Source organism: Aliihoeflea sp. 2WW, from assembly GCF_000497755.1.
Classification (GTDB): Bacteria; Pseudomonadota; Alphaproteobacteria; order Rhizobiales; family Rhizobiaceae; genus Aliihoeflea.
The window spans coordinates 1-178,629 of the sequence record NZ_AYOD01000002.1; the positions used below are offsets into that span (position 1 = coordinate 1).

General features: G+C 64.6%; 167 protein-coding genes, 1 tRNA gene and 2 pseudogenes. 66 read left to right on the top strand and 104 right to left on the bottom strand.

Annotated features, from left to right (window positions below; genetic code table 11):
• Positions 1 to 111: 111 nt before the first annotated feature.
• From urtA to ALII_RS0102270, 4 genes are all read right to left on the bottom strand, one after another.
• Complete coding sequence (urtA, locus tag ALII_RS0102255; RefSeq protein WP_029660118.1) at positions 112 to 1,404, bottom strand: urea ABC transporter substrate-binding protein; 1,293 nt, start codon at positions 1,402 to 1,404, stop codon at positions 112 to 114.
• Positions 1,405 to 1,700: 296 nt separating this feature from the next.
• Positions 1,701 to 3,272: a GMC family oxidoreductase gene (locus ALII_RS0102260; RefSeq protein WP_024585714.1), complete on the bottom strand. Its 1,572-nt coding sequence runs from the start codon at positions 3,270 to 3,272 to the stop codon at positions 1,701 to 1,703.
• 50 nt (positions 3,273 to 3,322) lie between these two features.
• On the bottom strand, positions 3,323 to 3,853 hold the full coding sequence (locus tag ALII_RS0102265) for a twin-arginine translocation signal domain-containing protein (RefSeq protein ID WP_024585715.1): 531 nt from the start codon (positions 3,851 to 3,853) through the stop codon (positions 3,323 to 3,325).
• A gap of 80 nt (positions 3,854 to 3,933) precedes the next feature.
• The gene (locus tag ALII_RS0102270) at positions 3,934 to 4,329 is read right to left on the bottom strand and encodes a VOC family protein (RefSeq protein WP_024585716.1); all 396 of its coding nucleotides are present in this window, start codon (positions 4,327 to 4,329) and stop codon (positions 3,934 to 3,936) included.
• 218 nt (positions 4,330 to 4,547) lie between these two features.
• Between ALII_RS0102270 and ALII_RS0102275 the strand changes: the two genes are divergently transcribed.
• From ALII_RS0102275 to ALII_RS0102285, 3 genes are all read left to right on the top strand, one after another.
• The gene (locus ALII_RS0102275; protein WP_024585717.1) at positions 4,548 to 4,853 is read left to right on the top strand and encodes a ribbon-helix-helix domain-containing protein; all 306 of its coding nucleotides are present in this window, start codon (positions 4,548 to 4,550) and stop codon (positions 4,851 to 4,853) included.
• 82 nt (positions 4,854 to 4,935) lie between these two features.
• Complete coding sequence (locus ALII_RS0102280; RefSeq protein ID WP_024585718.1) at positions 4,936 to 6,189, top strand: PQQ-dependent sugar dehydrogenase; 1,254 nt, start codon at positions 4,936 to 4,938, stop codon at positions 6,187 to 6,189.
• Between the two features lie 63 nt (positions 6,190 to 6,252).
• Positions 6,253 to 6,573: a cytochrome c gene (locus ALII_RS0102285; RefSeq protein ID WP_024585719.1), complete on the top strand. Its 321-nt coding sequence runs from the start codon at positions 6,253 to 6,255 to the stop codon at positions 6,571 to 6,573.
• A gap of 3 nt (positions 6,574 to 6,576) precedes the next feature.
• On the opposite strand, the gene ALII_RS0102290 is transcribed toward ALII_RS0102285, so the two are convergent.
• A complete protein-coding gene (locus ALII_RS0102290) occupies positions 6,577 to 9,156 on the bottom strand; it encodes an ATP-binding protein (RefSeq protein ID WP_024585720.1) in 2,580 nt (859 codons plus the stop codon).
• Positions 9,157 to 9,335: 179 nt separating this feature from the next.
• On the opposite strand from ALII_RS0102290, the gene ALII_RS21480 reads away from it, so the two are divergent.
• On the top strand, positions 9,336 to 10,052 hold the full coding sequence (locus ALII_RS21480; RefSeq protein WP_024585721.1) for a flagellar biosynthetic protein FliO: 717 nt from the start codon (positions 9,336 to 9,338) through the stop codon (positions 10,050 to 10,052).
• Between the two features lie 3 nt (positions 10,053 to 10,055).
• Here the strand turns inward: ALII_RS21480 and dksA are convergent, their stop codons facing one another.
• The gene (gene dksA, locus ALII_RS0102300; protein WP_024585722.1) at positions 10,056 to 10,472 is read right to left on the bottom strand and encodes an RNA polymerase-binding protein DksA; all 417 of its coding nucleotides are present in this window, start codon (positions 10,470 to 10,472) and stop codon (positions 10,056 to 10,058) included.
• Positions 10,473 to 10,655: 183 nt separating this feature from the next.
• Between dksA and ALII_RS0102305 the strand changes: the two genes are divergently transcribed.
• The 5 genes from ALII_RS0102305 (at position 10,656) to ALII_RS0102325 (ending at position 16,334) form a co-directional block, all read left to right on the top strand.
• Positions 10,656 to 11,150 carry a histidine phosphatase family protein gene (locus ALII_RS0102305; RefSeq protein WP_024585723.1) on the top strand — a complete coding sequence of 165 codons (495 nt, stop codon included), beginning with the start codon at positions 10,656 to 10,658 and terminating at the stop codon, positions 11,148 to 11,150.
• A gap of 70 nt (positions 11,151 to 11,220) precedes the next feature.
• Positions 11,221 to 12,675: a YcjX family protein gene (locus ALII_RS0102310; protein ID WP_024585724.1), complete on the top strand. Its 1,455-nt coding sequence runs from the start codon at positions 11,221 to 11,223 to the stop codon at positions 12,673 to 12,675.
• Positions 12,672 to 13,736, top strand: a complete 1,065-nt coding sequence (locus ALII_RS0102315) for a TIGR01620 family protein (protein ID WP_024585725.1) — start codon at positions 12,672 to 12,674, stop codon at positions 13,734 to 13,736. Before ALII_RS0102310 ends, ALII_RS0102315 begins: the two co-directional genes overlap by 4 nt.
• 119 nt (positions 13,737 to 13,855) lie before the next feature.
• On the top strand, positions 13,856 to 14,404 hold the full coding sequence (locus ALII_RS0102320; protein WP_024585726.1) for a hypothetical protein: 549 nt from the start codon (positions 13,856 to 13,858) through the stop codon (positions 14,402 to 14,404).
• Between the two features lie 88 nt (positions 14,405 to 14,492).
• Entirely contained in the window at positions 14,493 to 16,334 is a 1,842-nt protein-coding gene (locus tag ALII_RS0102325) for a monovalent cation:proton antiporter-2 (CPA2) family protein (RefSeq protein WP_024585727.1), read from the top strand.
• Here ALII_RS0102325 and folK read toward each other — a convergent pair.
• Genes folK through folP form a run of 3 tightly spaced genes read right to left on the bottom strand, consistent with a single transcriptional unit; the run spans position 16,331 to position 18,062 of the window.
• Positions 16,331 to 16,852: a 2-amino-4-hydroxy-6-hydroxymethyldihydropteridine diphosphokinase gene (folK, locus tag ALII_RS0102330; RefSeq protein WP_024585728.1), complete on the bottom strand. Its 522-nt coding sequence runs from the start codon at positions 16,850 to 16,852 to the stop codon at positions 16,331 to 16,333. The genes ALII_RS0102325 and folK overlap by 4 nt on opposite strands.
• Positions 16,836 to 17,195, bottom strand: a complete 360-nt coding sequence (folB, locus tag ALII_RS0102335; RefSeq protein ID WP_024585729.1) for a dihydroneopterin aldolase — start codon at positions 17,193 to 17,195, stop codon at positions 16,836 to 16,838. Before folB ends, folK begins: the two co-directional genes overlap by 17 nt.
• A gap of 18 nt (positions 17,196 to 17,213) precedes the next feature.
• Positions 17,214 to 18,062 (bottom strand): dihydropteroate synthase, encoded by an 849-nt coding sequence (folP, locus tag ALII_RS0102340; protein WP_024585730.1) that lies wholly within the window; start codon positions 18,060 to 18,062, stop codon positions 17,214 to 17,216.
• A 155-nt stretch (positions 18,063 to 18,217) separates the two neighbouring features.
• On the opposite strand from folP, the gene ALII_RS0102345 reads away from it, so the two are divergent.
• Positions 18,218 to 18,823: a DUF922 domain-containing protein gene (locus ALII_RS0102345; protein ID WP_029660120.1), complete on the top strand. Its 606-nt coding sequence runs from the start codon at positions 18,218 to 18,220 to the stop codon at positions 18,821 to 18,823.
• A gap of 18 nt (positions 18,824 to 18,841) precedes the next feature.
• Here the strand turns inward: ALII_RS0102345 and ALII_RS0102350 are convergent, their stop codons facing one another.
• Together ALII_RS0102350 and ALII_RS0102355 are read right to left on the bottom strand one after the other, a co-directional pair.
• Entirely contained in the window at positions 18,842 to 19,162 is a 321-nt protein-coding gene (locus tag ALII_RS0102350) for a 2Fe-2S iron-sulfur cluster-binding protein (RefSeq protein WP_029660121.1), read from the bottom strand.
• Between the two features lie 78 nt (positions 19,163 to 19,240).
• Positions 19,241 to 19,579 carry an Hpt domain-containing protein gene (locus tag ALII_RS0102355; RefSeq protein WP_024585731.1) on the bottom strand — a complete coding sequence of 113 codons (339 nt, stop codon included), beginning with the start codon at positions 19,577 to 19,579 and terminating at the stop codon, positions 19,241 to 19,243.
• Between the two features lie 254 nt (positions 19,580 to 19,833).
• Between ALII_RS0102355 and ALII_RS0102360 the strand changes: the two genes are divergently transcribed.
• On the top strand, positions 19,834 to 25,518 hold the full coding sequence (locus ALII_RS0102360) for a hypothetical protein (RefSeq protein ID WP_024585732.1): 5,685 nt from the start codon (positions 19,834 to 19,836) through the stop codon (positions 25,516 to 25,518).
• 104 nt (positions 25,519 to 25,622) lie between these two features.
• Positions 25,623 to 26,438, top strand: a complete 816-nt coding sequence (mazG, locus tag ALII_RS0102365; protein ID WP_024585733.1) for a nucleoside triphosphate pyrophosphohydrolase — start codon at positions 25,623 to 25,625, stop codon at positions 26,436 to 26,438.
• Between the two features lies 1 nt (position 26,439).
• Here the strand turns inward: mazG and hflX are convergent, their stop codons facing one another.
• From hflX to dusB, 9 genes are all read right to left on the bottom strand, one after another.
• A complete protein-coding gene (gene hflX, locus ALII_RS0102370) occupies positions 26,440 to 27,759 on the bottom strand; it encodes a GTPase HflX (protein WP_081718877.1) in 1,320 nt (439 codons plus the stop codon).
• A 66-nt stretch (positions 27,760 to 27,825) separates the two neighbouring features.
• Entirely contained in the window at positions 27,826 to 28,074 is a 249-nt protein-coding gene (hfq, locus tag ALII_RS0102375; protein WP_024585735.1) for an RNA chaperone Hfq, read from the bottom strand.
• Between the two features lie 182 nt (positions 28,075 to 28,256).
• On the bottom strand, positions 28,257 to 29,120 hold the full coding sequence (locus ALII_RS0102380; RefSeq protein WP_024585736.1) for a D-amino-acid transaminase: 864 nt from the start codon (positions 29,118 to 29,120) through the stop codon (positions 28,257 to 28,259).
• A 9-nt stretch (positions 29,121 to 29,129) separates the two neighbouring features.
• Positions 29,130 to 30,506, bottom strand: a complete 1,377-nt coding sequence (trkA, locus tag ALII_RS0102385) for a Trk system potassium transporter TrkA (protein WP_024585737.1) — start codon at positions 30,504 to 30,506, stop codon at positions 29,130 to 29,132.
• A gap of 57 nt (positions 30,507 to 30,563) precedes the next feature.
• Positions 30,564 to 31,925 (bottom strand): sigma-54 dependent transcriptional regulator, encoded by a 1,362-nt coding sequence (locus ALII_RS0102390; RefSeq protein ID WP_024585738.1) that lies wholly within the window; start codon positions 31,923 to 31,925, stop codon positions 30,564 to 30,566.
• The gene (locus tag ALII_RS0102395) at positions 31,915 to 34,182 is read right to left on the bottom strand and encodes a PAS domain-containing sensor histidine kinase (RefSeq protein WP_024585739.1); all 2,268 of its coding nucleotides are present in this window, start codon (positions 34,180 to 34,182) and stop codon (positions 31,915 to 31,917) included. Before ALII_RS0102395 ends, ALII_RS0102390 begins: the two co-directional genes overlap by 11 nt.
• A gap of 81 nt (positions 34,183 to 34,263) precedes the next feature.
• Positions 34,264 to 35,730 carry a nitrogen regulation protein NR(I) gene (gene ntrC, locus ALII_RS0102400; RefSeq protein WP_024585740.1) on the bottom strand — a complete coding sequence of 489 codons (1,467 nt, stop codon included), beginning with the start codon at positions 35,728 to 35,730 and terminating at the stop codon, positions 34,264 to 34,266.
• Positions 35,727 to 36,851, bottom strand: a complete 1,125-nt coding sequence (locus ALII_RS0102405) for a nitrogen regulation protein NR(II) (RefSeq protein ID WP_024585741.1) — start codon at positions 36,849 to 36,851, stop codon at positions 35,727 to 35,729. Before ALII_RS0102405 ends, ntrC begins: the two co-directional genes overlap by 4 nt.
• Positions 36,848 to 37,861 (bottom strand): tRNA dihydrouridine synthase DusB, encoded by a 1,014-nt coding sequence (dusB, locus tag ALII_RS0102410; RefSeq protein WP_024585742.1) that lies wholly within the window; start codon positions 37,859 to 37,861, stop codon positions 36,848 to 36,850. Before dusB ends, ALII_RS0102405 begins: the two co-directional genes overlap by 4 nt.
• 134 nt (positions 37,862 to 37,995) lie before the next feature.
• Between dusB and ALII_RS0102415 the strand changes: the two genes are divergently transcribed.
• Positions 37,996 to 39,198, top strand: a complete 1,203-nt coding sequence (locus tag ALII_RS0102415; protein WP_029660123.1) for a bifunctional 2-C-methyl-D-erythritol 4-phosphate cytidylyltransferase/2-C-methyl-D-erythritol 2,4-cyclodiphosphate synthase — start codon at positions 37,996 to 37,998, stop codon at positions 39,196 to 39,198.
• The gene (locus ALII_RS0102420) at positions 39,195 to 39,683 is read left to right on the top strand and encodes a CinA family protein (RefSeq protein ID WP_152529507.1); all 489 of its coding nucleotides are present in this window, start codon (positions 39,195 to 39,197) and stop codon (positions 39,681 to 39,683) included. The genes ALII_RS0102415 and ALII_RS0102420 overlap by 4 nt, the downstream gene beginning before the upstream one ends.
• On the opposite strand, the gene ALII_RS0102425 is transcribed toward ALII_RS0102420, so the two are convergent.
• The 10 genes from ALII_RS0102425 to eno form a co-directional block, all read right to left on the bottom strand.
• Positions 39,675 to 40,133, bottom strand: coding sequence for a type II toxin-antitoxin system RatA family toxin (locus ALII_RS0102425; RefSeq protein WP_024585745.1), 459 nt, complete (start codon positions 40,131 to 40,133; stop codon positions 39,675 to 39,677). The two genes, ALII_RS0102420 and ALII_RS0102425, sit on opposite strands and share 9 nt — an antisense overlap.
• 2 nt (positions 40,134 to 40,135) lie before the next feature.
• Positions 40,136 to 41,098, bottom strand: a complete 963-nt coding sequence (lipA, locus tag ALII_RS0102430) for a lipoyl synthase (RefSeq protein WP_024585746.1) — start codon at positions 41,096 to 41,098, stop codon at positions 40,136 to 40,138.
• Positions 41,099 to 41,216: 118 nt separating this feature from the next.
• Entirely contained in the window at positions 41,217 to 41,471 is a 255-nt protein-coding gene (locus ALII_RS0102435; RefSeq protein ID WP_024585747.1) for a GlsB/YeaQ/YmgE family stress response membrane protein, read from the bottom strand.
• 88 nt (positions 41,472 to 41,559) lie between these two features.
• Positions 41,560 to 43,008, bottom strand: coding sequence for a dihydrolipoyl dehydrogenase (lpdA, locus tag ALII_RS0102440; RefSeq protein WP_024585748.1), 1,449 nt, complete (start codon positions 43,006 to 43,008; stop codon positions 41,560 to 41,562).
• Positions 43,009 to 43,017: 9 nt separating this feature from the next.
• Complete coding sequence (locus ALII_RS0102445) at positions 43,018 to 43,659, bottom strand: SGNH/GDSL hydrolase family protein (RefSeq protein ID WP_029660124.1); 642 nt, start codon at positions 43,657 to 43,659, stop codon at positions 43,018 to 43,020.
• A gap of 15 nt (positions 43,660 to 43,674) precedes the next feature.
• Positions 43,675 to 45,006, bottom strand: coding sequence for a pyruvate dehydrogenase complex dihydrolipoamide acetyltransferase (locus tag ALII_RS0102450; RefSeq protein WP_024585750.1), 1,332 nt, complete (start codon positions 45,004 to 45,006; stop codon positions 43,675 to 43,677).
• Positions 45,007 to 45,019: 13 nt separating this feature from the next.
• Positions 45,020 to 46,441, bottom strand: a complete 1,422-nt coding sequence (locus tag ALII_RS0102455; RefSeq protein WP_024585751.1) for a pyruvate dehydrogenase complex E1 component subunit beta — start codon at positions 46,439 to 46,441, stop codon at positions 45,020 to 45,022.
• 12 nt (positions 46,442 to 46,453) lie between these two features.
• Positions 46,454 to 47,494, bottom strand: coding sequence for a pyruvate dehydrogenase (acetyl-transferring) E1 component subunit alpha (gene pdhA / locus ALII_RS0102460; RefSeq protein WP_024585752.1), 1,041 nt, complete (start codon positions 47,492 to 47,494; stop codon positions 46,454 to 46,456).
• 178 nt (positions 47,495 to 47,672) lie between these two features.
• On the bottom strand, positions 47,673 to 47,987 hold the full coding sequence (locus ALII_RS0102465) for a septum formation initiator family protein (protein ID WP_024585753.1): 315 nt from the start codon (positions 47,985 to 47,987) through the stop codon (positions 47,673 to 47,675).
• 51 nt (positions 47,988 to 48,038) lie between these two features.
• Positions 48,039 to 49,325: a phosphopyruvate hydratase gene (gene eno, locus ALII_RS0102470; RefSeq protein WP_024585754.1), complete on the bottom strand. Its 1,287-nt coding sequence runs from the start codon at positions 49,323 to 49,325 to the stop codon at positions 48,039 to 48,041.
• Positions 49,326 to 49,443: 118 nt separating this feature from the next.
• On the opposite strand from eno, the gene ALII_RS0102475 reads away from it, so the two are divergent.
• Complete coding sequence (locus ALII_RS0102475; protein ID WP_024585755.1) at positions 49,444 to 50,238, top strand: glycosyltransferase family 25 protein; 795 nt, start codon at positions 49,444 to 49,446, stop codon at positions 50,236 to 50,238.
• Between the two features lie 43 nt (positions 50,239 to 50,281).
• On the opposite strand, the gene ALII_RS0102480 is transcribed toward ALII_RS0102475, so the two are convergent.
• The 10 genes and pseudogenes from ALII_RS0102480 to ALII_RS0102525 form a co-directional block, all read right to left on the bottom strand.
• A complete protein-coding gene (locus tag ALII_RS0102480) occupies positions 50,282 to 50,647 on the bottom strand; it encodes a PRC-barrel domain-containing protein (protein ID WP_024585756.1) in 366 nt (121 codons plus the stop codon).
• Positions 50,648 to 50,689: 42 nt separating this feature from the next.
• Positions 50,690 to 51,538: a 3-deoxy-8-phosphooctulonate synthase gene (kdsA, locus tag ALII_RS0102485; RefSeq protein ID WP_024585757.1), complete on the bottom strand. Its 849-nt coding sequence runs from the start codon at positions 51,536 to 51,538 to the stop codon at positions 50,690 to 50,692.
• Positions 51,535 to 52,380: a VOC family protein gene (locus tag ALII_RS0102490; protein WP_024585758.1), complete on the bottom strand. Its 846-nt coding sequence runs from the start codon at positions 52,378 to 52,380 to the stop codon at positions 51,535 to 51,537. Before ALII_RS0102490 ends, kdsA begins: the two co-directional genes overlap by 4 nt.
• A 37-nt stretch (positions 52,381 to 52,417) precedes the next feature.
• Positions 52,418 to 53,299, bottom strand: a complete 882-nt coding sequence (locus tag ALII_RS0102495; RefSeq protein WP_024585759.1) for an alpha/beta fold hydrolase — start codon at positions 53,297 to 53,299, stop codon at positions 52,418 to 52,420.
• 114 nt (positions 53,300 to 53,413) lie between these two features.
• Positions 53,414 to 55,042, bottom strand: a complete 1,629-nt coding sequence (locus ALII_RS0102500) for a CTP synthase (protein WP_024585760.1) — start codon at positions 55,040 to 55,042, stop codon at positions 53,414 to 53,416.
• 81 nt (positions 55,043 to 55,123) lie between these two features.
• Positions 55,124 to 55,930, bottom strand: a complete 807-nt coding sequence (locus ALII_RS23035) for a L,D-transpeptidase (RefSeq protein WP_348265973.1) — start codon at positions 55,928 to 55,930, stop codon at positions 55,124 to 55,126.
• 184 nt (positions 55,931 to 56,114) lie between these two features.
• Positions 56,115 to 56,623: pseudogene (secG, locus tag ALII_RS0102510) on the bottom strand (preprotein translocase subunit SecG).
• Positions 56,624 to 56,753: 130 nt separating this feature from the next.
• Complete coding sequence (gene murI, locus ALII_RS0102515; RefSeq protein ID WP_024585762.1) at positions 56,754 to 57,554, bottom strand: glutamate racemase; 801 nt, start codon at positions 57,552 to 57,554, stop codon at positions 56,754 to 56,756.
• Positions 57,547 to 58,386 (bottom strand): RNA methyltransferase, encoded by an 840-nt coding sequence (locus ALII_RS0102520; protein ID WP_024585763.1) that lies wholly within the window; start codon positions 58,384 to 58,386, stop codon positions 57,547 to 57,549. Before ALII_RS0102520 ends, murI begins: the two co-directional genes overlap by 8 nt.
• 63 nt (positions 58,387 to 58,449) lie before the next feature.
• The gene (locus tag ALII_RS0102525) at positions 58,450 to 59,346 is read right to left on the bottom strand and encodes an alpha/beta fold hydrolase (protein WP_024585764.1); all 897 of its coding nucleotides are present in this window, start codon (positions 59,344 to 59,346) and stop codon (positions 58,450 to 58,452) included.
• A 141-nt stretch (positions 59,347 to 59,487) separates the two neighbouring features.
• Here ALII_RS0102525 and ALII_RS0102530 point away from each other — a divergent pair, with 141 nt between their 5' ends.
• Both ALII_RS0102530 and ALII_RS0102535 read left to right on the top strand, forming a co-directional pair.
• The gene (locus tag ALII_RS0102530) at positions 59,488 to 60,702 is read left to right on the top strand and encodes an NADP-dependent isocitrate dehydrogenase (protein ID WP_024585765.1); all 1,215 of its coding nucleotides are present in this window, start codon (positions 59,488 to 59,490) and stop codon (positions 60,700 to 60,702) included.
• Positions 60,703 to 60,831: 129 nt separating this feature from the next.
• Positions 60,832 to 61,194 (top strand): PRC-barrel domain-containing protein, encoded by a 363-nt coding sequence (locus ALII_RS0102535; RefSeq protein ID WP_024585766.1) that lies wholly within the window; start codon positions 60,832 to 60,834, stop codon positions 61,192 to 61,194.
• A gap of 70 nt (positions 61,195 to 61,264) precedes the next feature.
• Here the strand turns inward: ALII_RS0102535 and alaS are convergent, their stop codons facing one another.
• Together alaS and recA are read right to left on the bottom strand one after the other, a co-directional pair.
• On the bottom strand, positions 61,265 to 63,925 hold the full coding sequence (gene alaS / locus ALII_RS0102540) for an alanine--tRNA ligase (RefSeq protein WP_024585767.1): 2,661 nt from the start codon (positions 63,923 to 63,925) through the stop codon (positions 61,265 to 61,267).
• A gap of 195 nt (positions 63,926 to 64,120) precedes the next feature.
• Positions 64,121 to 65,221, bottom strand: coding sequence for a recombinase RecA (recA, locus tag ALII_RS0102545; protein ID WP_024585768.1), 1,101 nt, complete (start codon positions 65,219 to 65,221; stop codon positions 64,121 to 64,123).
• Positions 65,222 to 65,455: 234 nt separating this feature from the next.
• Between recA and ALII_RS0102550 the strand changes: the two genes are divergently transcribed.
• A complete protein-coding gene (locus ALII_RS0102550; RefSeq protein ID WP_244437270.1) occupies positions 65,456 to 66,370 on the top strand; it encodes a carbohydrate kinase family protein in 915 nt (304 codons plus the stop codon).
• Between the two features lies 1 nt (position 66,371).
• Positions 66,372 to 67,283 (top strand): pseudouridine-5'-phosphate glycosidase, encoded by a 912-nt coding sequence (locus ALII_RS0102555; RefSeq protein WP_024585770.1) that lies wholly within the window; start codon positions 66,372 to 66,374, stop codon positions 67,281 to 67,283.
• Between the two features lie 41 nt (positions 67,284 to 67,324).
• Here the strand turns inward: ALII_RS0102555 and ALII_RS0102560 are convergent, their stop codons facing one another.
• The gene (locus tag ALII_RS0102560) at positions 67,325 to 67,975 is read right to left on the bottom strand and encodes an OmpA family protein (RefSeq protein WP_029660130.1); all 651 of its coding nucleotides are present in this window, start codon (positions 67,973 to 67,975) and stop codon (positions 67,325 to 67,327) included.
• 121 nt (positions 67,976 to 68,096) lie between these two features.
• Between ALII_RS0102560 and ALII_RS0102565 the strand changes: the two genes are divergently transcribed.
• Complete coding sequence (locus tag ALII_RS0102565) at positions 68,097 to 68,498, top strand: hypothetical protein (RefSeq protein WP_051375751.1); 402 nt, start codon at positions 68,097 to 68,099, stop codon at positions 68,496 to 68,498.
• Here ALII_RS0102565 and ALII_RS0102570 read toward each other — a convergent pair.
• The 4 genes from ALII_RS0102570 to ALII_RS0102585 form a co-directional block, all read right to left on the bottom strand.
• Positions 68,491 to 69,063 (bottom strand): ABC-type transport auxiliary lipoprotein family protein, encoded by a 573-nt coding sequence (locus ALII_RS0102570; protein WP_029660131.1) that lies wholly within the window; start codon positions 69,061 to 69,063, stop codon positions 68,491 to 68,493. The genes ALII_RS0102565 and ALII_RS0102570 overlap by 8 nt on opposite strands.
• 121 nt (positions 69,064 to 69,184) lie before the next feature.
• Entirely contained in the window at positions 69,185 to 70,783 is a 1,599-nt protein-coding gene (locus ALII_RS0102575) for an MlaD family protein (RefSeq protein WP_024585774.1), read from the bottom strand.
• Positions 70,784 to 70,797: 14 nt separating this feature from the next.
• Positions 70,798 to 71,619: an ABC transporter ATP-binding protein gene (locus ALII_RS0102580; protein WP_024585775.1), complete on the bottom strand. Its 822-nt coding sequence runs from the start codon at positions 71,617 to 71,619 to the stop codon at positions 70,798 to 70,800.
• A 7-nt stretch (positions 71,620 to 71,626) separates the two neighbouring features.
• Positions 71,627 to 72,814, bottom strand: coding sequence for an ABC transporter permease (locus tag ALII_RS0102585; protein ID WP_024585776.1), 1,188 nt, complete (start codon positions 72,812 to 72,814; stop codon positions 71,627 to 71,629).
• A 77-nt stretch (positions 72,815 to 72,891) separates the two neighbouring features.
• On the opposite strand from ALII_RS0102585, the gene dgcA reads away from it, so the two are divergent.
• Positions 72,892 to 73,875, top strand: a complete 984-nt coding sequence (gene dgcA, locus ALII_RS0102590) for an N-acetyl-D-Glu racemase DgcA (protein ID WP_024585777.1) — start codon at positions 72,892 to 72,894, stop codon at positions 73,873 to 73,875.
• A 1-nt stretch (position 73,876) separates the two neighbouring features.
• Here the strand turns inward: dgcA and ALII_RS0102595 are convergent, their stop codons facing one another.
• On the bottom strand, positions 73,877 to 74,686 hold the full coding sequence (locus tag ALII_RS0102595) for a UDP-2,3-diacylglucosamine diphosphatase (protein ID WP_024585778.1): 810 nt from the start codon (positions 74,684 to 74,686) through the stop codon (positions 73,877 to 73,879).
• A 186-nt stretch (positions 74,687 to 74,872) separates the two neighbouring features.
• On the opposite strand from ALII_RS0102595, the gene ALII_RS0102600 reads away from it, so the two are divergent.
• Complete coding sequence (locus ALII_RS0102600; RefSeq protein ID WP_173401388.1) at positions 74,873 to 77,191, top strand: NADP-dependent malic enzyme; 2,319 nt, start codon at positions 74,873 to 74,875, stop codon at positions 77,189 to 77,191.
• Between the two features lie 294 nt (positions 77,192 to 77,485).
• Here the strand turns inward: ALII_RS0102600 and gltX are convergent, their stop codons facing one another.
• The 3 genes from gltX to ALII_RS0102620 are packed head-to-tail and all read right to left on the bottom strand — an operon-like array spanning position 77,486 to position 81,172.
• Entirely contained in the window at positions 77,486 to 78,859 is a 1,374-nt protein-coding gene (gene gltX / locus ALII_RS0102610) for a glutamate--tRNA ligase (protein WP_024585780.1), read from the bottom strand.
• Positions 78,860 to 78,866: 7 nt separating this feature from the next.
• Complete coding sequence (locus ALII_RS0102615; RefSeq protein WP_024585781.1) at positions 78,867 to 80,546, bottom strand: NAD+ synthase; 1,680 nt, start codon at positions 80,544 to 80,546, stop codon at positions 78,867 to 78,869.
• Between the two features lie 35 nt (positions 80,547 to 80,581).
• On the bottom strand, positions 80,582 to 81,172 hold the full coding sequence (locus ALII_RS0102620) for a hemerythrin domain-containing protein (RefSeq protein WP_024585782.1): 591 nt from the start codon (positions 81,170 to 81,172) through the stop codon (positions 80,582 to 80,584).
• A gap of 149 nt (positions 81,173 to 81,321) precedes the next feature.
• Between ALII_RS0102620 and ALII_RS0102625 the strand changes: the two genes are divergently transcribed.
• The gene (locus ALII_RS0102625; RefSeq protein ID WP_024585783.1) at positions 81,322 to 82,245 is read left to right on the top strand and encodes a lipid kinase; all 924 of its coding nucleotides are present in this window, start codon (positions 81,322 to 81,324) and stop codon (positions 82,243 to 82,245) included.
• A gap of 21 nt (positions 82,246 to 82,266) precedes the next feature.
• Here ALII_RS0102625 and ALII_RS0102630 read toward each other — a convergent pair whose 3' ends face one another.
• The 4 genes from ALII_RS0102630 to rpiA all read right to left on the bottom strand — a co-directional run bounded on the left by ALII_RS0102630 (position 82,267) and on the right by rpiA (position 86,551).
• Positions 82,267 to 83,643, bottom strand: a complete 1,377-nt coding sequence (locus ALII_RS0102630; protein ID WP_024585784.1) for a 3-deoxy-7-phosphoheptulonate synthase class II — start codon at positions 83,641 to 83,643, stop codon at positions 82,267 to 82,269.
• Positions 83,644 to 83,757: 114 nt separating this feature from the next.
• The gene (gene gor, locus ALII_RS0102635; protein ID WP_024585785.1) at positions 83,758 to 85,149 is read right to left on the bottom strand and encodes a glutathione-disulfide reductase; all 1,392 of its coding nucleotides are present in this window, start codon (positions 85,147 to 85,149) and stop codon (positions 83,758 to 83,760) included.
• A 97-nt stretch (positions 85,150 to 85,246) separates the two neighbouring features.
• Positions 85,247 to 85,801, bottom strand: a complete 555-nt coding sequence (locus ALII_RS0102640; RefSeq protein ID WP_024585786.1) for a DUF2059 domain-containing protein — start codon at positions 85,799 to 85,801, stop codon at positions 85,247 to 85,249.
• 54 nt (positions 85,802 to 85,855) lie between these two features.
• Positions 85,856 to 86,551 carry a ribose-5-phosphate isomerase RpiA gene (rpiA, locus tag ALII_RS0102645; protein WP_024585787.1) on the bottom strand — a complete coding sequence of 232 codons (696 nt, stop codon included), beginning with the start codon at positions 86,549 to 86,551 and terminating at the stop codon, positions 85,856 to 85,858.
• Between the two features lie 125 nt (positions 86,552 to 86,676).
• Here rpiA and ALII_RS0102650 point away from each other — a divergent pair, with 125 nt between their 5' ends.
• Together ALII_RS0102650 and ALII_RS0102655 are read left to right on the top strand one after the other, a co-directional pair.
• Positions 86,677 to 87,378: an HAD family hydrolase gene (locus ALII_RS0102650; RefSeq protein WP_024585788.1), complete on the top strand. Its 702-nt coding sequence runs from the start codon at positions 86,677 to 86,679 to the stop codon at positions 87,376 to 87,378.
• Positions 87,379 to 87,451: 73 nt separating this feature from the next.
• A tRNA-Val gene (locus tag ALII_RS0102655) sits at positions 87,452 to 87,526 on the top strand.
• Between the two features lie 121 nt (positions 87,527 to 87,647).
• Here the strand turns inward: ALII_RS0102655 and ALII_RS20930 are convergent.
• Positions 87,648 to 89,732, bottom strand: a complete 2,085-nt coding sequence (locus tag ALII_RS20930) for a L,D-transpeptidase family protein (RefSeq protein ID WP_051375752.1) — start codon at positions 89,730 to 89,732, stop codon at positions 87,648 to 87,650.
• A 291-nt stretch (positions 89,733 to 90,023) separates the two neighbouring features.
• Between ALII_RS20930 and ALII_RS0102665 the strand changes: the two genes are divergently transcribed.
• The 3 genes from ALII_RS0102665 to ALII_RS0102675 all read left to right on the top strand — a co-directional run bounded on the left by ALII_RS0102665 (position 90,024) and on the right by ALII_RS0102675 (position 92,569).
• A complete protein-coding gene (locus tag ALII_RS0102665; protein ID WP_024585790.1) occupies positions 90,024 to 91,643 on the top strand; it encodes a fumarate hydratase in 1,620 nt (539 codons plus the stop codon).
• A gap of 69 nt (positions 91,644 to 91,712) precedes the next feature.
• Entirely contained in the window at positions 91,713 to 92,111 is a 399-nt protein-coding gene (locus ALII_RS0102670) for a rhodanese-like domain-containing protein (protein ID WP_024585791.1), read from the top strand.
• A complete protein-coding gene (locus ALII_RS0102675) occupies positions 92,108 to 92,569 on the top strand; it encodes a MarR family transcriptional regulator (RefSeq protein WP_024585792.1) in 462 nt (153 codons plus the stop codon). The genes ALII_RS0102670 and ALII_RS0102675 overlap by 4 nt, the downstream gene beginning before the upstream one ends.
• Here ALII_RS0102675 and ALII_RS0102680 read toward each other — a convergent pair.
• Entirely contained in the window at positions 92,566 to 92,916 is a 351-nt protein-coding gene (locus ALII_RS0102680) for a DUF971 domain-containing protein (protein ID WP_024585793.1), read from the bottom strand. The two genes, ALII_RS0102675 and ALII_RS0102680, sit on opposite strands and share 4 nt — an antisense overlap.
• A gap of 109 nt (positions 92,917 to 93,025) precedes the next feature.
• Here ALII_RS0102680 and moaA point away from each other — a divergent pair, with 109 nt between their 5' ends.
• The 6 genes from moaA to ALII_RS0102710 all read left to right on the top strand — a co-directional run bounded on the left by moaA (position 93,026) and on the right by ALII_RS0102710 (position 98,320).
• Entirely contained in the window at positions 93,026 to 94,057 is a 1,032-nt protein-coding gene (gene moaA / locus ALII_RS0102685; RefSeq protein WP_244437272.1) for a GTP 3',8-cyclase MoaA, read from the top strand.
• Between the two features lie 89 nt (positions 94,058 to 94,146).
• On the top strand, positions 94,147 to 95,067 hold the full coding sequence (locus ALII_RS0102690) for a DMT family transporter (RefSeq protein WP_024585795.1): 921 nt from the start codon (positions 94,147 to 94,149) through the stop codon (positions 95,065 to 95,067).
• A gap of 66 nt (positions 95,068 to 95,133) precedes the next feature.
• Positions 95,134 to 96,348, top strand: coding sequence for a multidrug effflux MFS transporter (locus ALII_RS0102695; RefSeq protein WP_024585796.1), 1,215 nt, complete (start codon positions 95,134 to 95,136; stop codon positions 96,346 to 96,348).
• Positions 96,345 to 96,929, top strand: a complete 585-nt coding sequence (gene mobA, locus ALII_RS0102700) for a molybdenum cofactor guanylyltransferase MobA (RefSeq protein WP_024585797.1) — start codon at positions 96,345 to 96,347, stop codon at positions 96,927 to 96,929. The genes ALII_RS0102695 and mobA overlap by 4 nt, the downstream gene beginning before the upstream one ends.
• Entirely contained in the window at positions 96,926 to 97,429 is a 504-nt protein-coding gene (gene mobB, locus ALII_RS0102705; RefSeq protein WP_024585798.1) for a molybdopterin-guanine dinucleotide biosynthesis protein B, read from the top strand. The genes mobA and mobB overlap by 4 nt, the downstream gene beginning before the upstream one ends.
• Positions 97,430 to 97,453: 24 nt before the next feature.
• A complete protein-coding gene (locus tag ALII_RS0102710) occupies positions 97,454 to 98,320 on the top strand; it encodes an NAD(P)-dependent oxidoreductase (protein WP_024585799.1) in 867 nt (288 codons plus the stop codon).
• On the opposite strand, the gene ALII_RS0102715 is transcribed toward ALII_RS0102710, so the two are convergent.
• From ALII_RS0102715 to ALII_RS0102730, 4 genes are all read right to left on the bottom strand, one after another.
• Positions 98,321 to 98,818, bottom strand: a complete 498-nt coding sequence (locus tag ALII_RS0102715) for an Lrp/AsnC family transcriptional regulator (protein WP_024585800.1) — start codon at positions 98,816 to 98,818, stop codon at positions 98,321 to 98,323. It lies immediately after the preceding gene.
• A 99-nt stretch (positions 98,819 to 98,917) separates the two neighbouring features.
• A complete protein-coding gene (locus ALII_RS0102720; RefSeq protein WP_152529508.1) occupies positions 98,918 to 99,544 on the bottom strand; it encodes a uracil-DNA glycosylase family protein in 627 nt (208 codons plus the stop codon).
• Positions 99,544 to 100,155: a glutathione S-transferase gene (locus ALII_RS0102725; RefSeq protein ID WP_024585802.1), complete on the bottom strand. Its 612-nt coding sequence runs from the start codon at positions 100,153 to 100,155 to the stop codon at positions 99,544 to 99,546. Before ALII_RS0102725 ends, ALII_RS0102720 begins: the two co-directional genes overlap by 1 nt.
• Positions 100,156 to 100,220: 65 nt before the next feature.
• Positions 100,221 to 100,778 (bottom strand): thermonuclease family protein, encoded by a 558-nt coding sequence (locus ALII_RS0102730; protein WP_024585803.1) that lies wholly within the window; start codon positions 100,776 to 100,778, stop codon positions 100,221 to 100,223.
• Positions 100,779 to 100,906: 128 nt separating this feature from the next.
• Between ALII_RS0102730 and ALII_RS0102735 the strand changes: the two genes are divergently transcribed.
• Positions 100,907 to 102,430 carry a HAMP domain-containing sensor histidine kinase gene (locus ALII_RS0102735; RefSeq protein WP_024585804.1) on the top strand — a complete coding sequence of 508 codons (1,524 nt, stop codon included), beginning with the start codon at positions 100,907 to 100,909 and terminating at the stop codon, positions 102,428 to 102,430.
• A 1-nt stretch (position 102,431) separates the two neighbouring features.
• Here the strand turns inward: ALII_RS0102735 and ALII_RS0102740 are convergent, their stop codons facing one another.
• Entirely contained in the window at positions 102,432 to 103,421 is a 990-nt protein-coding gene (locus ALII_RS0102740; RefSeq protein ID WP_024585805.1) for a nicotinate-nucleotide--dimethylbenzimidazole phosphoribosyltransferase, read from the bottom strand.
• 127 nt (positions 103,422 to 103,548) lie between these two features.
• On the opposite strand from ALII_RS0102740, the gene ALII_RS0102745 reads away from it, so the two are divergent.
• Together ALII_RS0102745 and ALII_RS0102750 are read left to right on the top strand one after the other, a co-directional pair.
• Positions 103,549 to 103,785: a DUF1289 domain-containing protein gene (locus ALII_RS0102745; RefSeq protein WP_024585806.1), complete on the top strand. Its 237-nt coding sequence runs from the start codon at positions 103,549 to 103,551 to the stop codon at positions 103,783 to 103,785.
• Between the two features lie 3 nt (positions 103,786 to 103,788).
• Positions 103,789 to 104,493, top strand: a complete 705-nt coding sequence (locus tag ALII_RS0102750) for a TIGR02281 family clan AA aspartic protease (RefSeq protein WP_024585807.1) — start codon at positions 103,789 to 103,791, stop codon at positions 104,491 to 104,493.
• Positions 104,494 to 104,496: 3 nt separating this feature from the next.
• On the opposite strand, the gene ALII_RS0102755 is transcribed toward ALII_RS0102750, so the two are convergent.
• Together ALII_RS0102755 and dusA are read right to left on the bottom strand one after the other, a co-directional pair.
• Complete coding sequence (locus ALII_RS0102755) at positions 104,497 to 105,330, bottom strand: sulfite exporter TauE/SafE family protein (protein WP_029660140.1); 834 nt, start codon at positions 105,328 to 105,330, stop codon at positions 104,497 to 104,499.
• A 63-nt stretch (positions 105,331 to 105,393) separates the two neighbouring features.
• Positions 105,394 to 106,395 (bottom strand): tRNA dihydrouridine(20/20a) synthase DusA, encoded by a 1,002-nt coding sequence (dusA, locus tag ALII_RS0102760; protein WP_029660141.1) that lies wholly within the window; start codon positions 106,393 to 106,395, stop codon positions 105,394 to 105,396.
• Positions 106,396 to 106,593: 198 nt separating this feature from the next.
• Here dusA and ALII_RS0102765 point away from each other — a divergent pair, with 198 nt between their 5' ends.
• Complete coding sequence (locus ALII_RS0102765) at positions 106,594 to 107,763, top strand: glycosyltransferase (RefSeq protein ID WP_024585810.1); 1,170 nt, start codon at positions 106,594 to 106,596, stop codon at positions 107,761 to 107,763.
• 21 nt (positions 107,764 to 107,784) lie between these two features.
• Here ALII_RS0102765 and ALII_RS0102770 read toward each other — a convergent pair whose 3' ends face one another.
• Complete coding sequence (locus ALII_RS0102770) at positions 107,785 to 109,125, bottom strand: hypothetical protein (RefSeq protein WP_024585811.1); 1,341 nt, start codon at positions 109,123 to 109,125, stop codon at positions 107,785 to 107,787.
• A gap of 365 nt (positions 109,126 to 109,490) precedes the next feature.
• On the opposite strand from ALII_RS0102770, the gene ALII_RS0102775 reads away from it, so the two are divergent.
• Positions 109,491 to 109,970 (top strand): MarR family transcriptional regulator, encoded by a 480-nt coding sequence (locus tag ALII_RS0102775; protein ID WP_024585812.1) that lies wholly within the window; start codon positions 109,491 to 109,493, stop codon positions 109,968 to 109,970.
• Positions 109,971 to 110,054: 84 nt separating this feature from the next.
• Complete coding sequence (locus ALII_RS0102780; RefSeq protein ID WP_024585813.1) at positions 110,055 to 111,776, top strand: thiamine pyrophosphate-requiring protein; 1,722 nt, start codon at positions 110,055 to 110,057, stop codon at positions 111,774 to 111,776.
• Here ALII_RS0102780 and ALII_RS0102785 read toward each other — a convergent pair.
• The 4 genes from ALII_RS0102785 to ALII_RS0102800 all read right to left on the bottom strand — a co-directional run bounded on the left by ALII_RS0102785 (position 111,773) and on the right by ALII_RS0102800 (position 115,810).
• A complete protein-coding gene (locus tag ALII_RS0102785) occupies positions 111,773 to 112,897 on the bottom strand; it encodes an alpha-hydroxy-acid oxidizing protein (protein ID WP_024585814.1) in 1,125 nt (374 codons plus the stop codon). The genes ALII_RS0102780 and ALII_RS0102785 overlap by 4 nt on opposite strands.
• Positions 112,898 to 112,901: 4 nt before the next feature.
• Positions 112,902 to 114,203 (bottom strand): TRAP transporter large permease, encoded by a 1,302-nt coding sequence (locus tag ALII_RS0102790; protein ID WP_024585815.1) that lies wholly within the window; start codon positions 114,201 to 114,203, stop codon positions 112,902 to 112,904.
• The gene (locus ALII_RS20935) at positions 114,203 to 114,706 is read right to left on the bottom strand and encodes a TRAP transporter small permease (protein WP_024585816.1); all 504 of its coding nucleotides are present in this window, start codon (positions 114,704 to 114,706) and stop codon (positions 114,203 to 114,205) included. Before ALII_RS20935 ends, ALII_RS0102790 begins: the two co-directional genes overlap by 1 nt.
• 72 nt (positions 114,707 to 114,778) lie before the next feature.
• Positions 114,779 to 115,810 (bottom strand): TRAP transporter substrate-binding protein, encoded by a 1,032-nt coding sequence (locus ALII_RS0102800; protein ID WP_024585817.1) that lies wholly within the window; start codon positions 115,808 to 115,810, stop codon positions 114,779 to 114,781.
• A 229-nt stretch (positions 115,811 to 116,039) separates the two neighbouring features.
• Between ALII_RS0102800 and deoC the strand changes: the two genes are divergently transcribed.
• Genes deoC through maiA form a run of 4 tightly spaced genes read left to right on the top strand, consistent with a single transcriptional unit; the run spans position 116,040 to position 120,576 of the window.
• The gene (gene deoC, locus ALII_RS0102805) at positions 116,040 to 117,056 is read left to right on the top strand and encodes a deoxyribose-phosphate aldolase (protein WP_024585818.1); all 1,017 of its coding nucleotides are present in this window, start codon (positions 116,040 to 116,042) and stop codon (positions 117,054 to 117,056) included.
• Between the two features lie 25 nt (positions 117,057 to 117,081).
• Positions 117,082 to 119,445, top strand: a complete 2,364-nt coding sequence (locus ALII_RS0102810) for an aldehyde dehydrogenase family protein (protein WP_024585819.1) — start codon at positions 117,082 to 117,084, stop codon at positions 119,443 to 119,445.
• A gap of 16 nt (positions 119,446 to 119,461) precedes the next feature.
• Positions 119,462 to 119,929, top strand: coding sequence for a homoprotocatechuate degradation operon regulator HpaR (hpaR, locus tag ALII_RS0102815; protein ID WP_029660145.1), 468 nt, complete (start codon positions 119,462 to 119,464; stop codon positions 119,927 to 119,929).
• Complete coding sequence (gene maiA / locus ALII_RS0102820; protein ID WP_024585821.1) at positions 119,926 to 120,576, top strand: maleylacetoacetate isomerase; 651 nt, start codon at positions 119,926 to 119,928, stop codon at positions 120,574 to 120,576. Before hpaR ends, maiA begins: the two co-directional genes overlap by 4 nt.
• Position 120,577: 1 nt before the next feature.
• Here maiA and ALII_RS22610 read toward each other — a convergent pair whose 3' ends face one another.
• From ALII_RS22610 to ALII_RS0102950, 26 genes are all read right to left on the bottom strand, one after another.
• Positions 120,578 to 120,718: a hypothetical protein gene (locus tag ALII_RS22610; RefSeq protein WP_161632228.1), complete on the bottom strand. Its 141-nt coding sequence runs from the start codon at positions 120,716 to 120,718 to the stop codon at positions 120,578 to 120,580.
• A gap of 100 nt (positions 120,719 to 120,818) precedes the next feature.
• Positions 120,819 to 121,508 carry an ABC transporter ATP-binding protein gene (locus tag ALII_RS0102830; RefSeq protein WP_024585822.1) on the bottom strand — a complete coding sequence of 230 codons (690 nt, stop codon included), beginning with the start codon at positions 121,506 to 121,508 and terminating at the stop codon, positions 120,819 to 120,821.
• Positions 121,508 to 122,788, bottom strand: a complete 1,281-nt coding sequence (locus ALII_RS0102835) for a lipoprotein-releasing ABC transporter permease subunit (RefSeq protein ID WP_024585823.1) — start codon at positions 122,786 to 122,788, stop codon at positions 121,508 to 121,510. Before ALII_RS0102835 ends, ALII_RS0102830 begins: the two co-directional genes overlap by 1 nt.
• The gene (proS, locus tag ALII_RS0102840) at positions 122,785 to 124,113 is read right to left on the bottom strand and encodes a proline--tRNA ligase (protein ID WP_024585824.1); all 1,329 of its coding nucleotides are present in this window, start codon (positions 124,111 to 124,113) and stop codon (positions 122,785 to 122,787) included. The genes ALII_RS0102835 and proS overlap by 4 nt, the downstream gene beginning before the upstream one ends.
• A 411-nt stretch (positions 124,114 to 124,524) precedes the next feature.
• Positions 124,525 to 124,791, bottom strand: a complete 267-nt coding sequence (locus ALII_RS0102845) for a DUF1467 family protein (RefSeq protein ID WP_024585825.1) — start codon at positions 124,789 to 124,791, stop codon at positions 124,525 to 124,527.
• A 103-nt stretch (positions 124,792 to 124,894) separates the two neighbouring features.
• Positions 124,895 to 125,299, bottom strand: coding sequence for a methylmalonyl-CoA epimerase (mce, locus tag ALII_RS0102850; protein ID WP_024585826.1), 405 nt, complete (start codon positions 125,297 to 125,299; stop codon positions 124,895 to 124,897).
• A gap of 150 nt (positions 125,300 to 125,449) precedes the next feature.
• Positions 125,450 to 127,117 carry a ribonuclease J gene (locus tag ALII_RS0102855; protein ID WP_024585827.1) on the bottom strand — a complete coding sequence of 556 codons (1,668 nt, stop codon included), beginning with the start codon at positions 127,115 to 127,117 and terminating at the stop codon, positions 125,450 to 125,452.
• On the bottom strand, positions 127,117 to 127,959 hold the full coding sequence (locus ALII_RS0102860; protein ID WP_024585828.1) for a biotin--[acetyl-CoA-carboxylase] ligase: 843 nt from the start codon (positions 127,957 to 127,959) through the stop codon (positions 127,117 to 127,119). Before ALII_RS0102860 ends, ALII_RS0102855 begins: the two co-directional genes overlap by 1 nt.
• 4 nt (positions 127,960 to 127,963) lie before the next feature.
• Positions 127,964 to 129,400 (bottom strand): NADH-quinone oxidoreductase subunit NuoN, encoded by a 1,437-nt coding sequence (gene nuoN / locus ALII_RS0102865; RefSeq protein WP_024585829.1) that lies wholly within the window; start codon positions 129,398 to 129,400, stop codon positions 127,964 to 127,966.
• 15 nt (positions 129,401 to 129,415) lie between these two features.
• The gene (locus ALII_RS0102870; protein WP_024585830.1) at positions 129,416 to 130,945 is read right to left on the bottom strand and encodes an NADH-quinone oxidoreductase subunit M; all 1,530 of its coding nucleotides are present in this window, start codon (positions 130,943 to 130,945) and stop codon (positions 129,416 to 129,418) included.
• Positions 130,945 to 132,930 (bottom strand): NADH-quinone oxidoreductase subunit L, encoded by a 1,986-nt coding sequence (gene nuoL / locus ALII_RS0102875; RefSeq protein ID WP_024585831.1) that lies wholly within the window; start codon positions 132,928 to 132,930, stop codon positions 130,945 to 130,947. Before nuoL ends, ALII_RS0102870 begins: the two co-directional genes overlap by 1 nt.
• A gap of 7 nt (positions 132,931 to 132,937) precedes the next feature.
• Entirely contained in the window at positions 132,938 to 133,246 is a 309-nt protein-coding gene (gene nuoK / locus ALII_RS0102880) for an NADH-quinone oxidoreductase subunit NuoK (RefSeq protein WP_024585832.1), read from the bottom strand.
• On the bottom strand, positions 133,246 to 133,866 hold the full coding sequence (locus ALII_RS0102885; protein WP_024585833.1) for an NADH-quinone oxidoreductase subunit J: 621 nt from the start codon (positions 133,864 to 133,866) through the stop codon (positions 133,246 to 133,248). The genes nuoK and ALII_RS0102885 overlap by 1 nt, the downstream gene beginning before the upstream one ends.
• A 114-nt stretch (positions 133,867 to 133,980) precedes the next feature.
• Positions 133,981 to 134,472, bottom strand: a complete 492-nt coding sequence (gene nuoI / locus ALII_RS0102890) for an NADH-quinone oxidoreductase subunit NuoI (RefSeq protein WP_024585834.1) — start codon at positions 134,470 to 134,472, stop codon at positions 133,981 to 133,983.
• 2 nt (positions 134,473 to 134,474) lie between these two features.
• Positions 134,475 to 134,666, bottom strand: a complete 192-nt coding sequence (locus tag ALII_RS0102895) for a hypothetical protein (RefSeq protein WP_024585835.1) — start codon at positions 134,664 to 134,666, stop codon at positions 134,475 to 134,477.
• Complete coding sequence (gene nuoH / locus ALII_RS0102900; protein ID WP_024585836.1) at positions 134,663 to 135,712, bottom strand: NADH-quinone oxidoreductase subunit NuoH; 1,050 nt, start codon at positions 135,710 to 135,712, stop codon at positions 134,663 to 134,665. The genes ALII_RS0102895 and nuoH overlap by 4 nt, the downstream gene beginning before the upstream one ends.
• A 10-nt stretch (positions 135,713 to 135,722) precedes the next feature.
• Complete coding sequence (gene nuoG, locus ALII_RS0102905) at positions 135,723 to 137,804, bottom strand: NADH-quinone oxidoreductase subunit NuoG (RefSeq protein ID WP_024585837.1); 2,082 nt, start codon at positions 137,802 to 137,804, stop codon at positions 135,723 to 135,725.
• A gap of 62 nt (positions 137,805 to 137,866) precedes the next feature.
• The gene (locus tag ALII_RS0102910) at positions 137,867 to 138,544 is read right to left on the bottom strand and encodes a hypothetical protein (protein WP_024585838.1); all 678 of its coding nucleotides are present in this window, start codon (positions 138,542 to 138,544) and stop codon (positions 137,867 to 137,869) included.
• A gap of 12 nt (positions 138,545 to 138,556) precedes the next feature.
• On the bottom strand, positions 138,557 to 139,864 hold the full coding sequence (nuoF, locus tag ALII_RS0102915) for an NADH-quinone oxidoreductase subunit NuoF (protein WP_024585839.1): 1,308 nt from the start codon (positions 139,862 to 139,864) through the stop codon (positions 138,557 to 138,559).
• Positions 139,864 to 140,928 carry an NADH-quinone oxidoreductase subunit NuoE gene (gene nuoE, locus ALII_RS0102920; RefSeq protein ID WP_024585840.1) on the bottom strand — a complete coding sequence of 355 codons (1,065 nt, stop codon included), beginning with the start codon at positions 140,926 to 140,928 and terminating at the stop codon, positions 139,864 to 139,866. The genes nuoF and nuoE overlap by 1 nt, the downstream gene beginning before the upstream one ends.
• On the bottom strand, positions 140,929 to 142,119 hold the full coding sequence (locus ALII_RS0102925) for an NADH-quinone oxidoreductase subunit D (RefSeq protein ID WP_024585841.1): 1,191 nt from the start codon (positions 142,117 to 142,119) through the stop codon (positions 140,929 to 140,931).
• A gap of 45 nt (positions 142,120 to 142,164) precedes the next feature.
• Positions 142,165 to 142,548 carry a four helix bundle protein gene (locus ALII_RS0102930; RefSeq protein ID WP_024585842.1) on the bottom strand — a complete coding sequence of 128 codons (384 nt, stop codon included), beginning with the start codon at positions 142,546 to 142,548 and terminating at the stop codon, positions 142,165 to 142,167.
• 21 nt (positions 142,549 to 142,569) lie between these two features.
• A complete protein-coding gene (locus ALII_RS0102935; RefSeq protein ID WP_024585843.1) occupies positions 142,570 to 143,172 on the bottom strand; it encodes an NADH-quinone oxidoreductase subunit C in 603 nt (200 codons plus the stop codon).
• 10 nt (positions 143,173 to 143,182) lie between these two features.
• Positions 143,183 to 143,764 carry an NADH-quinone oxidoreductase subunit B gene (locus ALII_RS0102940; RefSeq protein ID WP_024585844.1) on the bottom strand — a complete coding sequence of 194 codons (582 nt, stop codon included), beginning with the start codon at positions 143,762 to 143,764 and terminating at the stop codon, positions 143,183 to 143,185.
• Positions 143,755 to 144,120, bottom strand: coding sequence for an NADH-quinone oxidoreductase subunit A (locus tag ALII_RS0102945; RefSeq protein ID WP_024585845.1), 366 nt, complete (start codon positions 144,118 to 144,120; stop codon positions 143,755 to 143,757). The genes ALII_RS0102940 and ALII_RS0102945 overlap by 10 nt, the downstream gene beginning before the upstream one ends.
• Before the next feature lie 189 nt (positions 144,121 to 144,309).
• Positions 144,310 to 147,738 carry an indolepyruvate ferredoxin oxidoreductase family protein gene (locus ALII_RS0102950; protein ID WP_024585846.1) on the bottom strand — a complete coding sequence of 1,143 codons (3,429 nt, stop codon included), beginning with the start codon at positions 147,736 to 147,738 and terminating at the stop codon, positions 144,310 to 144,312.
• 139 nt (positions 147,739 to 147,877) lie between these two features.
• Here ALII_RS0102950 and ALII_RS0102955 point away from each other — a divergent pair, with 139 nt between their 5' ends.
• Positions 147,878 to 148,336: an Lrp/AsnC family transcriptional regulator gene (locus ALII_RS0102955; protein ID WP_024585847.1), complete on the top strand. Its 459-nt coding sequence runs from the start codon at positions 147,878 to 147,880 to the stop codon at positions 148,334 to 148,336.
• A 181-nt stretch (positions 148,337 to 148,517) separates the two neighbouring features.
• On the opposite strand, the gene ALII_RS0102960 is transcribed toward ALII_RS0102955, so the two are convergent.
• Together ALII_RS0102960 and ALII_RS20940 are read right to left on the bottom strand one after the other, a co-directional pair.
• Complete coding sequence (locus tag ALII_RS0102960; RefSeq protein WP_024585848.1) at positions 148,518 to 149,159, bottom strand: hypothetical protein; 642 nt, start codon at positions 149,157 to 149,159, stop codon at positions 148,518 to 148,520.
• 290 nt (positions 149,160 to 149,449) lie between these two features.
• A pseudogene (locus tag ALII_RS20940) lies at positions 149,450 to 151,033 on the bottom strand (trimethylamine methyltransferase family protein).
• Positions 151,034 to 151,247: 214 nt separating this feature from the next.
• Here ALII_RS20940 and ALII_RS0102970 point away from each other — a divergent pair.
• A complete protein-coding gene (locus ALII_RS0102970) occupies positions 151,248 to 151,946 on the top strand; it encodes a B12-binding domain-containing protein (protein WP_024585849.1) in 699 nt (232 codons plus the stop codon).
• A gap of 55 nt (positions 151,947 to 152,001) precedes the next feature.
• Here the strand turns inward: ALII_RS0102970 and ALII_RS0102975 are convergent, their stop codons facing one another.
• Positions 152,002 to 152,157: a hypothetical protein gene (locus tag ALII_RS0102975; RefSeq protein ID WP_024585850.1), complete on the bottom strand. Its 156-nt coding sequence runs from the start codon at positions 152,155 to 152,157 to the stop codon at positions 152,002 to 152,004.
• A 26-nt stretch (positions 152,158 to 152,183) separates the two neighbouring features.
• Between ALII_RS0102975 and ALII_RS0102980 the strand changes: the two genes are divergently transcribed.
• From ALII_RS0102980 to ALII_RS0103010, 7 genes are all read left to right on the top strand, one after another.
• Complete coding sequence (locus tag ALII_RS0102980) at positions 152,184 to 152,828, top strand: DUF1638 domain-containing protein (protein ID WP_024585851.1); 645 nt, start codon at positions 152,184 to 152,186, stop codon at positions 152,826 to 152,828.
• An 18-nt stretch (positions 152,829 to 152,846) separates the two neighbouring features.
• Positions 152,847 to 153,425 (top strand): DUF4893 domain-containing protein, encoded by a 579-nt coding sequence (locus tag ALII_RS0102985; protein ID WP_024585852.1) that lies wholly within the window; start codon positions 152,847 to 152,849, stop codon positions 153,423 to 153,425.
• A 97-nt stretch (positions 153,426 to 153,522) separates the two neighbouring features.
• Positions 153,523 to 154,176, top strand: coding sequence for an exopolysaccharide biosynthesis protein (locus tag ALII_RS0102990; protein WP_024585853.1), 654 nt, complete (start codon positions 153,523 to 153,525; stop codon positions 154,174 to 154,176).
• Positions 154,177 to 154,434: 258 nt separating this feature from the next.
• Complete coding sequence (locus tag ALII_RS0102995) at positions 154,435 to 154,752, top strand: virulence factor (protein ID WP_024585854.1); 318 nt, start codon at positions 154,435 to 154,437, stop codon at positions 154,750 to 154,752.
• A complete protein-coding gene (locus tag ALII_RS0103000) occupies positions 154,753 to 155,619 on the top strand; it encodes a methylenetetrahydrofolate reductase (RefSeq protein WP_024585855.1) in 867 nt (288 codons plus the stop codon).
• Between the two features lie 23 nt (positions 155,620 to 155,642).
• Complete coding sequence (locus ALII_RS0103005; RefSeq protein ID WP_024585856.1) at positions 155,643 to 156,611, top strand: methyltetrahydrofolate cobalamin methyltransferase; 969 nt, start codon at positions 155,643 to 155,645, stop codon at positions 156,609 to 156,611.
• 100 nt (positions 156,612 to 156,711) lie between these two features.
• Positions 156,712 to 158,730: an ASKHA domain-containing protein gene (locus ALII_RS0103010; protein ID WP_051375754.1), complete on the top strand. Its 2,019-nt coding sequence runs from the start codon at positions 156,712 to 156,714 to the stop codon at positions 158,728 to 158,730.
• Between the two features lie 212 nt (positions 158,731 to 158,942).
• Here the strand turns inward: ALII_RS0103010 and ALII_RS0103015 are convergent, their stop codons facing one another.
• On the bottom strand, positions 158,943 to 159,839 hold the full coding sequence (locus tag ALII_RS0103015) for a LysR family transcriptional regulator (protein WP_024585858.1): 897 nt from the start codon (positions 159,837 to 159,839) through the stop codon (positions 158,943 to 158,945).
• Between the two features lie 105 nt (positions 159,840 to 159,944).
• Here ALII_RS0103015 and ALII_RS0103020 point away from each other — a divergent pair, with 105 nt between their 5' ends.
• The 4 genes from ALII_RS0103020 to ALII_RS0103035 all read left to right on the top strand — a co-directional run bounded on the left by ALII_RS0103020 (position 159,945) and on the right by ALII_RS0103035 (position 161,841).
• Entirely contained in the window at positions 159,945 to 160,127 is a 183-nt protein-coding gene (locus ALII_RS0103020) for a hypothetical protein (protein ID WP_024585859.1), read from the top strand.
• Positions 160,124 to 160,324 carry a hypothetical protein gene (locus ALII_RS0103025; protein WP_024585860.1) on the top strand — a complete coding sequence of 67 codons (201 nt, stop codon included), beginning with the start codon at positions 160,124 to 160,126 and terminating at the stop codon, positions 160,322 to 160,324. Before ALII_RS0103020 ends, ALII_RS0103025 begins: the two co-directional genes overlap by 4 nt.
• A gap of 173 nt (positions 160,325 to 160,497) precedes the next feature.
• Positions 160,498 to 160,635, top strand: coding sequence for a hypothetical protein (locus ALII_RS22815; protein WP_173401389.1), 138 nt, complete (start codon positions 160,498 to 160,500; stop codon positions 160,633 to 160,635).
• A 207-nt stretch (positions 160,636 to 160,842) separates the two neighbouring features.
• Complete coding sequence (locus tag ALII_RS0103035; protein ID WP_024585861.1) at positions 160,843 to 161,841, top strand: GlxA family transcriptional regulator; 999 nt, start codon at positions 160,843 to 160,845, stop codon at positions 161,839 to 161,841.
• Between the two features lie 133 nt (positions 161,842 to 161,974).
• Here the strand turns inward: ALII_RS0103035 and ALII_RS0103040 are convergent, their stop codons facing one another.
• The 3 genes from ALII_RS0103040 to ALII_RS0103050 all read right to left on the bottom strand — a co-directional run bounded on the left by ALII_RS0103040 (position 161,975) and on the right by ALII_RS0103050 (position 163,620).
• Complete coding sequence (locus tag ALII_RS0103040; RefSeq protein WP_024585862.1) at positions 161,975 to 162,334, bottom strand: IS1 family transposase; 360 nt, start codon at positions 162,332 to 162,334, stop codon at positions 161,975 to 161,977.
• Positions 162,331 to 162,651: a hypothetical protein gene (locus tag ALII_RS0103045; protein WP_152529510.1), complete on the bottom strand. Its 321-nt coding sequence runs from the start codon at positions 162,649 to 162,651 to the stop codon at positions 162,331 to 162,333. Before ALII_RS0103045 ends, ALII_RS0103040 begins: the two co-directional genes overlap by 4 nt.
• A gap of 114 nt (positions 162,652 to 162,765) precedes the next feature.
• Complete coding sequence (locus tag ALII_RS0103050) at positions 162,766 to 163,620, bottom strand: DUF1194 domain-containing protein (protein WP_024585864.1); 855 nt, start codon at positions 163,618 to 163,620, stop codon at positions 162,766 to 162,768.
• 348 nt (positions 163,621 to 163,968) lie between these two features.
• Between ALII_RS0103050 and ALII_RS20945 the strand changes: the two genes are divergently transcribed.
• Complete coding sequence (locus tag ALII_RS20945) at positions 163,969 to 164,775, top strand: IS110 family transposase (RefSeq protein WP_244437273.1); 807 nt, start codon at positions 163,969 to 163,971, stop codon at positions 164,773 to 164,775.
• Positions 164,736 to 164,900: a hypothetical protein gene (locus ALII_RS23040; protein WP_244437275.1), complete on the top strand. Its 165-nt coding sequence runs from the start codon at positions 164,736 to 164,738 to the stop codon at positions 164,898 to 164,900. The genes ALII_RS20945 and ALII_RS23040 overlap by 40 nt, the downstream gene beginning before the upstream one ends.
• Before the next feature lie 69 nt (positions 164,901 to 164,969).
• Here ALII_RS23040 and ALII_RS0103060 read toward each other — a convergent pair whose 3' ends face one another.
• A complete protein-coding gene (locus ALII_RS0103060; protein WP_024585865.1) occupies positions 164,970 to 167,489 on the bottom strand; it encodes an FAD-dependent oxidoreductase in 2,520 nt (839 codons plus the stop codon).
• A 260-nt stretch (positions 167,490 to 167,749) separates the two neighbouring features.
• On the opposite strand from ALII_RS0103060, the gene ALII_RS0103065 reads away from it, so the two are divergent.
• The 5 genes from ALII_RS0103065 to ALII_RS0103085 all read left to right on the top strand — a co-directional run bounded on the left by ALII_RS0103065 (position 167,750) and on the right by ALII_RS0103085 (position 173,740).
• Positions 167,750 to 169,009, top strand: a complete 1,260-nt coding sequence (locus tag ALII_RS0103065) for a sarcosine oxidase subunit beta family protein (RefSeq protein WP_024585866.1) — start codon at positions 167,750 to 167,752, stop codon at positions 169,007 to 169,009.
• A 10-nt stretch (positions 169,010 to 169,019) separates the two neighbouring features.
• Positions 169,020 to 169,283 carry a sarcosine oxidase subunit delta family protein gene (locus tag ALII_RS0103070; protein WP_024585867.1) on the top strand — a complete coding sequence of 88 codons (264 nt, stop codon included), beginning with the start codon at positions 169,020 to 169,022 and terminating at the stop codon, positions 169,281 to 169,283.
• Entirely contained in the window at positions 169,280 to 172,228 is a 2,949-nt protein-coding gene (locus tag ALII_RS0103075; protein ID WP_024585868.1) for a sarcosine oxidase subunit alpha family protein, read from the top strand. Before ALII_RS0103070 ends, ALII_RS0103075 begins: the two co-directional genes overlap by 4 nt.
• Positions 172,221 to 172,808, top strand: coding sequence for a sarcosine oxidase subunit gamma family protein (gene soxG, locus ALII_RS0103080; RefSeq protein ID WP_024585869.1), 588 nt, complete (start codon positions 172,221 to 172,223; stop codon positions 172,806 to 172,808). Before ALII_RS0103075 ends, soxG begins: the two co-directional genes overlap by 8 nt.
• Before the next feature lie 110 nt (positions 172,809 to 172,918).
• Positions 172,919 to 173,740 (top strand): alpha/beta hydrolase, encoded by an 822-nt coding sequence (locus tag ALII_RS0103085; RefSeq protein WP_024585870.1) that lies wholly within the window; start codon positions 172,919 to 172,921, stop codon positions 173,738 to 173,740.
• Positions 173,741 to 173,989: 249 nt separating this feature from the next.
• Here the strand turns inward: ALII_RS0103085 and ALII_RS0103090 are convergent, their stop codons facing one another.
• The gene (locus tag ALII_RS0103090) at positions 173,990 to 174,700 is read right to left on the bottom strand and encodes a nitroreductase (protein WP_024585871.1); all 711 of its coding nucleotides are present in this window, start codon (positions 174,698 to 174,700) and stop codon (positions 173,990 to 173,992) included.
• Between the two features lie 175 nt (positions 174,701 to 174,875).
• Here ALII_RS0103090 and ALII_RS0103095 point away from each other — a divergent pair, with 175 nt between their 5' ends.
• Together ALII_RS0103095 and ALII_RS0103100 are read left to right on the top strand one after the other, a co-directional pair.
• Positions 174,876 to 177,329, top strand: a complete 2,454-nt coding sequence (locus ALII_RS0103095; protein ID WP_024585872.1) for an FAD-dependent oxidoreductase — start codon at positions 174,876 to 174,878, stop codon at positions 177,327 to 177,329.
• Between the two features lie 10 nt (positions 177,330 to 177,339).
• Positions 177,340 to 178,524, top strand: a complete 1,185-nt coding sequence (locus tag ALII_RS0103100) for a pyridoxal phosphate-dependent aminotransferase (RefSeq protein ID WP_024585873.1) — start codon at positions 177,340 to 177,342, stop codon at positions 178,522 to 178,524.
• The last annotated feature ends 105 nt before the right edge of the window (positions 178,525 to 178,629 follow it).

The following is a 178,629-nucleotide window of genomic DNA, read 5'->3' on the forward strand; positions in this document are numbered from 1 at the left end:
TGGGAGATGGCCGGCAGGCCAGAGGGGGGCAACGTAGGGCATCAGCGAAACCGGTGATCTGCTTGGGAGTTGAGAGGCCGCACTCGTCGGCCTCTCGATGACGCGAAAAGATCAGTTTGCCGCAGCCTGCGCACCGCCGCAGGTTTCGGTCTCGGTGTTGAAGTTTCCGCAGTTGACCGGGTCGGTCCAGTCGGCTTCGAGCACCGCAGACTCCGGCAAGAAGTCGGACCAGGCGTCGCCGGGGACGAGGTCTTCGGTTTCCCAGACGACGTCGAACTGGCCGTCGTCCTGGATCTCGCCGATCAGCACCGGCTTGGTGACGTGGTGGTTGGGCAGCATGACCGCCGTGCCGCCGGTCAGGTTCGGGACCTCGACGCCGACGATGGCATCAATGACGGCGTCGGCTTCGGTGGAGCCGGCCTTCTCGACCGCTGCGACCCACATGTTGAAGCCGATATAGTGGGCTTCCATCGGGTCGTTGGTGACGCGCTCCTCGTCGCCGATGAAGGCGTGCCAGGTCTCGATGAACTCGGCGTTCTCCGGCGTGTCGACGGACATGAAGTAGTTCCAGGCGGCGAGGTGGCCGACGAGCGGGGCGGTGTCGAGGCCGGCGAGTTCCTCTTCGCCGACCGAGAAGGCGACGACCGGGATGTCCTCGGCGGCGACGCCCTGATTGCCGAGCTCGCGGTAGAACGGAACGTTGGCGTCGCCGTTGATGGTCGAGACGACAGCGGTCTTCTTGCCCGACGAGCCGAATGCCTTGATGTCGGACACGATCGTCTGCCAGTCGGAATGGCCGAACGGCGTGTAGTTGATCATGATGTCCTCGGCGGCCACGCCCTTGTCCTTGAGATAGGCCTCGAGAATCTTGTTGGTGGTCTGCGGGTAGACGTAGTCGGTCCCGGCGAGCACCCAGCGCTCGACGCCTTCGTCGTTCATCAGGTAGTCGACGGCCGGGATCGCCTGCTGGTTCGGCGAGGCGCCGGTGTAGAAGACGTTGCGCTGGCTCTCCTCGCCCTCATACTGGACGGGGTAGAACAGCAGGCCGTTCAGTTCTTCGAAGACCGGGAGCACCGACTTGCGGCAGACCGAGGTCCAGCAGCCGAAGACGGCGTCGACGCCGTTCACCTCGTACATCTCGCGCGCCTTTTCCGCGGCGAGCGGCCAGTCGGACGCGATGTCGATGACGACCGGCTCGAGCTGGCGGCCAAGCAGACCGCCCTTCTTGTTCTGCTCCTCGATGAGCATCAGCATGACGTCCTTCAAGGTCGTCTCCGAAATCGCCATCGTGCCCGACAGCGAATGGAGGACGCCGACCTTGATCGGTCCGTCCTGCGCGGCGGCAGCCGACATCAGAAGACCGCTGGCGACGGCCGCGGCTAGCGTTTGACGAATTCCCCTCATGATTGCCTCCAATGGCATTCTTGTTTGCACCGCAATATCGGTTGCAACCGGCATGCCAAGCTCGGCCATGATGAGGATGGCTGAAGGCTTCTCAACGTTTTCATGCGCTTACGGCATTTGGCTGTGCCGGTATTGGCGGAGCCGATATTGGCGTGCAGCGCGTGTTGAGGATTATCTGCGCAGTGATCTCGCTATCGTGATTAATTGTTGTGCGTCTGCGAGGTAGAGAATTTTCTGCACAAAAAAAGGGCGATATCGACATGCGATATCGCCCGAGTCCGCGGGGGATGATGGGATCAGATCGTGCCCGACGACATTTCCTTGGCGATGTGGTCGGCCTGGCGGATGGCGAGCGCGACGATGGTCAGAGTCGGATTTTCAGCCGCGCCGGTGGTGAACTGGCTGCCGTCGGAGACGAACAGGTTCGCGATGTCGTGCGTCTGGCCCCACTGGTTGACGACGCCGTCCTCCGGCTTCTCGCTCATCCGGTTCGTGCCCAGATTATGGGTCGAGGGATAGGGCGGGGTCGGGAAGGTGCGGGTCGCCCCGACCGCATCGTAGAGCGCCATGCCCTGTTGGTAGGCGTGGTTGCGCATCGCGGTGTCGTTGGGGTGATCGGTGAAGGCGACGTCCGGGACCGGCATGCCGTATTTGTCCTTCAACTCGGCATGGAGCGAAATCCGGTTGGTCTCCTGCGGCATGTCCTCGCCGACGATCCACATGCCGGCCATGTGGTCGTATTGATCGAGCGCCGACGTGAAGGACCGGCCCCATCCGCCCGGATTGAGGAAGGCGGCCATGAAGGGAAGGCCGAGCGCCAGCGTTTCGAGCTCGTAGCCGCCGACGAAGCCGCGGGACGGATCGTGCCTCGCCTCGTCGCGGATGATGCCGGCCATCGTCGTGCCGCGGTAGAAATGGACCGGCTGGTCGAAGACGGCGTAGACCGAGCCGGTCGTGTGCCGCATGTAGTTCCTGCCGACCTGGCCGGACGAGTTGGCGAGGCCGTCCGGATATTTCGACGAGGCGGAGTTGAGGAGCAGGCGCGGGCTTTCGATGGAGTTGCCGGCGACGGCGACGATGCGGGCTTTCTGTTCCTGCAGATTGCCGTCCTTGTCGGCATAGACGACGCCGGTCACCTTGCCCGAATCGTCGTGCTCGATCTTGATGACGTGGCTGTCGGGACGGACTTCAAGCTTGCCGGTCGCCTCGCCCTTGGGGATTTCGGTGTAGAGCGTCGACCATTTGGCGCCCCACTTGCAGCCCTGGAAGCAGAAGCCGGTCTGCTGGCAGCCCATGCGGTCGTCGCGGAAGTCGGAATTGATGGCCATGTTGCCGGTGTGGCAATCCTTGTAACCAAGCTTGTCGGCGCCGGCCTTCAGGATCTTGAAGTTGTTGTTGCCCGGCAGGCCCTCGATGCCGTGGGTCCGGGTGACGCCCATCTTGTCCTCGGCCTTCTCGTAGTAGGGCTCGAGATCGGCAAGCGTGATCGGCCAGTCGAGAAGGTTGGCGCCTTCGACCGCACCGTAATTCGTCAGCGTCTTGAACTCGTGTTCCTGGAAGCGCAGCGAGGCGCCGGCCCAGTGGGTGGTCGTGCCGCCGACGGCCTTGACGATCCAGGCCGGAAGATTGGGGAAGTCCTTCGACACGCGCCAATCGCCGGACGTGGTGCGGTTGTCGAGCCAGGCGAGCTGGCCGAAGCTGTCCCACTCGTCGTTGATGAAGTCCTCGTATTCGATGCGCGGCCCGGCTTCGAGCACGACCACGTCGACGCCCTTCTGAGCAAGTTCGTTGGCCAGCGTTCCGCCGCCGGCGCCCGAGCCGATGATGACGACGACCGTGTCGTCGGTAAGTGCATAAGGAGCAGGCATGATATCCTCCCGGAAACCTGTCTATGGCTGAATGGTCGGGTCGAGCGGGATCAGAGCCACTCGATGTCGTCGAAGCCGCGGGTCATGTAGCCGCCCTGGGAGAAGGACTCGCCCTCGTAGCCGAATAGCGGCCAGAGTTCCTTCTGGTTGTAGAGCCCGACGACCATTCCGCCGCGCACCGCCTGGAAGAACGGGGTGGTTTCGATCGCCTGCAGCAGCTTGACGCGGTCTTCCTCCCAACCGACACCACGATAGCCGCCCTCGCCCGCGCGCTGGTCGAGATTGGCGATGCCGGATTCGATCAGCTCCTTGTGGGCCGCGTCGCTACCGGACTTAGTGTCGTGGTCCTTCATCGCGATGGCGTAGAAACGCTCGGCGACCTGATCGTGCGGATAGACGTCGCGCGCCATCTGGATGAGCGTTGCCATCGTGTCCGGCTTCAAGGCCGTGGGCTCCATGCCCCAAGCCTGCTGCGGGCTGATGACGGCGCTGCCCGTCACGACGAGGACGAGAGCGGCGCCGCCGCCCTTCAGCAATGCCCGCCGCGAAAGAGCGGGCTCTCTTTGATAGACTGTAACCATGGTTTCCTCCCTGGCTTGCTGGTCGCGCCGATGGCGCGATTGACTGGCTTGGGCCCCGCCTCCCCGCGCGGCCCCTCAGATCATTTGTAGCGTCCGTGTCTTTGCAGCACCTCGATCTTGTATCCGTCGGGATCGGCGACGAAGAAGAACCGGGCGATGAGCCGCCCCTCGTTCTTGAACTCGACGATGTCGCGCGGGGCGAGATCATTGGCCTTGAAGCGGGCATGCTCGGCATCGAGATCGTCGACGCAAAAGGCGATGTGGCCGTAGCCGTCGCCGAGATCGTAAGGATCGGTCCGGCCCTTGTTGACAGTCAGTTCGACCTCGAAATCGGCATCCGCATTGCGCAGATAGACCAGCGTGAACGTCTCGAAATCGAGCCGGTCGGCAATGTCGAGCCCGAAGGCCGTCCTGTAGAAATCGATCGACCGCTGTTCCTCAAGAACCCGGATCATCGAATGAATTGCTTTCGCCAAATCGGCCTCCGCATCGTTGCTTCGATTAGGATTATGGTCCGTCCCGCCGGCCTGTGGTGGCAGCGGGCTACTACGGATGAAGCGGACGAAGATGCGCCGTGCTAAAGTACGACTTGCTCTCGCGCCGCCCTTCCAGGAGATTTGAAGAATTGCAGGGCGGCGTGATCGTCACGGCGTCGCTGGACGTACAAGAAAAACAATGTCGCGGAGGAAATGTCATGTGCAGGGTGTTCGCCGGACAAGATCCGGAAGGCTACCGGCCGGTCAACCGGTCGGTGCGTATAGGCGGTCATTCGACAAGCATCCAATTGGAGGCGACGTTCTGGCTGCTGCTCGACGAGATTGCGCAGTCGCAAGGGCTGTCGACGCCGAAATTCCTGTCGAAGCTCTATGACGAGGCGATCGAGATCAACGGCGAGATTCCGAACTTCGCCTCGATGCTGCGCACGACCTGCGCGCTCTATCTGCGCGGTCACCGGCCGCAGGATGGCGAACTGGAAGCGTTGCGGCACGAGGCGGCATAATTTTCGTGTAGTAGCCGGCTACCACCACTGTTGATCGGCCGGGTCTGATCTTCCTTCCGCAAGGTAATTCTGGGAGGAAGCCATGAACAAGACTAGTCTGCTCGCAGCAGCAGCACTGATGATGGCGAGCGCATCGACGCTCGCCTTTGCACAGACGCAGGATTCGAATCTCGAGCGTCTGAGCAATTTCCAGACGACGGGAACGAGCCAGTTCGAGGTCATCGAGCAGGGCGGCGAGAAGGCCGAGGCGATCCGCCGAATTCTCGAAAAGGTGCGGGTGCCGAGCGGTTTCAAGATCGACCTCTACGCGATCGTGCCGGATGCGCGGCACATGGCGGTCGGCCCGCAGGGCATCGTCACTTTCGTGGGCACGCGCAAGACCAAGGTCTGGGCCGTGACCGACCGCGACAAGGACCGGGTGGCCGACGAGGTCAAGGACTTCGCACCCTCGCTCGCCATGGCGATCCCGAACGGACCGTGCTTCTCGCCGGAGGGCGTGCTCTACATCGCCGAGCAGAACCGGGTTCTGTCCTATCCCGCCGCCGAGTTCTTCTACGAAAGCCCCGACGTCGCCGCCTTCAAAGTGATGGAGACGCTGGTGCCGGAGGCGGAGGTTTCCTACAACCACACCGCGCGCGTCTGCCGCGTCGGGCCGGACGGCAAGCTCTACATCTCGCTTGGCCAGCCCTTCAACGTGCCGCCGCCCGAGAAGAAGGAGCTCTACGAGCGCGAAGGCATCGGCGGGATCATCCGTGTCGGCCAGGACGGCAAGGGCCGCGAGGTCTACACGCACGGTGTGCGCAATTCGGTCGGTCATGACTTCAACCCGGCCAATGGCGAACTGTGGTTCACCGACAACCAGGTCGACGGCATGGGCGACGACATTCCGCCTGGGGAACTCAACCGGCAGACCGCGGCCGGCGAGCATTTCGGCTTCCCCTGGTTCGGCGGCGGGTCGATCCGCACCAACGAATACAAGAGCGAGGAGCCGCCGGCCGGGGTGATCGCGCCCGCAGTCGAGATGGACGCGCATGCGGCCGATCTCGGCATGACGTTCTATTCGGGGAACCAGTTTCCGCAGAAATATCGCGGCGGCATCTTCTCGGCGCAGCACGGCTCCTGGAACCGCACCACGCCCGTTGGCGCGCGGGTGATGTTCACCGCCGTCAACGAAGACGGCAGCGCAGGCGAGACGGAAGTGTTCGCGGAAGGCTGGCTCGACGAGAACGGCGAATATCTCGGACGTCCCGTCGACGTGGCGCAGTTGCGCGACGGCTCGATCCTCGTCTCCGACGATCTCGTCGGCGCGATCTACCGCATCTCCCACGGCAACTGACCATCGTCCGAAAGGCCTCCCGGAACAGATCCGGGAGGCCGGTCGACGCATTTTGGAGCAAACATGAAAACAGCTTTGTTGCTGGCCGGCATGATCGGCCTTTGGACATCAGGTGCACTGGCGGCCGATCCTGCCGAAGGCCGCAAGGTCGCGGCGCGCTGCCAGGCATGTCACGGCATCGACGGTATCGCCAAGCTGCCGATCGCCCCCAATCTGGCCGGCGAGAGCGCAGGCTATCTCGAAACGCAGTTGAAGGCGTTCAAGGACGGCAAGCGTGAGAACGCGATGATGACGGTCGTCGTGAAGGATCTGACCGCCGAACAGATCGCCGATGTCGCGGCCTGGTACGAATCGATCGAAGTGACGGTCAAGTTGCCGGAATAGGCCTCAAGGCTGGTCAAGCATGTCCTTGACCACCGTGGCGAGCTGCTTGAGCGAGAAGGGCTTGGGCAGGAAGCCGAACTTCGCTTCCGGCGGCAGGTTCCGGGCAAACGCATCCTCCGCGTAGCCCGACACGAAGACGAACTTGATGTCGGGCTGAATCTTCAGGAGTTCGCCGAGAAGCGTCGGCCCGTCCATTTCGGGCATCACCACGTCCGAGACGACGATGTCGACCTTGCCGGCCAGCCCGTGGAAGATTTCGAGCGCCTCGACGCCGGAAGAAGCCTCGTGGACGGTGTAGCCGCGTGACGACAGGGCGCGCACGCCGCCCATGCGCACCGCGTCCTCGTCCTCGACCAGAAGCACGGTCGCGGTGCCGGAGAGGTCCTTGGCCGCGCCGTTCGTCTTTGCAGCGGGAATTTCGGCAGGAGCTTCGCTCGCCGCCGCATCCAGCGCTGCCGCGACATGGCGAGGCAGGAAGATGCGGAAGACGGTCCCAGTGCCCTCCTCGGAGTCGCAGAAGATGTAGCCGCCGGTCTGTTTGATGATGCCGTAGACCATGGAAAGGCCGAGGCCAGTACCCTTGCCGACTTCCTTCGTGGTGAAGAACGGCTCGAAGATTTTCGAGATCACTTCGGGCGGAATGCCGGTTCCCGAATCCTCGACCTCGAGCATGACGTAGTCGGCCGGGGCCAGTTCGCGGTAGCCGAAGGCGGCGCAATCGGCGGCGAGAACGTTGCGGGTGCGGACCGCCAGCATGCCGCCCTCGGGCATCGCGTCGCGCGCGTTGACCGCCAGATTGACGACGACCTGCTCGAACTGGCCGATATCGGCCTTGACGGGCCAAAGGTCGCGTCCGTGTTCGACGGAGAGCTGGATGTCCTTGCCGACGAGGCGAACGAGGAGCATCCGCAGGTCGGCGAGGACATCGGTCAGGTTCAGCACTTCGGGACGCAGCGTCTGCTTGCGCGAGAAGGCTAGAAGCTGGCGCACGAGCGAGGCCGCGCGGTTGGCATTCTGCTTGATGTTCATGATGTCGGCGAAGGACGGGTCCGACGGCCGGTGGCTGGTCAGTAGGAGGTCCGACGCCATGATGATGGCGGTCAGGACGTTGTTGAAGTCGTGCGCGATGCCGCCGGCGAGCTGGCCCACGGCCTGCATCTTCTGGCTTTGCGCCATCTGGCCTTCGAGCGCCTTCTGCTCGGTGGTCTCGACGGCGTAGACGATCGCCGCTTCCTCGGCGCCGTCCTCGCCACCGGCGTCGGCGACGGCGTTGACGTAGAAGCGCAGATAGCGCTCCTCGTTGCCGGGCAGGACGGTGTCGATCGGCGCGATGTCGGCCTGGCCGTGCTTTGCCGCTTCCAGCGCCGACCGGAAGGCGTCGTGGTTACGCGGATGGATGACGCGCTCCAGGGGAGCGCGGCCATCGATCGCATCGCGGTCGACGACGCTGGAAAAGAGCGACAGGAACGGCGCATTGGTGCGCAGGATGCGCCCCTCGCCATCGATGCCGGCAATCGCCATCGGCGTCGAATTGAAGAAGCGGGTGAAGCGGATTTCGGAGGCGCGCAGCTCGGCAGACGAATCGGTGCCCTCGGCCCGGTTGAGAACGATCGTGCGGCTGGTCGCGGCTATGCCTTCGCGCGAACTCGCCACACGGTGCATGATGCGCACCGGTATCGCGGCGCCCGAAATGGCCATCAGGTCGAGATCGACGACCGCGTCGCGGGTCGATCCGGGCTCTGCCTTCACCGACGACAAGAGCGCCATTCCGTCACCGGCGACGATCTGGGACAGGCGGACCGAGCCGGGCACGAAGTTGGCCAGATCGATCCCGAGCCAGTCTGCGAGCGTGGCGTTGAGATAGGTCAGGCGGCCCGAGGTGTCGGACGCGAAGAAGCCGGCGGGGGCGTGGTCGAGGTGGTCGATGGCTTTTTGAAGATCGAGGAAGAAGCGTTCCTGTTCGGCGCGTTCGTCGGAGATATCGACGAGAGTCCAGAGGGCGGCGGGCTGGCGCATCTCGAGAATGCGGAAGGTGCGAGCCGAGGCGCGATACCACCGCGCACCACCCTCGCCGCCGGCACGCAGCGGGCGTGGCAGCCGAAATTCGCCATCGGCGTTGCGACCGTCGCGGATCGCGGTTGCGAGCTTGTAGATTACCTGCGCGGCTTCGGGACTATCGGCCAGAAGCGCCTCGATGGTCCGGGTCTCCTCCGGCGAGGTGGCGCCGGTCAGGTCTGCGTAGGCGCGGTTGGCGTAGAGAATGCGGCCTTTTGCATCAGTGACGACCATGCCCTGCGCCGAGCTGTCGACGAGCGCGCGCGACAGACCGTCCGAAGGCGAACGTCCGGCGACGTGGACAAAGCCGATCGCGGCCGCGAACAGGAAGCCGACGCCGATCATCGCCAGAACGCCGAGCAGGCCAAGCAACGTGTTCGCGCTCAGAAGATCGTTGAAGACGATCAGAACGACGGCGCAGATGACGAGCGCGATGATGAAACCGATCAGCCGCGACAGCGTCGACATACGGGCATTCTGGTCGACGATCGGCGCCGGATTGAGCTCGCCGCCACTCTTTTGCGCCATGAAGGCGGTCCCCCAACCGATCGGATCATTCGAGATGACACCGGCATACATCATCGCAACGCGAAGCTGCAAGGACGGCACCGGCGGCGGGGAAAGCTTCGTTCCAGTCTCGACGCAACCGGTTGACGCCTGACGCGTTGCGGAGTTTAGCGTCTACTTAATTACGAGCGGAGACAGACATGCCGACATGGTTTGAGGATATTGCGGGCCCCGGATATGCGGGGGCCGTCATGTGGACGCTGGTCGCACTCGTGGCGCTGGGCGTGATCATGCTGATCGTGAAGATCGTCCGGAGGGTTTCGGGCGGGACGTTCTCATCCTCCGGCAGCTACCGGTCGCGGCTTGCCGTGATGGATGCCGCCGAAGTCGACACGCAGCGCCGGCTCGTGCTGGTGCGCCGCGACGAAGTCGAGCATTTGATCATGATCGGCGGGCCGACCGATATCGTCATCGAGCAGAACATCACCGGCCCGGGGCGCAGTGTTCCGCAGACCGCGACAGTGTCGCCCGCTCCAGAGCGCCAGCCGGAGCCGGTGCGCGCCGAACGGCAGGTGGCCGCGCAGCCGGCCGTCGATCATCGTGAGCCCCCTGCCGCGCCGGCTCGCCGTCCGGTCGAGGTGCCGGTCGTCGAGAGGCGCCAGCCGATTGCGCCTGCGCCCTCACCCGCGCCATCCCCGTATGCACCGGTGGCGCCCGCAGCCGCGCCGCGCGTCGAACCGCGCCAGGAACCGGCAATCGCCGAACGCGTCGCTGCGAGCGAGCCGACCGTCGACGAGGCGATGGTTTCGGAATTCGAACGGGATTTCAAGTCGAGCGAGACGCCGCAACGTCGGGAGCCCTCGATCGAGGACGAGATGGATCGCCTGCTCAATGAAGCGCCGCGGGAGCGGCGCTGACCGCTACTCGTCGCGGTAGACCTTCTCGCGGCGCTCGTGACGTTCCTGCGCCTCGATGGAGAGGGTCGCGATGGGACGGGCGTCCAGGCGCTTGAGGGAGATCGGCTCGCCGGTCTCCTCGCAATAGCCGTAGGTGCCTTCGTCGATGCGCTGCAGCGCGGCGTCGATCTTGGAGATCAGCTTGCGTTGCCGGTCGCGGGCGCGAAGCTCGATGGCCCGATCGGTTTCGGACGACGCGCGATCGGCCAGGTCGGGGTGGTTGGCGTTTTCGCGCTGGAGGATGTCCAGCGTCTCGCGCGCCTCGCGCAGAATGTCGTTCTTCCAAGAAACAAGCTTGGTCCGGAAGTATGATTTCTGCCGCTCATTCATGAACGGCTCATCTTCGGATGGCATATAGTCAGACTCGATAGCCTTGCTCATCAGACTCACCCCACAGAAGCAATCCGGCGCCTATATATTCGGGCGACTTGGCCCATACAAGCACTAAGAATTGCCATCTCACGCATTTGTCAGCCTTCCGCGATTAAGCAACGGGCGGGACTAACGCTTGTGCCGGACGCGCCGGGAAGCTAGGCCTAAGCGGAATGGCGACTGGGGGACCCGATGCCGCGACTTTATCTCCTGCGTCATGCCAAGGCGCGATGGGCCGAGCCCGGACAGCGCGATTTCGACCGCTCGCTCGATCCATCCGGCGTCGCCGACGCGAGGCGGCTCGGCACTTATCTGCAGGAGAGCGAAAGCAGGCCGGAGCGGATCGCCGCCTCATCGTCGACCCGTACGCGCGAGACGGTGGCCGCTCTCGGCGACCTTTTCGCGAAGGGCGACGTCGCCTATCTGGACAGCCTCTACGAGGCGACTGCCGTGCAGGCGCTCGACATCGTCCGCAAGCAGGCCGGCGACGGCGACCTGATGATCGTCGGACACAACCCGGTGATGGAGGATCTGGCGACCGCGCTGGTCGGCGCCGATGCGGCCGCGCTGAAAGCCGGGTTTCCGACCTGCGGCCTTGCAGTCATCGCGTTCGACGTCGCGCTTTCCGCCGCCGAGCCGGGAACGGGCACGCTCGAACTCTTCTGGACGCCCGCCGGCGTGAAATAGGCCCTGCCCCTGTTGCGGCGGGCCCTGCGCACCTATCTCGTCTCCAGACAGGCAGCCCGGGAATTCGCATTTGGCATCGCAGACAAATCTGGGCGACGAAGCCCGTCTCGCACTCGAAACCTTTGCCGGCCGGACCGCCGGCCTTCTTTCGCCGTCGCTGCGGCTGGGCGTGACGGGGCTTTCGCGTGCCGGCAAGACGGTCTTCATCACCTCGCTCGTCCACAACATGCTGCATGGCGGGCGGCTGCCGATGTTCGACGCGATGAAATCCGGCCGGATCGCCAAGAGCTACCTCGAACACCAACCAGACGACGCCGTGCCGCGCTTCCAGTACGAGGATCATGTCGCAGCGCTGGTTGGCGAGCGCATATGGCCCGATTCGACCCGCGCGATCTCGGAACTGCGGCTGACGATCGACTATGAATCCGCTTCCGGCTGGGGGCGGATGTTCTCGCCCGGCCGGCTGTCGCTGGACATCGTCGACTATCCCGGCGAATGGCTGCTCGACCTGCCGCTCCTGTCGAAAAGCTACGAGGAATTTTCGCGCGATGCGGTGTCGCTCGCCGAATTGCCGGTTCGCGCGGGCCTTTCGCGCGAATGGCGTGAGCTGGCCGCGACGATCGACCCCGCCGCCGAGGCAGACGAGATGACAGCGCGGCGGCTGGCAGAGGCGTTCACGCGCTACCTCAAGGCCGGCAAGGACGATCGCAGTGCGCTTTCGACTTTGCCGCCGGGCCGTTTCCTGATGCCGGGCGACCTTGAAGGCTCGCCGGCGCTGACCTTCTCGCCCCTGCCCGCGCTTGGCGACGCAAGGCCTGCTCCCGGTTCACTTCATGCGATGATGGCGCGGCGCTACGAGGCGTATAAATCGCATGTCGTACGGCCGTTCTTCCGCGACCATGTCGCCAAACTCGACCGGCAGATCGTGCTCATCGACGCGCTGCAGGCGCTAAATGCCGGTCCTGCGGCCGTCGCCGACCTCGAACGTGCGCTGACGGAAATCCTCTCCTGCTTTCGTCCTGGCGCCCGCAACATCCTGACCGATCTGTTTTTACGCCGGATCGACCGCATCCTGATTGCCGCGACCAAGGCCGACCATCTCCATCACGAGAGTCATGACCGGCTCGAGGCGATCGTGCGGCGGCTGGCCGACCGGGCGATCTCGCGGGCGAGCGCGAGCGGGGCCGAAATCGAGGTTTTGGCGATGGCGGCCGTGCGGGCGACGCGCGAGGGCACGGTGCGCGAGAATGGCGATACGCTGCCCGTCATCATCGGAACGCCGCTTCAAGGTGAAACGATCGGCCGCGACACGTTCGACGGCGCAACCGAAACAGCCATATTTCCCGGAGACTTGCCACGCGATCCGAAGGTTGCGCTGGAGGAAAGCGGCAATCGCGCGCCGATCCGTTTCGTGCGGTTTCGGCCGCCCAAACTGGAGCGTACGAGCGAAGGGGTGACGCTGTCGCTGCCGCATATCCGGCTCGACCGGGCCTTCCAGTTCCTGCTTGGAGACCGTCTGGCATGAGCCGCGAGCGCGAACCCCAATCCTTTGCCGTGCCGGGTGCAAAGCCTGCCATGACCGTTGCGCCGCAGCGCGAGCCGCGCGCGCTTTCCGGACGCGATCTCGAGCGCATCGAGGAAGCGGAAATCGACGTCTTCGACGGGGTCGACACCGAGGCCCCGCCGCCGGCCCTGCCGCGACGGCGGCGCGGTTTGCGGCTCGGGCGCATCTTCGCGGGTGCGTTCGGCCTTCTCGTCAGCTTCGCCGTCGGGTTGTGGGCCGAGCGGGTCATCACCGACCTCTTCGCGCGATCCGAGGCCCTCGGATTCGTCGGCATCGGGCTTGCCGCAATTGCGGCTCTGGCGCTGGTCGCGATCCTCATTCGAGAGGGTTTGGCGCTGGCGCGGCTGCAATCGGTGACGCGGCTGCGCACCGAATGCGAGCGCGTGCTGCGCGACGGGCGGCTCGTCGAGGCGCGCAGTTTCGTCGACAGGCTGAAGGCGCACCTTGCCGCACGACCGGAGACCGCGGCCGGGCGCGCGCATCTCGATGCGCTGCGCGACGACGTGATGGACGGGCCGGATCTGGTGCGCCTCGCCGAAACCGAACTCGTCGCGCCGCTCGACGCCGAGGCGAAGCGCCTGATCCTCGACGCGGCCAAGCGCGTCAGCGTGGTGACGGCGGTCAGTCCGCGCGCGCTCGTTGATGTCGCCTATATCCTGTTCGAATCAGGCCGCCTGATCCGTTGGCTCGCCGAACTCTACGGCGCACGGCCCGGTACGCTCGGCTATTTCCGGTTGGTGCGAAACGTTCTGGCCCATCTGGCGGTCACCGGCGTCATGGCCGTCGGCGACGAGTTCGTCCACCAGGTCGTCGGTCAGGGGCTTGCCGCGCGGCTTTCGGCCAAGCTTGGCGAAGGCGTCGTCAATGGCGTCATGACCGTGCGCGTCGGCCTTGCGGCCATGGAAGTGGTGCGGCCCCTGCCCTTCCACGCGGTCAAGCGGCCGGGCGTCGCCGACTTCATCGCCAGCCTTGCGTCTTTTGCGACACGGCGCGGACGCGAAACATCGCCGCCGCAACAATAGGCTTGCGCACGCCGCGAAGCTGACTCATTGTCGGGCGCATTGCTGCTTCGCCGTCCAAATCATTAACCATTAGCGGCCAAGCTTCGCCGAGCCACGCCACGTTCACAGGTGCCCGTTCGATGACCGCCCTACGCCTCGCCTCTTCAGTCCTGGCGGCCACGGCCGCAACCGTGATCGGTCTTGCCGCGCCCGCAACGGCGTCGGAGAAGGACCGGAAGTTCTTTTCCTCCGTGGAAGGCTCGTGGTCGGGTCCGGGCGAAATCGTCGCCGGCAAGTACAAGGGCACGAAGTTCGTCTGCAATTTCACCGGCGCGACGCCGGGCGAAAAGGTCGGCATGTCGCTGGACGGCGGCTGCCGCGTCGGCCTTTTCACGCAGAAGATGCAGGCAAGCGTCGAGCATCAGGGCCGCTCCGGCTATCGCGGCTCGTTCATGGACGGGTCGGACGGCACGGGCCTCGACGTGGTGGGCGGCAAGGTAGATGGCCGCAAGGTCACGCTGACGCTCAACCGCAACCAGCTCAACGGCGCGATGCTGGCCCGCCTGCCCGACGACAACACCATGACCGTGACCGTCTCCGTGCTCGTCGACGAGCAGATGGTGCCGGTCATCGGCATGAACCTGAAGCGCGTCGACAGGGGCGCAGTCGGCTCGGTCGCCAATCGCTGACATGCCGGATCGGCGCTGCTGACAGCTTGACAAGATCACAAAGGACCGGGCCTCATCGCCCGGTCCTTTCGCTTTTCAGGAGGCCGTCATGGCCGTCGAGGCTGCCCACGGTGTCGATCTCGTTCCGATCGTCGCGCTTCTCGGCGCCGGCGTCCTGGCGGTGCCGCTCTTCAAACGCTTCGGCCTTGATTCCGTGCTCGGATATCTGGCCGCCGGTATCGTCATCGGGCCGTTCGGCATCGGCCTCTTCTCCGATCCGCAGTCGATCATCCACGTCGCCGAACTCGGCGTCGTCATGTTCCTGTTCGTGATCGGGCTCGAAATGCAGCCGTCACGCCTCTGGGGGCTTCGGCGCCAGATTCTCGGGCTCGGCGTGCTCCAGGTGGCTATTTGCGGGGCGCTTCTGACGGGCGCCGGCATCGCCTTCGGATTTTCTCCGCTCGTCGCATTCGTCGCCGGCATGGGGTTCGTGCTGACCTCGACGGCGATCGTCTTCCAGATTCTGAACGAACAGGGCGAATTGTCGACACCCAAGGGGCAGCGCATCGTCTCGATCCTGCTGCTGGAAGACATCGCCATCGTGCCACTGCTGGCGCTGGTCGCGTTTCTGGCGCCGGGCGGGGAGGATGGCGATGCCGGCTCGCGCGGCGTCGCGATCGCCATCGCGCTGGCGGCGATCGCCGCGCTGGTGCTCGTCGGGCGCTATCTCCTCAATCCGCTTTTCCGCATTCTGGCGCAGGCGGAGGCGCGGGAGGTGATGACGGCGGCGGCGCTGCTCGTCGTGCTCGGCTCCGCTCTCTTGATGCAGATGAGCGGGTTGTCGATGGCTATGGGTGCATTCCTCGCCGGCGTCCTCCTCTCCGAAAGCACGTTCCGGCATCAACTCGAAGCCGACATCGAGCCCTTTCGCGGCATCCTGCTCGGCTTGTTCTTCCTCGGCGTCGGGATGGCGCTCGACCTGACGGTGATCGGGCAGAATGCGGCGCTCGTGGCAGGACTCGTCGTGGTCTACATGGTCCTCAAGGGGTTCGGCATCTATGCCATCGCACGGCTGCTGCGCACGCCGCATGGCGAAGCGCTGGAGCGCGCCGGGCTGATGGCGCAGGGCGGCGAGTTCGCCTTCGTGCTTTTCGCGACTGCCGCTTCGGTCGGCGTCATCGACCAGTCGCTCAACGCCATCTTCACGGCAAACGTCATCCTGTCGATGATCCTGACGCCGTTCGTCATCATGGCGCTGCGACGGTTTATGCCGACACCGGCGCTGTCCACCGATGGCGTCGACGTCGCGGACGGCCTTGAAGGCAGCGTTCTCGTGATCGGATTCGGCCGCTTCGGCCAGATCGCGAGCCAGCCACTTCTCCTGCGCGGCATCGACGTCTCGATCATCGACAATGACGTCGAGATGATCCAGGCGGCCAGCGATTTCGGGTTCAAGGTCTATTTCGGCGACGGGACGCGGCTCGACATCCTGCATGCGGCAGGCATCGGCCGGGTCGAGGCGGTGATGATCTGCGTCGACAAGCCCGAGGCGGCGCTTCGCATCGCCGAACTCATCAAGGGAGAGTATCCGCTGTTGCCGGTCCTGGCGCGGGCCTTCGACCGCGGCTCGGCGATCTCGCTGATCAATACGGGCGTCGAGTATCAGATCCGCGAAACCCTGGAATCGGCTCTGCAGTTCGGCGCGCAGTCATTGCGCACCGTCGGGCTGGATGAGGATGAAGTTGCCGAGGTGATGCAGGAAGTGCGTGTCCGCGACGCCGCCCGTCTCGATCTGCAGGTTGCCGGCGGCATCTATGCAGGCAACGATCTGCTACGCGGCAATGTCCCCACACCGACGCCGCTGGCGACGCCGCGCCGGGCGGGTCAGGCGTTGAGCGAGGAAACCGCCGCAATTATCGTCACCGAAAAGGAAAAGGTCGGCTCGCCTTAAGGTGCCACTCGCCACCAATCCGCTGGCAGATCAAGCCGGACGATTCCGCCGGTGTCGAGCGACGTGAGCGCGTGCGAAAGCGGCTTTCCATCGACCGCGAGTGCCGGCGCGATTTCCAGCAGCGGCACGAGGACGAAGGCGCGCTCGGCGATTCGCGGGTGCGGGATCGTCAAGCCATCCTCGTGGATTGCGAGATCGCCGTAGATCAGGACGTCGAGATCGATGGCGCGCGGCCCCCAGCGTTCAGTCCGCACACGCTTCAGGGCAAGCTCGGCATCGAGGCAGGCAGCGAGCAGGTGACGCGGCGACAGGGTCGTCTCGACCTCGGCAACCGCATTCAGGAAATCCGGCTGGTCGACGAGGCCCCATGGGGGCGTGCGATAGAGCGAAGAGGCGCGGATGACCGCGATTTCGTCGGAGGCATCGAGCATGGCGAGCGCGGTCGCCATCGCCGCCTGCGGATCGCCCAGATTGCCGCCCAGGCCGAGATAAGCCCGCACCTTATTGCGGCCAGACAATATTGACCTCGACGTAATCGAGAACGCCGGGAACGGGCGCACTTGGCTTGCGGACCGTGATCGAGGCCTTCGTCACCTGCGGGAAACGCGCGCAGAGCGCCTTGGCGACATCGACGGCGAGCTTCTCGATCAGGAACCGGCGGGCGCCGGTGACGACGCGCTCGATCTCGACGAAGGCCGCACCGTAATCGACCGTCCCCTCGATGGAATCGCTGTCGAGCGAGCCTTCGGGCACGATCGTCAGTTCAGCATCGATATAGAAGCGCTGGCCGAGGGTTTCCTCTTCGACGAAGACGCCGTGGCGGGCGAAGAACGCGCAGTTCTTCAGTCGGATCGTGTACATGGTCGAAGGTAACTCCCGTCAGGCGTGCCGTGCCAGTATGGCGTCGGCGACCTTTAGCGCGTCGGCGTTGATCGCGACATCATGAACACGAAAAACAGCGGCACCGGCAAGCCGCAATGCGACGCTCGTTGCCGCTGTACCGACGCCGCGATCTGCGGGTTCGCGACCGGTGACCTCGCCGAGGAAACGCTTGCGCGACGTGCCGACCAGCCAAGGGCTGCCAAGCTCATTCAATTCGGAAAAACGCGCGATCAAGCTGATGTTTTCGCTTGCGTCCTTGGCGAAGCCAAAGCCGGGATCAAGGACGATGGCATCGTGCCCGACGCCGGCTTCGTCGGCGATTTCCAGCGAGCGGCGGAGAAAATGGAACTGGTCGTCGACAGGGTCGGGAAGCTTCTGGCGGTCGCGCCCTGTGTGCATGATGACGAGGCCGGCGCCGGTTTGTGCGGCGATATCCGCCACTGCGCGCTCGCGCTGGAGGCCCCAGACGTCGTTGACGATGTGCGCGCCCGCATCGATCGCGAGATGTGCCGTCGCCGCGCGATAGGTGTCGATTGACAGGACGATATCGCCCCGCCCCGACAGCGCTTCGATGACCGGTAGAACGCGGTCCTGTTCTTCGGACGCCGAAACGGGCTCGGCGCCGGGACGGGTCGATTCACCGCCAATGTCGATGATGGCTGCGCCGGCCGCGGCCATTTCGTCGGCCTGCCGCAATGCGCGCTCGAGCGTGTCGAACCGGCCGCCGTCGGAAAACGAATCCGGCGTCACGTTCAGTATGCCCATGATCAGCGCGCGCGGGCCGAGCGTCAGCGTGCGGCCATGGGCGAGCGGCCAGTTGCGTTCGGCGAAGGGATCGGTCGACATGGCTTCGCTATGGAACGACCCGGCGTCCGAGATCAACGGATTTCGCGTCTTGCGCAGCAATTGTTCAGCTTTGGGTGTGATCGTGGGTGCCGATCCCGCGCAGCGAGGTTGCGCCTTTGGCGCGTGCGCCGCATGAATAGGCCAAGGAGACGACTATGAAGCACATGCTGGCGGGCGCCATCGCCATTCTCGCGACGACCCTTGCCGCCGATGCAGCTTCGGTGTCGCGTTCCTACAGCTATTTTTCGATCGGCGGCCAGACACTGAGCGAGATCGAGACCGAGTTGCAGCGGCGCGGCCCCATCCTCGGCTCGACCGGCAATCGGCACCCCGGCGCCACGCGCATGGAGTTCAAGACGCGCATCGGTTACCAGGAAAGCGGCCGCCGGTGCAGCGTGAGCGAGGCGGACGTTCAGATTTCGGCCGAAGTGCATCTGCCCCGTTGGCGCAATCGCAGCGGTGCGCAACTCGACACGGCATTGATGTGGGACACGCTTTCCGCCGACATCAAGCGTCACGAGGAGGGGCATATCGTGATCGCCCGCACCTTCGCGCAGCGCATGGAGCAGTCGCTGCTGGGCGTGCGCAATGCCGCTTCCTGCGAAGAGGCTGCCGCCACCGCCGAGGGCATCAGCAAACGCTTGCTGGCCGAGCACGACGCCGAACAGGCGCGCTACGACAATGTGGAAAGCATCAATTTCGAAAGCCGCATGCTGCGCCTTCTGGAATATCGTCTCCAGAGGATCGAGGACGCGCGTTGATCGATCCGACGACCGGCGTCAGCCCTGACGCTCGGGGATGTGGACGGTAAGGCCGTCCAGCGCGTCCGCCACGCGGATCTGGCAGGACAGGCGCGAGGTCGGACGCACGTCATAGGCGAAATCGAGCATGTCCTCCTCCATCGCCTGGGGCTCGCCGACGGCCGGCGACCATTCCTCGTCGACATAGACATGGCATGTCGCGCACGCGCAGGCACCGCCGCATTCGGCCTCGATGCCCGGCACGCCTGCCTTGATGGCGTTTTCCATGACGGTGGAGCCGTTTTCGGCCTCGACGTCGAAGCGCGTGCCGTCAAAGGCGACAAAGGTAAGCTTGGTCATTGAAAAACCTGTCGGAAGGTGGCGCGTCCGTTGACCGGCGCGGGTCGCGGCGATGACATAATGGCTGGGAACCGGGTGTCAACCCGGGGATCGAACGCGCCCCCTCACCTGTGCGCCCAGGGTGGTGGCGACGTGCCCCAGTCGATCGAGGGCCGCTGCATCGAGCAGAGGGGCCTCCAGCGCCGCCGCGCAGTCGGCCACGGCTGCGATTCCGAGCGATCGTGCGGTGCCCTTGAGTGAATGGGCTATTGCGATCCGCCTTTGCGGCCCGGCGGTAGCCAATTCACGCATTGCAGCGTCGAGTTGCAGGACGAACATCTCGAGGAGTTCACCTGCGAGGCGCGCATCGCCCATGGTCTGGCGGTCGAGATGGCTCTCGTCGATCAGGTTCGTCCGCGAATCTTTCAACTGTGTCATTCCGGGATCGTGCGCGTGGCGAATGGACGGTCCGTTAACGCGGCCGGTCGCATTCGCCCGAGTCCGCCAAGGAATCTTTCATCTGCGTTGAGGGGCGTTAACCTTATGTTTAAAGTTTTACACATGGCGGGAATTGCGAGTTCCCATCCCGGCCTTGTCCCGATACGATACGAAATGGGCGAATTGGGCCTCAACTGGCGGGTGGTTTCAAGCCGAATACGGTGACCCGCTGCGATCGTATAGGGTAGAGCGGCATGGCGATGAAACCGGCGACAAACAAGGAACTCGACACCGATATCGAGAAGGAGCTCGAAGACGCTCTCGACATCGAACTCGTCATGGATGACGAGGACGCGGAATCCGCGCAGGACGAGAGCCTCGATATCGCTGCGTCGATGGAAGATTTCGAGGCGCAGATTTCGCAGGCCGCCGAAGAACTGGCGCTGGAAAACCGCGAAACCGAGACGGCGGATACCGTACCCGCTGAGGCGGTCGCCGCCGCTGTCGCCGCCCCCGTCGTTGCGAAAGCCGCCAATGACGGCCCGACGCGGATCGCCGATCTCCAGCCCGTGGAAGCGCAGGCCTCCGCCCGCCCCTCCGCTTTCGCCGCCGCCAATGACGACCGCCAGAAGGACTACAAGTCCTTCGTCCAGAGCATTTCGAAGCCGGTGCCGAGCACCGTCTATTGGGTCGTCGCGCTTCTCTCGGTCGTCTGGGCGGCCTCGGGCCTGCTCGTCGGTCACCTCCTTTTCTCGCCGCAGATCTGGCAGATCGGCTCACTCGCCGAACTGATCGCGGCACCCTATGCGCTCGGTCTGGCGCTCGGCATCATCGTCCCGATCATTCTCTTCTGGGGCTTCGCGGTGATGATCCGCCGCGCGCAGGAAATGCGCTATGCCGCGCAATCGATGACGGAAGTCGCCTTCCGCCTCGCCGAGCCCGAGCACATCGCGACCGACCGCGTCATGATGGTCGGCCAGGCTGTTCGTCGCGAAGTGCAGGCGATGGGCGAAGGCATCGAGCGCACGCTGGCACGCGCGGTCGAACTGGAGACGCTCGTCCATACCGAGGTGAACGAACTCGAACGCGCCTATTCCGAGAATGAAACCCGCATCCGCGCGCTGGTCGACGGCCTCGGCAACGAGCGCGAAGCGGTCGTCAGCCACGCAGAGCGGGTCCGCGCATCCATTGCCGGGGCGCATGAGACGCTGAAGGACGAACTTTCGGCGGCAAGCGACGTCATCCGCAAGAACATCGTCGATGTCTCCGGACAGCTTTCCGGCACGATCGCAGATAGCGGTGCGTCGCTGATCGAGCGGATGAACCAGAGCGGTTCCTCGCTGAGCGAGGCGCTCGATCTTCGCGTCGACACCATCTCCGACCGCATCTCGACCTCCGGCGACGCGATGGCGAACCTGCTCGATACGCGCATCGCCTCGCTGACGGACGCGACCGACCAGGCCACCCGCTCGCTTTCGCAGATGCTCGACGATCGTACGACGGGCATGATCTCGCTGCTCGGCAGCTCTGCGCGCTCGCTCTCCGATGAATTCGACACGCGTCTTCGCGACATCGAGCGGACGCTCGAGGAGCGCGGCCAGTCTCTGCTTTCGCAGTTCGAAACACGCGCCCACGCGCTCGATACGGGTACCGAAAAGCTCAACGCCGCGCTCGAGGCGCGTGCCAAGCAGATCAACGACACGCTGATCGACCGCACCAAGGAAATCGCGCAGACGTTCACTGACGGCAAGCAGCAGGTCAACGTACTGCTCGACGAGACCAAGGCGCGGATCGGCGCGGACTTTACCGATCTCGTCGCCTCTACCTCCGCCATGCTTGAGACGCGCACGGCCGATTTCTCGGTCAAGCTCGGTGAAAGCCGCAACCTCATCAGCGCTGCGCTCGACGAAGATCTCGAACGCCTTGCCGAGACGCGGCAGGCGATGGACGATGCGATCACCAGCCATGTCGAACGGATGGCCGAGGGCCGCTCGCTCCTGACCAGTGCGCTCAACGACGACATCGTGCGCCTTGCCGATACGCAGCGCGAGATGGACGGAGCCATCGAGCGGCAGATTTCGGGCCTCATGGAAGGCCGCGAGCGCCTTGCGATCGCGCTCAAGGACGACATGGACCTGCTCGACGCGACGCGTCGGGGGCTCGACGATGCGGTTTCGCAGCATGTCCGCACGATCGCCGAGCGCGAATCCGACCTGACGACGGCGCTTTCCTCCGGCACGGCGCGCGTCGAGGACGCGTTCGCGAACCAGATCGACCGGATGGCCGAGCGGCAGGCGGAACTCTCCGCTGCCATTGCAGCAGACGCGGAGCGCATGGACGATCTGATCCTGCGCGGTATCGAGACGCTCGGCACACGGCAGGGCGAGTTGCAGGCTGCGATCGGCAGCGAAGTGTCCAACATCGACACCGCGTTCGACCGCCAGATCGAGCGCCTTGCCGAGCGGCAGTCCGGCCTGTCGGCCGCGATCGACGCCGACATGGAGCGCTTTTCGTCCGCGTTCGACCGCCAGTTCGACGCGCTCACCGCGCGTCAGGGCGAATTCGGCTCGCGTGTCGAGAGCGACGTGGCGCGCATCGATGAAGCGTTTGCGCGTCAGGTCGAGGCGATTTCGCAGCGCCAGTCCGAGATGGAGAATGCGGTTCATCGCGGCGCCGAGCGCTTCGGCGAACTGTTCGGTCAGCTTGCGCGCCAGCTCGGCGACCGTCAGTCCGAACTGTCGAGCGCGATCGCGGGAGATGCGCAGCAGGTCGAGGAAGTGTTCGCGCGACATATCGCGACGCTCGCGGCCCGCCAGGACGAACTGAGCGGCGCCATCGCCGCCGACCTCGGCCGGATCGACGAGACCTTCCTGCGCCAGATCGACCTCTTCGCCGAGAAGCAGAACGAGCTCGCATCGACGATCAATATCGACATGGACAAGGTCGAAGAGGCCTTCACGCGCCACATCGAGGCGCTTGGCGAGCGCCGCGCTCTCATCACCGACGCGGTGGCCACCGATGTCGCGCGGATCGAGGATGCGTTCGGACGGCAGACGAGCGTGATCGAGGAACGCACGCAGACGATGGAACGTGCGCTGAAGATCGGCGTCGATAATGTCCGCGGCGCTCTCGAAAGCAGCGCGGTCGTCGTTGCCGGCTCCTTGCGCGACAAGGTTCTGGAAGCGACCGCGGCAATGGGCGAGCAGGCCGGACAGGCCTTCGTCGACGTCGACCAGAAGATCGCCGACCGCGTCGAGCGGACTGCGGCGACGCTGGGCGCCAAGGCCGACGAGATCGCAACGCGCCTCGACGAAAGCGATCGCGCGATTGCTGGCCGGATCGAGGAGCGAGCGACCTTCATGACGGCGCGGGCCGACGAGATCGCCTCACGCTTCGAGAACACGGACCGGGCGTTGGCCGACCGCTTCGACGAGCGCACGCAGTCGCTGTTCTCGCGTGCCTCCGAAATGGTCGAGCGCTTCGCGCAGGCCGATGAAACGCTGGCATTCCGTGCCGAGCAGCGCGCCGAGGCGCTGGGCGTCAAGGCGGGTGAAGTCGTCTCCGCATTCGAGACGGCCGAGCGCAGCCTGACCTCGCGCGTCGACGATGCGGCGCAGTCGCTTGCCGCACGTGCCGGCGACTTCGCGCAGATCGTCGAGGAGGCCGACCGCAATCTCGCCGGCAAGGCCGACGAGATCCGCGTCAGCCTGCTCTCGCGCGCGGACGAGGTCGTGAACCGCTTCGACGAGGCCGGACAGTCTCTCGCCACCCGCACGGAAGATGCCGCCCGCATTCTCGAGGGCCGCGCGGACGACGTCGTCGGCCGGTTCGACGAGGCGGGCAACGCCCTTCTCTCGCGCACCGACGCGGCGGCGAACACGCTTGCTGCACGAGCCGGCGATCTGTCGAACGTCTTCGCCGATGCCGATCGCCAGATCGTCGTTCGTCTCGACGAAACGCAGGCAGCATTGTCGGCGCGGGCCGGCGAGATTGCCGGCGTGCTCGACGGCTCGGACGAGCGTCTTCAGGAACGCGCCAACGAACTCGCGCGGACCTTCGACATGGCCGAGCAGCGGATCATGGCGCGCACGCACCAGACGTCGGCCGAACTCGACGCCCGCGCGGGCGCCATCGCCGAAGCGCTGGCAGCGGCCGACCAGGCACTTGCCGATCGCACCAGCCTCCTGACCTCGCGGATCGAAAGCCAGGTGGCCTCGGCCGAAGAACGCCTGACGCATGGCGCCGCCAATGTCGGCGACCGCCTGGCCGAACAGGTCGCTCGTGTGGAATCCGAACTCGTCGAGCGCGCCAATGCGATCGCCGAGACGTTCGCGGCAATGAACCGCCACATCGACGAAAGCACCGAAGGCGCTTCCGACAAGCTCGACGAGAAGACGCGCCAGCTCAACGCGATGCTGGCCGCCCGCTCCTCCGAGATCGGCCGTATCCTTGACGAGACGGCGCGTCCGCTGGTCGAACGCTTTTCCGAGAGCAGCATCGACCTGCAGCGCAATCTCGAAGAGATCACGCAGGCCGCAGCAGAACGGCTGCAGACAGGCAACAGCGCGCTCGTGTCGGCACTCGATGCCAAGACGAGCGAGACGGTTTCCGCGGTCGAACGCGTCCAGGGTGATCTCGCGCGCGGCGTCGACGGCCTGATCGGCCGCCTGTCGGCTTCGAACGCCCGCCTTGGCGAACTCGTCGAGACGGCTTCGGCCAATCTCGGCGGCGTCGACGAGAAGCTTGCAGGCACCACGGAGCAGTTTGCCGAGACGACCGAAAAGGCCGCCCGCTCCTTCGCCTCGTCGGCCCGAATCATCGAGACGCAGGCCGGCAAGCTGTCGGAACTGTCCTCGACGACCTTGCGCGACGTGGCCGGCATCGCCTCGCGCTTCGAGGATCACGGCAAGATGCTGACCAACGCGCGGGACCTCCTGAACTCGGCGCAGTCGACCCTCGCGGCCACGCTCGACGACCGGCAGACGGCGCTCGAGACGCTTGCCTCCGGGCTCGTCAAGAAGTCCGAAGAGATCGAACGCGTGATGCGGTCTTTCGAAGGTGTCGTCGGCAAGGCGCTCGAAGGCGCCGAAGGCCGCACCAAGACGTCGACGGAGCAGATGCGCACTGCGATTTCGGAAGTCGTCGAAAGCGCGACCAAGCGTTTTGCCGATGCGACGGACGAAATCCGCAAGACGGCTGGCACGATCCGTACGGAACTCGACCAGACCCGCGCGGAACTGAAGAAGGGCGTGATGCAACTGCCGGAGGAGACCAAGGAATCCACCAGCGCCATGCGCAAGGCGGTTTCCGAGCAGATCAAGGCGCTGAAGGAGCTTTCGGAGATCGTCTCCAAGTCCGGCCGCACCTTCGACGTCTCCCCGGCGCGCATCGAACGTCAGGCCGCTCCTGCTCCCCGTCCGGCAGCGCCGGTGGCCGCTCCGCAGGCCGCGACGCAGTTGCGCGGGTCGCTCGCCGATCCGGCACCGCAGGGTCAGGGGCAGGCCGGCGGAAGCTGGGTCGGTGCCCTCCTGCGCGGCGCTTCCAAGGATGAGGCGGGCGCGCCGAAGCCGGTTCAGCCGCAGCGCTCTCCGCTGCAGATGGTCGAATCGCTCAACTCGCTTTCCGTCGACATCGCCCGCGCGATCGATCACGAGGCGTCGGTCGAACTCTGGGACCGCTACCGCAAGGGCGAGCGCAACGTCTTTACGCGCCGTCTCTATACGCTGAAGGGCCAGCAGACATTCGACGACATCCGCCGCAAGTACCAGAATGACGGTGAGTTCCGCGGCGCGGTCGACCGGTACTGCCAGGACTTCGAGAAGCTGCTTGCGGATGTTGCCAAGAACGACCGCGACAACATGATGTCGCAGACCTACCTGACGTCCGACACCGGTAAGGTCTACACCATGCTTGCCCATGCGAGCGGCCGCTTGAAGTAGGCCACCGCTGAGCCGAAGCGAGGCCGCAGCCGCCACGCGCGACTGCGGCCTTTTTCATGGGCGGCAGGTGCGCTATCAAGCTGTCTCCAGGAGACCGACACGCCATGCAGCCGTCCCGCGACATTTCCCGCCTGATCGAAATCATGACCGCGCTGCGCGACCCGCAGACGGGCTGTCCCTGGGATGTCGAGCAGGATTTCGCGTCCATTGCGCCCTATACGATCGAGGAAGCCTATGAGGTAGCCGATGCGATCGAGCGCGGCGACCTTTCGGACCTGCGCGACGAATTGGGCGATCTCCTGCTGCAGGTCGTGTTCCATTCGCGCATGGCCGAGGAACAGGGCGAATTCGCCTTCGGTGACGTGGTCGAGGCGATCACGAAGAAGATGATCCGCCGCCATCCGCATGTTTTCGGGCCGGATGCCGTTCGCGGCGCGAAGCTGGCGAAGGGCATGTGGGAGACGATCAAGGCGGAGGAGCGCGCGGAGAAGAAGACGGAACGCGAGGCGCGCGGCATCACCGTCGCCGAGCATGGCTATCTCGACGACGTACCCGTCGGCCATGCCGCGCTGACGCGGGCGCTGAAATTGCAGGAACGCGCGGCGAAGGTCGGGTTCGACTGGAAGGAGCCGGGGCCGATTCTCGACAAGATCTCGGAAGAAGTGGACGAGCTGCGCGTCGCGCTCGATGCGGGCGAGACGGCGGCGATCAAGGACGAGTTCGGCGATGTGCTCTTCGCGCTCGTCAATCTCGGCCGCCATCTCGGCATCGACGCGGAGGATGCGCTGCGCGGGACCAACGACAAGTTCCGCAAGCGCTTCCACCATGTCGAGCGGGCGCTAAACGCCAATGGAAGCAGCCTCGATGAGGCGAGCCTCGACGAGATGGAAGGTCACTGGCAGGCGGCGAAGCGCGCCTGATCTAGTCTTTTGCTGATTTCCGCCGCTTGGCGATTTCGCCGATGATGGCGGACGGAGCGCGGACAGTGAGCGCAACCGTGCCGTCCTCGCGGTCTTCCCGGGCAATGACCGCGCCGTTGCGGTAGACCCAGTCGATGGCGGGTCCATCCTGCGGGCCGAACACGAAGTCGGCTTGGTCGAGTGCACCTGCGATGCGTGATTCGACGACGTCGAGCAGGTGATCGACCCCCTCGCCCGTGATCGCCGAAATCAGGATCGGACCTTCGTCGGCCTGTTCGCGCGGAAGGTTCTGGCGTGCCTGCTCGTCGAGCAGGTCGATCTTGTTCCAGACTTCGAGAACGTGGCGGCTATCGCCCGCCTCGACGCCGAGATCGGCCAGGATACGCACAACGTCGGCGGCCTGCGCGGCGGTGTCGGGATCGGAGATGTCGCGCACATGGAGGACGAGATCGGCCTCGACCACCTCTTCCAGAGTGGCGCGGAAGGCGGCGACGAGATGGGTCGGCAGATCGGAGATGAAACCGACCGTGTCGGACAGGATCACGACACTGCCATGCGGCAGGCGCACGCGGCGCAGCGTCGGGTCGAGCGTGGCGAAGAGCATGTCCTCGGCCAGGACTTCGGAGCCGGTGAGCCGGTTGAAGAGCGTCGACTTGCCCGCATTGGTATAGCCGACGATGGCGACGATCGGATACGGCACCTTGCGGCGCTTGGCGCGGTGGAGATCGCGCGTGCGGCGCACGGTTTCGAGCTCGCGCTTCAGCCGCGTGATCTTTTCCTGCAGCATCCGCCGATCGGCCTCGATCTGCGTTTCGCCGGGGCCGCCGAGGAAGCCCGCACCGCCGCGCTGGCGCTCGAGGTGGGTCCAGGAGCGCACAAGCCGGCCGCGCTGGTAGTTCAGGTGCGCGAGGTCCACCTGCAGCACGCCTTCCTTGGTGCGCGCGCGGCGGCCGAAGATTTCGAGGATGATGCCGGTGCGGTCGAGCACCTTGGCGTTCCACGCTTTTTCGAGATTGCGCTGCTGCACCGGCGTCAGCGGATGGTCGACGACGACGAGGTCGGCTTCGAGCGCCTTCACCGCCTCGCCGATCTCCTCGACCTTGCCGCTGCCGATGAGCGTCGCGGGCTTGGGGTCCGCGATGGTCACGATCAGGCGTTCGGCGATCTCGAGCTCGATAGCGAGCGCGAGGCCGACCGCTTCTTCGAGACGCGCCTCGGGGCTGCGCTGCATCAGGGCCGCGGCAATGCGCTCGTCTTCCTGCCCGCGCGGAGCCTTGGTGAGGACGGGTACGATGACGACGGCGCGCGTCGGCGGCGCCATCGTTCCATCGTCGACGGGACCGTGTGCGCGGCGCGGCTTGCGCCCTTCGTTTTCAGGTGCGGTCAATCAGCCGTCCCGGCCGTTCTCTTCGCCTTCGAACATCTGCACGGGCTGGCTCGGCATGATGGTCGAAATGGCGTGCTTGTAGACGAGCTGCGAATGCCCGTCGCGGCGCAGGAGCACGCAGAAATTGTCGAACGAGGTCACGACACCCGTCAGCTTGACGCCGTTGATCAGGAAGATCGTGAGGGGATTCTTGCTCTTGCGTACGGAGTTGAGGAACAGGTCCTGAAGGTTTTGCGTACGTTCCGCCATTGTTTTTTTCTTTCGCCGATGCGCTGAAGCATATCTTTATAGCTGGCCGCACGGCTGTTCATTCAGGCTCTGCCCACCCGAATTCAGACATGCTGAAGTGCCAAGATAATCGGCTCTTTGCGAACGTACAACCGGCCTGAAAAGCCCGTCGACTTGAATATCCCGGCCCCGCCAAGTGGTTATCAGGCCGCAATTTTCTCCGCAACGTCAAAAAAGGCTCGTCGCAGCGAAAGTGCAACGGAGCCCGGATGCCCGTTGGCGACCGGCTGACCGTCGATTTCGACCACCGGCATGACGAGCGTCGTCGCGGCCGTGATGAAGGCCTCGCGGGCGGATTTGGCTTCATCGACGGTGAAGCCCCGCTCCTCGACTTCGAGGCCGAGCTTCTCGGCGACGCGCATCACGGTCGCGCGGGTGATGCCTTTCAGGATGCCCGACTCGGCAGGCCGGGTCTTCAGCCTGCCATCCTTCGTCACGATCCAGACATTGGTGGCGGCGCCTTCCTTGACCGTCCCGTCGGGATCGACGAACCAGGCTTCCTGGGCACCGGCTTCCTTTGCCTTCTGGCGCGCGAGCACGTTCGGCAACAGGCCGACGGACTTGATGTCGACGCGCTCCCAGCGATTTTCCGGAACAGTGATGACCTTGATACCTGTTTCGGCCCGCTTAGTCGCCGCCTGCGGGCTCGACTTCTTGGCCGTTATGACAAGCGAGGGGCGCGTGTGCGCGGCGGGGAAGACATGGTCGCGCGGCGCGACGCCGCGCGTGACTTGCAGATAGACGAGACCATTGACGACGCCGTTGCGCGAGATGACCTCGCGCATCACCGTCTGCAATGACGAGCGCGACATCGGCCAACCGATCTTCAGTTCGCTCAGCGAGCGGTCGAGCCGGTCGAGATGCGGCGTCATGTCGATGATGTAGCCGCGCGCCACCTCGCAGACCTCGTAGACGCCGTCGGCGAACTGGTAGCCCCGATCCTCGACATGAACCGCCGCATCGCGATGGGGCAAGTAGCGTCCGTTGACATAGGCGATTTTCGGCATCGGAGGTTCCTAGAAGAATTCGAGACTGACGCGGAAGAGCTGTTCGACCTGCTTCACGGCCTTGGCCATGGCGAACATCACGATACGGTCCTTCGGCTTGATGCGCATTGTGCCAGAAGGCTTGAGGACTTCGCCATTGCGATAGATCGCGCCGAGGCGGATGCCGTCGGGCAGTTCCAGTTCGCGCAATTCCGGGCCGACCAGCGGCGAGGTTTCGAGCGCCTCGGCCTCGATGATTTCGGCCGCGCCGCGCTGGATGGAATGGACGGCGCGGATGCGACCGCGACGGACATGCTGAAGCACGCGCGAGATCGTGACCGTGCGCGGGTTCACATGCGCGTCGATGCCGAGCATGTCGGTGAAGTCGTGATAGGTCGGGTTGTTGATGAGGACGAGGTTCGACTTGCAGCCGAGCTGCTTCGCCAGCACCGAGGAGAGGATGTTGACCTGGTCGTCATTGGTCACCGCGACCATCAGATCGGCGTCGGCAATGTCGGCTTCCTGGAGCAGCTTCTGGTCGAGCGCGCTGCCGTTCAGAACCACGGTACGGCGCAGTTCGTCGGCGATGGCGACGGCGCGGCGGCGCGAGGCCTCGATGATCTTGACCTTGGTGCGGCTCTGGCGAAGCTCGATCGTGCGGGCGACGTAGAGGCCGATATTGCCGCCGCCGGCGATGACGATGCGCGTCGCCTCCTGCTCCTCATGGCCGAACAGGCTGAGCGTGCGGCGGACCTGGTCCTTGGTCGTGACGACATAGGCAAGATCGCCGGCGACGAGCTGATCGGCGGAGTGCGGAATGAACAGCCGCCCTTCGCGCGAGACGCCGACGACGGTCGACGGAAGGTCCGGGAAGAGATCGGTCAACTGCGATAGCGGCGTGTTGATGACCGGGCAGTCTTCCATGCACTCAATCGCGACCATGGCGATCTTGTTGTCGGCAAAGCGCACGACGTCGGTCGCGCCCGGCAGCGCGATGCGGCGCAGCACCATCTCGCCGACCTCGAGCTCAGGCGAGATGATGACGTCGATCGGCAGGTGGTCGCGCGAGAACAGGTCCATGTAGTGCGGCTGCAAATAGGACTGCGCGCGGATGCGGGCGATCTTGGTCGGCACGTTGAAGAGCGAATGTGCGACCTGGCACGCGGTCATGTTGACCTCGTCATACAAGGTCACCGCGATGATCATGTCGGCTTCCTCGGCACCGGCGGCGGCCAGCATGTCGGGGTGCGAGCCGTGGCCGACGAAGCCGCGCGCATCGAGATTGTCGCGCACCGACTGGATCAGTTCGGGTGAGGTGTCGATGACGGAAACGTCGTTGTGCTCGGCCGAAAGGCGCTCGGCGATGCCGTAGCCCACCTGCCCTGCTCCGCAGATGATCACGCGCATGGATAGTCCGGTCCGGTCATTTCGCGTTGCCCCCTCGTGCCATCCGTTCGGTCGGCATCAAACGCCGAGAGATTTCAATTTTCGATGAAGCGCGGAGCGCTCCATGCCGATGAATTCGGCCGTGCGCGAGATGTTGCCGCCGAAGCGGTTGATCTGCGCCAGCAGATATTCCTTCTCGAACAGTTCGCGCGCCTCGCGCAACGGTAGCGCCATGATGTGCTGGTCCGACTGGGTCGGCGTGCGCGGCATCACGTCGCCGATCTCGGACGGCAGGAGGTCGGCCGTGATCGGCTTGTCCTCCTCGCCATCACGCGACAGGATCATCAGCCGTTCGATGTTGTTCTTCAACTGGCGCAGATTTCCGGGCCAATTGTGCGCCTGGAGAACTGCCATCGCATCGTTGCCGATGCGGCGCATGCGAATGCCGGCCTGCTGGGCCGTCTGACGCATGAAATGGTCGACGAGGAACGGAATGTCGTCGCGGCGCTCGGCCAGCGGCGGGACCATGACCGGCACGACCGCGAGGCGGTGATAGAGGTCCTGGCGGAAGCGGCCCTGCGCGATCAGATCTTCCAGATTGTACGCAGTCGAGGAGATGATGCGGACATCGACCTTGACGCGCTTGGTGCCGCCGACGCGCTCGAACTGCTGGTCGACGAGGACGCGCAGGATCTTGGCCTGCGTCTCGCGCGGCATGTCGGCGACTTCGTCGAGATAGAGGATGCCGCCATGCGCCTGTTCCAGCGCGCCGACCTTACGCTCGGCGCCGTTGGCTTCGGTGCCGAAGAGTTCGATCTCCATGCGCTCGGGCGTGATGGCGGCCGAGTTGACGGCGACGAAGGGCCCATCCTTGCGCGTCGAGGCGCCATGGATGGCGCGCGCCACGAGTTCCTTGCCGGAACCCGACGGGCCGATGATCATGATGCGGCTGTTGGTCGGCGAAACGCGTTCGATGGTCTGGCGAAGCTGCGCCATCGCGGTCGAGGTGCCGATCAGGTCGAAGCTGTCGCCCGACCGCTTCTTCAAGTCCGAGACTTCGCGACGAAGCTTGGAAGTCTCAAGCGCCCGTTCGGCGATCAGCACGAGCCGGTCCGCCTTGAACGGCTTTTCGATGAAATCGTAGGCGCCCTTGCGGATCGCGGAGACGGCGGTTTCGATCGTGCCGTGGCCCGAAATCATCACCACCGGCAGGTCCGGGTGCATGGTCTTGATGGAGTCGAGCAATTCGAGCCCATCCATCTTCGAGCCCTGGAGCCAGATATCGAGAAAGACCAGGCGCGGGGCACGGTCGGCGATGGACGCCAATGCGCTGTCGCTGTCGAAGGCGGTCCGTGTTTCGTGACCTTCGTCGGAAAGAATGCCGGACACGAGTTCGCGAATATCCTCCTCGTCATCGACAATCAGAATATCAGACGCCATCTGTCACCTCTTCAGTCTCGGGGGCGGTCGATGCCGCCGCCTCTTGTTTCTCCCCGAGGGGAAATACCATCCGCACCAGGGCGCCGACGCCGCCATGGAAACTGGCGGGAGCGTCGAGAAGTTGCAGCGTGCCGCCATGGTCCTCGACGATCTTCTTGACGATCGCAAGGCCAAGACCGGTGCCCTTCTCCCGCGTCGTCATGTAGGGCTCCAGGAGTCTTTGGCGATTCTCCTTCGGCAATCCCTTGCCGTTGTCGATCACCTCGACGACGGCGTTCGACCCCACACGGCGCGCGCGCACCAGGATAGCGCCCGGCCGATCCTCGATCTGCTCGATCGCCTCGGACGCGTTCTTGACGATGTTGCCGAAGGCCTGTGCGAGCAGCCGGCTGTCGAACCGGCCCATCAGGGCCTCGGGACCGAAGTCGCGTTTGAACTCGATATCCGCGCGGCTGACTTCGATCAGGAAGGAGGCTTCGCGCAGAGGTTCGCGCAGGTCGACAATCTGCATGTCCGGCTTCGGCATGCGCGCAAAGGAGGAGAACTCGTCGACCATGCGGCCGATGTCGCCGACCTGGCGGATGATCGTTTCGGTGCACTGGTCGAAGACCTCTCGGTCCTCGGTGATGACCTTGCCGTAGCGCCGGCGGATGCGCTCGGCGGAAAGCTGGATCGGCGTCAGCGGGTTCTTGATCTCGTGTGCGATCCGGCGGGCGACATCGGCCCAGGCCGAAGAGCGCTGCGCCTGGACGAGATCGGTGATGTCGTCGACCGTCACCACGTAGGAGCGCCCGCCGCCGCGCGCCGAGCTGCGCTCGGTGGTGATCTGAACGTTGAAGGTGCGCTCCGCGCCGTTGCGGAAGAAGGCGACCTGTTCGCGATAGACGGGCCGGTCGAGTTCGCGGCCCTTTTCCAGGACGCCGCCGATCTGTGGGAGGACCTCGACCAGGCGCTGGCCGACGAGCGACCTGGCGGACACCGACAGCATCTTTTCGACGGAGCGGTTGACGATGGCGATTTCGCCCCTGGGGCCGACGCCGATGACACCGGCCGAAACGCCCGAGAGAACCGCTTCGGAGAAGCGCCGGCGCTCGTCCATCACGTCCTTGGCGCGCACGAGCTGATTGCGCTGCGTTTTCAACTGGCTGATCATCTCGTTGAAGGTAAGCCCCAGCGCCCCGACATCGCCGTCCGTCTGCTTGACGGGGACCGAGACGTCGAGATTGCCGCTCGCGACTTCGTCCGCCGCGCCGATCAATTGCCGGATCGGCCGGACGATGCGGTCAGCGACGGCGATGCCGGTCCAGATCGCGGCCAGGACGACGATCAGCGTCACGCCGAGATAGAGGATGGCGAAGGCGAGTTGGGTCGTCATGCGGTTCTGTTCGAGGCCGCGATATTCGTCGGTGTTGGCGCGCACGATCTGGCGCGCACGGATGACCTCTGGATCAAGCTCGCGCACGGTAAAGAGATAGGCGTCGTCGATCTGTTGCAGACGGATGATCGCGCCGACGACATTGCGGAATCGCGGCTCGATCAGTACCGGCTGGCCGTCCGCGGCAGCGCGCAGCGCCTCGGGCGGGGCGTCGGGCATCGGAATGCCGGCCGGCGTCTCGGCCTCTATGATCAGCGAGCCGTCGGAACGGATCAGCGCCGCGTGGGCCAGTGCGCGACCGCGCACATGATTGCTCATCAATTGGCGAAAGCCGGTGCGGTCGAGGCTGTAGAGCGAACGGGCCTGGTCGAGATCGAACGCCATCGAGAGGGTCGTGCCCTGCAGGCTGCGCGAATTCTCCTGCACATAGGCTTCGGCGATCGACAGCGAGGACGAAACGATGGCGCGGGTGCGCAACTCGAACCAGCGATCGAGGCCGAGGTCGAGCGTCACCGAGGCGACGATGGCGACAAGGATCGCCGGGATGGCCGCCACCAGCGAGAACATCGCGACGATGCGGACATGCAGTCGCGATGCAGCCTTGCCGCGCCGCCGGGCCTGGTAGATGCGGATGATCTCGAAGGCGATCAGCCCGAGAAGCAGCAGGATGAAGCCGGTATTGACGCCGATAAGGATCAGCGTGTTCGACGCGTTGGGCGCAACGGGCGTCAAACCGAGCAGGATTGCGAATGAAACAGCGGCCGCGATCAGCGCGCAGACGATGGCGACGATGCCCGGCAAAAGACCCAGCCTGCGTCCCTCGACGGCGCGGCCTTCAGTCCCCAGCAATGCGCCATCGGGTGCGGTGGTCTGTATCGTCATCGTGCTCAATGTGCCCGGTAAGCGACGACTCTATGCATCGCATTGTGGCCATTGTGCAACATTTTTGGCGAGGACAGAAGGTCAGCCGCCGTTTTGTCCCTTGGCGCCGCGATAGACGTTGACGCCCAGTTCGCGGATTTTCTTGCGGAGCGTGTTTCGGTTGAGGCCGAGGAGTTCGGCCGCCTTGATCTGGTTGCCCCGCGTCGCCGTCATCGAAGCCAAGACTAGCGGGTATTCGACCTCGGTCAGGATGCGGTGATAGAGGCCCGGCGGCGGAAGTTCGGTGCCGAAACCCGAGAAATAGCGCTGCAGATGGAGCTCGACGGCCTGCGAGATGGTCAGTTGCTCGCCGTTCGGGCCGACCGTGGTCCCGTCACTTGCCTGCGCGGTCTGGAGTTCGCTTTCGATGATCTCGGCGGCGATGTCGTCCTGCGGGTAAAGCGCAGAAAGGCGGCGGACGAGGTTTTCGAGTTCGCGCACATTGCCTGGCCAGGGATAGCGCTTCATCAGGTCGATGCCGGCCGGCGCGATGCGCTTGGTCGGCAGGCCCTCGCTTTCGGCCTGCTTGAAGAAGTGGCGGACGAGGTCCGGCACGTCCTCAGAGCGCTCGCGCAACGGCGGCAGGCGCAGCGGCACGACGTTCAGCCGGTAGAACAGGTCTTCGCGGAAGAGCCCCTGGTTGATGAGGGTGCGCAGATCCTTGTTGGTGGCTGCGACGATGCGCACGTCGGTGCGGATCGGCGTGCGGCCGCCGACCGTCGTGTATTCCCCCTGCTGGAGCACGCGCAGGAGGCGCGTCTGCGCTTCCATCGGCATGTCGCCGATCTCGTCGAGGAAGAGCGTGCCGCCTTCGGCCTGTTCGAAACGACCGGACGAGCGGTTCTGCGCGCCGGTGAAGGCGCCTTTCTCGTGGCCGAAGAGTTCCGATTCGATCAGGTCGCGCGGGATCGCGGCCATGTTGATCGCAACGAAGGGGCCGTTGCGGCGACGGCCATATTCATGGAGCGCGCGGGCGACGAGTTCCTTGCCGGTGCCTGATTCGCCCGAGATCATGACGGTCAGATCCGTCTGCATCATGCGGGCGAGCATGCGGTAGATGTCCTGCATGGCGGCCGAGCGGCCGACGAGCGGCATCGATTCGGGCTGGTCCTCGCTGCGCACGTCGCTCTTGATGCGTTTCGGCTCGGCCAGCGCGCGATTGACGATCTGCAAGAGTTCGGTGAGGTCGAACGGCTTCGGCAAATATTCGTAGGCCCCGGTCTCCGAGGCGCGGATCGCGGTCATGAACGTGTTCTGCGCGCTCATGACGACGACCGGCAGGTCCGGCCGCGCCTTCTTGATACGCGGCAGCATATCGAACGCGTTCTCGTCCGGCATCACGACATCGGTGATGACGAGATCGCCCTCGCCTGCCGCGATCCAGCGCCAGAGCGTCGACGCGTTGGAGGTGACGCGGACCTCGTGCCCGACGCGCGAGAGGGCCTGGTTGAGAACGGTGCGGATCGCCGCATCGTCGTCGGCGACGAGGATGTTGCCGCGAACGGTCATGTCGTGAACTCCTGGTAGTCGCGTTCGGCGCCGCCCCTCGGCTCTCTCCAGGTCGGCATCAGGATGCGGAACGTCGTGCCGCGGCCGGTCGAATCGCATTCGATGACGCCGCCATGCTCGCCGACGATCTTGGCGACCAGCGCGAGGCCGAGGCCGGACCCGTTCTGCTTGGTGGAGATGAAGGGGTCGAACAGGATCGGGCGGATGTCTTCCTTGACGCCGGGGCCATTGTCGTGGACGCAGAACTCGAGCGGCAGGGAGATGCGGTCCTGCGTTCCCGGCACGGCGATGCGCATGCCCGGCCGAAACGCCGTCGAAAGCGTGATCTCCCCCGACGGTTCGTTTCCAAGGGCTTCGGCGGCGTTCTTCACCAGATTGAGGAAGACCTGGATCAACTGGTCGCGATTGGCGAAGACCGGGGGAAGCGACGGATCGTAGTCCTCGACGATCTTGATGCGGCTTGCAAACCCGTTGCGCGCGATCGCCTTCACATGGTCGAGGACGACATGGATGTTGACCGGATGGCGGTCGATCGGGCGTTCGTCGGAGAAGATTTCCATGCGGTCGACCAGCGAGACGATGCGGTCGGTCTCGTCCTGGATCAGGCGCGTCAGCGCGCGATCCTCGTCGCCGACGGCGGTCTCCAGCAATTGCGCTGCGCCGCGGATGCCCGAAAGCGGGTTCTTGATCTCATGCGCCAGCATGGCCGCAAGCCCGGTCACCGAACGCGCCGCGCCGCGATGCGTCATCTGACGGTCGATCTTGTCGGCCATCGACCGTTCCTGGAACATGACGACGACCGCGCCTGGAATCTCGGCGATCGGGGAGGCGTGGAGGTCGACCAGTCTGTCGGTTCCGAGACGCGGAGAGGAGATGTCGACGCGGTATTCGTTGAACGGCGCGCGGCGCTCGCGGACCTGGTTGATGAGGGTGATGAGCGGGCTCCCGAAGGGAACGAACCGCTCGATCGGATCGCGTGACAGTAGCGACGCGCTGGAGCGGAAGAAGTCCTCGGCATCGGCATTTGCAAAAACGATGCGCCCGTCCGTATCCACCATGATGACTGGATGGCGGATCGCGTTGAGGATGAGCGCGGCGGAGTTGATCGCGGACTGGCTCATGCGGCGACCGCCAGCGTGGGGGCGGCGAATGCTTCGCGCAGGCTTGCGATGACAGCGCGCGGGTCAAGCCCGGTCATGATGGCTGTTCTCATGGTTGGGTCGGTGTGCGGCGCGTGACGGTCGAGATACCAGCCGAGATGCTTGCGCGCGTGGCGCAGCCCCTGCCCGGTTCCGTAGAGCGCCAGCATGTCCTCGTAATGGGCGACGACGTAGTCGGCGAGCTTGGCCTCCCCGGGGATATCGCGCGCGGACGGGCCGCCGGCGGCCTCAATGATCTGCGCGCCTGCCCATGGCGCGCCGTAGTGCCCGCGGCCGATCATGACGGCATCGGCGCCGGAGAGCGCCAGCGCGCGCCGCGCCGTCGCTGTGTCGACGATATCGCCATTGACGACGAGCGGGACCGAGATCGCACCCTTCACCGCGCGGATCGCCTTCCAGTCCGCCTCGCCCTTGTAGAACTGCTCGCGCGTGCGGCCGTGGACGGTGATCATACGGACGCCAGCGGCGACCGCGCGCGCGGCGATGGCGGGCGCGTTGAGACTTTCGGCGTCCCAGCCGAGGCGCATCTTGACCGTGACCGGCACGTCGACGGCTCCGACGACCGCCTCGATCAACGACATCGCGTGATCGGGTTCGCGCATCAGCGCCGACCCGCAATAGCCACCGGTGACCTTCTTGGCCGGACAGCCCATGTTGATGTCGATAATGTCGGCGCCCTCGCCTGCCGCGATGCGCGCGCCTTCGGCCATCCAGTGCGCGTCGCGCCCGGCGAGCTGGACGACATGGGTCGCTACATCGGGCCGGCGGATGCGGCGCTCGGATTCGGCCCGGCCGCGCGCAAGCTCGCCGCTGGCGACCATTTCGGAGACGACCATGCCGGCGCCATGCAGAAGCGCGCGGCAGCGCATCGGCTCGTCCGTAACGCCGGAGAGCGGCGCCAGGAACACCCGATTGGGAACGCTGACAGTGCCGATATCGAGCGGCGTCGCCAGAACGCAGATTTCAGTCATGCACAAAAACCCGGCACACTCATCTTCTTGCCCAACTGATAGCCATGTTCTTTTCCCGCCGCAACTGCCGCATGCACACAGTCTGGCATTTCTGCCATGCGCTGATATGTGTGCTCGCCAAGCCGGAGACCAGAATGCAAAAGCCGAAAGTCGCAGCCATCATCGTCGCCGCCGGCCGCGGCGAGCGCGCCGGCGATCCGCAGGAAGGGCCGAAGCAGTATCGCCGGATCGGCGGCAAGGCCATCCTTGCCCATACGCTCGAGACGTTTCTGGCGCATTCCGAGATCGGGACCGTCGTCGTCGCGATCCACAAGCACGACGAAAGCCTGTTTCGTGAAGCAGTCGGCGCGCTTGCTGAGCGGGTAACGGTGGTGACGGGTGGCGCGACGCGACAGGCATCGACCTCGAACGCGATGCAGGCACTGGCCGCTGATCCGCCAGATGCTGTTCTCGTCCATGACGGCGTGCGGCCCTTCGTGGACGCCGGGCTCATCTCGCGGGTGATCGCGGGGATAGATGGTGAGACGGGCAGCCTGCCGTCGCTGCCCGTCTCGGACACGCTGAAGGAAGCTGCGCCGGACGGTCTTGTCGCCCGCACGGTTTCTCGTACCGGGCTTTTCGGGGCGCAGACGCCGCAGGGCTTTCCCTTTGCAGCCTTTCATGCCGCCCATGCCCGCGCGGCTGCTCAAGGGCGCGACGATTTCACCGACGATGCGGCCATCGCCGAATGGGCGGGCATTCCCGTGCGGCTCGTCGAAGGTTCGCCCGACAATGTCAAGCTGACCTGGGCGCGGGACATCGCCAATGCCGACACGAAGCTGAGGATCGACGCCACGATGTTTCCCGATATCCGGACCGGCAATGGTTATGACGTCCATTCCTTCGAACCGGGGGACGCGGTGGTGCTGTGCGGCGTCGCAATTCCGCACGACCGGAAATTGTCGGGCCATTCCGATGCGGATGTCGGGCTCCACGCGCTGACCGACGCGCTTCTGGCGACCTGCGGTGCGGGCGATATCGGCACGCATTTTCCGCCATCCGATCCGCAATGGAAAGGCGCGGCGTCGCACATCTTCGTCGAGGAGGCGGTGCGGATCGTCCGGGCGCGCAAGGGCCGGATCGCCAATGCCGACATCACGCTCATTTGCGAAGCGCCACGGATTGGTCCATTTAGGCAGGCAATGACGGATGCGCTCGTCGCCATGCTCGGCATTTCGCCCGACCGGGTTTCGATCAAGGCGACGACGAACGAGAAACTCGGTTTCGTCGGCCGGGGCGAAGGCATCGCCGCCATCGCCACCGCGACCGTCGCCTTTCCAGGAGTGTTGCCGGAATGATGAGTGTGCTGCCCGAACTCGCCCAGGACTTTCTCGACGCCTGCAAACGCCAGGGCGTTCTGGCCGCCACCGCCGAATCCTGTACCGGCGGGCAGATCATCGCCCTTTTGACCGACATTCCCGGTGCCTCGTCGATGATCGATTGCGGGTTCGTGACCTATTCCAACGAGGCCAAGCAGAAGATGCTGGGCGTCAAGGCCGAGACGCTGGAATCGCATGGCGCGGTGTCGGCGGAAACGGCGCGCGAGATGGCCGAGGGTGCGCTCAAGAAGTCTCACGCGGGGATCACGCTCGCGGTCACCGGTATCGCCGGACCGGATGGCGGCAGTGCGGAAAAGCCGGTCGGTCTCGTCTGGTTCGCCATCGCGCGCAAGGGCCATCCGACGCGGGTCGAAAAGCGCCAGTTCGAAGATGGCGGACGCGACCATATCCGGTCCGAGACTGTGCGGACCGCGCTGGTGATGGGGATTTCGGCGCTAAGCTGACGGGACCGCGTAGATATCGTCGGCACGCTTTTCGAAGGCTTCGGCGAACATGCGGAAGGCGCGGTCGAACATCGCGCCCATCATCGCGCCCAGAATGCGGCTCTTGAACTCGTAGTCGATGAAGAAGTGAACGGCCGTTCCGCCATCCTCGGTCGCCTCGAAGTGCCAGCGATTGTCGAGATAGCGGAACGGGCCGTCGACATAGGAGACGTCGATGATGTTCTCGGCGGGCTTCAGCACGACATTGCTGGTAAAGGTCTCGCGCAGCGCCTTGTAGCCGACCGTCATGTCGGCGATCAGCATCGTCAGGCCGTGGCGCTCCTTCTTCGAGCGCACCGACAAGGCCTCGCACATCGGCAGGAACTGCGGATATTTCTCGACATCGGCGACGAGCGCGAACATCTGCTCGGGGCTGTGGCGAACCCGCCGCGTGGTCTCGTATTTCGGCATCGTCAGGCAGCAGCGAGCTTTGCGGCACGCGCCGCCTTCAGACGGGCGAAATCGTCCCCGGCATGGTGCGAGGAGCGGGTCAGCGGGCTCGATGCGACCATCAGGAAGCCCTTGGAATAGGCGACCGTCTCGAAGGACTTGAACTCCTCCGGCGTCACGAACTTCTTGACCGCGTGATGCTTCTTGGACGGCGCGAGGTACTGGCCGATGGTGATGAAGTCGACATCGGCTGAGCGCAAATCGTCCATCAACTGGAGCACTTCGTTCCGCTCCTCGCCGAGCCCGACCATGATGCCGGATTTGGTGAAGATGGTCGGGTCGAGCTCCTTGACCTGCTGAAGCAGGCGGATCGAGTGGAAATAGCGGGCGCCGGGACGGACCGTCAGATAGTTCGACGGCACGGTCTCCAGATTGTGGTTGAAGACATCGGGACGCGCCGCGACCACGATCTCCAGTGCGCCCTTCTTGCGCAGGAAGTCGGGCGTCAGGATTTCGATCGTCGTGCCGGGCGCGGCGGCGCGGATCGCATGGATCACGTCGGCAAAATGCTGCGCGCCGCCATCGGCCAGGTCGTCGCGATCGACGGAGGTGATGACGACGTGGTTGAGCCCCATCTGCGCGACGGCGCGGCCGACGCTTGCGGGCTCCTGCGCATCGAGCGGCATCGGGATTCCGGTCGCGACGTTGCAGAAGGCGCAGGCCCGGGTGCAGATTTCACCCATGATCATGAAGGTGGCGTGCTTCTTGTCCCAGCACTCACCGATATTCGGACAACCGGCTTCCTCGCAGACCGTCACCAGCTTGTTCGACTTCACGATCTCGCGCGTTTCGAGATAGCCCTTCGATACCGGCGCCTTGACCCTGATCCATTCGGGCTTGCGCAAGACTTCCTGGTCGGGCCTGTGGGCCTTTTCCGGGTGGCGCGGGCGCGGGCGGTTGAGCGTGGTGTCGAGTACGGTGACCATGAATGCTCCGGAGCGGGTTCGCCGGTTGTCGTCACCTTGTTCTATAGGGATTTCGCCACAAAAATGTAAGGCCGCCATGAAGCATGGCGGCCTTGCAGAAAATGGATGGTCGGCTCCGTTATCGGCGTATCGCCCTCGCGATCGCGATGAGCAGGCAGGCACCGATGAAGCCGACGATCAGGTAGATCAGAATGCCGGTGCCGGTGTAGATGCCGAGAACGCTCAGCAGGAAGTTGAGGAACGCGGCACCGATGATGCCGAGAATGACGTTCATGAAGATGCCCATGTTGGACTTCATGAACTGTTCGGCGAGCCAGCCAGCAATGCCGCCCACGATGATTGCGCCCAGCAGGCCCATTCCGTTCAGATCCATTCCACTCTCCTAGTTTTGCGGGATCAGTCTGCCGGGGAAACGCAGAGATGTCGCACCGGTTCCGGGCGAATCGTTTGAAACTGCTAAATTAGGCGTTCAATGCACGGCCATAGGCGTCGAGCACGCTTTCCTTCATCATCTCGGACAGGGTGGGGTGCGGGAAGACGGTGTGCATCAGCTCTTCCTCGGTGGTTTCGAGGTTCATCGCGACGACGAAACCCTGGATGAGTTCGGTCACCTCCGCGCCGACCATGTGGGCGCCGAGTAGTTCGCCGGTCTTCTTGTCGAAGATCGTCTTGATCAGGCCCTGGTCCTCGCCGAGTGCGATCGCCTTGCCGTTGGCGGCGAAGGAGAAGCGGCCGACACGGATGTCGCGACCGGCTTCCTTGGCCTTGGCTTCGGTCAGCCCGACGGACGCGACCTGCGGGTGGCAATAGGTGCAGCCGGGAATCTTGCCCTTGTCGAGCGCGTGGACGCCCTTCACACCGGCAATCTTCTCGATGCAGATGACGCCTTCGTGCTCGGCCTTGTGGGCCAGCATCGGCGCACCTGCAACGTCGCCGATGGCGTAGATGCCGTCGACATTCGTCTTGCCGTAGCCGTCGACCACGACCGTGCCGCGCTCGATCTTCACGCCGACATCTTCCAGTCCAAGGCCCTCGACATTGCCCTGGACGCCGACGGCAGAGATCAGGCGGTCGGCGGTGATCGTCTGCGTCTTGCCGTCCTTGGTCTCGACATGAGCGGTGACGGAGTTGCCGGATTTCTCGACCTTCGTCACCTTCGCTTCGAGCAGGAATTTCATGCCCTGCTTTTCGAGCTGCTTTTGCGCCAGCTTGGAAATCTCGGCATCCTCGACCGGCATGATCTGCGGCAGAAGCTCGACGACTGTCACCTCGCCGCCCATCGTGCGATAGAACGAGGCGAACTCGATGCCGATCGCGCCCGACCCCATGACGATCAGCGATTTCGGCATTTCCTGCGGAACCATGGCCTCGAAATAGGTCCAGATCAGCTTGCCGTCCGGCTCGATGCCCGGGAGCACGCGCGGGCGCGCGCCGGTAGCGACGATGATGTGCTTGGCCGAATAGGTGCCCTCGCCCTTGGTGCCTTTTGGCGCAGGATGCTGCGGCTCCATCGGCTTCTTCGACGATTTGGAGACGACGATTTTGCCGCCCTTGGCGAGCTTTGCCTCGCCCCAGATCACGTCGACCTTGTTCTTCTTCATCAGGAAGCCGACACCGCCATTCAGCCGCGCCGAGACGCCGCGAGAGCGTTCGACGACGGCTTTCACGTCGGCCTTCACTTCGCCCGAAATCGACAGGCCGTAATCCTTGGCGTGCTCGGCATAGTGCTTGATCTCTGCCGAGCGCAGAAGCGCCTTGGTCGGGATGCAGCCCCAGTTCAGGCAGATGCCGCCCAGATGCTCGCGCTCGACGATGGCCGTCTTTAACCCGAGCTGGGCGGACCGCACGGCCGTGACGTAGCCGCCCGGGCCCGAGCCGATGATGATGACGTCGTAGTCGGTATCCGCCATGGCAGGCTCCTAGATTCCAAGCATCATGCGGACGATGGGCTCCAGCCCCCGCCCGATGGCGCGCGTGTTTTCCGCATCGAGGTGAACACCGTCGACCGGCGTCGTTTCAGCGACCGATCCGGCATCGAAGAAGCCGCAACCCCATTCGTCGGCGAGGTCGGCATAGAAACTCGCCAGCATTTGCGACTGCTCGACGCCGCCGGCGAACATGGCGCTGTATTCGGTGTTGGCGGTTTCGCACAGCGGCGGCGGGGCGACGATGAGCACCGCCGGCGGCTCGGACTGGCCGTCGCGCATGGCGTTGAACTTGATCAGTTCCACCAGCCGGCGCATGCCCTGCATTGCGGCGAGCGCCGTGCCTGCAATGGCGGGCTTCATGTCGTTCGAGCCGAGCAGGATGATGACGAGGTCGATCGGCGCGTGGGTGTAGAGAACGGTCGGCAGGATGCGCGCGCCGTTGCGGTCGCAATCGGCCAGATGCTCGTCGAAAGCCGTCGTGCGCCCGCGCAGGCCCTCGGCGATGATTTGGATATCCGAGCCAAGTGCCGCCTGCAGCACGTTCGGCCAGCGATCGGCGAACGCATGGCGTCCGCCGGTTTCGGCGTCGGAGCCCCAGGTGATGGAATCGCCGTAGCAGAGGATGGTTTTCATCAAGGTAATCCCTGCCTAGACCAGCATCCCCATCGGGTTCTCGATTAGCCGCTTGAACGCCGCGAGCAGCTCGGCTCCGAGCGCCCCATCCACCGCGCGGTGATCCGTCGAAAGCGTCACAGACATGACGTTGGCGACCTTGATCTCGCCGTTCTTCACGACCGCCCGCTCCTCGCCCGCGCCGACCGCAAGAATGGTCGCGTGGGGCGGGTTGATGACTGCGGCGAAGTCTTTGATGCCGAACATGCCGAGATTGGAGACGGCGGTCGTGCCGCCCTGATATTCTTCGGGCTTCAGCTTCTTGTTGCGCGCGCGGGCGGCCATGTCCTTCATCTCGTTGGAGATGGCGGAGAGCGACTTCTGGTCGGCCTTGCGGATGATCGGGGTGATCAGCCCGCCGGGGATCGATACGGCGACGCCGACATCGGCATGGCGGTGCTTCAGCATCCCGCCTTCGGACCACGACACGTTGGCATCCGGCACGGCGACGAGCGCCATCGCCATCGCCTTGATGACGAGGTCGTTGACGGACAGCTTGTAGGCCGGGACCTCGCCCTTTTCGGTCTTCTTGACCGGCGCCGCGTCGTTGATCTGCTTGCGCAGTGCGAGCAGCGCGTCGATCTCGCAATCGAGCGTCAGATAGAAATGCGGAACGGTCGACTTCGCCTCGACGAGGCGGCGCGCGATGGTCTTGCGCATGTTGTCGTGCGGGACGATCTCGTAGGAGCCTTCCTCGAAAAGCTTGAGGATCGCGTCGTCAGACATGCCCTTGACCGGCGCGGCGGCGGCAGGCGCAGCCTTGTCGGCTGGAGCGGCCTTGGCGACGCCGCCTTTCGAGGCGGCCTCGACGTCCGCCTTCACCACACGGCCATGCGGGCCGGAGCCGGTGACGGCGGAAAGGTCCAGCCCGGCATCCTTGGCGAGACGGCGGGCGAGCGGCGAGGCGAAGGTGCGCTCGCCGCCCGCGGATTTCTGCGGAGCGGCGGGCGCTTCGGCTTTTGCTTCCGGCTGTTTCGGCTTTTCTGCGGTCGCAGGCTCGGCAGCCTTTTGCGGCTTCGCTTCCGCCTTCGGGGCCTCCGCCTTGGCGGCCGCACCCGCATCCTCGCCCTCTTCGGCGAGGACCGCGATCAGCGCGTTGACCTTGACGCCCTCGGTGCCGGCGGGAACGACGATCTTTGCGACCGTCCCCTCGTCGACAGCCTCGACTTCCATCGTCGCCTTGTCGGTCTCGATCTCGGCAATGACGTCGCCGGGAGCGACCTTGTCGCCCTCCTTGACCAGCCATTTGGCCAGGTTGCCCTCCTCCATGGTTGGGGAGAGCGCGGGCATGGTGATGTTGATCGGCATGGTCCGCTCTCCCTCAGGCCTTGTAGGTGACGGCCTTCACGGCCTCGACGACCTCGGCGACGCTCGGCAAAGCGAGCTTTTCGAGATTGGCCGCGTAGGGCATCGGCACGTCCTTGCCGGCGACGGTGATGATCGGCGCGTCGAGATGGTCGAAGGCGCGCTGCATCACCTGGCTGGCGACATGCTCGCCGACGGAGGATTGCGGGAAGCCTTCCTCGACGGTGACGAGGCGGTTAGTCTTCTTGACGCTCTCGACCACCGTGTCGATGTCGATCGGACGGATGGTGCGCAAATCGATGATCTCGACGTCGACCCCCTCGCCCGCCAGTTGTTCGGCCGCCTTGACCGCATAGGTCATGCCGATGCCGAAGGAGACGATGGTGGCATCCTTACCAGTCTTGTGAACGCGCGCCTTGCCGATCGGCAGGACGAAATCATTCATCTTCGGCACGTCGAAGGTCTGGCCGTAGAGGATTTCGTTTTCGAGGAAGACGACCGGGTTCGGATCGCGGATCGCGGCCTTGAGGAGCCCCTTCGCATCGGCGGCCGTATAGGGCATCACGACTTTCAGGCCAGGAATGTGGCCGTACCAGGCGGCGTAGCACTGCGAATGCTGGGCGCCGACGCGGGCCGCCGCGCCGTTCGGGCCGCGGAAGACGATCGGCGCGCCCATCTGGCCGCCGGCCATATAGAGCGTCTTGGCGGCCGAGTTCACCAGATGATCGATCGCCTGCATGGCGAAGTTGAAGGTCATGAACTCGACGATCGGCTTCAGCCCAGCCATCGCCGCACCGACGCCGACGCCGGCAAAACCATGCTCGGTGATCGGCGTGTCGACGACGCGCCTGTCGCCGAACTCCTGCAGCAGCCCCTGCGTGATCTTGTAGGCGCCCTGATACTCGGCGACTTCCTCGCCCATGATGAAGACGTTGTCGTCGCGGCGCATTTCCTCGGCCATCGCGTCGCGCAAAGCTTCGCGGACGGTGGTCGGGACCATCTCGGTGCCTGCCGGAATGTCGGGATCGGCGGCGACATCCGTATTCGGAGCGGCGGGGACGGAAGCGCCGTCCTTCTTGGCTGACGGCTCCTCCGTTGCCTGCTTGTCCTTGCCGCCGGCAGCATCAGCGGCCTGCTCGGGTTCGTCGGAAGACTTGGCGGGCTTTGATGCCTTGCCGACATCGTCGGCGCTTTCGCCTTCCTCGAGCAGAACGGCGATCGGCGTGTTGACCTTCACGCCCTCCGTGCCGGCCGCGATCAGGATCTTGCCGATCGTGCCTTCATCAACGGCTTCGACTTCCATCGTCGCCTTGTCGGTCTCGATCTCGGCGATGACGTCGCCGGCGACGACCTTGTCGCCTTCGTTTTTCAGCCACTTGGCCAAGTTGCCCTCTTCCATGGTCGGCGAGAGCGCGGGCATCAAAATTTCAATCGGCATGGAGCGCGCTCCTCAAAGAAGAATGTCGGTGTAGAGCTCGGACGCATCCGGCTCCGGATCGTTCTGCGCGAACTCCGCCGAATCGGCGACGATCTCGCGAACCTCCTTGTCGATGGCCTTGAGTTCGTCCTCGGTGGCCCATTTCTTCTCGACCAGGCGCGCCTTCACCTGCTCGATCGGATCGTGCTCGGAGCGCATCTTCTGCACTTCGTCCTTGGAGCGATATTTCGCCGGGTCCGACATGGAGTGGCCGCGATAGCGGTAGGTCTGCATCTCGAGGATCATCGGGCCGTTGCCCGCACGCGCCCATTCGACCGCCATGTCGCCGGCAGCCTTGACCGCGCGCACGTCCATTCCGTCGACCTGGATGCCAGGAATGTTGAACGAAGCGCCGCGGTGCGAAAAGTCGGTCTGCGCCGAGGCGCGGGCAACCGAGGTGCCCATGGCGTAGCGGTTGTTCTCGATAATGTAGATCGACGGCAGCTTCCACAAAGCCGCCATGTTGAAGCTCTCGTAGACCTGGCCCTGGTTGGCCGCGCCATCACCGAAATAGACCAGCGAGACATTGTCGTTGCCGCGATAGCGATTGGCGAAGGCGAGGCCGGTGCCGAGCGAGACCTGGCCGCCCACAATGCCGTGACCGCCGTAAAAGTTCTTCTCCTTAGAGAACATGTGCATCGAGCCGCCCTTGCCGCGCGAATAGCCGCTGCGGCGTCCGGTCAGCTCGGCCATCACCCCGCGCGCGGTCATGCCGGTTGCGAGCATGTGGCCGTGGTCACGATAGCCGGTGATGACCTGGTCGCCGTCCTTCAGCGCCATCTGCATGCCGGTGACGACGGCTTCCTGGCCGATGTAAAGGTGACAAAAGCCGCCGATGAAGCCCATGCCGTAGAGCTGGCCCGCCTTCTCCTCGAAGCGGCGGATCAGGAGCATGTCGCGATAGGCCTTGTGTTCTTCGTCCTTCGAGAACTCGAGCGGCGGCGGTGTCTTGATCGCAGAAGTGGATTTCGCGTCGGCTTTTACGCGCGACGCTTTCTTGGCGGCTGTTGCCATGCCTTGGGTCTCCCGGAGCCTGTCTCTTTGCGGACAACCGGGCATGTGAGCAAACCCGGATATTGACCCAAGGCTAGCATGGCGACTTCGTTCCCGCTATGCCGATTTCGCATAGCGGATATTCGTCGAAGGCGCTGAAAAAACAGTGGAATTAGGTGATTAACTGAAAACGAGTTAATCAACGATCGAGATAGATCACGACTTCGTCGTCGCGCACGAGATCGAGCGCGCGGCGTGCCTGCTCATCGAGCATGTCGCGCTCGATCGTTCCATCATTGATGAGAACGAGCCGCGTTTCAAGCGCTTCGCGCTCGACGACCAGTTCGTCGAGCTCCGCCTGCAGGATGGCGACACGCTCTTCCAGACGCTGCTTCGAATTGATGCCGTAGGCCCCATGAAAGGCATGGTAGCCGAAATAAGCCAGAAAGGCCGATGCGACGACCGGCACGATCAGGCGACCGGTGTTGCGCTGCTTGTGATGACGGGTCCACATGGGGCGATTCCTTGAATAGAACCATGTGAACCCGCCATGCTTAATGGACGGTTACGAAGCGCGTCCCGAACGCAGGATCGAGCGGCCGGCATAGCGCGCCGAGCGGCCGAGTTCCTGCTCGATGCGCAGGAGCTGGTTGTACTTGGCAAGCCGGTCCGAGCGGGCAAGCGAGCCGGTCTTGATCTGCCCGCAATTGGTCGCGACGGCGAGATCGGCGATGGTCGAATCCTCGGTCTCGCCCGAGCGGTGCGACATGACCGCAGTGTAGGCCGCCTTATGCGCCGTCTCGACCGCGTCGAGCGTTTCCGACAGCGAGCCGATCTGGTTGACCTTGACGAGGATTGAATTCGCGACGCCCATGCGGATGCCGTCTTTCAATCGCGCCGAATTGGTGACGAAGAGATCGTCGCCGACGAGCTGGACCTTGTCGCCGACGAGGTCGGTCAGCGCCTTCCAGCCGTCCCAGTCGTCTTCGCCCATGCCGTCCTCGATGGAGATGATCGGGTAGGCGTCGCACAGCTTGGCGAGATATTCGGCCTGGGCCTGACCCTCACGCTTCGCGCCCTCGCCCTCATAGTCGTAGACGCCGTTCTTGAAGAACTCGGTCGCCGCGCAATCGAGCGCCAGCGCGACTTCCTCGCCCGGGTTAAAGCCGGCCTTCTCGATCGATTTGGTGACAAAATCGAGCGCGTCCTCGGCGCTCTTCAGGTTCGGCGCAAATCCGCCCTCGTCGCCGACATTGGTGTTGTGCCCGGCCTGCTTCAAATCCTTCTTCAGCGTGTGGAAGATTTCCGCACCCCAGCGCAGGGCCTCGCGGAAGCTCTCCGCGCCGACCGGCATGATCATGAATTCCTGGAAGTCGATCGGATTGTCGGCATGGGCGCCGCCATTGATGATGTTCATCATCGGAACGGGAAGGACATGGGCGCCGGCGCCGCCGACATAGCGGTAGAGCGGCAGGCCCGACGACTGCGCGGCGGCCTTGGCGACGGCGAGCGAAACGCCGAGGATCGCGTTGGCGCCGAGCCGCGCCTTGTTGGGCGTGCCGTCGAGATCGATCATCGTACGGTCGATGTGAAGCTGGTTCTCGGCTTCCATGCCGCCGATCGCCTCGAATATCTCGCCATTGGCGGCTTCGACGGCACCCTCGACGCCCTTGCCGAGATAGCGCGAGCCGCCGTCGCGCAGCTCGACCGCCTCATGCGCGCCGGTCGACGCGCCCGACGGGACGGCCGCGCGGCCGAATGCACCGTCTTCCAGCGTGACGTCGACCTCGACGGTCGGGTTGCCACGGCTGTCGAGGATTTCGCGGGCCGTGATGTCGATGATTGCGGTCATGGCGGAGGCACCTTTGGCTGGGAATGGTGCGGGTTTCTTAGCGAAAGGCTGCGAAAAGGCAATGACAAGGCGCTGAAGCCGGGCATATATCCGGTCCGGCTTGCAAGGACCAAGGCGCATGCAATCGTTCGTCATCAATCTCGATCGCGCAACGGAACGGCTGGCGCATATCGAGGCTACATTTGCACGTCTGGGTCTATCGTTCGAACGCGTTCCGGCGATCGATGGCCGACGTCTTGAAGCCGACGAGATCGACCGCTGGCAAAGACCGGGAAGTGCCGTCGGGCCTTCCGAGATCGCCTGTTTCCTCAGTCATCGGCGCTGCTGGCAAGAAATCGTTGCACGCGATCTCGCACACGCCGCCATTTTTGAGGACGACGTGCTGCTCAGTAGCGATGCCGCCGAATTCCTGAGTAGCGCAGAGTGGATCGTCAGCGACGCCCACATTGTCAAACTCGAAACAAACGGCCGCCCGACATTCGTGGCGCGAAATCCTGCAAGCACCCATTCGGGCCGTGAACTTCGGCGCCTGACCGGACCGCATTTCAACGCCGCCGCTTATATCGTGTCCCGTTCTGCAGCAGAACGACTGATCGAGGCCAGCAACGTTATCGAGATGCCGGTGGACCTGTTTCTGTTCGACGCTCGCGGGCTTCAGCACTGGCCGACCTACCAGTTGATGCCGGCCCTTTGTGCGCAGCCATTCGTCGCGCACCGCCTGAGCCTTGCACCCGGTCCGAGAGATCTGGAGCCCAGTACGATCGAAGAAGACCGCCGCCGACGCCGACCTCGCGGGTGGCGACGGTTGCGACACAAGCTGCGCCGGATAATCGAGGAATTTCGCCAGACGTCGCGGGGCTTTGTCGTCCGGCTGACGGGGCCGCACCAATGGGGCCCTGTACCCTTCAAATGAAAAGGCCCCGCGATGCGGGGCCTTTGAAGAGAATGACGGTCGATCAGTACCAGTAGGGCTGGACCTTGTAGTAATCATAGGAGGCGTCGCGCGCGGCCTTGCCGTCCGAGCCGGTCAGATCGTCGATGTCGTGCGTCGGCGCGGCCTCGAGCTGTTCGCGCGTGAAGGGTACGACGTAGCCTTCCTGGTTCTTCTCGTAGTCGAGGGCCGACCATGGAATGGCGTGGTACTTCTCGCCGATCCCGAGGAAGCCGCCGAAACCGATGACCGCGAACATGATGTTGTTGGACGTCTTGTCCAGCATCACGTCCTCGATCGAGCCGATATGCTGGCCTTCGGTGTTGTAGACATTGGTGCCGATGACGCGCGAGGCGCGGATGGCCTGGGTGTGGCCTGTTGCGGTGGTCATTGAACTGCTCCTTGGGTTGTTTCCCGTTGAGCATCCAACCGATCAACTTGGTGAATGTTCCGACGATTTTGCGATCCGGTCGAAGGCGACCAGGCGCGAAAGAAGCGCTTCCATCTGGTCGATCGGGACCATGTTCGGCCCATCGGAAGGCGCATTGTCCGGGTCCTGGTGCGTCTCGATGAAGACGCCTGCGACGCCGACCGCGACCGCTGCGCGCGCCAGCGTTTCGACGAAGCGGCGCTCGCCGCCCGACGATCCGCCCTGCCCGCCCGGCTGCTGCACCGAGTGGGTCGCGTCGAAGATCACCGGCGCGCCCGTCTCGGCCATGATCGGCAGCGAGCGCATGTCGGAGACAAGCGTATTGTAGCCGAAGGAGGCGCCGCGCTCGGTCAGGAGGACGTTGGGATTGCCCGATTCGGTCACCTTGGCGATGACGTTCTTCATGTCCCAGGGCGCGAGGAACTGGCCCTTCTTGACGTTGACGACCTTGCCGGTGTTTGCGGCTGCGATCAGAAGATCGGTCTGGCGCGACAGGAAGGCCGGGATCTGCAGGATGTCGACCACGTCCGCGACGATGCCGCACTGTTCCTCCGTGTGGACGTCGGTCAAGACGGGAAAGCCGAACTCGCGCGTCAGATCGGCGAAGACCGGCAGCGCGGCGTCGAGGCCAGCACCGCGCGTTCCCTTCAGCGAGGTACGGTTGGCCTTGTCGAAGGACGATTTGTAGACAAGGCCGAGGCCAAGCCGGTCGGTGATCTCCTTCAGCCGGCCGGCCATGTCGAAGGCATGATCGCGGCTTTCGAGCTGGCAGGGGCCCGCGATCAGGACGAATGGCGCATCGTTGGCGAAGGCTACATTGCCGACGGAGACGGTCGCGTTGGGGCGGATCATGATCTGTCCTCGAAAGTGAAAGTTGCGCCCTGCCCCGGTGCGGGCCGGACCGTCAGCGTGCGGCCTTCCCGTTCGAAGGCGATCTTTCCGGCCGCGAGCGCTGCAGCAGTCGTATCGATATCGGCGACGGCGAAGTGGATCGCGGCAAGGCGCAGCGGTCCGTCCGCAGGCTCCATCGCCAGGCGTGAATTGCCCAGACGTGCGACGATGGCGCCATTTTCAGTCGCGACCGGCGCGTGGGCGAGTACCGACAGGAAGGCTTTGTGGGTTTGCGGATCGGCGGCAGCCAGTGTCACGCCGGCAATGCCGGTCGCGCCGTTGCGATGCGTTTGGAGCGCGGCCCGTCCTGCCGTGGCCGGCGCTTCGATCCGCTGGCAGGTGAAGAAATAGGCCGCGTCGCTGTCAGGCACCGCTGCGAAGGCGAGCCGGAACGAGACCTTGCCGGACTTGCCAGCGGGGTCGACAAAGGCGCGGGAGAAATCGAGAATGGGGCCGGCAGAAACATCCGCTTTTTCAAACCCGGCATGATCGGCCCTCGCATCGTCCGTCTTGAAGACGAGCGCCGAGAAGCCATTGTCGCCGACGGCCTGCCGATAGAGTGCGTCGCGAGCGACGAAGACATTGCGGCTCGCGACCGCTTCGCGGACCTTGGCCGCATCGCCGATCGCCAGCGGCTCGAGGAAGGTGTCGTCCGCGAAATAGACGCATGAGTTGATCGTGCCGAACGGGTGCGTGCCCTGCGACGCCACCGTGAACCCGAGAGCCTCATAGCGTGAGCGCGCCGTTGCCAGGTCGGGCACAGGCAGGACGCAATGGTCGAGAAGTCGCGGCGTCAATGTCATCGCGGCGGTTTGCCCCAAAGCGGGCTCGGGTGCAAGGCTAGGGCGTCACCGGTTCCAGCGGAGCGGCCTGCGCCGTTCCGCCGCCAAGATCGGGCAGGAGCTCGGGCAACCGGAACTGCTCGAGAAAACCGGTGACGGCTTCAAGCGCGCCGTGAGCGAACATATCGCCATGACCGGCTTCCTTGAAGATGTGCAGCGATGCGAATGTCTCGTTCAAGGAAGCGAGCTTTTCGGCAAAGGTCGCGGGCGTCACCTGGTCCTGCCCGCCGGCCATCAACAGGATCGGCACGTCGATCTCGCCGATCCGCGAGCGCGTGTCGAACTGGGTGCGCACGAGCCAGACGGGCGCCCTGCCCGCCTGCTGGCGAACGGCATCGCGAAAGCTGGTGAACGGCGCTTCGAGGATCACCGCACGCGGCTTGACCTGGCTGGCGGCATAGCTCGCAATGCCTGTGCCCATCGAATATCCGTAGAGAATCGTCCCGTCGGGCGCCATGTTTTCGACCGCGAGCTTTGCAAGCAGGCCCGCGGCGTCGCCATAAAGATGCGTTTCGCTCGGTCGACCGGGATTGCCGCCATAGCCGCGATAGCCGGCGAGCAGCAGGCCGTAGCCATCTTCTGCCAGCTTGAACAGATGGCTCGGCTTCTTAACCAGATCGCCGACGCGGCCCGGAAAATAGACGATGACCGGCTTGCCGGCCTCGGGCTGCTTGTACCAGCTTCGCAGGGTCAGACCGTCATGGGTCTTCATGTCGAAGGGTTCGAGCTTGGCGTCGCTTTCCAGATGAAGGACGCTGAGCACCAGCCGTTCGCGAAAGAGGATCAGCTCCGGCACGGTCTGCATCGCGAGCGTCGCGATGCCGCAAAGCGCGACGACGAAAGCGGCGGCCATCATGCGTGGGGACTTCACGGACTTCATGCAGGTCGACGTGCCTCTTGCGAAAAATTGGCTGCCCTCGTCGAGAGCAGCCAATCATGTCCGCAATTTGTTGCACATCCGTCACATTGCGTGAAGAGGGTGCGGCCGATCGGCTCAGACGAGCCGGCTCTGCTCCACAGCGGCCTCGATGAACGAGGCGAAGAGCGGATGCGGCTCGAACGGGCGCGACTTCAGTTCCGGGTGGTACTGGACGCCGATGAACCAGGGATGGTCGGCATATTCGATCGTCTCAGGCAGGACGCCGTCGGGCGACATGCCGGAGAAGACGAGGCCGCTCTCTTCCAGCCGTTCCTTGTAATCGACGTTGACCTCGTAGCGGTGGCGGTGGCGCTCGGAAATGTCCGTCGAGCCATAGATGTCGGCGATCTTCGTGCCTTCCTTCAGCGCCGCCTTGTAGGCGCCGAGGCGCATCGTGCCGCCGAGATCGCCGGCCGCCTGGCGCTTTTCGAGCATGTTGCCCTTCAGCCATTCGGTCATCAGGCCGACGACCGGCTCCTTGGCCGGGCCGAATTCGGTCGAGGACGCGTTCTCGATGCCGGCAAGCGAGCGTGCGGCCTCGATGCACGCCATCTGCATGCCGAAGCAGATGCCGAAATACGGCACCTTGCGTTCGCGGGCGAATTTGGCCGCGAGGATCTTGCCTTCCGCGCCGCGCTCGCCGAAGCCGCCGGGCACGAGGATGCCGTGGACCTTTTCGAGGAACGGCGCGGGGTCTTCCTTCTCGAAGACCTCCGATTCGATCCAGTCGAGCTTGACCTTCACGCGGTTGGCCAGTCCGCCATGCGACAGCGCCTCGATGAGCGACTTATAGGCGTCCTTGAGGCCGGTATATTTGCCGACGACGGCAATGGTGACTTCGCCCTCTGGATTGTGCAGGCGGCTCGATACCTCCTGCCAGCGTTCCATACGCGGCTTCGGCGCCGGGTCGATGCCGAAGGCGGCCAGAACTTCCGAGTCGAGCCCTTCGGCGTGGTAGGCCATCGGCACGTCGTAGATGTGCGCGACGTCCAGCGCCTGGATGACCGCCGTCTCCCGCACATTGCAGAAGAGCGACAGCTTGCGGCGCTCCTCGGTCGGGATCGACCGGTCGGCACGCACGAGCAGGATGTCCGGCGCGATGCCGATCGAGCGCAGTTCCTTGACGGAGTGCTGGGTCGGCTTGGTCTTGAGTTCGCCGGCCGCCGGAATCCAGGGCATCAGCGTCAGATGGATATAGACCGCCTGTCCGCGCGGCAAATCGTTGCCGAGCTGGCGGATCGCTTCGAGGAACGGCATCGCCTCGATATCGCCAACCGTGCCGCCGATCTCGCAGAGGACGAAGTCGTAGTCTTCGTTGCCTTCGAGAACGAAATTCTTGATCTCGTCGGTGACGTGCGGAATGACCTGCACGGTCGCGCCGAGATAATCGCCGCGCCGCTCGCGCTCGATGATGTTCTTATAGATCCGGCCGGTGGTGATATTGTCCTGCTGGTTGGCAGAACGGCCGGTGAAGCGCTCATAGTGACCGAGATCGAGATCGGTCTCTGCGCCGTCATCGGTGACGAACACCTCGCCATGCTGATAGGGCGACATCGTGCCCGGATCGACATTGAGATAGGGATCTAGCTTGCGCAGTCTCACGCGATAGCCACGGGCCTGCAGAAGTGCGGCGAGTGCCGCTGCTGCAATGCCTTTGCCAAGGGAGGAGACCACGCCGCCGGTGATGAATACATATCGCGCCATGGGAGTCGGTGCTTACCGTCACAAATGAAAATGCGCCAGCCAAAAATCTTCGGCCGGCGCATTTAGGGGTGGAAGAAGGGATCAGAGAACGACGACTTCGGCGCCGACGCGGACCCGCGAATAGAGATCCATGACGTGCTCGTTGATCATGCGGAAGCAGCCGTTCGACGAGGCGCTGCCGATGGTCTCGGGCTGGTTGGTGCCATGAATGCGCACATGGGTGTCGACCTTGTCCTGATGCAAATAGATCGCGCGCGCGCCCAACGGATTGTCCGGCCCGCCATTCATGCCGTCCTTGTACTGGCCGTATTTCTTCGGCTCGCGCTCCTGCATCGCCTTGGTCGGGAACCAGCGCGGCCATTCCTGCTTGTCGCCGACCCTGGCGGTTCCCTTGAACTCCAGCCCGTCCTTGCCGACCGCGATCGCATAGCGGCGCGCCGAGCGGCGATCCTCGACGAGGTAGAGGACGCGGGCCTGCGGATCGATGACGATGGTGCCGGGCTCATAGCCCGAAAAGGCGACGACGACCGGCATCTGCTCGGGCTTCGGCGTGAACTTGCGGACCTTCTCCCGCTCGCCGAGCACTTCGTCGAGCGCGCGGGTCTCAGGCAGAAGCTCCGTCTCCATCGGCCGCATGAAGCCGGTCGAGACCATCGTCGTCGACCGCAATTCGCCGATATTGCCTTCGGTCTTGACGGTGGCGACGTCCTGAGCGGGCAAAGCGGGCGCCGGTGCTGCCATACGCGCCGGCTGTGGCTTGACGACCTGGCGCGGCGCAACGGGCACCGCCTTCTCCTGCGGGAACACGAATACCGGCGGCGGCTCCTGCGAGAAGGACTGGGTTGCGAAGCCGGCAAGAAGGATTGCCAGAGCGAGACGCTTGATCATGTGGAAAGCCCCTTGGCGCCGCACGCGCATATGCGTCCACGACAGGGCGCGGACATGAAGCATCATATCAAATCACCGGCCAGGCTCTCAAGGGTTGCAAGGCCATGGATGCTGCGCCGCAAACGAAATCGGGCGGCTGTGATCGTAAGTACACAGCCGCCCGACGAGAGTTCTCAAAGTGGAATCAGTTGCCGGTGGGGACCTGGTCTTCGCCGGCCGGCGCCGCGTCCGTTGCGGGTGCGGCAGGCGCTTCGTCCGTTGCAGGCGCAGCAGGCTCGTCCCCGGCCGGCGCCGCGCGGCCGGCGCTGCGCCATCGTCCGAAGACGGCGCGGCCGGAGCGGCCGGAGCTGCCGGAGCGCTCGGGACGTCGTCGCCGCCAAGCTGATCGAGAACGCCGCCTGCGCCCGAGGGTGCCTGCTGGCCTTCCTGCTGCGTCGGGATGCGGTCGAGGAAGTCGGTCGGCTGCTCGCCGTAGCGTGCCAGGAGGGAAAGTCCGAGCGAGGTCGCGAAGAAGATCGCCGCAAGGATGCCGGTCGCCCGCGTCAGCGGATTGCCCGAGCCGCGCGCCGCAGCGAAATTGCCGCCGCCCCCACCGCCGATGCCGAGGCCGCCGCCTTCGGAGCGCTGCAGCAGCACGACGGCCACCAGCGCCAGAACGACGAGCAAATGGATGACGATGAGGATGGTTTGCATAAGGAAATCCGGGTGATCTGTTCTCTCCCGCGAAAGGTTACGCGGGGCGACGCGGCTCAATACACGGCTTCAGCCGCCATTCCAAGTCCTATATGGGCACGCCCTATATGGCTGGCGCATACCTGTTCTTTCAAGTCCGAAGCGTCGATTGCAGACCGAAACCCTGCATCAGCCGGTCGATCGCAAAATCCGCCCTGCCCGAGGTGAAGATCGCACGGTCGGGAACATCGCGCCCGCCGGCACCTGCCGGACTGTTTTCGAGCAGCGCCAGAACGCGCCGCGCGATCGCCTCGGCCGGGTCGAGCCAGTCGACCGGCCATGGTGCCAGCCGCCGGAAAACGTTCGCCAGGAAGGGATAGTGCGTGCAGGCGAGGACGACGATGTCGGTGCGCCGCCCGTCCTGCTCGATGAAGCAAGGCTCGATCTCGGCGCGGATCGCCTCTAAGTTGATAGTTTCACCGCGAATGTGCTGTTCGGCAAAGCGGGCGAGCGACTGGCTGCCGACGAGCCGGACGTGGCACTTGGTCGCGAAGGACTGGATCAGGTTGCGCGTATAGGCGCGCTTGACCGTGCCGGGCGTCGCCAGAACCGAAATGAGGCCAGTATGGGTTCGCTCCGCCGCCGGCTTGATAGCGGGGACGGTGCCGACGAACGGCGTCGAGGGATAGGACGCGCGCAGATCGTCCAGCACCAGCGTCGAGGCGGTGTTGCAGGGGATGGCGAAGACCAGCGGGTCGTGCTCGGCGATGAGCTTGCCGGCGAGTTCGACGATGCGCGCCTTCAGCGCCTCTTCCTCCCAGTCGCCATAAGGAAACGCCGCGTCATCGGCGACATAGACGAAACGCCGGTCTGGCATCAAAACGCGCGCTTCGCGCAGGACGGTGAGGCCGCCGATGCCCGAATCGAACAGGATGATCGGCCGGTCAGCCATCCGCGTCTCCCGGCTCGCGACCCTGCGCATCGGCCTCGGCCTTGCGCTTGGAGTAACCTGCGCCGCGCGGCTCTTTCGGAGAGTAATAGTCGAGCGAATTCAGGACGCCGCGCAGCGCCTTGATCTCGGCGACGCTGAAGCCCGGCCGGGTCAGCACCGCACGCAACGCGTCGACCATGCGCGGTTTCTTGGCCGCCGGTCGGAAATAGCCGCGCGCATCGAGCGCCGACTCCAGATGGTCGAAGAAGCCGGCGAAGATCGCCTTCGGTGCCTGCTCGATGACGGGGCCGGAAAACGGCACCTGCTCGGTCTCCGCGCCGCTCTTCATCCATTCATAGGACATCAGCAGAACCGCCTGCGCGATGTTGAGCGAGGCGAAGGCGGGATTGACCGGGAAGGTGACGATCTCGTCGGCGAGCGCCACCTCCTCATTGTCGAGGCCGAAGCGTTCGCGCCCGAAGAGGATGCCGATCCCCTCGCCCGCGCCGAACCTGCGGCGCAGTTCGCCTGCCGCCGACACCGGGCCGCGCACCGGCTTGAAGCCGTCGCGCTGCCGCGCCGTCGTGGCGAGCACGTAGTTCAGATCGGCAATCGCCTCGGCCAACGTGTCGAAGACGCGGACCTTGTCGATGACGTGGTCGGCCTTCGAGGCGGCGGCGCGCGCCTTCTCGCTCGGCCAGCCGTCGCGCGGGTTGACGAGGCGCAGCTCGGCCAGGCCGAAATTCGCCATGGCGCGGGCGACCATGCCGATATTCTCGCCAAGCTGAGGCTCGACGAGGATGATCGCCGGGCCTTCCTGGATGAGCGTGCGGTCGCGGTCGGTGCCTGCCATGTCGTTTCCGTCGATGAATGTGGAATCACAACTGGCACAGGCGCGGAAAAAACGGAACAGGGGTCAGCGGACGAAGTCGCGGATGGCGCCGGCCACGGCGTCCGGCTGCTCGTGCAATATCCAGTGGCCGCTCTCGGCAAAGCGTCTGACGGTCAGTTGCGGTGCATAGTCGCCAAGGTCGTCGATCGTCGCCGGCCGCAACGCCTCGTCCGCCTCGCCCCAGAGCAGCAGATGCGGCATGCGGACGAGAAAGGATTCGCGCGGCATGTCGTCGATCGGCGACGGGATTGCCGGCTCGCCGACGCCCGGAACCGCGATCGGCGAGGCGCGGTACCAGTTGAGCATTCCCGTCATCGCGCCCGGCCGGCTCCACGCCTCCAGATACCTCGCGCGCTCCTCGCCGGTCATCCAGCCCGTCTTCGAAAATCCCGACAGCATGTTGAATGTGCGACGATATTCGTCCTCGGCCATGCGGGCTTCGGCGCCATCCGCCCGCAAGCGGTTCATATACTGGCTGGCGCGCCTTTGCTCCGGATCGTCGGAGATCGCGCGCTGGAACAGCGCCGGGTGCACGCCATTTGCAATGACGAGATGCGACAGGCGGTCGGGATGCGCGAACGCGTACGCATAGGCGATCGACGCGCCCCAGTCGTGGCCGGCGAGCACGAAGGGCCGGCCGGGCGACAAATGATCGGCGAGCGCCGCAAGATCGGTGACGACGTGCTTCGAGCGATAGGCGTCCACGCCCTGCGGCTTGTCGGAAAGGTTGAAACCGCGCTGGTCGGGCGCGACGACGTGGAACTCGCCGGCAAGCGCACGCATCACGCCTTCCCATGCCGCCCAATATTCGGGGAAGCCATGCAGGCAGACGATCAGCGGTTTTCCACGCTCCCCTATCTCGGCGACGTTCAGGGAAACCTGCCCGGTATCGAACCTGAAAAATCGAGTGTCGACGCTCATCTGGACCTCCTCGCGCTACGTCCAAAGCCCTGTATCCCGGCGGCTTTGCCTTCCGGGCGCACAATGCTATAGGGGCCGCAAATTCCCGGGCGTGCCCGTTTCAGGTCGCGCCTTCTCCCAACAGACAGCGAGGCATTTCTCATGGCGAAGATCAAGGTGGCAAATCCGGTCGTCGAACTCGACGGCGACGAGATGACACGGATCATCTGGCAGTTCATCAAGGACAAGCTGATCCACCCCTACCTTGATATCGACCTGAAATATTACGACCTCGGCATGGAAAGCCGCGACGCGACCGACGATCAGATCACGATCGATGCGGCCGAAGCGATCAAGAAGTATGGCGTCGGCGTCAAATGCGCCACGATCACGCCGGACGAGGCCCGCGTCGAGGAATTCGGCCTCAAGAAGATGTGGCGTTCGCCGAACGGCACGATCCGCAACATTCTCGGCGGCACCATCTTCCGCGAGCCGATCATCATGAAGAACGTCCCGCGCCTCGTTCCGGGCTGGACGCAGCCGATCATCGTCGGCCGTCACGCCTTCGGCGACCAGTACCGCGCGACCGATTTCAAGTTCCCCGGCGCCGGCAAGCTTACGATCAGGTTCGTCGGCGAGGACGGCCAGGTTATCGAGCACGAAGTCTTCGACGCACCGGGCTCTGGCGTCGCGATGGCAATGTACAATCTCGACGATTCGATCCGCGAATTCGCGCGCGCCTCGCTGAACTACGGCCTGCTGCGCGGCTATCCGGTTTACCTTTCGACCAAGAACACGATCCTCAAGGCCTATGACGGCCGCTTCAAGGACATCTTCCAGGAGGTCTACGAGACCGAGTTCCTGGAGAAGTTCAAGGAAAAGAAGATCACCTACGAGCACCGCCTGATCGACGACATGGTCGCGGCTTCGCTCAAGTGGTCGGGCGGCTATGTCTGGGCCTGCAAGAACTATGACGGCGACGTCCAGTCGGACACGGTCGCGCAGGGCTTCGGCTCGCTCGGCCTGATGACCTCGGTCCTGATGACGCCGGACGGCCAGACCGTCGAGGCCGAAGCTGCGCATGGCACGGTCACGCGTCACTTCCGTCAGCACGAGAAGGGTCAGGAGACCTCGACCAACTCGATCGCGTCGATCTTCGCCTGGACGCGCGGCCTCGCACACCGCGCCAAGCTCGACGACAATGCCGAACTGAAGAACTTCGCCGAGACTCTGGAGCGCGTGTGCATCGAGACCGTCGAATCCGGCCACATGACCAAGGATCTCGCGCTTCTGATCGGCGCCGACCAGCCTTGGCTCTCGACGTCCGGCTTCCTCGACAAGGTCGATGAGAACCTGCAGAAGGCGATGGCGGCCTAGAGGCCAGTTTCCAAGGCTAAGCGAACGGGGCGGCTTCAGAGCCGCCCTTTTCTTTTGTCGCGCGCCCGCAGTCGAACCAATCTGCGCCTCGCGCATTGAGGGCAAGTATCAATGCCAAGGAGCAAATCCATGTTCGCCAAGACCGTTACCCTCGCCTTCGTCTCCTCCGCCCTTCTCGCCGGCTCCGCCTTCGCCCAGACGGCATGGGTCGAGATCGAAGACAACGTCCAGGTTTCCGCGTTCAACGCCACCGTCGACCAGATCGATGACTGGGACGTCTATGCCGGCGGCGAGAAGGTCGGCGAAGTCGAAGAGGTGGTCGGCACGGAAGCCGGGACCGCGACCGCGCTGGTCGTCGACTTCGAAGGCAATGGCGGATTTGCCGACCAGGACATGGTGATCCCGCTCGACCAGTTCGCCTGGGAGAACAACCAGCTCGTGCTCAATGCCGATGCTGCCGCGGTCGGTTCGATGGAAGTCTGGAACGACTAAGCAAGGCCACGCTCAAAATGACGAAAGCCGCGGCATTGCCGCGGCTTTTTTCATTGTGCGCTGACGAAAATCAGCCGGCGAGCGCTTCGCGAACCGCGGCGATGGCCGCATCCGCATTGGCTGCGTCGGGGCCGCCGGCCTGTGCCATGTCCGGCCGGCCACCCCCACCCTTCCCGCCGATTGCGGCGGAGGCGGCACGAACGAGATCGACCGCACTGTAGCGGCCGGTCAGATCGCTGGTGACGCCGACGACGACGCTCGCCTTGCCGTCATCCGTGCCGACGAAGACGACGATGCCGGACCCGACCGACGACTTGCCCTCGTCTGCCAGCGGCTTCAAATCCTTGGCCGACACACCCGAGACGACGCGGCCGAGGAAGCCGACGCCCGCCACGGTCTCAGCTTCCTGCCCGCCGGCCGGACCCGCGCCGCCGCCGAGCGCCAGCTTCTTGCGGGCGTCGGCAAGTTCGCGCTCGAGCTTCTTGCGCTCGTCGAGAACGGCTTCGAGGCGAGTGACGACATCCGCCGGCGCGACCTTCAGCGCGGCGGCTGCCGCCTTCAGGCGCTTGTCCTGTTCGTCGAGATGCTGCCGCGCGGCTTCGCCCGTCAGCGCCTCGATGCGCCGGACGCCCGATGCCACGGCGCCTTCGGCCAGAAGACGCACGATGCCGATATCGCCGGTGGCGGCGACATGCGTTCCGCCGCAAAGCTCGGTCGAATAGCTCTTGCCGGCTTTGTCGCCATGAAGCGCCGTGCCCATCGACACGACGCGGACCTCGTCGCCATACTTTTCGCCGAAGAGCGCCATGGCGCCTTCTGCGATCGCGTCGTCGACGGCCATCAGCCTCGTCGTCACCGGGGCGTTCTGCAGCACGATCTCGTTGGCGAGTTCCTCGACTCGCGCCAGTTCCTCGGGCGCGATGGGCTTGGGATGCGAAAAATCGAAGCGCAGGCGGTCGGGCGCGACGAGCGAACCCTTCTGCGCAACGTGCGTGCCGAGCACTTCGCGCAGCGCCTCGTGGACGAGGTGCGTGGCGGAGTGATTGCGGCGGATGCGGGCGCGGCGCGCGGCGTCGACCTTGAGTTCGACCGAAGCGCCGATCTTCACCGTACCCGACGCGACGCGTCCGAAATGGACGAACAGGCCGTCGGCCTTCTTCTGCGTGTCGGTGACGTCGATTGCGAAGCCTTCGCCCAGGATGCGGCCGGTGTCGCCCACCTGGCCGCCGGATTCGCCGTAGAATGGCGTCTGGTTGACGACGATCGCGACGTCTTCGCCCTCTGAAGCACCTTCTGCCTGCGTGCCGCCCTTGACGATCGCGGCGATGACGCCTTCGGCCGCTTCGGTGTCATAGCCGAGGAATTCGCTTGCGCCGACCTTGTCGCGGATGCCGAACCAGACGGTTTCGGTTGCCGCTTCGCCGGAGCCTGCCCAATTGGCGCGCGCCTCGGCCTTCTGTCGCTCCATCGCCGCGGAAAACGCGTCGGTGTCGACGGAAATGCCGCGCTGGCGCAGCGCGTCCTGCGTCAGGTCGAGCGGGAAGCCGTAGGTGTCGTAGAGCTTGAACGCCGTCTCGCCATCGAGGCGGTCGCCCTCACCGAGCTTTTCGGTCGCATCCGACAGGAGGCCAAGGCCGCGCGCGAGCGTCTTGCGGAAGCGCGATTCCTCGAGCTTCAGGGTCTCGGTGATGAGCGCCTGGCCGCGCACGAGTTCGGGATAGGCTTGGCCCATCTCGCGCACGAGCGCAGGCACGAGGCGCCACATCAGCGGATCTGCTGCGCCCAGAAGCTGCGCGTGCCGCATCGCGCGACGCATGATGCGGCGCAGGACATAGCCGCGGCCCTCGTTCGACGGCAGGACGCCATCGGCGATGAGGAAGCTCGCCGCGCGCAGATGGTCGGCGATGACCCGGTGGCTTGCGCGGTTCTTGCCTTCGGCCTTGACGCCCGTCGCTTCTTCGGAAGCGCGGATCAGGGCCTTGAAGAGGTCGATGTCGTAATTGTCGTGAACGCCCTGAAGGACGGCCGCGATGCGCTCCAGCCCCATGCCGGTGTCGATTGAGGGACGCGGCAGGTCGATGCGCTGTTCCTTCGAAATCTGCTCGTACTGCATGAAGACGAGGTTCCAGATCTCGATGAAGCGGTCGCCATCCTCATCCGGGCTGCCGGGAGGGCCGCCAGGAATGCCTTCGCCGTGGTCGTAGAAGATTTCGGAACACGGGCCGCAGGGGCCGGTATCGCCCATGGCCCAGAAATTGTCGCTCGTCGCGATGCGGATGATGCGGTCGTCGCCAAGCCCGGCGATCTTCTTCCAGAGCGCGGCCGCTTCGTCGTCCGTGTGGTAGACGGTCACGACCAGACGGGTCGGATCGATGCCGTATTCCCTGGTGATCAGGTTCCAGGCGAACGTGATCGCCTCTTTCTTGAAGTAGTCTCCGAACGAGAAATTGCCCAGCATCTCGAAGAAGGTGTGATGGCGCGCGGTGTAACCGACATTGTCGAGATCGTTGTGCTTGCCGCCGGCACGCACGCACTTCTGCGCCGTCGCCGCGCGCGAATAGGGTCGCGTCTCAAGCCCGGTGAAGACGTTCTTGAACTGGACCATGCCCGCATTGGTGAACATCAGCGTCGGATCGTTGCGCGGGACGAGCGGGCTCGACGCAACCGCCTCGTGACCGTTCTTCCGGAAATAGTCGAGGAAGGTCGATCGGATTTCGTTGACGCCACTCATCTGCGAACCTTTACGTGCTGACTGCCCGCGGAAACCGGGAGAGAACGCCTTTTAGCGTCAGGCAATTGGGCTGTCCAGAAATCAGCACCGAACGCCTGGCCGATTGCGCGAAGCGGCGGCGGCTCCTCCAAAATGCGAATGAAAAAGGCCGCCGGAACATCCGACGGCCTTCTTCGTCAACGCGACCGCCCGGACTTACATGCCGGCGGCGTCATCAAAATCGGCATCGTCTTCGCCGTCGCCATCACGCTTTGCCTCGAGAAACTTTTCCGCGATCAGGCCGGCATTCTGGCGAAGCGCCAGTTCGATCTCGCGGGCAGCCTCCGGATTGTCGCGCAGGAACTGTTTGGCGTTCTCGCGACCCTGGCCAAGACGTTGCGAATTGTAGGAGAACCAGGCGCCCGACTTCTCCACCACGCCAGCCTTGACGCCAAGATCGACCAGTTCGCCGACCTTCGACACGCCCTCGCCATACAAGATGTCGAATTCGACCTGCTTGAAGGGCGGTGCAAGCTTGTTCTTGACGACCTTGACGCGGGTCTGGTTGCCGACGACCTCGTCGCGATCCTTGACTGAGCCGATGCGGCGGATGTCGAGGCGGACCGAGGCGTAGAACTTAAGCGCGTTGCCACCCGTCGTGGTTTCCGGCGACCCGAACATGACGCCGATCTTCATGCGGATCTGGTTGATGAAGATGACCATGGTGTTGGACCGAGAAATCGACGCGGTCAGCTTGCGCAGCGCCTGGCTCATCAGGCGTGCCTGCAGGCCCGGCAGCGAATCGCCCATCTCGCCTTCGATTTCGGCGCGCGGCGTCAGGGCGGCGACCGAATCGACCACCAGCACGTCGATCGCTCCGGAGCGGACCAGCGTGTCGCAGATTTCCAGCGCCTGCTCGCCCGTATCGGGCTGCGAGATCAGCAGGTTTTCAAGGTCGACACCCAGCTTACGGGCATAGACGGGATCGAGCGCATGCTCGGCATCGACGAAGGCGCAGATGCCACCCTTCTTCTGCGCTTCGGCAACCGTATGCAGCGCAAGCGTCGTCTTGCCCGAGCTTTCCGGCCCATAAATCTCGACAATTCGCCCTTTCGGCAAGCCGCCGACGCCCAGTGCGATATCGAGACCGAGCGAACCGGTGGGAATGGTCGCGATTTCCACCACCTGCTCGTTCGCGCCGAGCCGCATGATCGAGCCCTTGCCGAACGCACGCTCGATCTGCGAAAGCGCAGCGTCGAGTGCCTTTGTCTTGTCCACAGATCTGTCCTCTACAAGCCGCAATGAATTCTGAGCCATGATACATACCCCGTGCTGGTCAGCGAAGATGGACAGTTCCGTGTCCCGTAGATTTTTGTACCTTTTTTGTTCCCTTTTTGCAAGCGGGGTCAAGTCACTGGAATATATGGATTTAGTCGGACAGGTTCGAAATATGTTCTCCTTCTTCCGCAACGTCGTCGGCCGTCCCGCCCGCGCGATTCCGACGGCCGGCGCGCGGGTGGCGCCATGATCGGGCGATGTTCGATTCTTGCCGTGGGCGGCGCTCATATCGACCGGCGTGGTGTCGTCTCAGGCCCCTATCGTCCGGGTGCCTCCAATCCCGGTGCGATGCGCGAGGAGGTCGGCGGCGGCGCGTTCAACGCGTTGCGCAATGCCTGTCGCCTCGGCGCGCAAGGCGCAATGCTGTCGGTTCGCGGCGGCGATGCCGCCGGGCAGATGGTCGAGCGTGCGATCATCGCCGCCGGCATCGGCGACATTTCCGCGACATTCCTGGACCGCTCGACGCCGAGCTACACCGCAATCCTCGAAGAAACGGGCGAGCTCGTCTGCGGCTTTGCCGACATGGCGCTTTACGAGCAGGCCTTCGACAAGCAATTGCGCAGGCATCCCTTCCGCGATGCCATCGGCGGTACGGATGGCATTTTGACCGATGCCAACCTGCCGCAGCCCGCGCTCGAGCGGCTTGCCGGATCGATCGGGGCGCTGCCCCTTTTTGCGATCGGTGTCTCGCCGGCCAAAATTCAGCGGTTGAAGCCGATCCTCGGGTCGCTGTCGATGCTGTTCATGAACCGGAACGAGGCATGCGCGCTCAGCGGGCTTGGCGCAGGCGCACCCGACGAAGCTCTGGGCCGTGCGCTTTCCGAGAAGGGTCTTGCGCGTTCCGTGATCACCGCCGGCAGCGGCGGGCTGCTCCTGCTCGACGCAGGTCGCCTTGCGAAGCTGACGCCGCCCGATGTGAGGAACGTGCGCGACGTCACCGGTGCCGGCGATGCGCTGGCCGGCGTGACGATGGCGCGCATGCTGCAAGGGCTGGACTTCCACGAAGCGGTGCGCCATGGCATCGCCGCCGCGTCGCTGACGATCGAGAGCGAAACCGTCGTCGCGGATTTCGACGAGGCCAAATTGCTGAAACGCCTGGCCGACGTGCCGGAAGTCATCGGAGCCTGACATGACGCCAAGCCAAGCCTATCTCGACTATTCCACGGAAGTCTCCGCTGCCAAGCATGCCGGAAAACCAATCGTCGCGCTCGAAAGCACGATCATCACGCATGGCATGCCCTATCCGCAGAATGGCGAAATGGCTGCGCGTGTCGAGGCGATCATCCGCGAGGAAGGCGCCGTGCCGGCAACGATCGCCATCGTCGACGGGCGAATCAAGATCGGACTGACCGACGCCGAGCGCGACGCCCTCGCGCAGGCCAGGAATGTGATGAAGCTCTCGCGTGCCGACCTTGCCTTTGCCGTGGCGCAGAAGAAGACAGGGGGCACCACGGTCGCCGCGACGATGATCGCCGCTGAACTCGCCGGCATCCAGGTCTTTGCGACGGGCGGCATCGGCGGCGTCCACAAGGGCGCCGAGACGAGCTTCGACATTTCGGCCGATCTCGACGAACTGGCACGCACGCCGGTCATCGTGGTCTCCGCCGGCGCGAAGGCGATTCTCGACGTCGAAAAGACGCTCGAAGTGCTGGAGACGCGCGGCGTCCCGGTCGTCGGTTACCGCACGGACGTCATGCCGGCCTTCTGGTCGTCGCGCTCTGCCCTCCCCGCTCCGTTGCGCCTCGACGAGGCGAGCGACATCGCGGGGTTCCACCTGACGCGTCAGGAACTCGGTCTTCGCGGCGGCATGCTGATCGCCAATCCGGTGCCGCAGGACCAGGAAATTCCGGCCGAAATCATGGCCGGGCATATCGCGCAGGCGCAAGCCGAGCTTGGCCCCAAGGGCATCACGGGCAAGGCGGTGACACCGTATCTGCTCGGCCGGCTGCTCGAACTCACCGATGGCGCGAGCCTCAAGACGAACATCGCGCTGGTCGAGAACAACGCCCGGCTGGCGGCGAAGATCGCCAAGGCGCTCTAAGCAAAGAAAAAGCCCCGGAAATCCGGGGCTTTTTGCTTCGGTCAGGTGATCGGCGCGAGGTAGATTTCGACGCGGCGGTTCTGCTGGCGGCCTTCCGGCGTCGCGTTGGAGGTCACCGGCTGGCGGTCGCCGAAGCCGTTGACCGCGAAGCGACGGCCGTCGATGCCCTGCGCGTTGAGATAGTTCGCGACCGAAAGCGCACGGCGCTCCGACAGGCCCTGATTGTAGGACGGGTTGCCGGTCGAATCGGTGTGGCCGTTGACGTCCACGATGGTCTGCTCGTAGCGGCGCAGGACGAGGGCGACTGAATTGAGCGTGTTGTAGAATTCGCCGCGCACCTGATCCTGATCGGTATCGAACGTGACGTTGGACGGCATGTTGAGGATGATCTGGTCGCCCTGACGCGTGACCGATACGCCGGTGCCCTGAAGCTGCTGGCGCAGCTCGTCTTCCTGCCGGTCCATGTAGTTGCCGATCGCGCCGCCGCCGAGCGCGCCGACACCGGCGCCGATGAGTACGGCGTTGCGCTGTGCACGGTCGCTGCCACCGACGGCAAGGCCGGCGAGCGCGCCGAGGCCCGCACCGATCGCAGCACCGCCGGCCGTATTCGACATGCGCTGCTCACCGGTGAACGGATCGGTCGTGCACCCGGCAGCGAAAATGAGAGCCGTCGCGGCGACGGCGAGCTTCATCGAAGTCAAGATTCCCTCCAGCATTTGCCCTGAGCGTGCGGAAACACCCCGAATCCGCTGCATATCGTCTTCTAGCATCGATTGCGGCGGATTCGCGATCCCGTCCTGCCATCAAGCTGGAATGCGACCGGATTCCGTGCATTATGCCGCCAAACTCACGAGAGCCTGCCTGCCGATGCATAAGACCGTTCCACTCGTCGCCGCCTTCACTCTGCTGGCTGCTGCCGGCTGCACGACCTTGAATGAAGGGCTCGAAGCGGAAGTGGTCAATTCGATCCGCTATGACGATACGCCTTGCCCGCAACTGATCGGCGAGCGAAACGCGCTGGCTACACAATATGGCGTGTCGCAGACCGTTCAGCGCACGCCGGCAACAGAATCGCGATTCATGGGCGTCGGTCCGCTGATTCCTGATCTGCGTGCCGAGGAGGTGCGGCAGCGCAATCTGGCCATCGGCCAGATCGATGCGATGAACCGTTCGCTGACGCGCCGCGCCTGTATCGGCGAAGCGGCGGCTACATAGCCGAAATCGCCCACGGCACGAGTTCGCTGATCGCCTGCGAGAACGCCTGGTCGAGGGCTGCGGCGTAGGCAATGTTGCCTGTTCCGGCAACGGGCGCCTGGGCGGTGAACAGCCGCGATGCGCGCACCGATCCGTTGCGATCGTTCAGCACCTTGACGAACAGCCCGACATCGGCCCGCGCTCCGCCGTCGACGCGAACGCCGAAGGAGCGGATTTCAGTCACGATCTGGTAGTCGATCGCCAGTCCCTGGCCCGGCAGCCCGACCCCCGCGAGACGCCCGGAAGCCTGGAACGCCTCGGACAACCGCACCTGCACGACGCGCGGCAGTCGGTCCGACCATTGCGCGCCGGACAGATATTCGATCGAGCCGGGCGACGTGCGGATCACGATCTCCTGACCGTCGAGCGACTGCAGGGCGGTCGGCTCGGCGATCAGGATCTGGGTCCGGCCGCGCTGCGGACCGCTTGCAGCGGTGGCGGTCGTGGTCAGTTCGAACGTGTCGAGCGGCGCCGGGCCTCCACCGAGGAGCGCACAGCCGGACAAGGAAAGGGCGAGACCGGCCATGGCCAGAAAACGAAAACGCAATGTCACAGATCGACCCCCGAGATGATGGATTGAGCGAGGCGGATGCAACCGGCGCGCGCACACCCAGCCCTAGAATTGTCATTTGACATAATTGGTTCCCTCATCGGCGCTGGCGTCCGTCGAACTGGCGCACCTCGCCGGCACCCCCGCCCAGAATGCGCTGCGGATTTCGCTCGAGATCGGTGATCGCCCGTTCGATGCGGTTGATCGACTGGCGCGTGTCGCGGACCAGTCCGTCGACCTCGCGCAAGCCCTGCCCCGTGAAGCGAGAGAGATTACCCGAAATGACCCCCACCTGCTGGTTCAGCGTGTTTGCGACCTGACGATAGGCGGCAAGCGTCGCACTCGCATCGGCGATCAGACCTTGCGTGTTTTCTGAGCCCAGCACGTCGTCGACGCGCGCGTCGATCGTGTTCGCCATGCCGCGGAACGCATCGAGCGTCTGGCGTGCATCGGCGATAAGTCCTTCGGTCTCTTCCGAGCCGAGAAGGCTGTCGATGCGCTCGTTCAGCGTGTCGGCGACCTGGCGGAAGCTGCGCAGCGTGTCGCGCGTATCGGCGATCACGCCATCGGCCTGCCCCGAGCCGAGCAGGTCGTCGACGCGCACGAGAACGGAATCGACACGAAGCGAAGCCTGGTTGAGCCGTTCGCCCAGAAGACGCGCATCGGAGATGATCGCGTCGATATCGTCGGAACGGCCGCTGACGGTCTCGGCCACCGACGAGACGTCGGCCGCGGCCTGGCGGATGGTGTCGCTGGCGGCGGAGAAATTGGTCACGACCTCGCCGATCACCTGCGGATCGACCTCGCCGATGATCGCCTCGACATTGGCGACGGCGCCATCGACGCGCGCGAACGTGCCCTGCGCGCTCTCGGTCAATTCGGCGACCGATGCGGACGCGCGGTCGACATTGGCCATGATGTTGGCAAGCCCGTCGCCAGCCACGCGCAGATCACCGGTGAATTCCTCGACGTTCGAAACCACGGCGTTGATCCGGTCGGGATCGATGGCGGCGATGAAGGTTTCGGCCGCACCGAGCGTCGATTCGAGCTGGCCGGAGACCCTTGCGAGCGTTCCCGAGAGCTCGGAAACACTGGCCAGAAACGTGTCGATGCCTTCCGCATTGCGTCCGAGTGCTTCGGAGAAGCGCTGTGCGTTGCGGGCGGACTCGACCAGCGGACCGCGCACATCGGTTGCGAATCCTTCGAATTCCGTCAGGACCGAATCGGCCCGGCGGAAGATCGACTGGGCGCTCTCCAGAAGATTGGTCACGGCCGAAGGGTTCGCCGTCAGTTCCGCGACGGTGTTGTTGGCATCGGCCTCGTCGAGAAGGCTCGGCTCGTCGAGATTGGCGCCGCGCAATTCGATGTTCGCCTGGCCTGTCAGGCCTGCGAGGCCGACATCGACCTGCGTCGAGCGGGTGATGGGCGTCAGCCGGTCGATCTCGGCATCGGCGATCGCGGCTGCCGGGTTGCGCGGATCGATATAGACGCGGCGGATGTCGCCGACACGCACGCCGTTGAACAGGATCGCGCTGCCCCGCCCGAGGCCCGAAGCCGAACCGGGAATGAGGATGCGAACCTGCGCCGTCTCGCCGCGCTCGCCGACCGCAGCCGTCCAGTAGACGAAGGCGAAGGCGGACAGGATGGCGACCAGCGTGAAGATGCCGACGGTGACGTAATTGGCACGTGTTTCCATTCAGATTCTCTCGTTCAACCGCGCGCGGACATGTCGATCTGGCGCGCGCGTTTTCCGCGGAAATAGGATTGCACCCACGGCTCGTCGTAGTTCATCAATTCTTCGACGGTCCCGTCGACCATCACCTGCTTGTTGCCAAGAATGGCGATGCGGTCGCAGACCGAAAACAGGCTGTCGAGGTCGTGCGTGACCATGTAGACAGTCAGCCCCATCGTGTTGCGCAGCTTGTCGACCAGTTCGTCGAAATCGGCCGCGCCGATCGGATCTAGGCCGGACGTCGGCTCGTCGAGAAAGACGATGTCGGGATCGAGCGCGAGCGCCCGCGCCAATGCGGCACGCTTGATCATGCCGCCCGAAAGCTCGGAGGGAAACTTGTCGGCAGCGTCGGGCTTCAGGCCGACCAGTTCGAGCTTCAGCATCGCCAGCTCGTCCATCAGGCGCTTCGGCAGGTCGAGATATTCGCGCATCGGGACCTGAATGTTCTCCTTCACCGTCAGCGCCGAGAAAAGCGCGCCATGCTGGAAAAGAACGCCGAGGCGCATGTCGATGGCGACGCGTTGCTGGTCCGTCACCTTGTCGATGTCGACGCCGAAGAGTTCGATCGTGCCGGCCTGCTTGCGATTGAGGCCGAGGACGGTGCGCAGAAGAACCGACTTGCCGGCGCCCGATGGCCCGATGAAGCCCAGGATTTCGCCGCGATAGACGTCGAGCGACAGGTTTTCCAGAACGGTGGTCCGACCGAACGAAACCGTCACGTCGCGCGCGCTCAGCACCACGTCCCGCCCGGTGGCGGGATGGAGATGGACCGGAGCGGTCTGGATCGTCGCTTCGCTCATTGCGGCCTCAGAAGTTGATCGCGGCGTAGAAGATGGCGAACAGGCCATCCAGCACGATGACGACGAAGATCGACTTCACGACCGAGGTCGTGACCTGCCGTCCCAGCGATTCGGCGCTTCCGCCAACTTTCATCCCCTCGACGGACCCGATGATGCCGATGATCAGCGCCATGAAGGGTGCCTTGATCAGGCCGGCCATGATCGTGCCGATGTCGATCGACGCGCGCATGCGGTCGAGAAACGCATCCGGCGTGATGCCTGAATAGACCCAGGTGACCGTCATCGCGCCGCCGATGGCCGCGAAATTGGCGAGTACCGTCAGACAGGGAAGCGCGATCACCAGCGCGACCAGTCGCGGAAAGACGAGGACGCCGACCGGATTGAGACCGATGACCGTCAGCGCATCGACCTCCTCGCGCATCTTCATCGAGCCGATTTCGGCCGTGATGGCGCTGCCGGAGCGACCGGCGACCATGATCGCGGTCAACAGCACGCCCATCTCGCGCAAGACGAGAATGCCGACGAGATCGACGACGAAGATCTCGGCGCCGAAATAGCGAAGCTGGAACGCGCCCTGCTGGGCGACGATGGCGCCGACGATGAAGGACATCAGGACGACGACGGGGATGGCGCCGACGCCCATCCGGTCGATCTGGTTAAAGATCGCGGCGAGGTTCACCGAATGGCCGCGTCCGAGTTTCAACTGGCCGCCGCGGATGGTGGCGCCCAGGATGTGCATCGACGCGAGGAAATCGCCGCGAAGGCTGTACATCGCCTTTCCCAGCCCCTCGATGGGGCGCAGGAAGATCGAGGTACGGTCGTTGGCGCGGGGTTCGACCGGCTTGCGCAGAGCTTCGCCGACAGCATCGAACAGGATGCCGAGCGACTCGGTCTGGCCGGACATGGCGACCTCGGCCCCGCGGCTGCGATGGGCATGCGCCAGGCGCTCGATCAGCCAGGCGCCGGCGGTGTCCATGCGGCCGACGCGCGACACGTCGATCGAAAGACGCTGCGCCGAACGCCGATCTTCCAGTTCGCGCATCTGCTCGTCGACGGCGGCGACGGTCTGCGTGTCCCAGTCGCCGGAGAGCATCGCGACAAGCCGACCGCCCTCGTCCCGCCACTCGACGGAGGGGCGCGTCAGATTGCTTTCGGCCGAAGCCTGACTTGCTTCCGATCCACGTTTCCTGAACATGGCGGAAGTCTTACTCACGATTTTCTCGGCTGTCACTTTGTCAACCGGGACGCGATTTCAGCACTGGAGAATTCCTCATGCGGCGTGACATTTCTGCCGAGATAGAACGGTTCCCGATCGCCGGGAGTTTCAGGATTTCAAGGGGTTCGAAGACCGAGGCGGAAGTCGTCACCTGTACGATCACCGAAGGACAGAACACCGGGCGCGGTGAATGCGTTCCCTATTCACGATATGGTGAAAGTCTCGATCAGGTTCGTGGCGCGATCGAATCGGTCATGCCGGCGATACGCGATGGGGCGGACCGGACCGCCATGATCGGTCTCTTGCCGGCCGGCGCAGCGCGCAATGCGGTCGACTGCGCGCTCTGGGACCTCGAATCGAAGATCGGCGGCCGACGCGCGCATTCGGACGTCTGCGCCATGCCGCCCCGTCCCCTGACCACCGCCATGACGATCTCGCTTGGAACACCGGACGAGATGGCGGCGCAGGCGCGCTCCAACGCGTTCCGACCCTTGCTCAAGGTCAAGGTCGGGACGGAGGACGACCGCGCGCGCATCCATGCGGTTGCGAGTTCCGCCCCGAACAGCCGGATCATCCTCGACGCCAATGAGGGCTGGACGCCGGAAAACATCCGCGAGCACATGCTCGTGGCGGCGGAGTTCAAGGTCTCGCTCATCGAGCAGCCGCTGCCGCAGGGCAAGGACGAGATCCTGCGCTCGATCCCTCACCCGGTGCCGATCTGCGCCGATGAGAGCGTCCACGGACCCGACGACCTTGAACAGCTTCTCGGGCTTTACGATGCCGTCAACATCAAGCTCGACAAGACCGGCGGGCTGACGTCTGCGATCATCCTGCGCGACCGCGCACGCTCGCTCGGCTTCGGCGTCATGGTGGGCTGCATGGTGGGAACGTCGCTGGCGATGGCGCCTGCGGTGCTGCTGGCGCAGGATGCCGATTACGTCGACCTCGACGGACCGCTTCTGCTTGCCAAAGACCGCGCGCCGGCCCTTGCCTATACGGGCTCGCTCGTCTCGCCTCCCGATCCGGCGCTCTGGGGCTAGGTCACGCGGCTTTCGCCACAGCCGCGCCGACATCGACGGGGACGAGGACCGGCGCTGCGATCTCGCCGGCCCTTGCCCAGTGGATGATCTCGAACGTGCCGTCGAAATGCTCGGCGACAGCCGTGCAGCTTTCGACCCAGTCGCCGGTGTTGACGTAGCGCACGCCGCCCACCTCCTCGATCACCGCATGGTGGATGTGGCCGCAGATCACGCCGTCCACGCCCGAACGCCGCGCCTCCTCGGCGAGCACTTCCTGAAAGGCACTGATGAAGTTCACCGCCTTCTTGACCTTCAGCTTCGCCCAGGACGAGAAGGACCAGTAGGGCAGGTTCGCCAGGCGCCGCAGGCGGGCAATGATGCGGCCGACGACGATGGCAGCGTCGTAGGCCTTGTCGCCGAGAGTGGCGAGCCAGCGATAGTTGTGGACGACGGCATCGAACTGGTCGCCGTGGATGACCAGATAACGCCGCCCGTCCGCGGCCTCGTGGATCGCGCGATCGGCAACGACGATGCCGCCGAAATGCGTTCCCTGGAAATTGCGCAGGAACTCGTCGTGATTGCCGGCGATGTAGGTGATGCGGCAGCCCTTTCGGGCCTGGCGCAGAAGCTTCTGGACGACGTCGTTATGCGCCTGCGGCCAATGCCAGGAGCGCTTCAGGCGCCAACCATCGACGATGTCGCCCACGAGGTAGATTCGGCCCGCCTCGTGATGGCGCAGAAAGTCGATCAGGTAGTCGGCCTTGGCGGGCTTCGACCCCAGATGCACGTCGGAGATGAAGAGCGTGCGGAAGCGGCGCGGCGTGGCGGTCATGAATTGCCCTCGTCATTGCGTCTTCCGCTCTATGGCGTGAGTCAGATCACAGCCATATGACGGTTGTCTTTCGAGGGTGGCTGGCGATAGGTTGGCGCCGATTTCGGCATGGCGGCAGCGAACGATTTGCGACGGCCGCGCGGGCTATCGAAAAACGAAAAGAAGACGAGCAAGGATGGGCGAGCCATGATTGATGTCGAGACGACGAAAGCACCGCCGGCGGACCTCGACGAGGCGGCGCTTTTCTACCATCGCTACCCGGCGCCCGGTAAGCTCGAAATCCAGGCGACGAAACCGCTCGGCAACCAGCGCGACCTCGCGCTCGCCTATTCGCCCGGCGTCGCCGCGCCCTGCCTTGCCATCCACGAAAACCCGGCGCTCGCCGCCGACTACACAGCCCGCTCGAACCTCGTCGCCGTCATCTCCAACGGATCGGCCGTGCTCGGGCTCGGCAATATCGGGCCGCTGGCCTCCAAGCCGGTGATGGAGGGCAAGGCGGTTCTGTTCAAGAAGTTCGCCGGGATCGACGTCTTCGACATCGAGATCGACGCGCCCGAGATCGCGCGCATGGTGGAGACCGTCTCCGCGCTCGAGCCGACCTTCGGCGGCATCAATCTCGAGGACATCAAGGCACCTGAATGCTTTGAGGTCGAGGAGCAGTTGAAGGCGCGGATGAAGATCCCCGTCTTTCACGACGACCAGCACGGCACGGCCATCATCGTCGCCGCCGCCGTCCTCAACGCGCTCGAACTTGCCGGCAAGGCCATCGGCGAGGTGAAGATCGTCACCTCCGGCGCTGGCGCGGCGGCGCTCGCCTGCCTCAACCTGCTCGTCGAGCTCGGCGCCAGCCGCGACAACATCTGGATCACCGACCGGCACGGCGTCGCCTACAAGGGCCGCGTCGAGGAGATGGACCGCTGGAAGGAGCCTTATCTCAAGGACACCAATGCGCGTACGCTCGCCGACGTCATCGGCGGTGCGGACGTCTTCCTCGGCCTTTCGGCCGCCGGTGTCCTCAAGCCCGAACTCCTGGCGGATATGGCCGAGCGGCCGCTGATCCTGGCGCTCGCCAATCCGACGCCGGAAATCATGCCGGAACTCGCCCGCGCGGCGCGTCCCGACGCGATGATCTGCACCGGGCGCTCGGATTTTCCGAACCAGGTCAACAACGTCCTCTGCTTCCCCTACATCTTCCGCGGCGCGCTCGATGTCGGCGCCACGGCGATCAACGAGCCGATGAAAATGGCCGCCGTGCGCGCCATCGCAGCGCTCGCCCGCGAGGAACCGTCAGATGTCGCCGCGCGCGCCTATTCGGGCGAGACGCCGATCTTCGGCCCCGACTTCCTCATCCCCTCGCCCTTCGATCCCCGCCTCATCCTGCGCATCGCGCCGGCCGTCGCGCGCGCAGCGATGGAAACCGGGGTCGCGACGCGTCCGATCGAGGACATGGGCGTCTATGTCGATCGGCTGACGCGTTTCGTCTTCCGTTCCGGCCTCGTGATGAAGCCGGTCTTCGCCGCGGCTCGGAACGCGACGACGAACCGCGTCATCTATTCGGACGGCGAGGACGAGCGCGTCCTGCGCGCCGCGCAGGTCGTGCTGGAGGAAAAGATCGCCCGGCCGATCCTGATCGGCCGTCCAGCCGTCATCGAGACGCGGCTGGTGCGCTACGGCCTCAAGATCAGGCCCCAGACGGACTTCGAGATCATCAATCCGGAAGACGATCCGCGCTACCGCGACTATGTCGATCTTCTGATCCGGCTTGGCGGCCGCCGCGGCGTGACCACCGAAGCCGCGCGGACGATGGTACGCACCAACAACACGGTCATCGCCGCGCTTGCCATGATGCGCGGTGAGGCGGATGCGATGATCTGCGGGCTCGAGGGACGCTTCGAGCGCCATCTTCGCAACGTCGAACTGATCATCGGCAGACGGCCGGAGGTCGCAGACCTTTCGGCGCTGTCGATGCTGATCTCGCAGCGCGGCGTGACCTTCTTTACCGACACCTATGTGACCGTCGACCCCTGCGCCGACGACATCGCAGAAATGACGATGCTCGCCGCAACGGAGATTCGTCGCTTCGGCATCGAGCCCAAGGCTGCGCTTCTTTCCCATTCCAATTTCGGCTCGCGCGATTCGGCGAGCGCTCTCAAGATGCGCCAGGCTGCCGAAATCCTTCACCGGCTTGCGCCCGACCTCATCGCCGACGGCGAAATGCACGGCGATTCCGCACTGTCCGAACCATTGCGCAACCGCGTCTTTCCGCATTCGCGCCTGACCGGAGAGGCGAACCTCCTGGTCTTCCCGAACCTCGATGCGGCGAACATCGCACTCAATACGATCAAGGCGATGACCGATTCGCTTCATGTCGGACCGATCCTGCTGGGAACGTCGCGGCCGGCTCATATCCTGACGCCGTCCGTCACCTCGCGCGGCGTCGTCAACATGACGGCGCTGGCGGTCGTCGAGGCGAGCCAGACGGCCAGCGAGGCAACGGCGGATTAACCGCAGCGCGCTATGCGTCGGGCATGATCCATGCGGTGAAATTGCGATTCGCGATGTCGGCGGCCTGCCTTGCAATGGCGTTCGCCGCGCAGCCGGCATTCGCCTGCCAACGGGTTTCGCCGTCATTTCAGGATGCGAGTTGCAAGGGCCAGCCGTTGCGTACGCGTGCCATGATCTCGAACGGCAGCCTCGTCGTGATCGGCACGTCCATGGCCGATGGCTACAAGCGGCCTGCCGTCGCCGCCGCGCCGGTCATCGAGGCCGAATTGCGCGACCTTGCCGACCAGCCGCCAGTCAGGGTCGTCGGGCCAAGCTTTCTTCCCGCCCCAGAAGCGGCAATAGATTTGCGAGCTCCGGGCCGGATTCCCGGCCGGTAAGTGCCAGCCGAAGCGGCATGAACAGCGCCCTGCCCTTGCGGCCCGTCACCTGCTTGACGCGGTCGGTCCAGATTTTCCACGTCATCTGGTCCCACGGCTCGACCGGCAGTTCGGCGAATGCCTGTCCCAAGAATTCACGGTCTTCGTCCGCCGCCGCATAGGAAGGCCGGCCCTTCGGCGACAGGATCGCCCACCACTCTTTCGCCTGTTCGAATCTGTCGAGATTGCCACGCACGGCCAGCCAGAATGGCTCTGCCTTGTCGCTATCGATGCCGAGTTCGGCCAGCCGCGGCTTGGCCGTCGCAAAGGGCATGGCGTGCAGCACGTCGCGATTGAGCCCGTCGAGATCGGCCGGATCGAACTTGGCCGCCGATTTCGACGTCGCGGCCGGGTCGAAACGGTCAGCGAGTTCGTCAAGCGAGTGAACGGCGGCGACATTCTCCGAGGTGCCGATCAGCACCGCCAGCGACGCGATCGCCAGCGGCTCGATGCCGGCTTCGCGAAGGCCCTTGATCGACAACGACCCGGTGCGCTTCGACAGCCCCTCGCCCGTGCTCGTGGTCAGGAGATTGTGGTGGCCGAAGCCGGGCGGCACGGCGCCCAGCGCCTTGAAGAGCGCGATCTGAGCGCCGGTGTTGGTGACGTGGTCGTCACCGCGGATGACGTGCGTCACGCCCATCTCGATGTCGTCGGCGACGGAGGGCAGCGTGTAGAGATAGGTGCCGTCCTCGCGCACCAACACCGGATCGGACATCGAAGCGAGATCGACCGTCTGCGGGCCGCGCACGACGTCGTCCCAGTGGACTTCGGTGCGATGCGGCGCGAACGGGTCGGCCTCGAAATTCGGCAGCAGGAAACGCCAGTGCGGCGTGCGGCCTTCTGCCTCGAGCGCGGCCTTCTCATCCGCCGTCAGCTTCAGCGCTTCGCGGCCATAGACCGGCGGCAGGCGCCGCGTCAGGCGCAGCTTGCGCTTGCGCTCCAGCTCGTCCGCCGTCTCGTAGCAGGGATAGAGCAGGCCCTTCGCCTTCAACGTCTCGACGGCCGCGTCATAGGTCGCAAAGCGGGCCGACTGGTGCACAGTCACGTCGGGCTTGATGCCGAGCCAGAAGAGATCCTTCTGGATCTGGTCGGCATATTCCTGCTTCGAGCGCGCCACGTCCGTGTCGTCGAACCGAAGGATGAACCGACCCTCGGCCTTTCGGGCGAAGAGCCAGTTGAACAGCGCCGTGCGCGCATTGCCGATATGGATATGGCCGGTCGGCGACGGCGCAAAGCGAACGGTAACGGTCATTTCGTGCTCAGCTCCGGTCGCGAAAGCGGTTGGTGATCGGATAGCGCCGGTCGCGCCCGAAATTCTTTTTCGTGATCTTCACGCCCGGCGCGGCCTGCCGCCGCTTGTATTCGGCAATGTACAGGAGATGCTCGACCCGGTGGACGAGTTCGCGGTCATGTCCTCGCGCCACGATCTCATCGACGCCCATCTCGTTCTCGACGAGGCATTCGAGAATGTCGTCGAGCACCGGATAGGGCGGCAGCGAATCCTGGTCGGTCTGATCGGGCCGAAGCTCGGCGGAGGGCGCCTTGTCGATGATGTTCTGGGGGATCACCTCGCCCGAGGGCCCGAGCGCGCCGGGCGGGACGGTGGTGTTGCGCCACGCCGACAGGCCGTAGACCTGCATCTTGTAGAGGTCCTTGATCGGATTGAAGCCGCCATTCATGTCGCCGTAAAGCGTCGCGTAGCCGACCGACATTTCCGACTTGTTGCCGGTGGTCACCACCATCGCGCCGAACTTGTTCGACACCGCCATCAGGATCACCCCGCGCGCGCGGCTCTGCAGGTTTTCCTCGGTGATCCCCTCTTCCGTGCCCTCGAAGAGCTGGCCGAGCGCATTGGAAAACCCTTCGACCGGCTCAGCGATGGCTACGATATCGTAGCGGCAGCCGAGCGCGCGGGCGCAGTCCTCGGCGTCCTTCAGCGAATCCTTCGACGTGTACCGGTAGGGCATCATGATGGTGCGGACGCGCTCCTCGCCGAGCGCATCGACGGCGAGCGCGGCGCAGATCGCCGAATCGATGCCGCCCGATAGGCCGAGCACCACGGTCTTGAAGCCGTTCTTGTTCACATAGTCGCGCAGGCCCAGCATGCAGGCGCGATAGTCCGCCTCCTGCGCCTCGGGCAGAATCGCGCGCGGACCTTCGGTGCAGGCCCACACATCGTCTTCGTCGCGCCGCCACGTCGTGACGGCCAGCGTTTCCTCGAAGGGGCTCATCTGGAAGGCGAGCGACTTGTCCGCGTTGATGGCGAAGGACGCGCCGTCGAAGATCAGCTCATCCTGCCCGCCGAGCTGGTTGGCGTAGATCAGCGGCAGGCCGCTTTCGATCACCTCGCGGATCACGACCTGCTGGCGCACGTCGGATTTGCCTCGGTAGTAGGGCGAGCCGTTGGGCACCAGAAGCAATTCGGCGCCGGCTTCCGCCAGCGTCTCGCAAACGCCGAGTTCGCCCCAGATGTCCTCGCAGATCGGGATGCCGAGCCGCACGCCGCGGAAATTGACCGGCCCCGGCATGTCCGGCCCCGGCTGAAACACGCGCTTTTCGTCGAATTCGCCATAGTTCGGCAGGTCGAGCTTGTAGCGTTCGGCGACCACCTTGCCCTTGTCGGCGACGACGATCGCATTGTGCAGCCCGCTCTTGCGGGCGAGCGGCGTGCCGATGACGATGCCCGGCCCGCCGTCCGCCGTATCCGCGACGAGGTCGCCAACCGCCTTCTCGCAGGCGGCGACGAAAGCGCGCTTCAGGACGAGATCCTCCGGCGGATAGCCGGCGATGAAGAGTTCGGTGAAAAGGACGAGGTCCGCGCCCTGCCTCGCAGCATCGGCCCGCGCCTCGCGCGCCTTGGCGAGGTTGCCGGCAATGTCGCCGACTGTCGGGTTCAACTGCGCGATGGCGATGCGAAGGATGTCGGGCGTTTCACTCATGCCGTTCGTCTAGCGCGGCCTTTGCACAGGCGCAATCAGTAGCCGCCGAGTTCCCGGTCGCCCTTTTCGAGGATCAGCGGAATGATCAGATCTTCTTCGTCGTCGAGATGGCGGGCGAGCATGGCGACGAGTCGCGCATTCTGATCGGCATAGGCGTCAGCCGCATAGCGCTGGGCGTCTGCGTCTCCGGTCAGCGCCTGCAGAAAGGCGTTTGCCGTCTCCGCATTCATTTCCAGCGCGTCGTTGATCAGATGATGATCGGCATCGAGGATGTCGAACCCGCGCTTCAGCCGTGTCTCGACGCGCGCGAAGATCGGAAAATAATGCTGGTCCTCGATATTGTGGTGGCCGTCGAGCTGGCCGAGGAAGAAATTCAGACGCGGCGCGAAGAACCGGGCGAATCCGGGCGCGTCGGTTCTGCCCTCGCGATAATCGGCGATCGAGCCCGTCAGTGTCCCACCCAGTTCGCGGAACATGTCGTGCCGCTGCAGCCACATCGACGCCATGCCGTGGACGTTGCGATGTCCGGTCCAGCTATCGCGCGGATATTTCTCGACGAGATAGCGCAGGTCCTCCGGCAACCCGGTACGGCTCTCGAGATTCGGCAGTTGGTCATTCTCGTCCATGATTCGCTCCTTGGTCGCGCAGATAGGCATGGTGGGCCTCTTGCGCCAAGAGAGACGGATTGTTCAGTCGCCGTCAGCGAAAAGCTCGCAATGGCAAATGACAGTTCCTATTTGGCGAAGGCTTCCCGAACCGGAGAAGGAACTCCTCCTTGCAAACGACCAAGCGCGCCCTTTTCCTCGTCAATCCGAATGCGCGCCGCGGGCGCGAGCCTGTCGAGCCGGTCCTGGAAAGGCTGAAAGCCGGCGGCCTCGACGTGATGGTTGAACCCTTCGAGGCGCTGCCTGAGATCGCGCGCGACGTCGTGCGATTGCGCGAACGGGCCGATCTCGTCATCGTCTGCGGCGGCGACGGGACGGTCTCGTCGGCAGCGGTGGCGGTGATGGAGTCCGGCCTGCCGATGGGCATCATGCCGATGGGAACGGCGAACGATCTCGCCCGCACGCTCAACATCCCGATGGACCTCGTCGAAGCGGCTGGCGTCATCGCGGACGGCCACGCGCGCAAGGTCGATGTCGGCACGGTCAACGGCCATGCCTTCTTCAACGTCGCCTCGATCGGTCTTTCGACCGAACTCGCCCAGAGCCTCGACCCGCAGACCAAGAAGCGCTGGGGCCGGCTCGGCTATGCGATCGCGGCGAGCCGCGTCCTGACGAAGGTGCGCCCGTTCAAGGCGACGATCACCGAAAAGGGCGACACGATCCGCGTCTCGACCTACCAGATCGCAGTCGGCAATGGCCGGCACTATGGCGGCGGCAACGTCGTCGAGGAAACCGCCGAGATCGACGACGGCCATCTCGACCTTTACAGCCTCGAACTCTCCAATGTCTGGAAGCTCGCTTTGATGCTGCGCTCGTTCCGCTCGGGCCGCCACGGCGCCTGGAACGAGGTGCGCACGGCGCGCTGCGTCGAGTTCGACATCAAGACGGACCGACCGCGCCCGGTCAACACGGATGGTGAGATCGTCACGCAGACGCCGGCCCACTTCAAGGTGCACCCGGCGGCGATCAGCATCTTCGCGCCGCTGGCAGCCGCTAGAGGCTCCGTCGGCTCAGGCAGCGCGGTCGCCGCCTGAGCACATGAGCTTGCGCCGATTTCAGGCGTTGACGGCCTGGCGCGGTGCCTGGCCGTGCTTCTTCTTGGCCAGAAGCTCGCTCACCAGGAAGGCGAGTTCGAGCGCCTGATCGGCGTTGAGACGCGGGTCGCAATGCGTGTGGTAGCGATCCTGCAAATCCTCGTCGCGCACCGCACGCGCGCCGCCGGTGCATTCGGTGACGTTCTTGCCAGTCATCTCGATATGGATGCCGCCGGCATGCGTGCCCTCGGCGGCATGAACGTCGAAGAAGGTCTGGACTTCCTTCAGGATGCGGTCGAAGGGCCGCGTCTTGTAGCCGGCGGCCGTGATGGTGTTGCCGTGCATCGGATCGCATGACCAGACGACCTTGCGGCCTTCCTTCTCGACGGCGCGGATGAGCTTCGGAAGATGGTCGCCGACCGCTTCCGACCCGAAGCGCGCGATCAGCGTCAGGCGTCCCGCTTCGTTTTCCGGATTGAGCAGGTCGATGAGCTTGATCAGCCCGTCCGGCGTCATCGACGGTCCGCATTTCAGGCCGAGCGGGTTCTTGATGCCGCGGCAGTATTCGACATGCGCATGGTCCGGCTGACGTGTGCGGTCGCCGATCCAGATCATGTGGCCTGACGTCGCGTACCAGTCGCCCGAGGTGGAATCGACGCGCGTCATCGCCTCCTCGTAGCCCAGAAGCAGCGCCTCGTGGCTCGTGTAGAAGTCGGTCTCGCGCAGCGCCGCATGCGATTCGGACGTGATGCCGACGGCATTCATGAAATCGACCGTCTCGGTGATGCGGTTCGCCAGCGCCTTGTAGCGCTCGGATTGCGGGCTGTCCGACACGAAGCCGAGCATCCACTTGTGGACGTTTTCGAGGCTGGCATAGCCGCCCTGCGCGAAGGCGCGCAGCAGGTTCAGCGTCGCGGCCGACTGGCGGTAGGCCATGCGCTGGCGCGCCGGGTTCGGCGTGCGCGCTTCCTCGTTGAACTCGATGCCGTTGATGATGTCGCCGCGGTAGGACGGCAGCGCCACGCCATCCTTCGTCTCGGTGTCGGACGAGCGCGGCTTGGCGAACTGGCCGGCGATGCGGCCGACCTTCACCACCGGCTGCGCGCCGCCGAAGGTCAGCACCACCGCCATCTGCAGGAAGACGCGGAAGAAGTCACGGATGTTATCGGCGCCGTGCTCGGCGAAGCTTTCGGCGCAATCGCCACCCTGAAGCATGAAGGCTTCGCCGGCCGAAACGGCGGCAAGCTGCTTCTTCAACTTGCGCGCTTCGCCTGCAAAAACGAGCGGCGGATAGCTGGCAAGCTGCTTTTCGGTCTCTGCAAGGGCGGCGAGATCCGGATAGGCAGGAACCTGTTGGATCGGCTTGTCACGCCAGGAATTCGGAGACCATTTCGTCATTGTCGCACCCGTTCAATATCGACTGGGGGCCGGGAATGCACCCTGCCCGTGGCGGCGTCCTTACACTACGAGAGCGGGCGATTCTACACCCGCATGACCGAAGGCGCGACCACTTCAGGCGATCAGTTCGCCGTTCTTCACGCGGTAGCTCGGCTGGTACATGGTGACGAGCTCTTCCGCCGCGGTCGGATGGACAGCCATCGTCGCGTCGAAATCTTCCTTCGTCAGCTTCGCCTTGACGGCGATGCCCAGCAATTGTGCCATCTCGCCCGCATCGACTCCGAGCACATGCGCGCCGACGACGCGGCGGCTGGCGGCATCGACGATCAGCTTCATCACCATCTTTTCCATCCGGCCCGACAGTGTATGTCGCATGGGGCGGAAGGTGGCCTTGTAGATCTCGAGCTCGTCGTACTTCTTCGCCGCATCTTCTTCCGAAAGGCCCACCGTGCCGAGTTCGGGCTGCGAGAAGACGGCGGTGGCCACCGCCTCATGGTCCGGCTTCGTCGGCTTGCCGCGGTAGACGGTATCGACGAAGCACATCGCCTCATGGATCGCGACGGGCGTCAATTGCACGCGGTCGGTCACGTCGCCGACGGCATAGATGTTCTCGACATTGGTGCGCGAATAGTCATCGACGATGATCTCGCCCTTCGGACCGGTCGTCACACCCGCTCTGTCGAGGCCGAGACCAGACGTGTTGGGCTGGCGGCCGATCGCGAGCATCACCTGGTCGACGACCAGCGTGCGGTCCGCATTGGTGTGGGCCTCGAGCCTACCATCCGGGCGCTTCTCGATCTTCGTGAAGATCTCCTTGCACAGGACCTTGATGCCCTTGGCCTCCATCTCGACGTGAAGAGCCGTGCGCAAGTCCTTGTCGAAGCGCCCCAATATCTCCTTGCCACGATAGATCAGCGTCGTCTCGACGCCGAGGCCGTGAAAAATGTTGGCGAATTCGACGCCGATATAGCCGCCACCCGCGATGACGATCGCCTTCGGCAACTCCTCCAGATGAAACGCCTCGTCGGAGGTGATGCAGTGCTCGTGGCCGGGCAGCGCCGGATGAAGGCTCGGATGGCCGCCGGTGGCGATCAGGATCGTCTCGGCCGTCACCGTGCGTCCGTCCTTCTGCAGCCGGATCGTGTGCGCATCCTCCAAGACCGCGCGGCTTTCGATGATCGTCGCGCCGGCATTTTCGAGGCCCTTGCGGTAGAGCCCTTCCAGCCGCGCGATTTCCTTGTCCTTGTTGGCGATCAGCGTCTTCCAGTCGAAGGAGCGCTCGCCGACGGTCCAGCCATAGCCGGCGGCATCCTCGAAATGTTCGGGAAACTGCGAGGCGTAGACGAACAGCTTCTTCGGCACGCAGCCGCGAATGACGCAGGTGCCGCCGAAGCGGTATTCCTCGGCGATCGCGACGCGCTTACCGAGGGAGGCCGCGACCCGCCCTGCCCGCACGCCACCCGATCCGCCGCCGATCACGAAGAGATCATAGTCGTACTGGGTCATGCGGCGGCCTTTCTAGGTTTCGGGGCAAGACTTAAGACCGCATCGCCCAAAAGAAAAGCCCGGCACATGGCCGGGCTTTCGATGCGATGAAGATCGCTCAGTTGGACTGCGCGGGTGCCGGGGCAGCCCCCGGAGCCGCTTCGCCCTGCGGCTCTGCAACCTGGCCCTGCAGTTCGCCGGCCACATCGCGCGCGAGGTCGCGGGCAATGCCCGACTGCCAGATATTCGCGGCCTGGAAGACCTGATTGGTCACTTCCGGGTGCGTCTCGATGAACTTCTGGCCGGTCGGAGACGAGTAGAACTCCGAGATCGTCGCCAGCTCTTCCTCCGAGAAGAACTGGGCGTAGGCAGCGGCGGCCTCGCGCTCCAGATCGCCGCGGCGAGCGGCCAGCGCAATCGCCTTTTCGTCGACCGTGCGCGAAATGAGGCTCACCTGGTCCGGGTTCTTCTGCGTCAGCTCGTTCTTAAGCGCCATCGCGGCCTGCGGCAGGATGTTGTCGAACTCATCCGTCATGCCGACCGCGTCGACGGCGGCTCGCGCAGCGGCGAGATGGCTTTCGGACGGCTCCTGCGAAGCGGCCGGGCCAACGGCAGATCCGAGCGCAATGGCTGCACCGACGGCAAGCGCAATGCCCGCATATCTGAAATTCATGTTCAGTCTCCTCTTTGCCGGCGCGCCCGCGCCGCTCGTTCGTCCTGACGACGCCTATACGCCGTCGATCGTCTTCACGCCATCCGGTTCGGCGACCACGGCCAGATCGGCAAGGTTCAGGAACAGCCCATGCTCCACGACGCCCGGGATCGCGTGAAGCGCATCCGAAAGTGCCAGTGGATCGGGAATACGGCCAAAAGATGCGTCGAGAATGACATGGCCGCCATCGGTGACGAAACGCTCGTCATTGCGTTCGCGGAGCACGATCGCACCCGATAGCCCGAGCCGGCTTGCCGCCGTCTCGATCGCCAGTCGCGTCGCGCCGAGGCCGAACGGATTGACCTCGACCGGCAGCGGAAACTTTCCGAGCGTTTCGACCACCTTCGACGAATCGGCAATCACGATCATCCGCTTCGAGGCGAAGGCCACGATCTTCTCGCGCAGGAGCGCTCCGCCGCCGCCCTTGACGAGCGAGAGGCCGGGTCCGATCTCGTCGGCGCCGTCGATGGTCAGGTCGAGCGCCGGTTCCTCGTCGAGCGTCGCGAGCGGCACGCCGAGATCGCGGCAGAGTTCCGCCGTGCGCTCGGATGTCGGCACGCCGATGATCCGCAGCCCCTCCGAAATCCGCACGGCGAGAAGCCGCACGAATTCCTCGGCGGTCGAGCCCGTCCCGATGCCGAGCTTCATTCCGTTTTCCACATGGGAAAGGGCGACCCGTGCCGCTTCGATCTTCAGCGCTCGCGCATCCATGTCCCGCTCCTTGGTTGGCAGACGCCGTTTAGCACCTTCATCCGTGCTGGCAAACCACCCGACCGCCTTGCGCGTGCCGCATGGCCAAGCTAGACCCGCCGCAACGGAAACCAACGGACGACCCGATGACCGCTCCCATCATTGTCTTCGACCTCGACGGCACGCTCGTCGACACCGCTCCCGACCTGATGGCGAGCCTCAATCATTGCCTGGCACTCGACGGCATGACCGTCGCCGGACCCGCCGAGTTCCGCCGCTTCGTCGGCATGGGCGGCAAGGTGATGATCGAGCGCGCCTATGCGGCGCAGCAGCGCGTCCTTTCCGACGAGCGCCTCAAGGAACTCCTCGACACGTTCATCGAACATTACGGCTCGAACATGCCCGGCGATTCGCAGCCCTATGAGGGCGTGGTCGCCGCGCTCGATCGCTTTGACGATGCGGGATACCTGACCGCGATCTGCACCAACAAGTTCGAACTGCATTCGACGCGGCTGATGCAGGGCCTCGGATTGACCGAACGCTTCCGCGCCATCTGTGGGCAGGACACGTTCGCGTTCCGCAAGCCTGACCCACGCCACCTGATCGAGACCATCGCGCGCGCCGGTGGCAATCCCGAACGCGCGATCATGGTCGGAGACTCCGAAACCGACATCAAGACGGCCAAGGCTGCGGGCATTCCCGTCGTCGCCGTCGACTTCGGCTACACGGACAAGCACGTGCGCGAATTCGAGCCGTCGCACATCATTTCGCATTTCGACGAGTTGACGGTCGACCTTGCCGACCGGCTGATCGCAGCGGCAACCTCGCCGCGCGCCAAGACCGCTTGACGGACCCCGGCGGATGCTCCTATACGCGGGCCACGTTCGGTCCGCCGGACGACTTTGAGCGCGTGGCGCTCATGGGCGCGTAGCTCAGCGGGAGAGCATTCGCTTCACACGCGAAGGGTCACAGGTTCAATCCCTGTCGCGCCCACCATTTACATATCTCACGGCAAAGTCGCTGCGCTCGTGCCTCCGATGGGTCGCGCTGGCCGCGCGACGCCCGGTCGGGCTTGCGAACCCTTCGGGTTCGAGACGCGCTGCCAGATCGAGCGTCGTCAGATCGACGGCGCCCTCGCCGCTTCGATGCGCTCCATCGCCTCGCGCGTCTTCAGGTCGCGATCGTAGACATCCGGATAGTAGCCCATCTTGCCGCCGGCTTCCGGCCATGCGGTGAAGTAGGCGACGTAGACCGGTACCTTCTGATCCAGATTGTCACGGCCGTGCTGGCCGGCCAGGCGCGAGTCGACCTTCGCACGATCCCAGCCGAGCACCGCCGCCGCCATGGCGCGCGGGTCTTCGAGGCGTACGCAGCCATTCGACAGCGCGCGGTTGTCGCGGCTGAAGAGATGCCGGTCGGGCGTGTCGTGCATGTAGATCGCGTGCTTGTTCGGGAACATGATCTTCAACTCGCCGAGCGCATTGCTCGGGCCCGGCCGCTGGCGGACATTGTAAGGGATATTGGCGCCATAGCGCGTCCAGTTGATCGCCGACGACGAGATCCGGCGGCCCTGCTGGTCCGTCACTTCGAAGCCGGACCGGTCGAGATAGGACGGGTCGGCATAGAGCTTGGGCAGGTACTTGTTGACGATGATCGAGCGCGGCACGCCCCAATAGGGGTGGAACTCGACATAGGAAATCTCGTCCTGGAAGAAGTAGGTCTGCGTCGCCTTGGTGCCGACCACAGTGCGCATCGCCAGCTTCTCAGAGCCGTCCTCGACATAGCTCGCCATCGCCGACGGTGCGTTAAGGAAAACGTAGCGATCGCCGAACTCCGACGGCAGCCAGCGAAGCTGCTCCATCGCGAGCTTCACCTTCTCGATCCGCGCCGCCTTCGATTCGCCGGCAAACGCCGTCACCGTGCGTGGCCCGATGATGCCGTCGACCTGCAGGCCGCGCTTTTCCTGCGCCGCCTTGATGACGGCGACCAGATCGTCCGAATAGATCTGGTTCGCGCGGTTGAGTTCGATCGCAGTCGCGTGCTGGGCCAAGAAGGCCTGGTCCGCCTCCTTCTCGATCACGGCGAGAATCTTCGGCAGTTCCGCGCTCGTCTGGCCAGGCCGGATGAACGTTCCTGGCGCGATGACGATGCTCTTTTCCTCGCTCGCGCGCAGTTCCTCGAGCTCGACCTGCATGGCCTTGTAGAATTCGTTCTGCGGATGAAGCGCGCGCAACGCATCGCGCGCGTCGTCGCCATCGGCGAGCTTCGACAGCAGGCCGGCATAGTTCACCGTCTTCAACTCGAAATCGTGATAGCCGGAAATACGGTTCGGATCGACGCGGCCGGCATGAATGTCGCGTGCATAGCGCAGCATCCGCGCGGACAGCGCCATCTCGAAGCGCGCCAGCGCGGCTTCATCGTTCGCACGCGGCATCGACACCGCATAGTCGCCCGGGTTGAGGCCGTAATCGTCGGCGCCTGCCAGTTCGCGCACCACGTCGCGCGCGGCCGAACTGACGCGCCCGCCCTCGGACCAGATCATCTGCGGGCGCTTCGAATAATGCGCGACGACCGCATCGCCGATCGCCTGCTCGGCGTAGAATTCGAACGTCGCCAGATCGTCGAGCGAATCGGCGATCGTTGCCTTGAGCGGTTCGGGCGAGCGCACCGCCTGTTTGCGGACGTCGATCTCGAGCTTCGGATTGGCGCCGCCGATCGAGGGAACCTGCCTGCCGTCCTGCGCCGCCATCCGCCGGCGCGGCTCGCCGCGCGCATCATTGCCTTCCAGCGCCTTTTCCACCGCTTCTTCGAGGCTTCCGCCGGCAACGGTTACCGTCCGTGACGGCGCGGCCGCAGCCTGAGTCGTTGCGCCGACCGTGCCGTGATCGATACCGGTGTTGACCAGCGCGGGATCGATCGAGATCGCGGCGAAATTCACTTTCGCGAGCGTATCGGTCTTGTAGGTGAAATATTGCGGGCCGGTGACGCGGGGCGCCTGTGGCGGTGCAGCGCGCTGAACCTGCTGCTGGACCGGGGCCTGCGGCTGCTGCTGGTATTGCGGCTCGACGTAGCGGCGCGGCGGCTGATTGAACAGGCGCTCGAAAAAGTTCTGCGCGGATGCACTCTCCACGCCGGTCAGGAGCGACGCCGCGAGCGCGGTGGAGGTCAGGGCCAGAGCCCGAAGGCGCATACGCTTGATCATGTCGTCCAATCCGTTCGAGAGTTCCAGTCGGGCGCCGCGTGGGCCGGCAAACACACAGAGCCCGACACTGGACCCGATATGGTTTCCAAATCGCAAACTCTCGCCCGCCACGACCACGATGCTAAGGATGACGGTGCGTCGGGTTCAAGGCATCCGGTGCCGCCTCGACCGGTTTTGTCGCGACCATTGCAGGAATACAACGCTCGTCCATCGCCCAAAGGCAGGCTTCAATCCGAGCCCGTTTCGCTTTAAGAGCCTGCCAACCTGTTTCTTTCCGGAGATCTTTCGCCGATGGCCGACTACGCAAGCGCCGAGCTTTTCCCCCTCGCAGCCGACGAAACGCCCTATCGCAAGCTGACCTCGGACCATGTGAGCGTCGACACCTTCCGCGGCCAGGAAATCCTGACGGTCGATGCGGAAGGGCTGCGCCTCCTGTCGGAAACCGCCTTCGCGGACATCAATCATCTGCTGCGCCCCGGCCACCTGAAGCAGCTTGCCGCGATTCTCGAAGACCCGGAAGCGACCGACAATGACCGGTTCGTCGCCTACGACCTCTTGAAGAACGCCAACATCGCTGCCGGCGGCGTGCTGCCGATGTGCCAGGACACCGGCACGGCGATCATCATGGGCAAGAAGGGCCGGCGCGTCTGGACCGAGGGCGGCGACGCCGATGCGCTCGGCCAGGGCGTGCTCGACGCCTACGAGAAGAAGAATTTGCGCTATTCGCAGCTCGCACCGCTGTCCATGTTCGAGGAGAAGAACACCAAGAACAATTTGCCGGCGCAGATCGACATCTACGAGGAAGGCGAGGACGCCTACAAGTTTCTGTTCGTTGCCAAGGGCGGTGGCTCGGCCAACAAGACCTTCCTCTACCAGGGCACGCCGTCGCTGATGACGCGCGACCGGCTGCTCGATTTCCTCAAGGAAAAGATCCTGACGCTCGGCACCGCCGCCTGCCCGCCCTATCACCTCGCCATCGTCATCGGCGGCACGTCTGCCGAGATGAACCTCAAGACCGTCAAGCTCGCCTCGACGCGCTATCTCGACGGCCTGCCGACCTCGGGCAGCGAGACCGGCCATGCGTTCCGCGACCTCGAAATGGAAGCCGAAGTCCACAAGATGACGCAGTCGATGGGCGTCGGCGCCCAGTTCGGCGGCAAGTATTTCTGCCACGACGTGCGCGTCATCCGCCTGCCCCGCCATGGCGCCTCGCTGCCGATCGGCCTCGGCGTGTCCTGCTCGGCGGACCGGCAGGCGAAGGGCAAGATCACCAGGGACGGCATTTTCCTCGAGGAGCTGGAGACCAACCCGGCCCGCTACATGCCGGACATCGACGAGGAGAAGCTGACCTCGCATGTGGTGAAGGTCGACCTCAACCAGCCGATGAGCGAGATCCTGAAAATCTTATCGGCCCAGCCCGTCAAGACGCGCGTGTCGCTCTCCGGGCCGATCATCGTCGCGCGCGACATCGCCCATGCGAAAATTCGCGAACGTCTCGAAGCCGGCGAGCCGATGCCGGACTATTTCAAGAACCATCCTATCTACTATGCCGGCCCGGCCAAGACGCCCGCCGGCTATGCGTCAGGCTCGTTCGGGCCGACGACGGCGGGTCGCATGGACAGCTATGTCGACCAGTTCCAGTCCTTCGGCGGGTCGATGGTGATGCTCGCCAAGGGCAACCGCTCGCGCCAGGTGCGCGAGGCCTGCGGCAGCCATGGCGGCTTCTATCTCGGCTCGATCGGTGGTCCTGCCGCGCGACTGGCACAGGACTGCATCAAGAAAGTGGAAGTCGTCGAATATCCCGAACTCGGCATGGAAGCGATCTGGCGCATCGAGGTCGAGGATTTCCCCGCCTTCATCGTCATCGACGACAAGGGCAACGACTTCTTCAAGGAACTGAACCTCGGCTGACGAGGAGCGCGGGAGCGTCTTGCGCTGGCGCTTCCGCGCGGCCATCATCGGCAGGTCAGGAGGCCTGCCATGAAAAAGGGCTACAAGGCATTGCTCGAAGAAGCCAATGCCGAAATCGAGGCGATATCGCCAGCGGCGGCGCAGGAACTCGCCGCGCGCGACGACGTCGTGCTGGTCGATATCCGCGATCCGCGCGAACTCGACCGCGAGGGACGCATTCCGCACACGCTGCATGCGCCGCGCGGCATGCTGGAATTCTGGATCGATCCGGAAAGCCCCTACCACAAGCCCGTCTTCGCCAGCGGCAAGACCTTCGTTTTCTTTTGCGCAGGCGGCCTGCGCTCCGCGCTCGCCACCAAGACCGCGCAGGACATGGGTCTTTCGCCCGTCAAGCACATCGAGGGCGGATTCGGCGCCTGGAAGGCGGCCGGGCTGCCCTATGATCCACCCGCCGAGCGCAAGCCTTGACCGCAACGAAACCGACCGACGCGCCGCGCCTGCCTTGGGACAATCCCCGGTTCCGCAACTGGATCGCGGTCGTGCGGGCCGAGCGCGCCGTCGTGCGCGAACTCGCCAAGGCGATCGCGCCGCTGAAGATCGGCCAGCTCGATGTGCTGATGAACCTCTACCGCCACCCCGGCCTGTCGCAGCACGATCTTGCGCGCCGGCTGCTCGTGGGGCGCTCGAACATCACGATGCTTCTGCCGCAGCTTGAAAGCCAGGGCCTGCTGCGCCGCGAACCGGACGAGAACGACCGCCGCGTCATGCGGCTCTACCTCACCGACGAGGGCGAGGCGCGGCTGATGAAGGCGATGGAAATCTACGCCGCCCTTCTCGACCGCGTCATGGCACAATCGACGCCCGACCAGTGCGAACGCCTCGGCGACCAGATGCGCCGGATCAGCGAGGCGTTGAAGGAAGACTAGTCGCGCGACAGTCCCTTCGCCGCCAGTTCGTCGACATAGGCCTGCCAGCGCGTGTCCTTCTCGTGGCCGAGTGTGTGCAGGTAGTCCCAGGTGAAGATGCCGGTGTCATGCCCGTCGTCGAAGACGATGCGCACGGCATAATTGCCGACAGGCTCCATCTTCGAGATCGCGACCTCGCGCTTGCCCGGCACGGTCACGCGTTGTTCGGGCGAGTGGCCCTGCACTTCGGCGGACGGCGAGACGACGCGCAGAAACTCCGCTTCGAGCGCGATCGGCGCGTGATTTTCGAAGAGGATCGTGAGCAGCCGCCGATCCTTCGAGACGCGCAATTCCGATGGTGGCCGCATGTGAAACCTCTTCAATCTTTCCCACCCGAATGCCTCAATTCATCGTCATGCGCCAGACTTTCGGCGCATCGGGCTTGCGCGCGGGGCAAAAGATCACGAAATTGACGGGATGGGCATCGAAGGCAATGGCATGAATTTCGGCGACACCAGCATGATCGACCCGTTCGGGCGCGCGATCTCCTATCTGCGCGTCTCGGTGACGGATCGCTGCGACTTCCGCTGCACCTATTGCATGGCGGAAGATATGACCTTCCTGCCAAAGCGCGATCTTCTCAGCCTCGAAGAACTCGACCGGCTCTGCACTGTCTTCATCGAAAAGGGCGTAAAGAAGCTGCGCCTCACCGGCGGCGAGCCGCTGGTGCGCAAGAACATCATGCACCTCGTCCGCGATCTCTCGCGCCATATCGAGAGCGGCGCACTCGAAGAACTGACGCTGACCACCAACGGCTCGCAGCTCCAGCGCTTCGCGGCCGAGCTCGCCGAATGCGGCGTCAGGCGGATCAACGTCTCGCTCGATACGCTCGACCCGGCGAAGTTCAAGCAGATCACCCGCTGGGGTGACATCTCCAAGGTCATGGCCGGCATCGACGCAGCGCAGGCGGCGGGTCTGAAGATCAAGATCAATGCGGTCGCGCTCAAGGGCTTCAACGACTACGAGATCCCCGGCATGCTGCGCTGGGCGCATGGCCGCGGCATGGATATGACGGTCATCGAGACGATGCCGATGGGCGAGATCGATGAGGACCGGACGGATCAGTACCTGCCGTTGTCCCTTCTGCGCGCGCAGCTCGAGCGCGAATTCACCTTTGCCGATATTCCCTACAAGACCGGCGGTCCCGCCCGCTATGTCGAGGTGGCGGAAACCGGTGGGCGGCTCGGCTTCATCACGCCGATGACCCACAATTTCTGCGAAAGCTGCAACCGCGTGCGTCTGACCTGCACCGGCACGCTCTACATGTGCCTTGGCCAGGACGACGCGGCCGATTTGCGCGCCGCGCTGCGCGCTTCCGAGGGCAACGAGCTTTTGTCGAACGCGATCGACGAGGCCATCGGGCGCAAGCCCAAGGGTCACGACTTCGTCATCGACCGTCGCACCAACCGGCCCTCCGTCTCGCGTCACATGAGCGTCACCGGCGGCTGATCTGGCGTAGACATTCGCGCCGCTGGTCCGTTGCGCCGAGCCACGCGGCGTCATAAGGCATCGTCGAGCCAAACGACGAGCCAGCATCCGTGAATCTTTCGCCAAACCTCCGCGCAGCCCTGTTCATGGCCATTTCGATGGCCGGGTTCACCCTCAACGATGCGCTGACGAAAACGGTCATCAGCGACATGAACGCCGCGCAGGTGATGGTGGTTCGCGGCACGTTCGCCACGATCATGATCGGCCTGCTCGCCTGGCATGGCGGCGTCCTGTCGTCGCTGTCGTCGCTCCGCCGCCCCCTCGTCGCCGTGCGGGCGACCAGCGAGATCGGCAGCACACTCTGCTTTCTCGCCGCACTCGCGCAGATGCCCCTCGCCAACGTGTCGGCGATTCTGCAGGCGCTGCCGCTCGCCGTCACCATGGGCGCAGCGCTATTCCTCAACGAACCGGTGGGCTGGCGGCGCTGGACGGCCATTCTGGTCGGTTTTGCCGGCGTCCTGATCATCGTCCGGCCCGGCTTCGAGGGCTTCAATTCCTATTCGCTGCTTGCGCTGCTTTGCGTCGCCTTCTGCGCCCTTCGCGATCTCGTGACCCGGCGCATCCCCGCGGAAATCCCCTCGCTGGCCGTTTCGTTTGCTACCGCGCTCTTCGTCACCGTCATCGGAGGGTTTCTCGTCGTGCCTGATGGGGGCTGGACCGAGTTGACCTTGACCACCACCTCGATGCTGCTGGGCGCCGCCGTCCTTCTCATTGTCGGCTACCAGTTCATCATCATGGCGATGCGCGCAGGCGACATCTCGTTCGTCGCGCCCTTCCGCTACACCGCCCTGATCTGGGCGCTTCTGCTCGGCCTGCTCGTGTTCGGCGAAGTTCCCGATGCCGCGATGCTCGTCGGAGCGTCGATCGTCGTCGCGTCCGGCCTCTACACGCTCTACCGCGAGCGCCATGCGGGCAAGACGCAGCCGGTTGCCGACACGACGTCGCCCGCAATGGCGCCTGACGGCGTTTGAGAAGCTTGAAGCGAAGGCGGATGAGGCCTATTCACACGCCATGATTAACGTGTTCATTTCGGCCCGATGACGATGCCCCTCGCCCACCGCGCGGCGACCCCACCGCACATCTTCACGCTGGTGATGGCAACGGCGTCGAGCGCGCTTGCGATGAACGTCTTCCTGCCATCCCTGCCCGCGATGGCGCGGCATTTCGATGCCGATTACTCGGTCGTACAGTTGGCTGTGGCGCTTTATCTCGTCGCGACCGCTGTGCTTCAGCTCCTGATCGGTCCGGCGTCGGACCGGTTCGGGCGCCGCCCGGTCCTGCTTTCCTGTTTTGCAGTGTTCCTGTTCGGAACCCTTGCCGCGGTCTTCGCACCAACGATCGAGATCCTGCTTGCCTGTCGCATCCTGCAGGCCTTCTCGGCTGCCGGCATGGTTCTGTCGCGCGCGATCATCCGCGATACGGTCGGTCCGGACCAGGCCGCGAGCAAGATCGGCTACGTCACCATGGGCATGACGCTCGTCCCGATGATAGGACCGATCATCGGCGGCTTCCTCGACGAGATTTACGGCTGGCAGTCGACATTTCTGCTCACCCTTGCGTTCGGCATGGCGGCGTTCGCCATCATCTGGGTCGATCTCGGCGAGACGAATCTGCGCCCGTCCGCATCGCTCTTCGCGCAGGTGCGTTCCTATCCCGAGTTGATCAAGTCGGAACGCTTCTGGGGTTACACGCTCACGGCCGCCTTCACGTCGGGCACGTTCTTCGCGTTCCTCGGCGGCGGCCCATATGTCGCGAGCGAGATCTTTGGCCTGTCGCCCTCGCAATACGGCTTCTATTTCGGCTTCGTGTCGGTCGGCTACATGGTCGGCAATTTCCTGTCCGGACGACTGTCGAGCCGCCTCGGCATCAACCGGATGCTCCTGACCGGCAACATCGTCGCGGCGACGGGCATGTCCGTGCCGCTGCTCCTCTATTTCGCCGGATACGTCTCGCCGGCGTCGCTCTTCGTGCCGGTGATGTTCGTCGGGCTCGGCAACGGCATGACGCTGCCCAACGCCATGGCCGGGATCGTCAGCGTCCGCCCGCATATCGCCGGTTCGGCTTCGGGCCTCGGCGGAGCCATGCAGATCGGCGGCGGCGCGGGTCTTTCCATGCTTGCGGGCGCGCTGCTCGGCCCTGAAACCGGCCCGGCGCCGCTGCTTTGGGTCATGCTCGCATCCTCCTGCCTCGGCATCGTCGCAGCTCTCTACGTGCTCAACGTCGCCGCACGAAAAGGCGAGCTGGCGCGATGAGCAGGGCTGGCATCGTTCTGGCCGGCGGACGGTCCACGCGCATGGGCGGCAGCGACAAGGCGATGACCTTTCTCGGCGGGCGCACGCTCCTTTCCCGGGCGGTCCAGCGCCTTGCACCGCAGGTCGATGCGCTTGCGGTCAGTTCCAACACGCTTGCGCCGGGCACGATCGACGCACCGGTTCTGGCCGATGCGGTCCAGACTTTCGAGGGCCCGCTTGCCGGCGTCCATGCCGGGCTCGAATGGGCGAGATCGCAGGGTCACACCGCCCTCGTCAGCGTTGCCGTCGACAGCCCGTTCCTTCCCGGCGATCTTGTCGAATCCCTTTCGCACGGTGACCGGAGCCGCATAATCGTCGCCCGCTCGGCCGGCCGAAACCATCCCGTCTTCGCGCTCTGGCCGATCGCCGCCCTCGATCCGCTTGCCGCATTTCTTGAACGAGCGGAAACCCGCAAGGTCATGGCATTTCTCGCGGAATTCGGTTTCGATTCGATCGAATTCGACGCCGAGCCCTTCGATCCGTTCTTCAACATCAACACGCCCGAAGACCTTGCAGAAGCGGAGCGCCTGATCAAACCATGAGCCATCGCGTCATCGGCATTACCGGCTGGAAGAATTCGGGCAAGACGACGCTGACCGAGCGGCTCGTGGCCGAGTTCGTCACCCGCGGGCTCAAGGTTTCGACCATCAAGCACGCCCATCATGCCTTCGACATCGACCAGCCCGGCACCGACTCCTTTCGCCACCGCGAAGCCGGCGCCGGCGAGGTCGCGATCGTTTCGGGCAATCGCTGGGCACTGATGCACGAACTGCGCGGCGAGAGCGAACCGTCGCTGGACGACGTCCTTGCGCGTCTGTTGCCCTGCGACCTCGTCATCGTCGAAGGCTACAAGCGCGAGGGGCACCTCAAGATCGAGACGCGCCGGCGCGACGCGAAGGACACGCGACCGCTATCGGCCGACGATCCCAACATCGTCGCGGTCGCCAGCGACCACGCATTGCCGGACGAAAACTTGCCCGTCTTCCCGATCGATGACATAGCGGCAATGGCAGATTTCATTACGTCCCGGCTGGGGCTTTGATCGACGACACAGGAGGAGAGCACGATGGCGAAGGTCGCATTTCTGGGTTTGGGCGTGATGGGATATCCCATGGCGGGATATCTGAAGACCAAGGGTGGCCACGACGTCACCGTCTACAACCGCACCGCCGCCAAGGCCGAGAAATGGGCTGCCGAGTTCTCCGGGAAGTCGGCCGCAACGCCGGCCGAGGCTGCGAGGGGCGCCGAGTTCGTGTTCTCCTGCGTCGGCAATGACGACGATCTGCGTTCGGTCGCGCTGGGCGCCGACGGTGCTTTCTCGTCAATGGCTTCCGGGTCGATCTTCATCGATAACACGACCGCGTCGGCCGAGGTCGCGCGCGAACTGGCGGCGCTGGCGAGCGATAAGGGCATCGGCTTCATCGACGCGCCCGTCTCGGGCGGCCAGGCGGGGGCCGAAAACGGCGTCCTCACCGTCATGTGTGGCGGCGACCAGGCGACTTACGACAAGGCCAAGCCCGTCATCGACGCCTATGCGCGGATGGTCGGGCTGATGGGACCTGTCGGCTCTGGGCAGCTCACCAAGATGATCAACCAGATCTGCATCGCCGGGCTCGTCCAGGGCCTGTCGGAAGGCATCGCCTTCGGCCAGCGCGCCGGGCTCGACATCGAGAAGGTCGTCGACGTCATCTCCAAGGGCGCGGCCGGATCGTGGCAGATGGAGAACCGCTGGAAGACGATGCGCGACGGCAAGTTCGACTTCGGCTTCGCGGTCGACTGGATGCGCAAGGATCTCGGCATCTGCCTCGAGGAAGCCGACCGCAATGGCGCTCAGCTTCCAGTCACCGCGCTCATCGATCAGTTCTACAAGGACGTGCAGGGCAAGGGCGGCAAGCGCTGGGATACGTCCTCGCTGATCTCGCGCCTTTCCTGATCAAGCGGCGTTGCTGGACGAGCCGCTCTCCTTGTCGAGCACCATGTAGTCGAGCGGCATTTCCGTCGTGTACTTGATCTGCTCCATGGCGAAGGAAGAGGACACGTCGCGAATCTCGATCTTGGCGATCAGGCGCTTGTAGAAGGCGTCATAGGCGGCGATGTCGGGCACGACGACGCGCAGGAGATAGTCGATGTCGCCGCTCATCCGGTAGAACTCGATGACCTCGGGAAACTCCTGGATGACCTCCGAGAACCGGCGCAGCCATTCGTGGCTGTGCGAGTTCGTGCGGATCGACACAAACACCGTCACCCGCGCATTGATCTTCACCGGATCGAGCAGCGCCACCCGCTTGCGGATGACGCCCTCTTCCTCGAGCTTCTGGATGCGCCGCCAGCACGGCGTCGTCGACAGCCCCACCTTCTTGGCGACGTCGGCCACGGCAAGCGTGGAATCTTCCTGCAGCAGACGCAGGATCTTGCGGTCGAGACGGTCCATATGAGGCTCCGATGAGAAATCTCATGCTAAAATGCAGAAGTTCTGCGCGATAGCCAAGCATGAACACCGGCCATTCGACCGCGACGAAGCAAAATTGTCCTATTCCCTCGTCGGTATTGACAATCGGATTTCGCTCCGCAGTACCGGAAGCAATTCGCTTTCGAAAAACGGGTGGCGTTTCAGCCAGCCCGTATTGCGCCATGAGGGATGCGGCAGCGGGATGATGCGCGGACTGGTGTTGCGCAGGAAGATCGCGCGCCAGTCTTCGACGTTCCGCGTCAGCGAACGGCCGAACTCCGGGCCGAGATGCCAGCGTTGCGCGTAGAGACCGATCGCCAGAACGAACTCGATCTGCGGCATGGTGGCCATCAGCGGCGCACGCCAGGCTGGCGCGCATTCGCAGCGCGGCGGCAGGTCGCCGCCCTTGGCGTCCTGCCCCGGAAAGCAAAAACCCATCGGCGCGATGGCAAAGAGCGCCGGATCGTAGAACTCCTCGCGCGAGACGCCCATCCAGTCGCGCAGACGGTCCCCAGAGCGATCATTGAACGGCAGCCCCGTCGCGTGGACCCGCGTGCCGGGCGCCTGCCCCGCGATCAGTACGCGCGCGGTCGATGACGCGACGACGACCGGGCGCGGCTCGTGCGGCAGCGGAGCCTTCAGCGGCGCATCCCGGCAGATGCGGCAAAGCCGGATGCGCCGGGCGAGTTCTTCCGCTTCGCCCAGGATCAGGCCTTGGCGCTCGGCCGCGCGGAGACCTCGGCGAACCAGCGCTTCACGTTTTCGAGGTCGGCCGGGACTTCGAGTCGCGCCGGTTTCATGAACTCGACACCGACGAGGCCGGTGATGTCGGCGATCGTGTAGTCGTCGCCCGCGATAAAGCGGCTGTCGACCAGATGGCGGTCCAGCATCTGCAGATACTCAATCGCCTTCGGCTTGTTCGCCTCACCCCATTCGGGGATCTGCGGCACTTCCCATTCCTTCATCGCCGGGTGGATATGGCGAAAGGCCTGGGCGACGGCCGACAGGAAGTGCAGTTCCATGCGCCGCTGCCACATCTCGACCTGCGCACGGCCCAGCGCGCCGGTGCCGAACAGCGGAGGTTCGGGATGAAGCTCCTCGAAATAGCGGCAGATCGCGACCGATTCGGCGAGGATCGTGCCGTCGTCGAGTTCGAGCACCGGCAGGCGCTGCAAGGGGTTGCGCTGCGTCACCGCGTCCGACTTGTGGCCCATTGCCGCCATGTCGACCGGCTCGAGCGGCACCTCGATGCCCTTTTCCGCCAGGAAAATTCGGACCCGGCGCGGGTTCGGCGCGCGGCCACCATCGTAAAGCTTCATGCTGTTCTCTCCCTCGTTCATTCCCTGTCTAGAACGGAAATCATCCGCCGTACCAGCGCATTCGATCACCGATCGAGCCACAGCCGCAGCCGGTCGAGGACCGGATCGAGCATCCCGCCATCCTCGCTCACCATGCCGCGCGTGGCGCGCCACTCGTTCGGCCGCTCGAACTTGCCCGCCCAGATCCCTCGCCCGGCCGTGCGCGCACGCAGTTCCGCGAGATCGTAGTCGCCCGACGCGACCGCCCAGCCCGTCTCGACCATCCGTGCGGCAAGGTTCACGTCGCCGGCGTGGCAGGTCGCGAGAAACCGGTCATAGCGGTCCTTGCGCCGTGTCGCGCAAGTGACCTCGCGCCCACCGATCAACTGCCGCAACCTCTCCCGCGCCTCGCGACCGCACTCATAGATCGCAAATCCGTTGTCGCAGGTCTGGTCGAGTTCCGGCGCATCCATCCCGACGAGCCGGATTCGCCCGTCACCCGTATCGAGCGTGTCGCCGTCGATCACACGGACCGTCGAGACGATCTCATGTGCTGCTCGTTGCTCGAAGTGCCAGGCGAGCGCGCCGAGAATCAGGAACATCCCGGCCGTCAGCGCCAGATCGCGCAGGCCGAGCGGCCGCATCGCGCGAGCGCCGCGCCGCCGGTGCTGCCTTGGTTTGCGAAAGGGGAGAACTGGCACGCGAAGGGTCTCTTAATTTTCTTTGGCTACACTTCGCGACGATCATTGGCGCGCATTGACTGATATCTCGTATGGCGTTTTCAGGCACGCAACTTGCCGACAAGAATATCGTGGACCGCAGGAAGGCGCATCGCAACACCGATGTCGCCAAGGCGGTCCGGCGCACGCGCGAACGCCTGTCGCAGCGCGAGGGCAATCCGGTCTTCGAGCGCGAACTCCTGAAGCTTCACGCCCGCGCGATGATCAACACGGCCGCGGCGATCCCGCTGATGGTGCTCGTCGTCATGGCGGGCGGCGCCTTCGCTGGCACCGGGCCGCAGATCGTCATCTGGGCGATCATCACCGTCGCCTGCTATCTCGGCCTCGCGCTGATCGCGCGCCGTGTCGACCGGGCCGACATCAACGAACTCGACGCCGTCGGCGTCAAGCGCTCCTTCCTGCTCGGCCATTTCGTCTCCGGGCTCGGCTGGGCGTATCTGGCGGCAATCGAATGCGTCGCATGCCAGCTCGACCAGTTCACGGTCCTCAAGACCGTCATCCTGCTGCTCGCCATTGCCTCGACCGCGCTGATCTCTCACACGCTGCGCGGCGCGCTGTTCATGACCTTCGCGCTGCCGGTCGCCGTCTTTGCCTACCTGACCGTCAACATGGCGATGCCGGTCGAGGCGATCATGGTGGCGCTGCTCGCCGTCTCGCTCGGCTTCTTCACCTTCGTCGCCCGCCACATGAACCGTTCGGCCGTCATGCTCCTTTCCTACCAGGCGGAGAAGGACGGGCTGATCGGCGAACTGGAAACGGCGAAGTCCATGTCGGACGAAGCGCGCCGCCGCGCCGAGGAGGCGAACCTTGCCAAGTCGCGCTTCCTCGCCACGATGAGCCACGAATTGCGCACGCCGCTGAACGCGATCCTCGGCTTCTCGGAAGTCATGGGCAACGAGGTTCTCGGGCCGATGCACAATGAGACCTATCGCGACTATTCGCGCGATATCAACGCGTCCGGCCAGCACCTTCTCAACCTCATCAACGAAATCCTCGACCTGTCGCGCATCGAGGCGGGCCGCTACCAGCTCAACGAAGAGCCCTTGTCGCTGACCGGCGTCGTCGAGGAATGCTGCCATCTGATGGAGCTGAAGGCGCACAAGAAGTCGATCCGCCTCGTCCAGCAGTTCGAACCGACCCTGCCGCGCCTGCTCGCCGACGAACGCTCATTGCGCCAGATCACACTCAATCTCATCTCGAACGCGGTGAAATTCGCCCCCAACGGGTCCGAAGTGCGCGTGCGCGTCGGCTGGACGGCCGGCGGCGGGCAGTATGTCTCGGTCAAGGACAACGGCCCCGGCATTCCGGCCGAGGAAATTCCCATCGTGCTGTCGGCCTTCGGCCAGGGCTCGATTGCCATCAAGAGTGCGGAACAGGGGACCGGCCTCGGCCTTCCCATCGTCCAGGGTCTGCTCGAGCTCCATGGCGGCGAGTTCCAGCTTCGCTCCAAGCTGCGCGAGGGCACCGAAGCCATCGCCATCCTACCGCCGGCGCGTGTCATGGAAGCGCTGCCCGCGCTTCCCACCCGCCAGAAGGCTGCAGCCGGCCGGCGCTAGGTCAGTTCTGGCGGATCGTCATCGAGCCGAAGGTCTGGGCGGCAGTCTTCAGCACCAGCGCGCCCATCGCTGCACCGATACCCTCGCCTTCGCCCATTTCCAGATCGAGGATCGGCTTCAGGCCGAGTGCCTGCGCCGCATGGCGCTGCCCGCGATTGGTCGTGGCGTGGCCGAGCAGGCAGTGATCGATCGCATCGGGCCGGACGCCATGGAGCACCGCCGCCGCCGCAAGTGACACGATCCCGTCGAGCACGACGGGAACGCGCTCCATGCGCGCGGCGAGGATCGCGCCGGCGATCGCCGCGATCTCGCGTCCGCCGAGCCGGCGCAGCGCCTCAAGCGGGTCCTTCACATGGCCGCCATGCAGTTCGACGGCCTTGTCGATCAGGCGGATGCGGCGTTCAGTCAGGTCAGGCTCGCCCACCGGCTCGATCCAGTCGAGCGCGGCGCGGCCGTGCAGCGCCATCAGGAGCGCCGCCGCGACCGTCTCGCCGCCGACGCCAAGGCTGCCGATGCAGATCAGATCCGCGCCGCCGGCGATCGCCTCCATGCCGAAGGCCATGGTCACGGCGCAGCCGCGCTCGTCGAAGGCGGGGCCTTCCGAGATATCGTCGACGGGCAGATGCAGCGCGAGGTCGAAGACCTTGAGGCCGAAATCGTTCGCCGCGCAGATCTGGTTGATCGCCGCGCCGCCTGCCGCGCAGAACTCGACCATCGCCTGCGTTTCGTTCGCCTGGCGCGTGTTGACACCGTGCTTCGCGATGCCGTGCGTGCCGGCGAAGAGCGTCACCATCGGCCGCGAAATCTGCGGCTGGCTGCGTCGCTGCCAACTGGCCAGCCAGACGGCGAGCTCGCCCATGCGGCCAAGCGGCACGCCCTGCCCTTCGAGAAGACGCAACCGCGCTTCCGCGTCGCGCCGCGCCCCCTTGTCCGCCTCGGGCAGGCGGCGCAGGAGGTCGCGATAGTCGTCGAATGGCAGGCCGCTGGTCATCGAATGCTCCACAAACTTTGGCTAAGCGCATACTCAAGTCGCGTCCCGATCACAATGGCGGATGGCGCCATCGTCTTGCACGGCCAAGCCATTTGGCCCATCTGTCATCCATGGCAAGGAACATTTCATGACGCCGATCGAATCGCCCTGCATTCTCGTCTGCTCCATCGACATGGCCACCGGCTATTGCTTCGGCTGCGGGCGCACGCGCGAAGAGATTGGTGCGTGGACGACGATGACGCCGCAGGCGCGGCGCGAGACGATGGCGGAACTTCCCGCGCGCATGGAAACGATGGAGCGCCGTCCGCGCCGCGAAACCCAACGCGCGCGCATGGCGCGCGAGCGCGATCTGGCGCAGGATTGATCGATGGGACGCCTCTTCTGGACCGTCATCGCAATCATGGGCATCGGGCTCGTCGCGCTGATCGCGACGGGCGACAGTGGCACGCTTTTCGGGCTAGACGGAGACAGCTTCGCGCGGACGCTCTATCTCGGACTTCTGGGCGCTGTCGTCGCCGTCGGACTGCTGGGCTCGGGCCAGCGCTTCGGCCCGATGGCGCGCACGCTGGCAATCTGGCTCGTCATCATCATGAGTTTGATGGTTGGCTATCAATATCGCTACGAGTTGCAGGACGTCGCAAGCCGCCTGACGGCCGGGCTCATACCCGGCAGCCCGCTTTCGATGGTCGGCGAGGATGGCCGCGCCGCGGTCATGATCGACCGGATGGCCAACGGCCATTTCGAAATCAGGGCGTCGATCAACGGTACGAGCGTCAACACGATCGTCGATACAGGCGCCACGACGACCGTTCTCAGCGCTGCGGACGCCCGCCGGATCGGCCTCGATCCGGAAACGCTCAGCTATACGGTGCCCGTCATGACGGCAAACGGCCAGGCACAGGCGGCGCGGATCACGCTCGATGAAATCCGCATCGGCGAAATTTCGCGCACGCGCCTGCCCGCGCTCGTGGCGGCGGAGGGTCAGCTCGACCGCACGCTTCTCGGCATGAACTTCATCGGCTCGCTGTCGGGTTTCGACATGCGCGGCGAGCGGCTGATCCTGCGCGACTGAGGATCAGGCGTAGAGGCTCCAGAAGAACCGCGCCGAGATGAAGATGCAGAACAGGCCGAAGGCGACTTCGAGCTGGCGCTTCTTCAGGGCATGGGCAATCCGAACGCCATAGGGCGTGACGATGAGCGCGATCGGGATGATCAGCGCGACGGCAATCCAGTTGATGAAGCCGGACGAGGCGATCGGCAGTTCGGGATGGCCCCAGCCGGCCCAGATGTAGCCGATCGTGCCGGGGATCGCGATCAGGACGCCGACGCCGGACGACGTCGCCACCGCCTGGTGCATCGGCCGGCCGTAGATCGTCATGAAGGTGTTGTTCATCACGCCGCCGCCAATGCCCATCAGCGTCGAGAAATAACCGATGATCACGCCCGCAACCGTGCGCCCGCCCGTCCCCGGCAGGTCGCCATTGATCTTCCAGGATTCGCGGTTGAACAAAAGCCGTACCGCGACCAGCAGCATCAGCACCGCGAAGACGATGCGCAGCCCTTCGCTCGAGATGTAGGCGGCGGTGATCGATGCGAGCACGACGCCGATCGGAACAGGAATGAGGAAGCTCTTCAGCAGGTCCATATCCACCGCGCCGCGCGCCTTGTGACCGGTGAAGGAGCGGATCGAGGTCGGGATGATGATCGCCAGCGACGAGCCGACCGCCAGGTGCATGCGCACGACTTCGTCGACGCCGAGCATGCCGAACACCTGGTAGAACACCGGCACCAGCACGGCCCCGCCGCCGATGCCAAAGATGCCGGCCATCAGGCCCGCGACCACGCCAGAGGCCGCGATTGCCGCGGCGAAGACCGCAAGCTCGCTCCACGGCAGATCAAGTCCGGACATGCGCATTCCCCCGCAATTCGTTGCGCTCGTGCGCTAACGTGACGGGAGGGGAAAGTAAACCGCTCAGGCCGCGTCGCGGCTCTGGTCCAGGTTTATTTCGGCAAAGGCGGCGTGAAGAACTTCAGGTCCGGCGCCGGCCTTCGTCGCGTCGGTCGACAGAATCTGGCGGAAGCGTCGCGCGCCGGGCAAACCGTGAAAGAGACCGACCATGTGCCGCGTGACATGGGTCAGCCGGCCGCCGTCGGCGATATGGGCCGCGCAATAGTCGGCCATGCGGTCGATGAGTTCGCGCCACTCGATCGGAGCGTCGGCCACCCCGAATACACGCTGGTCGACTTCGGCCAACAGGCCCGGATTGTGATAGGCAGCGCGGCCGAGCATCGCGCCATCCGTATGCTCCAGATGCCGCAGGCTTTCGTCGAGATCGGCGATGCCGCCATTGATGCCGACGAAATTTGCGCCGAGCCGTGCCTTCAGACGGTAGACGCGGTCGTAGTCGAGCGGCGGGATGTCCCGGTTTTCCTTCGGGCTCAATCCCTGCAGCCACGCCTTGCGCGCATGGACCCACAATGCGTCTGCACCTGCCGCCAGCACCTTGTCGGCGATCTCGTCGAGCGCAATCTCCGGGTCCTGCTCATCGACGCCGATGCGACATTTGACCGTAACCGGCACGGCCACCGCCGCCTTCATCGCCGCGACACATTCGGCCACGAGGTCCGGCGTGCGCATCAAGCACGCGCCGAACGTACCGCTCTGCACACGGTCGGACGGACAGCCGACATTGAGGTTGATCTCGTCATAGCCCCATTCGGCCGCGATCGTTGCCGCGTTGGAAAGCTTCTCCGGATCGCTGCCGCCCAGTTGCAGCGCGACGGGATGCTCTTCAGGCGCAAAGCCCAGCAGGCGCTCGCGGTTGCCGTGGATCACCGCATCGGCCACCACCATCTCGGTATAGAGAAGCGCATGACGCGTCATCTGCCGGTGGAAATACCGGCAGTGGCGATCGGTCCAGTCCATCATGGGTGCGATGGCGAAGACGGGCTGCTGGTAGAGCGGTGTTGTCAAGCGTGCGCATATCCTTTGAAGGGAGGCTGTCTAGCGGATCGAAGTTCCCATGGGAAGTTCGGCGCTTGCGCATCTTTGCGCATGCTCGAGCAATTTGCCGGCGGATTGGTCAATCGAATGTGCTATTGCCGATATATTTCGCCAGGTCGGCGCGAGTGTAAAATCTGTAATGACGATGTCACGGACAGATTTTGTTAGATGAAAAGCCTGAGAATTTTGTTCTGCTTGCCGAACCTTGCGGGTGGTGGGGCGGAGCGGATGGTCCTTACAGTCGCGGCGTCGCTCGACCGGCAGCGTTTTCGGACACGCCTGTTCGTCCACGAGCAATGGGGCCAGCACCTCGGCTCGTTGGCGCCGGATCAGGACATTCATTTCGAGCATGACCGGCCGTATCGACGCACCGATCTCGTGCGATCCTTTCTTGCGACCTTTCGGGAGGTTGGCAATGCAGCTGTCGTCGTCGGTGCCATGGAGGGTCGTGCAACGTTTCTCGCATTGCTGGCCGGTCTGCTGCGCCGACGGCCCATCGTCGTCTGGGTCCATACGGACTGGTTGCAGTTCTCGCGATACGTAAGTTGGCGGCAACGGCTCGCGCTCCGCCTCTATCGGTTTGCCGACCGCATCGTCTGCTGCTCCGTCGGTGCGCAAGAGGCGTTCGCGACAATGGTTCCCAAGGCCCGGTCCAGTCTGGTTACGATCCATAACGGCATCGATGTGGAGCGCGTGCGGCGTTTGTCCGTCGAACAGATCGCACCGGAGCACGAGGCGATCTTCGAGAAGCAGACGATCGTCGCCGTGGGACGGCTCGACGTGCATAAGGCGTACGACATCCTCATTCGTGCTCACGCTCGCCTCCGCCAGCATGTGGATTGCAACCTCGTCATTATTGGTGACGGGCCCGAGGGGGATGCACTGCGCCTCTACGCAAAAGAGCACGCCGTTGCCGATTCCGTCCATTTCCTGGGTTTCCAGAAGAACCCTTTCCGCTACATGCGGCGCGCCAGCGTCTATGCAATGTCGTCGCGCTTCGAGGGGTTTGCGCTCGTCCTCGTCGAGGCCATGACGTGCGGTGCACCGATCGTCTCGGTCGCCTGCCCCTCAGGCCCGTCAGAGGTACTCGACGATGGCAAATACGGGTTGCTTGTCGAGCCCGAGAATCCCGATGCCATCGCGCTCGCACTGAAGCAGGTCCTTACCGACGCAGATATGCGCGAGCGACTGTCCGCACTGTCGCTTGAGCGTTGTGCAGCCTTCGACATTTCCGCACTGACCCGGGAATGGACTGCTCTGTTTGACGGCCTTGCGACGACCAGCAGGAAACCCCGCAGACGACCCACGCACGCTTTGGAAGAACCAGATCTGCGGTAATCCTCGACGGGTGCGGCGCGATCATCGATCTGCGGGTGCGATCGTCAAACCGACCTTGTGGCCGTGCGAGGACCCCTCGAAGCGCGTATTCGCCGACGCGACAAGCGTGCCCCACACCGCCCGGAAATGCCAACCGTCGGTCGACCCGAGGGAATCCTCGATCTCGGGCAGCGGTGGATGGGCGTTGAGCCTCGAACTCGCGCCATCCATGTGGAAAATCGAACCGATCACACATGTTCCCGCCCTGCCCGCAACCCGCAAGGGCTCATCGCCGCGATAGGAACTGGCGGCGATGGTTGCGAAGTCGCCTCCGTCGACGATATAGGCTGTCGCAAGGTTCGCCCAGCGGTCGGTTTGCGAACTGACGGCGAGTTCGAGCGTTCCGGATGCTGTGTCCGGCACCTGCGCGACCCAGACACCGCTATAGCCATGTTCCGTGCTCGTCGCCATTTCGGCCAGCGAGAGGCCGGGGCCAAGCGTGACCGAGGACGGTCGATAGCCCGGCTGAACCGTATCGACGAAGACGACGGCGATGCGGCCGTCACGCGCCGGGCCGACATCGATGCCGCCACCATAACTGCCGCCGCCGCCCTCGCTCGTTGAGTACCGTGTCGGCGCACCGGCGGTGGCGCGGCCTCTCGGCGGTTCGGGCCACGGCGCTATGCCCGCATAGGGATGACGGCTCACCACCTCCCATGCGACCTCCTGCAATGCCAGAGCCACATCGGCGTTCAAGCCTTCGACGGGCGGGCTCAGCCGCCATGGCAAGCCGACCGGCGTCTGCCTGTTCATGGTCGCATAGTGAACCATCGTCGCGAAGTAGAACCCGATGGGCGGCAAGTGAATCCCATCGATGGGAAAGAAAGTCGCCTTGAAATCGGACACGCCCGGCAGGCCCGGCGACAGATTGGTGGCATGCAGTTGCGCGAACGCCTCGCCGACCGGCGACAGGTAGACCCGGCCCGTTCCGATGTCGCTTGCTACCTGCTCGCAGACCGGCCCGTAAGCCTCGACCGCCAGCCGTGTGATCTCACGCTTCCAAAGTTCCCAGTCCGGTTCGCCGGCCCATCCGGGGATTTCCGGCCAGATCTGATACCAGTAGACTGCGAGGTCCGGATTGGCCGCCATGCCCTGGCTTCGCCATTGCTGAAGAAGAGTCCGGGTCGAGCCGCCGGATATCGAACCTTCGATCGGCCCGCCTTCGGCCAGCATCAACTGGTCGATCGCGCCGGCCGCCAACAGGTCGCGAATGCTTTCGCCTTCCGCCGTGGCATGGTCGGCCCAATTGTAGGACAAAGGCGCCCCGTTGATGACCTGATAGGTCGCCCGATCGCCGCTGATCTGTGCATAGAGCGGTGCCATTGCCGGAGAAACCAGGGAATGGCCGACAAAACCGACGTTACGGCGCCCCGATGAAGAGTTTTGACCCGCCAGGGCAAGTCCCGGCAGGCCGGTTCCAAGACCCAGCCAGGCTGCAACCTTCAGGAGCGTGCGACGCGACAGTCGAGCGTTCATGGTTGCCAGCATATCCGACATGACGACCGCACGCTACATTTCGACGCCAGCCGGATCGACTTCCATTTGCGAGCCAATGCAATTTCCCGCGCCGCCTTGCCGCCGCTGGCGTTCCAGATTTCCCCCACCTCTCCTGGTTGTGTTCGCAATCGCGATTTGCGTGCACCAAGACAACGGGTAAGATCGAAACATAGGTCAACGGGAATTCATTCATGAATGAGGCGAAGCCGCTTCGGGTGGAGACGGAAAACATGTCGGGCGGAGACATCGTGCTCGGCAAGCTCGACGACTATATCGGCTTTCACCTGCGCCTTGCCCAGAACGCGTCGTTCCGATCCTTCCAGCGCAAGACGGGACAGACCGATCTCAGGCCGGGCTGGTTCGCGCTGCTCAGCCTCATCAAGGACAATCCCGGCATCACGCCGATGACGCTATCGCGCGCGTCCGGCCGCGACAAGTCGACCCTGACGCCGCTTCTGCGCGACATGATCCGCGACGGCTTCGTCGAAAAGCAGCCGATCGCGCGCGACCGGCGCAGCTATGCGCTCTTCGCCACGCCCGAAGGCTCCGCGCGGCTGGCGGATTTGGCACGCCATGCGGCGGAACACGACCGCCGGCTCGATCAGATCGTCGGCGACCAGAAGGCGGAGCTGCTTAACCTTTTGAGGCGAATCGCGGCCGAGATCGACTGACCGCGCTTGCGCTGCATCCGGAAAGATTGTTTGATACCAAACTAGTTTGAACGCCAACTCGGCGTTCGGCTGCAGGAGGTATCGATGCTGAAAAGTTTCGCCGACAGGCCCGGTGACACCACGAAGATGACCGCGGGCGCCGCGCTCTTCACGCGGCTCAAGGCGCTCGGCGTCGATTATGTCTTCTGCAATTCCGGCACCGACTTCCCGCCCATCATCGAAGGGCTCGCCGAAGCGTCAGCCCGCGACATCCCCCTTCCCCACGCGATCGTCATGCCGCACGAGCACGCTGCGATGGGCATGGCGCATGGCTATTATTTCGCGACCGGCAAGGCGCAGGCCGTGATCCTGCACACCAATGTCGGCCTTGCCAACGGGTCCATCGGCGCGATCAATGCGGCCGTCGACCAGGTGCCCATCCTCATGATGTCCGGCCGGACGCCGGTCACCGAGGAAGGTCGTTTCGGCGCGCGGACGGTTCCCATCGGCTGGGGGCAGGAAATGCGTGACCAGGCTGCGCTCGTGCGCGAAGCCTCCAAATGGGACTATGAGCTGCGCTTCCCCGAACAGGTCGGGCCGCTTCTCGACCGCGCGCACGCCATCTCCAATTCCCTGCCCAAGGGGCCGGTCTATCTGAGCCTGCCGCGCGAGGTTCTTTGCGAGGACGTCGATGCGGCAGGTCTCGACGCTCCGGCGTCGATGCAGCCCACACACCCGGCCGCGGACATGACGCTGATCGGCCAGGCCGCCCGGCTGCTCGCCGAAGCGCGCAATCCCCTGATCATCGCCCAGCGTGGCGCCGGCAGCGAAGCCGGCTTTGCCGCATTGTCCCAACTCGTCACCGATTGGTCGATCCCGGTTTGCCAATGGTGGGCCGTCGCGACTGCCATCGCCACCGATCATCCATGTTATGTCGGTGCCGATCCGATGCCGTGGCTTGGCGAGGCGGATGTGGTGCTGGTGCTCGATGCGCTCGCGCCGTGGTGGCCCGACATGCACCGGCCGGCGTCCGGCGCAAAATTCATTCACATGGGCCCCGATCCTCTCTTCGCGCGCACGCCGGTTCGCAATTTCCGGTCCGACGTGACGATTGCGACGTCGACCGACGAAGGCATTCTCGCGCTCGCAGCCGCGATGCGGCCGATGATGAACCGGCATGTCGGAACCAGGATGAAGCGTCAGGCGCTGCTTTCCGAGCGGGTTCCGCAAATTCGCGCCGGCACCGCAAAGGCTGCCGCGCCGAGCGAGCCGATGTCGAAGGCGTATGTCTCGAAGTGCCTGTCGGACGCGGTTGCGGGCAAGAACGCGACCATCCTGTCCGAACTCGGTTGCCCGCTCGACCCGATCGTCCTCGACCGGCACAATTCCTGGCATCAGGAGCCGCATGCGGGCGGGCTTGGCTGGTCGTTTCCCTGCGCGTTGGGAATGCAGCTCGCCGACAGGACGAAGCTCGTCGTCGCAACGATGGGCGACGGTTCCTACGTGTTCTCGAACCCGGTCGCGTGCCATCAGATTGCCGAAGCGCTCGAGCTGCCGATCCTCGTCGTCATCCTCAACAATTCGGAATGGGGGGCGGTGCGGCATTCGGTGACCGGGCTTTACCCGGATGGCTATGCCGCCAAGGCCAACCGCATGCCCTTGACCTCGCTCGACCCCTCGCCTGACTTCACAAAGGTCGCGGAAGCCAGTCGCGCCTTCGCGGTCAAGGTGACGGCGGCCGCAGATCTGCCGCGCGCGCTGGCGAACGCGATCCGGCATATCGAGGAGAAGCGCGAGCTCGCGCTGGTCGAGGTCGCGATCGGCTAATCCTGGAGGACGTCTTGGCCAAGGTCGGCAGCGTTCGGGCAGCCGATCAGCGCCAGCGTGTTGTCGATCTCGAGGCGCAGCGTCTCGATCACCTGTTCGACACCGGCCTGTCCGGCCGCAGCCAGCCCGTAGAGTGTCGCACGTCCCAGCATGACCGCATCGGCGCCGAGCGCGAGCGCCTTGACGATGTCCGCCCCTCGGCGAAAGCCGCCGTCCACCAGAAGCGCCTTTCCCTCCGGAACGTCGATCCGGTCGATCATGTCGAACCCCGCTACCACGTCCTCGAGCTGGCGCCCGCCATGGTTCGACAGCACCACGGCGTCGACCCCCAGCGAGAAGCATCGCGCGCAGTCGGCCGGATCTGTCAGTCCCTTGACGATCAGCCGATGCGGCCACCGATCGCGCAAGGCCTTCAGATCGTCCCAGTCGAAGCTCGCATCCATCTGGCGCAACATTAGCAATGCCTGACTGTTTGCGTCCGTCGCCCCTGTGCTGCGCAGATTTGCCAGTTGCGGTGCGCCGCCGCGCAACTGCTTCAGCGCCCAGCCGGGGTGGAGCGCGCAGTCGAGCGCGAAACGCGGCGTCATTTGAAACGGTACCCCGAAGCCGTTGCGAAAATCGCGGTCGCGTCGCCCACCGACCGGCACGTCGACCGTCAGGACGAGGGTTCGATATCCCGCATTCAGCGCCCGATCGACGAATTGCCGCGCGGCGTCGCGGTTGAGGACGTAGAGCTGGAACCACAGCTCGCCATCGACCTGGTGGGCGACGTCCTCGATCGACATGCTGGACGCGGTCGACAGCACGAACGGAATGCCGAACTTCGCGGCCGCGCGCGCCAGCGCCAGGTCGCCCCCCGGCATGACCGCGCCATTGAGGCCGGTCGGGCCGATCAGGAAGGGCAGCGGGAGATGGCCGCCGAGCAATGGCACCGTCAGGTCGCGCTGGCTGACATTCGTCAGCGGTTTCAATTTCAACAGGCGCCGCTCGATCGCTTCGCGATTGCGGCGGACGCCCCGCTCGTCCCCCGCCCCGCCGTCGACATAGTCGAAGATCGCGCGCGGCAGGCGTCGCTTTGCCCGCCGGCGCATGTCCTCGACGCTGGCGAAGGAAGGCGCCACGATGCTACCGCATGGTCTGCGGCAGGAAGAGCACGATTGCGGGGAAGAGGATGATCAGCCCCAGCCTGACGATGTCCGTCATCACGAACGGCATGACACCAGCATAGATTTTCTGCAGCGGCACGTCGCGCGCCAGCGAGTTGATGACGAAGACGTTCATCCCGATCGGCGGCGTGATCATGCCCAGTTCCACGGTCATCACGATGACGACGCCGAACCAGATCGGGTCGAAGCCCAGCGCCATCGCCACGGGGAACAGGATCGGGATCATCAGGATGATCATGGCCATCGCATCGAGGATGCAGCCGAGGGCGATCATGAACAGGAGGATCAGCAGAAGCGTCGGATACGCACCAAGTTCGAGGCCGAGCAGGAAGTTCGTTACCTTCTGCGGGGTCTGCGTGATGGTGAGGAAATAGCCGAACAGGATCGCGCCGATCAGGATCATGAAGATGCCGGCCGTCACCTGGATGCTTTCCAGGAGGCAGTCGAACAGACGCTTCAGAGGCAGCCGGCGGCGTGCCATGGAAATGACGATCGCCCCGGCCGCGCCCATGCCTGCGGCTTCCGACGGTGTGAAGACGCCGCCATAGATGCCGCCGATGATGAAGATGAAGAGAAGCACGATCGCCCAGACGCCACGAAGGGCCGCGAGGCGCTCACCCCAGCCGATCCGCTCCTGCACCGGGATTTCGATGCCTCGAAAGCGGATGTAGAGCTGCACGGTGACGAGGTACATCACCATGGCCAGGATGCCCGGTATCAGGCCGGCGATGAAGAGCTGGCCGATATCCTGCTCGGTCATGACGCCGTAGATCGCGAGGACGATGGAGGGCGGGATCAGGATGCCGAGCGTACCGCCCGCAGCGATCGATCCGGTCGCCAGCGTATCGGGATAGCCGTAGCGCTTCATCTCCGGCAGCGCGACCTTGGCCATGGTGGCGGCCGTCGCCACGGACGATCCGCAGATCGCCGAAAAGCCGCCGCAGGCGGTGATCGTCGCCATCGCCAGCCCGCCCTTGCGGTGGCCGAGAAAAGCGTTGGCAGCCCGGTAGAGCTCGCCGCTCATGCCCGAGGCCGAGGCCACCGCCCCCATCAGGATGAACATGGGGATCAGGCCGAGCGAATAGTCGGTGACGGTACGGATCGGTGAAATCGCCAGAAGGTTCAGGGCCGGGTCCCAGGCAGCCAGCAGGCCGAACCCGCCGACACCGACCACGCCCATCGCGACGCCGATCGGGACGCGCAGGATCAGGAGCAGGAACAGGGCGACGAAACCGCCGACCGCTACGAAATCGGTGGTCATCATGAATGTTCAGCCGGATCGCCAAGAGGGGTGACGAAGCCGCGCAGGATGCGCGCGACGAGAACGAGAAGGCAAAGCCCTATGCCGAGCCAGGCGATGCCGTAGAAAGGCCAGATCGGGATCGCGAGTTCGAACGTGGTCTGGCGCGACAAGCGGACCCGGTCGACCTGCCAGAACAGCATCCAGGCCATCGCCGCCATGAAGATGGCGAAGACGATATCGGAAAAGACGTCGAGGATGCGGCGACCCGCCGGCGGCAGGATCTGCCAGAACAGATCCACCTGAATGTGGTCCTTGCGGTATGCGGCGGCGGCGATGCCCCAGAAGATCGCCACGCCCAGCAGCAGGCGGCTGACGTCGAACGAGCCGGGAAACGGCATCTGCAGGACGTAGCGCATGACCACTGCGGCGAATGTGAGCAGGGTGATGACGGCCAGAAAGACGGCCGCCGCCCCATCGACGATCTGAACCAGGCGCCGAAGCGCAGCTTCACCCTTGTTCATCCGAGCAGTCTCCTCCTTCAGATCGCGCCGGCCGACCCCGCATCAGCGGGATCGGCCGCGCCATGGCCTTCCTCAGTAAGCAGCGTCGCGCTCTTCGAGCGCATCGACAAGGCCCTGGAAGACGGCGTCGGCATCATGCCCGGCGCCGGTGACTGCCTGGGTCCAGCTATCCTTGAGGGGAGCTGCGGCCTCGCGCCACAAGGCGACTTCCTCATCCGTGGGAACGTAGGCCTCGTGGCCGTCCATCGCGATCAGCTTTTCGCGGCCGGAATCCTCGTCGCCGGCCCACCCGGACGCCACGCGTTCGGCCCACTCGCTCGTGCAGTGGTCGTCGATCACCTGCCGCTGCGCCTCCGACAATCCTTCGTAGCGCGCCTTGTTGATCGTCCAGGCAAAGGTCGTCGCATAAAGCGGAAGGTCGAGATGGTTGGTCGCCACGCCCTCGATGCCGAAGATCAGGATCGAATTCCACGGGAAGGAAATCACGTCCGCGACGCCGCGCTCCAGCGCGTCGCGCGATTCGGGCGCCGACACCTGGAAGTTCTGTCCGCCGAGCGCCGAGACGAAAGCCGCCATCGTCGCGTGGGCGGGGCGTACGTTCAGGCCGCGCACGTCCTCGGGCACCTTGATCGCCTCGCGCGAATGGAAGGTGCCGGGCGAATGGAAGTGAACGAGGCAGGCCTTCACGTCGGCCATCTCCTGTTCGGAGTATTCGCGGTACCAGGCGTCCAGAGCAGCCGAACCTCCGGTGGCGTTCGCCACGAGAAACGGCAATTCGCCGGCCGCGATGATCGGGAAGCGGCCCGGCTGATAGCCCGGATTGACGAAGGAAATGTCGGCGATGCCGTCGCGTGCCATGTCGTAGTGATCGCCCGCCTGCCCGAGTTGCTGGGCCGGGTAGATCGTGATCTTGATGGACCCGCCGGACGCTTCCTGAATGGATTCGATCCATTCGGTCATGCCCATCACGTGCAGGGGATGCTGCGGCGGCAGCCAATGTGCGAAACGCAGTTCGACGGGCGCGTCCTGCGCCAGTGCGGCGCTGGACATCAGCGCTGCGAGGCTGGCAGCGACGAGCGGTGCGGCAAGCAACTTCTTCGACATTGGGGTTCCTCCTCCCGTTGGCGCGTACCTAGGGCCGGGAGTTCCTCCCATCCGGCCTTGGCGAGACTGGAGCCTATAACGAGGTCGACGCCGCTGGCAACCGCCTTGTTTGCCCCCAAACTATTATGTTTCAAAACAATCCGGAGGCGGCGTATTGCGGTCCAGCATTCCACTTGGCGCGGTTTCGTGCGATATCGTGCGGGACAAGACGAACTGGAAAACAAGAACAATGACGGCAAAGCTCCAGGCCGCCACCCTGCACCATCTTCCCTCTGCCGGCGCAGCCAGTGACGGGCTCAAGCGCAATCCCGGCCAGCCGCTCGATCTTGGCTGGCTCGAGGCGATGCGCCACGTCAACAAGAGCGCGCTCGAACGCCGCGTCCAGACGCTGACCAAGCGCCGCTCGATCAAGGCTGACAATCAGGCCGCATGGCTTCTCAGATCGATTTCGCTGATGGACCTGACGACGCTTTCGAGCGACGACACGCCGGACCGCGTCAAACGGCTTTGCGCCAAGGCGCTCAATCCGCTGCGCGCGGATCTGGTGGCGGGCCTCGGCCTCACCGACCGGCCCATCCGCCCGGCCGCGGTCTGCGTCTACCATCCCTTCGTCGCGACGGCGGTCGCGGCACTCGAGGGCAGCGGCATCCATGTCGCGGCCGTATCCACCGCCTTCCCGCACGGCCTTGCGCCGCTCGAGACGCGGCTTGCCGAAGTCCGCGCCTCGGTCGCCGACGGTGCCGACGAGATCGACATCGTCATCCCGCGCGGCCTCGTCTTCGGCGCCCGCTGGCAGGAACTCTATGACGAGATCGCCGCCTTCCGCGAAGCCTGCGGCGAGGCGCATCTGAAGGTCATCCTCGGCACCGGCGACCTTGCCACGCTGCGCAACGTCATGCTCGCCTCGATGGTGGCGATGATGGCCGGCGCCGATTTCATCAAGACCTCGACCGGCAAGGAAAGCGTCAACGCGACGCTGCCCGTCGGCCTCGTCATGGTCCGCGCGATCCGCGAATATTACGAGCGAACCGGCCTCTTCATCGGTTTCAAGCCGGCGGGCGGCATCTCCACCGCCAAGGCCTCGCTCGACTGGCTGGTCCTGATGCGCGAGGAGCTCGGCCGGCGCTGGCTGGAGCCGGATCTCTTCCGCTTCGGCGCATCGAGCCTTCTGACCGACATCGAGCGCCAGCTCGAACATCACCTGACCGGGCGCTACTCCGCCGCCCACCGTCACGCCATGGCCTGACGGCCGAAACCCGGAAGCTTGAGTCGTGAACATTCTGGAACGTTATGACGCCATGGAATATGGCCCCGCCCCCGAATCCCGCTCGGAAGCCGACCGCTGGCTGGCCGCGCGGGATCTGGCCGCATCGCTCTTCATCAACGGCGATTGGGTAAAGCCGGCCTCCGGCAAGACCTTCGAGACCCGCGAGCCCGCTTCGGGCAAGCTGCTCGCCACGCTCGGCGAGGCGGGCGCTGCCGATATCGACGCCGCCGTTGCGGCCGCCCGCAAGGCGCTGCCGAAATGGCAGGCGCTTTCGGGTTATGAGCGCGCGCGTCACCTCTATGCCATCGGCCGCGCGATGCAACGCCATGCACGGCTCTTCGCGGTGCTGGAATCGCTCGACAATGGCAAGCCGATCCGCGAAAGCCGCGACATCGACGTTCCGTTGGCAATCCGCCACTTCATCCATCACGCCGGCTGGGCGCAGGCGCTCGACAAGGAATTTCCCGGTCACAAGGCCGCAGGCGTCGCGGGCCAGATCATCCCCTGGAACTTCCCCCTCCTGATGCTCGGCTGGAAGATCGCGCCGGCGCTCGCCGCCGGCTGCACGGTCGTCCTCAAGCCAGCCGAATTCACGCCGCTCACCGCAATCCTGTTCGCCGAAATCTGCGCCCGCGTCGGCCTGCCCAAGGGCGTCGTCAACATCGTCCAGGGCGGGCCGGAAGCCGGCGCGGCAATCGTCGACCATGCCGACATCGACAAGATCGCCTTCACCGGCTCGTCCGAGGTCGGCAAGATCATCCGCAAGGCGACCGCCGGCACCGGCAAGAAATTGTCGCTCGAACTTGGCGGCAAGTCGGCCTTCATCGTCTTCGAGGATGCCGATCTCGATTCCGCCGTCGAAGGGCTGGTCGACGGCATCTGGTTCAACCAGGGCCAGGTCTGCTGCGCCGGCTCGCGCCTCCTCGTGCAGGAAGGCATCGCCGATCGCTTCGTCGAGAAGGTCAAGGCGCGGATGGGCAAGCTTCGGCTTGGCGATCCGCTGGACAAGAACACCGATATCGGCCCGCTCGTCGACAGGACGCAGTTGGAGCGTGTGCGCCGTCTCGTCGCGCAGGGCGCGTCCGAAGGCGCGATCTGCTGGCAGCCGGACTGCGCGGTTCCGACCGAGGGCCACTACCACCTGCCGGTTCTCGCCACCAATCTCGCACCCGCCAACGTCCTGGCGCAGGAGGAGGTGTTCGGCCCCGTTCTCGCCGCGATGACCTTCCGCACGACCGACGAAGCGGTGTCGATCGCCAACAACACCCGCTACGGCCTTGCCGCATCGATCTGGAGCGAGAATATCAACCTCGCGCTCGACGCTGCCCCCAAGCTCAAGGCCGGCGTCGTCTGGATCAACGGCACCAACATGTTCGATGCCGCCTGCGGCTTCGGCGGCTACCGCGAGAGCGGCTTCGGCCGTGAAGGCGGGCGCGAGGGCTTGGCGGAATATCTCGTCGCGCCCATGGCGAAATCGGCCGATCTCGCGCCGGCCAAGCCCGTCGAGCCCACTTCGGCCGCCGATGGCGTCGGCATCGACCGCACGGCCAAGCTCTATATCGGCGGCAAGCAGGTCCGGCCGGACGGCGCCTATTCGATGCCGGTCACCGGCGCCAAGGGACGGCTCGCCGGCGAAGTCGGCATCGGCAGCCGCAAGGACATCCGCGACGCGGTTTCCGCCGCCCACGCCGCCAAGGGTTGGGCGGCCGCCACCGGCTACAATCGCGCGCAGGTGCTCTATTTCTTCGCCGAAAATCTCGATGCCCGCGCCGGCGAATTCGCCGCGCGCATCACCGATCTCACCGGCGCATCTGCCCGCGCATCGCGCGCCGAGGTCGACCTGTCGGTCGAGCGCCTCTTCGCGCTCGCCGGCCTGGCCGACAAATATGAGGGCCGGGTCCACCAGCCCCCTGCCCGCGCGGTGACGCTCGCCCTTCACGAACCGGTCGGCGTCATCGGCGTCGTCGCCTCCGACGACCAGCCGCTTCTCGGCCTGATCTCGCTGATCGCGCCGGCGTTGACCATGGGCAACAGCGTCGTCGCCGTGCCGTCCGCCCGCCACGCGCTCGTCGCGACCGACCTCTATCAGGTCATGGAAACCTCCGACCTGCCGGCCGGCGCGGTCAACATCGTCACCGGCCCGGCCCGCGACCTCGCCAAGGTTCTGGCGATGCACGACGATGTCGACGGGCTCTGGGTGGTGGCCGACAAAGACACATGCCGGACGGCGGAAGCTGAATCCGTCGGCAATCTCAAACGGGTGTGGACATCGAATGGAAAGTCCGTCGACTGGTCGGTACAGCCGCACGATCTTCTCCTGCCGCGCGCGGTCGAGGTGAAGAATGTCTGGGTTCCGTATGGCGACTGAAACCGGGAAGCGAGCGATGGGCAAGGAAAACGGCGTTCTGGAAGATACGTTGCTGCCGCGCGACACATCGCGCTCCCTTCCCCTCTCGCTGCTGCGCGCGCGCGAAGCCGTCATGGTCCGTTTTCGACCATTGCTGGCCGTTCATGACCTGACCGAGCAGCAATGGCGCGTCATCCGCATCCTCGGCGAAACGAGCCCGCTCGACGCGACCGAGGTCGCGGAACGGGCATGCGTCCTCGCTCCCAGCCTGACCCGGATCATCAAGTCGCTCGAAGAGCGCGGCATCATCCGGCGCGAACGCGACCATGCGGATGCGCGCCGCACTCTGCTCAGCCTCAACCAGGCCGGGTTCGACCTCATCCGCGATGTGACTCCGCAAAGCGTCGCGATCTACTCGGTTCTCGAAGCCCGCTACGGCCGCGAAAAGACCGAGCATCTGATCGACATGCTGAACGAACTGGCGGCGATGAAGGACGGCGCATGAGCCGGGTCGTCCTGCACAATTATTTCCGATCCTCCACCTCCTATCGCGTCCGCATCGCGCTCAATCTCAAGGGCGTCGACTACGACTACGTCGCGCACCATCTGCGCCACGGCGAACACCGCGACCCGGCCTTTCTGGCCGTCAATGCGCAAGGATTGGTTCCGGCGCTGGTCTGGTCGGACGGCACGGTTCTCACGCAGTCGCTGGCGATCTGCGAATTTCTCGACGAAGTGATCCCGCAGCCCGCGCTTCTTCCCGCCGACCCCGCCGGCCGCGCCCGGGTTCGGGCGATCGCGCAGATGATCGCATGCGAAATCCATCCGGTGAACAATCTGCGTGTCCTCAACGCGCTCCGCGCGCGCTACGGCGCCGACGACGCTGGCGTCGCCGACTGGTTCCGGCATTGGGTCAACGAAACATTCGCGCCGCTCGAGGCGATGCTCGCGGCGAGCCCGCAGACGGGACGCTTCTGCCATGGGGACGAGCCGGGCCTGGCGGATATCTGCCTCGTCGCGCAGGTCGCAAACAATGCACGCTTCAATGTCGACATGACGCCATATCCGACCATTTCGCGCATTCGCGACGCGTGCATGGAACGGGCCGCCTTTGCAGACACTGCGCCTGCCCGGCAGCCCGACGCCGAATAGGTCAGTGGGCGGATGTCGCCGCGACTGGGGGATTGATCAGAGCAAGCCGCGCCATGGGGTCCGCCTGCACGTCGCCGAAGAAGTAGAACGATCCTGCCACGAGCGCGCCGATCAGCGCGGTGGAGATAAACCTGCCTGCCATTTTCTTATGTCCCGCTGGCGCCGGAGCGCCGTCCCTTCAAGGGACAAATGGCCGGGCTGGGGGATCGTTCCCTTCCCGGCACAATTTTCACGGGTATCGATCAGGCGACGACTTCGACGACCTTGCCTTCGGCCAGCGTGACGCGCCGGTCCATGCGGGACGCGAGTTCGTGGTTGTGCGTGGCGATCAGCGCTGACAGGCCCGACTGGCGCACGAGCGCTTCGAGCGCGTCGAAAACGTAGCCTGCCGTCGCCGGGTCGAGGTTTCCGGTCGGCTCGTCCGCCAGCAGAAGCCGAGGCGCGTTGGCGACCGCGCGGGCAATCGCCACACGCTGCTGTTCGCCGCCTGACAGTTCGGCCGGACGATGCGTACCGCGATGCCCGATCTTCATGTAGTCGAGAAGCTGGGCCGCACGCTCCGAGGCTTCCTTCGATTTCAAACCGCGAACGAGTTGCGGCATCATGATGTTCTCGAGCGCCGAGAACTCCGGGAGCAAGTGGTGGAACTGGTAGACGAAGCCGATCTCGTTGCGGCGGATCGCCGTGCGGTCGTCATCCGACAATTGCCCGCACTCCTGCCCGTTCAGCACGACGTCGCCGGAGTTCGGCCGTTCGAGCAGGCCGGCCGTGTGGAGCAGCGTCGACTTGCCGGCGCCGGACGGCGCAACAAGCGCGACCATCTCGCCTTGTCCGATCGTGAAGTCGGCGCCCTTCAGGATGACGAGCTTGCCCGCCGCATCCTCATAGAAGCGCTCGACACCCTTGAGCTGCAATACGGTCTTCGCCGCCATCATTCGTACCTCAGCGCATCGACCGGATCGAGCTTGGCAGCCCGCCATGCGGGAAAGAGCGTCGCCAGGAATGATAGCGCGAGCGCCATCAGGACCACGGAGACGGTTTCGGCGATGTCCATGCGCGCCGGCAACTGGCTCAGGAAATAGAGCTCCGGGTTGAAGATCGTCGTGCCCGAGAGCCAGGAGAAGAACTGGCGGATCGATTCGACGTTGAGGCAGACGACCACGCCGAGAACGACCCCGGCGATCGTGCCCACCACGCCGATGGCCGCGCCCGTCATGAAGAAGATCCGCATCACCGCGCCGCTCGTCGCGCCCATCGTGCGCAGGATCGCGATATCGCGCCCCTTGTCCTTCACCAGCATGAAGAGGCCGGAGATGATGTTGAGCGCGGCGACGAGCACGATCAGCGTCAGGATCATGAACATCACGTTGCGCTCGACCTGCAGCGCGGAGAAGAAGGTCTGGTTGCGCTGACGCCAGTCGGTCAGGAAGACCGGCCGCATCGCCGCGTCCTCGATCGCGGGCCGCAACTGGTCGACTGCATCGGGGTTGTCGACGAAGACCTCGATCGACTGCGCGACGCCATCCGAATTGAAGAAAAGCTGCGCCTCCTCGATCGGCATGAACACCACCGACGCGTCATATTCCGACATGCCGAGCTGGAAGACCGCGATGACGGGGTAGGACTTGACGCGCGGCGTCGTGCCGAACGGAGTCACGTCGCCGTCGGCGGACGCGAAGGTGATCGGATCGCCGACCGTGATGCCGAGAGCCTCGGCCATGCGGCTGCCGATCGCAACGCCCTGGTCGCCTGCAAAACCTTCGAGCGAGCCCTGCTGGATGTTGCCGGACACGCTGTCCATCTTGGCAAGGTCCTCGGCGCGCACGCCGCGGATCAGCGCGCCCGTTCCCGCCGTACGGCGCCCCGAGGCGAGCACCTGCCCGTCGACATGCGGGATCGCATAGCGCACACCGGCAATGCCGTTGAAGCGCGCTGCGATCTCCTCATAATCGTCGAGCCCGCTCTCGATCGGCTGGACGACGAGATGGCCGTTGATGCCGAGAATGCGGTCGAGCAGTTCGGCGCGGAACCCGTTCATCACCGCCATGACGATGATCAGCGTCGCGACGCCCAGCATGATGCCGATGAAGGAGATCATCGAGATGACCGAGATCACCGTTTCCTTGCGCTTGGAGCGCAGATAGCGCCACGCGACCATGCGCTCGAAGGCCGAAAACGGCCCGGCGCCCTTCTTCGACACCGCTTCGCTCATGCGGTAGCTCCCAGTTCGCGCACGACCGCATCGAGGGACACGGTGCGGCGCTCGCCGGTCTTGCGGTTCTTGATCTCGGCCTCGTTGGCGGCGACGCCGCGCGGGCCGACGATCACCTGCCAGGGCAGGCCGATCAGGTCGGCGGTGGCGAACTTACCGCCGGCACGGCTGTCCGTGTCGTCATAGAGCACATCGCGGCCCGACGCGCCGAGCTCGGCATGGAGCCGGTCGCAGGCCGCGTCGCAGGCGGCATCGCCCGACTTCATGTTGATCAGGCCGACATCGAACGGCGCGACGGCGTCCGGCCAGATGATGCCGTTCTCGTCGTGGCTCGCCTCGATGATGCCGGCGACGAGGCGCGACGGGCCGATGCCGTAGGAGCCCATCGAAACGAAATGCTCCTTGCCGTCCGGTCCCTGCACCTTGGCGCCCATGGGCTTCGAGTATTTCTCGCCGAAGTGGAAGATGTGGCCGACCTCGATGCCCCGCGCGGCGAGCTTGTCACCGTCGCCGACGGCGTTCCACGCGCCCTCGTCGTGCATCTCCTCGGTCGCCGCATAGGGCGTCGTCCAGCGCTGCACGATCTCGGCCATCGCCGCGTCGTCGCGAAAATCGGTGTCGGCGCCCGGCACGGTCAGGTCGAGATAGGCCTTGTCGCAGAAGACCTGGCTCTCGCCGGTCTCGGCCAGAATGATGAATTCGTGCGAAAGGTCGCCGCCGATCGGGCCGGTGTCGGCGCGCATCGGAATCGCCTTCATGCCGACGCGCGTGAAGGTGCGCAGGTAGGAAACGAACATGCGGTTATACGCCGCCTTCGAGGCTTCGTAGTCGATGTCGAACGAATAGGCGTCCTTCATCAGGAACTCGCGCGAGCGCATGACACCGAAGCGCGGGCGCACCTCGTCGCGGAACTTCCACTGGATGTGGTAGAGGTTGAGCGGCAGGTCCTTGTAGGACTTGACGTAGGAGCGGAAAATTTCCGTCACCATCTCCTCATTGGTCGGGCCGTAGAGAAGATCGCGGTTCTGGCGATCCTTGATGCGCAGCATCTCCTTGCCGTAGTCGTCGTACCGGCCGCTTTCGCGCCAAAGCTCGGCGGACTGGATGGTCGGCATCAGGATTTCGTGCGCGCCGGCCCGGTCCTGTTCCTCGCGGATGATCCGGTTGACCTTGTCGAGCACGCGCTTGCCCAGCGGCAGCCAGGTGAACGAGCCCTGCCCCTGCTGGCGGATCATGCCGGCACGCAGCATCAGCCGGTGCGAAACGATCTCGGCCTCGCGGGGGTTTTCCTTCAGGATGGGAAGAAAGTACTGCGACAAACGCATCAAGGACGTCCATTGAGAAAGAGAGAAGCGCGGAATCAAACGGCCGAACTGAGCCACGATCGCCCGCGCTTCATAGCCATTTCAGCGCCCCTTGAAAACCCGGGCGATGACGACACGCGACGGGCCCCGCACGTGCCGGAATTTTGTGCATTGCAGCACAAAATGCGGGCTTACAGCGCGAGAATTAAGGTGACATCGGTGCGACGATTGGTCTAGTCTCACCGTCATAACAGAGAAGGCGAGCATTTTATTTCGCTTTCCGACGCGGTCAAAGTCTTGGGAGGATGCGATCCTGGCGCGATTAACCCGCTGCCGCCTGTAACTGGAATGGATCGGACGCGTTCAAATTTGCAAGGCCTCGTGCCTTGCATTTTTTTTGGGCATCGAAATTAATCGATACTTGTCACGTCGTCAGGCGCCGGGCCCGATTCTGGGAATGTCGTCGAAGCTCCATCCGAATACGGACGTCGCCAGGTAGAAGGCGCCATAGATCAGTGCCGAGACGATGGTCGTGCGGATAACGGCTTTCAGCATGTGAGATCCCGCCGGCGCACTTGCCGTGGTGCCCAAGGTGACGTCCCCGTCTTCGTCCTGCGTGCGCAGGCCAAAGGGCAGCATCGCGAACAGCACCGTCCACCAGATGATGAAATAGACCGCGAAAGCGGAAATCCAGGTCATAGGTCGTCCTCATGCGGATCGCCGGCAACGGCCGCGATCATCGGTGCCGCCTCCCCTAGCCGAACTGCACCCTTGCGCAAACGTGTCGCTTGGTCGCGCGCCGTCAGACCTGTTCGAGTTCGACCAGCGTTCCCATGAAATCCTTGGGATGCAGGAAGATCACCGGCTTGCCATGGGCGCCGATCTTCGGCTCGCCGTCGCCCAGCACACGCGCGCCGGAGGCCTTCATGCGGTCGCGCGCGGCAAGAATGTCGTCCACCTCGTAGCACACGTGATGCATGCCACCCGACGGGTTCTTGTCGATGAAGGTCTGGATGCTCGACCCTTCGCCCAAGGGTTCCAGAAGCTCGATCTTGGTGTTCCCGACATCGACGAAGACCACCGTCACCCCATGCTCCGGCAGCGCCTGCGGCTCGGACACCCTCCCCCCCAGCGTATCACGGTAAAGCGCCGTCGCGGCGGCAAGGTCCGGCACGGCGAGGGCTACGTGGTTGAGGCGTCCAAGCATCGGCTCTCCCCTTGGTGAATGGTGAATGGTGAATGGTGAATGGTGAATGGTCGAACTGGAAGGGAACCATAGCGGTGTCAAGCGCGCCGCCGGCTCCCATTCACCATTCACTATTCACCATTCACCGCGATTCACCATTCACCGCCTGTCTCAGCGCGTGACGAACACCGTCACGATCGGCTTCTTGCCCCAGGCGTCATTCGCGGCCGAACGCACGGCGCGGCGCGCCGCCTCGGACACCATATCGAGATCCTTGCGGCGCTGGCGTGGGATGCTTTCCACCGCACCGATCGCCGCGTCCAACATGATGTCCTCGAGCGCTTCGCCCTTGGCATCCGTCTCGGCGACGCCGATGGCGACGATGTCGGGCTCGCCCGCCATCTCGTAGCGATCGTCGAGGACGACGTTGAGGACGACATGACCGGCGAAGGCCAGCTTGCGCCGGTCGCGCACGCCGACTTCCTGCTCGGTGCCGATGATGCGGCCATCCTTCATCAGGCGGCCGAAGGGCACGGTGCCGACGATCTCGGCCGCGCCCGGCGCAAGGCGGATCATGTCGCCATTGCGCACCTGCGCGACTTCCGGAATGCCCGCACTCGCGCCGAGCGCGCCCTGCGCCACCAGATGCGCTGCTTCGCCGTGCACCGGCACGAGGATGCGCGGCTTGACCCAGGAATACATCTTCAGGAGTTCGCTGCGGCGCGGATGCCCCGAGACGTGGACCAGCGCGTCTCCGTCCTCGACGATCTTGATGCCCTGCTCGATAAGCTGGTTCTTGATCTCGAGAATCGCCTTTTCATTGCCGGGAATGACGCGCGAGGAAAAGACCACCGTGTCGCCGGCCGTCAGCGCGACATGCTTCATCTCGTCGCGCGCAAGCTTGGCGAGTGCGGCGCGCGGCTCGCCCTGGCTGCCGGTGCACAGCACGACCACGTTCTCGCGCGGGATGTAGCCGTAGTCCTCTTCCTGCAGGAAGGGCGGCAGGCCGTCGAGATAGCCGAGTTCGCCGGCGACGTCGATAACGCGCTTCAGCGAGCGTCCGAGCACGAGCACCTGGCGCCCCGTGTCGCGCGCAGCCTCCGCGATCGAGACGATGCGGCCGACATTCGACGAGAAGGTCGTGATCGCGACGCGGCCGACTGACTTTTCGATGACGCCGCGGATGCCTTCGCTGACGGCTTGCTCGGATGGCGAATCGCCCTCGCGCATGGCATTGGTCGAATCGCAGATCAGCGCCGTCACACCCTCTTCGCCGATCTGGCGGAAGCGGTTCTCGTCGGTCATCGGCGGCAGGTTGGGGGCCGGGTCGAGCTTCCAGTCGCCGGTATGGACGACCGTTCCGACCGGCGTGCGGATCGCCAGCGAAACCGGCTCGGGGATCGAGTGCGTCACGGCGACGGCCTCGATCTCGAACGGGCCGATCTTGAAGCGCTCGCCCGCCTTGTAGATGTTGACCGGCGGCTTGACGCGCACATTGTCCGAAATGCGCTTGGCCTCCAGCATCGCCGCCGAGAACGGCGTCATCCAGACGGGCGCTTTCAGCTTCGGCCAGGTGTCGAGCAGCGCGCCGTAGTGATCCTCATGCGCGTGCGTGATGACGATGCCGCGCAACCGGTCGATCTGGCTTTCGATGAAGCGCGTGTCCGGCAGCACCAAATCGACGCCGGGCAGCGTCGGGTCCGGGAACGTCACGCCGACATCCACCACCAGCCATTCGCGCTTGGCCGCCGGCCCGAAGCCGTAGAGCGCGAAGTTCATCCCGATTTCACCGACCCCGCCAAGCGGGCAAAAGACGAGTTCGTTCTTGTCGTCTGCCATCAATCTCCTGCTTTCTCGTCTAGACTTGCGGAAGCGACGGCGCCGAAATGAACGTCGCCGGCCGCGATCCTGATTGTGTTTCCGTCATTTTCCCGGATGACGAACCGGCATTCCTCATCGATCGTCTCGAAGCGGCCGCGCACCACGCGTCCTTCCGCGCGCACCGCCACCTCCGATCCGAGACCCGCCGCCTTGGCGAGCCATTTTTCCCTGATGGCGCCAAGGCCGCGACCCTCGCGCCACAAACGCTCATTGTCGATCCACGCGTCGGACAGCGCCAGAAACAGCGTTTCGGCGTCGCAATCCGCACCGAGATCCTTCAGCGATGTTGCCGGATAAGGTGTTCCTTGCGGCGAGGATATCACGTTGACGCCAATACCGATGACCAACCCATAATTGTCGCCATCGAGCATGACCGATTCCAGCAATATACCCGAAAGCTTGGCGCCATGCGCAAGCACGTCGTTCGGCCATTTGAGCTCGAACCGCCCGCCTTGTGCAGCCGAGCCGCCATCAACGCCTACGGATATACGCGCCGCCGGAACGACTGCATCGAGTGCGTCGGCCAGCGAAAGCCCCGCGACAAAGCCAAGCGAGGCGGCATGTCTGAGTGGCACCTTCGGCCGAAGCATCAATGTCGACGACAGATTGCCGGGCGGTGTCACCCATGGACGCCCGCGCCGCCCCTTGCCACCCTGCTGGTTGGCCGAAACAACCCACAGCGGCGCGGCGGCACCGCCAGTTGCACGCTCGAGCGCAGTCGTGTTGGTCGACACGACCGTCTCGTGGACTTCCAGCGAATATCCGGCAGCGAGCGCCGAAGGTGCAAGCGCGAATGCCATGCCGTCAGAAGAAGCTGCGCGCGGCGGCCTCGGCCATGGTGCCGATCGGGCCGCCGATCAGCACGTAGAACAGAACGAACGCGCCGGACGCGCCGAGGACGAGGCGCAGTTCGCCCGCCATCGGCACGAAACCACCCGCCGGCTCGTCGAACCACATCAGCTTGATGATGCGCAGATAGTAGTAGGCGCCGACGACAGAGGCGATGACGCCGATGATCGCCAGCGGATAGAGCTGCGCTTCGATCGCGGCGAGGAAGACGTACCACTTGCCCCAGAAGCCTGCGAGCGGCGGGATGCCGGCGAGCGAGAACATCAGGATCGTCAGCAGCGTCGCCATGACGGGATTGGTCGAGGACAGGCCCGCCAGTTCGTCGATCTGTTCGACATGGCCGTCCTTGCGGCGCATGGCGAGGATGAAGGCGAAGGTGCCGAGCGTCATGGCGAGATAGATCAGCATGTAGATCGCCACGCCGCGCACGCCTGCCTGGCTGTTCGCGGCAAGGCCGACCAGCGCGAAGCCCATATGGGCGATCGACGAATAGGCCATCAGGCGCTTGATGTTGCGCTGGCCGATCGCGGCGAAGGCGCCGAGCGCCATCGAGGCGATCGAAATGAAGACGATGATCTGCTGCCAGTCCGGCGCGACCGGCTGGAATGCACCGACCGTGACGCGCACCAGAAGCGCCATGGCGGCGATCTTGGGCGCGGCGGCGAAGAAGGCCGTCACCGGCGTCGGCGCGCCTTCATAGACGTCCGGCGTCCACATGTGGAACGGGACGGCAGAGATCTTGAAGGCAAGGCCTGCGAGTACGAAGACGAGACCGAAGACGAGACCGAGCGAGCGTTCGCCACCGGACAGCGCGGCCGCGATCTCGGTGAAGCCGGTATTGCCCGTATAGCCGTAAACCAGCGAGATGCCGTAGAGCAGCATGCCCGAGGACAGCGCGCCGAGGACGAAGTATTTCAGGCCGGCTTCCGTCGAGCGAACATTGTCGCGGTTGAAGGCGGCGACGACGTAGAGCGCGAGCGACTGCAGTTCGAGGCCCATATAGAGCGTCAGCATGTCGTTTGCCGACACCATGACCATCATGCCGAGCGTCGCCAGCATGATCAGGACGGGATATTCGAACTTGTCGAACTTCTCCGCCTTGGCGAAGCCGACCGACATGACCAGCGTCACGACGGCGCCGATGACGGTCAGCACCTTCATGAACCGGGAGAACGTGTCGGCGACGAACGCGCCCGCGAAGCCCTCGCCATAGTCCGAGAAGAGCAGCATCCACGCGCCGACGCCGATCAGCACCGCGACGGCAAGTCCCGTCACCGTCATGTTTGCGCGCGGCCCCGAAAAGACGCCGATCATCAGGAGAACCATGGCGCCGACCGCCATGATGATCTCCGGCGTGACGAGGGCGAGGCTCTGGGACAGGTCTAGGGTCATGGTCTTTTCCGCGCCTTACTGCTGCGCTGCGGTCTGAAGGCCGTCGGCCGCGGCAGCTTCCGCCGCTTCGATCGACAGGTTCACATTGTTGACGAGCGCCTCCACCGAGGCGGCGGTCACGTCGAGGATCGGGGCCGGGTAGACGCCGAAGAGGATGACGAGCGCGACGAGCGGATAGATGATCGCCTTCTCGCGTCCCGACAGGTCGAGCAGCCCCTTGAGGCTCTCCTTGGTCAGCGCACCGTAGATGACGCGGCGATAGAGCCACAGCGCATAGGCGGCCGACAGGATCACGCCGAGCGTCGCGACGAGTGCCACCAGCGTATTGACCTGGAACACGCCGAGCAGCGTCAGGAACTCACCGACGAAGCCGGACGTGCCTGGCAGACCGACATTCGCCATCGTCAGGATCAGGAACACCACCGCATATTTCGGCATGTTGTTGACGAGGCCGCCATAGGCGGAAATCTCGCGGGTGTGCATCCGGTCGTAGACGACGCCGACGCACAGGAACAGCGCGCCCGAGACGAGACCGTGGCTGAGCATCTGGAAGATGCCGCCCTGGATGCCTTCCGGGTTCATCGCGAAGATGCCCATTGTCACGTAGCCCATATGGGCCACCGACGAATAGGCGATCAGCTTCTTGATATCTTCCTGCATCAGCGCGACGAGCGAGGTGTAGACGATCGCGATCGCCGACAGCCAGAAGATCAGCGGCTGGAAGTAGATCGACGCATCCGTGAACATCGGCAGCGAGAAACGCAGGAAGCCGTAGCCGCCCATCTTCAAAAGGACGGCGGCGAGGATCACCGAACCGGCCGTCGGCGCTTCGACATGCGCGTCGGGGAGCCAGGTATGGACCGGCCACATCGGCATCTTCACCGCGAAGGAGGCGAAGAAGGCGAGCCACAGCCATTGCTGCATGCCGACGGGGAAGTCGTGCGTCATCAGCGTCGGGATGTCGGTGGTGCCGGCTTCCCAGAACATCGCCATGATGGCGAGCATCATCAGGACCGAGCCGAGGAGCGTGTAGAGGAAGAACTTGAACGAGGCATAGACGCGCCGCTTGCCGCCCCACACGCCGATGATGATGAACATCGGAATCAGCACGGCTTCGAAGAAGACGTAGAAGAGCACGAGATCGAGCGCGCAGAAGACGCCGATCATCAGCGTTTCCAGGATCAGGAACGCGATCATGTATTCCTTGATGCGCTTCTCGATCGCGTGCCACGAGGCCAGGATGCAGATTGGCATCAGGAAGGTCGTCAGGATGACGAACAGCATCGAAATGCCATCGACGCCCAGATGATAGGAAATGCCCGAATCGAGCCAGTCCACCTTCTCGACCATCTGGAAGCCGGGATCGGCATTGTCGAAACCGAGCCAGATGAAGATCGAGAGCAGGAAGGTGAAGACGGTCGTCAGGAGCGCGACGTTGCGGATGTTGCGCCGCGCGGAATTCCCCTCGTCCCGGATCAGGAGGATCAGGAACGCGCCGACCAGCGGCAGGAAGGTGACCGTGGAAAGAATGGGCCAGTCGGTCATCAGAAGGAGCTCCCGAGCATCATCCACGTGACGAGCGCGGCGATGCCAATCATCATGGCGAAGGCGTAGTGGTAGAGGTAGCCGGTCTGCAGCTTGACGACGCGGTTGGTGACATCGACGACGCGCGCGGAGATGCCGTCAGGCCCAAGCCCGTCGATCACCTTGCCGTCACCGGTCTTCCACAGGAAGCGGCCGAGACGCATGGCGGGACGCACGAACAGGAAGTCGTAGAGCTCGTCGAAATACCACTTGTTCAACAGGAACTGGTAGAGGCCGTGATGGCGCGCTGCCAGTTCACGCGGCTTTTCGGGCGAGCGGATGTAGAACTCGTAGGCCGTCAGGAAGCCGATGACCATGGCGAGGAACGGCGACGCCTTCACCCAGAACGGGACTTCGTGGAATTCGTGGAGAATGTGGTTCTCCTCGGCCATGAAGATCGCGCCCTTCCAGAAGGCATCGTAGCTGTCGCCGACGAAGACGCCGTAGAAGAGCACGCCCGCAAACAACGCGCCGACGGCTAGGATGTAGAGCGGCACCAGCATGACCGGCGGCGATTCATGCACGTGGTGCATGACGTCGGCGGTCGCCCGCGGCTTGCCGTGGAAGGTCATGAAGATTAGGCGCCACGAATAGAAGCTGGTGAAGACGGCGGCGATGACGAGCAGCACGAAGGCGGGACCGGCGAACGCGTTGTGCGCGGCAAATGCGCCCTCGACGATCGCGTCCTTGGAGAAGAAGCCGGCGGTACCGATCATGGTCGCGGGAATGCCCACGCCCGTCAGCGCGATCGTGCCGATGATCATCATCCAGTAGGTGCGGGGGATGAGCCGGCGCAGACCGCCCATGCGGCGCATGTCCTGCTCGTCCGAGACGGCGTGGATGACGGAGCCCGACCCCAGGAACAGCAGCGCCTTGAAGAAGGCGTGCGTGAACAGGTGGAAGATCGCAGCGGCGTAGAAGCCGGTGCCGATCGCCACGAACATGTAGCCGAGCTGCGAACAGGTCGAATAGGCGATGACGCGCTTGATGTCGTTCTGGACGAGGCCGACGGTCGCGGCGAAGAAGGCCGTGATCGCGCCGATGAAGGTGACGACGAGCAGTGCGGTGTGGCTGAGCTCGAACACCGGCGACAGGCGCGACAGCATGAAGACGCCGGCGGTGACCATGGTGGCGGCATGGATCAGCGCGGAGACCGGCGTCGGGCCTTCCATCGCGTCCGGCAGCCAAGTGTGCAGCGGAACCTGCGCCGACTTGCCCATCGCGCCCATGAAGAGCAGCAGGCAGATGACGGTGACGGCAGTCGTCTGTTTGAGGCCATAGCCGAGGAAGTTCAGCACCACCGGCCCGGCTTCTGCACCCTCGACCGGCGCCATCGTGGCGGCAGTTGCGAAGATGGTGTCGAAATTGACCGAGCCGAACAGCACGAACAGCCCGAAAATGCCGAGCAGGAAGCCGAAATCGCCGACACGGTTGACGACGAAGGCCTTGATCGCAGCCGCGTTCGCCGACGGCTTCTTGTACCAGAAACCGATCAGCAGATAGGACGCGAGGCCGACGCCTTCCCAGCCGAAGAACATCTGGATCAGATTGTCCGACGTCACCAGCATGAGCATGGCGAAGGTGAAGAGCGACAGGTATGCGAAGAAGCGCGGCCGATGCGGGTCGTGGTGCATGTAGCCGATCGAATAGATGTGGACGAGCGCCGACACCGTGTTCACAACGACGAGCATCACCGCCGTCAGCGTGTCGATCCTCAGCGCCCAGGACACGTCCAGCGCGCCCGACTGGATGAAGCGCAGCACCGGTACGGTGAAGCTTTCCGTGTCGCCGAGCGCGACCTGGAAGAACGCGACCCAGGACAGGACCGCCGAGATCACCAGGAAACCGGACGTCACATATTCCGACGCCTTGGCACCGATCGCGCGGCCACCGAGGCCCGCGATCAGGAAGCCGAGAAGCGGAAGAAAGACGATGGCGTGATACATGAGCCCCTCAGCCCTTCATCAGATTGACGTCTTCGACCGCGATCGAGCCACGGTTGCGGAAGAAGACGACGAGAATTGCAAGACCGATGGCGGCTTCCGCCGCGGCGACCGTCAGGATGAACAGCGCGAACACCTGGCCGACCATGTCGCCCAGCGCGGCGGAGAACGCGACGAAATTGATGTTGACGGCGAGCAGGATCAGCTCGACCGACATCAGGATGACGATGACGTTCTTGCGGTTCAGGAAGATGCCGAAGACGCCGAGCGTGAAGAGCAGCGCCGAGACGGTCAGATAATGCGCGATGCCGATTTCCATCAAAGACCCCTGCCCGTTTCGACCTTCTTGACCTCGATCGCGGTTTCCGGCGTGCGTCGAACCTGCGTGGCGATGTCCTGCCGCTTGACGCCGGGCTTGTGGTGCAGCGTGAGGACGATCGCGCCGATCATGGCGACGAGCAGGATCAGCCCGGCGATCTGGAAGAAGTAGATGTAGTCCGTGTAGAGAATGTCGCCGAGCGCAGCCGTATTGTGGCGCGTTGCGGCGTCGGGAATGGGCTGCGCGATCTGCGCACCGATTTCAGGCGCGAACGCGTAGCCGCCGGCGACGATGATCAGCTCCGCCGCGAGAATGATGCCGACGAGCCCGCCCACCGGCGCATAGTGCAGCGCGCCGCGCTTCAGGCTGGCGAAGTCGACGTCCAGCATCATAACGACGAACAGGAACAGAACCGCCACGGCGCCGACATAAACGATGAGCAGGATCATCGCGAGGAACTCGGCGCCCGTCAAAAGGAACAGCCCGGCCGCGTTGAAGAAGGTCAGGATCAGATAAAGGACGGAATGCACGGGATTGCGGGACGCAATCACCATGAATGCCGCGCCCACCGCTATGAAGGCGAACACGTAGAAGAAGATCGCCTCTAGTCCTGTCAGCATGGGTTCCCCCGGATTTCATCGAAGGCCGGGCATCATCCCGGCATTGGCGTCGGCCTGCATCCGAAGCCGCGTGTCTCTTAGACGGAAGGTGTGCTTCCGTCCACTCTCCAAGCCTCAGCGATAGGGCGAGTCGATCGCGATGTTGCGCGCCAGTTCGCGCTCCCACCGGTCGCCATTCGCGAGCAGCTTGTCCTTGTCGTAATAGAGCTCCTCACGGGTCTCCGTGGCGAACTCGAAATTGGGCCCCTCGACGATGGCGTCGACCGGGCAGGCTTCCTGGCAAAAGCCGCAATAGATGCACTTCACCATATCGATGTCGTAGCGCACGGTGCGGCGCGTGCCGTCATTGCGACGCGGACCGGCCTCGATGGTGATGGCCTGCGCCGGGCAGATCGCCTCGCACAGCTTGCACGCGATGCAGCGCTCCTCGCCGTTCGGATAGCGGCGCAGCGCATGTTCGCCGCGAAAGCGCGCGCTCGTCGGCCCCTTCTCGAACGGATAGTTGAGCGTGCCCTTAGGCGCGAAGAACTGCCGCATCGACAGGAAAAAGGCCTTCACGAACTCCAGAAGGAGCAGCGATTTCGCGGCCTGGGCAAGAGCTGACATCTTCAGTCTCCGAACACGTACGGGGCTACGAAGTAGCCGATGACCGGGAGCAGCACCAACTGGGTGAACCCGGCAACATTGAGTGCGGTCTTCGTCTCGGCAAGATCGACGCGCGTGGCCAGAAGCCGCAGGAAGGCGAAATCGACGAGCGCGATTCCCAATCCCACGAGGCCTCCGATCAACGCGATGCTCATGCCGCCATCGCTTCCCACAATTTGATGAAGCTCGCGGTCGCGACGACCATGAAGAGCGAGATCGGCAGGAACACCTTCCAGCCAAGGCGCATCAACTGGTCGTAGCGGTAGCGCGGCACGAACGCCTTCACCATGGCGAACATGAAGAAGACGAAGCAGACTTTGATCAGGAACCAGATGACGCCCGGGACCCAGGTGAACGGCGCGAAGTCGAAGGGCGGCAGCCATCCACCGAGAAACAGGATCGTCGTCAGCGCGCACATCAGCACGATCGCGACATATTCGCCAAGGAAGAAGAGCAGGAACGGCGTCGAGGAATATTCGATCATGTGACCGGCGACGAGTTCCGATTCGGCTTCCACAAGGTCGAAGGGCGGCCGGTTCGTCTCGGCCAGGGCCGAGATGAAGAAGATCACGAACATCGGGAACAGCACGATGAAGTGCCAGTCCAGGAAAGAGCCCGGCAGTCCGAGCATCGTTCCGAGGCCGGTCTGCTGCGCCAATACGATGTGCGTCAGGTTCAACGAGCCGACGAGCAGCAGGACCGTGACGATGACGAAGCCGATCGAGACCTCGTAGGACACCATCTGCGCGGCCGAGCGCAGCGCGCCGAGAAACGGATACTTCGAGTTCGAGGCCCAGCCGCCCATCAGCACGCCGTAGACTTCAAGAGATGCGATGGCGAAGACGAACAGGATGCCGACATTGACGTCGGCGATCGCCCAGCCATTGGCGACCGGGATCACCGCCCAGGCCGATATCGCCAGAACAGCCGTCACCAGCGGGGCGAGCAGGAACACGCCCTTGTTGGCGCCGGACGGGATGACCGGCTCCTTGAAGACGAATTTCAACAGGTCGGCGAAGGCCTGCAAAAGGCCCCACGGACCAACGACGTTCGGGCCGCGGCGAAGCTGCACCGCCGCCCAGATTTTGCGGTCGGCATAAAGCAGATACGCGACGAGGATCAGAAGAACGACGATCAGCACGACAGACTGAAGCAGAATCAGCAGGCCGGGGCCGACATAGGTCGAGAAAAAAGTGTCCATTGCCCCTGCCCTACTCGGCTGCCTGCCTGAAACCGTCCCGGGCGAGCGCGGAGCACTCGGCCATCACGGCGGAAGCGCGCGCGATCGGGTTGGTCAGGTAGAAGTCCCTGATCGGCGACGAGAAAGCCGCCTTGTCGAAATCGGCCGTGCCGCTCTTCAGCGCCGAAACATGCGCCACGTCGCCCGCCGCGATCTCATCGATGGCAGCGAAATGCGGATACTCCGCATAAAGCGCGGCACGAAGCTGCGGCAGCGAATCGTAGGGCAGCTTGTGGCCGAGCACGTCGGAGAGAGCCCGCAGGATCGCCCAGTCCTCGCGGGCATCGCCCGGGGCGAAGCCGGCGCGGTTCGCCATCTGCACGCGCCCTTCCGTGTTGACGTAGGTGCCCGACTTTTCCGTATAGGTCGCGCCCGGCAGGATGACGTCGGCACGGTGCGCGCCAGCGTCGCCATGGCTGCCGATATAGACGGTGAAGGCCGAGCCGAGGCCGGCCATGTCGAACTCGTCCGCACCAAGCAGGAAGGCGACGTCGAGCGCGCCCATCATGCCGGCGACATCCTTGCCGCTTGTCCCCGGCACGAAGCCGAGGTCTAGCCCGCCAACGCGCGAGGCCGCATTGTGCAGGACGGCGAAGCCGTTCCACTCGGCGCTCGCCGCGCCCACGGATACGCCAAGTTCGGCCGCCAGCGCCAGCACCGCCGCGCCGTCGGCGCGTGCGATCGCACCCTGGCCGATGATGATCATCGGCCGAGCGGCATTCGACAGTACCTTGGCGAAGTCGAGATTGCCGGCGACGAGTTCACGCAGCGTCTCCGCGCCGCCGCCGATGCGCTCGGCATCATAGCGCAAATCGCCGATGTCGCCGACGACGCCGATCGGGAAGTTGCCCATTCGCCAGCGCTTGCGGATGCGCGCATTGAGCACCGATGCCTCGAAGCGCGGATTGGCGCCGATGATCAGGAGCGCGTCGGCATCCTCGATGCCTTCGATGGTTGGGTTGAAGACGTAGCTCGCGCGGCCATTGGCCGGATCGATCTTCGCGCCGTCCTGCCGGCAGTCGATATTGGCCGACCCGAGCGCGGTCATCAGGCCCTTCAGGGCATACATTTCCTCGACAGTCGCCAGATCACCCGCAATCGCGCCGATCCGGTCACCGGAGGTCTTCGCCACCGCGTCCTTGATTGCGCCGAAGGCTTCGCCCCAGCTTGCCGCCTGCAGCTTGCCGTTGCGGCGCACATAGGGGCGGTCGAGGCGCTGCGTCCTGAGGCCGTCCCAGATGAAGCGGGTCTTGTCGGAGATCCACTCCTCATTGATCGCCTCGTTGACGCGCGGCATGATGCGCATCACCTCGCGGCCGCGCGTATCGACGCGGATCGCCGAGCCGACGGCGTCCATCACGTCGATGGATTCCGTCTTGGTCAGTTCCCAGGGCCGCGCCTGGAAGGCGTAGGGCTTGGAGGTCAGCGCGCCGACCGGGCAAAGGTCGATGACGTTGCCCTGGAGTTCCGACGTCATCGCGTTTTCGAGATAGGTCGTGATCTCGGCGTCCTCGCCGCGACCGATCAGGCCGAGCTCCGAGATTCCAGCCACTTCCGTCGTGAACCTCACGCAACGCGTGCAGTGGATGCAGCGCGTCATGATCGTCTTGACGAGCGGTCCGATATACTTGTCTTCGACCGCGCGCTTGTTCTCGTGGTAGCGAGAGGCGTCGACGCCGAAGGCCATCGCCTGGTCCTGCAGGTCGCATTCGCCGCCCTGGTCGCAGATCGGGCAGTCGAGCGGATGGTTGATCAGCAGGAACTCCATCACGCCTTCGCGCGCCTTGCGCACCATCGGCGTGTTGGTGAAGATTTCCGGCGCTTCGCCGTTCGGGCCGGGGCGCAGGTCGCGCACGCCCATGGCGCAGGAGGCGGCGGGCTTCGGCGGTCCGCCCTTCACCTCGACGAGGCACATGCGGCAATTGCCGGCGATCGACAGGCGCTCGTGGAAACAGAAGCGCGGCACTTCCGCGCCCGCTTCCTCCGCCGCCTGAAGCAGCGTGTAGTGATCGGGAACCTCGATCTCTTTGCCGTCTACCTTGAGCTTCGCCATCTTGCCTCTAACCCCGGCGGCACCAGCCGCCCAACAGTTCCGGCCTCGTCGGCCGGGAAATTTCAGGACCGCTTGCGGCCCGCACCCTTTGAACCGGACTTGGGGCCGGATGCAAGGCTCTTTGCCTGCTCCACCCAGCCGTCCCGGTCAATTCGCCCGCCAAAGCCGAGCTGGTCTTCCAGCCATGCGATCTCGGCGCCCACGAGCGCCGCCACCTGACCGTAGGTCCAGATGCCGAACCCGTTCAAAACCTGCTCCAACTTCGGGCCGACGCCCGAAATCGCCTTCAGATCGTCCGGCCGGGCCGGCTTGGCCTTGCGCATTGGCGCGCGCATCGCGTTCTCGGTCGCCGCCTTCACATCGTCCAGCAGCGCTTCCGCCGCCCTCGCCGATGCGACCGACGCATCACGCGCGATCTTCTCGACATCGGCCTCGACCGTTCGCGCCAGGCTCGCAACCTCGTCGGCCGCGTTGACCGAAACCAGCTTGAGGCGCGGTAGCGGCGCCGTCGCGTTTTTCGCTTCCGTCTCCGCCAGCATGCGCCGCGAAGCCTCCGTCGCGCCCGCCATCGCGCCCATCCACAGGCCGAAAGCGTGGCTCGCCATGCCGAAGCCGATCGCGGACGCCGCCGCCATGCCGGCGACCGGATGCGCCATCAAATTCGCCATGCCGGCGAACTGATCGGGCATCGACGCCTGGCTCAGCTTGGCGAAATCGTCGAACGGGTTCTTCTCTGCCATCGCTTGGCGTCTCTACTCCGCCGCAACCAGCGCCGGCTCGGCGCGGTGGCTGTTGCGCGTGAACTCGTCGATGCGGCGCTCGATCTCGGGGCGGAAGTGCCGGATCAGACCCTGGATCGGCCATGCGGCCGCGTCGCCCAGCGCGCAGATCGTGTGGCCTTCCACTTGCTTCGTCACATCGAGCAGCATGTCGATTTCGCGCTTTTGCGCCTCGCCGCGAACCAGGCGCTCCATCACGCGCCACATCCACCCGGTGCCCTCGCGGCACGGCGTGCACTGACCGCAGCTCTCGTGCTTGTAGAAATAGGAAAGTCGCGCGATCGCCTTCACGATGTCGGTCGACTTGTCCATGACGATAACCGCCGCCGTGCCAAGGCCGGACTTGAGGTCGCGCAGCGAATCGAAATCCATCGGCGTGTCGATGATCTGCTCGGCCGGCACCAGCGGAACGGACGAGCCGCCCGGAATGACCGCGAGCAGATTGTCCCAGCCGCCGCGAATGCCACCGCAATGGCGGTCGATCAGCTCGCGGAACGGGATCGACATCTCTTCTTCGACCGTGCACGGCGTGTTGACGTGGCCGGAGACGCAGAACAGCTTGGTGCCTACATTGTTCGGACGGCCAAAGCCCGCGAACCAGCCCGCGCCGCGGCGAAGGATCGTCGGCGCGACGGCAATCGATTCAACGTTGTTCACCGTCGTCGGGCAGCCATAGAGGCCCACATTGGCCGGGAACGGCGGCTTCAGGCGCGGCTGGCCCTTCTTGCCTTCCAGGCTTTCCAGCAGCGCCGTTTCCTCGCCACAGATATAGGCGCCGGCGCCGTGATGGACGAAGACGTCGAAATCCCAGCCATTCTTGTTGTTCTTGCCGAGGAAGCCCGCATCATAGGCCTCGTCGATCGCGCGCTGAAGCGCCTCGCGCTCGCGAATGAACTCGCCGCGCACATAGATGTACGCAGTGTGCGCGCCCATCGCGAAGCCGGCGATCAGGCAGCCTTCGACCAGCGTGTGCGGATCGTGGCGCAGGATTTCGCGGTCCTTGCAGGTGCCGGGCTCGGATTCGTCCGCGTTGACGACGAGATAGTGCGGGCGCTCGTCCGATGCCGCCTTGGGCATGAACGACCACTTGAGGCCGGTCGGGAAGCCCGCACCGCCGCGTCCGCGCAGTCCCGAATCCTTCATTTCCTGAATGATCCAGTCGCGACCCTTGGCGATCAGACCGGCCGTGCCGTCCCAATGCCCGCGCGCCATCGCGCCTTTCAGCGACTTGTCGAAGCGGCCGTAAATATTGGTGAAGATGCGGTCCTTGTCCTGCAGCATCACTTGTCTCCGCCTTCATCGCCGGTCTTCGGCTTCTTCGCACGTGCCGGCTTCTTCACCTCGGCCGTGCCTTCCGGCGAGGGCTTGCCCGGCTCGGCCTTCGTCTCGGACTTCCGGCGGCGGCCGGCAGGGCCGATCGGCTCGCCTTCCATGTCTTCCGGTGCGCGATAGTCGGCGGACGTCCCGTCCTTCTTGTCGGGATGCTCGCGCGCGGTCACCTCGCCCTCGACGGACGGTTCGGCCAGGTCGGCGGCGGCCTTGTCTTCCTTCGGCGCCTCGACGCTGGCGGCCTTCTCGGCTGCCGGATCGGCCTTGACCGGCGACGGCGACTTGATCGACGGATCAGTTTCCGGAGCGGCCGTCTTCGGCTTGGCGGCCTGGGACGGCGCAACCTCCGGCTGGTCGCCGCCGGCCTTTCGCGGCTCAGACTTGCGGTTCGCCTTCAGCACGGCGTTTTCGTCGGCCAGCGACGTGAACCCGCTCTCAGGCGCGGAAAAGACGCGGTCGATCTGTGGGCCGGTCGGCACTGCATCGCCCCTGCCGGCATCGAACTCGTCGATGATCTCGGCGAGGCGCTCCGGTGTCAAATCCTCATAGGCATCCTTGAAGATCATGACCATCGGCGCATTCACGCAGGCGCCCTGGCACTCGACCTCTTCCCACGACAGCGTCCCGCCTTCGTTGAGTTGGAACTGATCGTGGTGGATCTTCGAACGGCACACGTCCATCAGCGCCTCGGACCCGCGCAGCATGCACGGCGTCGTGCCGCAGACCTGGATGTGCGCCTTGGTGCCCACTGGCTTCAACTGGAACTGCGTATAGAAGGTCGCGACTTCGAGGACGCGGATCAGCGGCATTTCAAGCATCTGGGCGACGTGCTCGATCGCCGCCCGCGTCACCCAGCCATCCTGCTCCTGTGCGCGCATCAAAAGCGGAATGACGGCCGACTGCTCGCGCCCAACCGGATATTTTTGAATGGTTTTTTCGGCCCAGTCCAAATTCTCGCCGGTGAAGGCGAAAGCTGGCGGCTGGAATTGCGGGTCTGCGAGACGGCGTACGGACATTTAGCGGTCGACCTCACCAAACACGATGTCGAGGGAGCCGAGAACGGCGGAGACGTCGGCCAGGAGATGGCCGCGGCAGAGGAAATCCATCGCCTGCAGATGTGCGAAACCGGGCGCGCGCAACTTGCAGCGATAGGGCTTGTTGGTGCCATCGGCGACCAGATAGACGCCGAACTCGCCCTTCGGCGCTTCGACGGCGGCATAGACCTCGCCGGCCGGCACGCGATAGCCCTCGGTGTAGAGCTTGAAATGGTGGATCAGCGCTTCCATCGAACGCTTCATCGCCTGCCGCTTCGGCGGCACGATCTTGCCGTCCGTCGACGAGACGGGACCGACCTTCTCGGCGCCCAGCAGAAGATCGACGCACTGGCGAATGATCTTCGCCGACTGGCGCATCTCTTCCATGCGGATCAGGTAACGGTCGAAGCAATCGCCGTTCTTGCCGATCGGCACGTCGAAATCCATCTCGGCGTAGCACTCATAGGGCTGCGACTTGCGCAGATCCCAGGCCGCGCCCGAACCGCGCACCATGACGCCCGAAAAACCCCAGGCCCAGGCGTCCTCAAGGCTGACGACGCCGATATCGACATTGCGCTGCTTGAAGATGCGGTTGCCCGTCAGAAGATCGTCCAGATCGTCCATCATCTTCAGGAACGGATCGATCCAGCGGCCGATATCCTCGACGAGCTGGTCAGGCAGGTCCTGATGGACGCCGCCCGGACGGAAATAGGCCGCATGCATGCGGCTGCCCGAAGCGCGCTCGTAGAACACGCACAGCTTCTCGCGTTCCTCGAAGCCCCAGAGCGGCGGCGTCAGCGCACCGACGTCGAGCGCCTGCGTCGTCACATTCAGGATGTGCGACATCACCCGGCCGATCTCCGAATAGAGAACCCGGATGATCTGGCCGCGCTTCGGCACTTCGATGTCGAGCAACCGCTCGACCGCAAGCGCGAACGCATGCTCCTGGTTCATCGGCGCGCAATAATCGAGCCGGTCGAAATAAGGAACGGCCTGCAGATAGGTCTTGTGCTCGATCAGCTTCTCGGTGCCGCGATGGAGCAGCCCGATATGCGGATCGACACGATCGACCACTTCGCCGTCGAGTTCGAGCACTAGACGCAACACGCCGTGGGCCGCCGGGTGCTGCGGTCCAAAGTTGATGTTGAAGTTGCGTACGGACGTTTCAGCCATGACCGCGCTCCGCGCCGTGAATGGTGAATGGTGAATGGTGAATGGTCACGAAATTCCGCGCTCCAACGAACGAACGTACTGCACGAGCCGCCTGCCGAGCGTTTGGCATCGCATCTGAACGTCTGCAACATCTTTCGATGCGACCAGCTCGACGCGGACTGACAACATCAACTGCGTTTCCAGTTCCTTGAGGGAGCCCTGCGCAATCCGAAGAAACTGAATGAAAACCTTCCGCTGCGCGCGACCAAAGCCTTCTGCGATGTTGGACGGTATCGAAACCGCAGAACGACGCATTTGCGAGGTCAGTCCAAATGCTTCCTCGCGCGGAAAGGCGCGCGTCAAGCGATAGACCAGCTCCGCAATTTCCATTGCTTCCTTCCAGACTGTCAGATCGCGATAGTCGCGTATCAGGCCCGGCTTGGCGTCCATTCACCATTCACCATTCACCATTCACTGCTTCGCCTTTTCGTCACCGGGCAGCACGTAATCCGTGCCCTCCCACGGCGAGAGGAAGTCGAAGTTGCGGAATTCCTGCTTCAGCTCGACGGGCTCGTAGACCACGCGCTTGACCTCGTCGTCGTAACGAACCTCGACGAAGCCGGTCAGCGGGAAGTCTTTGCGCAGCGGATGTCCCTCAAAACCGTAATCGGTCAGGATGCGGCGCAGGTCCGGGTGGCCGGTGAACAGGACGCCGTAGAGATCGTATGTCTCGCGCTCGAACCAGTCGGCGCCGGGGAAGACCTCGGTCGCGGACGGGATCGGATTGTCCTCGTCCGTCCTGACTTTCAAGCGGATGCGCTGGTTCGTGTAGGGCGAGAGCAGGTGATAGACGACGTCGAAACGCTTTTCGCGCGCCGGATAGTCGGCACCGCAGATATCGATGATCGACACGAAGCGGCACTGCACGTCGTTCTTCAGGAACTCGAGTACGTCGATCAGGTCGCTCGGCTCGACATGGATCGTCAGGTCGCCGAATGCGACCATGGCATCCTGAACCTGCGCGTCGAGCCGCTCCTTGATATAGGCGGCGAGGTCGTTGAGGGCTTCGCTCATGCGTCCTGTCCTAGCGCTCGATCGTGCCGGTGCGGCGGATTTTCTTCTGCAGCAGAAGAATGCCGTAGAGCAACGCTTCCGCCGAGGGCGGGCAGCCGGGCACGTAGATGTCGACCGGTACGATGCGGTCGCAGCCGCGCACGACCGAATAGGAATAGTGATAGTAGCCGCCGCCATTGGCGCACGAGCCCATCGAGATGACGTAGCGCGGCTCGGGCATCTGGTCGTAGACCTTGCGCAGCGCCGGTGCCATCTTGTTGGTCAGCGTGCCGGCGACGATCATGATGTCCGACTGGCGCGGAGACGCGCGCGGCGCCACGCCGAAGCGCTCCGAATCGTAGCGCGGCATGGAGGTGTGGATCATCTCCACGGCGCAGCATGCCAGGCCGAAGGTCATGAACATCAGCGAGCCCGAGCGTGCCCAGGTGATCAGCGCCTCGGACGAGGTGACCAGAAAGCCCTTGTCGTCCAGCTCTTCCTTCACATTCAGGAAGAACGGATCGTCAGACCCGATCGGGTTGCCCGTGCGCGGGTCGACGAGACCTTTGGGCTTCGGCGCGACGAGGGTCTGGGAGTTATCCATCAATCCCATTCCAGCGCTCCCTTTTTCCATTCGTAGATGAAGCCGATCGTCAGCACGCCCAGGAAGATCATCATCGACCAGAAGCCGAGCATGCCGATCTCGCCGAACGAGACCGCCCAGGGGAAGAGGAAGGCGACTTCGAGATCGAAGATGATGAACAGGATGGCGACGAGGTAGAAGCGGATGTCGAACTTCATGCGCGCGTCATCGAAGGCGTTGAAGCCGCACTCATAGGCCGACAGTTTTTCCGGGTCCGGGTTGCGGTAGGCCACGAGAAAGGGCGCCGCGATCAGCGCGATGCCGACGATCAGCGCCACACCCATGAAGATCACGATGGGCAGGTATGAGGCGAGCATTTCGTTCATGAACCGACTTCCCGTTGAGCGTCGATCCCTGACTATAGCGGGGTGGCGCCGAGAGAAGTAGCGCCGCTCTTTCGCAAGCCTGAAACGGGACCGGCAATGGGCCTTGTTGCAACGCGGCGAGGGTTAGCGCAGCGATCTTGAGGACGCAAGCCTAACCTTGGGCCCCGGTCACAAATCGTGAGCGCTCCCCTAGAGTGAGGCGAGCGCCGCATCCAGCTTCGGCCGCACCTCGGCCACCGCCTTGTCCTTGACCGGCCCGAACCCGCGAATCTGCATCGGCAGCGCCATCGCCTCGGCGATCGTCCCATGAGTCTGGGGCGAAAGCCGCGCGAGCGCCTCCTCGATCTTCGCCTCGTACCAGCCGATCAACCCGCGCTCCATGCGTCGCTCGACCGTGTGGCCGAAGACGTCGAGCGGCGTGCCACGCAAACGCTTCATGCGTGCCAGCATATGGAACGGCCTCCTGATCCACGGCCCGAACGATCGCTTCAGCGGCCGCCCTCGTGCATCCGTTCCAGCATTCAGCATCGGCGGCGCGAGGTGATGGACGATCTTCCAGTCGCCTTCGAATTCGGCAGCGAGCTTTTCCTCCAATCCCGTCTGCGTGTGCAGCCGCGCGACCTCGTATTCGTCCTTGTAGGCCATCAGCTTGAACAGCGAGCGCGCCACCGCTTCCGTCAGCTTCTGCGAGCCGAACCCCGCCTCCGCCGCCCGCACGCGATCGACGAGCGCGCGATAGCGCTTCGCATAGGCAGCATCCTGGTAGTCGGTCAGGAACGCCTCGCGGCGCATGACTATCTGGTCCAGCGTTTCGCCCGAAACTGGCTTCGGCTTGAACAGCCCGCCCACCGCCTCGGGATTCGCCGCCGCCAGCCGGCCGATCAGGAAGGCGCGGTGGTTCGCTTCGATCGCGACGCCGTTGAGTTCGATCGCCTGCCGCAGCGCCTCGTGGCCGACCGGCACGAGCCCGAGCTGCCAGGCGAAACCGAGCATCATGACATTCGCAAACACCGTGTCGCCCATCAGCCTGTCGGACAGCGCGTTGGCATCGACCGCCGTAAGCGCGCCCTCGCCCACCACGCCAGCGATCGCCGCCAGCCGCTGGTCCACGGCAAGGTCCGCGTCGCGCTTGCGCACGATGTCGCCGGTCGGCATCTTCGCCAGATTCACCGCCGCCTTCATGCCCGCGCGATAGGTCGCGGATGCCTTGGGCGAGGACGAGACGACGATGTCGCAGCCGATCAGCGCATCGGCCGCCCCGCCATCGATCCGCACCTGATGGATCGCCTGCGGGCTCGCCGCCAGCCTGACGAAGGACAGCACCGGGCCGAATTTTTGCGCGAACCCGGTGAAGTCGAGCACGGTCGCGCCCTTTGCTTCGAGATGCGCCGCCATGGTGACCAGTTGTCCGACCGTTACGACGCCCGTTCCACCGACGCCGGTGATGAGCAGGTCGAACGGCCTTTCCAGTGCCGGAATTTCAGGCGCTGCGATATCCGCCGCCAGCGTCGCGAGGTCGAACTCGACGCCGCCCTTTTTCCTGCGCGTCGCGCCCTCCACCGTCACGAAGCTCGGGCAGAAGCCGTTCAGGCACGAGAAATCCTTGTTGCAGGACGACTGGTTGATCCGCCTCTTGGTGCCGAACTCGGTTTCCAGCGGCTCGACCGACAGGCAGTTCGATTCGACCGAGCAGTCGCCGCAGCCCTCGCAGACGAGCTCGTTGATGACGACGAACTTCTTCGGGTCCTCCATCGTCCCGCGCTTGCGCCGCCGCCGCTTCTCGGTCGCGCAGGTCTGCTCGTAGATCAGCACCGATACGCCCGCCACGTCGCGCAGCTCGCGCTGCACCGCGTCCATCTCGCGGCGGTGATGCAGCGTCGTGCCGGCGGGGAAATCCTGCATCGAGAACTTTTCGGGATCGTCCGAGACCAGCGCGATCCTCTCCACACCCTCCGCGCGCACTTCGGCGGCGATTGCGTGGACGGAGATCGGACCGTCCACCGGCTGGCCGCCGGTCATCGCCACCGCGTCGTTGAACAAGATCTTGTAGGTGATGTTGGCCTTCGCCGCGATCGCCTGCCGGATCGCCATCGAGCCGGAATGATAATAGGTGCCCTCGCCCAGATTCTGGAACACGTGGCCCTTGCCGGTGAAGAGCGAGGACGCCGCCCAATTCACCCCCTCGCCGCCCATCTGGATCAGCGAACTCGTCTCGCGGTCCATCCACGAAGCCATGAAATGGCAGCCGATGCCGGCCAGCGCCTGCGAGCCTTCCGGCACCTTGGTCGAGGTGTTGTGCGGGCAGCCCGAACAGAAGTAAGGCGTGCGCGTCGCGCCCGGCACGTTGAGCGCGACGCGCGGCGCCTCGGCCACCCTCCGCGCCCGTTCCACAAATCCATGCCCCGGAAAAATCCCGTCGAGCCGCTTCGCCACGATCGGCACCAGCTGGCGCGGCGACAATTCACCCGTCCACGGCACCAGCCGCTCGCCCGCCTCATCGCGCTTGCCGACCATGCGCTTCGGCTTGTCGCCCGGCCAATCGTAGAAATACTCCTTGAACTGGCTCTCGATGATGCCGCGCTTTTCCTCGATGACGAGGACTTCCTCCTTGCCCCGCACGAAGTCGAGCGCGTCGCGACGCGCCAGCGGCCACACCATGCCGACCTTGTAGATGTCGATGCCGAGTTCGCGGCACTCCGCCTCGCCGATGCCGAGCAGCCGCAGCGCCTCCATCAGGTCGAGATGGCCCTTGCCGGTCGTCACGATGCCGAACTTGGCGTCGCGCACCTCATAGATGTGCCGGTCGATCGGGTTGGCCTCGGCGAAGGCGAACACCGCCTGCTTCTTCGCCTCCATCCGCTCTTCGATCTGCGGTCCGGGCAGGTCCGGCCAGCGATAGTGAAGCCCGCCCGGCGGCGGTGTGAAATCCGGCACCCTGAACGCCCGGTCGGGCCGCAATTCGAACGACGCGCCCGACTCCACCGTCTCCGAGATCGCCTTGAACCCGACCCACATGCCCGAATAGCGCGACAGAGCGTAGCCGTACTCGCCGAATTCCAGATATTCGGCGACGCTCGCCGGGTTCAGCGTCGGCATGAACCACGCCATGAAGGCGACGTCCGACTGGTGCGGCATGGAGGACGAGACGCAGCCATGGTCGTCGCCGGCGACCACCAGCACGCCACCATTGGGCGAGGAGCCATAGGCGTTGCCGTGCTTCAGCGCGTCGCCGGAGCGGTCGACGCCCGGTCCCTTGCCGTACCACATGCCGAAAACGCCCTCGACCTCGCGCTTCGGGTTGGTCTCTACCTGCTGCGAGCCGAGCACCGCCGTCGCCGCCAGGTCCTCGTTGACCGCCGGCAGGAACTCGATCCGCGCATCCTTCAGCTTGCTTCCGATCCGCCACAATTCAAGATCGAGCCCGCCCAGCGGCGAGCCACGATAGCCCGAAATGAACCCGCCGGTCGTCTTGCCGGCTTCGCGATCCCTGCGCGATTGATCGAGCGCGATCCGCACCAGCGCCTGCGTCCCCGTCATGAAGACGCGGCCGCGCTCCATCTCGTAGCGATCCTTGAGCTGGTAGCGGGCGAGTTCGCGGATGGGCTCGTGCGCGGTCATGGCTGGTCTCCCGATTGGCTGGCGACAGGATACGCCCGATCGGGTGAAAGAGCTTGCCGATTTCCAGCGGCTGGTCCACGAATAGGCAAGCCACTGCCGTCAAACCGGGACTTGCCGGTCAATTCGTTCGGATATCGCAATGCAACTGGAAGAACAGGATCGCCGCCTCCTCTCCATCCTGCAGGGGAACGGCCGCATCTCCAACCAGGATCTCGCCGACCAGGCCGGCATGTCGGCCTCCGCCTGCTGGCGCCGCGTGCGCGCGCTGGAGGAAGCTGGGATCATCAGCGATTACCGCGCCTTGCTCGATCCGGCTCAGGCAGGGCTGACGTTCCACGCCATCGTCCACGTCACCCTCACCCGCCATGAGCACGGCCATGTCGACACCTTCATCGCCGAGGTCCAGCGAAGGCCAGAAGTGCTCGACTGCTTCTCGACGACCGGCGAAGCCGACTATCACCTGCGCGTCCTCTGCACCGACCTCGACGCCTACAACGCCTTCCTCGAAGGGTTTTTGTTTCGCCTGCCGGGGATAGCGAACGTGCGCACCAATCTCGTGCTGAAAAGCATCAAGCACACAACGCGACTGGCGGTCTGATTGTTTGCATTGAGCTTCGCTCGACCCCCACCCTTTATCCCTCCCCACAAGGGGGAGGGAGTCGCCGACGCAGCGTCCTTCCCTGAAATCTCGGCGCTTCGCTGAAGGAATACATTCGGCGCCGATGCCCTCCCTCCCCCTTGTGGGGAGGGATAAAGGGTGGGGGTCCCCTTCGCCCAAACTATCCCGCCAAAAGCGCATCCATGTGCAACGCCTGAACCTCTGCCGGATACCGATACGCATCAAACGGACAGGCATTGCGGGCAATACAACCCTGCCTGCGGCACACTACCCCCTCACCCAGAACATGCCCCCGACACGCACCAACATCATATCCGTCCACATCGAACGCCCCGACCGGACACCCCGTCAAACACGGCTTCTCCCGGCATTCATCGCAAAGATGCCGCGCCTTCGATAACTCCCCCAGCACCAACGCCCGATCAAACAGCAGCGCCCCGCGATAAGCATGCCAAAGCCCGAATTCCGGATGCATGAGAACCCCAAGCGGCGACGGCTTCAGCCCTTCCGCCCGCATCGCCCATTGCTGGAACGGCAAATACGGCCGGTCGCTCGGATAAACCGCCCGCGCGCCGACAGCGTCGGCGACCCGGTCGATGACAATCAGCGACCACGCATCCAGCGGATCGGCGACGCCAACGTTCCGCGCCTGCCACTCTTGGAAATGTGGCCAGTAGTCCGCCCCGCCATGGCCGACGAGCAGAACCGCCTTTGCGGGAGCATCCTCGCCGCGGTCAAAATCGAATCCGCCACGCAGGATGAGGCCTGAGGACAACAAAAGAGCTGTGATGCGCTCGATCATCGCGCGCTCGAGGACGGAAAGGTCCGCGCCCTACGCCCCCGCGAGGGGGGAGATTATTCTCGTCGCCGACAACGCGTGATCTCCCCCCTCGCGGGGGGTCCGAAGGACGGGCCGAGACCCGTGGCTCAGCCCAGGGCGGCCGGCAGGACAGAGGGGGCCGCTGTCCCGCGACGTGGCCAAATCGGGGGCGCAACAAGCTACCCCTTCCCGTCCGGCCCTCGTATCGCCGAGCGCCAGACTTCCTTGTGGATGATGTCGGCCACTTTAGCCCGGCCTGAAACGGGCTCCTTTCAAGTGAAGGCGTCGGGCATGGACTCCTTCTTCTTCGCCATGAAATCCTTCAGCCCGTCCTCGAGGCCCGGGTCGAGATACGGCGCCTCGTAGGTGTCGAGCCAGCGGCGGGCGAGCTCGTTCGCGCGCTGCGGCGCGGTCTTCTCACCCTCGGCGAGCCATTGTTCGTAGGAATTGTTGTCGGCGATCGACGAGCGGTAGAATGCCGTCTGGAAGTTCGCCTGCGTGTGCGAGCAGCCGAGATAGTGGCTGCCGGGGCCGACCTCGCGGATCGCGTCCATCGCCTGCCCGTTTTCAGACAGGTCAACGCCGGCAGCGAATTTCTGCTGCATGCCGAGCTGGTCGACATCCATCATGAACTTCTCGTAGCAGGAGGCGAGCCCTCCCTCGAGCCAACCGGCGGCGTGGAGCACGAAGTTCGTGCCCGCCAGCACCGTCGAGTTCAGCGTGTTGGCGCTCTCATAGGCCGCCTGCGCGTCCGGGACCTTGGAGGCGCAAAGCGATCCGCCGGTACGGAACGGCAGGCCGAGACGGCGCGCAAGCTGGCCTGCGCCGTAGGATACGAGCGTCGGCTCCGGCGTGCCGAAGGTCGGCGCGCCCGACTGCATCGAGATCGACGAGGCGAAGGTACCGAACAGCACCGGCGCGCCCGGCCGCACGAGCTGCGTGAAGGAGGCGCCCGCCAGCACTTCCGCCAGAACCTGCGTCAGCGTGCCGGCCACCGTTACCGGGCTCATCGCGCCGGCAAGGATGAACGGGGTGATGATCGTCGCCTGGTTGGCGCGCGCATAGACCTTCGCCGCGCCCAGCATCGTCTCGTCGAAGACCATCGGCGAGTTGGCGTTGATCAGGTTGATGATCACCGTGTTGTCGTCGACGAACTTCTCACCGAACAGGATATTCGCCATCGCCACCGTGTCCTCCGCGCGCTCGGGCGCGGTGACCGAGCCCATGAAGGGCTTGTCGGAGAACTTCATGTGGCTGAACACCATGTCAAGATGGCGCTTGTTGACCGGCACGTCGACCGGCTCGCACACCGTGCCGCCCGAATGGTGGATCGACGGCGCCATGTAGGCGAGCTTCACGAAATTGCGGAAATCCTCGATCGTCGCATAGCGGCGGTTGCCGTCGAGATCGCGCACGAAGGGCGGGCCGTAGACGGGCGCGAAGACCGTCGCATCGCCGCCGATCTGGACGGAACGCTCGGGATTGCGTGCATGCTGGGTGAAGACGGATGGCGCGGTCTTCAAAAGTTCGCGGCAGAGCCCCTTCGGGAAATGCACGCGCTCGCCGCGCACGTCGGCGCCGGCCTGCCTCCAGAGCTCCAGCGCCTCGGCGTCGTCGCGGAATTCGATGCCGACCTCTTCGAGAACCGTGTCGGCATTGGCCTCGATCAGCGCCAGGCCTTCCTCGTTCAGCACCTCGTAGAGCGGGATCTGGCGCTTGATGTAGGTCCGCGCCGTGCGCCGCCCGCGCCACGTCCGCGCCGTGCTGCGCCCGCTTCTTCCGCGTGAGCGAGATTTTCGTCCATGTCCAACCCGTCCTTATTGCGTTCGCCGCCGGTCGCAGCGTTTTCCCGCCAATCTAGTGGAGGCCGCTTTGCGAACGGGCTTGGCCGCGCCAAACCGTGTCGCAAAATCGACACGGAATCCTGCATGTTTTCGGCCGAGTTGCACGGTCGTTTTCGTTTCCGCCGACGTCGCATTCCGACTATGGGAAATCGCCGCCGTCAGAATATGAATTGGGCACGACAAATCAGCGCGGAATGCGCCTGCCAGAGCCTTTCAGGAGTACCCGATGTCCGACGACGAAATCATCCTGTCCGAACTGTCCGACGACGAACTCGTGCAGCAGATGCACGACGATCTTTATGACGGGCTGAAGGAAGAGATCGAGGAAGGCACGAACATCCTACTCGAGCGCGGCTGGGAGCCCTACCGGGTCCTGACGGAAGCGCTGGTTGAGGGCATGCGCATCGTCGGCGAGGATTTTCGCGACGGCATCCTGTTCGTGCCCGAAGTGCTTCTGTCCGCCAACGCCATGAAGGCCGGCATGTTCATCCTGCGCCCGCTCCTGGCGGCCACCAACGCGCCGAAGCAGGGCAAGCTCGTCATCGGCACGGTCAAGGGCGACATCCACGACATCGGCAAGAACCTCGTCGGCATGATGATGGAGGGCGCCGGTTTCGACGTGGTCGACCTCGGCATCAACAACCCGGTCGAGAACTATCTGAACGCCATCGAGGAGCATCAGCCGGACATCATCGGCATGTCGGCGCTGCTGACCACCACCATGCCCTACATGAAGGTCGTCATCGACACGATGAAGGAAAAAGGCATCCGCGACGATTTCGTCGTGCTCGTCGGCGGCGCGCCGCTCAACGAGGAATTCGGCAAGGCAGTCGGTGCCGACGCCTATTGCCGCGATGCGGCGGTGGCGGTCGAGACCGCCAAGGACTTCATGAAGCGCAAGCACAATATCCGCGCTTCGGCCTGACATGAAAAAGGGCGCCGCGAGGCGCCCTTGATCGTTCCGGCTCGCGATCGAGCCCTTATTCTGCCGCGCCGGCGACGTTACGGCCTGCGGACTGCGTCGCGTCCACCGTATTGGCCGCGTCCGCACCGACGCCGCGAATGGTGTTAGCACAGCCGCTGGCCATGGCGACGACGGCGAAGACGATGGCGACACGCGAAATTGCCTTGGACATTTGATCTGCTCCCGAGATGATAAGGCATGGAAAATCCAGCTTCCAACCGTGAACGCGCCAACGGCCAAAAGGTTCTCGTCATCGCCTGCGGAATGATCGCGCGCGAGATCATCGCGGTTAAGGATGCCTTGCGCCTCGATCATCTGGACCTGACCTGCCTGCCTGCCGAGTTCCACTACCGCCCCGACCGCATCGCCCCCGCGCTCGACATCGCGATCCGAAAGGCCCGCGCCGAAGGGATTGCGAACATCTTCGTCGGCTATGCCGATTGCGGCACCGGCGGGGACATCGACAAGGTCTGCGCCGCGCATGGCGTCGAGCGGATCGACGGGCCGCACTGCTTCGCCTTCTACCAGGGACTGCCTGCCTTCGAGGCCATCACCGATGGCGACATGACCTCCTTCTACATGACCGATTTCCTCTGCCGGCACTTCGACGCCTTCTTCATGAAGCCGATGGGTCTCGACCGGCATCCCGAACTGATCGCGGATTTCTTCGGCAATTACGAGAAGGTCGTCTATCTCGCCCAGACCGACGATCCGACGCTCGAAGCCGTCGCGATCCGCGCGGCAAAGCTGCTCGGCCTTGCCTATGAGCGACGCTTCACCGGCTATGGCGATCTCGTCCCCGCCCTCAAAAAGGCGCATGAGACGGTCAGTCAAGGCGGCTGACAGCCGATTGGACCGCCCATGCTCCGCCGCCCCGCGCTCGCGCTTCTCGCGCTCTTCTCCTCCATCACCGCCTCGCTCGCCACCGGCGAGATCGAGAGCCTGATCACCGATGCCGATCGCGAGCGCCTCGCTTCTTTCGAGCGCGCCAAGGAGCAGGCGCTGGGCGAGGCAGAGGGCGCGGACAGCCAGACCGCGCTCGCCGCCCTGCGCAAGGCGGCGAGCGCCGAGGCCCTGCCCTTTGCCGATTTCGACCTGACCGGCGACTGGCAGTGCCGCACGCTCAAGGCCGGCGGGCTTGCAAAGCTCGTCGTCTATGGCTGGTTCGATTGCCGCGTCACCGATGATGGGTCCGGCTGGCGCCTTGAAAAGCTGACCGGTTCGCAGCGCACGGTCGGCCGTTTCTTCACCGAGAGCGACACGCGCCTCACCTATCTCGGCGGCTTCTTCGTCGCCGGCGACGCCGCTCCCGCATACGGCGCCGGCATCGACAGCGACCAGGTCGGCTACGCCGTGCGAACCGGCCCGGAAAGCTGGCAGATCGAGTTTCCGCTGCCGCGCTATGAATCGACGTTCGACATTCTCGAATTGAGGCGTTAGGGCGCAATCCCCGCGCAACAAATCTGTGGCATTGCTATTGTAGCGCATCCATGGCTGCCCATCTTGGCGGGCGAACGCGAATGATGATCAGGACGACATGACCGACGAACTCGCCCGCCCAGAAATGCTGCCGGTTCCCGTGCCGGCCATGGCTGCCGGCAAGTCGCGCCTGTCGCAGATTTTCCGGCGGCTGGCGGCCGAATCGGAGCATTCGGTTTCGATCGAGGAGTTGCGCGATTCGATGGGCGACCGCGGCTTCGCGATGCTGCTCGTCCTCTTTGCCGCACTCAACCTCCTGCCGCTGCCGCCCGGCTCGACGCTCGTCCTCGGCATCCCGCTGATGCTGGTGTCGGCGCAGATGATGCTCGGCTATCCGACCGCGTGGCTGCCGCGCTTCCTCTTGAACAAGTCGATCGGCGCGGATCGCTTCCGCCACGCCGTCACCTACGTCATTCCGCGCCTCGAATGGCTGGAAAGGCTGGTGCGTCCGCGGCACTGGCCGTTCGAGACGGCCGACGCCGACCGCTATCTCGGCCTTGCGACCTTCGTCCTCGCCGTCGCCGTCTTCCTGCCCATTCCGCTGGGCAACTGGCTGCCGGCATTTTCGGTCGCGGTCATCGGGCTGGCGCTGTCGGAGCGCGACGGCGTCTTCCTCGCCGTTGGGCTCGGTCTCGGCGCCCTTTCGCTCGCCATCATCGCCGCGGTCGTCGGCGCCGGCGCGTTCCTGGCGAGCGCCGTCTTCGGCGTCTAGAGTGAGATGGGCTTGGATTGAGCCGTTCTGCCGGTGGGCAATCGTGACAAGGCCGAGGGCTTCGGCGAAAGCCGTATCGGAATACGGTCAAGTCCGAAGACCGACGGATTTGGCGCGAATGCATCCGGCAGAACGGCTCAATCCAAGCCCATCTCGCTCTCGTCCGCGTCGCTTTTGAAGGCCCGCGCGTCGTCCGGCAACAAGCAGCGGCCATCGCCATGCGGCAATGCTCCGGCAGGTTTATCTCACGGAGCCTTCATGGCCGATCTGATCATCGTCTACTGGCGCGACATCCCCGCACAGGTGATCGTGCGCAAGGGGCGGCAGAACGCCAAGCGCGAACTGCCCCTGCGCTTCACCGAGGCGATCGACATGTGCGCCATGCGCACTGGCGCCGGCGAGACCGATGCGTATCTTGCCGAGTGGCGCAAGGCCGACCCGGTGCCGGTGGGAGACGACCTCGAGGCCGAGGCCGACAAGGCGCTGGGCGAATTCGACACCGCCTATGATCGCGAGCGCCTCGTTGCGCTCGTGAAAGCCGGCGGTCGGGAAGAGAACATGGCGGAGGAGCGCTGAATGACGAAGATTGCCGCATCGATCGAGGTTGCGCCCACGCAAGCCGTCGAATCCCAGGATCTGCCGGGCCTCTTCCCGGAAGGCTCGCGCGTCTACATCACCGATATCGGCAATGATTCGATCGACACGCTGGTCGCCGCCGCCAAGCGCGTGCGCGATCTCGGCTACCGTCCCGTCCCCCATTTCGCCTCGCGCCGCCTGACGACCCGCGCCGCCCTCGAAGAGCGCATCCGTCGCTCGGCGCACGAAGCCGGGATCACCGACGCCCTCGTCATCGGCGGTGGGCTCGACAGACCGGCCGGCGAGTTCGCCTCGTCGATGGAAGTCCTCGACACCGGCTTCTTCGAGAAATACGGCATCACCCATCTCGGCGTCGCCGGCCACCCCGAGGGCAGCCCGGACTTTACCGAAGCCCAAGCCATCGAGGCGCTTCGTCAGAAGCAGCATTTCGCCAGGCGCACGGGCATCGACGTACGTATCGTCACCCAGTTCGGCTTCGATCCGCAGAAATTCATCTCCTGGGCCGACGGCCTGAAGGCGCAAGGCATCGACCTGCCCGTCCATCTCGGCGTCGCCGGCCCGGCCAAGATCACCACGCTGATCAAGTTCGCCGCCATGTGCGGCGTCGGCAACTCGATCTCGTTCCTCAAGAAGAACGCCCTGTCGCTCACTGCGCTCGCCACCAGCCATTCGCCCGAAGGCATGGTCGGCCCGATCGAGAAGCACTGGCAGGCAACGCCCGGCAGCGCCATCGCGCAGATCCACGTCTTCCCCTTCGGCGGCCTGAAGAAGAGCGCCGAATGGCTCGTCGAGCGCGGTTCGTGGCCGTCGCACGCTTCGTCGCACGCCGCTCACGCATCCCGCTAATCCTCGCGCCCAAGGACCCGCAAATGACCCGCACGATCGTCGCCTCGGCGACAAGGGAAATCATCATCGGCTTCGATCAGCCCTTCTGCGTGATCGGCGAGCGGATCAATCCGACCGGCCGCAAGAAGCTTGCCGCCGAAATGGTCGCCGGCAATTTCGACACGGTGACGAAGGACGCGCTCGAACAGGTCGCCGCCGGCGCGACGATGCTCGACGTCAATGCCGGCGTCACCGCCGTCGACCCGAACGCGACCGAACCGGCGCTTCTCGTCAAGACGCTGGAGATCGTGCAGAACCTCGTCGACGTGCCGCTGTCGATCGACAGCTCCGTCTCCGCCGCCATCGAGGCTGCGCTCAAGGTCGCCAAGGGACGCCCGCTGGTCAATTCGGTCACCGGCGAGGAGGAAAAGCTCGAGGCCATCCTGCCGCTGGTCAAGAAATACAACGTCCCCGTCGTCGCCATCTCCAATGACGAGACCGGCATTTCGATGGACCCGGACGTGCGCTTCGCCGTCGCCAAGAAGATCGTCGAGCGCTGCGCCGATTTCGGCATCCCCGCCCATGACGTCGTGGTCGATCCGCTGGTCATGCCGATCGGCGCGCTGGGCGATGCCGGCCGCCAGGTCTTCGCGCTCCTGCGCCGCCTGCGCGAGGAACTGAAGGTCAACACGACGTGCGGCCTGTCCAACATCTCCTTCGGTCTGCCGCACCGCCACGGCATCAATGCCGGCTTCATCCCGATGGTCATCGGCGCCGGCATGACGAGCGCCATCATGAACCCCTGCCGCCCACAGGAAATGGAAGCCGTCCGCGCCGCCAACGTCCTCAACGGCACCGACCGCGACTGCACCACCTGGATTCGCACCTACAAGGACTACAAGCCCACCGAAGGCGGCCACGCCGTCGCCGCCCCGGTTCCTGTCAGCGCGCCCGGTGATGGCAATGGCGGCCGGCGCCGCGGGGGACGGGAAGCGCGGATGGCGCGGGGGTAAGGCGGAGGCCAGAGGGGGGTGCTGCAGCGCGCCACTCCTGCAACACGAAAGCACATCCTTGAACGCCCCCTCCAACATCAAGGACCCGCTGGTCCTCTTCATGCCCTCCGGCAAGCGCGGACGGTTCCCCGTTGGCACGACCGTTCTCGACGCCGCGCGCGACCTCGGCGTCTATGTCGAGAGCGTCTGCGGCGGGCGCGCGACGTGCGGGCGCTGCCAGGTCGAGGTGCAGGAAGGCCATTTCGCCAAGCACAAGATCTCGTCCTCCGCCGACCACATCTCGCCCTTCGGCGCCAAGGAAGAGCGTTACGCTAAGGTGCGCGACCTGAAGGAAGGCCGGCGCCTTTCCTGCTCCGCCACCATCCAGGGCGATCTCGTCATCGACGTGCCGCAGGACGTGCAGATCAATGCGCAGGTCGTGCGCAAGTCGCCGATCGATCGCGTCATCGAGCGCAATCCGGCGGTCCAGCTCTGCTATGTCGAAGTCGATGAGCCCGACATGCACAAGCCGCTGGGCGATCTCGACCGGCTGAAGGCGATGCTCGAACGCGACTGGGGCTGGCAGGACCTCCTCGTCTCGCAGCACCTCCTGCCGCAGGTCCAGTCGATCCTGCGCAAGGGCAATTGGGGCGTCACCGCCGCGATTCACCGCGATCTCGACTCATCGCGCCCCACCATCATCGCGCTTTGGCCCGGCCTCAAGAACGAAGCCTATGGCATCGCCTGCGACATCGGCTCGACGACGATCGCGATGCACCTCGTCTCGCTGCTCTCGGGCCGCATTGCCGCGACCGCCGGCACGCAGAACCCGCAGATCCGCTTCGGCGAAGACCTGATGAGCCGCGTCTCCTATGTGATGATGAACCCGGACGGGCGCGAGGCGATGACCAAGGCCGTGCGCGGCGCGGTCAACGACCTGATCGACAAGGTCTGCGCGGAAGCCGAAGTCCATCACGACACGCTGCTCGACGCCGTCTTTGTCGGCAATCCGATCATGCACCACCTCTTCCTCGGCATCGACCCGACGGAGCTCGGCCAAGCGCCCTTCGCGCTTGCCGTCTCCGGCGCGGTGCACACGTGGTCGAGCGAAATCGGCCTCAAGATCAACCACGGCGCCCGCGTCTACGTGCTGCCCTGCATCGCCGGCCATGTCGGCGCGGACGCCGCCGGCGCGACGCTCTCGGAAGGCCCGCACCGGCAGGACCGGATGATGCTCCTCGTCGATGTCGGCACCAATGCCGAGATCGTGCTCGGCAACCGCCATCGCCTCCTCGCCGCCTCCTCACCCACCGGCCCTGCCTTCGAGGGCGCGGAGATTTCATCCGGTCAACGCGCAGCTCCCGGCGCCATCGAGCGCGTGCGCATCGACCCCGACACGCTGGAGCCGAAATTCCGCGTCATCGGCGTGGACAAATGGTCGGACGAGCCGGGCTTTTTCGAGGATGCGGAGGCCGTCGGCATCACCGGAATCTGCGGCTCGGCGATCATCGAGGTCGTCGCGGAGATGTACCTGTCCGGCATCATCACCGAGGATGGCGTCGTCGACGGCTCGCTTACCGCCAAGTCGCCCCGCATCGAAGCGTCCGGCCGCACCGCGACCTACGTGCTCCACGAAGGCAAGCAGCGCATCACCGTCACGCAGAACGACGTCCGCGCGATCCAACTCGCCAAGTCGGCGCTTTATGCCGGCATCAAGCTCCTGATGGAAAAGCAGGGCGTCGAGACCGTCGACACGATCTGCTTCGCCGGCGCCTTCGGCTCCTTCATCGACCCGAAATACGCGATGGTTCTCGGCCTGATCCCCGATTGCGATCTGTCCGACGTCAAGGCGGTCGGCAACGCCGCCGGCACCGGTGCGCTGATGGCGCTTCTCAACCGCGACCATCGCCGCGAGATCGAAGACACCGTCCAGCGCATCGACAAGATCGAGACCGCGTTGGAACCCCATTTCCAGCAGCTCTTCATCGACGCGATGGCGCTGCCGAACAAGGTCGACCCGTTCCCCAAGCTCGCCGCGCAGGTGAAACTGCCCCAGCGCAAGGCAATGCCAGCCGCCGAAGGCGAAGCCCCCCGCCGCCGCTCACGCGAAGAACGCGCTGCAAGGCGCAGCCGGGACTAGCGCCTTTATCGCGCATCTAGCGCTCGGCATCTTACCCCCACCCTCTATCCCTCCCCACAAGGGGGAGGGAATCCGCCAGCGTCGCTCCTCACCCTTCAAAGCACCGCCCGGATTAAGGGATAGAGCGCCACGCCGATGCCCTCCCTCCCCCTTGTGGGGAGGGATAAAGGGTGGGGGTCCCTTTCGAAAGACTCATCCAAACGCGCCGACTCTCAAAACTTCCCCGTCTCGCGAAAACTCTCGAACGTCGCGCGAATATGGTCCGCCGCCGCCTTCACCGGCGCCGAGGCATCGGGCGCGACGATCATCGCCAGATTGTAGGTCGGCAGCAGCGGCAGGCCCTCTTCGGGCCCAAGCGCCACGATCTCCTCGCCGATGAACGACTTCGGCAGCGGTGCGACCGCGAGGTCCGACAGGATCGCCGAGCGCTGGCCTGCCGTGTGCGCGCTCATATAGGCGATGCGGTATTCGCGCCCTGCCCGGCCCAGAGCCTCCAGCGCCGCCGCCCGCCAGACGCAGCCTTCCTCCCAGATCGACACCGGCAGCGGCTCGCGCATATGCGCGCAACCGCCCTTGGCGCCGCCCCAGACGATCGGCTCGGTCAAGAGCACCTCCGCCTCGGCCGGGATCGAGCGGCAAACCGTGAACAGCGTGATGTCGAGCCCGCCCTCGTTCATGCGCCGCCGCAGATTGCCCGACTGGTCGATGACCACGTCAACTGCGATGGCCGGATGCGTCTGCGCGAAGCGTTTCAGCACATGCGGCAGCACCCGCTCCCCATAATCGTCGGGCGAGCCGAGCCGCACGACGCCGGAAATGTCGGGAATGATGAATTTCGACACCGCCTCGCGATTGAGCGCGATCAGCCGTCGCGCGTACCCGATCAGCATCTCGCCGTCATTGGTCAGCGTCACGGACCGCGCGTCGCGCGAGAACACCGACCGCCCCAATATCTCCTCCAGCTTCTTGATCTGCATCGAAACCGCCGAGGGCGTGCGGAACACCGCATTGGCAGCGGCGGTGAAGCTGCCGGTCTCCGCGATGGCCACGAACGTACGCAGCACGTCCAGATCGAGCAGCGGCATCGGATGATTGAGCGGGGCGTTCATGATCAACATTCCTGAATGATGGGATCATTTCATTTCGATTGATTGAACAATGAGGCAGGCGCATTGTCAATCCATCGAAGAGCAAGCGAACGAAAGGAGACTGCCATGTTCACGCTCTCCGCCTTCTCGCACCTGGTCGACGGCCTGCGCGCCATCCACCATCGCCAGCGCAGCGACACACTGATGCGCGACCTGTCGCCCGAGACCCGCCGCGACATCGGCTGGCCGGATCGCTTCGCCTCCGGCACCGATGGCGACCGCTTCTGGGACGGGAGGAACTTCCGATGAGCCGTTCGCTCCTGTCGCGTCTGCGCGACCATATCGCCACACGCCGCGCCCGTCGCCGCCGCCTCAACGCCTTCCTGTTCTTCTCGGACCTGCCGCACGAGATGCAGACGGATCTGATGCGCCCGTCGCTCTTCGACGCCTTTGAGGAGAACGCGCGCGACGGGTTTCCCGCCTGCCCGCATCTCCGGCTCGGCTAGGCGCCAATGCAACACCTTCGTACGGGAGTGAGGGATGTCGTTTTTGCATCGTCGGACTTCGCTTTTGCATCGCAAAATCGCGCGGCGCGTCACTATATGTGCCGGAACGACGAACGACCCCACTCCATGATGCGAAGGCCGTTGCGCGTGTCATCTATGATTGGAGACGTGTCATGAAGTTCCTGAACCGGTTTTTCGCCAAGAAGCGCTCGTCGAACATCGCGACGGCGCTCGAGCGCCAGCGGCTTGGCCGCACGATGCCCGGCCAGACCGGCGCGATGAACGCCTCGCGCCTCGGCCATTTCGTTTGATCGCTTTCATCATGTGCCTCACATGATGCCGCGCGGGACTTGAACGTCCCGCGCGGTTTTTTGCGTTGCGCGCCCTTCCCGAAACCCTGCCGACAAATTGCTGTCACCAAGCTGTCGCATTCCATTGACAGCTAAGGGTTTTCCTGTTGAGGCTGGCCGGAAAGCGACATGGAACCCAGCGTCGCGCGGCCTGTGGCGAGGTGTGGAATGAACGCCCGAAATACCGTCAAGCGTTCGATGGTCTTCTTCCTGGTTCCCGAATTCACCATGATCGCCTTCGCGACGGCCATCGAGCCGCTGCGCGCCGCAAACCGCATGCTCGGCTACTCCGCCTATCAATGGCGACTGGCCAGCGTCGACGGCAAGCCGGTCAAGGCGTCGAACTCGGTCGAATGCGCGGTCGACACATCGCTCGAAATCGAGCGGCGTAAGATGACCGGCGGCGACCGTCCATCCATGGTCATCGTCTGCTCGGGCGTCAATGTCGAGACCTATGCCAACAAGACCACCTTCGCCTGGCTGCGCGAGGAGTATAATCGCGGCGTCTCGATCGGCGGGCTGTGCACCGGCGCGCACGTGCTGGCAGCCGCCGGCCTCCTCTCCAACCGCCGCTGCGCGATTCACTGGGAAAACCTTCCCGGCTTCGCCGAAGCTTTCCCCAAGGCCAACGTCTTCGCCGATCTCTTCGAGGTCGACCAGAACATCTATACCTGCGCGGGCGGCACCGCCGCGCTCGACATGATGCTGAAGCTCATCGGCGACGATTTCGACGATCATCTCGTCAACCGCGTCTGCGAGCAGGTCCTGACCGACCGCGTCCGCAGCCCGACCGACCGCCAGCGCCTGCCGCTGCGCGCCCGCCTCGGCGTCCAGAACTCCAAGGTTCTGACCATCATCGAGCTCATGGAGGCGAACCTCACCGAGCCCCTGTCGCTGATCGAGATCGCCGACCATGTCGGCCTGTCGCGCCGCCAGATCGAACGCCTGTTCCGCCAGGAAATGGGCCGCTCCCCCGCCCGCTACTACCTCGAAATCCGTCTCGACCGCGCCCGTCATCTCCTGCTGCAATCGGCCATGCCGGTGGTCGAAGTCGCCGTCGCCTGCGGCTTCGTCTCCGCCTCGCATTTCTCCAAATGCTACCGCGAAGTCTACGCCCGCTCGCCCCAGCAGGAACGCGGCGAACGCCGGCAGTTGCTGGTGGCTTGATAGGTTCACGCCGAGGCACACTCGCGCCCAGCGGGAGCGCGTCGCCCACTGGCAGTTGCTACTAGGCCTGAGACGCTTACGCCCAGCCACCCCCCTCTGCCCTGCCGGGCATCTCCCCCTCAAGGGGGACTGTTCAAACCGGACTCTGAAGTCGCTTTCTGGCGAGGAAGATGTCGAGGGTGATCTCGAGCATGTTCTGGGACTTGGAAGCGCGCTTGGTTCGTCGGTTGAAGCGCGCGAGATTGTCTCGGAAGGAGGCGTTCGAGGACTCGATGAGGTGGGTCTGCGCCTTTGTCTGCTGGTGCGGTTCACTCGCTCCGATGCGCTCGAAGGCGAGACGGTAGCAGGAGTTGGCATCGGTGAAGATGGCGCTGATCTGACCGACTGCCGCCTTGGCCAGCTTGTAGATGGCGATGGCGCTGTGCACGCCCGTGTCGCCGATATGATAGGCGACGACCCGCCGGTGCTGGCGGCTGTAGGCGGTCCAGATCACCGCGCGGCGGGCTTTTTTTGGACGTAGGTGTAGATCTCATCCATCTCGATCACATCCGCCGTGCCGGTATCGGTCGGCAAAGCCTGGGCCAGCTTGGGCTGCATGGCCGCATGCTCCTTGCGAATCCAGTTCAGCACCGCAGCGGGCGATGCACCGAGCACCCGGCCGATCGCCCGGATGCCCATGCTGTTCATATACATCTCGATCGCCATCGCCTTGGTCTGGGCTGAGAACTTGGGCTGGCTGTCCGTGCTGTAGCGCCCACAGGCACGACACTGATAGCGCTGACGGCCAGCCTTCCTGCCGCGTTTGATCAAGTCAGTCCCATCACATCCAGAACACCGCATTCCATCCCTCCAAGGCAAATCACCAAGGAAAGAAGAATCTAAAACGAGCTTGCAGGCCAGCCGGGCCCGAAAATGGCCGTGCCGCTAAGGATTCGGCCAGTTCCACGACCGATTCATCCACCGCTTCTCGCCGATCAGGCAATCATACTCTTCGACATTCGCCACCTTCACCACCGGCGCGCGTTCCGCGTAGCTCTGCCATGTCGGCGACCACGGCCCCGCAAGCTCCAGCACCAGCTTGCGCCGCACGGCCTCGGGAAACTGCCCCCAATCGTTCACCGGAATGACGAACGACCCCGGCCCGCCGGTCACACAGTAGGAGTAGTATTCATCGAGATCCGGCACGTCGAAGACCGTGCTCATGCCGCCATTGGTCATCAGCGGCAGGCCGTTGACGACGATGCCCTGCGCCACCAGCCGGTCGCGCGCCTCGGCAACCGGGCTGCCCTGGTTGTTCGGGCCGTCGCCGGAAATGTCGACGACGCGGCGCAGGCCGCGATAGCTGCTCTCGGCGAAGAGGTCGCCGGCAAAGTCGAGCGCGCCGGAGATCGACGTGCGCCGCGCGCTGTTGGTGTTCTGCTGGCCGATCAGGACCGCCACGGCCTCGGCGTCCGCGCGCGAGGCGATCACCGTCCAGGGCACGACGAGATAATGCGATTCGTCGCCCGCCCATTCGAACATGGCGAGCGCGATCTTGCCGTAAGCCCCGTCCTCGATCGCCTGGATCACGCTCTCATGCGTCAGCGCCGCGACATAGCCGTCGCGCTGGATGCGCAGTTCCTCATAGGACATGGAAAGCGACACGTCGGCGGCCAGAACGAGCTGGACGTCGACGACTTCCTGTTCCGCGAAGGCCCGGTCGGTGGAAGCGATTGCCGTCATCAGCGCGAGTGCGACGCTGCCTGTGATCGAAGGAATGGATCGAACAGTGACGGTCATGTCACGAGGATACGCACGATCCCACAATCACAAAGTGAAAAGCCCGAACGCGCCGGGCTTCTCCATTCACGATGACGTTACGGAATTCTTGGCGAGCGCTCGTTCCAGCTTGGCGTCATCCCGCAAGCCGAAGCGAAGCGGAGGCTATGCGGGACCCACTCCGTGACCTAGAAAATTCACGGAGTGGGTCCCTGTGTATCGTGTCCATGTCATAGTGGCTGCGGGCGGGAGACCGTTGGGTCCCTGGTCTTGAGACCGATATCCGGCTCTGGTCCCCGCCCGCTTTGATACACCTGAACAGTTGCACGAGGCCGTTGGCGCGGACCTCGCATCACAGGGGCAGGCACCATGAGCATAACACCGTCCTGGATTGGAATCGACATCTCCAAGGCATGGCTCGACATCGCCGACCCGGCGCTGGAACGGGCTGCGCGGGTGGCCAATGGCGAGCCGGCGATCGCCGCGTTCGCAGCGACGCTGGCAGGACGCGACGTCATCGTCGTGTTCGAGGCGACCGGCGTCTATGACACATGCCTGCGCCATGCATTGGCGGCGGCGGGCGTCGCCTGTGTGCGGGTCAACCCGCAGCGTGCCCGCGACTTTGCCCGGGCGACGGGCCGGCTCGCCAAGACCGACGCCATCGATGCCGCAATGCTGGCCGAAATGGGCCGGGCCCTGTGCCTTGCGCCGGATCCGGTGCCAGACGGCACGCGCGAAAAGCTCAATCTTCTCAACAAGCGACGCGATCAGCTGGTGGCGATGCGCCAGCAAGAGAGACTACGCCGGATGGAGGCGGCCGACCCGGTCGTCTGCGCCGGCCTCGACGCACATCTCGACTGGCTCGATCGGGCGGTCGGCGAGATCGAGGCCGCCATTCGCGATCTCGTCAGAGCCTCGAGCGAACTCACCGAGGCCGAGACGTTGCTGCGCTCGACGCCCGGCATCGGCGAGGTCGGGGCGGCCGTCCTGATCGGGCTTCTGCCGGAACTGGGATGCCGCCCGGCCAGACAGATCGCCATGCTGGCCGGCCTCGCCCCGGTCAACCAGGACAGCGGCACGAGGCGCGGACAGCGTTCGATCCGCGGCGGCAGCGGCGCGTCCGGCAGGCACTTTACATGGCAGCCGTCGTCACTCTGCGCACCCGCTCCCCATTGAAAGCCTTCTACGACAGGCTGCGCAATGCCGGCAAACCCGCCAAGGTCGCCCTCATCGCGCTCGCCCGCAAAATCCTCGTCACGCTCAATGCAATGCTGCGGTCGAAAACACCATACGCGGCATGAAACAATACAGTTGCCGGCTCTCGCCTCGCTGCGCTCGGGCTTCGGCCGGGATGACGCCCTTCGTTGGCTTCACACATCCGCGCGCAATGCCGCATTTTCCGCGTCGAACGGGCTTTCGGCGATCACCGTCGCCTTGTGCGGTTTGCCGAGGATCTGGATTTCCAGCTCCGTTCCCTCAGCCGCGAACTCCGGCTTCACCATCGCCAGCGCGATGCTCTTGCCCACGCGCCAGCCATAGCCGCCATGGGTCGCCCGGCCGACGAGCACACCATCCTTGTGGATCGCCTCGTTGCCACGTGCGTCGCTGTCCGTCACGCCATGCACTTCGAGCGTCACGAAATTCCAGTTCGCTCCGGTCTCCTTGAGCTTCACCAGCGCGTCGCGGCCGATGAAATCGCCCTTGTCGGGATGGACGAACCGGTCGAGCCCGCTTTCCCAGGCCGAGTACTCGATCGAAAGCTCGCGCGGGATCAGGCGATAGCTCTTCTCGATCGCCATCGCCGTCATCGCGCGGATGCCGAACGGCTTGATGCCGAATTCGGCGCCCGCTTCCATCAGCGCGTCGAAGATGGCGTTCTGCTGCTCGATAGGGTGGTGCAGTTCCCAACCCAGTTCGCCGACGAAGTTGACGCGTAGCGCATGGGCCGTCGCCGTACCGACGGCGATCTGCTTGCCCGACAGCCAGTGGAAGTCCGCGTTCTTCAGGCTGGTGCGGGTGAGCTTCTTCAGGACATCGCGGCTCTTCGGGCCGGCAAGCACGAGCACGCCGTACATCTGCGTGATCGGCTGAAGGACGACCGAACCGTCGGTCGGCGCGAGCTTGGCGAGCACGTCATGGTCATGCGCCTCGTAGGCGCCGGCCGAGACGAGGTAGAACCGCCCTGGCTTCCATTCATAGACCGTGAACTCGCTCTTCACGCCGCCGGTCTTCGTCAGAAGATGCGTCAGCGCGATACGGCCCCGCTTCTTCGGAATGCGGTTGGCGAGAATCGACTCCAGCCACGCGCGCGCGCCAGAGCCGGAGACTTCCATCTTGGCGAAGGCCGACATGTCGAGCACGCCGACATTCTCATGCACGTTTTTCACTTCCGCGCCGACATGGTCGAAATAGTTCGAGCGGCGGAACGACCAGCGCTCGACGATCCGGCCGTCTTCCAGCGCAGGTGCATGGTTGTGGTTCGTCAGCACGTCGGCGCCGACGCCAAGCTCTTCCGCCGGCACCTCGTAGCCTTCAGGCGCAAACCAGTTGGCGCGCTCCCAGCCATAGACCGAGCCGAACACCGCGCCCATCTCTTTCAGCCGCGAATAGACCGGCGTCGTCTTCAAGGGGCGCGCGGCGGCGCGTTCCTCGTCGGGATAGTGCATGGTGAAGACGTTGGCGTAGGCTTCCTCGTTCTTCGCCTTGAGGTAACCCTCCGTCGCATAGGGGCCGAAGCGACGCGGGTCGACGCCCATCATGTCGATCGTCGGCTCGCCGTCGACGATCCATTCGGCAAGCTGCCAGCCGGCACCACCTGCCGCCGTCACGCCGAAGGAATGGCCCTCATTGAGCCAGAAATTCTTCAGCCCCGGCGCAGGCCCGATGATCGGCGAGCCGTCCGGCGTATAGGCGATGGCCCCGTTATAGACCTTCTTGATGCCCACTTCGCCAAAGGCCGGCACGCGTGCGATCGCCGTTTCGATATGCGGCATCAGCCGCTCGAGCTCTTCCTGGAAGAGTTCGTATTCCGATTCGTCCGAAGGCCCGTCGACATAGCAGACGGGCGCGCCGTGCTCGTAGGGTCCGAGAAGCAGGCCGCCATTTTCCTCGCGCATGTACCAAGACGAGTCGCTCTCGCGCAGCACGCCCATCTCTGGCAGGCCCTGCTTCTTGCGCTCGACGATGGCCGGATGCGGCTCGGTGACGATGTACTGGTGCTCGACAGGGATCACCGGCACGTTGAGCCCGACCATTTCGCCGGTCTTGCGCGCGAAATTGCCGGTGGCCGAAACGATGTGCTCCGCTTCGATGTCGCCCTTGTCCGTCTTCACCAGCCACTTGCCGTCGGGCGTCTGCTCGATCGCTGTCACGGTCGTGTTGCGATAGATCGTGGCGCCGCGGTCGCGCGCGCCCTTAGCCAGCGCCTGCGTCAAATCGGCCGGCTGGATGTAGCCGTCGTCGGGATGCTGGATGCCGCCCAGAAGACCGTCCGTCTCGCACAGCGGCCAGATCTCCTTGATCTGCTCGGGCGTCAGGATATTGACCGGAATGCCCAGCGTCTCGGCGACCCCCGCATAATACATGTATTCGTCCCAGCGGTCCTTGGTGCGGGCAAGGCGGATATTGGTCACCTGGGAGAAACCGACATTCATACCGGTCTCTTCCTGAAGCTCCTGGTAGAACTTCACCGAATAGCGGTGAATCTGGCCGACCGAATAGCTCATGTTGAAGAGCGGCAAGAGGCCTGCGGCGTGCCAGGTCGAGCCCGATGTCAGCTCCTTGCGCTCGATCAGGACGACGTCCGACCAGCCCTTCTTCGCAAGGTGATAGAGCGTCGAGACGCCGACCACGCCTCCACCGATGACGACCGCGCGCGCTTTGTCTTTCATGTCCCCGGATGCTCCCCGAATAAGAGATTGGCAGCGCAGCTTTCGTCGTGCGGACTGCATCGAATTTCGCGGACAATAGGATGGCGCGAAAGCCGGTTTCAGGCCTGTTTGCGACATCGCGGAAACGCCCCGCGACGCAGGCGATTTCGCGTTCGCAAACGTCGGCATAACGAAAGCCGATGGCGCTTTATTTGCGTTGGCCGGCGGGCGTGATCTATACCGTCCCCCAGTCGCAACGCTTCATTCGAGCGGGGACCCGCATGGCCGAATACTCGTTCCTTTCCCTCCTGAGGAACGCCCTTTCCGGAAACGAGGACTGGAAGCCGGCCTGGCGCAAGCCGGACCCGCGCCCGACCTATGACGTCATCGTCATCGGCGGCGGCGGACATGGCTTGTCGACCGCCTATTACCTCGCCAAGGAGCACGGCATCACCAATGTCGCCGTGCTTGAAAAGGGATATCTCGGCTCCGGCAATGTCGGCCGCAACACCACCATCGTGCGCTCGAACTACCTCCTGCCGGAAAATATCCGCTTCTACGAGCATTCGATGAAGCTGTGGGAGAACCTCTCCCACGATCTGAACTACAACGTCATGTTCTCCCAGCGCGGCGTCCTCAATCTCGCCCACACACCGGCGCAGATGGACGAGCATGCGCGGCGCGGCAACGCGATGCGCCACGAGGGCGGCGACGCGGTCCTGCTCGGCCGCGAGGAAGTCGCGCGCATGGTGCCCGGCCTCGACATGTCGGCCTCCGCCCGCTTCCCCGTCCTCGGCGGCCTCCTCCAGCCGCGCGCCGGCACCGCCCGTCACGATGCGGTCGCCTGGGGGTATGCCCGCGGCGCCGACCGTCGCGGCGTGGACATCCTTGAGAACTGCGAAGTCACCGGCTTCCTGCGCGAGGGCGAGCGCGTCGTCGGCGTCACCACCACGCGCGGCGAAATCCGCGCGAAAAAGGTCGCCGTCGCCGTCGCCGGCTCGACAGGGCGCGTCATGAAGCTCGCCGGCATCGACAATCTGCCGATCGAAAGCCACGTCCTCCAGGCCTTCGTCTCCGAGTCGCTCAAACCCCTCATCAACCAGGTCGTCACCTTCGGCGGCGGACATCTCTACGTCTCGCAGTCCGACAAGGGCGGACTGGTCTTCGGCGGCGATCTCGACGGCTACAACACCTACGCCCAGCGCGGAAACCTGCCGCTGGTCGAGGAGGTCATGAGCGAACTTCTCGCAATGTTCCCCAACCTTGCCCGCGTTCGGCTCCTGCGATCCTGGGGCGGCGTCATGGACATGTCGATGGACGGCTCGCCGATCATCACGCCCGGCCCCCTGCCCGGCATGTTCCTGAACTGCGGCTGGTGCTATGGCGGCTTCAAGGCGACGCCCGCCTCCGGCTGGTGCTTCGCGCACACCATCGCGCGCGGCGAAGCCCACCCCTTGAACGCCGCCTTCACGCTCGACCGCTTTTCCCGCGGCATCCTGATCGACGAAAAAGGCCAGGGCGCCACGCCCAAATGGCATTGAAAGTGCGCCCATGCTGATCGCCTGCCCCTATTGCGGCCCCCGCGACCTGTCCGAATTCACCTATCAGGGCGATGCCAACCGCACGCGCCCGAACCCGATGTCGAACGACCAGTCGGCCTGGAACGCCTATGTCTACGAGCGGGTCAACCCGGCCGGCGACCACCGCGAATTCTGGCAGCATTCCGGCGGCTGCCGCGCGCATCTGGCCGTTATCCGCTCGACGCTGACGCACGAAATCAAGTCCGTCGCCTTCGCCCGCGAGGCCGCGAAATGAGTCCGCGCCGCGCCCACAATGGCGGCCGCATCGACCGCTCGACGACGCTGCGCTTCACCTTCGACGGCACCGCGATGACCGGCCATGCCGGCGACACGCTCGCCTCCGCGCTTCTGGCAAACGGCATCTCGGTCGTCGGCCGCTCGTTCAAATATCACCGCCCGCGCGGCGTCTTTTCCGCCGGCATCGAAGAGCCGAACGCGCTCGTCACGGTCATCAAGGGCAAGCTGCGCGAACCGAACATTCCGGCAACGCAGGTCGAGCTCTATGACGGCCTCGCCGTCGAGAGCCAGAACCGCTTCCCATCGCTCAGCCTCGACATCGGCGCGGCGAACGGACTTGCCGGCAATCTCTTTGCCGCCGGCTTCTACTACAAGACCTTCATGGGCCCGGTCGCAGGCCCGCTGAAGGGCACGCGCTTCTGGATGCTCTGCGAGCATTTCATCCGCCGCGCCGCCGGCCTCGGCCGCGCCGGCCATGAGCCCGATACCGACCGCTACGAGAAAATGTACGGCTTTTGCGACCTGCTCGTCGTCGGCTCCGGACCCGCCGGGCTGACGGCCGCCAGGCGCGCTGCGGCGGAAGGCAAGCGCGTCTTCCTCGCCGAGCAGGAGCCCGAATTCGGCGGCACGCTGCGCTGGAAATCCGCCGCCATCGACGGCCGCCCCGCCGCCGACTGGGTCGCCGCCACCCTCGCCGAACTTCGCGCCCTGCCCAACGTCACCCTCCTGCCCCGAACCACGGTCTGGGGCTATTACGACGACAACGCCCTCGGCGCGCTCGATCGCGTCGCGGATCACAAGGCCCACGCCGCCATCGGCGAGCCGCGCCAGCGCCACTGGACCATTCGCGCCAAGGACGTCGTCCTCGCCACCGGCGCCTTCGAGCGCCCGATCGTGTTCCCCGGCAACGACCGGCCCGGCATCATGCTCGCCGCCGCCGCCGCCCGCTATGCCGCCGAATACGGCGTCCTGCCGGGCGAGCGCATCGCAGTCTTCGCCAACAATGATTCCGCATACGAGTCCGCGCTCGCGCTGAAAGACGCCGGCGCCGAGATCGCCGCCATCATCGACGTGCGCGCTGGCGTTTCCGTCGCCGCGCGCGAACTCGCCCGCGAAGCCGGCGGCGAATTGCTGCTCGGCTACGCCGTCACCAGCACGTCCGGCGCCCGGCGCCTGCGCGAGATCGAGGTCCAGGCCTTCGCCGACGGCAAGGTGAAGGAGGGAGCCACGCGGGCCTTTGCCGTCGATTGCCTCGCCGTTTCCGGCGGCTGGTCACCGGCGATCCACCTCGCCAGCCAGGCCGGCCACGCGCCGCAATGGGACGAGGCACTGCAGGCCTTCCTGCCGCCGGCCCCGACGCAAAGCTGGACCGGCGCCGGAGCCTTCACCGGCGCATTCTCTACTTCCGCCGCGCTCGGCGACGACCTCGCCGTCAACGAGCCCGAAATCGAATACGAACCCGCCCCGGTCTTCGAGATCCGCCCCACGGCCAAGAAGACCGGCAAGGCCTTCGTCGACCTCCAGCACGACGTCACCGCCTCCGACATTCGCCTCGCGCACCGCGAAGGGTTCCAGTCGGTCGAGCACCTGAAACGCTACACCACGCTCGGCATGGCCACCGATCAGGGCAAGTCGTCCAACGTGCCGGGCCTTGCGATCATGGCCGCCGCACGTGGCCTGCCGATCCTGGAAGTCGGCACCACCCGCTTCCGCCCGCCCTTCTCCGCCGTCTCGCTCGGCGCGCTTGCCGCCGACAGGCACGCGCATTTCAAGCCGGAACGGCTGACGCCGATGCACGACTGGCACGTCGCGCGCGGCGCGCGCATGTATGCCGCCGGCCTCTGGTATCGCCCGATGATCTACGGCACCGGCGGCGAGACGGTCGAGCAGGCCTATGTCCGCGAGGCCAAAGCCGTGCGCGCCTCCGTCGGCATCGTCGACGTCTCCACGCTCGGCAAGATCGCCGTCCAGGGCCCAGACGCTGCCGAGTTTCTCGACCGCGTCTACACCAACATGTTCTCCACGCTCCCCGTCGACAAGGCCCGCTACGGCCTGATGCTGCGCGAGGAAGGCATCGCCTTCGACGACGGCACGACATGGCGGCTCGGCGAGCACGATTTCCTGATGACCACGACCACGGCCAATGCCGGCAAGGTCATGCAGCATCTGGAATATTACCTCGACTGCGTCTGGCCGGATCTGCGCGTCCACGTCACCTCGGTCACCGACGAATGGGCGGGTGCGGCGGTCGCCGGCCCGAACGCGCGCCATGTGCTCGAAGCCTGCGTCGAAGGAACCGGCGTCGACCATGACGCGCTCCCCTTCATGGGCATCGTCCGAGGCGAGATCGCCGGCGCGCCGGTCATGATCTGCCGCCTCTCCTTCTCCGGCGAACTCGCCTACGAGGTCTATTGCGGCGCCGGCCACGGTCAGCACGTCTGGGACGCTCTGATGAATGCCGGCCAGGCCTTCGACATCGTCCCCTACGGTCTCGAGGCGCTCGGTACGCTGCGCATCGAAAAGGGCCACGTCACCGGCGCGGAGATCGACGGCCGTACGAGCCCGCGCGATCTCTACCTCGACTGGATGCTGTCGAAGAAGAAGCCCTATATCGGCTCGGCCATGGTCGACCGCGAAGGTCTCGTCGCGTCCGACCGCGTCCGGCTCGTCGGCGTCATCGCGCTCGACGACAGGCCGCTCCAGGGCGGCGCACACATCGTCGAACGCCTCGGCGAAGAACCGCGCGGCTCCATCGGCCACATCACCGGCTTCTGCTTCTCGCCCGCGCTCGGCAAATATATTGCGCTTGCACTGGTCAAGGGCGGCAAGGCCCGCCATGGCCAGCGTGCCTTCGTGTCGGACCCGGTGCGCAACCGCTACGGCCCGGTCGAAATCGTCAGCCACCACTTCTTCGATCCCGAAGGGAGCCGCATGCATGGTTGAGATCGTCTCCCCGCTCGAACCGGCCTATCGCCGCGGCGCGCACGGCAATCGCGACGGCGGTTCTCGCATCACCCTGTCTGAAACCCAGCCCGGCTCCATCGTCCAGCTCGCCGCATGGCCGGGCCGAGAGGACGCCATGCGCGCGGTCGTCAAGACCGTCACCGGTCTTGCGCTCGACGGAGCGCCGGGCGCCGGCGCCGTCGACGAAAGCAGCGCCGCCTTCGGCTTTGCGCCCGGCCGCTGGCTCGTCGTGGATCAGGCCGAAGGCGCCGGCCAAACGTTTCGCGAGAAGGTCAGTGCCGATCTCGGCACGGTCTGCGACCTGTCGCACGGCCGCACCGCCATAGCCGTCGAGGGCGAGAAGGCGGAACGCCTTCTGTCAAAGTTCTATGCGCTCGATTTCTCGCTCGCCGCGTTTCCAGTCGCGTCGGCGAAATCCACCGCGCACCACGACGTCTTCACGCTCATCCAGCGCACCGGCGCCGACCGCTTCGACCTCTATGTCTACCGCTCCTTCGCCCGCTCCTTCTGGCACCTCCTCTGCGCCAGTGCGGAAGAGTTCGGCTATACGGTGGAGTAACCCGTTCCCACCGTCGCTGAGCATGGCGATCAACTTTTCCTGACAATAGGCTCTCGGAACATCGCTGCATCCGTTCGGTTCGCCTCCTGAACCAACGGAGACAATCTTCCATGCCTTTCATCAAGACCGCCGACGACACCCAGATCTTCTACAATGACTGGGGCAGCGGCAAACCCGTCATTCTCATCCATGGCTGGCCGCTCGACGGCGACATGTGGGAATACAATGCCCGTGTCCTCGCCGATGCCGGCCTGCGCGTCATCTCCTATGACCGCCGCGGCTTCGGTCGGTCGAGCCAGCCCTGGACGGGCTACGACTACGACACGATGGCCGGCGACCTGAAGGCCATCATTGACGAGCTGGATTTGCGCGACGTCTCGCTCGTCGGCTTCTCGATGGGCGGCGGCGAAGTCGCCCGCTATATCGGCCGCTACGGCACCGATCGCATATCCAAGGCCATCCTCGTCTCCGCCGTCACGCCGTTCCTGCTCAAGACCGGCGACAATCCCGACGGCGTCGACAAAGGCGTGTTCGACGAGATGATCGATGGTCTCAAGGCCGACCGCCCGCATTTCCTCGCCGATTTCGGCAAGAAATTCTACGGCGCCGGAATGCTCAATTTCGACATTTCGAACGAACTCCTCGCCTGGACGAGCCAAGTCGCGATGCTCGCCTCGCCCAAGGCCACGCTCGACTGCGTCCGCGCCTTCTCCGAAACCGACTTCCGCGACGATTTGCGCAAGTTCGATGTGCCGACGCTCGTCATCCATGGCGACAACGACCAGACGGTGCCGATCGACGTCTCGGCCAACCGCGTGCGGGAGTTCCTGCCGAGCGCCGAACTCAAAATCTATGACGGCGCGCCCCACGGCCTCTACTTCACCGACAGGGACAAGCTCAACCAGGATTTGATCGATTTCATCGGCAGGTAGGGCAGCAATCTCGCGGCCATTCGCCGAAGTTTGAGAAGCGTGAGGCTCTCAAGTCCTTGGTGGAGACCCCCACCCTTTATCCCTCCCCACATGGGGGAGGGAATTCGTCAGCGTGCTGTCCAACCTTCAATGCAGCGCCCGGCTTGGGGGTTAAGCACCGCGCTCAAGCCTCCCTCCCCCTTGTGGGGAGGGATAAAGGGTGGGGGTCACTTCAAAAAACTCGTCCGAAGGACTCCACTCCACCCACCCTCACTTCACGAACGAAACGAACTCCTCCAACGGCGCCCGCTCCGACCGCAGCGTATTTTCCGGCTTCGTTTCATCCTCGAACCCCAGCGCCATGCCACAGACGATGATTTCCTCATCGGGGATGTCGAGCACCGGCCGGATCTGCCGGTGATATGGCGCGAACGCGGCCTGCGGGCAGGTGTGCAGGCCCCGGCCCCGCGCCGCGATCATGATCGATTGCAGGAACATGCCGTGGTCGATCCACGAGCCCATGTTCAGCCGCCTGTCGATGGTGAAGATCATGCCGACCGGCGCGTCGAAGAAGGAGAAGTTGCGATCGTGTTGCGCCCGCATCCGCTCGACCTCGCGCTTGCCGATGCCCAGCAGGCTGTACAGCGCGAACCCGACCGCGCGCCGGCGCGTCAGGTAGGGTTCGAAGAACTGGTCGGGATAATATTTGTACTCGTCCCAGGCGATCTTCTCGGCGCGGATGCCTGAATCGAGGATCGCGTCGGTCACCGCCTGCTTCTTCTGGCCGGTGACGACATAGACTTTCCAGGGCTGCATGTTGGTGCCGGACGGCGCGCGTGCGGCGATTTCGAGTATGTCGCGGACGGTCGCCTCGTCCACCGGCGTCGGCAGAAAAGCGCGCACCGATTTGCGCGAATTGATCGCCTCGTCGACGATTGCGGATTCATCGATGATGGAAGTCTTGGTGTCCGGAGCCAGCATCCGAATTTCCTTGCGTTGCAGGGCGCGACTCAACCCGAGGCGCCCGGTTCGCCGGGGCAGCGTGCCCCGCATAGGCCATGCCATGCCAGTGCGCAAATCCTTTGAGCCAGCATCGCGAAAGCTGTTGCCTTTTCCACCGCCCCTTGCACCCTTCCGACAAATAGGGGGAAAATCGATGAGCGAACTGCCAAGCCAGGCCCGCGTCGTGATCATCGGCGGTGGAGCCATCGGCGTCTCCGCGCTCTTCCATCTCGCCAAGGCCGGCTGGAGTGATTGCGTTCTTCTGGAGAAAAACGAGCTCACCTCCGGCTCGACATGGCACGCCGCCGGCAACGTCCCGACCTTCTCCTCCTCATGGTCGGTCATGAACATGCAGCGCTATTCGGCACAGCTTTATCGGGGCCTCGCGGACGAGGTCGGCTATCCGATGAACTACCACGTCACCGGCTCCGTGCGCCTCGCCCACACGAAGGAGCGGATGCAGGAGTTCGCGCGCGTCAAATCCATGGGCCGCCATCAGGGCATGGAGATCGACATTCTCGGCCTCGACGAACTCAAGTCCCGCTATCCCTTCCTCGAAACCCACGACCTCAAGGGCGCGCTCTACGATCCGAACGACGGCGATATCGACCCCGCGCAACTGACCCAAGCCCTGGCAAAAGGCGCGCGGGACCTTGGCGCGAAAATCGTCCGCTTCTGCCCCGTCACCGGCGTCCGCCGCGAAAAAGACCTCTGGAAGATCGAGACGCCGAAAGGCGAGATCGCCTGTGAGTATGTCGTTAACGCCGCCGGCTACCGCGCGGGCGAAGTCGGTCGGATGTTCGGCCGCGAAATCCCGATGATGGTGATGAGCCATCAATACATCCTGTTCGAGGAAATCCGCGAACTCGCCGCCTGGTCGAAGGAGGCCGGCCACAAGCTGCCGCTGCTGCGCGACGTCGATTCCTCCTACTATCTGCGGCAGGAGAAGACCGGCATGAACCTCGGCCCCTACGAGCGCAACTGCCGCGCGCACTGGGCGAGCGCCACCGATCCGATGCCCGACGACTTCTCCTTCCAGCTCTTCCCCGACGATCTCGACCGCCTCGAATGGCACCTCGAAGACGCCGTCAAGCGTGTGCCCATCCTCGGCACCGCCGGCCTGTCCAAGATCATCAACGGCCCGATCCCCTATGCGCCCGACGGCAATCCGCTGATCGGCCCGATGCCGGGCGTGCCGAACGCGTTCGAGGCCTGCGTCTTCACCTTCGGCATCGCGCAGGCGGGCGGGGCCGGCAAGGTTCTGGCCGAATGGGTCACCGAAGGCGCGACCGAATGGGACATGTGGTCCTGCGATCCGCGCCGTTTCACCAACTTCGCCGCCGCGCCCGACTATGCCGTGGCCAAGGGCATGGAGGTCTACAGCCACGAATACGCCATCCACTTCCCCCGCCATGCCTGGCCGGCGGGACGCCCCGCCAAGCTCTCCGCGATCCACGACCGCATCGCCGCCCTCGGCGCCCAGTTCGGCGCCACCAATGGCTGGGAACGCGCCAACTGGTACGCACAGCCCGGCGACGACACGTCGGAAGAATCCACCCAGACCTTCAACCGCGACGGTCCCTGGCAAGAGCGCATCCGAGAGGAATGCCACGCCGTGCGCGACGCCGCCGGCATCCTCGACCTCCCCGGCTTCTCCCGCTTCCGCCTGCAAGGCGACGGCGCCCGCGACTGGCTGTCCTCGCTCATCACCGGCGCCGTTCCGAAACCCGGCCGCATCGGCCTTGCCTATTTCGCCGACGCCAAGGGCCGCCTCGTCACCGAAATGTCGATCATGGCCCTGGACCAGAACGTCTTCTTCCTTATCACGGCAGCCGCAGCCGAACTCCACGACTTCGAGTGGCTGTCGAACAACCTGCCGCAAACCTCCGCGCTGACTCTTCAAAACGTCACCAACGCCTTCTCCTGCCAGATCCTCACCGGCCCCAACTCCCGCGCCATCCTGTCCGAAGTCACCGACGCCAACCTCTCGCTCCCCTGGCTCACGCACCAGTCCGCCCAGATCGCCGACCATTGGTGCCAGCTCGTCCGCGTCTCCTTCGCCGGCGAACTCGGCTGGGAAATCCACACCAAAACCGAAGACACCGCCCCCATCTTCGACGCCGTCTGGGCCGCCGGCCAGAACCACGGCCTCAAGCCCTTCGGCATGTTCGCGCTTGACTCACTGCGCCTCGAGAAGGGCTACCGCGCCTGGAAGCAGGACCTTTCGACCGATTACTCAGTCCTTGAGTCCGGCCTCGAACGCTTCGTCAAATGGGACAAGCCCGACTTCCTCGGCAGGTCCGCCCTCGCCGCCGAAAAGCAGCGCGACGTCGCCAAGCGCTTCGCCATCCTCACCCTTGACGCCCCCGGCGACTGCGACGCGCCCTATATGTCGACCGTCTGGCGCGATGGCGAAATCGTCGGCGAAACGACCTCCGGCGGCTGGGGTCACCGCGTGGACCAGTCGATCGCCCTTGCCATGCTGCGCTCCGATTGTGCAGAACCGGGCTCCCGGGTCGAGGTCGAGATCTTCGGCGAGCGCTTCGCCGCCACGGTCCACGGCGACGCGCCCCTCTGGGACCCGGCCAACGCCCGACTCAAAGCCTGAAGGTTCTGCCATGCCCACCCCGTCCACCCGCATTTCCGGCATCATTCCCTCCGGCAAGGATGGCTGGGAGGTGCATTTCGAGGCCTACACGCGCAAGCAGGCTGGCGAGGCGATCACCATGCTGTCGGTCGGCGACCATGATTTCGACACGCCGAGCGAAACCGTCGAGGCGTGCGTGCGGGAAGTCCGCGCCGGCCACCACCATTATACCAACCTGCCCGGCATACCGCGCCTGCGCCGCGCCATGGCGGCGGTCTCGGCCGAATCCACCGGCGTCCCGACGACCGCCGACCAGGTCCTCGCCACCCCCGGCGGCCAGTCCGCGCTCTTCGCCGCCGTCACCGCAACGCTTGATCCGGGCAGCCACGCCATCGTCGTCGCGCCCTACTACGCGACCTATCCCGGCACGTTCCGCGCCGTCGGCGCCGGCTTCACCGTCGTCGAAACCCACGCCGAAGACGGCTTCCAGCCCGACGCCGCCGCCATCGAAAAGGCGATCGAGCCCAACACCCGCGCGATCCTCATCAACTCGCCGAACAACCCGACCGGCGCGATCTACACCCGCGAAAGCCTCGAAAAGCTCGCCGACATCTGCATCCGGCACGACCTCTGGCTCCTGTCCGACGAGGTCTACTGGTCGATCACCGGCGGGCGCGAGCACATCTCGCCGCGCGCGCTGCCTGGCATGGAAGAGCGCACGCTCGTCATCAACTCCATGTCGAAGAGCCACGGCATGACCGGCTGGCGCATCGGCTGGCTCACCGGCCCTGAACCGATGATCTCGCTCCTCATCAACCTCAATCTCGTCACCACCTACGGCCTGCCGGACTTCGTCTCCCGCGCGGCAACCGAGGCCCTCGAAAACCGCTACGGCGTCGACGACATCGCCGCTCGCTACGCCGCCCGCCGCACGATTTTCCTCGACGCGCTGGCGGGGGCCAACGACATCGTCGTGCGCGGGTCCGAGGGCGGCATGTACATCATGCTCGACATCTCCGCCGTCGACCCGGACTGCGAAGCCTTCGCCTGGGCCCTGCTCGACACCGAGAAGATCGCCGTCATGCCGGGCTCCAGCTTCGGCGACGCCGCTAGCGGCCACATCCGCATCAGCCTCACCCAGCCCGACGACATCCTCCGCGACGCCGCCATCCGCCTGAAACGCTTCGTCGGTGGATACAAGCGGGACGCGGCGTAGTGGAGGGTCGGCTACCCCCACCCCCTACCCCTCCCCACAAGGGGGAGGGAGACATGCGCGCAGCGACACATTCTGCACCATCACTCCAAGCGGAACCGCAACGTC

Coding starts and splice junctions, on each gene's coding strand:
- urtA (WP_029660118.1), bottom strand. CDS start 1,404: ATGAGGGGAATTCGTCAAACGCTAGCCGCGGCCGTCGCCAGCGGTCTT.
- ALII_RS0102260 (WP_024585714.1), bottom strand. CDS start 3,272: ATGCCTGCTCCTTATGCACTTACCGACGACACGGTCGTCGTCATCATC.
- ALII_RS0102265 (WP_024585715.1), bottom strand. CDS start 3,853: ATGGTTACAGTCTATCAAAGAGAGCCCGCTCTTTCGCGGCGGGCATTG.
- ALII_RS0102275 (WP_024585717.1), top strand. CDS start 4,548: ATGTGCAGGGTGTTCGCCGGACAAGATCCGGAAGGCTACCGGCCGGTC.
- ALII_RS0102280 (WP_024585718.1), top strand. CDS start 4,936: ATGAACAAGACTAGTCTGCTCGCAGCAGCAGCACTGATGATGGCGAGC.
- ALII_RS0102285 (WP_024585719.1), top strand. CDS start 6,253: ATGAAAACAGCTTTGTTGCTGGCCGGCATGATCGGCCTTTGGACATCA.
- ALII_RS0102290 (WP_024585720.1), bottom strand. CDS start 9,156: ATGGCGCAAAAGAGTGGCGGCGAGCTCAATCCGGCGCCGATCGTCGAC.
- ALII_RS21480 (WP_024585721.1), top strand. CDS start 9,336: ATGCCGACATGGTTTGAGGATATTGCGGGCCCCGGATATGCGGGGGCC.
- dksA (WP_024585722.1), bottom strand. CDS start 10,472: ATGAGCAAGGCTATCGAGTCTGACTATATGCCATCCGAAGATGAGCCG.
- ALII_RS0102305 (WP_024585723.1), top strand. CDS start 10,656: ATGCCGCGACTTTATCTCCTGCGTCATGCCAAGGCGCGATGGGCCGAG.
- ALII_RS0102315 (WP_024585725.1), top strand. CDS start 12,672: ATGAGCCGCGAGCGCGAACCCCAATCCTTTGCCGTGCCGGGTGCAAAG.
- ALII_RS0102320 (WP_024585726.1), top strand. CDS start 13,856: ATGACCGCCCTACGCCTCGCCTCTTCAGTCCTGGCGGCCACGGCCGCA.
- ALII_RS0102325 (WP_024585727.1), top strand. CDS start 14,493: ATGGCCGTCGAGGCTGCCCACGGTGTCGATCTCGTTCCGATCGTCGCG.
- folB (WP_024585729.1), bottom strand. CDS start 17,195: ATGTACACGATCCGACTGAAGAACTGCGCGTTCTTCGCCCGCCACGGC.
- folP (WP_024585730.1), bottom strand. CDS start 18,062: ATGTCGACCGATCCCTTCGCCGAACGCAACTGGCCGCTCGCCCATGGC.
- ALII_RS0102345 (WP_029660120.1), top strand. CDS start 18,218: ATGAAGCACATGCTGGCGGGCGCCATCGCCATTCTCGCGACGACCCTT.
- ALII_RS0102350 (WP_029660121.1), bottom strand. CDS start 19,162: ATGACCAAGCTTACCTTTGTCGCCTTTGACGGCACGCGCTTCGACGTC.
- ALII_RS0102355 (WP_024585731.1), bottom strand. CDS start 19,579: ATGACACAGTTGAAAGATTCGCGGACGAACCTGATCGACGAGAGCCAT.
- ALII_RS0102360 (WP_024585732.1), top strand. CDS start 19,834: ATGGCGATGAAACCGGCGACAAACAAGGAACTCGACACCGATATCGAG.
- mazG (WP_024585733.1), top strand. CDS start 25,623: ATGCAGCCGTCCCGCGACATTTCCCGCCTGATCGAAATCATGACCGCG.
- hflX (WP_081718877.1), bottom strand. CDS start 27,759: ATGGCGCCGCCGACGCGCGCCGTCGTCATCGTACCCGTCCTCACCAAG.
- hfq (WP_024585735.1), bottom strand. CDS start 28,074: ATGGCGGAACGTACGCAAAACCTTCAGGACCTGTTCCTCAACTCCGTA.
- ALII_RS0102380 (WP_024585736.1), bottom strand. CDS start 29,120: ATGCCGAAAATCGCCTATGTCAACGGACGCTACTTGCCCCATCGCGAT.
- trkA (WP_024585737.1), bottom strand. CDS start 30,506: ATGCGCGTGATCATCTGCGGAGCAGGGCAGGTGGGCTACGGCATCGCC.
- ALII_RS0102390 (WP_024585738.1), bottom strand. CDS start 31,925: ATGGCGTCTGATATTCTGATTGTCGATGACGAGGAGGATATTCGCGAA.
- ALII_RS0102395 (WP_024585739.1), bottom strand. CDS start 34,182: ATGACGATACAGACCACCGCACCCGATGGCGCATTGCTGGGGACTGAA.
- ntrC (WP_024585740.1), bottom strand. CDS start 35,730: ATGACCGTTCGCGGCAACATCCTCGTCGCCGACGACGATGCGGCGATC.
- ALII_RS0102405 (WP_024585741.1), bottom strand. CDS start 36,851: ATGAGCCAGTCCGCGATCAACTCCGCCGCGCTCATCCTCAACGCGATC.
- dusB (WP_024585742.1), bottom strand. CDS start 37,861: ATGACTGAAATCTGCGTTCTGGCGACGCCGCTCGATATCGGCACTGTC.
- ALII_RS0102415 (WP_029660123.1), top strand. CDS start 37,996: ATGCAAAAGCCGAAAGTCGCAGCCATCATCGTCGCCGCCGGCCGCGGC.
- ALII_RS0102420 (WP_152529507.1), top strand. CDS start 39,195: ATGATGAGTGTGCTGCCCGAACTCGCCCAGGACTTTCTCGACGCCTGC.
- ALII_RS0102425 (WP_024585745.1), bottom strand. CDS start 40,133: ATGCCGAAATACGAGACCACGCGGCGGGTTCGCCACAGCCCCGAGCAG.
- lipA (WP_024585746.1), bottom strand. CDS start 41,098: ATGGTCACCGTACTCGACACCACGCTCAACCGCCCGCGCCCGCGCCAC.
- ALII_RS0102435 (WP_024585747.1), bottom strand. CDS start 41,471: ATGGATCTGAACGGAATGGGCCTGCTGGGCGCAATCATCGTGGGCGGC.
- lpdA (WP_024585748.1), bottom strand. CDS start 43,008: ATGGCGGATACCGACTACGACGTCATCATCATCGGCTCGGGCCCGGGC.
- ALII_RS0102445 (WP_029660124.1), bottom strand. CDS start 43,659: ATGAAAACCATCCTCTGCTACGGCGATTCCATCACCTGGGGCTCCGAC.
- ALII_RS0102450 (WP_024585750.1), bottom strand. CDS start 45,006: ATGCCGATCAACATCACCATGCCCGCGCTCTCCCCAACCATGGAGGAG.
- ALII_RS0102455 (WP_024585751.1), bottom strand. CDS start 46,441: ATGCCGATTGAAATTTTGATGCCCGCGCTCTCGCCGACCATGGAAGAG.
- pdhA (WP_024585752.1), bottom strand. CDS start 47,494: ATGGCAACAGCCGCCAAGAAAGCGTCGCGCGTAAAAGCCGACGCGAAA.
- ALII_RS0102465 (WP_024585753.1), bottom strand. CDS start 47,987: ATGTGGACCCGTCATCACAAGCAGCGCAACACCGGTCGCCTGATCGTG.
- eno (WP_024585754.1), bottom strand. CDS start 49,325: ATGACCGCAATCATCGACATCACGGCCCGCGAAATCCTCGACAGCCGT.
- ALII_RS0102475 (WP_024585755.1), top strand. CDS start 49,444: ATGCAATCGTTCGTCATCAATCTCGATCGCGCAACGGAACGGCTGGCG.
- ALII_RS0102480 (WP_024585756.1), bottom strand. CDS start 50,647: ATGACCACCGCAACAGGCCACACCCAGGCCATCCGCGCCTCGCGCGTC.
- kdsA (WP_024585757.1), bottom strand. CDS start 51,538: ATGATCCGCCCCAACGCGACCGTCTCCGTCGGCAATGTAGCCTTCGCC.
- ALII_RS0102490 (WP_024585758.1), bottom strand. CDS start 52,380: ATGACATTGACGCCGCGACTTCTCGACCATTGCGTCCTGCCTGTGCCC.
- ALII_RS0102495 (WP_024585759.1), bottom strand. CDS start 53,299: ATGAAGTCCGTGAAGTCCCCACGCATGATGGCCGCCGCTTTCGTCGTC.
- ALII_RS0102500 (WP_024585760.1), bottom strand. CDS start 55,042: ATGGCGCGATATGTATTCATCACCGGCGGCGTGGTCTCCTCCCTTGGC.
- ALII_RS23035 (WP_348265973.1), bottom strand. CDS start 55,930: ATGATCAAGCGTCTCGCTCTGGCAATCCTTCTTGCCGGCTTCGCAACC.
- murI (WP_024585762.1), bottom strand. CDS start 57,554: ATGGCTGACCGGCCGATCATCCTGTTCGATTCGGGCATCGGCGGCCTC.
- ALII_RS0102520 (WP_024585763.1), bottom strand. CDS start 58,386: ATGGCAGGCACCGACCGCGACCGCACGCTCATCCAGGAAGGCCCGGCG.
- ALII_RS0102525 (WP_024585764.1), bottom strand. CDS start 59,346: ATGAGCGTCGACACTCGATTTTTCAGGTTCGATACCGGGCAGGTTTCC.
- ALII_RS0102530 (WP_024585765.1), top strand. CDS start 59,488: ATGGCGAAGATCAAGGTGGCAAATCCGGTCGTCGAACTCGACGGCGAC.
- ALII_RS0102535 (WP_024585766.1), top strand. CDS start 60,832: ATGTTCGCCAAGACCGTTACCCTCGCCTTCGTCTCCTCCGCCCTTCTC.
- alaS (WP_024585767.1), bottom strand. CDS start 63,925: ATGAGTGGCGTCAACGAAATCCGATCGACCTTCCTCGACTATTTCCGG.
- recA (WP_024585768.1), bottom strand. CDS start 65,221: ATGGCTCAGAATTCATTGCGGCTTGTAGAGGACAGATCTGTGGACAAG.
- ALII_RS0102555 (WP_024585770.1), top strand. CDS start 66,372: ATGACGCCAAGCCAAGCCTATCTCGACTATTCCACGGAAGTCTCCGCT.
- ALII_RS0102560 (WP_029660130.1), bottom strand. CDS start 67,975: ATGAAGCTCGCCGTCGCCGCGACGGCTCTCATTTTCGCTGCCGGGTGC.
- ALII_RS0102565 (WP_051375751.1), top strand. CDS start 68,097: ATGCGACCGGATTCCGTGCATTATGCCGCCAAACTCACGAGAGCCTGC.
- ALII_RS0102570 (WP_029660131.1), bottom strand. CDS start 69,063: ATGGCCGGTCTCGCCCTTTCCTTGTCCGGCTGTGCGCTCCTCGGTGGA.
- ALII_RS0102575 (WP_024585774.1), bottom strand. CDS start 70,783: ATGGAAACACGTGCCAATTACGTCACCGTCGGCATCTTCACGCTGGTC.
- ALII_RS0102580 (WP_024585775.1), bottom strand. CDS start 71,619: ATGAGCGAAGCGACGATCCAGACCGCTCCGGTCCATCTCCATCCCGCC.
- ALII_RS0102585 (WP_024585776.1), bottom strand. CDS start 72,814: ATGTTCAGGAAACGTGGATCGGAAGCAAGTCAGGCTTCGGCCGAAAGC.
- dgcA (WP_024585777.1), top strand. CDS start 72,892: ATGCGGCGTGACATTTCTGCCGAGATAGAACGGTTCCCGATCGCCGGG.
- ALII_RS0102595 (WP_024585778.1), bottom strand. CDS start 74,686: ATGACCGCCACGCCGCGCCGCTTCCGCACGCTCTTCATCTCCGACGTG.
- ALII_RS0102600 (WP_173401388.1), top strand. CDS start 74,873: ATGATTGATGTCGAGACGACGAAAGCACCGCCGGCGGACCTCGACGAG.
- gltX (WP_024585780.1), bottom strand. CDS start 78,859: ATGACCGTTACCGTTCGCTTTGCGCCGTCGCCGACCGGCCATATCCAT.
- ALII_RS0102615 (WP_024585781.1), bottom strand. CDS start 80,546: ATGAGTGAAACGCCCGACATCCTTCGCATCGCCATCGCGCAGTTGAAC.
- ALII_RS0102620 (WP_024585782.1), bottom strand. CDS start 81,172: ATGGACGAGAATGACCAACTGCCGAATCTCGAGAGCCGTACCGGGTTG.
- ALII_RS0102630 (WP_024585784.1), bottom strand. CDS start 83,643: ATGACGAAATGGTCTCCGAATTCCTGGCGTGACAAGCCGATCCAACAG.
- gor (WP_024585785.1), bottom strand. CDS start 85,149: ATGACCCAGTACGACTATGATCTCTTCGTGATCGGCGGCGGATCGGGT.
- ALII_RS0102640 (WP_024585786.1), bottom strand. CDS start 85,801: ATGAATTTCAGATATGCGGGCATTGCGCTTGCCGTCGGTGCAGCCATT.
- rpiA (WP_024585787.1), bottom strand. CDS start 86,551: ATGGATGCGCGAGCGCTGAAGATCGAAGCGGCACGGGTCGCCCTTTCC.
- ALII_RS0102650 (WP_024585788.1), top strand. CDS start 86,677: ATGACCGCTCCCATCATTGTCTTCGACCTCGACGGCACGCTCGTCGAC.
- ALII_RS20930 (WP_051375752.1), bottom strand. CDS start 89,732: ATGATCAAGCGTATGCGCCTTCGGGCTCTGGCCCTGACCTCCACCGCG.
- ALII_RS0102665 (WP_024585790.1), top strand. CDS start 90,024: ATGGCCGACTACGCAAGCGCCGAGCTTTTCCCCCTCGCAGCCGACGAA.
- ALII_RS0102670 (WP_024585791.1), top strand. CDS start 91,713: ATGAAAAAGGGCTACAAGGCATTGCTCGAAGAAGCCAATGCCGAAATC.
- ALII_RS0102680 (WP_024585793.1), bottom strand. CDS start 92,916: ATGCGGCCACCATCGGAATTGCGCGTCTCGAAGGATCGGCGGCTGCTC.
- moaA (WP_244437272.1), top strand. CDS start 93,026: ATGGGCATCGAAGGCAATGGCATGAATTTCGGCGACACCAGCATGATC.
- ALII_RS0102695 (WP_024585796.1), top strand. CDS start 95,134: ATGACGATGCCCCTCGCCCACCGCGCGGCGACCCCACCGCACATCTTC.
- mobA (WP_024585797.1), top strand. CDS start 96,345: ATGAGCAGGGCTGGCATCGTTCTGGCCGGCGGACGGTCCACGCGCATG.
- mobB (WP_024585798.1), top strand. CDS start 96,926: ATGAGCCATCGCGTCATCGGCATTACCGGCTGGAAGAATTCGGGCAAG.
- ALII_RS0102710 (WP_024585799.1), top strand. CDS start 97,454: ATGGCGAAGGTCGCATTTCTGGGTTTGGGCGTGATGGGATATCCCATG.
- ALII_RS0102715 (WP_024585800.1), bottom strand. CDS start 98,818: ATGGACCGTCTCGACCGCAAGATCCTGCGTCTGCTGCAGGAAGATTCC.
- ALII_RS0102725 (WP_024585802.1), bottom strand. CDS start 100,155: ATGAAGCTTTACGATGGTGGCCGCGCGCCGAACCCGCGCCGGGTCCGA.
- ALII_RS0102730 (WP_024585803.1), bottom strand. CDS start 100,778: ATGCGGCCGCTCGGCCTGCGCGATCTGGCGCTGACGGCCGGGATGTTC.
- ALII_RS0102735 (WP_024585804.1), top strand. CDS start 100,907: ATGGCGTTTTCAGGCACGCAACTTGCCGACAAGAATATCGTGGACCGC.
- ALII_RS0102740 (WP_024585805.1), bottom strand. CDS start 103,421: ATGACCAGCGGCCTGCCATTCGACGACTATCGCGACCTCCTGCGCCGC.
- ALII_RS0102745 (WP_024585806.1), top strand. CDS start 103,549: ATGACGCCGATCGAATCGCCCTGCATTCTCGTCTGCTCCATCGACATG.
- ALII_RS0102750 (WP_024585807.1), top strand. CDS start 103,789: ATGGGACGCCTCTTCTGGACCGTCATCGCAATCATGGGCATCGGGCTC.
- ALII_RS0102755 (WP_029660140.1), bottom strand. CDS start 105,330: ATGTCCGGACTTGATCTGCCGTGGAGCGAGCTTGCGGTCTTCGCCGCG.
- ALII_RS0102765 (WP_024585810.1), top strand. CDS start 106,594: ATGAAAAGCCTGAGAATTTTGTTCTGCTTGCCGAACCTTGCGGGTGGT.
- ALII_RS0102770 (WP_024585811.1), bottom strand. CDS start 109,125: ATGGCACCGCTCTATGCACAGATCAGCGGCGATCGGGCGACCTATCAG.
- ALII_RS0102775 (WP_024585812.1), top strand. CDS start 109,491: ATGAATGAGGCGAAGCCGCTTCGGGTGGAGACGGAAAACATGTCGGGC.
- ALII_RS0102780 (WP_024585813.1), top strand. CDS start 110,055: ATGCTGAAAAGTTTCGCCGACAGGCCCGGTGACACCACGAAGATGACC.
- ALII_RS0102790 (WP_024585815.1), bottom strand. CDS start 114,203: ATGACCACCGATTTCGTAGCGGTCGGCGGTTTCGTCGCCCTGTTCCTG.
- ALII_RS20935 (WP_024585816.1), bottom strand. CDS start 114,706: ATGAACAAGGGTGAAGCTGCGCTTCGGCGCCTGGTTCAGATCGTCGAT.
- ALII_RS0102800 (WP_024585817.1), bottom strand. CDS start 115,810: ATGTCGAAGAAGTTGCTTGCCGCACCGCTCGTCGCTGCCAGCCTCGCA.
- deoC (WP_024585818.1), top strand. CDS start 116,040: ATGACGGCAAAGCTCCAGGCCGCCACCCTGCACCATCTTCCCTCTGCC.
- hpaR (WP_029660145.1), top strand. CDS start 119,462: ATGGGCAAGGAAAACGGCGTTCTGGAAGATACGTTGCTGCCGCGCGAC.
- maiA (WP_024585821.1), top strand. CDS start 119,926: ATGAGCCGGGTCGTCCTGCACAATTATTTCCGATCCTCCACCTCCTAT.
- ALII_RS22610 (WP_161632228.1), bottom strand. CDS start 120,718: ATGGCAGGCAGGTTTATCTCCACCGCGCTGATCGGCGCGCTCGTGGCA.
- ALII_RS0102830 (WP_024585822.1), bottom strand. CDS start 121,508: ATGGCGGCGAAGACCGTATTGCAGCTCAAGGGTGTCGAGCGCTTCTAT.
- ALII_RS0102835 (WP_024585823.1), bottom strand. CDS start 122,788: ATGAGCGAAGCGGTGTCGAAGAAGGGCGCCGGGCCGTTTTCGGCCTTC.
- proS (WP_024585824.1), bottom strand. CDS start 124,113: ATGCGTTTGTCGCAGTACTTTCTTCCCATCCTGAAGGAAAACCCCCGC.
- ALII_RS0102845 (WP_024585825.1), bottom strand. CDS start 124,791: ATGACCTGGATTTCCGCTTTCGCGGTCTATTTCATCATCTGGTGGACG.
- mce (WP_024585826.1), bottom strand. CDS start 125,299: ATGCTTGGACGCCTCAACCACGTAGCCCTCGCCGTGCCGGACCTTGCC.
- ALII_RS0102855 (WP_024585827.1), bottom strand. CDS start 127,117: ATGGCAGACGACAAGAACGAACTCGTCTTTTGCCCGCTTGGCGGGGTC.
- ALII_RS0102860 (WP_024585828.1), bottom strand. CDS start 127,959: ATGGCATTCGCGCTTGCACCTTCGGCGCTCGCTGCCGGATATTCGCTG.
- nuoN (WP_024585829.1), bottom strand. CDS start 129,400: ATGACCCTAGACCTGTCCCAGAGCCTCGCCCTCGTCACGCCGGAGATC.
- ALII_RS0102870 (WP_024585830.1), bottom strand. CDS start 130,945: ATGACCGACTGGCCCATTCTTTCCACGGTCACCTTCCTGCCGCTGGTC.
- nuoL (WP_024585831.1), bottom strand. CDS start 132,930: ATGTATCACGCCATCGTCTTTCTTCCGCTTCTCGGCTTCCTGATCGCG.
- nuoK (WP_024585832.1), bottom strand. CDS start 133,246: ATGGAAATCGGCATCGCGCATTATCTGACCGTCTCGGCGCTGCTCTTC.
- ALII_RS0102885 (WP_024585833.1), bottom strand. CDS start 133,866: ATGCTGACAGGACTAGAGGCGATCTTCTTCTACGTGTTCGCCTTCATA.
- nuoI (WP_024585834.1), bottom strand. CDS start 134,472: ATGTCAGCTCTTGCCCAGGCCGCGAAATCGCTGCTCCTTCTGGAGTTC.
- ALII_RS0102895 (WP_024585835.1), bottom strand. CDS start 134,666: ATGAGCATCGCGTTGATCGGAGGCCTCGTGGGATTGGGAATCGCGCTC.
- nuoH (WP_024585836.1), bottom strand. CDS start 135,712: ATGGACACTTTTTTCTCGACCTATGTCGGCCCCGGCCTGCTGATTCTG.
- nuoG (WP_024585837.1), bottom strand. CDS start 137,804: ATGGCGAAGCTCAAGGTAGACGGCAAAGAGATCGAGGTTCCCGATCAC.
- ALII_RS0102910 (WP_024585838.1), bottom strand. CDS start 138,544: ATGGCAGAGAAGAACCCGTTCGACGATTTCGCCAAGCTGAGCCAGGCG.
- nuoF (WP_024585839.1), bottom strand. CDS start 139,864: ATGCTGCAGGACAAGGACCGCATCTTCACCAATATTTACGGCCGCTTC.
- nuoE (WP_024585840.1), bottom strand. CDS start 140,928: ATGTCCGTACGCCGTCTCGCAGACCCGCAATTCCAGCCGCCAGCTTTC.
- ALII_RS0102925 (WP_024585841.1), bottom strand. CDS start 142,119: ATGGCTGAAACGTCCGTACGCAACTTCAACATCAACTTTGGACCGCAG.
- ALII_RS0102930 (WP_024585842.1), bottom strand. CDS start 142,548: ATGGACGCCAAGCCGGGCCTGATACGCGACTATCGCGATCTGACAGTC.
- ALII_RS0102935 (WP_024585843.1), bottom strand. CDS start 143,172: ATGAGCGAAGCCCTCAACGACCTCGCCGCCTATATCAAGGAGCGGCTC.
- ALII_RS0102940 (WP_024585844.1), bottom strand. CDS start 143,764: ATGGGATTGATGGATAACTCCCAGACCCTCGTCGCGCCGAAGCCCAAA.
- ALII_RS0102945 (WP_024585845.1), bottom strand. CDS start 144,120: ATGAACGAAATGCTCGCCTCATACCTGCCCATCGTGATCTTCATGGGT.
- ALII_RS0102950 (WP_024585846.1), bottom strand. CDS start 147,738: ATGACCGCGCACGAGCCCATCCGCGAACTCGCCCGCTACCAGCTCAAG.
- ALII_RS0102955 (WP_024585847.1), top strand. CDS start 147,878: ATGCAACTGGAAGAACAGGATCGCCGCCTCCTCTCCATCCTGCAGGGG.
- ALII_RS0102960 (WP_024585848.1), bottom strand. CDS start 149,159: ATGATCGAGCGCATCACAGCTCTTTTGTTGTCCTCAGGCCTCATCCTG.
- ALII_RS0102970 (WP_024585849.1), top strand. CDS start 151,248: ATGTCCGACGACGAAATCATCCTGTCCGAACTGTCCGACGACGAACTC.
- ALII_RS0102975 (WP_024585850.1), bottom strand. CDS start 152,157: ATGTCCAAGGCAATTTCGCGTGTCGCCATCGTCTTCGCCGTCGTCGCC.
- ALII_RS0102980 (WP_024585851.1), top strand. CDS start 152,184: ATGGAAAATCCAGCTTCCAACCGTGAACGCGCCAACGGCCAAAAGGTT.
- ALII_RS0102985 (WP_024585852.1), top strand. CDS start 152,847: ATGCTCCGCCGCCCCGCGCTCGCGCTTCTCGCGCTCTTCTCCTCCATC.
- ALII_RS0102990 (WP_024585853.1), top strand. CDS start 153,523: ATGACCGACGAACTCGCCCGCCCAGAAATGCTGCCGGTTCCCGTGCCG.
- ALII_RS0102995 (WP_024585854.1), top strand. CDS start 154,435: ATGGCCGATCTGATCATCGTCTACTGGCGCGACATCCCCGCACAGGTG.
- ALII_RS0103000 (WP_024585855.1), top strand. CDS start 154,753: ATGACGAAGATTGCCGCATCGATCGAGGTTGCGCCCACGCAAGCCGTC.
- ALII_RS0103005 (WP_024585856.1), top strand. CDS start 155,643: ATGACCCGCACGATCGTCGCCTCGGCGACAAGGGAAATCATCATCGGC.
- ALII_RS0103010 (WP_051375754.1), top strand. CDS start 156,712: ATGCCCTCCGGCAAGCGCGGACGGTTCCCCGTTGGCACGACCGTTCTC.
- ALII_RS0103015 (WP_024585858.1), bottom strand. CDS start 159,839: ATGAACGCCCCGCTCAATCATCCGATGCCGCTGCTCGATCTGGACGTG.
- ALII_RS0103020 (WP_024585859.1), top strand. CDS start 159,945: ATGTTCACGCTCTCCGCCTTCTCGCACCTGGTCGACGGCCTGCGCGCC.
- ALII_RS0103025 (WP_024585860.1), top strand. CDS start 160,124: ATGAGCCGTTCGCTCCTGTCGCGTCTGCGCGACCATATCGCCACACGC.
- ALII_RS22815 (WP_173401389.1), top strand. CDS start 160,498: ATGAAGTTCCTGAACCGGTTTTTCGCCAAGAAGCGCTCGTCGAACATC.
- ALII_RS0103035 (WP_024585861.1), top strand. CDS start 160,843: ATGAACGCCCGAAATACCGTCAAGCGTTCGATGGTCTTCTTCCTGGTT.
- ALII_RS0103050 (WP_024585864.1), bottom strand. CDS start 163,620: ATGACCGTCACTGTTCGATCCATTCCTTCGATCACAGGCAGCGTCGCA.
- ALII_RS20945 (WP_244437273.1), top strand. CDS start 163,969: ATGAGCATAACACCGTCCTGGATTGGAATCGACATCTCCAAGGCATGG.
- ALII_RS23040 (WP_244437275.1), top strand. CDS start 164,736: ATGGCAGCCGTCGTCACTCTGCGCACCCGCTCCCCATTGAAAGCCTTC.
- ALII_RS0103060 (WP_024585865.1), bottom strand. CDS start 167,489: ATGAAAGACAAAGCGCGCGCGGTCGTCATCGGTGGAGGCGTGGTCGGC.
- ALII_RS0103065 (WP_024585866.1), top strand. CDS start 167,750: ATGGCCGAATACTCGTTCCTTTCCCTCCTGAGGAACGCCCTTTCCGGA.
- ALII_RS0103070 (WP_024585867.1), top strand. CDS start 169,020: ATGCTGATCGCCTGCCCCTATTGCGGCCCCCGCGACCTGTCCGAATTC.
- ALII_RS0103075 (WP_024585868.1), top strand. CDS start 169,280: ATGAGTCCGCGCCGCGCCCACAATGGCGGCCGCATCGACCGCTCGACG.
- soxG (WP_024585869.1), top strand. CDS start 172,221: ATGGTTGAGATCGTCTCCCCGCTCGAACCGGCCTATCGCCGCGGCGCG.
- ALII_RS0103085 (WP_024585870.1), top strand. CDS start 172,919: ATGCCTTTCATCAAGACCGCCGACGACACCCAGATCTTCTACAATGAC.
- ALII_RS0103090 (WP_024585871.1), bottom strand. CDS start 174,700: ATGCTGGCTCCGGACACCAAGACTTCCATCATCGATGAATCCGCAATC.
- ALII_RS0103095 (WP_024585872.1), top strand. CDS start 174,876: ATGAGCGAACTGCCAAGCCAGGCCCGCGTCGTGATCATCGGCGGTGGA.
- ALII_RS0103100 (WP_024585873.1), top strand. CDS start 177,340: ATGCCCACCCCGTCCACCCGCATTTCCGGCATCATTCCCTCCGGCAAG.